Annotated in this window: 196 protein-coding genes, 3 tRNA genes, 1 pseudogene and 1 riboswitch (1 of these 201 only partly in view); of the genes and pseudogenes, 136 read left to right on the top strand and 64 right to left on the bottom strand. The window is 70.1% G+C overall.

What is annotated here, in order from left to right:
• The first annotated feature begins 810 nt into the window (after positions 1-810).
• Positions 811-1,098, top strand: a complete 288-nt coding sequence (locus IH68_RS0108250) for a trypco2 family protein (RefSeq protein WP_030930654.1) — start codon at positions 811-813, stop codon at positions 1,096-1,098.
• 22 nt (positions 1,099-1,120) lie between these two features.
• Positions 1,121-4,189, top strand: a complete 3,069-nt coding sequence (locus IH68_RS0108245) for a tetratricopeptide repeat protein (RefSeq protein WP_051833269.1) — start codon at positions 1,121-1,123, stop codon at positions 4,187-4,189.
• A gap of 336 nt (positions 4,190-4,525) precedes the next feature.
• Here the strand turns inward: IH68_RS0108245 and IH68_RS0108240 are convergent, their stop codons facing one another.
• The 4 genes from IH68_RS0108240 to IH68_RS56305 all read right to left on the bottom strand — a co-directional run bounded on the left by IH68_RS0108240 (position 4,526) and on the right by IH68_RS56305 (position 6,715).
• On the bottom strand, positions 4,526-5,368 hold the full coding sequence (locus tag IH68_RS0108240) for a serine hydrolase domain-containing protein (RefSeq protein WP_107057415.1): 843 nt from the start codon (positions 5,366-5,368) through the stop codon (positions 4,526-4,528).
• A complete protein-coding gene (locus tag IH68_RS0108235; protein WP_030930645.1) occupies positions 5,365-5,787 on the bottom strand; it encodes a thiol-disulfide oxidoreductase DCC family protein in 423 nt (140 codons plus the stop codon). The genes IH68_RS0108240 and IH68_RS0108235 overlap by 4 nt, the downstream gene beginning before the upstream one ends.
• 69 nt (positions 5,788-5,856) lie before the next feature.
• Entirely contained in the window at positions 5,857-6,393 is a 537-nt protein-coding gene (locus IH68_RS0108230) for a hypothetical protein (protein WP_030930643.1), read from the bottom strand.
• 166 nt (positions 6,394-6,559) lie between these two features.
• Positions 6,560-6,715 (bottom strand): hypothetical protein, encoded by a 156-nt coding sequence (locus tag IH68_RS56305; protein ID WP_159403655.1) that lies wholly within the window; start codon positions 6,713-6,715, stop codon positions 6,560-6,562.
• 38 nt (positions 6,716-6,753) lie between these two features.
• On the opposite strand from IH68_RS56305, the gene IH68_RS59105 reads away from it, so the two are divergent.
• Positions 6,754-6,876: a hypothetical protein gene (locus tag IH68_RS59105; protein WP_267883718.1), complete on the top strand. Its 123-nt coding sequence runs from the start codon at positions 6,754-6,756 to the stop codon at positions 6,874-6,876.
• Positions 6,877-6,967: 91 nt separating this feature from the next.
• On the opposite strand, the gene IH68_RS0108215 is transcribed toward IH68_RS59105, so the two are convergent.
• Complete coding sequence (locus IH68_RS0108215; RefSeq protein WP_030930640.1) at positions 6,968-9,355, bottom strand: MFS transporter; 2,388 nt, start codon at positions 9,353-9,355, stop codon at positions 6,968-6,970.
• Between the two features lie 230 nt (positions 9,356-9,585).
• Between IH68_RS0108215 and IH68_RS0108210 the strand changes: the two genes are divergently transcribed.
• Positions 9,586-9,798 (top strand): hypothetical protein, encoded by a 213-nt coding sequence (locus tag IH68_RS0108210; RefSeq protein WP_030930637.1) that lies wholly within the window; start codon positions 9,586-9,588, stop codon positions 9,796-9,798.
• 195 nt (positions 9,799-9,993) lie between these two features.
• Here the strand turns inward: IH68_RS0108210 and IH68_RS0108205 are convergent, their stop codons facing one another.
• From IH68_RS0108205 to IH68_RS0108195, 3 genes are all read right to left on the bottom strand, one after another.
• Positions 9,994-10,395, bottom strand: a complete 402-nt coding sequence (locus IH68_RS0108205) for a nuclear transport factor 2 family protein (RefSeq protein ID WP_037884610.1) — start codon at positions 10,393-10,395, stop codon at positions 9,994-9,996.
• Between the two features lie 2 nt (positions 10,396-10,397).
• Positions 10,398-11,054 carry an NAD(P)H-binding protein gene (locus tag IH68_RS0108200; protein ID WP_030930631.1) on the bottom strand — a complete coding sequence of 219 codons (657 nt, stop codon included), beginning with the start codon at positions 11,052-11,054 and terminating at the stop codon, positions 10,398-10,400.
• 457 nt (positions 11,055-11,511) lie between these two features.
• Positions 11,512-12,819: an amidohydrolase family protein gene (locus IH68_RS0108195; RefSeq protein WP_030930628.1), complete on the bottom strand. Its 1,308-nt coding sequence runs from the start codon at positions 12,817-12,819 to the stop codon at positions 11,512-11,514.
• A gap of 267 nt (positions 12,820-13,086) precedes the next feature.
• Between IH68_RS0108195 and IH68_RS0108190 the strand changes: the two genes are divergently transcribed.
• From IH68_RS0108190 to IH68_RS0108170, 5 genes are all read left to right on the top strand, one after another.
• A tRNA-Thr gene (locus tag IH68_RS0108190) sits at positions 13,087-13,159 on the top strand.
• A 46-nt stretch (positions 13,160-13,205) separates the two neighbouring features.
• Positions 13,206-13,278 (top strand) — tRNA-Met (locus IH68_RS0108185).
• Positions 13,279-13,367: 89 nt separating this feature from the next.
• Positions 13,368-13,532, top strand: coding sequence for a 50S ribosomal protein L33 (rpmG, locus tag IH68_RS0108180; protein ID WP_003948671.1), 165 nt, complete (start codon positions 13,368-13,370; stop codon positions 13,530-13,532).
• 197 nt (positions 13,533-13,729) lie between these two features.
• Positions 13,730-14,182 (top strand): MaoC family dehydratase N-terminal domain-containing protein, encoded by a 453-nt coding sequence (locus IH68_RS0108175; protein WP_030930624.1) that lies wholly within the window; start codon positions 13,730-13,732, stop codon positions 14,180-14,182.
• Between the two features lie 8 nt (positions 14,183-14,190).
• Positions 14,191-14,619 (top strand): MaoC family dehydratase, encoded by a 429-nt coding sequence (locus IH68_RS0108170; RefSeq protein WP_030930622.1) that lies wholly within the window; start codon positions 14,191-14,193, stop codon positions 14,617-14,619.
• Positions 14,620-14,679: 60 nt separating this feature from the next.
• Here IH68_RS0108170 and IH68_RS0108165 read toward each other — a convergent pair whose 3' ends face one another.
• A complete protein-coding gene (locus tag IH68_RS0108165; RefSeq protein ID WP_030930619.1) occupies positions 14,680-15,171 on the bottom strand; it encodes a hypothetical protein in 492 nt (163 codons plus the stop codon).
• Positions 15,172-15,259: 88 nt separating this feature from the next.
• Here IH68_RS0108165 and IH68_RS0108160 point away from each other — a divergent pair, with 88 nt between their 5' ends.
• The 3 genes from IH68_RS0108160 to IH68_RS0108150 all read left to right on the top strand — a co-directional run bounded on the left by IH68_RS0108160 (position 15,260) and on the right by IH68_RS0108150 (position 18,972).
• Entirely contained in the window at positions 15,260-15,829 is a 570-nt protein-coding gene (locus tag IH68_RS0108160; RefSeq protein WP_030930616.1) for a TetR/AcrR family transcriptional regulator, read from the top strand.
• 124 nt (positions 15,830-15,953) lie between these two features.
• Complete coding sequence (locus IH68_RS0108155; protein WP_051833265.1) at positions 15,954-17,396, top strand: DHA2 family efflux MFS transporter permease subunit; 1,443 nt, start codon at positions 15,954-15,956, stop codon at positions 17,394-17,396.
• A 475-nt stretch (positions 17,397-17,871) separates the two neighbouring features.
• Positions 17,872-18,972, top strand: a complete 1,101-nt coding sequence (locus IH68_RS0108150; RefSeq protein WP_267883720.1) for a UDP-N-acetylmuramate dehydrogenase — start codon at positions 17,872-17,874, stop codon at positions 18,970-18,972.
• A gap of 41 nt (positions 18,973-19,013) precedes the next feature.
• Here IH68_RS0108150 and IH68_RS0108145 read toward each other — a convergent pair whose 3' ends face one another.
• Entirely contained in the window at positions 19,014-19,646 is a 633-nt protein-coding gene (locus IH68_RS0108145; protein WP_030930607.1) for an NAD(P)-dependent oxidoreductase, read from the bottom strand.
• Positions 19,647-19,749: 103 nt separating this feature from the next.
• Between IH68_RS0108145 and IH68_RS0108140 the strand changes: the two genes are divergently transcribed.
• Complete coding sequence (locus IH68_RS0108140; RefSeq protein ID WP_030930604.1) at positions 19,750-20,346, top strand: TetR/AcrR family transcriptional regulator; 597 nt, start codon at positions 19,750-19,752, stop codon at positions 20,344-20,346.
• Position 20,347: 1 nt separating this feature from the next.
• Here the strand turns inward: IH68_RS0108140 and IH68_RS0108135 are convergent, their stop codons facing one another.
• Both IH68_RS0108135 and IH68_RS0108130 read right to left on the bottom strand, forming a co-directional pair.
• On the bottom strand, positions 20,348-21,376 hold the full coding sequence (locus tag IH68_RS0108135) for an adenosine deaminase (protein ID WP_030930587.1): 1,029 nt from the start codon (positions 21,374-21,376) through the stop codon (positions 20,348-20,350).
• A gap of 120 nt (positions 21,377-21,496) precedes the next feature.
• On the bottom strand, positions 21,497-22,723 hold the full coding sequence (locus tag IH68_RS0108130; RefSeq protein ID WP_030930584.1) for a pyridoxal phosphate-dependent aminotransferase: 1,227 nt from the start codon (positions 22,721-22,723) through the stop codon (positions 21,497-21,499).
• Positions 22,724-23,006: 283 nt separating this feature from the next.
• Between IH68_RS0108130 and IH68_RS0108125 the strand changes: the two genes are divergently transcribed.
• The 11 genes from IH68_RS0108125 to IH68_RS0108075 all read left to right on the top strand — a co-directional run bounded on the left by IH68_RS0108125 (position 23,007) and on the right by IH68_RS0108075 (position 37,282).
• Positions 23,007-23,079: transfer RNA gene (locus IH68_RS0108125), tRNA-Trp, on the top strand.
• 108 nt (positions 23,080-23,187) lie between these two features.
• Positions 23,188-23,475, top strand: coding sequence for a preprotein translocase subunit SecE (secE, locus tag IH68_RS0108120; RefSeq protein ID WP_030930581.1), 288 nt, complete (start codon positions 23,188-23,190; stop codon positions 23,473-23,475).
• 80 nt (positions 23,476-23,555) lie between these two features.
• Positions 23,556-24,410, top strand: coding sequence for a transcription termination/antitermination protein NusG (gene nusG / locus IH68_RS0108115; protein ID WP_030930578.1), 855 nt, complete (start codon positions 23,556-23,558; stop codon positions 24,408-24,410).
• Positions 24,411-24,578: 168 nt separating this feature from the next.
• Complete coding sequence (rplK, locus tag IH68_RS0108110; protein ID WP_003998857.1) at positions 24,579-25,013, top strand: 50S ribosomal protein L11; 435 nt, start codon at positions 24,579-24,581, stop codon at positions 25,011-25,013.
• A 107-nt stretch (positions 25,014-25,120) separates the two neighbouring features.
• Positions 25,121-25,846: a 50S ribosomal protein L1 gene (rplA, locus tag IH68_RS0108105; RefSeq protein WP_030930575.1), complete on the top strand. Its 726-nt coding sequence runs from the start codon at positions 25,121-25,123 to the stop codon at positions 25,844-25,846.
• 141 nt (positions 25,847-25,987) lie between these two features.
• On the top strand, positions 25,988-26,920 hold the full coding sequence (locus IH68_RS0108100) for a hypothetical protein (protein WP_030930573.1): 933 nt from the start codon (positions 25,988-25,990) through the stop codon (positions 26,918-26,920).
• 110 nt (positions 26,921-27,030) lie between these two features.
• Positions 27,031-27,888: a hypothetical protein gene (locus IH68_RS0108095; protein ID WP_030930569.1), complete on the top strand. Its 858-nt coding sequence runs from the start codon at positions 27,031-27,033 to the stop codon at positions 27,886-27,888.
• 279 nt (positions 27,889-28,167) lie between these two features.
• Positions 28,168-28,698 carry a 50S ribosomal protein L10 gene (gene rplJ, locus IH68_RS0108090; RefSeq protein ID WP_016434607.1) on the top strand — a complete coding sequence of 177 codons (531 nt, stop codon included), beginning with the start codon at positions 28,168-28,170 and terminating at the stop codon, positions 28,696-28,698.
• A gap of 123 nt (positions 28,699-28,821) precedes the next feature.
• Positions 28,822-29,205: a 50S ribosomal protein L7/L12 gene (rplL, locus tag IH68_RS0108085; protein ID WP_093499670.1), complete on the top strand. Its 384-nt coding sequence runs from the start codon at positions 28,822-28,824 to the stop codon at positions 29,203-29,205.
• Positions 29,206-29,796: 591 nt separating this feature from the next.
• Positions 29,797-33,282, top strand: a complete 3,486-nt coding sequence (gene rpoB / locus IH68_RS0108080) for a DNA-directed RNA polymerase subunit beta (protein WP_030930563.1) — start codon at positions 29,797-29,799, stop codon at positions 33,280-33,282.
• Between the two features lie 100 nt (positions 33,283-33,382).
• Positions 33,383-37,282 (top strand): DNA-directed RNA polymerase subunit beta', encoded by a 3,900-nt coding sequence (locus IH68_RS0108075; RefSeq protein WP_030930561.1) that lies wholly within the window; start codon positions 33,383-33,385, stop codon positions 37,280-37,282.
• 73 nt (positions 37,283-37,355) lie between these two features.
• Here IH68_RS0108075 and IH68_RS0108070 read toward each other — a convergent pair whose 3' ends face one another.
• The 6 genes from IH68_RS0108070 to IH68_RS0108045 all read right to left on the bottom strand — a co-directional run bounded on the left by IH68_RS0108070 (position 37,356) and on the right by IH68_RS0108045 (position 44,585).
• A complete protein-coding gene (locus IH68_RS0108070; RefSeq protein ID WP_037884607.1) occupies positions 37,356-38,543 on the bottom strand; it encodes a M48 family metalloprotease in 1,188 nt (395 codons plus the stop codon).
• A gap of 46 nt (positions 38,544-38,589) precedes the next feature.
• Positions 38,590-39,132: a Pycsar system effector family protein gene (locus tag IH68_RS0108065; RefSeq protein ID WP_030930557.1), complete on the bottom strand. Its 543-nt coding sequence runs from the start codon at positions 39,130-39,132 to the stop codon at positions 38,590-38,592.
• Complete coding sequence (locus tag IH68_RS0108060; protein ID WP_030930555.1) at positions 39,129-40,637, bottom strand: hypothetical protein; 1,509 nt, start codon at positions 40,635-40,637, stop codon at positions 39,129-39,131. Before IH68_RS0108060 ends, IH68_RS0108065 begins: the two co-directional genes overlap by 4 nt.
• Before the next feature lie 28 nt (positions 40,638-40,665).
• Entirely contained in the window at positions 40,666-42,873 is a 2,208-nt protein-coding gene (locus IH68_RS0108055) for a hypothetical protein (RefSeq protein WP_030930553.1), read from the bottom strand.
• The gene (locus tag IH68_RS0108050; protein ID WP_030930549.1) at positions 42,870-43,700 is read right to left on the bottom strand and encodes a hypothetical protein; all 831 of its coding nucleotides are present in this window, start codon (positions 43,698-43,700) and stop codon (positions 42,870-42,872) included. The genes IH68_RS0108055 and IH68_RS0108050 overlap by 4 nt, the downstream gene beginning before the upstream one ends.
• Before the next feature lie 129 nt (positions 43,701-43,829).
• Complete coding sequence (locus IH68_RS0108045) at positions 43,830-44,585, bottom strand: Crp/Fnr family transcriptional regulator (protein ID WP_030930546.1); 756 nt, start codon at positions 44,583-44,585, stop codon at positions 43,830-43,832.
• Between the two features lie 435 nt (positions 44,586-45,020).
• On the opposite strand from IH68_RS0108045, the gene IH68_RS0108040 reads away from it, so the two are divergent.
• From IH68_RS0108040 to IH68_RS0108015, 6 genes are all read left to right on the top strand, one after another.
• Positions 45,021-45,482: a DUF1707 and DUF4190 domain-containing protein gene (locus tag IH68_RS0108040; RefSeq protein WP_030930543.1), complete on the top strand. Its 462-nt coding sequence runs from the start codon at positions 45,021-45,023 to the stop codon at positions 45,480-45,482.
• Positions 45,483-45,823: 341 nt separating this feature from the next.
• Positions 45,824-46,195: a 30S ribosomal protein S12 gene (rpsL, locus tag IH68_RS0108035; RefSeq protein ID WP_003948652.1), complete on the top strand. Its 372-nt coding sequence runs from the start codon at positions 45,824-45,826 to the stop codon at positions 46,193-46,195.
• Between the two features lie 2 nt (positions 46,196-46,197).
• Positions 46,198-46,668 (top strand): 30S ribosomal protein S7, encoded by a 471-nt coding sequence (rpsG, locus tag IH68_RS0108030; RefSeq protein WP_003992340.1) that lies wholly within the window; start codon positions 46,198-46,200, stop codon positions 46,666-46,668.
• 39 nt (positions 46,669-46,707) lie between these two features.
• The gene (gene fusA, locus IH68_RS0108025; protein ID WP_030930540.1) at positions 46,708-48,834 is read left to right on the top strand and encodes an elongation factor G; all 2,127 of its coding nucleotides are present in this window, start codon (positions 46,708-46,710) and stop codon (positions 48,832-48,834) included.
• Positions 48,835-49,011: 177 nt separating this feature from the next.
• On the top strand, positions 49,012-50,205 hold the full coding sequence (gene tuf, locus IH68_RS0108020) for an elongation factor Tu (protein WP_030930538.1): 1,194 nt from the start codon (positions 49,012-49,014) through the stop codon (positions 50,203-50,205).
• Between the two features lie 278 nt (positions 50,206-50,483).
• Positions 50,484-51,626, top strand: a complete 1,143-nt coding sequence (locus IH68_RS0108015; protein ID WP_037884606.1) for an acyltransferase family protein — start codon at positions 50,484-50,486, stop codon at positions 51,624-51,626.
• 145 nt (positions 51,627-51,771) lie between these two features.
• On the opposite strand, the gene IH68_RS0108010 is transcribed toward IH68_RS0108015, so the two are convergent.
• Positions 51,772-53,139: a S41 family peptidase gene (locus IH68_RS0108010; RefSeq protein ID WP_030930531.1), complete on the bottom strand. Its 1,368-nt coding sequence runs from the start codon at positions 53,137-53,139 to the stop codon at positions 51,772-51,774.
• 122 nt (positions 53,140-53,261) lie between these two features.
• Positions 53,262-54,434, bottom strand: a complete 1,173-nt coding sequence (locus IH68_RS0108005) for a right-handed parallel beta-helix repeat-containing protein (RefSeq protein ID WP_030930528.1) — start codon at positions 54,432-54,434, stop codon at positions 53,262-53,264.
• Between the two features lie 568 nt (positions 54,435-55,002).
• Between IH68_RS0108005 and rpsJ the strand changes: the two genes are divergently transcribed.
• The 31 genes from rpsJ (at position 55,003) to truA (ending at position 72,468) form a co-directional block, all read left to right on the top strand.
• Positions 55,003-55,311 (top strand): 30S ribosomal protein S10, encoded by a 309-nt coding sequence (gene rpsJ / locus IH68_RS0108000; RefSeq protein WP_003948644.1) that lies wholly within the window; start codon positions 55,003-55,005, stop codon positions 55,309-55,311.
• A gap of 17 nt (positions 55,312-55,328) precedes the next feature.
• Positions 55,329-55,973, top strand: coding sequence for a 50S ribosomal protein L3 (gene rplC / locus IH68_RS0107995; RefSeq protein WP_007384065.1), 645 nt, complete (start codon positions 55,329-55,331; stop codon positions 55,971-55,973).
• A 7-nt stretch (positions 55,974-55,980) separates the two neighbouring features.
• Positions 55,981-56,637 (top strand): 50S ribosomal protein L4, encoded by a 657-nt coding sequence (rplD, locus tag IH68_RS0107990; protein WP_030930525.1) that lies wholly within the window; start codon positions 55,981-55,983, stop codon positions 56,635-56,637.
• The gene (gene rplW / locus IH68_RS0107985) at positions 56,637-57,056 is read left to right on the top strand and encodes a 50S ribosomal protein L23 (protein ID WP_030930522.1); all 420 of its coding nucleotides are present in this window, start codon (positions 56,637-56,639) and stop codon (positions 57,054-57,056) included. The genes rplD and rplW overlap by 1 nt, the downstream gene beginning before the upstream one ends.
• A gap of 38 nt (positions 57,057-57,094) precedes the next feature.
• Positions 57,095-57,931 carry a 50S ribosomal protein L2 gene (gene rplB, locus IH68_RS0107980; protein ID WP_030930519.1) on the top strand — a complete coding sequence of 279 codons (837 nt, stop codon included), beginning with the start codon at positions 57,095-57,097 and terminating at the stop codon, positions 57,929-57,931.
• Positions 57,932-57,943: 12 nt separating this feature from the next.
• Entirely contained in the window at positions 57,944-58,225 is a 282-nt protein-coding gene (gene rpsS / locus IH68_RS0107975; protein ID WP_030930516.1) for a 30S ribosomal protein S19, read from the top strand.
• A 44-nt stretch (positions 58,226-58,269) separates the two neighbouring features.
• On the top strand, positions 58,270-58,617 hold the full coding sequence (gene rplV / locus IH68_RS0107970; RefSeq protein ID WP_003974262.1) for a 50S ribosomal protein L22: 348 nt from the start codon (positions 58,270-58,272) through the stop codon (positions 58,615-58,617).
• The gene (gene rpsC, locus IH68_RS0107965) at positions 58,617-59,441 is read left to right on the top strand and encodes a 30S ribosomal protein S3 (protein ID WP_030930513.1); all 825 of its coding nucleotides are present in this window, start codon (positions 58,617-58,619) and stop codon (positions 59,439-59,441) included. The genes rplV and rpsC overlap by 1 nt, the downstream gene beginning before the upstream one ends.
• Positions 59,442-59,446: 5 nt before the next feature.
• Positions 59,447-59,866, top strand: coding sequence for a 50S ribosomal protein L16 (rplP, locus tag IH68_RS0107960; protein ID WP_009327094.1), 420 nt, complete (start codon positions 59,447-59,449; stop codon positions 59,864-59,866).
• Complete coding sequence (gene rpmC, locus IH68_RS0107955; protein WP_030930505.1) at positions 59,866-60,090, top strand: 50S ribosomal protein L29; 225 nt, start codon at positions 59,866-59,868, stop codon at positions 60,088-60,090. Before rplP ends, rpmC begins: the two co-directional genes overlap by 1 nt.
• Positions 60,090-60,377 carry a 30S ribosomal protein S17 gene (gene rpsQ / locus IH68_RS0107950; protein WP_030930500.1) on the top strand — a complete coding sequence of 96 codons (288 nt, stop codon included), beginning with the start codon at positions 60,090-60,092 and terminating at the stop codon, positions 60,375-60,377. Before rpmC ends, rpsQ begins: the two co-directional genes overlap by 1 nt.
• Before the next feature lie 202 nt (positions 60,378-60,579).
• Positions 60,580-60,948, top strand: coding sequence for a 50S ribosomal protein L14 (gene rplN / locus IH68_RS0107945; RefSeq protein WP_003998823.1), 369 nt, complete (start codon positions 60,580-60,582; stop codon positions 60,946-60,948).
• A gap of 2 nt (positions 60,949-60,950) precedes the next feature.
• Entirely contained in the window at positions 60,951-61,274 is a 324-nt protein-coding gene (gene rplX / locus IH68_RS0107940; RefSeq protein ID WP_030930498.1) for a 50S ribosomal protein L24, read from the top strand.
• Positions 61,274-61,831: a 50S ribosomal protein L5 gene (gene rplE, locus IH68_RS0107935; RefSeq protein WP_030930495.1), complete on the top strand. Its 558-nt coding sequence runs from the start codon at positions 61,274-61,276 to the stop codon at positions 61,829-61,831. Before rplX ends, rplE begins: the two co-directional genes overlap by 1 nt.
• A gap of 5 nt (positions 61,832-61,836) precedes the next feature.
• Complete coding sequence (locus tag IH68_RS0107930; RefSeq protein WP_003948630.1) at positions 61,837-62,022, top strand: type Z 30S ribosomal protein S14; 186 nt, start codon at positions 61,837-61,839, stop codon at positions 62,020-62,022.
• A 210-nt stretch (positions 62,023-62,232) separates the two neighbouring features.
• Complete coding sequence (gene rpsH, locus IH68_RS0107925) at positions 62,233-62,631, top strand: 30S ribosomal protein S8 (RefSeq protein ID WP_030930492.1); 399 nt, start codon at positions 62,233-62,235, stop codon at positions 62,629-62,631.
• A 24-nt stretch (positions 62,632-62,655) separates the two neighbouring features.
• Positions 62,656-63,195, top strand: a complete 540-nt coding sequence (gene rplF / locus IH68_RS0107920; RefSeq protein ID WP_030930490.1) for a 50S ribosomal protein L6 — start codon at positions 62,656-62,658, stop codon at positions 63,193-63,195.
• 3 nt (positions 63,196-63,198) lie between these two features.
• A complete protein-coding gene (gene rplR, locus IH68_RS0107915; protein ID WP_030930487.1) occupies positions 63,199-63,582 on the top strand; it encodes a 50S ribosomal protein L18 in 384 nt (127 codons plus the stop codon).
• 36 nt (positions 63,583-63,618) lie between these two features.
• A complete protein-coding gene (gene rpsE, locus IH68_RS0107910; RefSeq protein WP_009190144.1) occupies positions 63,619-64,224 on the top strand; it encodes a 30S ribosomal protein S5 in 606 nt (201 codons plus the stop codon).
• Between the two features lie 2 nt (positions 64,225-64,226).
• The gene (rpmD, locus tag IH68_RS0107905; RefSeq protein WP_003974250.1) at positions 64,227-64,409 is read left to right on the top strand and encodes a 50S ribosomal protein L30; all 183 of its coding nucleotides are present in this window, start codon (positions 64,227-64,229) and stop codon (positions 64,407-64,409) included.
• A 2-nt stretch (positions 64,410-64,411) separates the two neighbouring features.
• On the top strand, positions 64,412-64,867 hold the full coding sequence (gene rplO / locus IH68_RS0107900) for a 50S ribosomal protein L15 (RefSeq protein ID WP_003974249.1): 456 nt from the start codon (positions 64,412-64,414) through the stop codon (positions 64,865-64,867).
• 187 nt (positions 64,868-65,054) lie between these two features.
• The gene (secY, locus tag IH68_RS0107895) at positions 65,055-66,368 is read left to right on the top strand and encodes a preprotein translocase subunit SecY (RefSeq protein ID WP_030930483.1); all 1,314 of its coding nucleotides are present in this window, start codon (positions 65,055-65,057) and stop codon (positions 66,366-66,368) included.
• Positions 66,368-67,030: an adenylate kinase gene (locus IH68_RS0107890; RefSeq protein WP_030930481.1), complete on the top strand. Its 663-nt coding sequence runs from the start codon at positions 66,368-66,370 to the stop codon at positions 67,028-67,030. Before secY ends, IH68_RS0107890 begins: the two co-directional genes overlap by 1 nt.
• Before the next feature lie 100 nt (positions 67,031-67,130).
• Positions 67,131-67,967 carry a type I methionyl aminopeptidase gene (map, locus tag IH68_RS0107885; protein WP_030930478.1) on the top strand — a complete coding sequence of 279 codons (837 nt, stop codon included), beginning with the start codon at positions 67,131-67,133 and terminating at the stop codon, positions 67,965-67,967.
• Positions 67,968-68,257: 290 nt separating this feature from the next.
• Positions 68,258-68,479: a translation initiation factor IF-1 gene (infA, locus tag IH68_RS0107880; RefSeq protein WP_003948620.1), complete on the top strand. Its 222-nt coding sequence runs from the start codon at positions 68,258-68,260 to the stop codon at positions 68,477-68,479.
• Between the two features lie 59 nt (positions 68,480-68,538).
• A complete protein-coding gene (rpmJ, locus tag IH68_RS0107875) occupies positions 68,539-68,652 on the top strand; it encodes a 50S ribosomal protein L36 (RefSeq protein WP_003998809.1) in 114 nt (37 codons plus the stop codon).
• Between the two features lie 196 nt (positions 68,653-68,848).
• A complete protein-coding gene (gene rpsM, locus IH68_RS0107870; RefSeq protein WP_020135802.1) occupies positions 68,849-69,229 on the top strand; it encodes a 30S ribosomal protein S13 in 381 nt (126 codons plus the stop codon).
• 70 nt (positions 69,230-69,299) lie between these two features.
• Positions 69,300-69,704 carry a 30S ribosomal protein S11 gene (rpsK, locus tag IH68_RS0107865; RefSeq protein ID WP_003956432.1) on the top strand — a complete coding sequence of 135 codons (405 nt, stop codon included), beginning with the start codon at positions 69,300-69,302 and terminating at the stop codon, positions 69,702-69,704.
• A gap of 120 nt (positions 69,705-69,824) precedes the next feature.
• Positions 69,825-70,847 (top strand): DNA-directed RNA polymerase subunit alpha, encoded by a 1,023-nt coding sequence (locus IH68_RS0107860; protein ID WP_003966937.1) that lies wholly within the window; start codon positions 69,825-69,827, stop codon positions 70,845-70,847.
• An 85-nt stretch (positions 70,848-70,932) separates the two neighbouring features.
• Positions 70,933-71,442 carry a 50S ribosomal protein L17 gene (gene rplQ, locus IH68_RS0107855; protein WP_030930467.1) on the top strand — a complete coding sequence of 170 codons (510 nt, stop codon included), beginning with the start codon at positions 70,933-70,935 and terminating at the stop codon, positions 71,440-71,442.
• 168 nt (positions 71,443-71,610) lie between these two features.
• Positions 71,611-72,468, top strand: coding sequence for a tRNA pseudouridine(38-40) synthase TruA (gene truA / locus IH68_RS0107850; RefSeq protein ID WP_030930464.1), 858 nt, complete (start codon positions 71,611-71,613; stop codon positions 72,466-72,468).
• Here the strand turns inward: truA and IH68_RS0107845 are convergent, their stop codons facing one another.
• A complete protein-coding gene (locus IH68_RS0107845; protein WP_030930461.1) occupies positions 72,469-73,353 on the bottom strand; it encodes a hypothetical protein in 885 nt (294 codons plus the stop codon).
• 349 nt (positions 73,354-73,702) lie between these two features.
• Here IH68_RS0107845 and rplM point away from each other — a divergent pair, with 349 nt between their 5' ends.
• From rplM to IH68_RS0107825, 4 genes are all read left to right on the top strand, one after another.
• Positions 73,703-74,146, top strand: coding sequence for a 50S ribosomal protein L13 (gene rplM / locus IH68_RS0107840; protein ID WP_030930458.1), 444 nt, complete (start codon positions 73,703-73,705; stop codon positions 74,144-74,146).
• Positions 74,147-74,188: 42 nt separating this feature from the next.
• Positions 74,189-74,716, top strand: coding sequence for a 30S ribosomal protein S9 (gene rpsI, locus IH68_RS0107835; RefSeq protein WP_030930455.1), 528 nt, complete (start codon positions 74,189-74,191; stop codon positions 74,714-74,716).
• A 162-nt stretch (positions 74,717-74,878) separates the two neighbouring features.
• Positions 74,879-76,237 (top strand): phosphoglucosamine mutase, encoded by a 1,359-nt coding sequence (gene glmM / locus IH68_RS0107830; RefSeq protein WP_030930451.1) that lies wholly within the window; start codon positions 74,879-74,881, stop codon positions 76,235-76,237.
• A 116-nt stretch (positions 76,238-76,353) separates the two neighbouring features.
• On the top strand, positions 76,354-76,887 hold the full coding sequence (locus IH68_RS0107825) for a hypothetical protein (protein WP_030930448.1): 534 nt from the start codon (positions 76,354-76,356) through the stop codon (positions 76,885-76,887).
• On the opposite strand, the gene IH68_RS0107820 is transcribed toward IH68_RS0107825, so the two are convergent.
• The 5 genes from IH68_RS0107820 to IH68_RS0107800 all read right to left on the bottom strand — a co-directional run bounded on the left by IH68_RS0107820 (position 76,884) and on the right by IH68_RS0107800 (position 82,391).
• Positions 76,884-77,831 (bottom strand): DUF389 domain-containing protein, encoded by a 948-nt coding sequence (locus IH68_RS0107820; RefSeq protein WP_030930445.1) that lies wholly within the window; start codon positions 77,829-77,831, stop codon positions 76,884-76,886. The genes IH68_RS0107825 and IH68_RS0107820 overlap by 4 nt on opposite strands.
• Before the next feature lie 21 nt (positions 77,832-77,852).
• Positions 77,853-78,821: a type I pantothenate kinase gene (coaA, locus tag IH68_RS0107815; protein ID WP_051833262.1), complete on the bottom strand. Its 969-nt coding sequence runs from the start codon at positions 78,819-78,821 to the stop codon at positions 77,853-77,855.
• A gap of 220 nt (positions 78,822-79,041) precedes the next feature.
• Positions 79,042-79,767 carry a hypothetical protein gene (locus IH68_RS0107810; RefSeq protein WP_030930439.1) on the bottom strand — a complete coding sequence of 242 codons (726 nt, stop codon included), beginning with the start codon at positions 79,765-79,767 and terminating at the stop codon, positions 79,042-79,044.
• 21 nt (positions 79,768-79,788) lie between these two features.
• The gene (locus IH68_RS0107805) at positions 79,789-80,073 is read right to left on the bottom strand and encodes a hypothetical protein (protein WP_234341258.1); all 285 of its coding nucleotides are present in this window, start codon (positions 80,071-80,073) and stop codon (positions 79,789-79,791) included.
• A 62-nt stretch (positions 80,074-80,135) separates the two neighbouring features.
• Positions 80,136-82,391, bottom strand: coding sequence for a glycoside hydrolase domain-containing protein (locus IH68_RS0107800; RefSeq protein ID WP_030930433.1), 2,256 nt, complete (start codon positions 82,389-82,391; stop codon positions 80,136-80,138).
• A 483-nt stretch (positions 82,392-82,874) separates the two neighbouring features.
• On the opposite strand from IH68_RS0107800, the gene glmS reads away from it, so the two are divergent.
• The 3 genes from glmS to IH68_RS0107785 all read left to right on the top strand — a co-directional run bounded on the left by glmS (position 82,875) and on the right by IH68_RS0107785 (position 86,735).
• Positions 82,875-84,722, top strand: a complete 1,848-nt coding sequence (gene glmS, locus IH68_RS0107795; RefSeq protein WP_078912356.1) for a glutamine--fructose-6-phosphate transaminase (isomerizing) — start codon at positions 82,875-82,877, stop codon at positions 84,720-84,722.
• 152 nt (positions 84,723-84,874) lie between these two features.
• On the top strand, positions 84,875-85,246 hold the full coding sequence (locus IH68_RS0107790; protein WP_030930427.1) for a holo-ACP synthase: 372 nt from the start codon (positions 84,875-84,877) through the stop codon (positions 85,244-85,246).
• 16 nt (positions 85,247-85,262) lie between these two features.
• On the top strand, positions 85,263-86,735 hold the full coding sequence (locus tag IH68_RS0107785; RefSeq protein WP_030930424.1) for a bifunctional ADP-dependent NAD(P)H-hydrate dehydratase/NAD(P)H-hydrate epimerase: 1,473 nt from the start codon (positions 85,263-85,265) through the stop codon (positions 86,733-86,735).
• A gap of 47 nt (positions 86,736-86,782) precedes the next feature.
• On the opposite strand, the gene IH68_RS0107780 is transcribed toward IH68_RS0107785, so the two are convergent.
• Positions 86,783-87,160 (bottom strand): VOC family protein, encoded by a 378-nt coding sequence (locus tag IH68_RS0107780; RefSeq protein ID WP_030930421.1) that lies wholly within the window; start codon positions 87,158-87,160, stop codon positions 86,783-86,785.
• 126 nt (positions 87,161-87,286) lie between these two features.
• On the opposite strand from IH68_RS0107780, the gene IH68_RS0107775 reads away from it, so the two are divergent.
• From IH68_RS0107775 to IH68_RS57030, 5 genes are all read left to right on the top strand, one after another.
• Positions 87,287-88,090 (top strand): L,D-transpeptidase family protein, encoded by an 804-nt coding sequence (locus IH68_RS0107775; protein ID WP_030930419.1) that lies wholly within the window; start codon positions 87,287-87,289, stop codon positions 88,088-88,090.
• Positions 88,091-88,151: 61 nt separating this feature from the next.
• Positions 88,152-89,321 (top strand): alanine racemase, encoded by a 1,170-nt coding sequence (gene alr, locus IH68_RS0107770; RefSeq protein WP_030930416.1) that lies wholly within the window; start codon positions 88,152-88,154, stop codon positions 89,319-89,321.
• 174 nt (positions 89,322-89,495) lie between these two features.
• A complete protein-coding gene (locus tag IH68_RS0107765; protein ID WP_030930413.1) occupies positions 89,496-90,737 on the top strand; it encodes an alpha/beta fold hydrolase in 1,242 nt (413 codons plus the stop codon).
• Positions 90,703-91,281: a tRNA (adenosine(37)-N6)-threonylcarbamoyltransferase complex ATPase subunit type 1 TsaE gene (gene tsaE / locus IH68_RS0107760; RefSeq protein WP_030930411.1), complete on the top strand. Its 579-nt coding sequence runs from the start codon at positions 90,703-90,705 to the stop codon at positions 91,279-91,281. The genes IH68_RS0107765 and tsaE overlap by 35 nt, the downstream gene beginning before the upstream one ends.
• Positions 91,282-91,431: 150 nt before the next feature.
• Positions 91,432-91,596, top strand: a complete 165-nt coding sequence (locus IH68_RS57030; protein WP_199931850.1) for a hypothetical protein — start codon at positions 91,432-91,434, stop codon at positions 91,594-91,596.
• On the opposite strand, the gene IH68_RS0107750 is transcribed toward IH68_RS57030, so the two are convergent.
• Entirely contained in the window at positions 91,593-92,147 is a 555-nt protein-coding gene (locus IH68_RS0107750) for a hypothetical protein (protein ID WP_030930408.1), read from the bottom strand. The two genes, IH68_RS57030 and IH68_RS0107750, sit on opposite strands and share 4 nt — an antisense overlap.
• A gap of 164 nt (positions 92,148-92,311) precedes the next feature.
• On the opposite strand from IH68_RS0107750, the gene tsaB reads away from it, so the two are divergent.
• Genes tsaB through IH68_RS0107730 form a run of 4 tightly spaced genes read left to right on the top strand, consistent with a single transcriptional unit; the run spans position 92,312 to position 94,842 of the window.
• Positions 92,312-92,968: a tRNA (adenosine(37)-N6)-threonylcarbamoyltransferase complex dimerization subunit type 1 TsaB gene (tsaB, locus tag IH68_RS0107745; RefSeq protein WP_030930405.1), complete on the top strand. Its 657-nt coding sequence runs from the start codon at positions 92,312-92,314 to the stop codon at positions 92,966-92,968.
• A complete protein-coding gene (gene rimI / locus IH68_RS0107740) occupies positions 92,965-93,498 on the top strand; it encodes a ribosomal protein S18-alanine N-acetyltransferase (protein ID WP_030930402.1) in 534 nt (177 codons plus the stop codon). The genes tsaB and rimI overlap by 4 nt, the downstream gene beginning before the upstream one ends.
• A complete protein-coding gene (gene tsaD, locus IH68_RS0107735) occupies positions 93,491-94,588 on the top strand; it encodes a tRNA (adenosine(37)-N6)-threonylcarbamoyltransferase complex transferase subunit TsaD (RefSeq protein ID WP_030930399.1) in 1,098 nt (365 codons plus the stop codon). Before rimI ends, tsaD begins: the two co-directional genes overlap by 8 nt.
• Complete coding sequence (locus tag IH68_RS0107730; RefSeq protein WP_030930396.1) at positions 94,585-94,842, top strand: hypothetical protein; 258 nt, start codon at positions 94,585-94,587, stop codon at positions 94,840-94,842. The genes tsaD and IH68_RS0107730 overlap by 4 nt, the downstream gene beginning before the upstream one ends.
• Positions 94,843-94,990: 148 nt before the next feature.
• Here the strand turns inward: IH68_RS0107730 and IH68_RS0107725 are convergent, their stop codons facing one another.
• Entirely contained in the window at positions 94,991-95,197 is a 207-nt protein-coding gene (locus tag IH68_RS0107725; protein ID WP_159403654.1) for a hypothetical protein, read from the bottom strand.
• 38 nt (positions 95,198-95,235) lie between these two features.
• A complete protein-coding gene (locus IH68_RS0107720; protein ID WP_030930389.1) occupies positions 95,236-97,539 on the bottom strand; it encodes a glycoside hydrolase family 3 N-terminal domain-containing protein in 2,304 nt (767 codons plus the stop codon).
• Between the two features lie 152 nt (positions 97,540-97,691).
• Between IH68_RS0107720 and IH68_RS0107715 the strand changes: the two genes are divergently transcribed.
• The 6 genes and pseudogenes from IH68_RS0107715 to IH68_RS0107690 all read left to right on the top strand — a co-directional run bounded on the left by IH68_RS0107715 (position 97,692) and on the right by IH68_RS0107690 (position 104,614).
• On the top strand, positions 97,692-98,753 hold the full coding sequence (locus IH68_RS0107715) for a LacI family DNA-binding transcriptional regulator (protein ID WP_030930386.1): 1,062 nt from the start codon (positions 97,692-97,694) through the stop codon (positions 98,751-98,753).
• A 111-nt stretch (positions 98,754-98,864) separates the two neighbouring features.
• Positions 98,865-100,223 carry an endo-1,4-beta-xylanase gene (locus IH68_RS0107710; RefSeq protein WP_030930383.1) on the top strand — a complete coding sequence of 453 codons (1,359 nt, stop codon included), beginning with the start codon at positions 98,865-98,867 and terminating at the stop codon, positions 100,221-100,223.
• A gap of 155 nt (positions 100,224-100,378) precedes the next feature.
• Positions 100,379-101,341 (top strand): annotated as a pseudogene (locus IH68_RS49675) (LCP family protein).
• Between the two features lie 122 nt (positions 101,342-101,463).
• Positions 101,464-102,816, top strand: coding sequence for an FG-GAP-like repeat-containing protein (locus IH68_RS0107700; RefSeq protein ID WP_234341274.1), 1,353 nt, complete (start codon positions 101,464-101,466; stop codon positions 102,814-102,816).
• A gap of 134 nt (positions 102,817-102,950) precedes the next feature.
• Positions 102,951-103,307 (top strand): YciI family protein, encoded by a 357-nt coding sequence (locus tag IH68_RS0107695; RefSeq protein WP_030930375.1) that lies wholly within the window; start codon positions 102,951-102,953, stop codon positions 103,305-103,307.
• A 47-nt stretch (positions 103,308-103,354) separates the two neighbouring features.
• Positions 103,355-104,614 carry an RNA polymerase sigma factor gene (locus IH68_RS0107690; protein ID WP_030930373.1) on the top strand — a complete coding sequence of 420 codons (1,260 nt, stop codon included), beginning with the start codon at positions 103,355-103,357 and terminating at the stop codon, positions 104,612-104,614.
• On the opposite strand, the gene IH68_RS0107685 is transcribed toward IH68_RS0107690, so the two are convergent.
• Positions 104,615-105,778: a THUMP-like domain-containing protein gene (locus IH68_RS0107685; RefSeq protein WP_030930370.1), complete on the bottom strand. Its 1,164-nt coding sequence runs from the start codon at positions 105,776-105,778 to the stop codon at positions 104,615-104,617.
• Between the two features lie 89 nt (positions 105,779-105,867).
• Here IH68_RS0107685 and IH68_RS0107680 point away from each other — a divergent pair, with 89 nt between their 5' ends.
• The 4 genes from IH68_RS0107680 (at position 105,868) to groL (ending at position 109,974) form a co-directional block, all read left to right on the top strand.
• A complete protein-coding gene (locus tag IH68_RS0107680) occupies positions 105,868-106,800 on the top strand; it encodes a polysaccharide deacetylase family protein (protein WP_030930367.1) in 933 nt (310 codons plus the stop codon).
• Positions 106,797-107,612: a polysaccharide deacetylase family protein gene (locus IH68_RS0107675; RefSeq protein ID WP_030930364.1), complete on the top strand. Its 816-nt coding sequence runs from the start codon at positions 106,797-106,799 to the stop codon at positions 107,610-107,612. The genes IH68_RS0107680 and IH68_RS0107675 overlap by 4 nt, the downstream gene beginning before the upstream one ends.
• Positions 107,613-107,918: 306 nt before the next feature.
• Entirely contained in the window at positions 107,919-108,227 is a 309-nt protein-coding gene (groES, locus tag IH68_RS0107670; protein ID WP_003998759.1) for a co-chaperone GroES, read from the top strand.
• A 121-nt stretch (positions 108,228-108,348) separates the two neighbouring features.
• The gene (groL, locus tag IH68_RS0107665; protein ID WP_030930361.1) at positions 108,349-109,974 is read left to right on the top strand and encodes a chaperonin GroEL; all 1,626 of its coding nucleotides are present in this window, start codon (positions 108,349-108,351) and stop codon (positions 109,972-109,974) included.
• 63 nt (positions 109,975-110,037) lie between these two features.
• Here the strand turns inward: groL and IH68_RS0107660 are convergent, their stop codons facing one another.
• The 3 genes from IH68_RS0107660 to IH68_RS0107650 form a co-directional block, all read right to left on the bottom strand.
• A complete protein-coding gene (locus IH68_RS0107660; protein ID WP_030930358.1) occupies positions 110,038-110,745 on the bottom strand; it encodes an ester cyclase in 708 nt (235 codons plus the stop codon).
• Between the two features lie 84 nt (positions 110,746-110,829).
• Positions 110,830-111,603, bottom strand: coding sequence for an SDR family NAD(P)-dependent oxidoreductase (locus tag IH68_RS0107655; RefSeq protein WP_030930355.1), 774 nt, complete (start codon positions 111,601-111,603; stop codon positions 110,830-110,832).
• Between the two features lie 96 nt (positions 111,604-111,699).
• Positions 111,700-112,368 (bottom strand): MOSC domain-containing protein, encoded by a 669-nt coding sequence (locus IH68_RS0107650; protein ID WP_030930353.1) that lies wholly within the window; start codon positions 112,366-112,368, stop codon positions 111,700-111,702.
• An 80-nt stretch (positions 112,369-112,448) separates the two neighbouring features.
• Here IH68_RS0107650 and IH68_RS0107645 point away from each other — a divergent pair, with 80 nt between their 5' ends.
• The gene (locus IH68_RS0107645) at positions 112,449-113,348 is read left to right on the top strand and encodes a LysR family transcriptional regulator (protein WP_030930351.1); all 900 of its coding nucleotides are present in this window, start codon (positions 112,449-112,451) and stop codon (positions 113,346-113,348) included.
• 54 nt (positions 113,349-113,402) lie between these two features.
• On the opposite strand, the gene IH68_RS0107640 is transcribed toward IH68_RS0107645, so the two are convergent.
• The gene (locus IH68_RS0107640; RefSeq protein WP_030930349.1) at positions 113,403-113,729 is read right to left on the bottom strand and encodes a WhiB family transcriptional regulator; all 327 of its coding nucleotides are present in this window, start codon (positions 113,727-113,729) and stop codon (positions 113,403-113,405) included.
• Between the two features lie 381 nt (positions 113,730-114,110).
• Here IH68_RS0107640 and IH68_RS0107635 point away from each other — a divergent pair, with 381 nt between their 5' ends.
• The 4 genes from IH68_RS0107635 to IH68_RS0107620 all read left to right on the top strand — a co-directional run bounded on the left by IH68_RS0107635 (position 114,111) and on the right by IH68_RS0107620 (position 118,668).
• A complete protein-coding gene (locus IH68_RS0107635; protein ID WP_003948568.1) occupies positions 114,111-114,722 on the top strand; it encodes a response regulator transcription factor in 612 nt (203 codons plus the stop codon).
• A 458-nt stretch (positions 114,723-115,180) separates the two neighbouring features.
• Positions 115,181-115,768, top strand: a complete 588-nt coding sequence (locus IH68_RS0107630; protein ID WP_030930346.1) for a sigma-70 family RNA polymerase sigma factor — start codon at positions 115,181-115,183, stop codon at positions 115,766-115,768.
• A 154-nt stretch (positions 115,769-115,922) separates the two neighbouring features.
• Positions 115,923-117,425: an IMP dehydrogenase gene (gene guaB / locus IH68_RS0107625; RefSeq protein WP_030930343.1), complete on the top strand. Its 1,503-nt coding sequence runs from the start codon at positions 115,923-115,925 to the stop codon at positions 117,423-117,425.
• 118 nt (positions 117,426-117,543) lie between these two features.
• Positions 117,544-118,668, top strand: coding sequence for a GuaB3 family IMP dehydrogenase-related protein (locus IH68_RS0107620; protein WP_030930340.1), 1,125 nt, complete (start codon positions 117,544-117,546; stop codon positions 118,666-118,668).
• A gap of 588 nt (positions 118,669-119,256) precedes the next feature.
• On the opposite strand, the gene IH68_RS0107615 is transcribed toward IH68_RS0107620, so the two are convergent.
• Together IH68_RS0107615 and IH68_RS0107610 are read right to left on the bottom strand one after the other, a co-directional pair.
• Positions 119,257-119,802 (bottom strand): hypothetical protein, encoded by a 546-nt coding sequence (locus tag IH68_RS0107615; protein WP_030930336.1) that lies wholly within the window; start codon positions 119,800-119,802, stop codon positions 119,257-119,259.
• Positions 119,803-119,927: 125 nt separating this feature from the next.
• Positions 119,928-121,136, bottom strand: coding sequence for a nucleotide sugar dehydrogenase (locus tag IH68_RS0107610; protein ID WP_030930333.1), 1,209 nt, complete (start codon positions 121,134-121,136; stop codon positions 119,928-119,930).
• 271 nt (positions 121,137-121,407) lie between these two features.
• On the opposite strand from IH68_RS0107610, the gene IH68_RS0107605 reads away from it, so the two are divergent.
• Complete coding sequence (locus tag IH68_RS0107605; protein WP_030930330.1) at positions 121,408-123,114, top strand: glycerol-3-phosphate dehydrogenase/oxidase; 1,707 nt, start codon at positions 121,408-121,410, stop codon at positions 123,112-123,114.
• A 78-nt stretch (positions 123,115-123,192) separates the two neighbouring features.
• Here IH68_RS0107605 and IH68_RS0107600 read toward each other — a convergent pair whose 3' ends face one another.
• The gene (locus IH68_RS0107600) at positions 123,193-124,236 is read right to left on the bottom strand and encodes a serine hydrolase domain-containing protein (RefSeq protein WP_030930327.1); all 1,044 of its coding nucleotides are present in this window, start codon (positions 124,234-124,236) and stop codon (positions 123,193-123,195) included.
• A 172-nt stretch (positions 124,237-124,408) separates the two neighbouring features.
• Between IH68_RS0107600 and IH68_RS0107595 the strand changes: the two genes are divergently transcribed.
• From IH68_RS0107595 to IH68_RS0107575, 5 genes are all read left to right on the top strand, one after another.
• Positions 124,409-126,655, top strand: a complete 2,247-nt coding sequence (locus IH68_RS0107595; protein ID WP_030930324.1) for a serine/threonine-protein kinase — start codon at positions 124,409-124,411, stop codon at positions 126,653-126,655.
• Between the two features lie 164 nt (positions 126,656-126,819).
• Entirely contained in the window at positions 126,820-129,672 is a 2,853-nt protein-coding gene (locus IH68_RS0107590) for a protein kinase (RefSeq protein WP_030930321.1), read from the top strand.
• Positions 129,673-129,833: 161 nt separating this feature from the next.
• A complete protein-coding gene (locus tag IH68_RS0107585; protein ID WP_030930317.1) occupies positions 129,834-131,516 on the top strand; it encodes a serine/threonine-protein kinase in 1,683 nt (560 codons plus the stop codon).
• Between the two features lie 72 nt (positions 131,517-131,588).
• On the top strand, positions 131,589-133,205 hold the full coding sequence (locus IH68_RS0107580) for a protein kinase domain-containing protein (RefSeq protein ID WP_030930314.1): 1,617 nt from the start codon (positions 131,589-131,591) through the stop codon (positions 133,203-133,205).
• A 96-nt stretch (positions 133,206-133,301) separates the two neighbouring features.
• Complete coding sequence (locus IH68_RS0107575) at positions 133,302-134,876, top strand: serine/threonine-protein kinase (protein WP_030930310.1); 1,575 nt, start codon at positions 133,302-133,304, stop codon at positions 134,874-134,876.
• A gap of 7 nt (positions 134,877-134,883) precedes the next feature.
• Here the strand turns inward: IH68_RS0107575 and IH68_RS0107570 are convergent, their stop codons facing one another.
• Positions 134,884-135,786, bottom strand: coding sequence for an AraC family transcriptional regulator (locus tag IH68_RS0107570; protein WP_030930306.1), 903 nt, complete (start codon positions 135,784-135,786; stop codon positions 134,884-134,886).
• A 72-nt stretch (positions 135,787-135,858) separates the two neighbouring features.
• Here IH68_RS0107570 and IH68_RS0107565 point away from each other — a divergent pair, with 72 nt between their 5' ends.
• From IH68_RS0107565 to IH68_RS0107550, 4 genes are all read left to right on the top strand, one after another.
• Complete coding sequence (locus IH68_RS0107565) at positions 135,859-136,761, top strand: MBL fold metallo-hydrolase (protein ID WP_030930303.1); 903 nt, start codon at positions 135,859-135,861, stop codon at positions 136,759-136,761.
• A gap of 49 nt (positions 136,762-136,810) precedes the next feature.
• The gene (locus IH68_RS0107560; protein ID WP_030930300.1) at positions 136,811-138,553 is read left to right on the top strand and encodes a serine/threonine-protein kinase; all 1,743 of its coding nucleotides are present in this window, start codon (positions 136,811-136,813) and stop codon (positions 138,551-138,553) included.
• Between the two features lie 136 nt (positions 138,554-138,689).
• Entirely contained in the window at positions 138,690-140,303 is a 1,614-nt protein-coding gene (locus IH68_RS0107555) for a succinic semialdehyde dehydrogenase (protein ID WP_030930296.1), read from the top strand.
• Positions 140,304-140,375: 72 nt separating this feature from the next.
• Positions 140,376-142,154 (top strand): GMC family oxidoreductase N-terminal domain-containing protein, encoded by a 1,779-nt coding sequence (locus tag IH68_RS0107550; RefSeq protein WP_030930293.1) that lies wholly within the window; start codon positions 140,376-140,378, stop codon positions 142,152-142,154.
• 72 nt (positions 142,155-142,226) lie between these two features.
• Here the strand turns inward: IH68_RS0107550 and IH68_RS57025 are convergent, their stop codons facing one another.
• Positions 142,227-143,216: an LPXTG cell wall anchor domain-containing protein gene (locus IH68_RS57025; protein WP_030930290.1), complete on the bottom strand. Its 990-nt coding sequence runs from the start codon at positions 143,214-143,216 to the stop codon at positions 142,227-142,229.
• A 292-nt stretch (positions 143,217-143,508) separates the two neighbouring features.
• On the opposite strand from IH68_RS57025, the gene IH68_RS0107540 reads away from it, so the two are divergent.
• Complete coding sequence (locus IH68_RS0107540) at positions 143,509-144,639, top strand: hypothetical protein (RefSeq protein ID WP_030930287.1); 1,131 nt, start codon at positions 143,509-143,511, stop codon at positions 144,637-144,639.
• A gap of 547 nt (positions 144,640-145,186) precedes the next feature.
• Here the strand turns inward: IH68_RS0107540 and IH68_RS0107535 are convergent.
• Positions 145,187-145,489 carry a chorismate mutase gene (locus tag IH68_RS0107535; RefSeq protein ID WP_030930284.1) on the bottom strand — a complete coding sequence of 101 codons (303 nt, stop codon included), beginning with the start codon at positions 145,487-145,489 and terminating at the stop codon, positions 145,187-145,189.
• A 353-nt stretch (positions 145,490-145,842) separates the two neighbouring features.
• Here IH68_RS0107535 and guaA point away from each other — a divergent pair, with 353 nt between their 5' ends.
• Positions 145,843-147,423, top strand: coding sequence for a glutamine-hydrolyzing GMP synthase (gene guaA, locus IH68_RS0107530; protein ID WP_030930281.1), 1,581 nt, complete (start codon positions 145,843-145,845; stop codon positions 147,421-147,423).
• Positions 147,424-147,433: 10 nt separating this feature from the next.
• On the opposite strand, the gene IH68_RS0107525 is transcribed toward guaA, so the two are convergent.
• Complete coding sequence (locus IH68_RS0107525) at positions 147,434-147,907, bottom strand: pyridoxamine 5'-phosphate oxidase family protein (RefSeq protein ID WP_030930279.1); 474 nt, start codon at positions 147,905-147,907, stop codon at positions 147,434-147,436.
• Positions 147,908-148,083: 176 nt separating this feature from the next.
• On the opposite strand from IH68_RS0107525, the gene IH68_RS0107520 reads away from it, so the two are divergent.
• Positions 148,084-148,893 carry a class II aldolase/adducin family protein gene (locus IH68_RS0107520; protein WP_030930277.1) on the top strand — a complete coding sequence of 270 codons (810 nt, stop codon included), beginning with the start codon at positions 148,084-148,086 and terminating at the stop codon, positions 148,891-148,893.
• A 171-nt stretch (positions 148,894-149,064) separates the two neighbouring features.
• Here the strand turns inward: IH68_RS0107520 and IH68_RS0107515 are convergent, their stop codons facing one another.
• Entirely contained in the window at positions 149,065-149,949 is an 885-nt protein-coding gene (locus IH68_RS0107515) for a DUF4429 domain-containing protein (protein WP_030930274.1), read from the bottom strand.
• Positions 149,950-150,088: 139 nt separating this feature from the next.
• Between IH68_RS0107515 and IH68_RS0107510 the strand changes: the two genes are divergently transcribed.
• Together IH68_RS0107510 and IH68_RS0107505 are read left to right on the top strand one after the other, a co-directional pair.
• Positions 150,089-151,372, top strand: coding sequence for a hypothetical protein (locus IH68_RS0107510; RefSeq protein ID WP_030930271.1), 1,284 nt, complete (start codon positions 150,089-150,091; stop codon positions 151,370-151,372).
• Positions 151,373-151,497: 125 nt separating this feature from the next.
• Positions 151,498-152,028 carry a DoxX family protein gene (locus IH68_RS0107505; RefSeq protein ID WP_030930268.1) on the top strand — a complete coding sequence of 177 codons (531 nt, stop codon included), beginning with the start codon at positions 151,498-151,500 and terminating at the stop codon, positions 152,026-152,028.
• A gap of 329 nt (positions 152,029-152,357) precedes the next feature.
• Here IH68_RS0107505 and IH68_RS0107500 read toward each other — a convergent pair whose 3' ends face one another.
• Positions 152,358-152,606, bottom strand: a complete 249-nt coding sequence (locus tag IH68_RS0107500) for a hypothetical protein (protein WP_030930265.1) — start codon at positions 152,604-152,606, stop codon at positions 152,358-152,360.
• Positions 152,593-154,044 (bottom strand): PspC domain-containing protein, encoded by a 1,452-nt coding sequence (locus IH68_RS0107495; protein WP_030930262.1) that lies wholly within the window; start codon positions 154,042-154,044, stop codon positions 152,593-152,595. Before IH68_RS0107495 ends, IH68_RS0107500 begins: the two co-directional genes overlap by 14 nt.
• 179 nt (positions 154,045-154,223) lie before the next feature.
• Here IH68_RS0107495 and IH68_RS0107490 point away from each other — a divergent pair, with 179 nt between their 5' ends.
• Both IH68_RS0107490 and IH68_RS0107485 read left to right on the top strand, forming a co-directional pair.
• A complete protein-coding gene (locus tag IH68_RS0107490; protein ID WP_037884649.1) occupies positions 154,224-155,513 on the top strand; it encodes an ATP-binding protein in 1,290 nt (429 codons plus the stop codon).
• Positions 155,513-156,238, top strand: coding sequence for a LuxR C-terminal-related transcriptional regulator (locus IH68_RS0107485; RefSeq protein ID WP_030930256.1), 726 nt, complete (start codon positions 155,513-155,515; stop codon positions 156,236-156,238). Before IH68_RS0107490 ends, IH68_RS0107485 begins: the two co-directional genes overlap by 1 nt.
• A 16-nt stretch (positions 156,239-156,254) precedes the next feature.
• Here the strand turns inward: IH68_RS0107485 and IH68_RS0107480 are convergent, their stop codons facing one another.
• Positions 156,255-157,316, bottom strand: a complete 1,062-nt coding sequence (locus IH68_RS0107480; protein WP_030930253.1) for a C40 family peptidase — start codon at positions 157,314-157,316, stop codon at positions 156,255-156,257.
• Positions 157,317-157,729: 413 nt separating this feature from the next.
• Between IH68_RS0107480 and IH68_RS0107475 the strand changes: the two genes are divergently transcribed.
• Positions 157,730-158,083 carry a hypothetical protein gene (locus IH68_RS0107475; protein WP_030930250.1) on the top strand — a complete coding sequence of 118 codons (354 nt, stop codon included), beginning with the start codon at positions 157,730-157,732 and terminating at the stop codon, positions 158,081-158,083.
• On the opposite strand, the gene IH68_RS0107470 is transcribed toward IH68_RS0107475, so the two are convergent.
• Positions 158,061-159,035: a tellurite resistance/C4-dicarboxylate transporter family protein gene (locus tag IH68_RS0107470; RefSeq protein ID WP_030930247.1), complete on the bottom strand. Its 975-nt coding sequence runs from the start codon at positions 159,033-159,035 to the stop codon at positions 158,061-158,063. The two genes, IH68_RS0107475 and IH68_RS0107470, sit on opposite strands and share 23 nt — an antisense overlap.
• 100 nt (positions 159,036-159,135) lie before the next feature.
• Complete coding sequence (locus tag IH68_RS0107465; protein ID WP_030930242.1) at positions 159,136-160,290, bottom strand: C40 family peptidase; 1,155 nt, start codon at positions 160,288-160,290, stop codon at positions 159,136-159,138.
• An 8-nt stretch (positions 160,291-160,298) separates the two neighbouring features.
• Positions 160,299-160,470: riboswitch (cyclic di-AMP (ydaO/yuaA leader) on the bottom strand.
• 440 nt (positions 160,471-160,910) lie between these two features.
• Between IH68_RS0107465 and pcrA the strand changes: the two genes are divergently transcribed.
• A complete protein-coding gene (gene pcrA, locus IH68_RS0107460) occupies positions 160,911-163,397 on the top strand; it encodes a DNA helicase PcrA (RefSeq protein ID WP_030930239.1) in 2,487 nt (828 codons plus the stop codon).
• An 85-nt stretch (positions 163,398-163,482) separates the two neighbouring features.
• Here the strand turns inward: pcrA and IH68_RS0107455 are convergent, their stop codons facing one another.
• Both IH68_RS0107455 and IH68_RS0107450 read right to left on the bottom strand, forming a co-directional pair.
• Positions 163,483-164,919 (bottom strand): M23 family metallopeptidase, encoded by a 1,437-nt coding sequence (locus tag IH68_RS0107455; RefSeq protein WP_030930235.1) that lies wholly within the window; start codon positions 164,917-164,919, stop codon positions 163,483-163,485.
• Between the two features lie 311 nt (positions 164,920-165,230).
• Complete coding sequence (locus tag IH68_RS0107450) at positions 165,231-166,097, bottom strand: esterase/lipase family protein (RefSeq protein ID WP_030930232.1); 867 nt, start codon at positions 166,095-166,097, stop codon at positions 165,231-165,233.
• Between the two features lie 353 nt (positions 166,098-166,450).
• On the opposite strand from IH68_RS0107450, the gene IH68_RS0107445 reads away from it, so the two are divergent.
• Positions 166,451-166,867, top strand: coding sequence for a cobalamin B12-binding domain-containing protein (locus IH68_RS0107445; protein ID WP_030930230.1), 417 nt, complete (start codon positions 166,451-166,453; stop codon positions 166,865-166,867).
• A 161-nt stretch (positions 166,868-167,028) separates the two neighbouring features.
• Here the strand turns inward: IH68_RS0107445 and IH68_RS0107440 are convergent, their stop codons facing one another.
• Both IH68_RS0107440 and IH68_RS0107435 read right to left on the bottom strand, forming a co-directional pair.
• Complete coding sequence (locus IH68_RS0107440; RefSeq protein ID WP_030930229.1) at positions 167,029-168,648, bottom strand: DUF5691 domain-containing protein; 1,620 nt, start codon at positions 168,646-168,648, stop codon at positions 167,029-167,031.
• Between the two features lie 65 nt (positions 168,649-168,713).
• Positions 168,714-170,069 (bottom strand): SWIM zinc finger family protein, encoded by a 1,356-nt coding sequence (locus tag IH68_RS0107435; RefSeq protein ID WP_030930227.1) that lies wholly within the window; start codon positions 170,067-170,069, stop codon positions 168,714-168,716.
• A 133-nt stretch (positions 170,070-170,202) separates the two neighbouring features.
• Here IH68_RS0107435 and IH68_RS0107430 point away from each other — a divergent pair, with 133 nt between their 5' ends.
• The 8 genes from IH68_RS0107430 (at position 170,203) to sucD (ending at position 181,662) form a co-directional block, all read left to right on the top strand.
• Positions 170,203-171,402 carry an ATP-binding protein gene (locus tag IH68_RS0107430; RefSeq protein WP_030930225.1) on the top strand — a complete coding sequence of 400 codons (1,200 nt, stop codon included), beginning with the start codon at positions 170,203-170,205 and terminating at the stop codon, positions 171,400-171,402.
• Positions 171,399-171,578, top strand: a complete 180-nt coding sequence (locus IH68_RS56300) for a hypothetical protein (protein ID WP_159403653.1) — start codon at positions 171,399-171,401, stop codon at positions 171,576-171,578. Before IH68_RS0107430 ends, IH68_RS56300 begins: the two co-directional genes overlap by 4 nt.
• Before the next feature lie 32 nt (positions 171,579-171,610).
• Positions 171,611-174,133, top strand: a complete 2,523-nt coding sequence (locus IH68_RS0107425) for a DUF5682 family protein (RefSeq protein ID WP_051833258.1) — start codon at positions 171,611-171,613, stop codon at positions 174,131-174,133.
• A 175-nt stretch (positions 174,134-174,308) separates the two neighbouring features.
• Positions 174,309-175,484 (top strand): VWA domain-containing protein, encoded by a 1,176-nt coding sequence (locus tag IH68_RS0107415; RefSeq protein WP_030930219.1) that lies wholly within the window; start codon positions 174,309-174,311, stop codon positions 175,482-175,484.
• Between the two features lie 289 nt (positions 175,485-175,773).
• Entirely contained in the window at positions 175,774-176,835 is a 1,062-nt protein-coding gene (locus IH68_RS49670; protein WP_037884602.1) for a hypothetical protein, read from the top strand.
• 244 nt (positions 176,836-177,079) lie between these two features.
• Entirely contained in the window at positions 177,080-179,137 is a 2,058-nt protein-coding gene (locus tag IH68_RS0107405; protein ID WP_030930215.1) for a hypothetical protein, read from the top strand.
• A 443-nt stretch (positions 179,138-179,580) separates the two neighbouring features.
• Positions 179,581-180,759 (top strand): ADP-forming succinate--CoA ligase subunit beta, encoded by a 1,179-nt coding sequence (sucC, locus tag IH68_RS0107400; protein ID WP_030930213.1) that lies wholly within the window; start codon positions 179,581-179,583, stop codon positions 180,757-180,759.
• Between the two features lie 18 nt (positions 180,760-180,777).
• Positions 180,778-181,662, top strand: a complete 885-nt coding sequence (sucD, locus tag IH68_RS0107395) for a succinate--CoA ligase subunit alpha (RefSeq protein WP_030930211.1) — start codon at positions 180,778-180,780, stop codon at positions 181,660-181,662.
• Positions 181,663-181,803: 141 nt separating this feature from the next.
• Here sucD and IH68_RS0107390 read toward each other — a convergent pair whose 3' ends face one another.
• Positions 181,804-182,634, bottom strand: coding sequence for an RNA polymerase sigma factor (locus IH68_RS0107390; RefSeq protein ID WP_420718976.1), 831 nt, complete (start codon positions 182,632-182,634; stop codon positions 181,804-181,806).
• A gap of 96 nt (positions 182,635-182,730) precedes the next feature.
• On the opposite strand from IH68_RS0107390, the gene IH68_RS0107385 reads away from it, so the two are divergent.
• A complete protein-coding gene (locus tag IH68_RS0107385) occupies positions 182,731-184,503 on the top strand; it encodes a DUF6350 family protein (protein ID WP_030930209.1) in 1,773 nt (590 codons plus the stop codon).
• Between the two features lie 186 nt (positions 184,504-184,689).
• Here IH68_RS0107385 and IH68_RS0107380 read toward each other — a convergent pair whose 3' ends face one another.
• A complete protein-coding gene (locus tag IH68_RS0107380; RefSeq protein ID WP_030930206.1) occupies positions 184,690-185,454 on the bottom strand; it encodes a hypothetical protein in 765 nt (254 codons plus the stop codon).
• A 336-nt stretch (positions 185,455-185,790) separates the two neighbouring features.
• Between IH68_RS0107380 and purN the strand changes: the two genes are divergently transcribed.
• Together purN and purH are read left to right on the top strand one after the other, a co-directional pair.
• Positions 185,791-186,420, top strand: a complete 630-nt coding sequence (purN, locus tag IH68_RS0107375; protein WP_030930203.1) for a phosphoribosylglycinamide formyltransferase — start codon at positions 185,791-185,793, stop codon at positions 186,418-186,420.
• Complete coding sequence (gene purH / locus IH68_RS0107370) at positions 186,417-187,982, top strand: bifunctional phosphoribosylaminoimidazolecarboxamide formyltransferase/IMP cyclohydrolase (protein WP_030930201.1); 1,566 nt, start codon at positions 186,417-186,419, stop codon at positions 187,980-187,982. Before purN ends, purH begins: the two co-directional genes overlap by 4 nt.
• A gap of 217 nt (positions 187,983-188,199) precedes the next feature.
• Here the strand turns inward: purH and IH68_RS59100 are convergent, their stop codons facing one another.
• Positions 188,200-188,334: a hypothetical protein gene (locus IH68_RS59100; protein ID WP_267883717.1), complete on the bottom strand. Its 135-nt coding sequence runs from the start codon at positions 188,332-188,334 to the stop codon at positions 188,200-188,202.
• 158 nt (positions 188,335-188,492) lie between these two features.
• Between IH68_RS59100 and IH68_RS0107365 the strand changes: the two genes are divergently transcribed.
• Both IH68_RS0107365 and IH68_RS0107360 read left to right on the top strand, forming a co-directional pair.
• Positions 188,493-188,987, top strand: coding sequence for a hypothetical protein (locus IH68_RS0107365; RefSeq protein WP_030930198.1), 495 nt, complete (start codon positions 188,493-188,495; stop codon positions 188,985-188,987).
• A gap of 143 nt (positions 188,988-189,130) precedes the next feature.
• Positions 189,131-189,856 (top strand): glycoside hydrolase family 16 protein, encoded by a 726-nt coding sequence (locus IH68_RS0107360; RefSeq protein WP_030930196.1) that lies wholly within the window; start codon positions 189,131-189,133, stop codon positions 189,854-189,856.
• A gap of 6 nt (positions 189,857-189,862) precedes the next feature.
• Here IH68_RS0107360 and IH68_RS0107355 read toward each other — a convergent pair whose 3' ends face one another.
• The 6 genes from IH68_RS0107355 to IH68_RS0107330 form a co-directional block, all read right to left on the bottom strand.
• On the bottom strand, positions 189,863-191,527 hold the full coding sequence (locus IH68_RS0107355; protein ID WP_037884601.1) for a serine/threonine-protein kinase: 1,665 nt from the start codon (positions 191,525-191,527) through the stop codon (positions 189,863-189,865).
• Between the two features lie 179 nt (positions 191,528-191,706).
• Complete coding sequence (locus tag IH68_RS0107350; protein ID WP_030930194.1) at positions 191,707-192,207, bottom strand: hypothetical protein; 501 nt, start codon at positions 192,205-192,207, stop codon at positions 191,707-191,709.
• A 98-nt stretch (positions 192,208-192,305) separates the two neighbouring features.
• The gene (locus tag IH68_RS0107345) at positions 192,306-193,874 is read right to left on the bottom strand and encodes a serine/threonine-protein kinase (RefSeq protein ID WP_030930193.1); all 1,569 of its coding nucleotides are present in this window, start codon (positions 193,872-193,874) and stop codon (positions 192,306-192,308) included.
• The gene (locus tag IH68_RS0107340) at positions 193,871-194,617 is read right to left on the bottom strand and encodes an FHA domain-containing protein (protein ID WP_030930192.1); all 747 of its coding nucleotides are present in this window, start codon (positions 194,615-194,617) and stop codon (positions 193,871-193,873) included. Before IH68_RS0107340 ends, IH68_RS0107345 begins: the two co-directional genes overlap by 4 nt.
• Positions 194,618-194,749: 132 nt before the next feature.
• Positions 194,750-195,280, bottom strand: coding sequence for a hypothetical protein (locus IH68_RS0107335; RefSeq protein ID WP_030930191.1), 531 nt, complete (start codon positions 195,278-195,280; stop codon positions 194,750-194,752).
• 68 nt (positions 195,281-195,348) lie between these two features.
• Positions 195,349-195,957, bottom strand: coding sequence for an RDD family protein (locus IH68_RS0107330; RefSeq protein WP_030930190.1), 609 nt, complete (start codon positions 195,955-195,957; stop codon positions 195,349-195,351).
• 244 nt (positions 195,958-196,201) lie between these two features.
• Here IH68_RS0107330 and IH68_RS0107325 point away from each other — a divergent pair, with 244 nt between their 5' ends.
• On the top strand, positions 196,202-197,056 hold the full coding sequence (locus tag IH68_RS0107325; RefSeq protein WP_030930189.1) for a bifunctional methylenetetrahydrofolate dehydrogenase/methenyltetrahydrofolate cyclohydrolase: 855 nt from the start codon (positions 196,202-196,204) through the stop codon (positions 197,054-197,056).
• Positions 197,046-197,576, top strand: coding sequence for a DUF3017 domain-containing protein (locus IH68_RS0107320; protein ID WP_030930188.1), 531 nt, complete (start codon positions 197,046-197,048; stop codon positions 197,574-197,576). Before IH68_RS0107325 ends, IH68_RS0107320 begins: the two co-directional genes overlap by 11 nt.
• Positions 197,577-197,704: 128 nt before the next feature.
• Here the strand turns inward: IH68_RS0107320 and IH68_RS0107315 are convergent, their stop codons facing one another.
• On the bottom strand, positions 197,705-198,097 hold the full coding sequence (locus IH68_RS0107315; protein ID WP_159403652.1) for a hypothetical protein: 393 nt from the start codon (positions 198,095-198,097) through the stop codon (positions 197,705-197,707).
• A gap of 266 nt (positions 198,098-198,363) precedes the next feature.
• Between IH68_RS0107315 and IH68_RS0107310 the strand changes: the two genes are divergently transcribed.
• The 4 genes from IH68_RS0107310 (at position 198,364) to IH68_RS0107295 (ending at position 202,792) form a co-directional block, all read left to right on the top strand.
• On the top strand, positions 198,364-198,819 hold the full coding sequence (locus IH68_RS0107310; RefSeq protein ID WP_030930185.1) for a helix-turn-helix domain-containing protein: 456 nt from the start codon (positions 198,364-198,366) through the stop codon (positions 198,817-198,819).
• A 366-nt stretch (positions 198,820-199,185) separates the two neighbouring features.
• The gene (locus tag IH68_RS0107305; protein ID WP_037884599.1) at positions 199,186-200,412 is read left to right on the top strand and encodes a helix-turn-helix domain-containing protein; all 1,227 of its coding nucleotides are present in this window, start codon (positions 199,186-199,188) and stop codon (positions 200,410-200,412) included.
• Between the two features lie 336 nt (positions 200,413-200,748).
• A complete protein-coding gene (locus tag IH68_RS0107300) occupies positions 200,749-201,738 on the top strand; it encodes a malate dehydrogenase (protein WP_030930180.1) in 990 nt (329 codons plus the stop codon).
• 142 nt (positions 201,739-201,880) lie between these two features.
• Positions 201,881-202,792: a hypothetical protein gene (locus tag IH68_RS0107295; protein WP_030930177.1), complete on the top strand. Its 912-nt coding sequence runs from the start codon at positions 201,881-201,883 to the stop codon at positions 202,790-202,792.
• 10 nt (positions 202,793-202,802) lie between these two features.
• On the opposite strand, the gene IH68_RS0107290 is transcribed toward IH68_RS0107295, so the two are convergent.
• Positions 202,803-204,200: an MFS transporter gene (locus tag IH68_RS0107290; protein WP_030930174.1), complete on the bottom strand. Its 1,398-nt coding sequence runs from the start codon at positions 204,198-204,200 to the stop codon at positions 202,803-202,805.
• 96 nt (positions 204,201-204,296) lie between these two features.
• On the opposite strand from IH68_RS0107290, the gene IH68_RS0107285 reads away from it, so the two are divergent.
• Positions 204,297-205,226 (top strand): LysR family transcriptional regulator, encoded by a 930-nt coding sequence (locus IH68_RS0107285; RefSeq protein WP_030930170.1) that lies wholly within the window; start codon positions 204,297-204,299, stop codon positions 205,224-205,226.
• On the opposite strand, the gene IH68_RS0107280 is transcribed toward IH68_RS0107285, so the two are convergent.
• Complete coding sequence (locus IH68_RS0107280; protein ID WP_030930167.1) at positions 205,206-206,126, bottom strand: helix-turn-helix domain-containing GNAT family N-acetyltransferase; 921 nt, start codon at positions 206,124-206,126, stop codon at positions 205,206-205,208. The genes IH68_RS0107285 and IH68_RS0107280 overlap by 21 nt on opposite strands.
• Before the next feature lie 140 nt (positions 206,127-206,266).
• Here IH68_RS0107280 and IH68_RS0107275 point away from each other — a divergent pair, with 140 nt between their 5' ends.
• From IH68_RS0107275 to IH68_RS0107260, 4 genes are all read left to right on the top strand, one after another.
• Complete coding sequence (locus IH68_RS0107275) at positions 206,267-208,051, top strand: hypothetical protein (protein WP_030930164.1); 1,785 nt, start codon at positions 206,267-206,269, stop codon at positions 208,049-208,051.
• Entirely contained in the window at positions 208,041-208,406 is a 366-nt protein-coding gene (locus IH68_RS0107270; protein ID WP_030930161.1) for a hypothetical protein, read from the top strand. The genes IH68_RS0107275 and IH68_RS0107270 overlap by 11 nt, the downstream gene beginning before the upstream one ends.
• Before the next feature lie 10 nt (positions 208,407-208,416).
• Positions 208,417-209,472, top strand: coding sequence for a hypothetical protein (locus tag IH68_RS57020; protein WP_199931849.1), 1,056 nt, complete (start codon positions 208,417-208,419; stop codon positions 209,470-209,472).
• A 181-nt stretch (positions 209,473-209,653) separates the two neighbouring features.
• Positions 209,654-210,225, top strand: partial view of an aldehyde dehydrogenase family protein gene (locus tag IH68_RS0107260; protein WP_030930155.1) — the start only. The gene runs 958 nt beyond the window's last position; only the first 572 of its 1,530 coding nucleotides appear in the window; it begins with the start codon at positions 209,654-209,656; its stop codon lies beyond the right edge, outside the window.

Below are 210,225 nucleotides of genomic sequence, written 5' to 3'. Positions count from 1 at the left end.
CCCACCACCCTGCGCGTATCTCACTCCCCAGGAGCTACCGGAGCCAGCAGGCCGCTGTCAGGCGAACCGTCCCGACATCACTCAATCAAGTTCCGTAGCAAGGGCCTCTGCGGAAAGACCTAGTCAAGCTGTTACCGCGGACCGCTCGACAACGGGCACTACCGCTTTGCGTCTACCCGCCAAGCCCATGGGCCCCAGCTGCTTCGTGGCGGCCAGGATGCAGCCAGTCGGTACGACGACCGTGGCCTACCCGGTGGCGACCCTGGAGGTAGGCCGGTGCCATCCAACACGGCGGGGCGAGGGCCAGAGTTCGCTCCGCGCCCGCGGAGGTCACCCGTAGCGTGCGTTCGGATTTCGTGATCCGTAACGTGCGCGCAGAGCAGCCAGTAGATACGGCATCCCGCATCCCTGCACAGTTCCCCAGGCGTCCCCCGGCAACGGGAAGGATCGAGGAAACCGCAGGCCAAAGGGGATGCGTGGAGCCCGCAGTAAGTCTGCCGACTGGGCTTCCTTGAGAAGCTCCTGGACGCCCGTGTGCCCCGGGTGACCCGTGAGCATCGAGTTGTTGATCTTGCGCGGGGTGGGTGGGCGAGGGACGTCTGCCCGTCTGCCACGAGATCCTCTTGAAAGCCGTCAGGTCACGAACGCCTGCCTGTATACATGGAGTTCGGTTCTCAACAGGTTTGGTTAGAAATGCGGGACCAACCGCCGTGCAACGACTGGCTGTGCCAACCTCGCAGGCAGTCCGCTGGTTGGCACGCGCGGGCGGCCCGGGGGAGCACCGTCGTGGGTGCGGAGGAGGCAACGGGGATGGAGATTGAACTGGCGGATGCCGTCGCGGCGTTGCGTGATGAGCTGCTGGAGGCGGCCGCGCGCGGTGTCGGGCAGGACGTGGAGTTCAAGGTCGGTGCGGTGGAGCTGGAGTTCGCCGTGGAGTTGCGCAAGAGCGCCGAGGCCAAGGCGGGCTTTAAGGCATGGGTGGTGAGCGCGGAGGCACGGGGCGCCGTAGAGCAGGGGCGGACGCACCGGGTCACGATCTCGCTGCAGCCGCGGCAACGTGGCGGGGGCGACTGGACGGTCGGCCGGGCTCGGGGCTGAGCCAGCTGGCGGGGGATGCGGCATGGATGAGCGTCGGGTGGTGTGTGTGGCCGGGCCCGCTGTGGGATCTGGCTATGTGATCGGCCCGCGGTTGGTGCTGGCCTCCGCGCATTGCACCCCCGGCGTGGGCGGCTACGTCGCTGTGCAGTTGCCGAGGCACGAGCCGCCGGGTGAGTACCAGGCGAAGGTCGTCTGGCGCGGGACCCCGGAGAAGGCCGATGACGCGGCGCTGCTCTACATCACGGACGAGGCCTGGGTCCCCGTCAGCGGCGTGCCACTTCGCTGGGGTCGGCTAGTCACCGACCCCCCGGGGGTTGCCTGCGAGAGCTGGGGATATCCGCAGGTGGTGCAGCGCCAGGGCAGCCCAGAGTTGTCCTGGCATCCGTTCGGGAGGGTAACGGCCGCCCCGCGCGCGGGCGGCGAGCGCTACGTGATGCAGGTCGGGGGCCAGTCCCCAGAGCAGCTGGAGGATGACGCCTCGCCCTGGGGCGGGATTTCCGGGGCCGCGCTGTTTTGCGGCGACGTGCTGGCGGGTGTCCTGGCCGTCGCGCCCAGGGGCTGGCGTCATGGCCAGCTGGAAGCGGTGCCGGTGCATGTACTGCTGGCCGATCCTGAGTTCCGTCACGCCCTGCGGGAGGGCGGGTACGGCGCCGTGCCGCGGTTGGAGCCGGTGGAGTGGCAGCACCTGGCCGAGTCGGCCTATTCCGGGCCTGCGAAGTCGCCGGCAGCGCTGCTGCGCGCCGACCGGCAGGTGGTGAGCTTCCACGGCCGTCAGGCGCTGCTGCAGGAGCTGGACGACTGGTGTGCCCAGGTCGGCTTCGACGCCCGATTGATCACGGGGCCGGCCGGGCAGGGCAAGACCCGTCTGGCGCATGAACTGGCGGCACGGCTGGAGGCCGCCGGGTGGACGACGCTGTGGCTGCGAGCCACCGCCACCGACGGCGACATCGCGGCCCTCAAAGATGCCTCGGTTCCGTTGTTGCTGGTGGTGGACTATGCCGAGACCCGTACCGAGCAGCTGACGCACGTATGGGAGGCCGCCGCGCGGCACGACGGGGGTGCGGCGTTCAAGGTGCTGCTGCTGGCGCGCACCGCCGGCGACTGGTGGGAGGATCTGCAGGCCAAGGGGTTGGCGCAGGAGTTGCTGGGCGCGGCGGTCACCACCCCGCTCTCCCCGCTCCAGCCCGATCCCAAGGAGTGGGCGGAGTCCTACCGCCAGGCGGTGGCCGCCTTCGCCGAACACCTGCCGCGGGTCGCCGGCCAAGAGCGGTCCGACTGGCGGGCGATGGCTTCCCGGTTGTCCACCCCCGCCGCCCGTCCGGGGCTGGACCACGCCCTGACCATGCAGATGCTTGCACTCGCCGATCTCCTCGACGCCGCCGATCCCGCCACCGCCAGCCAGTCCGCCGCCACGCTGGCCCCCTCGGTGGAGGATCGCCTGCTGGCGCACGAGGGCAGCTACTGGCAGCGCGGCGCCAACGCCCCGGGCCTGCCACGGCTGGAGACCCTCAAGGACGCGCTAGCCGCGGTCTTCCTGGCCGGAGCCGACGATCGTGAGCAGGCCGATGCGCTGCTGGGCCGCGTCATCGGCGCTGCCGACCCGGACCGGATCAGCGCTACCCGGGCCTGGATCGCTGGCCTCTATCCCGGGAGTGGTGAGCTACCGTTGGGCAGCCTTCAGCCGGATCGCCTGGCCGAACAGCACGTCGGACGGCGCCTGCAAAAGGACCCCGGCCTGGCCACGACGATCCTGCCGGGCGCCACCGATGCCCAGCTCGCCCAACTGGTGGCTGTCTACGCCCGTACCACTAGCCATCGCCCCTTCCATCCACTCGGCGAGGCACTCACCACGTTGTGCGCATCCAACCCGGATGTCCTGGCGACTGCGGCTGTACATGCCGTCCCCCAGACCGAGAATCCGCAGCCGCTGCTGGCCGCCTTGCTCACCATCGCGGAGTCCCCGGAAACTTCCTCCGAACTCGTTGAGTACCTGTGTGACACCCTGCCCGAGACCAGTCACCGCCTCGCTGAGCTGTCAGCCCAGCTCACCAGCCGACTCGTCGAGCATCACCGCGCCCAAGCAGCAACCGATCCCGGACATCTCCCCGACCTCGCTATGAACAACCTGGCCAACAGGCTCGGGGACCTCGGCCGGCACGAGGACGCCTTGGTGGCCATCGAAGAGGCCGTCGGTATCCGCCGCGCTCTGGCCCAGGGCCGCCCGGACGCCTTCCTCCCCGACCTCGCCGGGAGCCTGAACAACCTCTCCGTCCAGCTCGGAGACCTCGGCCGGCACGAGGACGCCTTGGTGGCCATCGAAGAGGCTGTCGGTATCCGCCGCACTCTGGCCCTGAACAACCTGGCCAACAGGCTCGGGGACCTCGGCCGGCACGAGGACGCCTTGGTGGCCATCGAAGAGGCCGTCGGTATCCGCCGCGCTCTGGCCCAGGCCCGCCCGGACGCCTTCCTCCCCGACCTCGCCGGGAGCCTGAACAACCTCTCCGTCCAGCTCGGAGACCACGGCTGGCACGAGGACGCCTTGGTGGCCATGGAAGAGGCCGTCGGTATCCGCCGCACTCTGGCCCAGGCCCGCCCGGACGCCTTCCTCCCCGACCTCGCCGGGAGCCTGAACAACCTCGCCATCCAGCTCGCGAGCCTCGGCCGGCGCGAGGACGCCTTGGTGGCCATGGAAGAGGCCGTCGGTATCCGCCGCACTCTGGCCCAGGCCCGCCCGGACGCCTCCCTCCCCGACCTCGCCGGGAGCCTGAACAACCTCGCCATCCAGCTCGCGAGCCTCGGCCGGCACGAGGACGCCTTGGTGGCCATCGAAGAGGCCGTCGGTATCCGCCGCGCTCTGGCCCAGGGCCGCCCGGACGCCTCCCTCCCCGACCTCGCCAGGAGCCTGAACAACCTCGCCGTCGAGCTCGGAAACCTCGGCCGGCACCATGACGGCTTGGCCGCCATCGAAGAGGCCGTTGCTGCCTACCGCACCCTCGCCATGTCCCGACCCCAAGTGCACGGACCAGGGCTAGAGCAGTCCCTGCAGGTTATGGCGTGGCTGAAGTCCCGCTCTGGGGACAGCGGCGGCTGATTGCGAGATCCGTCCCCCAGGCCTCCCCCGTGAACGGAGGCACCGGGAATCGCTGCAGGTTACGCAGGTCGGAGCAGCCCCACTGTAAATCTGCCGGCTCAGCCTTCCCAGGTTCGAATCCTGGCGCCGCCACGCTGAGAAAGACCCCCTCCACCCTGCGGAAACGCAGAATGGAGGGGGTCTTTGCGTGCCTCGGGGTGATCTTTCGAGTGGAATCGGAATTGGGCGGCTTGTCTCATTTTCCGGCGCGTGGGTCCTGGGGCTGATCAGGGTGAGCGCTCCGGGGCTGAGGGAGGTTCCGGCGCGTTTCGAATTGCGCAACAGCCCCAGAGTCGCTCACGCCGGTTGGGACCGGGCGTCGACGAAGCGTCTGAATGTTTCCACGGCCAGGCGGTCCGTCGTGGCGCTCCGGCCGGACAGGCGGTGGACGAGGATCCAGCCCTGCGGTGCGGCGCCGGCGAAGACCGAGGCGCCGCCTGTTGCACCGTTGTGCCACAGCAGGCGTCCTGCTTTCTGCCAGGCTGGTGCAGGTTCGCCGAGTCTGCGGTCGACGAGCAGGGCGGTGACGAGGGCGGCGGTGGCTTCGGGCGTGGCCCACAGGCCGCCGGCGGGCAGGATCGCGCCGGTCATGGTCCAGGGCCGCTCCGGTTGTCCGAAGAGCCCGCGGCGGCACAGTCGTCTGCCGGGCGGCGGGTCGGCGGCGACTTCGGTGACGCCGAGGGGAGCGAGGACATGCCGGTGCAGGAGTTCCTCGTACGGGGTGTGGGTGGCCGCGACGAGGGCCGCGCCCAGTAGGGCGTATCCGAGGTTCGAGTATTCGTCGGTGGTACCCGCGGGAGCCGTGACCAGGGTGTCCAGTTGCCGTACGACCGTGTCCAGGGCTTGGGCGTCGAAGGCGGTGTAGGGGTCGCGGCCGCCGATTCCGGGGGGCAGCCGTGGCAGGCCCGAGGTGTGCTCGGCGAGGTGGCGCAGGGTGATGCCGGTGCCCTCGGGCGCGGGCAGGAACGACTCCAGCGGGTCGTCGAGGCTCAGCGCACCGCGGTCGGCCAAGGCGGTCAGGACGGTTGCGGTGAGCGTCTTGGTCAGGGACCCGATCTGCACGAACAGGTCCAGGCTGTGGCCATTGCGTACCTGGGGCGGCTCGAAGCTGCTGAGCACGCAGGTGGGAACTCGGATCATGTTGGGCTTCCGTCGTGCGTCAGGGGCAGTGCGCATGCCGCTGTGCCCGTAGGCATGCGGTGCCGGTGGGCGGCCACCAGGCGATAGACGAGTCGAGCGACCTGCCTGATGACGGGCGCGCGCAGGAGCTGTCCTGCGGCCCGGTAGCGGAAACGGGGTGACGACGCGAGGTAGGCCCCGAGTGCCTGCGCTCCGGAATCGGCCACGCCGGCCCCGCGGAAGACGAGGACCTCCCGGTCGAGGCGTCCCCGGTGCGGCCGGGTGATGTGGTCGGGCAGGGCACGCCACGGCATGGCCCGCATCCGTGGCCTGGCATGGCGTTGCAGCCAGGTGATGGTCGCCTGACAGAAACCGCAGTCGCCGTCGAAGGCGAGCGTGGGCGAGTCGGTGCCGTTGGCTGCCGAGAGGTCCGTGTGCATGGGCTTGTCCTCCTCCGCAGGGTTCGTGGGAAGGGCCGGGCAGGCATGGCCCGCCCCTGAAGGCCCCGGTCAGGCGCGTGCGAGCCAGAGTGCCAGCACGGCCTCCCGCTCGCGTGATCGGAGGATCTTGGTCGGCCGGGTCTGTTCCCACCACTCGGTCATGACGGCGGGCGTGGCGGTGCCCTGGGTGAAGTCACTGATCAACCGGCGTGAGAGAGCGACCTCTCGCGGGGAGTAGGCGACGGCGGCGCTGGAGTAGACCGGCGTCCGGTAGGTGCCGTCGGGCGCGATGACGGAGACGGTCATCTCGGTCGGGCTGCTCGGCACCCAGGCGTCCAGAGCGGCTGCGACGAAGCTCGCCGCGTGGGTCGCCCAGCGTTGCGGAGCGGAGCGGGTCGGGACTTCGGTGATCTCCAGGCCGGCGAGGTCGGACCATGCCCACTTCCGTGGCTGCGGACCGGTGACGCGGGGCCCCAATGTCGTGAGCACCATGTTGGGGGCCGGTTCCGGCGCTGGGGCTCCCACGTACAGGCCGTCCGACGAGACCCAGAACAGCCCCACCGTGGCACCGTCCTTGGCGGGGCGAAGGGGCGGTATTTCTTCCATGTGCTGTCGGTCTCCTTGGTCGACCCGGTGAAAACGAGAGCTTGCCTGGCGCCCGGCGCCGATGCGCCAGTTTCGGCCAAGGGCGCCGGGACGGCTGTGGACCCTTGGATCGGGACGGCTGTGGACCTTTGGATGCAGACACCTGAGCCCCTCTGTACGGACTCCGCTATGCGGACTCCTCAGTGAGCGCCCCTTCGCGGGCACGCTCGGTGCACTGCTGCGTCTTCCGGGCCCACCGGCTCAGCCGTACGGCCAGGTCGTGCGCCATGGAGACGGCCTTGCCGAGTTCCTTGTCGAGGAAGAGGAGGTCACAGGCGATCATCGTCAAGGCGAAGCCGGTCAGACCCCATGCACACCGCGATGGCGAGCTGGAAGCTGATCGACATCGCGGCGGCCCAGGAAACGCAGCGGCGGTACCAGCACGCCCAGCAGCTGCGCCGGCAGGCGCCGGGCGAGTGTGTCCGCGAGGCCTCTCTGGGCTGAGGAAACGCAGACCAGAGAGGGTCTCTTCATGTGCCGGCTTCGTCTCGTCACGCCGTGTCTCAGGCCGAAGCAGATGGCAGTTCAGGCGGAACTACTCCCCGCTGTGGGCAAGTTCGATGTCGTGGTCGTCCGTGCCGCCGCCCGGAACCGCCACCGTTGCCGCCTGCGGCGGATAGCCCGTCGCGATGATCGTGTACGCGCCGCTGTCCAGGTCGGAGAAGGCGTACGCGCCGTCGTGCCCGGTCCGTGTCGTGGCGACCACGTTGCCCGCGGCGTCCACCAGGGTCACCCGGGCGTCGCTCAGTGGGGCGCCCGCTCCGCGTACCGTGCCCCGGACGTGGGCGCCGGGCCGGAGCTCGATCTCGATACGTGTGGTGCCCGTGCCGCCGATCTCGACGGGCAGGGCCAGCGGGCGGTGCTTGGCGGAGTTGACGGCGAGCGTCACCGTCCCCGGCACCAGGTCGGTGACCGTGAACTCGCCCAGCACGTCGGTCCGTCCGGTGGCCAGCACCTCCCCGCGGACATCGGTCACGATCACCACGGCGTCGGCGACCGGCGCCCCGCTGTCGGCGGACCGCACCAGCCCGGCGAGGCCGCTCGTGCCGCTCAGCAGGACGTCGTACGAGACCGGCCCGTCGACGACGACGAGTGTTGAGGCCTGCGGCTGGAAGCCGTCGGCGGAGGCGATCAGGACGTACGAACCGGCGGCGGGCGCGTCGACACCGTACAAGCCGTCGCCCCCGGAGACCGACCGGCTCAGCTGCTTTCCGCCGAGCGAGATGAGCGTGACCGCGGCCCCCGCCACCGGGACTCGCTCCGCCCCCAGGACCTGACCGCGTACCGGGATGCCGCCGCCGACGGAGCCGTTCGCACCGTCGGGCCCGGCGTTCGCGACGGAAGCCGATGAGGCCGCAGACGCAGGCGAGGCCCCGCCGGAACGCGCGGCCGACAGACCTGGCGTACCCTCCCCGATCGAGTCCGCGGCCGCAGCTGCGACGGACCGGCCCGGCGCACCCTCCTCAGCCGGCCCGGGTGCCCCCTTCTGGCCCCCAGCCGCAGCCGCCCGATGCCGCGGAATGAAGGCCGCGACGGCGAAGGCGAGCAGCGCCGCGCCGCCGCCGATGGCCAGGACGGTCTTGAAGCCGTTCTCCGACGGAAGGGAGACCCCGTCGAGGTCCGTGGTCAGCTGCGACAGGATGACGCCGGCGACGGCGCTGGCGGTCGACGTACCGATGGACCGCATCAGGGTGTTGAGACTGTTGGCGGCGCCCGACTGGGACGGGGGCACCGCGCCCATGATCAGGGCGGGCATGGCGCCGTACGTGAAGCCGATACCGGAACCGATGACGCAGGACACCAGTACGAACTGCCAGACCTCGGACATCAGGAGGATCTGCAGGCCGTAGCCGGTCGCCACGATCAGTGAGCCCAGCATCAGGCTGGCCTTCGGGCCCTTGGCCTTGGAGAGGGCGGCCGAGACGGGGGCGATCGCCATCATCACCAGGCCGGACGGGGCCATGACCAGACCGGCGGTCAGCAGCGACTTGCCCAGACCGTAGCCGGTAGCCTCAGGCAACTGCAGGAGCTGCGGAAGCACCAGGGACATCGCGAACATGCCGAAGCCGAGGGCGATCGAGGCGAGGTTGGTGACCAGTACCTGCCGGCGGGCGGTGGTGCGCAGGTCGACCAGTGGCTGCTCGGCACGCAGCTCGTACCAGCCCCACAGCGGCAGGACCACCACGGCCGCCGCGAACAGGCCGAGCGTGGTGCCGCTGTCCCAGCCCCAGTCGCCGCCCTTGGAGATGCCGAGCAGCAGGCAGACCAGACCGGCCGCCATGCCGAGGCCGCCGAGGACATCGAAGCGGCCGCCCGTGCGGACCTTGGACTCGGGGACGACGAACAGCACCAGCGCAAGCGCCGCGACACCCATCCCTGCCGAGCTCCAGAACAGCACGTGCCAGTCGAAGTTGTCCGCGATGAGGGCGGCAGCAGGCAGGCCGAGTGCGGCACCGACGCCCAGAGAGGCACTCATCAGTGCGGTGGCCGAACCGAGCCGTTCGGCGGGCAGCTCGTCCCGCATGATGCTGATGCCGAGCGGGATCACCCCACCCGCCATGCCCTGCAGCACCCGCCCGACGATCATCGGCGCCAGGGAGTCGCTGAGCGCGGCGGTGACCGAGCCGGCGACCAGCAGGACCAGGCTGACCAGGAGCATGCGGCGCTTGCCGTACATGTCTCCGAGCCGGCCTGTCATCGGGACGGCCACGGCGGCGGCGAGCAGCGTGGCGGTGACGGCCCAGGCGGTGTCGGACGCCGGGGCGTTCAGGAGCTTCGGCAGTTCCGGGACGATCGGGATCACCAGGGTCTGCATCAGCGAGACCACGATCCCGCCGAAGGCCAGGACCGCGACGACGGCATTGGCCCGCGGCGCTGCGGACACCACCCCGTCGTCGGCGGGTCGGGGAAGGGCGTGGGACATGGGTCGGGCCTCCGTAGGCAAGGGGCATCGGGTGTGCGCGACACCCTCAAGCTAAGTCAGTTGATTGACTTAAGCAAGCGTGGTCGGATTTCGTGGGAACCCGGTGAAGGCCTCGGGATGGCAGGGGCGGCGAGGGCTCCATCGGTGACACGGCGGCGCGAGAGGGCCATGAGCAGACCGGGGCGTGCGCCCCGCGCACAACACGCCCCCGCCCGGGGCACACTGACCCCATGTCCACTCGCCGCAGACGCTGCCCCGAATGCCGTCGCGAGATCGCCGTCGTCGCCGGACGGTTCGCCCGTCACGACCCGCCCGGCGCGCGCGAGAACGGCGTACTCGTCTCCTGCCCCGGCTCCCGCAGCCAGGCACAACTCGGCGCGGCCCAGCCGTCGTTGGACGGATACGTCGTCCCGGAGATCCCCGGCCAACTGCCCCTGTTCTAAGGGGAGTTGCACGAGGGATCCAGACGGGGCTCAACCCGGAGGTCAAGCCAGTACTCAAGCCGGAGCTCAGGTTGGGACTCAAGCCGGAGCTCAAGCCGGAGCTCAAGCCGGAGCTCAAGTTGGGACTCAAGCCGGAGCCCCAGACAGACTTCCAGACGGAATTCCAGACGGAATTCGCGACGGCAGCCACAGCTCCTACGACCCCGGCGGCGCCCCCTGCGAGCCCTCCCATACGTCCATCCGCGTCACCAGCCCGTCCCCGCCGAACTGGTACACGTGCTCGACCGTCCCCTCCGCCCACCGGTCGCCCGACGCGTCCCGCATCCCGGGCCGAACGGTCGCCACCACCCGCTCGCCGTCCCCGTCGAGCCGCAGCCCCTCCAGCCGTACGAGGGGATGCCCGGCCGCGAACTGCCGTGCCCAGTAGGCGCGTACCTCCTCGCGGCCGTGCAGACGGACGCCGTCGAGGACGTTCGGCCAGTCGACGTCCGGGGCCAGGCACAGCGGTACGAAGGCGTCGCGCTCGTCGGTCGAGAAGACCTCGTACATGCGCCGCAGCAGGGCCTCCCGTGCGGCCGGAACCCTCTCGCCGGACACCCTCAGTTCCCGGCCACCGACTTCACCGCGACCGACACCGGCGCCGATCCGCCGACCAGTTCCAGGGTCAGTCCGGCCGTCGCCGGGGTCTCCACCAACTCCGCCAGTACGGCTGCCACGTCGTCGCGGGGGACGGCGCCGCGGCCCGTGTGCGCCTCCAGTCGTACGAGGCCGGTACCGGCGTCGTTCGTCAGCATCCCGGGGCGCAGAATCGTCGCGTCCAGGGCGTCCTGCCGCAGCACGTAGGCGTCGGCCTCGCCCTTTGCGCGCAGATACACGTCGAAGATGTCGTCCCCCTGGTGCGCGGGATCGGCACCCATGGACGAGACGACCACGTGTCGTCGTACGCCCGCCCGAACCGCCGCGTCCGCGAACAGGATCGCCGCTCCCTTGTCCACCGTGTCCTTGCGGGCCGCCCCGCTGCCCGGACCCGCACCGGCCGCGAACACCGCCGCGTCGGCGCCCTGCAGATGCGCCGCGGCCTCCTCGACCGAGGCCGACTCCAGATCGAGCAGAACCGGTTCGGCACCGGCCTCCCGCAGGTCGTTGCCCTGCTCGGCGTGACGGATGATCCCCGCAACCTCGTCTCCGCGCGCAGCGAGCAGCCGCTCCAGCCGCAGCGCGATCTGACCATGACCACCAGCGATGACAATGCGCATGTTTCCGACCGTACGCCCGGACGGCCGCGTCCGCCGCACGACTTGAGCCACGCCTCAGGGTGCGCATGCCAAGCGCACACCTGGAGGGCGCGCGCTGGGCGCGTAAGTCCCGACCATGCGCTCCCAGCGCGCGCCGTCGATGCGCCCGCCGCCCGCTCGCTCCTTGCTCAAGAACTCGGAGCGGGCTCTACTCGCACGCGTTTCCGTCGTCCGAACCGACGGCATGGCTCCGCATCGGTGCGCGAGCGGGGCGGAGTACGACGCGCGAGGTCGCGGGTGCACACGCCCAGCGTGCGCGCCCCGCGCACAACTCCACATCGGCCACCCCTAACGCCTACACGCGCCCCAACACGCCCCGCAATCCGCACCAACACTCACCACGCCCACCGGGACTCCCCAGCGCCCCGCACCCCACAACGCGCACCCCTGCCCCCGCCCGCACTCCCACCGCCACCCCTCACGACAACTCGCCCCGCCCCTGCCGAGGCAACCCCAGCTCCGCCGCCGCGGCCGAGTTGCAGTACTCCCGTACCGCGCTCGTCCGCGCCACCACCCGCCCCCGATGCACCACGATGCGGCTGTACGCCAACGACAACGCCCCCGCCAGCCGATCGCCTCGCAGGGCCAGCAACTCGGCCGGGAAACCCGCCTCCACACGCACCTCGGGCAACCCCATGACCGACCGCGCCGAGGAACTCACCGCGTCGTACGAGTCCTCGGGCCGCAACCCGTACCGGGAGGACAGCAGATAGGCCGCCTCCAAGGGGTCCCCGCGTCCCACCGGGTTCGACATGTCGCGCAGGGCACCGCTGCCCGCGGCCAGCCGTACGCCCGCCGCCCGCAGCAGCCGTACCGGAGCCGTGTCACGCCGGTCGGTGCCGCCGCAGCCGCCCTGAGGCAGGCACACCACCGTCACTCCGGCAGCCGCGAGCTGGTCGGCGGTGCGCCGCGCCGTCTCGGCGGGCAGACGGCCGAGGCCGCCGCACGGTCCGAGCGTCACCCCGGGACGCAGCCCCCCTGCCATCGCGACGATGCGGGCGAGGCGGGCCGGATCGGCGGCGTCGGTGTGCAGGTCGACAGGGCAGCCGTGTTCGGAGGCGACCTCGAGGACCGCCTCCACGTACCCGGTCGGATCCGGATCCAGGTCCGGACAGCCGCCCACCACGGAAGCGCCCATCTTCAGGGCGTCCCGCAGCATCGCCAGCCCGTCCGCCCCGGCCACACCGGTCAGCATGCGAGGCATCGCCACCGCCGTCAGTTCCGTCAGCCCGCGCAGCGAACGCCGCGCCTGGAGTACGGCGCCCAGCGCGCCCAGCCCCTGGACGTCGCCCACGCGCACGTGCGCCCGCAGCGCGGTCGCGCCGTGCCCCAGCTGCAACAGCGCCGCCTCGGTGGCCCGGCGCTGGACGTCCTGGGGCTCGTACGAGGCCGGTCCGTCGTCCTCGGCGGACAGTGCAGTGTCCCCGTGCGTGTGCGGTTCGGCCGGGGCGGGCAGCAGCAGATAGCCGCTGAGATCCACGCGCATGCCGCAGTCCCGCGCTCCGCCGGCAGCCAGGCTTCCGGCCGTGCCGACCGCCTCGATGCGCCCGCCGCTCAGCCGTACGTCCACGGTCCGTCCGTCGGTCAGCCGGGCCCCGCACAGCAGCAGAGCGGCCGGATCGCCCACTCGTCCCGATGAACCCGGAGACCCCGAGGAGCCCGATGAGGAGGACGAGCCCGACGAGGAGGACGACGAGTGGGGTGGCTGCGGCTGGCTGTCGGGCATCGCACTCCAGGGGCTCGGGGGCTGCGCAGGGGAACGCAAGATCACGCAGAGTGAGTCGAGCCTAGGGTGGCGATCCGCTCGTGTCGGGGAGGAGCGCAATAGTCGTACCGGCGTGGTCCGCCGTATCGGAGCGGCCTCAGTTGCTCGTGGGAGAGCCGGGAAACGGGCCCGGGCAGGGGCCCGGACCGCCTGTGGAGCAGGCCGGGACGGGGGCCGCGAAACGGATTTGGGTGAACGGCGGCCGAGCGTGTAATGTCTTCATCGCTCGCCCCAATAGCTCAGTCGGCAGAGCGTCTCCATGGTAAGGAGAAGGTCTACGGTTCGATTCCGTATTGGGGCTCTGGTGTGTGAGGTTCCCGTCGCAAGGCGGGAACGGATCGCATCACAGCGGTGTAGCTCAGTCGGTAGAGCAAGCGGCTCATAATCGCTGTGTCACCGGTTCAAGTCCGGTCACCGCTACTGACAGTAGCCGATTGTGGGGTCGGTCCTTCGATCGGCTACTCTTCTATGCGTTAAACCGTCCTATCCGTTCGTCAAGGAGCACTCACGTGGCTGCCACCGACGTCCGCCCGAAGATCACGCTGGCCTGCGTGGAGTGCAAGGAGCGGAACTACATCACCAAGAAGAACCGGCGTAACAACCCGGACCGTCTTGAGATGAAGAAGCACTGCCCGCGTTGCAACGCGCACACCGCGCACCGCGAAACGCGATAAATCAGGCTCGTACGCGAGGCCGCCCCCACTAACCGGGGGGCGGCCTCGTGTCGTTTCAGCCCCGGTTACCGGCCGGTTCCGGCCGACTACAGGGCGCTCGACGCAGATATCCCGGGCGGGTATCCGCAGACATCAGCAGTCAGCAGTCAGTAGTCAGTAGTCAGCAGTCAGCAGGCAGACACAGGAGGTGCCGGGCCATGGCGCTCGACCAGTCCTTCGTGGGGCGGAGCTACCCGCCCACCGAGCCCTACGAGGTGGGCCGGGAGAAGATCCGTGAGTTCGCCGAGGCGGTGGGGGACCCCAACCCCGCGTACACGGACCCGGAGGCCGCCAAGGCGCTCGGCCACCCCGACATCGTCGCGCCGCCGACCTTCGTCTTCGCGATCACCTTCAAGGCGGCCGGACAGGTCGTCCAGGACCCCCAGCTCGGCCTGGACTACAGCCGGGTCGTCCACGGCGACCAGAAGTTCTCCTACGTCCGCCCCGTCCGCGTCGGCGACCGCCTCACCGTCACCTCCACCATCGAGGCGATCAAGTCGATGGCGGGCAACGACATCCTGGACATTCGCGGCGAGGTCCACGACGAGGCAGGCGAGCACGTCGTGACCGCCTGGACGAAGCTCGTCGCGCGCGCGGCCGAGGAGGCGTGAGCAAGAACATGACGGCGAAGATCGCATACGACGACGTCGAGGTCGGCACCGAACTGCCCGCCCGGACCTTTCCCGTGACCCGCGCCACGCTCGTCCGGTACGCCGGCGCCTCCGGGGACTTCAACCCCATCCACTGGAACGAGAAGTTCGCCAAGGAGGTGGGCCTCCCGGACGTCATCGCACACGGCATGTTCACCATGGCCGAGGCGATCCGGGTGGTCACCGACTGGACCGGCGACCCGGGCGCGGTCGTCGAGTACGGCGTCCGCTTCACCAAGCCCGTCGTCGTCCCGAACGACGACCAGGGCGCCCTCATCGAGGTCAGCGCCAAGGTGGCCGCCAAGCTCGACGACAACACGGTCCGCGTGGACCTCACGGCGACCAGCGCCGGGCAGAAGGTGCTGGGGATGTCGCGAGCGGTCGTACGCCTGGCCTGAGGGGCACGACTGACGTGGTGTAAGGGGCGTTCTCCATTGCGGGGCGCCCCTTACAACGTCTCAGCCGCCGTCGGTGCCCAAGGCGGGTGTCGTGTCGTCGAGTGCGGCGCGGGCGGCAGCGGTGAAGGCGCTGATCCGTTCGGAGACCTTGGTCACCTCGACCGCGTGCCGTTCCACGAACTTCACGTTGTGGTCGAATGAACTCTCCGCCGAGTCGCGCCACGCGAGCAGCGTTGTCCGCGTCGAGTGCAGCCCGGTCTTGACGCCGTGGGCCGGCTGTTCCACCGCCTCGGGGCCTTCGACGGCGAGCGCGGCCCAGGCCGCATGCGCCGCCGTCAGGCTGTCGTGGGCGGCCAGGAGCCGACGGTCCGCCTCGGTGGCATCGACGTCACCGATCAGCGCTCGGGCGGCCTGTTTCAGCGCGTTGCCCGCCTCGTGCGCGGGCGCGAGGAAGGCGCTGCAGGCGTCGCGCCGGGCCTGTCTGCGCCACTGGGCATGGTCGATTCCGGCCTGGGCCCGTATCTGCAACAGGGCCGCGATTCCCTGATCCACGAGGCGATTGTGCCGTGTCCGCCGGCCCCGGGAGGCCTGTCGCCCGCACCCCTTGACGTAGTTAGTGATTGAGTACTAACTTACTCGCATGGCCAGGATGAGCGCAGAAGAGAGGCGCGAGAGCGTCATTCGTGCGGCGACCACGGAGTTCGCCCGCGGCGGCTACTACGGCACCTCCACCGAGGCGATCGCCAAGCGGGTCGGCGTCTCGCAGCCGTATCTCTTCCGGCTCTTCCCGGGCAAGAAGGCACTCTTCCTCGCGGTGGCGCAGCGGTGCATGGAGGACACCATCCGCACCTTCGAGGAGGCCGCCAAGGGGCTGGAGGGTGAAGAGGCCCTGCGCGCCATGGCGAACGCGTACACCAAGGTCATCGCGGAGCAGCCCGAGCGGCTGCTGATGCAGATGCAGATGTACGTCAGTGTGGCCGCCGCCGAGCAGGCGGGCGACCGCGAGCTCGGCGAGGCGGTGCGCAACGGGTGGATGGGGCTGTGGGACACGGTCCATCTGCCGCTGGGTGCCGACATCGACGGGACGACGACGTTCATGGCGTACGGGATGCTCATCAACTGCCTGGTGGCCATGGGTTTTCCTCCCGAGCATCGAGTCTGGGAGGGGCTGTATCCAGAGGCACGGCTGGAAGGCCGTCTGGAGAAGTAGCCCACGTGTTCCAGGCAGTCCACGGGGAAGGCGCCGCAACCGCCTTTTCATGCCCGCCGAAGTTAGTCATCAATAACTAACCAAACAGAGCCACCGAAGCGACTGATCACCCTCTGGGGGAGCGATGTCACAGCAGACTGCACGTCGCGGGGGAGCCGTCTGGGCCCTCGTCATCACCAGCGTCGCCGGATTCATGGCGGCCCTCGACAACCTCGTGGTCACCACCGCCCTGCCCTCCATCCGCAAGGACCTGGGCGGAGCCCTGGGGGACCTGGAATGGACTGTCAGCGCCTACACCCTCACCTTCGCAGTCCTCCTGATGTTCGGCGCGGCACTCGGTGACCGCTTCGGTCGCCGCCGGCTCTTCCTCGTCGGCCTCACGGTCTTCACCGGCGCCTCCGCGGCCGCGGCCATGGCGACCGGCATCAACTCCCTGATCGCCGCCCGTGCGGTCCAGGGCGTAGGCGCCGCGATCATGATGCCTTTGACCCTCACCCTCCTCACGGCCGCCGTACCCGCCGCCAAGCGCGGGATGGCCTACGGCATCTGGGGTGCCGTCAACGGCCTCGCCGTGGCCTCCGGCCCGCTGATCGGCGGCAGCCTCACCGAGCACGTCTCCTGGCACTGGATCTTCTGGCTGAACGTCCCGCTGGGCCTCGCCCTGCTCCCGCTGGCCCGCCTGCGCCTCGCCGAGTCGTACGGCACCGGCGCCCCGCTCGACGTCCCCGGCACCCTGCTCGCCAGCGGCGGCCTCTTCGGGATCGTCTACGGCCTGGTCCGCGGCCCCGCCGACGGCTGGACCGCTTCCCTGGTCCTGACCGGCCTGTTCGCCGGAACCGCACTCCTCATCGGATTCGTCGGCTACAGCCTGCGAGCCAAGAACCCCATGCTGCCGATGCGGCTGTTCCGCTCCCGTGCTTTCTCCGGCATCAACGCCGCGAGCCTGCTGATGTTCCTCGGGATGTTCGGCTCGATCTTCCTGCTCAGCCAGTTCATGCAGGGCGTCCTCGGCTACTCGCCCACCGAGGCGGGCCTGCGCATGCTGCCCTGGACCGGCATGCCGATGATCGCCGCACCGATCGCCGGCATCCTGTCCGACCGCATCGGCGGCCGCCCCGTCGTCGCCACCGGCCTCTTCCTGCAGGCCGTCGGCCTCGGCTGGATGGCCTCCGTGGTGGCGCCCGGCGTCTCCTACGCCGCCCAGCTGCCCGCCCTGATCATCAGCGGCATCGGCATGGGGCTGTACTTCGCCCCGGCCGCCAACCTGGTGATGTCCAGCGTCGGTCTCAAGGAGCAGGGCATCGCCTCCGGCGCCAACAACGCGCTGCGTGAGGTGGGCGGCGCGCTCGGCATCGCGATCATGTCGTCGATCTTCTCGGCGCAGGGCGGCTACGAGTCCGGACAGGCCTTCGTCGACGGCCTCAAGCCCGCGCTGGTGACGGGCTCGGTGGTCGTCGCGGTCGCCGCGGGGGCGGCACTGCTGATCCCGAGGCGGGGCGCCCTGCGGACAGCGCCGTCGACGTCGAAGGACGACGTGACTCCCACGCTGGAGCCGGTCGCAGGCTGACCCCCGCAACGCCCATGGCCCCGTCCGAAAGGGCGGGGCCATTTGGGTGCACCCGGGTGCCGAACCGGGGCGGGGGTAACTTCGCTCACCCCGCGCCGGCGGGTTGCCGCTGCGCCCACCCGTGCCGCCCCAGCGACACGACTGCCCGCAGCTATGCGAGCACCGCGGCCCGCAGGCTGGGTCGGAAAGAGGAGAGGTACGCACCCGCAGTCGCGTACGGCGGAAAGGGGACGTGGCGGGGGTGTCCGCCCGCAGCGGCGGGCGTCAGCCCCGAGTTCTGCAAAACCAGCAGCACCGCCCGACCGAGGACGGACACCCCCGCCACGTCCCCGACCCACCCACCGCACCGCAGGCGCTACCCGCACCCCCACCGAAGCCGCACAGGCGCCACAGGCATCCGCACCCCCACCGAAGCCGCACAGGCGCCGCAGGCATCCGCACCCGAGCCCACTGAAGCCGCACAGGCGCCGCAGGCATCCGCACCCGAGCCCCCACTCACCCGTCTCGTACCCTTGAGCCCGTGCAGGAACGACACGACGCCCCCCTCGCCCCGCTGACCACCTTCCGGCTGGGCGGCCCCGCGACCCGCCTGATCACCGCCACCACCGACGCCGAGGTGATCTCAGCCGTCCGCGAGGCCGACGACACCGGCACCCCGCTCCTGCTGATCGGCGGCGGCTCGAACCTGGTCATCGGCGACAAGGGCTTCGCCGGCACCGCCCTCGTCATCGCCACCAAGGGCTTCGACCTGGACGGCACCCGCCTGGAGCTCGCCGCCGGCGAGGTGTGGACCGACGCCGTCGCCCGCACCGTCGAGGCCGGACTCGCCGGCATCGAGTGCCTGGCCGGCATCCCCGGCTCGGCCGGCGCGACCCCCATCCAGAACGTGGGCGCGTACGGCCAGGAGGTCTCCTCGACCATCACCGAGGTGGTCGCCTACGACCGCCACACCCGCGAAACGGTCACCGTCCCGAACGCCGACTGCGCCTTCTCGTACCGCCACAGCCGCTTCAAGGCCGACCCCGAGCGCTACGTCGTCCTGCGCGTCCGCTTCGAACTGGAGGACGCGAACGGCCTCTCCGGCCCCGTCAAGTACGCGGAGACGGCCCGCGCCCTCGGCGTAGAGCCCGGCGACCGCGTCCCACTCGCAGCCGCCCGCGAGACCGTCCTCAAGCTGCGCTCCGGCAAGGGCATGGTCCTGGACCCCGAGGACCACGACACCTGGTCGGCCGGTTCCTTCTTCACCAACCCGATCCTCACCGACGCCCAGTTCGCCGCGTTCCACGCGCGCGTGCAGGAACGGCTCGGCGACGGCGTGGAGCCCCCCGCCTACCCGGCAGGGGAGGGCCACACCAAGACCTCCGCGGCCTGGCTGATCGACAAGGCGGGCTTCACCAAGGGCTACGGCACCGGCCCCGCCCGCATCTCCACCAAGCACACCCTCGCCCTCACCAACCGGGGCGAGGCCACCACGGAAGACCTACTCGCACTCGCCCGCGAGGTCGTCGCCGGAGTCCACGAGTCCTTCGGGATCACGCTGGTCAACGAACCGGTGACGGTCGGGGTCAGCCTTTAGGGACCCGCGCAGGGAACTGCGGGCGGCCCGTACAGGCCGCCTCAGTACGCCACGCCCACCCCCTGCTTCACCGTCCCCGGATCGCCGACCATGGCCAGCATCGCGTGCGCCACATCCGCGCGCCCGATGAAGCGCCCCTTCGCCGGGAAGCCGCCGACCACCGACCGGTACGCGCCCGTGACCGGCTTGTTCTGCAGCCGCGGCGGCCGTACGACCGTCCAGTCCGTGGTGCTGCCGGCCAACTCGGCCTCCATGGCGCTCAGATCGGCGTAGACGTCCTTGAGCAGCGCCGAGACGATGCCGCGCGTCGTGCGGTCGAACGGCCCGTCCTCCTCGGGCGGCGGGCCGACCGGCGCCGCGCTCACCACAAGCAGCCGCCGCACCCCCTCCGCCTCCATGGCGCCCAACACGGTGCGCGTGAGCCGGGCCGCGACCCCCGCCTCCTTGCGGCTGCGCGCACCGAGCCCCGACAGGACCACGTCCCGGCCGGCCACCGCGGGGCGCACGGCCTCAGGGGCGGACAGGTCGTCCCGGAACACCTCCAGGCGGTCGCCCGTCACGGACAGCCGCGCGGGATCCCGTACGACCGCAGTGACCTCGTGCCCAGCGTCCAGGGCCTGGCGGACGACTTCCCGGCCTATGCCGCCGGTGGCGCCGAAAACGGTGAGTTTCATGGGTGCTCCCATGCTCGTAGATGGTGGGTGAGTACTCACTCACCCCTCCTCCTACTAGAGTGAGTAAGCACTCACCCACTCGTCAAGCCCGATTGGACGACACATGGAAACGAAGCCGGCCCGGGTCCGCATCCTCGATGCCGCTCACGAGCTGATGCTCACCGTCGGGCTGGCCCGCGCCACCACCAAGGAGATCGCCAGGGCGGCCGGCTGCTCCGAGGCCGCGCTCTACAAGTACTTCGCCGGCAAGGAAGAGCTGTTCATCTGCGTCCTCACGGAGCGGCTGCCCCAGTTGACGCCGTTGCTGCACAGCCTGGCCGCCGAGCCCGGACAGAGCACGCTGGAGGAGAACCTCACCGAGATCGCCCGCCAGGCCGCCCTCTTCTACGAGCAGAGCTTCCCGATCGCCGCGTCCCTGTATGCCGAGACCCAGCTCAAGCGGCGGCACGACGACGTGATGCGGCAGATGGGAAGGGGCCCGCACATGCCGATCCAGGGCGTGGACACGTACCTGCGGGCCGAACAGGAACTCGGCCGGGTCAGCCTCGATGCGGACACCTTCGCAGCCGCGTCGCTGCTGCTGGGCGCCTGTGCACAGCGGGCCTTCGCCTATGACGCGACACGAGAGGCGGTACGGCCGCCGGTGGACGATTTCGCCCAGCGGCTGGCGCGAACCCTGCTGACCGGCATCGCCGACTGACCTAGGCCAGCCAGTCGTCCACCCCGGCCAGCAGCTTCGTCTTCACAACCTCCGGCGCCGCCGAAGCCCGCACCGACTGGCGGGCCAGTTCCGCCAACTCCTCGTCCGTGAACGCGTGGTGGCGCCGGGCGATGTCGTACTGGGCGGCAAGACGGGAGCCGAACAGGAGCGGGTCGTCGGCGCCCAGGGCCATCGCGACCCCGGCGTCGTACAGCGTCCGCAGCGGGACGTCCTCGGGCTTCTCGTACACGCCCAGGGCCACGTTCGAAGCGGGGCAGACCTCACACGTCACCCCCCGCTCCGCGAGCCGCTTCAGCAGCCGGGGGTCCTCCGCGGCCCGCACCCCGTGCCCGATCCGGTTCGCGTCCAGGTCGTCGAGACAGTCCCGTACCGACGAAGGCCCCGTCAGCTCGCCGCCGTGCGGCGCCGACAGCAGTCCGCCCTCGCGGGCGATCGCGAACGCCCGGTCGAAGTCCCTCGCCATGCCCCGGCGTTCGTCGTTCGACAGACCGAAGCCGACCACTCCCCGGTCGGCATACCGCACGGCCAGCCGGGCCAGCGTGCGCGCGTCCAGGGGATGCTTCATGCGGTTCGCGGCGACCAGGACCCGCATGCCCAGGCCGGTCTCCCGCCTCGTCGTGTCCACCGCGTCCAGGATGATCTCCAGCGCCGGGATCAGACCGCCCAGACGAGGCGCGTACGAGGTCGGGTCGACCTGGATCTCCAGCCACCCCGAGCCGTCCTTCAGATCCTCCTCGGCGGCCTCCCGCACCAGACGCTGGATGTCCTCGGGCTCCCTGAGGCACGAGCGCGCGGCGTCGTACAGCCGCTGGAAGCGGAACCACCCCCGCTCGTCCGTCGCCCGCAGCCTCGGCGGCTCCCCGCTGGTCAGTGCCTCGGTCAGGGCTTCGGGCAGTCGCACACCGTACTTGTCGGCCAGCTCCAGCACGGTGGTGGGCCGCATCGACCCGGTGAAGTGCAGATGGAGATGGGCCTTCGGCAGCTCAGAGACATCACGTACACGCTCCATTCCAGGATCCTGCCGTACGTCACTGCCGTCCCGGTAGCGGATTCCCCGTTAGTGGTCTTGCTCGCACGAAGAAACGGGCCGCCTCCCCGAAGGGAAACGGCCCGCACGCGTGCGTGGACGTCAGTCCTGCGCCTCCGCCAGCAGCTTCTGGATCCGGCTGACACCCTCGACGAGATCCTCGTCACCCAGTGCGTACGACAGCCGCAGGTAGCCCGGCGTACCGAAGGCCTCGCCGGGGACGACCGCGACCTCGGCCTCCTCCAGGATCAGCGCGGCCAGCTCGACCGAGTCCTGCGGGCGCTTGCCGCGGATCTCCTTGCCGAGCAGGCCCTTGACCGACGGGTACGCGTAGAAGGCGCCCTCGGGCTCGGGGCAGACCACGCCGTCGATCTCGTTGAGCATCCGCACGATGGTCTTGCGGCGGCGGTCGAAGGCCTCCCGCATCTTCGCGACGGCGTCCAGGTCACCGGAGACGGCGGCCAGGGCGGCGACCTGTGCGACGTTCGACACGTTCGACGTGGCGTGCGACTGCAGGTTGGTCGCGGCCTTGACCACGTCCTTCGGGCCGATGACCCAGCCCACGCGCCAGCCCGTCATCGCATAGGTCTTCGCGACACCGTTGACCACGACGCACTTGTCGCGCAGCTCGGGCAGCAGCGCGGGCAGGGACACGGAGACCGCGTCGCCGTACACCAGGTGCTCGTAGATCTCGTCGGTCAGCACCCACAGGCCGTGCTCGACGGCCCAGCGGCCGATCGCCTCGGTCTCGGCCTCGGAGTACACCGCGCCGGTCGGGTTGGACGGCGACACGAACAGAACGACCTTGGTCTTCTCCGTGCGGGCGGCCTCCAGCTGCTCGACCGAGACGCGGTAACCGGTGGTCTCGTCCGCGACGACCTCCACCGGGACACCGCCGGCCAGGCGGATCGACTCCGGGTACGTCGTCCAGTACGGGGCCGGGACGATGACCTCGTCGCCCGGGTCGAGGATCGCGGCGAACGCCTCGTAGATGGCCTGCTTGCCGCCATTGGTGACGAGGACCTGCGAGACGTCGGGCTCCCAGCCGGAGTCGCGCAGCGTCTTCGCGGCGATCGCGGCCTTCAGCTCGGGCAGACCGCCGGCCGGGGTGTACCGGTGGTACTTCGGGTTCTTGCAGGCCTCGATGGCGGCCTCGACGATGTAGTCCGGGGTCGGGAAGTCGGGCTCACCGGCGCCGAAGCCGATCACCGGACGCCCGGCGGCCTTGAGGGCCTTGGCCTTGGCGTCCACGGCGAGGGTGGCGGACTCGGAGATCGCGCCGACTCGGGCGGAGACCCGGCGCTCGGTGGGAGGGGTTGCAGCGCTCATGGGGCCCATCGTTTCAGACCGGAAACGCCCCCGGCACGCGGGTTTCACAGACTGAACATGTGTGGGTCGAGCACTGAACACCTGTCCGGAATCAGCCGGTGGCCTGGGTGATCTTCCATCGGTTTTCCGGCGATCTTCCTCCGCCAAGGCCCCTACGGGCGCTTTCTGTTCGACGATGCGCTCCGGACCACGTACACTCTCACCTCGTTGGCCATCAGCTGCCGCGCCGCAGACGGTGCACACCGAGCACCCGGTCGGATGCGGTACGTTGGGGGACACACAAAGGGTCGTAGCTCAATTGGTAGAGCACCGGTCTCCAAAACCGGCGGTTGGGGGTTCAAGTCCCTCCGGCCCTGCTACACACACCTTCGCCAGGATGTGTGCGCATGTACGTACAGCAATGCAACGCCGTGCGGCTCAGACCGGGCGCGGCACGGCCACGACCCGGGAACAGGTGAGGACGAATGGCGGACGCCGTGGGCTCCATCGACACGCCTGATGCCCAGGATGAGGCGCAGGAGTCGAAGAAGAAGGCCCGCAAGGGCGGCAAGCGGGCCAAGAAGGGTCCGTTCAAGAGGCTTGCCCTCTTCTACCGCCAGGTCGTCGCCGAACTCCGCAAGGTCGTCTGGCCGACGCGTAACCAGCTGACGTCGTACACCACCGTGGTGATCTTCTTCGTCGCCGTCATGATCGCCCTGGTGACCGTGATTGACTATGGGCTCAACCACGCGGCCAAGTACGTCTTCGGCTGAGCCGAGAGCGAAGGGCGCCGAGGTACCCGGCGCCCCTTTCGCATGTTCCACCCCCATGTATCCAGGAAGAAGCAGCCACCGTGTCTGACACGAACCTGAACGACGACGCCATCGAGCCGGACGAGTCCGTGGATGACGAGCTCGACATCGTCGAGGGCGCGGACGAGCAGGACGAGTTCGAGGCTGCCGAGGCCGAGGCGGGGGAGCCGGCCGAGGAGGCCGCCCTGCAGGTCGTGGACGAGGACGAGACCGCCGAGGACGAGTCCGCCGCCGACGAGTCCGCCGAGGAAGAGATCGCGGAGGAGGAGTCCGAGCCGGTCGACCCGGTCGAGGCCCTCCGCGAGGAGCTGCGCTCCCTGCCCGGCGAGTGGTACGTCATCCACACCTACGCCGGTTACGAGAACCGCGTGAAGACCAACCTGGAGCAGCGCGCCGTCTCGCTGAATGTCGAGGACTACATCTTCCAGGCCGAGGTGCCGCAGGAAGAGGTCGTCCAGATCAAGAACGGCGACCGCAAGACGATCAAGCAGAACAAGCTCCCGGGCTACGTCCTGGTCCGCATGGACCTGACGAACGAGTCCTGGGGTGTGGTCCGCAACACTCCCGGCGTCACCGGCTTCGTGGGCAACGCCTACGACCCGTACCCCCTGACCCTGGACGAGATCGTCAAGATGCTCGCCCCGGAGGCCGAGGAGAAGGCCGCCCGCGAGGCCGCCGAGGCCGAGGGCAAGCCTGCCCCGCAGCGCAAGGTCGAGGTCCAGGTGCTGGACTTCGAGGTCGGCGACTCGGTCACCGTCACCGACGGCCCGTTCGCCACACTGCAGGCGACCATCAACGAGATCAACCCCGACTCGAAGAAGGTCAAGGGTCTGGTGGAGATCTTCGGCCGCGAGACGCCGGTCGAGCTTTCGTTCGACCAGATCCAGAAGAACTAGCAGCTTCTGGACGCACCGCTTCCGCGCAGGTCAGGCGGGCTCTCGTAGCCGGTCTGACCTGCTCGGTTTTTAGCCGCGCATCTATACCCGTTATCGTTGTGCGGTATGCCTTCATCCGGGACGCGACCCGGGCGGAGGCACGCCTCAATCGAAAGGACCCGGAGAGCAATGCCTCCCAAGAAGAAGAAGGTCACGGGGCTCATCAAGCTCCAGATCCAGGCCGGCGCCGCAAACCCGGCCCCGCCGGTCGGCCCCGCGCTGGGTCAGCACGGTGTCAACATCATGGAGTTCTGCAAGGCGTACAACGCCGCGACCGAGTCGCAGCGTGGCTGGGTGATCCCGGTGGAGATCACGGTCTACGAGGACCGCTCCTTCACCTTCATCACCAAGACGCCGCCGGCCGCCAAGATGATCCTCAAGGCCGCGGGCATCGAGAAGGGCTCCGGCGAGCCGCACAAGACCAAGGTCGCCAAGATCACCGAGGCGCAGGTCCGCGAGATCGCCCAGACCAAGCTCCCCGACCTCAACGCCAACGACCTGGACGCCGCCGCGAAGATCATCGCCGGTACCGCGCGTTCCATGGGCGTCACGGTCGAGGGCTGAGCCCAACTCCCGCAAGAAGCCACGCGGCGGTAGCCGCACATTGAGATCAGTGTGGCAGGGCCTGCTCGGCCCGGACCACGACTCCTCAGACACACACAGGAGCAGTAGTGAGCAAGCGCAGCAAGTCTCTCCGCGCTGCGGACGCCAAGATCGACCGGGAGAAGCTCTACGCCCCGCTCGAGGCCGTCCGTCTCGCCAAGGAGACCTCCACGACCAAGTTCGACGGCACCGTCGAGGTCGCCTTCCGTCTGGGTGTCGACCCGCGCAAGGCCGACCAGATGGTCCGTGGCACCGTGAACCTTCCGCACGGCACCGGTAAGACCGCCCGGGTCCTGGTCTTCGCGACCGGTGACCGTGCTGCAGCCGCGGAGGCCGCGGGCGCCGACATCGTCGGCTCCGACGAACTGATCGACGAGGTCTCGAAGGGCCGCCTGGACTTCGACGCCGTCGTCGCCACCCCGGACCTCATGGGTAAGGTCGGCCGCCTCGGCCGTGTGCTCGGTCCCCGTGGTCTCATGCCGAACCCCAAGACCGGCACCGTGACCCCGGACGTGGCGAAGGCCGTCAACGACATCAAGGGCGGCAAGATCGAGTTCCGCGTCGACAAGCACTCGAACCTGCACTTCATCATCGGCAAGGTGTCCTTCGACGACACCAAGCTGGTGGAGAACTACGCGGCGGCGCTGGAGGAGATCCTCCGTCTGAAGCCGTCCGCCGCCAAGGGTCGCTACATCAAGAAGGCCGCGATCAGCACCACGATCGGCCCCGGCATTCCGGTCGACTCCAACCGCACCCGCAACCTCCTCGTCGAGGAGGACCCGGCCGCCGTCTGATCCTGACGGCAGTCGCGCGTACGCGTTTTTTCAGACGAGCCCCGCAACCCCAGTGGTGCGGGGCTCGTCCCTTTCCCCGGACGGGTGTCAGTGGCCTGCGTTAGCGTGCGGGTACAGCAATCGCTCAGGGGTGGGGGACCGATGAAGAGCACGACCGTGCGCCGGGTGAGCCTTTCGATCGCAGCGGTGACCGCGCTGTCGGGCGTGGCCGCCTGCAGCTCCTCGGCCCCATCCGGCAAGGGCGACAGGGACTCCGGCAAGGGCGCGACGCACCTCAGCCCCATAGCGGCCCTGCGCACCGCCGAGAAGTCCACCGACGGCGCCGACTCCGCCAGGGTCGAGTCCACGACCACCATGGGCCCGCTGATGTCCATGAAGGGCGACGGCACCCTGGGCTGGGCGGACGGCCTCACCGGCACCCTGACCATCACGTACACCGGCGGCACCATGGCGGACACCATGCGCCTACTCGGCACGACGTCGATGGAGGCCCGCTATCTGCCCGACGCCTACTACGCGAAGATGGGCGACAAGTTCGCCGAGCAGGCGGGCGGCAAGCACTGGATCCGGTACGGCTACGCCGACCTCGCCGACCTCGGCGGCAGCTCCGGGGCGTACCTCAAGGACCAGATGCAGAACACGACCCCCAACCAGTCGGTGAAGCTGCTGCTGGCTTCCGGGGACGTCAAGAAGGCCGGCACCGAGAAGGTGCGGGGCGTGAACACCACGCACTACTCGGGCACGGTGGACGTCGCCGACCTCGCCCGCAAGAACTCCAACCTCACCGCGAGCCAGCTCGCCGGCCTGAAGAAGCAGCTCACCCAGGCCGGCGTCGGCACGGAGTCCGTCGACATCTGGGTCAACGACCAGAACCTCCTGGTCAAGAAGGTCGAGAAGGGCCGCATGGCGGCCGGTGAGTACACCCAGACCGCGTACTACAGCGACTACGGCGTGAAGGTCTCCGCCCCCAAGCCCCCGGCGAGCGACACCGAGGACTTCAGGCAGCTGCTGAAGAAGCAGGGCATGACGCCGGGCAGCAGCGACACCGCGAGCGGGTCCGGCACGAGCTCCTGAGGCGGGCGGGGCTGCCGGTGTCCGGGGGAATACGGAAGACTCCTGCAGCCTCCTGAGGTTAGGCTCGCCTCCTTACTGTGTATCGGCCATGCATTCCTTGGGGGGAATCAATGGGGACTTCTGTACGTGTTTCAGCGCGCCGTAAAGCGACGGGCGCCGGGCTCGCCGCGCTGCTGCTCGCGGGGGGAGCAGTCGGCTGTCAGAAGAGCGACTCCGCCGAGTCGCCCGCGATGACTCCGGCGGCGGCCGTCGCCAAGGCGGCGAAGAACAGCGAGGACATCAAGTCCGCGCACTACCGGATGACGGGCCAGGTCCCGGGGGCGGGCCGGATTTCCGCCGAGGCGGCGGTGAGCATCAAGCCGCTGGCCATGAGCATGAAAATGACGGCCCAGAACCAGGCAACCAAGGGCCCGGTCGAGATCCGCCTCGTCGGCAAGGTCATGTACATAGGCGGGAACGCCTCGATGGCCAAGGAGATGGACGGCAAGAGCTGGATCAAGCTCGACATGTCCGCGCTCGGCGGCGGCAAGGGGCTGAACGCGGACCAGCTGGGCGCCGGCCAGGCCGACCAGAACCCGGCCGCCAACTCCACCTTCCTCACCGGCTCCAAGAACGTGAAGAAGGTCGGCACCGAGACCGTCGACGGCGTGAAGACCACCCACTACGAGGGCAAGGTCACCGTCGCGGACCTCAAGGCCTCGCTCAAGGACAAGAACAAGACCGTACGGCAGCAGCGCGAGAAGGCTCTGGAGCAGTACGAGAAGCTGGGCGTCGACGCGTTCACCATGGACGCGTGGATCGACGGCGACGACCACACCAAGCGGTTCCGGATGCGTGGCGAGGCCGACAAGGGTCCGCTCGACCTGACGATCACCTTCCTCGACATCAACCAGCCGGTGAAGGTCACGGCCCCGCCGGCCAAGGACACCGCCGACCTCGCCGAGATGATGAAGGGCGCCCAGAGCTGAGCCGTAGGACCGGATTTGCTTGACAGCGATCCGGTCGCGTACCCTCCTGGAGAAGCCAAAGACCGCTGGTCGTTGCCGTGCGCTCCTGGAGGGTGCGGTGGCCGAAGGATCCGCTGAACCGCGGACGACCCGCGCAGGTGACTGTGGAAGAGCTCCCGGAGTCCGCTGCTGACGCTGCGAATGCCGGTCGAGCTACGCCCCGTGCGCCTGCGCCGGGGCGTTTCGTTTATCACAGCCCCTTCCGAGCGGTCGTCATCACCCGGAAGGAGGCCGACGCTCATGGCAAGGCCCGACAAGGCTGCCGCGGTAGCCGAGCTGACGGAGCAGTTCCGTAGCTCGAACGCCGCCGTGCTGACCGAGTACCGGGGTCTCACCGTGGCGCAGCTCAAGACGCTGCGTCGTTCGCTCGGTGAGAACGCCCAGTACGCCGTGGTGAAGAACACGCTGACCAAGATTGCGGCCAACGAGGCCGGGATCTCGACGCTCGACGACCTGTTCAACGGTCCGACGGCGGTCGCCTTCGTCACCGGTGACCCGGTGGAGTCGGCGAAGGGTCTTCGTGACTTCGCCAAGGACAACCCGAACCTCGTCATCAAGGGCGGTGTCCTTGACGGCAAGGCGCTGTCCGCCGACGAGATCAAGAAGCTTGCGGACCTCGAGTCCCGCGAGGTTCTGCTCGCCAAGCTGGCGGGCGCTCTGAAGGGCAAGCAGACGCAGGCTGCTCAGGTCTTCCAGGCGCTCCCGTCGAAGCTCGTCCGCACCGTGGACGCGCTTCGTGCCAAGCAGGACGAGCAGGGCGGTGCCGAGTAATTCGGCTCGCATCATGACCGCCGCCTGAGGCAGTCCGCCTGAGGCAGCGGTCGTAGCGGGCCGAACGTACGCCCGCCATACATGTACATCCCGGCACCAGCCGAAATTAGTGGAAGGAAAGCCATCGTGGCTCTCACCCAGGACGAACTGCTCGCCGAGTTCGAGGGCATGACCCTCATCCAGCTCTCCGAGTTCGTGAAGGCGTTCGAGGAGAAGTTCGACGTCACCGCCGCCGCCGCGGTTGCCGTCGCGGGCCCGGCCGGTCCGGCCGCCGCCGCCCCGGTCGAGGAGGAGAAGGACGAGTTCGACGTCATCCTCACCGGCGCCGGCGACAAGAAGATCCAGGTCATCAAGGTCGTGCGTGAGCTGACCTCCCTGGGTCTGAAGGAGGCCAAGGACCTCGTGGACGGCGCCCCGAAGCCCGTTCTCGAGAAGGTCGCCAAGGACGCCGCCGAGAAGGCCGCCGAGTCCCTCAAGGGCGCCGGCGCCTCCGTCGAGGTCAAGTGACCCCACGGAGTCCCGCGGGGCTCCCTTGCTAGCTGATACGGCTCCTCACAGAGGGCTGTAACGCTGACGCACCGAAGAGCGATCATCCATCCGGGTGGTCGCTCTTCGGCGTTCCTGAGCGTCGGGTGGTGGCTGCCTTGCACCGTCGGGTGCGCGGAGTATGGTGATCTTCGTCGTGCCTCCAAGCGCCCCAGGTGGTATGTGGTTTGGGCCATGGGGGCCTTGACGAACTGCACGCAGCGCGCAATTCTCAGGACGCGTCGTCACAAGGATCCGAATCCGAGGCATGGATCGACGACGAAGAGGGCAGTATCAACGTGCATTGAGGGCGTGGGCTTGCCGCAGGTGTTGAGAACAACGAGGGTCTCCGAAAACCGGGGCTGGACATCAGTGTGCCAAGTGGCTACACTGACCCTTTGCGCTGCCTGTTAGCTGTCCCCTGCCCGTCACCAGGGGCATGCCCTCGCTTGAGCACCGACGATCAGAAGTCCCTGACCTGGCCTTTCGGCCAAATCGGGGAGTCCTGTCTCTGTGTGCGGGAGAGGGACCGGTACGCGCGTAGTGAGTCCGAGCCCTCGGAAGGACCCCCTCTTGGCCGCCTCGCGCACTGCCTCGACCGCGAATACGAACAACGGTGCCAGCACCGCCCCGCTGCGCATCTCCTTTGCAAAGATCAAGGAGCCCCTCGAGGTTCCCAACCTGCTCGCGCTGCAGACCGAGAGCTTTGACTGGCTGCTCGGGAACACCGCCTGGCAGAGTCGGGTCGAGGCGGCTCTCGAGTCCGGTCAGGACGTCCCCACCAAGTCCGGTCTGGAGGAGATCTTCGAGGAGATCTCCCCGATCGAGGACTTCTCCGGGTCGATGTCGCTGACGTTCCGCGACCACCGTTTCGAGCCGCCGAAGAACAGCATCGACGAGTGCAAGGAGCGCGACTTCACGTACGCCGCTCCGCTCTTCGTGACGGCTGAGTTCACCAACAACGAGACCGGCGAGATCAAGTCCCAGACGGTCTTCATGGGCGACTTCCCGCTCATGACCCACAAGGGCACCTTCGTCATCAACGGCACCGAGCGTGTCGTGGTGTCGCAGCTGGTCCGCTCGCCCGGCGTCTACTTCGACTCCTCCATCGACAAGACGTCCGACAAGGACATCTTCTCCGCCAAGATCATCCCGTCCCGGGGTGCCTGGCTGGAGATGGAGATCGACAAGCGCGACATGGTCGGTGTCCGCATCGACCGCAAGCGCAAGCAGTCCGTGACCGTTCTGCTCAAGGCTCTCGGTTGGACCACCGAGCAGATCCTGGAGGAGTTCGGCGAGTACGAGTCCATGCGCGCCACCCTGGAGAAGGACCACACCCAGGGCCAGGACGACGCGCTGCTCGACATCTACCGCAAGCTGCGTCCGGGCGAGCCCCCGACCCGCGAGGCCGCGCAGACGCTTCTGGAGAACCTGTACTTCAACCCGAAGCGCTACGACCTCGCCAAGGTCGGCCGCTACAAGGTCAACAAGAAGCTGGGTGCGGAGGCCCCGCTCGACGCGGGCATCCTGACCGTCGAGGACGTCATCTCGACGATCAAGTACCTGGTGAAGCTGCACGCCGGCGAGACCGAGACGGCCGCGGACAACGGCCAGACGATCGTTGTCGAGACCGACGACATCGACCACTTCGGCAACCGTCGTCTGCGCAGCGTCGGCGAGCTCATCCAGAACCAGGTCCGCACGGGTCTGGCTCGTATGGAGCGCGTCGTCCGTGAGCGCATGACGACTCAGGACGTCGAGGCGATCACGCCGCAGACCCTGATCAACATCCGGCCGGTCGTCGCCTCCATCAAGGAGTTCTTCGGCACCAGCCAGCTGTCGCAGTTCATGGACCAGAACAACCCGCTGTCGGGTCTCACCCACAAGCGCCGTCTGTCGGCGCTCGGCCCGGGTGGTCTCTCCCGTGAGCGGGCCGGCTTCGAGGTCCGTGACGTGCACCCGTCCCACTACGGCCGCATGTGCCCGATCGAGACGCCCGAAGGCCCGAACATCGGTCTGATCGGTTCGCTCGCCTCGTACGGCCGCGTCAACGCGTTCGGCTTCGTCGAGACGCCGTACCGCAAGGTCGTCGACGGTCAGGTCACCGACGAGGTCGACTACCTGACGGCCGACGAAGAGGACCGCTTCGTCATCGCGCAGGCCAACGCCACGCTCAACGACGACATGCGGTTCGCCGAGAACCGCGTCCTCGTCCGCCGCCGTGGCGGTGAGGTCGACTACGTCGCCGGTGACGACGTGGACTACATGGACGTCTCGCCGCGCCAGATGGTGTCGGTCGCGACCGCCATGATCCCGTTCCTCGAGCACGACGACGCCAACCGTGCCCTCATGGGCGCGAACATGATGCGTCAGGCCGTGCCGCTCATCAAGAGCGAGTCCCCGCTCGTCGGCACCGGCATGGAGTACCGCTCCGCCGTCGACGCCGGCGACGTGGTCAAGGCCGAGAAGGCGGGTGTGGTCCAGGAGGTCTCCGCGGACTACATCACCACCGCCAACGACGACGGCACGTACATCACGTACCGCCTGGCCAAGTTCGCCCGCTCCAACCAGGGCACCTCGGTCAACCAGAAGGTCATCGTCAACGAGGGCGACCGGATCATCGAGGGCCAGGTCCTGGCCGACGGTCCGGCCACCGAGAACGGCGAGATGGCGCTGGGCAAGAACCTGCTCGTGGCGTTCATGCCGTGGGAGGGTCACAACTACGAGGACGCGATCATCCTGTCGCAGCGCCTCGTGCAGGACGACGTCCTCTCCTCGATCCACATCGAGGAGCACGAGGTCGACGCCCGTGACACCAAGCTCGGCCCCGAGGAGATCACCCGGGACATCCCGAACGTCTCCGAGGAGGTCCTCGCCGACCTCGACGAGCGCGGCATCATCCGTATCGGTGCCGAGGTCGTCGCCGGCGACATCCTCGTCGGCAAGGTCACGCCCAAGGGCGAGACCGAGCTGACCCCGGAGGAGCGCCTGCTGCGCGCGATCTTCGGTGAGAAGGCCCGTGAGGTCCGTGACACCTCGCTGAAGGTGCCGCACGGCGAGATCGGCAAGGTCATCGGCGTCCGCGTCTTCGACCGCGAGGAGGGCGACGAGCTTCCCCCCGGTGTGAACCAGCTGGTGCGCGTGTACGTGGCGCAGAAGCGCAAGATCACCGACGGTGACAAGCTCGCCGGCCGGCACGGCAACAAGGGTGTCATCTCGAAGATCCTGCCCATCGAGGACATGCCGTTCCTCGAGGACGGAACTCCGGTCGACATCATCCTCAACCCGCTGGGTGTGCCGTCCCGAATGAACCCGGGACAGGTGCTCGAGATCCACCTCGGCTGGCTCGCCAGCCGCGGCTGGGACGTCTCCGGTCTCGCCGACGAGTGGGCGCAGCGCCTGCAGGCCATCGGCGCCGACCAGGTCGACCCGGGCACGAACGTCGCGACCCCCGTCTTCGACGGTGCGCGCGAGGACGAGCTCGCGGGTCTGCTGCAGCACACCATCCCGAACCGCGACGGCGAGCGCATGGTGCTCCCGTCCGGCAAGGCGCGGCTGTTCGACGGCCGTAGCGGTGAGCCGTTCCCGGAGCCGATCTCGGTCGGCTACATGTACATCCTGAAGCTGCACCACCTGGTCGACGACAAGCTGCACGCGCGTTCGACCGGCCCGTACTCGATGATCACCCAGCAGCCGCTGGGTGGTAAGGCCCAGTTCGGTGGCCAGCGGTTCGGCGAGATGGAGGTGTGGGCGCTGGAGGCTTACGGCGCCGCTTACGCCCTCCAGGAGCTGCTGACCATCAAGTCCGACGACGTCACCGGCCGCGTGAAGGTCTACGAGGCCATCGTCAAGGGCGAGAACATCCCCGAGCCCGGCATCCCCGAGTCCTTCAAGGTGCTCATCAAGGAGATGCAGTCGCTCTGCCTGAACGTGGAGGTGCTGTCCAGCGACGGTATGTCCATCGAGATGCGTGACACCGACGAGGATGTCTTCCGCGCTGCGGAGGAGCTCGGCATCGACCTGTCCCGGCGCGAGCCGAGCAGCGTCGAAGAGGTCTGACGGGAGTCCGGCCGGAGGACCTGGTGAGGAACCTCCGGCCGGCCCCTGGACCCCCGTATCAGACCCCAAGACTTACAACCCTGAGAGGGATTGACGCATAGTGCTCGACGTCAACTTCTTCGATGAGCTCCGGATCGGTCTGGCCACCGCTGACGACATCCGTCAGTGGAGCCACGGCGAGGTCAAGAAGCCCGAGACCATCAACTACCGCACCCTCAAGCCCGAAAAGGACGGACTCTTCTGCGAGAAGATCTTCGGTCCGACCAGGGACTGGGAGTGCTACTGCGGCAAGTACAAGCGTGTCCGCTTCAAGGGCATCATCTGTGAGCGCTGCGGCGTCGAGGTGACTCGCGCCAAGGTGCGCCGTGAGCGGATGGGCCACATCGAACTGGCCGCTCCCGTCACGCACATCTGGTACTTCAAGGGTGTCCCTTCGCGCCTCGGCTACCTGCTGGACCTGGCGCCCAAGGACCTCGAGAAGGTCATCTACTTCGCGGCGTACATGATCACGTACGTCGACGAGGAGCGCCGTACCCGCGACCTGCCCTCCCTGGAGGCGCACGTCTCCGTGGAGCGTCAGCAGGTCGAGAACCGGCGTGACGCCGACCTCGAGGCCCGCGCCAAGAAGCTCGAGTCCGACCTGGCCGAGCTCGAGGCCGAGGGTGCCAAGGCCGACGTGCGCCGCAAGGTGCGCGAGGGTGCCGAGCGTGAGATGAAGCAGCTGCGCGACCGTGCGCAGCGCGAGATCGACCGTCTCGACGAGGTGTGGACCCGGTTCAAGAACCTCAAGGTCCAGGACCTCGAGGGCGACGAGCTGCTCTACCGCGAGCTGCGCGACCGCTTCGGCACGTACTTCGACGGTTCGATGGGTGCCGCGGCGCTGCAGAAGCGCCTGGAGTCCTTCGACCTCGAGGAGGAGGCCGAGCGTCTCCGCGAGATCATCCGCACCGGCAAGGGCCAGAAGAAGACCCGTGCGCTGAAGCGGCTGAAGGTCGTGTCTGCGTTCCTGCAGACCTCCAACAGCCCCAAGGGCATGGTTCTCGACTGCGTCCCGGTGATCCCGCCGGACCTTCGCCCGATGGTGCAGCTGGACGGTGGCCGCTTCGCGACCTCCGACCTGAACGACCTGTACCGCCGTGTGATCAACCGGAACAACCGTCTGAAGAGGCTCCTCGACCTCGGCGCGCCCGAGATCATCGTCAACAACGAGAAGCGCATGCTCCAGGAGGCTGTTGACGCCCTCTTCGACAACGGTCGTCGCGGCCGTCCGGTGACCGGCCCCGGTAACCGCCCGCTGAAGTCCCTCAGCGACATGCTGAAGGGCAAGCAGGGTCGATTCCGTCAGAACCTGCTCGGCAAGCGTGTGGACTACTCCGCGCGTTCCGTGATCGTCGTCGGTCCGCAGCTGAAGCTGCACCAGTGCGGTCTGCCGAAGGCGATGGCGCTGGAGCTCTTCAAGCCGTTCGTGATGAAGCGCCTGGTCGACCTGAACCACGCGCAGAACATCAAGAGCGCCAAGCGCATGGTGGAGCGCGGCCGCACGGTCGTGTACGACGTCCTCGAAGAGGTCATCGCCGAGCACCCGGTTCTGCTGAACCGTGCGCCCACCCTGCACCGCCTCGGCATCCAGGCCTTCGAGCCGCAGCTGGTCGAGGGCAAGGCCATCCAGATCCACCCGCTCGTCTGCACCGCGTTCAACGCGGACTTCGACGGTGACCAGATGGCCGTGCACCTTCCGCTGTCCGCGGAGGCGCAGGCCGAGGCCCGCATCCTGATGCTGTCCTCGAACAACATCCTCAAGCCCGCCGACGGCCGTCCGGTGACGATGCCGACCCAGGACATGGTCCTCGGTCTGTTCTTCCTGACGACCGACAGCGCGCTGCGCAACGTCAAGGGCGAGGACCGGTCCTTCGGCTCCGCGGCCGAGGCGATCATGGCGTTCGACGCCGGCGAGCTCTCGCTGCAGTCGCGCGTGGACATCCGCTTCCCGGTGGGCACCATCCCGCCGCGCGGCTGGACCCCGCCGGCGCAGGAGGAGGGCGAGCCGGAGTGGCAGCAGGGTGACACCTTCCGCCTGAAGACCACCCTGGGCCGCGCGCTCTTCAACGAGCTGCTGCCCGAGGACTACCCGTTCGTCGACTACGAGGTCGGCAAGAAGCAGCTCTCCGAGATCGTCAACGACCTCGCCGAGCGCTACCCCAAGGTCATCGTGGCGGCGACGCTCGACAACCTGAAGGCGGCCGGCTTCTACTGGGCGACCCGTTCCGGCGTCACCGTGGCCATCTCCGACATCGTCGTTCCCGAGGCGAAGAAGGAGATCGTCAAGGGCTACGAGGCGCAGGACGAGAAGGTCCAGAAGCAGTACGAGCGCGGTCTGATCACCAAGGACGAGCGCACGCAGGAGCTCATCGCGATCTGGACCAAGGCGACCAACGAGGTTGCCGAGGCGATGAACGCGAACTTCCCGAAGACGAACCCCATCTTCATGATGGTTGACTCGGGTGCCCGAGGAAACATGATGCAGATGCGTCAGATCGCCGGTATGCGTGGTCTGGTGTCGAACGCGAAGAACGAGACGATCCCGCGTCCGATCAAGGCGTCCTTCCGTGAGGGTCTGTCCGTGCTGGAGTACTTCATCTCCACGCACGGTGCCCGTAAGGGTCTGGCGGACACCGCCCTGCGTACCGCCGACTCGGGTTACCTGACCCGTCGTCTGGTGGACGTCTCGCAGGACGTCATCATCCGCGAGGAGGACTGCGGCACCGAGCGCGGTCTGAAGCTGAAGATCGCCACGCGCGGCGCCGACGGTGTGCTGCGCAAGACGGACGACGTCGAGACCAGCGTCTACGCCCGCATGCTCGCCGAGGACGTCGTCATCGACGGCAAGGTGATCGCGCCGGCCAACGTGGACCTCGGCGACGTGCTCATCGACCAGCTGGTGCACCACGGTGTCGAGGAGGTCAAGACCCGTTCGATCCTGACCTGCGAGTCCCAGGTCGGCACCTGCGCCATGTGCTACGGCCGCTCGCTGGCCACCGGCAAGCTGGTCGACATCGGTGAGGCGGTCGGCATCATCGCCGCCCAGTCCATCGGTGAGCCCGGTACCCAGCTGACGATGCGTACCTTCCACACCGGTGGTGTGGCCGGTGACGACATCACCCAGGGTCTGCCGCGTGTCGTCGAGCTCTTCGAGGCCCGTACCCCGAAGGGTGTCGCCCCGATCTCCGAGGCCTCCGGCCGCGTGCGGATCGAGGAGACCGAGAAGACCAAGAAGATCGTCGTCACCCCGGACGACGGCAGCGACGAGACGGCGTACCCGATCTCGAAGCGTGCCCGACTCCTGGTCAGCGAGGGCGAGCACGTCGAGGTGGGCCAGAAGCTCACCGTGGGTGCCACCAACCCGCACGACGTGCTGCGCATCCTGGGCCAGCGTGCCGTCCAGGTCCACCTGGTCGGCGAGGTCCAGAAGGTCTACAACTCGCAGGGTGTGTCGATCCACGACAAGCACATCGAGATCATCATCCGGCAGATGCTCCGCCGCGTGACGATCATCGAGTCCGGCGACGCCGAGCTGCTGCCCGGCGAGCTGGTCGAGCGCTCGAAGTTCGAGGTCGAGAACCGTCGTGTGGTCCAGGAAGGCGGCCACCCGGCCTCCGGCCGTCCGCAGCTGATGGGTATCACCAAGGCCTCGCTGGCGACCGAGTCGTGGCTGTCGGCGGCGTCCTTCCAGGAGACGACCAGGGTCCTCACGGACGCGGCGATCAACGCCAAGTCCGACTCCCTGATCGGCCTCAAGGAGAACGTCATCATCGGTAAGCTCATCCCGGCCGGTACGGGCCTGTCCCGCTACCGCAACATCCGGGTCGAGCCGACCGAGGAGGCCAAGGCCGCGATGTACTCGGCCGTCGGCTACGACGACATCGACTACTCGCCGTTCGGCACGGGCTCCGGCCAGGCCGTTCCGCTGGAGGACTACGACTACGGTCCGTACAACCAGTAAGCGAGCAGCTTGAGTTGAAGGGCGGTCACCCCGTTGGGGGTGACCGCCCTTCGGCGTGTGAGGGTGCCGACGGTCAGTACGGCGGTTGCCGGAGATACGGCTGCAGGTGGTGCAGCCGCGTGTAGTGGTCCGGGTGCGAGGAGAGCAGCTTGCTGAGTGCGCTCTCCTCCAGCTTCACCCCGCCGTTCGCCGCGGTGAGCGCGGCCTCGGTCCGCTGCTCCTGCTGGTGCAGCTTGTCGAGTACGGCGGCCAGCATCGGGGCGAAGCCCAGCTCGGCCGCGTGCTCGTCGGCGCGCAGCTCGGAACGCCGGCCGACGGCGGCGAGTGCGTACGGCATCGCCAGGACGAGGAGGGGCAAACCGTACAGCGAGCTGATCGTCGCCAGCGCGATGCTGCCGATGACCATCACGATGACGGCGACGCCGATGCAGCCGAACGCGCGCGACACATGGAACACGAAGCCGGAGAACGCCTTCAGGACCCGCCAGGCGATCCGGCCGGGCTGCGCGTACCAGTGGCCGAGGAGCCCGGCCCAGGCGTGGCCGCCGACGTGGTGGCCCAGCTCGTGCGCCATGACGGCGGCGAGTTCGCCGTTGGGCAGCTCGTTCATGGCGAAGCGGGTGACGCCGATGATGTGGCCGGCCGCGGCGACCGCGTTCAGGCTGTCGCTGTCCTCCACCCACAGCTCGTAGTTGCGGGCTTCTATGCCGGCGCGGGCCGTGACCTCGCGCCAGACCGGTTCGAGTTTGGCTCGTTCTTGAGGCGTGGGGTAGCGCAGACCGAGCAGACGGCGCGCGACGGCGCTTTCCGTGGGCCGGTGGAACACGAGTGCGCCGCTGGCGAGCCAGGCCAGCACCACGACGATGCCGAAGCCGCCGAAGAACAGCGAGACGAGGCCGACGACGAACAGGCTGCACAGGAAGTTCGGCAGGTGGAGCAGGAGGCTGCCGACGGCGGTGGCGTCGGTGCGGCGCTGGTCGCGGCGGATGTGGACGCGGCCGTGGTCGGTGCTGATGTGGTGCGGGTGGGCGGCGGGATCCGGGGGCGTGGGCGGTGCGGAGGGTGCGGGGGGCGGGGCCATGGGGTACTGCGGGGCCTGGGCGGCCTGTGGGTACGGGGGAGGCGCGGGAGGTGTCTGAGCGGGGTACTGCGGTGCCTGCGGGTAGGGGGGAGGCTCGGCCGACTGCGGGTACTGCGGCGGGGCCGACGGCTGGGGCGGCTGCGTCGGGTACTGGGGATACTCCGGTGGTTGCTGGGTCATGGCGGTTCCTAGTGGTTGCTTCAGTTGGGGACGTCGGTGCGCCGGTTCAGCCGAGCAGCAGGGACGCGGGCAGCAGGACCGTGCCGACGCAGAAGGCGATCAGGCCGGTACGGATCCACTGGTGTTTGCGGGCGGCGAGGCGGCTCGCCTCGGTGAGGGCCACGGTCAGACCGGCCAGGGGGTCGTGTTCCGTGTCGGCCAGCGCCGACGCCAAGCAGCCCTGTCGTACGGCCTGTTGGATGTCGCCGAAGTAGGTCAGGGGCTGTCCCGGAACCCACGGCGCGGAGCGGAATCGCGGGAGTACGGCCAGCAGCATCGCGAAGAGGGAGACGGTGACGGACAGCGTCCCGGACCACCACAGCGCCGTGCCCGCGGTGGACAGTGCCGACGGGCTCCAGCCCCGTCCGGCGAGCAGTCCGCTGAACACGCCGGCCGTCATGCCGAGCGCGGCGACCAGCACGGAGGCCTTGCTGTCGGCGCGTGCGATCTCGGTGCGCAGATCGGTGAGGAGGCGCTCGCAGAGCCGTATGAGGCCCGCGGAGGCGGCGGGCGCGGCAGCCGGTGCGGGTGCCGGGTCCGTGGTCGTCATGTGCCGTTTGTTTCTCGGGAGTTGTCCGCGTCGGCCGAGTCGTTCCGGGGAGCGTCGTCGGGCGGCGGCGCCTGCGTGGGCAGGGTCGGGGTGCTGCCGTAGCCGGGCGGGGGCTGCCAGGGGGGAGTCTGCGGCGGGGCGGCCGGCGGGGCGGGGACGCCGGGGTACGGGCCGGACAGCGGGGGCGGTGGCGCGTACGGCGCGGGCGGCTGCCAGGGCGGAAGGCCGGGGACGGCAGCGGTGGGTGCCTGAGGGCCCGGAGGCGCAGGCGGCTGTGGGGGAGGCGTCGGAGCTCCCGGCATCACCTGGGGCGGAGCCTGGGAGCCCGACGGCTGATCGTCCGGCGCGCCCGGGTAGGCCGGCCCGTCCCCCTGGGGTGCGATGAGCGGCGGCGTCTGCGGGACCCCTGGAAGGCGCTGGTTCAGGATGTCGCTGACCGTGCGCAGGGCGAGCTGCTTCGGGCCCTCCAGCTCGTAGTTCTCGGCCGTGTCGCTGCTGAGGAGCTGCTTCACCAGGTCCATCTGGGCCTGGATCATGCGGAGTTGGTCCTCGCGCATGCTCTGCATGACCAGGTGGGAGTCCTCGGGGTGGTCGGCGAGGTGGAGGGCCCAGGCGTGGACGCCGCCCTGCTGCAGATGCCACTGGTAGAACTCGATCTTCTGCGCCTGGATGCGCTGCAGCTCCAGCATCTGCTCTCCCTGCTGCAGAGCCAGTTGGTGCTGCTGGCCGCTCGCGAGCATCGCCTGCTCGTGCTGCCAGCGCTGCTGCTGGATGAGCAACTCCTGCTGCTGACGGCCGTAGTCCGTGGCCCGCCCGATCTGCAACTGGTCCTGCTGCCGGTTGCGGCGGTCCACCTCGACGTCGATCTCCATGCCGCGCTCGGCCGCGCGGATCTGCTCGGCGGCGGAGTGGTCGATGGCCTGGAGCCGGCGCTGGTGGTCGATGTCCTCCTGGTCGCGCCGCAGCCGCAGCGTCCAGGTCACCTGCAGTCCCGCGGGCGCCCCGAGCGGCCCCAGCACGGTGACCGCCTGGAGCAGTTCGCGCTCGGCGACCGCGCTGTCGGGGATGGCGAAGTGCCGGGTCACCGGCCGGGCCGCCTGCTGCAGTTCGCCCAGCACCAGCGCCGGTACGTCCCGGTGACCGCTGGCCACGAACCGGGCCGGGTCCAGGACCTGCCAGGACAGGTCGACGGCGGCCGTGAACTCGAACGCGTCGTTGTCGCTGGGCAGGGCGAGCTCCGCGGAGAACGGGTGCACGCCCATGTCCACCTCGTACACGGCCGTGTACCGCTTCGCCGCGATCTCGCTGCGCGTGGGACGCCGGGGCGGCAGATACGGGTCGTAGCCGCCCTTCGGGGTGGAGAAGACCAGGGCGTGGTCGATGCGGACCAGCGACTTGAGGTTGAAGTCGAAGCGGCCCAGCTGGCGCACGGTGAGCACCGGGTCGACCAGTTGGGTGTGCCGGTCCGCCTGCTGCTGCCACTCAGGGCGGTTGAAAGCGGGCATGGTGCGTGTCTCCTCGGGGATGTGCAGGTCAGCGCGGAGGGAGGACCGCCAGCAGGCGAGTCGCGACTTCGGGCGGGGGTTTGCCGTCCTCGCCCGGCATCGTCCGCAGCAGATGGCTCAGCCGGTCGTGCTCGGCGCTCGTGGTGACGAGCCGGGGCAGCAGCGCGGCCAGCGCCCACTCGACGGCCGTGACCCGGTGGGCGATCAGCACCCACTCGCTCAGGACCCTGAGCGCCTCCCGGGTGGACCGCGGGTCGGCCAGCGCCGCCCGCCACAGCGTGGGGATGCCGCGGGCGGGCTCGCCGTCCTCGTGGGCGGTGCGGGCGTACCAGTCGAGGACCAGCGGGCTGCCGTACCGCTCGCCGTCCTGCGTGCGGTGGCAGGCGTTCACGAAGCCGCCGAGCGCCAGGTCGCGCACGGCGCGGTCGTCGTCGAGGTGCTCGCGCAGTTCGGCCAGGACCCGGTCGCCGGCGGGGGAGAGCAGCAACAGCTCGACGGCTTCGGCGAGTTCGCCCGCCATCTCGCTGTCGAGGTCGTCGGGATCGGCCTCGTACAGCCTGCGGACCGCTTTGCGCAGCGCGGCCAGCGCCTGCTCCGGCCGCTCCGGTCCGATCAGCCCGTACGCCCTTACGGCCACCCAGCGCAGCCGGGGGTCGTCGCCCTCGCACCAGCCGTCGAGGATCCGCGGGACGTAGGGCGTGCCGATGAGGTGGGCGAGGGTGAGCGCGTTGACGGCGACCAGCCGGTGCCGGAACCGTTTGGAGGTACTCCAGACCTCGATGACCAGCGCCATAGCCGAGGGCAGGTCGGTGCGGGCGAGGACCGCGACGGTGGACGCGGCGCGGGTGCGGACCAATGGACGGCCGTCGTCGGCCAGGCGGCGCAGCCAGGCGATCAGCGCGGGACGGGCGGACGGATGGCCGAGCCACACCTCCCGCAGCAGCACCAGGGAGACCCGCTCGTCGAGGAACCTGGCCTTCTGCTGGGGCACCGGCCCCCACTCGGTGTGCTCGTCCTCCTCGAACTTCTCCGCACGGGCCAGCTGGAGGCGCTTGCCGATGTGCGTGCCGAAAACGGGGACTTCGGGCACGAGCGACCGGTTCCAGGTCTCCTGGAGGAGGCGGTACAGCAGGTCGCTGACCTCGGCTGTGAGGGCGTACGGGCCGCCGTCGAAGGCGGCGAGGGCCACCAGGAACGCCTTGTCGCGCAGATGGATCGACGCCTCGTCCTCCTCGAACCACTCCTGGACCTGGCTCTCCAGCGACACGAGCGAGAACTGCGCGACCGAGTCCGCGCCCGCCTCCCCGGCCGCGTACCGGGCGAGCTGCTGAGCGAAGGCGGCGACCTCGCGCAGCTGGTGACGGCGGCCCAGGAACTCGGTGACATCGGGGAGTTCGAGCAGCTTGGCGGCGGTCTGGGCATCGGTGCGGGTGCTCAGGTGGGCGGCGAGGACGTCGGCCGCGGCCGGTGGGTGCCAGGCGACGACGAACGGCACGTCCTCCAGTACGGCGATGGGGTCGACGGTGATGATCAGGTAGCCGTGCTCGCCGAGCCGGTCGCGGGCGGCGAGCAGATGCGGTTCGCGCAGCGGACGGTCGCGGCGGGTGGCCAGGTCGCACAGGACGTATCCGCGGCAGCGGTCCTCGTCGGTCTCCGTGGTGCCGACCTGTTCGGCGAGGGCGCTCGGGCCGGTGTCACGGTCCAGGGTGCGCACCGAGGAGACGCCGAGGCGGTGCAGAAGCATCAGCGCGGCCGTGCGCCGCCCGGTGAAGCGGGCGCCGGACAGGATGAGGACGCGGTCGCGGCGCAGCCGCCCGAGGAGAGCAGCGACGACGTCCTCATCGGCGACGAAGTGCTCGGCCAGCCGCTCCAGCGTGCTTGCCGGGACCTCGCCGGATGCGGACCCCGGCGACGAGAACCCGGGTATGGAGAACTGGTAGACCGTCTTGGTGCCCATGATCACGTCGCCACTGACCTGGTTGCCGGTGACATTGTTCTGGTCGCCGCCCACCGTGCCGCCGCCGAAGCGCGACTGGGCGCCGAAGCTCATGCTCCGTGGGCTGTGGTCGACCAGGTCCCGGCGGGCCGCCCAGGCATCCTGGGGCTGGTCGTGCTCCTCGGACTCGTCGTCCGTGCCCTCTCTTCGTGCCTCGCCCGCCGGGGCCGGGTCGGCCTGGGGCTGGTCCGGGGAGGGGCCGGCGCCGCCCGCCGGGGACTGCTGCTCGGGTGTGCTCACGAGCCCTCACCCCGCCTGCGGCCACCACCGAAGTTGAGGTCCCCGGTGATCTGGTTGCCGGTGACGTTGTTCTGGTCGCCGCTCACTGTGCCGCCGCCGACGGTGACGTTGCCGTGGAAGACAGGGCCCGGCGCCGGGGCTCCCCGGTCCGGCGCCGGGCCGCCCTGCGGGGGGACCCGCGGCGTCGGGCGGTCCCCCGAACCGCCCGACGCCTCCCCCGCCCCCGTGTCACCGTGGTCCTCACTCGGCGAGCCGTCCGGCACCGGCCCGTGCAGCCAGGCCTTCAGCGGGCCGTTCTTGCTGTCCACCGTCACCGCATGGAACTCCGCCTTCGGGATTCCGGTGTGGTCGTGCCGTACGACCCCGGAGTACAGGGGGTCCGAGACGCACAGCGCGAAGTCGTCGGCGCGTTCGCGCAGGGCGGCGCGCAGGATCCGGGCGTCCAGCAGCCGGCAGGCGTGGTTCAGGTCGGAGCCGACCCAGCCGTCGAGAGCGTCCACGGCGACCCAGCCGGTGGCGACGACGCCGCGCAGCCGGATCTGCGCGGAGCTGGACGCCATCCTGTTGACCGCCCGCAGCTGCGCCGGAACCTCCGTGAGCAGACTGCGCAGCAGCGCCGTGACGGAGGCGCTCGCGTCGATGAGCTCCATCACCGAGTCCCCGCGGTCGGCTCGCAGCCGCAGCGTCTCGTCGATGCCGGCGCTCTCCAGCGCGCGGTCGGTGATGTCGTAGAGCATGCGCCGCAGATAGGCCTGCTCCACGTCGTCCCGGTCGCTGAACCTCTCGATGTCCAGCAACAGGATCGTGCGGCTCACGGGGTCGGTCATGGTCGCCTCTCCGAGGGGGGTGTGCGGTGCAGGGCGCCAGAGTGGCGCCCGGGAGAGGCGGGTGGTGAGGGCGGATGACGCACTCGTTGTGTGACCGTGTGCACAGAAGAGCTGCCGAGGAGGGCGAGGTCACTCCTCGTGCGGCCCCTGCGGTGAGGGGATTCCGGAGGCCGGACCGGCCGCAGCAATGCGCCGCAGCACATCCGGCCGCCGTATCAGCAGCGTCCTGCGCCCGGTCACCACCGCCTCCTTGTCGCGCAGCTCCCGAAGCAGGCGCTGCACCATCTCCCGGGACGCGCCCACCGAGCCCGCCAGCTCCTGCTTGCTCAGGGGTACGGCGAGCTCGATGCCCTCCTGCGTGCGGCGGCCGTGGGTGCGGGCCAGGTCCAGCAGCAGGACGGCGAAACGCTCTCGCACACTCATGGACGCGAACTCCAGCCGGCGCCGGTCGGCCGCCCGGGTACGGTCCGCGGTCAGGCCGAGGAGGGCGAAGGACACGGCGGGGGAGCGGCTCAGGAAGTCGGTGAACCGCTCGTGCTCCACGGCCACCGCCCGCACCGGCTCCAGCGCGGTCACCGTCGCCGACCGCGGCCGGCCCGTGAGCGCCGCCGACTCACCGACGATGTCGCCGGGCCCGCGCAGTGCAAGCAGCGCCTCGTAGCCGTTGGCCGCCGAGGCTGTGACCTTGGTCCAGCCCTGCACCAGGAACAGGACGTGCGAGGAAGGCTCGTGCTGGTGGATGAGGATCATGCGGGCCGTGAAGGTCAGTTGCCGGCCGAGCGCCAGCAGCACCGAACGGTCCTCGCTCTCCAGCCGCGCCAGAAAGGGCACCCGGTCGTCCAGGCCTCCGTCGTCCGGTGAGACCACCGTTCTTGTCACGCTCATCCCCCGATTCCCCTTGCAGCGGACGGATCAAGGTACTGAAAGCGCAGGACCGCCGGACCGGAAAGGGCGCGAACCGGCCAACGACGCGAAATGATCTGCGACCGGCGCAGAAGGGCCCGGAACAGTGGGCAGGGCCCGGGTGCGAGCGCGTTCCGCGACGCTCTCTGTGCCGGAAATCCCCATTCGGCGCATCATGGAGGGACTCGGGGGTTCGGGGAGGTACTCGTGTCCAATCCGTCGTGGCAGCCCTGGCAGTCGGGGCAGGGGGACTCGCAGCGGGCGCAGGATGTCCCGCAGTCGGGGCAGGACGTGCCCCTGCGGCCCTGGCAGCGGGCCCCGCAGCAGGGGCAGCACGGCCCGATGCAGGCGTGGCAGGGCGCCCCGCCGCCGGCCCAGGGCTTCGGGCAGACCTGGCAGGGGCACACCGCCCCGTCCATGCTCGCCTCCCACGCCGACCGTGAGCGTGCCGTGGACGTGCTCCGGGCGGGGTACGCGGAGGGGCGGCTGGAGAAGGGGGAGTTCGACCGGCGGGTGGCGCGGGCCTATGCCGCGCGGACCGTGGGGGAGCTGGCCCTTCTGGTCGCCGATCTGCCGCAGGGGCCCGTGCCGGTCAATCAGGCCGCTCCGGTGGTGCCCGCGACCTTTCTGCCCGTCCCGCCGCCGGCGAACGGCAAGGCGGTCGGCTCCATGGTCTGCGGGATCCTCACGTTCTTCACCGGCGGGCTCACCGGGATACCCGCGGTGATCCTCGGTCACTCCGCCCGCAGCGAAATGCAGCGCACCGGCGAGCGCGGCGAGGGCTTCGCCATGACCGGGCTGGTCCTGGGCTGGCTGTCGGTCGCCGGATGGGCGCTGATCATCACCATCCTCATCGCGGCGGCCCTGGCCTCCGCGTGACCTGGGGTGAGCTGCGGTGACATAGCTCCCGGAGGTGCCTGGAACGTGAATTCGAAGATCATGTACGGCGTAGGGTCTTGACATGCTTCGCATGCCGATGCGGGCGCGGCCCATTTGTTTTGACCGCAGCGTATGAGGTAGGTACGCTCAGACCTTGTGCCTGGGGTGTGCCCTGGCTCTCGTGCGTGCCTTCAACCGCATGGCGAGCCGTCATTGGCCACCGTAATCTGCGCCCTTTCCGCCTGGCGGCGGGAGTCTGCCGGATTCGACACACCCGACCGCGTGGGTCGGCGACGTTCCAGGTTAGCTTCACCATTCGGCACACAGAAACCGGAGAAGTAGTGCCTACGATCCAGCAGCTGGTCCGTAAGGGCCGGCAGGACAAGGTCGAGAAGAACAAGACGCCCGCACTCGAGGGTTCCCCTCAGCGTCGTGGCGTCTGCACGCGTGTGTTCACGACCACCCCGAAGAAGCCGAACTCGGCCCTGCGTAAGGTCGCGCGTGTGCGTCTGACCAGCGGGATCGAGGTCACCGCTTACATTCCGGGTGAGGGACACAACCTGCAGGAGCACTCCATCGTGCTCGTGCGCGGCGGCCGTGTGAAGGACCTGCCGGGTGTTCGCTACAAGATCATCCGTGGCTCCCTCGACACCCAGGGTGTCAAGAACCGCAAGCAGGCCCGTTCCCGCTACGGCGCCAAGAAGGAGAAGTAGAAATGCCTCGTAAGGGCCCCGCCCCGAAGCGCCCGGTCATCATCGACCCGGTCTACGGTTCCCCTCTGGTCACGTCGCTCATCAACAAGGTGCTGCTGAACGGCAAGCGCTCCACCGCCGAGCGCATCGTGTACGGCGCCATGGAGGGTCTGCGTGAGAAGACGGGCAACGACCCGATCATCACGCTGAAGCGCGCGCTGGAGAACATCAAGCCGACCCTCGAGGTCAAGTCCCGCCGTGTCGGTGGTGCGACGTACCAGGTTCCGATCGAGGTCAAGCCCGGTCGTGCCAACACGCTCGCGCTGCGCTGGCTGGTCGGTTACTCCCGCGCCCGTCGCGAGAAGACCATGACCGAGCGTCTGCTCAACGAGCTTCTCGACGCCTCCAACGGCCTTGGTGCCGCTGTGAAGAAGCGCGAGGACACCCACAAGATGGCCGAGTCCAACAAGGCCTTCGCGCACTACCGCTGGTAGTCGCTACCCACATCGAGACCGAGAGAAGACTGAGCCGATATGGCTACCACTTCACTTGACCTGGCCAAGGTCCGCAACATCGGGATCATGGCCCACATCGACGCGGGCAAGACGACCACCACCGAGCGGATCCTGTTCTACACCGGTGTGTCTTACAAGATCGGTGAGGTCCACGACGGCGCTGCCACCATGGACTGGATGGAGCAGGAGCAGGAGCGTGGCATCACGATCACCTCTGCTGCCACCACCTGTCACTGGCCGCTGGAAGACGTCGACCACACCATCAACATCATCGACACCCCGGGCCACGTCGACTTCACCGTCGAGGTGGAGCGTTCGCTGCGCGTGCTCGACGGTGCCGTGACGGTGTTCGACGGCGTCGCCGGTGTTGAGCCGCAGTCCGAGACGGTGTGGCGTCAGGCGGACCGCTACGGCGTCCCCCGCATCTGCTTCGTCAACAAGCTCGACCGCACCGGTGCCGAGTTCCACCGCTGCGTCGACATGATCTCTGACCGCCTGGGCGCTCAGCCGATCGTGATGCAGCTGCCGATCGGTGCCGAGGCCGACTTCAAGGGCGTCGTCGACCTCGTGACGATGAAGGCCCTGGTCTGGTCCGCCGAGGCCACCAAGGGCGAGATGTACGACACCGTCGACATCCCGGCCACGCACACCGAGGCTGCCGAGGAGTACCGCGGCAAGCTGATCGAGGCCGTCGCCGAGAACGACGAAGAGATCATGGAGCTGTACCTGGAGGGCGAGGAGCCTTCCGTGGAGCAGCTGTACGCCGCGATCCGTCGTATCACCATCGCGTCCGGCAAGTCCAAGGACACCACGGTCACCCCGGTGTTCTGCGGCACCGCGTTCAAGAACAAGGGCGTCCAGCCCCTGCTCGACGCGGTCGTGCGCTACCTGCCCTCTCCCGTCGACATCGAGGCCATCGAGGGCCACGACGTCAAGGACCCGGAGACGGTCGTCAAGCGCAAGCCGTCCGACGACGAGCCGCTGTCGGCGCTGGCGTTCAAGATCATGAGCGACCCGCACCTCGGCAAGCTCACCTTCGTCCGGGTCTACTCGGGCCGCCTGGAGTCCGGCACCGCCGTGCTGAACTCCGTCAAGGGCAAGAAGGAGCGCATCGGCAAGATCTACCGCATGCACGCGAACAAGCGTGAGGAGATCGAGTCGGTGGGCGCCGGCGACATCATCGCCGTCATGGGTCTGAAGCAGACCACGACCGGTGAGACGCTGTGCGACGACAAGCAGCCGGTGATCCTGGAGTCCATGGACTTCCCGGCGCCGGTCATCCAGGTCGCCATCGAGCCCAAGTCGAAGGGCGACCAGGAGAAGCTGGGCGTCGCGATCCAGCGCCTGGCCGAGGAGGACCCGTCCTTCCAGGTTCACTCGGACGAGGAGACCGGCCAGACCATCATCGGTGGTATGGGCGAGCTGCACCTCGAGGTGCTGGTCGACCGTATGCGCCGTGAGTTCAAGGTCGAGGCCAACGTCGGCAAGCCGCAGGTCGCCTACCGCGAGACGATCCGCAAGGCCGTCGAGCGCGTGGACTACACCCACAAGAAGCAGACCGGTGGTACCGGTCAGTTCGCCAAGGTGCAGATCGCGATCGAGCCCATCGAGGGCGGCGACGCCTCGTACGAGTTCGTGAACAAGGTCACCGGTGGCCGTATCCCGAAGGAGTACATCCCTTCGGTGGACGCCGGTGCGCAGGAGGCCATGCAGTTCGGCATCCTCGCGGGCTACGAGATGACGGGCGTCCGCGTCACGCTCATCGACGGTGGCTACCACGAGGTCGACTCCTCCGAGCTCGCCTTCAAGATCGCCGGTTCGCAGGCCTTCAAGGAGGCCGCGCGCAAGGCCAGCCCCGTGCTGCTCGAGCCGATGATGGCCGTCGAGGTCACCACGCCCGAGGACTACATGGGTGAGGTCATCGGCGACATCAACTCCCGCCGTGGTCAGATCCAGGCCATGGAGGAGCGGGCCGGTGCCCGCGTCGTGAAGGGCCTCGTGCCCCTCTCGGAGATGTTCGGCTACGTCGGAGACCTCCGCAGCAAGACGTCGGGTCGCGCAAGCTACTCGATGCAGTTCGACTCCTACGCCGAGGTTCCGCGGAACGTCGCCGAGGAGATCATCGCGAAGGCCAAGGGCGAGTAAGGCACTGCGTTAACGCACTGCGTTCATACGCCTTAGGCTTGACTCCGGAGCCTGCCGGGGCATTCACCCGCATTCGTCACCGTCTGCGGTGGGTGCCCCGGGGCCCGGGCACTAACAGCAAAGATCACCTGGCGCCGATGAGTAAGGCGTACCAGAACCACTCCCAGGAGGACCCCAGTGGCGAAGGCGAAGTTCGAGCGGACTAAGCCGCACGTCAACATCGGCACCATCGGTCACATCGACCACGGTAAGACGACCCTCACGGCCGCCATTACCAAGGTGCTGCACGACGCGTACCCGGACCTGAACGAGGCTTCGGCGTTCGACCAGATCGACAAGGCTCCCGAGGAGCGCCAGCGCGGTATCACCATCTCGATCGCGCACGTCGAGTACCAGACCGAGACGCGTCACTACGCCCACGTCGACTGCCCCGGTCACGCGGACTACATCAAGAACATGATCACCGGTGCTGCCCAGATGGACGGCGCCATCCTCGTGGTCGCCGCCACCGACGGCCCGATGCCGCAGACCAAGGAGCACGTGCTCCTGGCCCGCCAGGTCGGCGTTCCGTACATCGTCGTCGCCCTGAACAAGGCCGACATGGTGGACGACGAGGAGATCCTGGAGCTCGTCGAGCTCGAGGTTCGTGAGCTGCTCTCCGAGTACGAGTTCCCGGGCGACGACGTTCCGGTCGTCAAGGTCTCCGCGCTCAAGGCGCTCGAGGGCGACAAGGAGTGGGGCCAGTCGGTCCTGGACCTGATGGCCGCCGTCGACACCGCGATCCCGGAGCCGGAGCGCGACGTCGACAAGCCCTTCCTGATGCCGATCGAGGACGTCTTCACGATCACCGGTCGCGGTACGGTCGTCACCGGCCGTATCGAGCGTGGTGTCCTGAAGGTCAACGAGACCGTCGACATCATCGGCATCAAGACCGAGAAGACCACCACCACGGTCACCGGCATCGAGATGTTCCGCAAGCTGCTCGACGAGGGCCAGGCCGGTGAGAACGTCGGTCTGCTCCTCCGTGGCATCAAGCGCGAGGACGTCGAGCGCGGCCAGGTCATCATCAAGCCGGGCTCGGTCACCCCGCACACGGAGTTCGAGGCCCAGGCGTACATCCTGTCCAAGGACGAGGGTGGCCGCCACACGCCGTTCTTCAACAACTACCGTCCGCAGTTCTACTTCCGTACGACGGACGTGACCGGCGTCGTGACCCTCCCCGAGGGCACCGAGATGGTCATGCCGGGTGACAACACCGAGATGAAGGTGGAGCTCATCCAGCCCATCGCCATGGAAGAGGGCCTGAAGTTCGCCATCCGTGAGGGTGGCCGGACGGTCGGCGCCGGCCAGGTCACCAAGATCAACAAGTGAGCTTGCTGATCTGACCTGGTAGCTCCAGCGCGAGCTCCTGAAGGGGCCCGTACGACTTCGGTCGTACGGGCCCTTTCGCTTGCCCCGCGCCTGGCCCGCCGCCGGGAGGGGCGACGGTTGCACGGTGAAGTCTCGGAGAACCTTGCGGGACGTCTCGTGGAGAGTTCGACCAACTCCCCGTTTCCGATGCCCCGAATGTTCTTGTCTGCTCACTGTGGGGCGGTTGTGACCCCCTAGCGTGAGGGGTCGGAACAGGCAAGACACAGGGATGGTCGTTGATGTCCACGATGGTCGACCGGCCGACGCAGCAGCTGCGGACGGTGCAGGTACGCCGTCAGGCGGCCCCACTTGGCCGCGAGCGTCCACGCCTGTACGCCATCGACGGCATCCGCCTCGTCGCCGCCCTGATGGTGGCCGTGCACCACTACGTCGGCAGCTGGCGCGTCGACCAGCCGGGCAACGCAGTCTGGGGCCGGCCGGTCTCCGACACCATGCCGACGGTCTTCCACTTCGCCGCCTACGGCTGGATCGGCGTCGAGATCTTCTTCGTGATCAGCGGCTTCGTGATCTGCATGTCCTGCTGGGGGCGCACCCCGCGGGAGTTCTTCGTCTCCCGGGTGATCCGCCTGTACCCGGCGTACTGGTTCGGGATCGCCTTCACCACGGCCATGCTGGTCGTGCTGCCGGGGGTCTGGGACCGGCTGAAGCTGCGCGACATTCTGCTCAACTTCACCATGCTGCAGTCGGGTTCGGGCGTGGCCAACGTCGACCGCGTCTACTGGACGCTCTGGTCGGAGCTGCGCTTCTATCTGCTCTTCCTGGTCGTCGTCGCCACCGGGCTGACGTACCGCAAGGTCGTGATCTTCTGCTGTGTCTGGGGCGCGGCCGCGATGCTCGCCCCGGTGGCGGAGTTCCGCCTCCTGACGCTGGCCGCCAACCCGGAGGGCGCCTGGTTCTTCATCGCGGGCCTCGCCCTCTACCTCATGCACCGCTTCGGCCAGGACCTGCTGCTGTGGGGGATCCTCGGGATGGCGTGGCTGATGGGGCAGCGGCAGCTGGGCCTGAGGATCGACAACACCGAGCATGTCTCCGGATGGCGGGGGAGCATGGTGATCTACACCGTGTTCCTGCTGGCCATGGTCGCGATCGCTCTCGGTGCGACGGATCGCGTGCGGTGGAAGTGGCTGGTCACGGCCGGGAGCCTGACGTATCCGCTGTATTTGATCCACTACGTGGCGGGTACGGCGTTGATCGGGCAGCTCAGGGACACCATGGATCCCCGCTTGCTGGTTGCCCTTGTGATCGGCGGGTTTCTGGTGCTGAGTTGGTTTGTGCATCGGGTGGTGGAGCGGCCTGCGGTGCGGGTGTTGAAGCGGGGGCTGGATACGTCGTTTGCGCGGTTGAGGCACGCCGGCGCGTAGCGCTCTGCGGGTGGTGCCGCGATGGGGCGTCTTTTGTCCGCGGGTGCGTTGTGGCTGGTCGCGCCCACGCGGCGGAGCCGCAGATCGATCAGCCCCGCGCCCCTTGAGGGGGCTGTCGAACCGCAGCGGAAATTGCGCACCCTGCTCAGCGATCCAGGTCGCTCACCGCTCGGTCGAAAGCCGAGTCAACGTTGTCGGCGAACTCCTCCTTGGTGAAGACCGGCTCGGTGATGTGCGGTGGGATGCCCGTGCCGTCGAAGGTGTGGCCCGTGCGGGTCAGGAACTCCTCGTTGGGGAGCCAGGCGGTCATGCCGTTCGGGAGCTTGCGGGACATGACGTCGGAGAAGACGCCCTGTGTGGGTTGTCCGATGCGGATCGTCCTGCCGGGGCGGTCCATGAGGGCCTGGGTGAAGGTCTCTCCCGCGCTGACCGTGGAGCCGCCGGTCAGGACGGCGACGGGGCCGGTGTAGCCGGGCGCGTGGGCGGGGAGCACCGGTATCGGCTCGGGGCGGGTGTGCCGGGTCGGGTCGGCCGGGTCGTTGCGGGCGCGCTTGGCGTAGGCGACGTAGGGCCGGTCGGTCAGTCGCCCGGCGAGGTGGATGCCGAGGGCGTCGGAGCCGCCGCCGTTGATGCGCAGGTCGATGATCAGGCCCGGCAGGCGCCGGGTGCGCTCCGCGGTGAGGACGGTGTCGAGCGCCCTGTCGAGCTCGGCCAGGTTGGCGGCGTACGAACCGTGGTCGGCGGTTGTGTACCCGCCGAAGCCGGAGACGCGCAGGTATCCGGGGCCACCGTCGGGCAGGTCGGCGTAGGTGATGCGGCCGGCGGCGAAGTCCCGCCGGAAGGGGGCCCGAGCGAGATCGCGCTCGACGATGAACTTCTTGACCCTGGCGTCCAGCTGCTCCGAGGGCACCTCGGTGCCGGGGCGGCCCTGGGCGAAGACGCGGTCGCCGTCCTGTACGGCGACATGGGCGTCGTGGAGCGGGGCGACCATCCGGCTGAAGACGTCGAAGAGCTCCGAGCGGGTCGTGTCCTTGTGGATCAGCGGGCGGTAGCGGTCGCGTACGGCGTGCCAGTCGATGCCCTTGGCGGCGAAGAACGGGTAGTTCTCCTCGAAGGACCGCCAGAAGACGTCGAAGGCGGTACGGGGGTCCGTGGGCGTCGGCCCGGTGCACTTCGCGGGCAGTGCCGCTATCCGCCGCAGCTGCCGATGGCCCACCGAACTGTCCGCGGACAGCCGGGCGTGATCGTGGTCGCGACCGAGGCGCACGGTCAGCACGGTGCCGTCCGCCGTGTACGTTCCCGGGCCGGTCTGCCGCGCGGAGTCGCCCTTGAGGCAGCTCACCGCGGTGGTCTGGTACTCCTGGTAGACCCCGTGGCCGAGGGCGAGGACGGTGCCGTAGCCGTCCATGCGCCACAGGCCGTCCGTAACGGCTCGGCCGGCGTCGGCCACGGCGGCCGGTGCGGCTCCCGCCGCCAGGGTCAGGATGACGGCGGTGGCCGTGACGATGCGCACGAGTGGTCCCTCCGGTGGCTGCAGGCTGTGCCACCACCGTGGCCCGGGCGGCTTCCCCCGGACCATCCGGCAGGCCGGTGTATCGGGGTGGGGGAAGCCCCAGGGGAGTCAGAAGCCCCTGGTCACGGCGTCACCACCTTGCCGCCGAAGGTCACGGAGAGGGAGCCGTTCGAGGCGAAGGACCAGCCGAGCGCGCCCGAGTACGACGAGCAGCGCGAGCCGTTCGTGCCCGTCCAGAACTGGTTGGAGCTGTCGGCGTCACCGACGGTCTTGTCGTTCGAACCGCTCACGCCGAAGCGGCACGAGGTGTTCGTCCGGAACACGGACGTTCCCTTGTCGAACGAGAAGTTGCGCTCGGCGTTGTCGACGCCGACGTTGTTCGAGATCGCCATCGTGCCGGGGTTGCTGTTGTACGTGAACCCGTGGTGACCGTTGCGGTAGGCGATGCTGTGCCGGACGACGTGGTTCACGGCGATGTCGTCGCCGCCCAGCTTGTATCCGTTGCGGTCGCCGTTCGCGTTCTGCGTGCCGTCGGTCAGGGTTCCGTTGCCGTAGGAGAGCGAGTACTCGATGGTCACCGGGCCGATCGCGCCCGTGTCGGTCTTGGTGTACAGGTCCCAGCCGTCGTCGATGTTGTTGTGGGACACGTCGTAGCGGAAGACGTTTCCGGTGCCGGTGGTCAGCTTTGCCGCGAAACCGTCCGCGTTCTCGCCGCCGGAGTCCTCGTTGTCGTGCGACTCCGAGCTCACGATCAGGTTGTTCGACGGCCACTGGCTGCTCGGGGTGCTGGAGGAGATCCGGCCCAGCTGCAGACCGGTGTCGCGGTTGTACGCCGTCACCGTGCGCTCGATGACGTTGTTGCTGCCGCCGACGTAGATCCCGTTGTCACCGGCGTGTTCGACCGTGAGGCCGTAGACGTGCCAGTAGTTGGCGTTCAGCTGGAGCCCACGGTTCGACGAACTCTCGCTCTGCGCCGAGAAGTTGAGCACCGGGGTCTCGCCCGGGTAGGCGGACAGGGTGGTGCGGGCGCTCGAGGTGCCGTTGCTGCCGGCCGGGATCGTGATCGTCGACGAGTAGTTGTACGTCCCGCCGCGCAGATAGATGGTGCCGCCGGATGCGATGCGGCTGATCGCGGTGGCGAGCGTCGTCGGGGCGGACTGCGTGCCGGCCGCGCCGGCGGTGCCGCTCGGGGACACGTACTGCGTGGTGCTCGCGGCCTGCGCCGGGGTGCCGGACAGCGCGACGAGCGCGCCGGACAGCAGGCTGACACACGCGATGACGGGTCTCACTTGCATGGTGGTGCCTCCGGGTTCGTCCGTGACCAGGGGTGCCGTGCAAGGGAAAGCGCTTTCCGTACTGCCGATTGGGAACGTAAGTGCTTGCTATGGACGCGTCAATAGTTAGGTGCTTGATTCTTATTCACGGACATGAACGCGAGCGAGCGGCTGTCCGGGGCTCGTCCGGCGAGCGTCGAGGGTGCGGGTTTGACCTACGTCACCCTGGGGGTATTCTCTCCGGCTCGATTGGCCAGGCCCCTGCCCCGTATGGCAGACTGTCGGAGTTGCTCGGTCGAGTGTTGATGCTGCGCGCCTCCCGCCGGGGGGACCGGAAGCGAGTCCCACAGTACTCGTCGCCCTAACTGCCGTAAGGCAGCACTGGGGCGGACGTACGGGAATCTTCCGGGAAGTGTCAGTGCGGCACTGGCCAGGCACCCGGGTAGACCTCTTTCCCAGGCAAGGGATGTCCGAACAAGGGACATCTGTGTCAGCGGAAGCGCGACACGCCCGACCGCGTGGGTCGGCGAGTGAGCGTACGGAGGACCGGGTTCCAGAGCGTGAAGAGACAAAGGACTACTGAGTAGCCATGGCGGGACAGAAGATCCGCATCCGGCTCAAGGCCTACGACCACGAGGTCATCGACTCCTCGGCGAAGAAGATCGTCGAGACGGTGACTCGCACTGGTGCGTCGGTCGCGGGCCCGGTGCCGCTGCCCACTGAGAAGAACGTGTACTGCGTCATCAAGTCGCCGCACAAGTACAAGGACTCGCGCGAGCACTTCGAGATGCGCACGCACAAGCGCCTGATCGACATCCTCGACCCGACGCCCAAGACCGTTGACTCTCTGATGCGACTCGACCTCCCGGCCGGTGTCGACATCGAGATCAAGCTCTGAGGGTCGGTGATCTGAGAATGGCTAAGCAGATCAAGGGCATCCTGGGCGAGAAGCTCGGCATGACGCAGGTGTGGGACGAGAACAACCGCGTTGTTCCGGTCACCGTCGTCAAGGCCGGCCCCAACGTCGTCACCCAGGTCCGTACGAACGACGCCGACGGCTACGAGTCCGTCCAGATCGCGTTCGGCGAGATCGACCCGCGCAAGGTGAACAAGCCCCTCAAGGGCCACTTCGCCAAGGCCGACGTCACTCCCCGCCGCCACCTCGTCGAGATCCGTACCGCTGACGCCAGCGAGTACACCCTCGGCCAGGAGATCACCGCCGAGGTGTTCGAGGCCGGCATCAAGGTCGACGTGACCGGCAAGAGCAAGGGCAAGGGCTTCGCCGGTGTCATGAAGCGTCACAACTTCAAGGGCCTCGGCGCCGGACACGGCACCCAGCGCAAGCACCGCTCTCCCGGTTCCATCGGTGGCTGCGCCACCCCGGGCCGTGTGTTCAAGGGCCTCCGCATGGCGGGTCGTATGGGCAATGAGCGGGTCACCACCCAGAACCTGACCGTCCACGCCGTTGACGCGGAGAAGGGTCTGCTGCTCATCAAGGGCGCGGTTCCCGGTCCGAACGGCGGCCTCGTCCTGGTCCGCACCGCGGCCAAGGGGGCCTGAGGTACCGATGAGCACTGTTGACATCCTTTCGCCTGCCGGCGAGAAGACCGGTAGCGTCGAGCTCCCCGCGGAGATCTTCGGCGTGGAGAAGGTCAGTATCCCGCTGATCCACCAGGTCGTCGTCGCGCAGAACGCGGCTGCCCGTCAGGGCACGCACAAGACCAAGACCCGCGGCGAGGTTCGTGGTGGCGGTAAGAAGCCTTACCGTCAGAAGGGCACCGGCCGTGCGCGCCAGGGCTCTACCCGCGCGCCCCAGTTCGCCGGCGGTGGCGTCGTCCACGGCCCGCAGCCGCGTGACTACTCGCAGCGGACCCCGAAGAAGATGAAGGCTGCCGCTCTGCGTCACGCCCTCACCGACCGGGCCCGCCACAACCGCATCCACGTCGTCACCGGCGTGATCGAGGGCGAGACCCCGTCCACGAAGGCCGCCAAGACGCTGTTCGGCAAGATCTCGGAGCGCAAGAACCTGCTCCTGGTCGTCGACCGCGCCGACGAGGCCGCGTGGCTGTCCGCCCGCAACCTGCCCCAGGTGCACATCCTGGAGCCGGGCCAGCTGAACACGTACGACGTGATCGTCTCGGACGACGTGGTCTTCACCCAGGCCGCTCTCGAGTCCTTCGTCGCCGGCCCGAAGGCCAACGACACCGAAGGGAGCGAGGCCTGATGGCTACGCGTCACCCGAGCATTGCCTCCAAGGCTGCGAAGGCCGCCAAGGCCGCGCGCGTCGCCAAGGCGCGCCGCCACGAGGCCGAGGGCAAGAACACGGTCGAGACCCCGCTGAGCAAGTCGTACACGGACCCCCGTGACGTCCTGCTGAAGCCGGTCGTCTCCGAGAAGAGCTACGCGCTTCTCGACGAGAACAAGTACACGTTCATCGTCGACCCGAGCGCCAACAAGACCCAGATCAAGCAGGCCGTCCAGGCGGTCTTCTCGGTCAAGGTCACCGGGGTCAACACGATCAACCGCATCGGCAAGCGCAAGCGGACCCGCACCGGCTTCGGCCAGCGTGCGGCCACCAAGCGCGCGATCGTGACCCTCGCCGAGGGCGACCGTATCGACATCTTCGGCGGTCCGACCGCGTAAGCGGGTCGGATCGTCCGATATCGGACGAGGACTGAGAAATGGGAATCCGCAAGTACAAGCCGACTACGCCGGGCCGTCGTGGCTCCAGCGTCGCCGACTTCGTCGAGGTCACGCGGTCCACGCCGGAGAAGTCGCTGGTCCGCCCGCTGCACAGCAAGGGCGGCCGTAACAACGCCGGTCGTGTGACCGTTCGCCACCAGGGTGGCGGACACAAGCGCGCCTACCGAGTGATCGACTTCCGTCGTCACGACAAGGACGGCGTGCCGGCGAAGGTCGCGCACATCGAGTACGACCCCAACCGCACCGCGCGCATCGCGCTGCTCCACTACGCGGACGGCGAGAAGCGCTACATCCTGGCGCCGAAGGGCCTGACCCAGGGCGACCGGATCGAGAACGGCCCCGGCGCCGACATCAAGCCCGGCAACAACCTGGCGCTGCGCAACATCCCGGTCGGTACGACGATCCACTCCGTGGAGCTTCGTCCGGGCGGCGGCGCCAAGTTCGCCCGCTCCGCCGGTGCCTCCGTACAGCTGCTCGCGAAGGAGGGCTCGCTCGCCCACCTCCGCATGCCGTCCGGTGAGATCCGCCTGGTCGACCAGCGCTGCCGCGCCACGGTCGGCGAGGTCGGCAACGCCGAGCAGAGCAACATCAACTGGGGCAAGGCCGGCCGCAAGCGCTGGCTGGGCGTCCGCCCGACCGTTCGCGGTGTGGCGATGAACCCGGTTGACCACCCGCACGGTGGTGGTGAGGGCAAGACCTCCGGTGGTCGCCACCCGGTCAGCCCCTGGGGTCAGAAGGAAGGTCGTACTCGTTCGCCCAAGAAGGCGTCGAACAAGTACATCGTCCGCCGCCGCAAGACGAACAAGAAGCGCTAGGAGCGGGTTTAGATGCCGCGCAGTCTCAAGAAGGGGCCCTTCGTCGACGAGCACCTCGCCAAGAAGGTGGATGCTCAGAACGAAGCTGGTTCCAAGAACGTCATCAAGACCTGGTCCCGTCGCTCGATGATCGTCCCGGCCATGCTCGGCCACACGATCGCGGTGCACAACGGCAAGACCCACATCCCGGTGTTCGTCACCGAGTCGATGGTCGGCCACAAGCTCGGCGAGTTCTCGCCGACGCGCACCTTCCGGGGCCACGTCAAGGACGACCGGAAGTCGAAGCGCCGCTAGTAGCGGATCGCATTCAGACACGTAAGTAACTGAGAGGGACAACCATGGAAGCCAGGGCCCAGGCGCGGTACATCCGCGTTACGCCCATGAAGGCCCGCCGCGTGGTGGACCTTATCCGTGGCATGGATGCCACGGAGGCTCAGGCTGTTCTGCGATTCGCTCCGCAGGCAGCCTCCGTGCCCGTCGGCAAGGTGCTCGACAGCGCCATTGCCAACGCCGCGCACAACTACGACCACACCGACGCCGACAGCCTCTTCATCTCCGAGGCGTACGTCGACGAGGGCCCGACCCTGAAGCGGTTCCGGCCGCGCGCCCAGGGCCGTGCCTACCGGATCCGCAAGCGGACCAGCCACATCACCGTGGTCGTCAGCAGCAAGGAAGGAACCCGGTAATGGGCCAGAAGGTTAACCCGCATGGGTTCCGGCTCGGTGTCACCACGGACTTCAAGTCCCGGTGGTACGCCGACAAGCTGTACAAGGACTACGTCAAGGAAGACGTCGCCATCCGTCGGATGATGACGTCCGGCATGGAGCGCGCCGGTATCTCGAAGGTTGAGATCGAGCGCACCCGTGACCGCGTGCGTGTGGACATCCACACCGCTCGTCCGGGCATCGTCATCGGCCGCCGTGGCGCCGAGGCCGACCGCATCCGCGGTGACCTCGAGAAGCTCACGGGCAAGCAGGTCCAGCTGAACATCCTCGAGGTCAAGAACCCCGAGACCGACGCTCAGCTGGTTGCGCAGGCCGTTGCCGAGCAGCTCTCCTCCCGCGTCTCCTTCCGCCGTGCCATGCGCAAGAGCATGCAGTCGGCGATGAAGGCCGGCGCCAAGGGCATCAAGATCCAGTGCGGTGGCCGCCTCGGCGGCGCCGAGATGTCCCGCTCGGAGTTCTACCGCGAGGGCCGTGTGCCCCTGCACACGCTCCGCGCGAACGTGGACTACGGCTTCTTCGAGGCCAAGACGACCTTCGGCCGCATCGGTGTGAAGGTCTGGATCTACAAGGGCGACGTCAAGAACATCGCCGAGGTCCGCGCCGAGAACGCTGCCGCCCGTGCGGGTAACCGCCCGGCTCGCGGTGGCGGCTCCGACCGCCCGGCCCGTGGTGGCCGCGGTGGCGAGCGGCGCGGTCGCAAGCCGCAGCAGGCTGCCGGCGCCGAGGCCCCCAAGGCCGAGGCCCCCGCCGCCGCTCCGGCTGAGAGCACCGGAACGGAGGCCTGACCGACATGCTGATCCCCCGTAGGGTCAAGCACCGCAAGCAGCACCACCCGAAGCGCTCCGGCGCTGCCAAGGGTGGCACGCAGGTTGCGTTCGGCGAGTACGGCATCCAGGCGCTCACCCCGGCGTACGTGACGAACCGCCAGATCGAGGCCGCTCGTATCGCCATGACGCGTCACATCAAGCGTGGTGGCAAGGTCTGGATCAACATCTACCCGGACCGTCCCCTCACCAAGAAGCCTGCCGAGACCCGCATGGGTTCCGGTAAGGGTTCTCCGGAGTGGTGGATCGCCAACGTCAAGCCCGGACGCGTGATGTTCGAGCTGTCGTACCCCAACGAGAAGATTGCGCGTGAGGCCCTCACTCGTGCCGCTCACAAGCTGCCGATGAAGTGCCGGATCGTCAAGCGCGAGGCAGGTGAAGCGTGATGTCGGCCGGTACCAAGGCGTCCGAGCTGCGCGAGCTGGGCAACGAGGAGCTTCTGGCGAAGCTCCGCGAGTCCAAGGAAGAGCTGTTCAATCTCCGCTTCCAGGCGGCGACTGGTCAGCTCGAGAACCACGGCCGTCTGAAGGCGGTCCGCAAGGACATCGCGCGGATCTACACCCTGATGCGCGAGCGTGAGCTGGGCATCGAAACGGTGGAGAACGCCTGATGAGCGAGAGCAATGTGACTGAAGAGCAGACGACCGCACGTGGCGCCCGCAAGACCCGTGAGGGTCTCGTCGTCAGCGACAAGATGGACAAGACCGTCGTCGTCGCTGTCGAGGACCGCGTGAAGCACGCGCTGTACGGCAAGGTCATCCGCCGTACGAACAAGCTCAAGGCGCACGACGAGCAGAACGCCGCGGGTGTCGGCGACCGTGTCCTCCTCGCGGAGACCCGGCCGCTGTCCGCGACGAAGCGCTGGCGCGTCGTCGAGATCCTCGAGAAGGCGAAGTAGTCAAGCGGGGGTTCGCCCCCGCTGCCCCTCGCTGGGGGCTCTGCCACCCAGGCCTTCGGGCCTGGCCGCGGTGAAGCCCCCGGCGCGGGTCGCCGCCTTCAAGAGGCGTAAGTAATTCCTGCGGGAGCTACTCGCAGGACGGTTCCGCCAGGCTCTCCGGTGCATCCCCCGGAGGGAACCGGCAGACAAACAGGAGATAGACGTGATCCAGCAGGAGTCGCGACTGCGTGTCGCCGACAACACTGGTGCGAAGGAGATCCTTTGCATCCGTGTGCTCGGTGGCTCCGGTCGCCGCTACGCGGGCATCGGTGACGTCATCGTCGCCACCGTCAAGGACGCGATCCCCGGTGGCAACGTGAAGAAGGGTGACGTCGTCAAGGCGGTCATCGTTCGCACCGTCAAGGAGCGCCGCCGTCCGGACGGCTCGTACATCCGCTTCGACGAGAACGCCGCCGTCATTCTGAAGAACGACGGTGACCCTCGCGGCACCCGCATCTTCGGCCCGGTCGGGCGTGAGCTGCGCGAGAAGAAGTTCATGAAGATCATCTCGCTGGCTCCGGAGGTGCTGTAAGCATGAAGATCAAGAAGGGCGACCTGGTTCAGGTCATCACCGGCAAGGACAAGGGCAAGCAGGGCAAGGTCATTGCCGCTTACCCGCGCGAGGAGCGCGTCCTGGTCGAGGGTGTCAACCGGGTCAAGAAGCACACCAAGGCCGGCCCGACCGCCAGCGGTTCGCAGGCCGGCGGCATCGTCACGACCGAGGCGCCGATCCACGTCTCCAACGTCCAGCTGGTCGTTGAGAAGGACGGCAACAAGGTCGTCACGCGTGTCGGTTACCGCTTCGACGACGAGGGCAACAAGATCCGCGTTGCCAAGCGGACGGGTGAGGACATCTGATGGCTACCACCACCACTCCGCGTCTCAAGACGAAGTACCGCGAGGAGATCGCGGGCAAGCTGCGTGACGAGTTCAAGTACGAGAACGTCATGCAGATCCCCGGCCTCGTCAAGATCGTGGTCAACATGGGTGTGGGCGACGCCGCCCGCGACTCCAAGCTGATCGACGGCGCGATTCGCGACCTCACCACGATCACCGGTCAGAAGCCGGCCGTCACCAAGGCCCGCAAGTCCATCGCGCAGTTCAAGCTGCGTGAGGGTCAGCCGATCGGTGCCCACGTCACGCTCCGTGGCGACCGCATGTGGGAGTTCCTGGACCGCACCCTGTCGCTCGCGCTGCCGCGCATCCGCGACTTCCGTGGTCTGTCCCCCAAGCAGTTCGACGGCCGTGGCAACTACACCTTCGGTCTCACGGAGCAGGTCATGTTCCACGAGATCGACCAGGACAAGATCGACCGCGTCCGGGGTATGGACATCACCGTGGTGACCACGGCGACCAACGACGCTGAGGGCCGTGCGCTCCTTCGTCACCTCGGCTTCCCCTTCAAGGAGGCGTGAGCGAGATGGCGAAGAAGGCTCTGATCGCGAAGGCTGCTCGCAAGCCCAAGTTCGGCGTGCGTGGCTACACGCGCTGCCAGCGCTGCGGCCGTCCCCACTCCGTGTACCGCAAGTTCGGCCTGTGCCGCGTGTGCCTTCGTGAGATGGCTCACCGTGGCGAGCTGCCGGGCGTGACCAAGAGCTCCTGGTAATCCCCTACTTGGGGATACCTGAAGCTCTCGGTAAGCAAAGGGTTTGGTCAGGGGCCCACCCCTCCATGGCTTAGGCTAGGAGGGTTGGGCGCCCTGACGCCCGTACGACTTACTACGCCGTAGGTCCACCGCACCGCACCCGCCTCGTCTCGGATCGAGGAGAGGGATGGGCACCTGGAAACCCCGGCGAGAGAGGCCGAAGGCCAATTCATGACCATGACTGATCCGATCGCAGACATGCTTACGCGTCTGCGGAACGCGAACTCGGCATACCACGACTCCGTGTCGATGCCGGCATCGAAGATCAAGTCGCACATCGCGGAGATCCTCCAGCAGGAGGGCTTCATCACGGGCTGGAAGGTCGAGGACGCCGAGGTCGGCAAGAACCTCGTTCTCGAGCTGAAGTTCGGCCCGAACCGTGAGCGCTCCATCGCGGGCATCAAGCGGATCTCCAAGCCCGGTCTCCGGGTGTACGCGAAGTCCACCAACCTGCCGAAGGTGCTCGGCGGCCTCGGCGTGGCGATCATCTCCACGTCGCACGGGCTCCTCACCGACAAGCAGGCCGGCAAGAAGGGCGTGGGTGGGGAAGTCCTCGCCTACGTCTGGTAGCGGAAGGGAACGGAGGAAACAGCTATGTCGCGTATTGGCAAGCTCCCCATCACGGTTCCCGCCGGCGTGGACGTCACCATCGACGGCCAGACGGTCTCGGTCAAGGGCCCCAAGGGCTCGCTGACCCACACCGTCGTGGCGCCGATCGAGATCGCCAAGGGTGAGGACGGCGTTCTGAACGTCACCCGCCCCAACGACGAGCGTCAGAGCAAGGCCCTGCACGGCCTGTCCCGCACGCTGGTGGCGAACATGATCACCGGCGTGACCCAGGGTTACGTGAAGAAGCTCGAGATCAGCGGTGTCGGTTACCGCGTGACCGCCAAGGGTTCGAACCTCGAGTTCGCTCTCGGCTACAGCCACCCGATCACCGTCGAGGCCCCCGAGGGCATCACCTTCAAGGTGGAGGCCCCCACCCGGTTCTCGGTCGAGGGCATCGACAAGCAGAAGGTCGGCGAGGTTGCGGCCAACATCCGCAAGCTGCGCAAGCCCGACCCGTACAAGGCCAAGGGCGTCAAGTACGAGGGCGAAGTCATCCGCCGCAAGGTCGGAAAGGCGGGTAAGTAAGCCATGGCATACGGACAGAAGATCCTCAAGGGCGACGCCTACAAGCGCGCCGCGATCAAGCGCCGCCACATCCGGATCCGTAAGAACATCAACGGAACGGCGGAGCGTCCGCGTCTGGTCGTTACCCGCTCGAACCGCCACATCGTGGCCCAGGTGATCGACGACATCAAGGGTCACACCCTTGCGTCGGCGTCCACCCTGGACACCTCGATCCGCGGTGGCGAGGGCGACAAGTCCGCGCAGGCCAAGCAGGTCGGCGCCCTGGTCGCCGAGCGCGCCAAGGCCGCCGGTGTCGAGGCTGTCGTGTTCGACCGTGGTGGCAACCAGTACGCCGGGCGCATCGCTGCCCTGGCGGACGCCGCCCGCGAAGCCGGGCTCAAGTTCTGAGCCGCTCGTAGCTAGCGGAAAGAGAGAGGTAATCCAATGGCTGGACCCCAGCGCCGCGGTGGCGGTGCCGGTGGCGGCGAGCGGCGGGACCGTAAGGGTCGTGACGGTGGCGCAGCCGCCGCCGAGAAGACTGCTTACGTTGAGCGTGTCGTCGCGATCAACCGTGTCGCCAAGGTTGTGAAGGGTGGTCGTCGCTTCAGCTTCACCGCGCTGGTCGTGGTGGGCGACGGTGACGGCACCGTGGGTGTCGGTTACGGCAAGGCCAAGGAGGTGCCGGCCGCCATCGCCAAGGGTGTTGAGGAGGCCAAGAAGCACTTCTTCAAGGTCCCCCGTATCCAGGGCACCATCCCGCACCCCATCCAGGGTGAGAAGGCTGCCGGCGTCGTGCTCCTGAAGCCCGCGTCGCCCGGTACCGGTGTTATCGCCGGTGGTCCGGTGCGTGCCGTGCTCGAGTGCGCCGGTATCCACGACGTGCTGTCGAAGTCGCTCGGCTCCGACAACGCGATCAACATCGTGCACGCGACCGTGGAGGCCCTGAAGGGTCTGCAGCGTCCCGAGGAGATCGCGGCCCGCCGCGGTCTGCCGCTCGAGGACGTCGCTCCCGCGGCTCTGCTGCGTGCGCGTGCCGGGGCGGGTGCGTAATCATGGCGCAGCTCAAGATTACGCAGGTCAAGTCCTACATCGGCAGCAAGCAGAACCACCGTGACACCCTGCGTTCCCTTGGTCTCAAGGGCATCAACACGCAGGTCGTCAAGGAGGACCGCCCCGAGTTCCGCGGCATGGTGCACACCGTCCGCCACCTCGTGACGGTCGAGGAGGTCGACTGATCATGGCGGAGAACAACCCGCTCAAGATCCACAACCTCCGTCCCGCCCCGGGCGCCAAGACCGCCAAGACCCGTGTGGGTCGTGGTGAGGCGTCGAAGGGTAAGACGGCCGGTCGTGGTACCAAGGGTACGAAGGCTCGTTACCAGGTTCCGGAGCGCTTCGAGGGTGGCCAGATGCCCCTCCACATGCGTCTCCCGAAGCTGAAGGGCTTCAAGAACCCGTTCAAGACCGAGTTCCAGGTCGTGAACCTCGACAAGCTGGCCGCGCTCTACCCCGAGGGTGGCGAGGTCACCGTCGAGGGTCTGGTGGCCAAGGGTGCCGTTCGCAAGAACAGCCTCGTCAAGGTCCTCGGCCAGGGCGAGATCTCCGTGGCGCTGCAGGTGACGGTCGACGCCGTCTCCGGCTCCGCCAAGGAGAAGATCACCGCCGCAGGCGGCACCGTCACCGAGCTCGTCTGAATTTCTCGGACGTCTCGATGACGTAAGCAGTCCCGACCGGGGATACCTCACAATGGGGTATCCCCGGTCGGTCGTTCCAAGGGGAGCCGTGCCGCCGGTAAGGTAGCCTGCACTGTTCTTTTTTGTATCCGTCGAACCTCAAGACCGTCACCCTTGACGCAGTTGCGCGGGGGTCGCAGGAGGCACCGTGCTCACCGCGTTCGCCCGGGCGTTCAGGACGCCCGACCTGCGCAAGAAACTGCTCTTCACGCTCGCCATCATCGTGGTGTACCGGATCGGTACGCACATCCCGATCCCGGGCGTCGACTACAAGAACGTCCAGCAGTGCATGGACGTGGCCAGCTCGAACCGCGGCCTGTTCAGCCTGATCAACATGTTCAGCGGCGGCGCGCTGCTGCAGATCACGATCTTCGCGCTCGGCATCATGCCGTACATCACGGCGAGCATCATCCTGCAGCTGCTGACGGTGGTGATCCCGCGCCTCGAAGCCCTCAAGAAGGAGGGCCAGGCCGGCACGGCGAAGATCACGCAGTACACCCGGTATCTGACGGTGGCGCTTGCCATCCTCCAGGGCACCGGTCTGGTCGCCACCGCCCGCAGTGGTGCGCTGTTCTCCGGCTGCCCGGTGGCCAGCCAGATCGTTCCGGACCAGTCGATCTTCACCACCATCACCATGGTCGTCACCATGACCGCCGGTACCGGCGTCGTCATGTGGCTCGGTGAGCTCATCACCGACCGCGGCATCGGCAACGGCATGTCGATCCTGATGTTCATCTCGATCGCCGCGACCTTCCCGAGCGCGCTGTGGGCGATCAAGCTGCAGGGCAAGCTCGCCGGCGGCTGGATCGAGTTCGGCACCGTGATCGCCGTGGGTCTGGTGATGGTCGGTCTGGTGGTCTTCGTCGAGCAGGCCCAGCGACGGATCCCCGTGCAGTACGCGAAGCGCATGATCGGACGCAGGTCGTACGGTGGTACGTCCACGTACATCCCGCTGAAGGTCAACCAGGCGGGTGTCATCCCCGTGATCTTCGCCTCGTCGCTGCTCTACATCCCGAGCCTGATCGCCCAGTTCTCGGGCGGCAACTCCGGCTGGAAGACGTGGGTCCAGAACAACCTGACCAAGGGTGACCACCCGGTTTATGTCGCCACGTACTTCTTGCTGATCGTTTTCTTCGCGTTCTTCTACGTGGCGATCTCCTTCAACCCCGAGGAAGTCGCCGACAACATGAAGAAGTATGGTGGCTTCATCCCGGGCATCCGGGCTGGCCGACCGACCGCTGAGTACCTCAGCTACGTACTCAACCGGATCACCTGGCCGGGTTCGCTGTATCTGGGTCTGATCGCTCTCGTACCGACGATGGCGTTGGTTGGCTTCGGGGCAAGCCAGAACTTCCCGTTCGGTGGTACCAGCATCCTGATCATCGTGGGTGTTGGCCTCGAAACGGTGAAGCAGATTGAGAGCCAGCTTCAGCAGCGCAATTACGAAGGGTTCCTCCGCTGATGCGAATCGTCCTCGTCGGGCCGCCGGGTGCAGGGAAGGGCACGCAGGCCACTCGCCTCGCCGACAAGCTGCGCGTCCCGCACATCTCCACGGGCGACCTGTTCCGCGCCAACATCAGCCAGCAGACGGAGCTCGGGAAACTCGCGAAGTCCTACATGGACGCCGGCAATCTCGTCCCCGACGAGGTCACCATCGCGATGGCCAAGGACCGCATGGAGCAGGCCGACGCGGAGAACGGCTTCCTGCTCGACGGTTTTCCGCGCAATGTCTCGCAGGCCGAGGCGCTGGACGAGCTCCTCAAGACCGAGGGCATCAAGCTGGACGCGGTACTCGACCTCGAGGTCCCCGAGGAAGAGGTCGTCAAGCGGATCGCCGGCCGGCGCATCTGCCGCAACGACTCGGCGCACGTGTTCCACGTGACGTACAGCCCCGCCAAGAAGGAAGGCGTCTGCGACGTCTGCGGCGGCGAGCTGTACCAGCGTGACGACGACTCCGAGGACACCGTCCGCACGCGGCTCGAGGTCTACCACACGCAGACCGAGCCGATCATCGACTACTACAAGTCGCAGGGCCTGGTCGTCACGATCTCGTCCCTCGGCCCGGTGGGCGAGGTAACGCAGCGGGCGCTGGAAGCCCTCAAGCGCGAGGACGACGGCAAGTAGCCGTCAGCCCAGTTACGGCCGTGGCACCCGACGGGGCGTCACGGCCGTACTGTTGTGTAGGTAACCGGTTGACGTGAGTGACGGAGAGCGCAGGCCATCCATGGTGCAGATCAAGACCCCCGAGCAGATCGCCAAGATGCGTGAGGCGGGGCTGGTCGTCGCCGCCATCCACGCGGCCACTCGTGAGGCCGCGGTGCCAGGGGCCACCACCAAGGACCTGGACCAGGTCGCGCGCAAGGTGCTCGCCGAGCACGACGCCAAGCCGAACTTCCTCGGCTACGGCGGCTTTCCGGCCACCATCTGCACCTCGGTCAACGAGGTCGTCGTCCACGGCATCCCGTCCGACGACGTCGTCCTGAAGGACGGCGACATCATCTCCATCGACTGCGGCGCGATCATCGACGGCTGGCACGGCGACGCGGCGTACACCGCCTTCGTCGGCTCCGGCCACGACCCGGAGCTGATCGAGCTCTCCCGGGTGACGGAAGAGTCCATGTGGGCCGGCATCGCGGCGATGAAGCAGGGCAACCGGCTGGTGGATGTGTCGAGGGCCATCGAGACGTACATCCGCCGTCAGCCGAAGCCGGGCGGCGGCAAGTACGGGATCATCGAGGACTACGGCGGCCACGGCATCGGCACCGAGATGCACATGGACCCGCATCTGCTGAACTACGTCGAGAAGCGCCGCGGGAAGGGACCGAAGCTGGTCCCGGGCTTCTGCCTGGCGATCGAGCCGATGGTGTCCCTCGGTACGCCGAAGACGGAGGTTCTCTCCGACGACTGGACCGTCATCACGATCGACGGCACGTGGTCGTCCCACTGGGAGCACTCGGTGGCCTTGACGGAGGCCGGTCCTCTGGTGCTCACGGCTCCCGACGGCGGTAAGGCGAAGCTGGCCGAGTACGGCATCGTGGCTGCTCCGGACCCGCTGGCGTAACGCCTGCGGTGGGTGGGGCATGCGCGCCGTACGCGGCTGCGGGTCCGGCTGTGGCCACCCGTTCCGCCCTGGGGGCACCTCCCAGGCCCTTGAGGCACTGGGGGAGGAACGACTGCCCACAGCCTGTACGTGGCTTAACGATCTCCAGTGCGGGGCATCCTTCCTCGATTCGTCTTTCGGGATGCGCTGACGTAGACTGACTCGTCGGCTCTCGTGTACCCGCATGTCCGCATGCACCCGTAAGGGAAACGCACGGAGTCGATCAAGGTAGTCGATTCGAAGGGCGAAGCGTGGCCAAGAAGCAAGGTGCCATCGAGATCGAGGGCACTGTCGTCGAGTCTCTTCCGAACGCCATGTTCAAGGTCGAGCTCCAGAACGGCCACCAGGTCCTGGCACACATCAGCGGCAAGATGCGTATGCACTACATCCGCATCCTCCCTGACGACCGGGTCGTGGTGGAGCTGTCTCCGTACGACCTGACGCGTGGCCGGATCGTCTACCGCTACAAGTAGATCTTGCCCGCATCCCGCTTCGGCGGGGTGGTGGCACTGACCCGGAGAACCTCAATCCCATGAAGGTCAAGCCGAGCGTCAAGAAGATCTGCGACAAGTGCAGGGTGATCCGCCGTCACGGTCGGGTCATGGTCATCTGCGAGAACCCGCGCCACAAGCAGCGCCAGGGCTGACGCACGATCGACCGATCCCTCTGCATCGACATCGCAGAGATTCGCGCGACGCGAGCTGAATATGTTCATACGCAGGACCCAAGCCGACACGGCTTGACACCCCCGGTTCGGAGGCCGGGGACTCGGTTCGTACCTCGTACGGCGGCCGGGAACCGGTTCTGCGGAAGACCTCCGAAGATCACCAGGAGCCATTGAAGTGGCACGCGTTTCCGGTGTTGACATCCCGCGCGAAAAGCGCGTGGAGGTCGCCCTCACCTACGTGTTCGGCATCGGCCGGACCCTTTCGCAGCAGACGCTGGCGGAGACGGGCATCGACCCGAACACCCGTGTTCGTGACCTGAGCGAAGAGCAGCTCGTCGCGATCCGCGAGTACGTCGACAACAACATCAAGACCGAGGGTGACCTCCGTCGCGAGATCCAGGCCGACATCCGCCGCAAGGTCGAGATCGGCTGCTACCAGGGTCTCCGTCACCGTCGCGGTCTGCCCGTCCGCGGTCAGCGCACCAGCACCAACGCCCGTACCCGCAAGGGTCCGCGTCGCGCCATCGCCGGCAAGAAGAAGCCGGGCAAGAAGTAGTCCTCAGCGGACAACGCTTCATCAGCGGTCTTCGCTGTAGGACCGACCACCTCCCCGTAGGAGTTTGTAGATGCCCCCCAAGGGTCGTCAGGGCGCTGCCAAGAAGGTGCGCCGCAAGGAAAAGAAGAACGTCGCTCACGGCCACGCGCACATCAAGAGCACGTTCAACAACACGATCGTCTCGATCACGGACCCCTCGGGCAACGTGATCTCCTGGGCCTCCGCCGGCCACGTCGGCTTCAAGGGCTCGCGCAAGTCCACCCCCTTCGCCGCGCAGATGGCCGCCGAGTCGGCCGCCCGCCGCGCGCAGGAGCACGGCATGCGCAAGGTCGACGTCTTCGTGAAGGGCCCGGGCTCCGGTCGCGAGACCGCGATCCGCTCCCTCCAGGCCACGGGCCTCGAGGTCGGCTCCATCCAGGACGTCACCCCCACCCCGCACAACGGCTGCCGTCCGCCGAAGCGTCGTCGCGTCTGACGCGTCGCCTTCGCAGGCAGTGGTTTCGGGCGGTACGGCTCTGTAAGGGTCGTATCGCCCGTACCCTTGTAGTACCTCAGGGCGTCAAATAGCGGGCGCCCCTGACAGAAGGAACGCAACATGCTGATCGCTCAGCGTCCCTCGTTGACCGAAGAGGTCGTCGACGAGTTCCGCTCCCGGTTCGTGATCGAGCCGCTGGAGCCGGGCTTCGGCTACACCCTCGGCAACTCCCTGCGTCGTACGCTCCTCTCCTCGATCCCGGGTGCGGCGGTCACGTCCATCCGCATCGACGGCGTTCTGCACGAGTTCACCACCGTGCCGGGCGTCAAGGAGGACGTCACCGACCTGATCCTCAACATCAAGCAGCTGGTCGTCTCCTCGGAGCACGACGAGCCGGTCGTGATGTACCTGCGCAAGCAGGGTCCGGGTCTCGTCACCGCCGCCGACATCGCGCCCCCGGCCGGTGTCGAGGTGCACAACCCCGACCTCGTCCTCGCCACGCTCAACGGCAAGGGCAAGCTGGAGATGGAGCTGACGGTCGAGCGCGGCCGCGGTTACGTCTCCGCCGTGCAGAACAAGCAGGTGGGCCAGGAGATCGGCCGTATCCCGGTCGACTCCATCTACAGCCCCGTGCTGAAGGTCACGTACAAGGTCGAGGCGACCCGTGTCGAGCAGCGCACCGACTTCGACAAGCTGATCGTCGACGTCGAGACCAAGCAGGCGATGCGTCCGCGTGACGCCATGGCCTCCGCCGGTAAGACCCTGGTCGAGCTGTTCGGTCTCGCCCGCGAGCTGAACATCGACGCCGAGGGCATCGACATGGGCCCGTCCCCGACGGACGCCGCCCTCGCCGCTGATCTGGCGCTGCCGATCGAGGAGCTGGAGCTCACCGTTCGGTCGTACAACTGCCTCAAGCGTGAGGGCATCCACTCCGTGGGTGAGCTCGTGGCGCGCTCCGAGGCCGACCTCCTGGACATCCGCAACTTCGGTGCGAAGTCCATCGACGAGGTCAAGGCGAAGCTGGCCGGCATGGGCCTGGCCCTGAAGGACAGCCCGCCCGGATTCGACCCGACCGCCGCCGCCGACGCCTTCGGCGCCGACGACGACGCGGACGCGGGTTTCGTGGAGACCGAGCAGTACTGATCGGTCTTTGCCGGTGAGCATCCGCTCATCGGGTTCCTGACCCCGGTACCTGATACGGCCGGGGCAGACACACAGGAGAAGAACAATGCCGAAGCCCACCAAGGGTGCCCGTCTGGGCGGCAGCGCCGCGCACGAGAAGCTGCTCCTCGCGAACCTCGCGAAGTCGCTGTTCGAGCACGGCCGTATCACCACCACCGAGGCGAAGGCCCGCCGTCTGCGGCCGTACGCCGAGCGTCTGGTGACCAAGGCGAAGAAGGGCGACCTTCACAACCGCCGCCAGGTGCTGCAGGTCATCACGGACAAGAGCGTCGTCCACACGCTCTTCACCGAGATCGGCCCGCGCTACGAGAACCGTCCGGGTGGCTACACCCGCATCACCAAGATCGGTAACCGCCGTGGCGACAACGCGCCCATGGCTGTCATCGAGCTGGTCGAGGCGCTGACGGTTGCGCAGCAGGCGACGGGTGAGGCCGAGGCCGCCACCAAGCGTGCCGCCAAGGACGCCGAGGCTGCGGCTCCGGTCGAGGACGCCAAGGTCGACACGACCAAGGCCGACGAGGCTGAGGACGCTGCCGAGGAGTCGAAGGACGCGTAAGCGTTCTGCCGGGGGCTGTGCATCGGCGGCTGCGAGTTCGTTGTGGCTGGTCGCGCACACGCGGCGTTAGCCGCAAATCCGACACAGTCCCGCGCCCCTTCAGGGCGTTGGCGGGCCCGTTCCTTTCGAGGAGCGGGCCCGCTTTGGTGTTCTTGAGAGGATCTCTGGGTGAGTGACGAAGTAGAGCCCGGTTACGTACGTGTCCGTCTCGATCTCTCCTATGACGGGAGCGAGTTCTCCGGGTGGGCCAAGCAGGCCGGGGGGCGGCGGACCGTGCAGGGGGAGATCGAGGACGCCCTGCGGACCGTGACGCGGTCGGGGGGAACGACGTACGAGCTGACCGTGGCCGGGCGGACCGATGCCGGGGTGCATGCGCGGGGGCAGGTGGCCCATGTCGATCTGCCGCGGGAGGTCTGGGGTGCGCACCACGACAAGCTGCTCAAGCGGCTTGCGGGGCGGCTGCCGAGGGATGTGCGGGTCTGGGCCCTCAGGGAGGCTCCCAGCGGCTTCAACGCCCGGTTCTCGGCGGTCTGGCGGCGGTACGCGTATCGCGTGACCGACAACCCCGGTGGCGTCGACCCGCTGCTGCGCAACCACGTCCTCCGGCACGACTGGCCGCTCGACGTGGACGCCATGAACGAGGCCGCCGAACGGCTGCTGGGGGAGCACGACTTCGCCGCCTACTGCAAGAAGCGGGAGGGCGCGACCACCATTCGTACGCTGCAGCAGCTGAGCCTGGTGCGCGGGGACGACGGGATCATCACCGCGACCGTGCGGGCCGACGCCTTCTGCCACAACATGGTGCGCTCGCTGATCGGGGCGCTGTTGTTCGTGGGGGACGGGCACCGGGGGCCGGACTGGCCGGGGAAGGTGCTCGCGGCCGGCGTACGCGACTCCGCCGTGCATGTCGTACGGCCGCACGGGCTGACCCTGGAGGAGGTCGGCTACCCGGCCGACGAGCTGCTCGCCGCGCGCAACAAGGAGGCGCGGAACAAGCGGACGCTGCCCGGGGCCGGGTGTTGCTAGTTACCGGTTCGCCGCTGCCGACGCCTGGGCCTCGCCGCGGCTGTGGATCTGGCGGTATGTGAACAGCCGCAGGTCGTTGCCGGCCGAGTACACCGTCGTGGACTGGTTGGTGACGTCCTTGCCGGTGGTGAAGCCGGCGGTGGCGAAGTAGGCGTAGCGGCCGTAGGAGTTGGCTGTCGTGAGGCAGGTGGCGGCGTTGCAGAAGGCCTTCACCCCGTCACCGGCCAACGCCTTGATGAAGCCCTTCTTGTCCGACTGGGTCCTGGCCCTGGTCGCCTGTGCCTCGGTGTCGAAGACGGCGACGCCGATCGTCACCGCGACGTCCTTCGTGGTGTAGGTGACGCGCAGGAGGCGGGTGCAGTCGTTGGCGGTGAGGACCTTCGGGAGGGTGCCCTGCGCGGTCGGGGCGCAGCTCTTCGTGTCGGTCGTCGCGCCCCGCTTGTACACGGTGGAGCCCATGGGCAGCTTGGCGTACGGGAAGAGGCTCTGCGCGCTGAGCGGGGCAGTGTCCTTGGCCTTGCTGGCGATGAACTCCCTCGGGTCCAGCGGGGGCGGGGCGCTGGTCGGGGCGAAGGAGGGCGCCGAGGCGCTGCTGCTCGGGATGGACCCGCTGGCGGGCAGGTTGGACGGGTTGCCCGAGGCCTCGTTGTTGCCGTTCGCCGATACGACGGCCATGGCGACGGCGGTGCCGATCGCGATCGTGGCGACCGCGCCGCCGCCGATGAACAGCATCCGGCGCTTCTTGTTGCGCGTCTCGGAGGCCTCGGCGAGCGCTGCCCAGTCCGGGGTCTGGCCGTCGTCGCCGCCGCTGGTCCACGGCTGCTGGGATTGCGGTTTCCAGGGGTCCCACTGGGACTGGGGTCCCCCCTGCTGCCCATAGCTCATGGGGCGCATCTTAGACGGGAGGCGGAGGGTGCCGGTGTGTCTCCGGTGGAGCGGCCGGGGACCTTTCCGGCAGGGGGGCACAACTCGGTCGCTGCTCGGTCGCTGCTCGGTCTCCGCCGTGTGGCGGAGACCTCGTTTTGACCCGTTCAGGTCTGCGCAGGTATTCTGCTTCTTCGTTGTGTATTGGCTCGCTCGTTCTCACGCGAGAGGCCTTTACCTAGGTTCCCTGGAGCAGTTACCAGTGGGCGGCATACGGGCAGTGTTCCCGGCATATTTGTCGTCCCCAGCTGCACGATCGCTTCAGTGATGCCAAGTGTCAGCACCCATCCCTGAAGAAGAAGGCTGCGAAGTGCGTACGTACAGCCCCAAGCCCGGCGATGTGACTCGCCAGTGGCACGTCATTGACGCTCAGGACGTCGTCCTGGGCCGTCTCGCCACCACCGCTGCGTCCCTCCTGCGGGGCAAGCACAAGCCGATCTACGCCCCTCACGTCGACACCGGTGACTTCGTCATCATCATCAACGCCGACAAGGTGCACCTCTCCGGCAACAAGCGGACCCAGAAGATGGCGTACCGCCACTCCGGCTACCCGGGTGGTCTGCGCTCCGTCCGCTACGACGACCTCCTCGCGAACAACCCCGAGAAGGCCGTCGAGAAGGCCGTCAAGGGCATGCTCCCCAAGAACACCCTGGGCCGTCAGATGCTCTCGAAGCTGAAGGTCTACTCGGGCGACCAGCACCCCCACGCTGCCCAGCAGCCGGTGCCGTTCGAGATCACCCAGGTCGCGCAGTAAGTCCGGCCACCCCCTAAGACTGAAGAGAATCTGAGGAGCATCGTGGCCGAGACCACCGTTGAGCAGCCGGTCGAAGAGACCGAGACCGAGCTTGTCGACATCGACAGCTACACCACCGAGTCCGAGGTCCCCGTCGAGGGCGAGTACACCTCGGAGTCCCTCGCGTCCCGCTTCGGCGAGCCCCAGCCGGCCGCCGGCCTGGGCCGTCGCAAGAACGCCATCGCCCGCGTCCGGATCGTCCCGGGCACCGGCAAGTGGAAGATCAACGGTCGCACCCTCGAGGACTACTTCCCGAACAAGGTGCACCAGCAGGAAGTCAACGAGCCCTTCAAGGTGCTCGAGCTCGAAGGCCGCTACGACGTCATCGCCCGTATCTCGGGTGGCGGTGTCTCCGGTCAGGCCGGTGCGCTCCGTCTCGGTGTCGCACGCGCGCTGAACGAGGCCGACGTCGACAACAACCGCGGCCCGCTCAAGAAGGCCGGCTTCCTCAAGCGCGACGACCGTGCGGTCGAGCGCAAGAAGGCCGGTCTGAAGAAGGCCCGCAAGGCCCCGCAGTACAGCAAGCGCTAAGCTTCGCTGCCTGCTCGTACGAACGCCCCGGCGGCACGCCTCAGTGCTGTCGGGGCGTTCGTTTATCACCGTCGGGGGCGTATAACGGCACAAGACCCTCGAAGTCTTGTGTGATGGGCTGCCGGTACGCCTGCGACAACTGACGCTTCCTCAGGAGGACAAGTGGGACGACTCTTCGGCACGGACGGCGTGCGCGGCGTAGCCAACGCGGACCTGACGGCGGAGATGGCGCTCGGCCTCTCCGTGGCCGCGGCGCACGTACTGGCCGAGGCGGGCACCTTCGAGGGCCACCGGGCGACGGCGGTCGTCGGACGGGACCCGCGTGCGTCCGGGGAGTTCCTGGAGGCCGCCGTGGTCGCCGGCCTCGCCAGCGCGGGTGTGGACGTCCTGCGCGTCGGAGTGCTGCCCACTCCTGCGGTGGCGTATCTCACGGGCGCGCTCGGCGCCGATCTGGGCGTCATGCTCTCCGCCAGCCACAACGCCATGCCCGACAACGGCGTCAAGTTCTTCGCCCGCGGCGGCCACAAGCTCGCCGACGAGCTGGAGGACAGGATCGAGGCCGTGTACGACTCCCACCGGCACGGCGAGCCCTGGGAGCGGCCTACCGGTGCGGGCGTCGGGCGGGTGCGGTCGTACGACGAGGGGTTCGACCAGTACGTCGCGCATCTGATCGGCGTACTCCCGAACCGGCTCGACGGGCTGAAGATCGTCCTCGACGAGGCGCACGGTGCCGCGGCGCGGGTCTCGCCGGAGGCGTTCTCGCGGGCCGGTGCCGAGGTGATCACGATCGGCGCCGAGCCGGACGGGCTCAACATCAACGACGGCTGCGGATCGACCCATCTGGATCTGCTGAAGGCCGCCGTCGTGGAGCACGGGGCCGCGCTCGGCATCGCGCACGACGGTGACGCGGACCGGTGCCTCGCCGTGGACCACACCGGCGCGGAGATCGACGGCGACCAGATCCTGGCCGTGCTGGCGCTGGCGATGCGGGAGCGGGGCGTACTGCGTCAGGACACCGTTGTCGCGACGGTCATGTCCAACCTCGGCTTCAAGCTGGCGCTGGAGCGGGAGGGGCTGCATCTCGTCCAGACGGCGGTCGGGGACCGGTATGTGCTGGAGGAGATGAAGGAGCACGGATACGCGCTCGGTGGCGAGCAGTCCGGGCACGTGATCATCCTCGATCACGCGACCACCGGGGACGGCACGCTGACCGGGTTGTTGCTGGCGGCCCGGGTCGCCGAGACCGGTCGTACGCTCAAGGACCTCACGGGTGTCATGGAGCGGCTGCCGCAGGTGCTGATCAATGTGCCGGACGTGGACCGGGCGCGGGTGAAGACCTCTGCGGAGCTGGCGGCTGCCGTTGCCGAGGCCGAGCGGGAACTCGGGTCCACCGGGCGGGTGTTGCTGCGGCCGTCGGGGACGGAGCCGTTGGTGCGGGTGATGGTCGAGGCTGCGGACATCGACCAGGCTCGGGCGGTGGCCGGGCGGCTTGCCGATGTGGTGAAGTCGGCGCTGGGCTAGGGCCGACCCCGGGTCACCCATAGGTAGTAACAAAATGTGCCGAACGGGTTACTGATTGTTTCACTGGCGTCGAGGCCGCCATGCGTGGCGTGCCCCCGACGGAAGTGAGAAACAGCATGAAGACAGTCAGCAGCACCCTGAAGCGACTGGCCGTTCCGGCCCTGGCCGTGAGTCTCGCCGTTCCCGCGTTCGCCACCCCGGCCGCGGCCGCGACCCCCGGCTCCACCGCGCTCCGTCTGTTCGGCATGGTGGTGCTCAGCGCACGCTCGGGCGTGGCGAACCACGTCACTGCCAGCACCTCCACCGGTCGTGTGGTCCTCACGGACGACACAGGCATCGCGCTGGGGCCGGGTTGCGTTCGGCTGTCCGCCACCAGCGTCGACTGCGGCAGCGTCGCCGGCACCTCCCGGCTCTCGGTCGGACTGGGTGACCTGGCCGACAGCTTCGACGGGACGAGCGTTTCGCTGCCCACCCTCGTCGACGCCGGTGCGGGCTCCGACACCGTGGCGACCGGCAGCGGCAACGACACGATCGGCGTGAGCGGCGACGCGCCCGCCGTCGACACGGTGTCCTGTGACGGTGGCTCGGCCGACGTGGTGTTCGCCGACCCCGGCGACAGCGTCGCCGCGGACTGCGAAACGCGCCGTTAGACGCCGCCCGCCTTCGCCGTGCGTTCACGCTGCCTGGCCCAGAGCCATTTCTGGGCCAGGAGTGTGAGGGTGCCGGCGAGGACGATGCCGAGCAGGTTCAGCAGCAGTTGCGCCGTGGAGCCCCAGGCCTGCTTGTACTCGTTGTAGGCGAAGGCCACTGCCGCGTTCGCAGCGGCCGGGACCGTCGTCACCGAGATGGCCACGCCGACCAGGGCGCCCGACTTCGCCGAGGTCAGGGAGAGGGTGCCTGCCGCTCCGGCCAGTACTGCGACGACGAACGAGAACGCATCGGGACGGTAGATGAAGTTGGTGTTGGGGCGGGTGGCTTCCAACTGGACCTTGGTGAACAGGCCGACGCCGTCCATGAAGTAGGTGAAGCCGACCGTCACCAGCATGGCGACGGCGAAGCCGACGAGCAGTGCGGTCAGCGAGCGCAGGGCGAGGCGCGGATGACGCTGCACCAGCGCCGTGCAGATGCCTGCCAGCGGGCCGAACTCCGGGCCCACCGCCATCGCGCCCACGATCAGGATCGCGTTGTCGAGGACGACACCGCAGGCCGCGATCATCGTGGCGAGTGTGATGAAGGCGACGTAGGTGACGGAGAGCGTGGACTCCTCGTGCGTCGCCTCGGTGAGTTGCTCCCACAGCACGGCGTCCGCGCCTTCGCCGGGTGCCTCCGCCTCGGCCTTGTCGGCGCGCTTGGACAGCGAGAGGTCGATGTTCTCGACGGCGATGGATCCGGTGCGGTCGAGCTCCAACGCCCTGAGCTCGCCGATGAGTTCGTCGCCCGCCTCACGTGCGACGTCGCACATCACGACGTCGCCGGCCGGGTTGCGGGCGACTCCCGGCAGCACGACGAGATGCGTGGTGCCGACGGTCCTCTCGATCAGGCGGACCACGTCGTCGGTCCTGTCCGACGGCGTGATCAGGCGCAGGTGCAGCATGGTTCTTTCTAACAGGCGGAACTACAGCTTGCGCAGCCGCAGGCGCTGGACCTTGTGGTCCGGGCCCTTGCGGACGACCAGGGTGGCCCGGCCGCGGGTCGGGGCGATGTTCTCCACCAGGTTGGGCTTGTTGATGGTGCGCCACTGGGTGCGGGCGTACTCGAGGGCCTCCTCCTCGGACACCTGCGTGTACTTGCGGAAGTACGAGTGCGGGTCCTGGAAGGCCGTCTGACGCAGTTTCTTGAACCGGTTGAGGTACCAGCGTTCGACGTCCTCGGGGCTGGCGTCGATGTACACGCTGAAGTCGAAGAAGTCGGCGAGACCGACGCGGGTACGGCCGTCCTTGCCGGGGAGGGCGGGCTGCAGGACGTTCAGGCCCTCGACGATCAGGATGTCCGGGCGGCGGACCGTGAGTCGCTGGTCGGGGACGATGTCGTAGATGAGGTGGGAGTAGACGGGGGCCGTCACCTCGTCCTTGCCCGCCTTGATGTCGGCGACGAAGCGGGTCAGGGCACGGCGGTCGTAGGACTCGGGGAAACCCTTCCGCGACATGAGGCCACGGGCCTGGAGCTCCTTGGTGGGAAGCAGAAAGCCGTCGGTCGTGACCCGCTCGACGCGCGGGTGCTCGGGCCAGCGGGAGAGCAGGGCCTGGAGGAGGCGGGCGACGGTGGATTTGCCGCCCGCCACGGAGCCGGCGACGCCTATGACGAAGGGCGTGCCGGACTGGGAGCCCTGTTCGCCGAGGAAGGTGTTCAGGGCGCCTCTGAGGCCGTCGGTGGCCCCGACGTAGAGGTTGAGGAGCCGAGACAGCGGGAGGTAGATGTCCCGCACCTCGTCGAGGTCGATGACGTCACCGAGGCCACGCAGCTTCTCGACCTCCTCGGCGGTCAGGGGGAGCGGCGTCTTCTCACGCAGCGCGCTCCACTCCGCGCGGGTGAGGTCGACGTAGGGAGTCGCCTCCGGCCTGGGCCGGTGGGCGCTCCGGGGCATCGAGGAGACCGGAGAGATCACAGTCCATTGTTAACGGAGTTTGAACGGGGTGCAGGGTGGGGTCGGTCACGTTGTTCCGTGATCAAGCTCTCTGGGCGGCGTGATCACGTGAAGTCCGCGTGTGCGAGGTGGGTGCCGCAGGGGCCTGGCCGACACGACTTCTCGGGGTACGTCACCTTCGATGCTGTCGGTGAAACCGGACACGATTGCCGTACCGGGATCACGCTTGGAGACGTGCCAGTCGCTTCGCGGCCCGGCGTCTCGCGGGCTCGAAGGGGTCGGCGGACGCCCCGGCGCCCTCTCCGGGGGTCGCGGCCCATCCGCGGACCTTGTCCGCCACCTTGAGCAGGCGCCCGTCCCCCGGCTTGACGTCGATGTAGAACAGGGCTTCGTCGGACTTCTTGTCGTCGCCGCCCCACCGCACGACGCCTTCCAGGTCGGCGAGGATGTCACGGACGATCACGAGCTGGTTCGGGAAATATCCGCCTCGCTGTCCGGACGGGTAGAAGTCCGGGCGGATGTGGACCGCCGTCCCCGAGGCGAGGTTGGACTCCGCCAGCCCCTTGCGGACCTTCCCGGGGTGGCGCCAGCCGACGACATCACCGCGGCGGAGGGTGTCGATCTCGTAGTGGAAGCGCTGGATGACGTGGACGAGAACGGTTTCGGCATCTCCCATCCGGACCTGCACGCCGTCGAGGGGGGTGCCGAGGACGGGCCGGGTCCAGATGCTGCCGCCGTCGTCCGCGGCCTTCTCCATCTCCCAGCCGTTCAGGGACGGCTGACCGGTCGTCACCGGGCTCGGTGCCGGACCGCCGGCCGCGGGCGGCGTGACCGCCTGGGCGGAAGGAGCCAGCAGTGTGCCTCCTGCGAGCGAGGCCAGGGCCGCTCCCCCCGTGACAGCGGCGGTACGGGAGAGCAGGGTACGGCGCGATATGTCAGCACTCACGGTGCGTCACTCCAGAGTTGGCTACAGGGCCGAGGAGACGGCCTGAAAGACGAGGAAGGGGACGATGACGACTGGCATGGCCTTCAGCCACGGGCTCAGCGGCCGGTCACGGTGCAGCGGCACGAGAACGTCCGTCACGACCAGCAGCAGCACCACCAGCAGCCCGGATGCGGTCGCGGTCCATGTGGCCAGGCCGGTCCTGTCGCAGTCGGCCCCGCACACTTCGACGATCGTGCTGGAGCGGTCGACGGCAGATCCGCCCCATCGGCGGGCGGACAGCCACCACAGGCTGTACAGGGGAACCATGGCCGGGATCCCGACGAGGAAGTTGACCAGCAGCGCCGGCCACGGTGGCCGCAGGCCTTTCATCAGGTGTGGTCGCGCATCGGCGCGTAGTACTTCTCGAAGACGCGGTACAGGCCCATGCGCTTCTTCCCCTCCGTCGTCGCGTCGTCCGTGGTGCCCTGATAGCGGATCAGTACCTTCTCGATGTCCGCTTCCGTGGACTCGACGGTCGGCCCGGCGACGCCGATCAGGGACGCGTGGTACATGTGCACGAAGGGCACGGTCGCGATGGTGAACGAGTTGTTCGTCCGCAGCTTGGTCCAGATCTCGAACAGATCGGCGTCGTTGTTCGGGTCCCGTCGGGACGTCGCGGACAGCAGCCCGCGGTCGACCGCCAGGTTCCTCGCCTTGATCGCGGTGACACCGAAGATCTGCGCCAGACCGGTGGAGGAGTCCCGCATCGACTCCGTGATCTTGTCCGGCCACCAATCGGGCAGCTGGCCGGTGTGGTACTCGTACACGGCGGCGTCGGAATAGCGGTCGTCCACCTTGAGGACGCCGCTGACGTTGTAGTGGCGCATCTCCCACAGCACGGGAATCTGGATCAGCGCCTTGCGCATCCTGTACCGGCGGGCCAGGTCGGTGAACACGTTGTCCCAGCTGAGCACGAAGTCGATGGCTTCGGTGGTGGTCCACTTGGTGTAGAAGTTCGACTCGGGTACGCCGACCGACTCCATGTAGGCCCGGATGTCCGCGCGCAGACCTTCCCAGAAGGTGTTGTTGAACTCGACGTCGAGGCCGGAACCGCTGGACGGTGACGGATTGAAGGAGTTCTGCCCGGTGTCCCTGCCGTGTGCGATGTTGATGTCGACGTTGATGCTGCCGTCCCCGGAACCGACCGTCTTGGTGACGATCTGGTCGAAGGCCCAGTTGTTCGGCATGGGGTAGCCGAAGTTGCCGGAGAACGCGTACGACATGTCGGAGACGAAGCTCGCGTCGGCCAGCTTGAGTTCGGACACCCGCGAGCAGACGTTCCTGGGCCCGTAGACGCCCACCAGGTACTTGCCGCCGGTGGACTCGATGCCGTCGTTGATGCCCTGGAAGTGCGGGATGACGTTGCTGGTGACCTCGTCGTCGACGGCGTCGAAGTCGACGGCGAAGTAGATACGGGTACCGGGCTTGAAGCCGTGCTTCTCGGCGTGCATGACGGCTGAGATGGCGTCCGCCGTGCCCTGGGGCGCGCTGAAGGAGTCCTTGCCGCGCCCGTAGGTCTGGTAGATGGGGAAGCAGCGCAGTCCGTTGTCGGCGATGGTCTGCAGTTCGCCGGGCTGGATCTCCTTCTCCTTCGTGCTGCCGCTGGGCACGGCCGCCGGGTTGTACAGGTAGCGGCCCACGTACTTCACGCCCGCCGCCTTCAGGGCGGCCGCACGAGCCGGCGTGATCTTCGTGACGCAGTCGCAGGCCTCGCCCTTGCGGGACTGGTCGCCGAACGAGACCAGCAGAGAGGCCCAGGTGGAGAAGTCACCCGCGCCGGTGACGGGCAGTTTCACGAAGGACTGGAACTCACGGACCGCGTCGGCCAGACCGCCGGTGAAGGTCCCCTCGAAGGACACCCCGTACCGCCTGTTGAAGATCATGGCGGCGGTGAACAGGAGAACCCAGGTGCCCTTTGCGCCGACCGTGACGGTGTGGTTCTTCAAACCGTCCTGAGTGCCGGGGCCGAAGTTGCCGTTGGCGGTGCCGTCGGCCATACCCAGCTCGTACTGCACGGCGTAGATCATGGCCTTGGCCACGTCGCGCGAGTAGATACCGTCGCAGGGGACGACGAAGAAGTCCTGCCTGTTGACGTAGCGGCCGTTGAGCCACTGCTGGATGTCCCGAACGGTGTCGGTGCCGTTGCCGACGGTGACGTAGGCGTCCATGTTCAGCAGGCCTTTGAACACCTTCGGCACCAGATCGCTGCCCGTGTACACCCGGTCGACGCCCATGTGCTGCTTGAGCTGCGTGATCGAGGAGGCGACCCGGTCGCTGAACTTGCCGTCGATGCCGCCGCCGTCGTAGCCCTTGCAGTACAGAGCGGACTGGACGATCCGGATGAAGTCAGCCGAAGGTGCCGTGGAAGCGTTGATCTTCGGGTGCTTCGTCTGAAGGGCCGACAGCGTTCCCGGTCCGAAGCTGTTGGACACAGGGCTGATGCCCAACTCCCACTGCAGTGCGCGAGTGAGGGCGTACATCGTGTTCCAGCCGGTCTGCCCGTCTTCCTTGACCGTCATGCCTGTCCGGCTGCCGTACGTCGCGTTGACGAATTTCTGTGCCTGCAACACCATCTGGTCGGCCATCAGCGCCCCTCCGTTTTCGGCAGGGAGCGTCCACAAGCTGACGCAAAGCGGCTCCCCCCGTCGCCGTTCCGATACGCGCCCCCTTGTTCGAGCGGTGGTCAGCCGCGTTCGAGGGGCGAGTGGGATCACTGTAAACAGGCGGGTGCGGAGAGGCGCAAGAGAAGATCAACAGGGTGGCGTGAAACCGCAGCGCTTCACTTCAGTCATCCGATGGTCAAGATTCCATGCGGTTGCTGCAACCTTTTGGTGAAGAACCGGCGGTGAGCGGAGTGCGGGTGCAGCCAAGATGGCTGAAAGTGGGCCCGTCGGCAGCTGCGATGGCCCGCGCCCCGCCATGGACCGGTCCCCACTCCCCTTGGTTCACGCGGGCCGGACAGACCAGACCAATCGGAAACCGCGCCTCATGGCGGCGAGCGCCGGAATTTCCGATTTCGGGCACGCTGCGCCGTGTTCGGGCGGCTCCCGGTGCCTAGGCTGCGGTGCATGTGCGGAATCGTGGGATACGTGGGGTCGCAGTCGGCGCTCGATGTCGTGATGGCCGGGCTGAAGCGGCTGGAGTACCGGGGGTACGACTCGGCGGGCGTCGCCGTGCTCGCGGATGGCGGGCTCGCCGCCGCGAAGAAGGCCGGCAAGCTGGTGAACCTGGAGAAGGAGCTGGTGGACCGGCCCCTGCCGACGGGCTCGACGGGGATCGGGCACACGCGGTGGGCCACGCATGGCGGGCCGACTGACGCGAACGCGCATCCGCATCTGGACAATGCGGGGCGGGTCGCCGTCGTCCACAACGGGATCATCGAGAACTTCGCCTTGCTGCGGGCCGAGTTGGAGGAACGCGGGCACGATCTGGCGTCCGACACCGACACGGAGGTCGTGGCTCATCTGCTCGCCGAGGAGTACTCGTCCTGCGCCGATCTCGCGGAGGCCATGCGGCTCGTCTGCCGGCGGCTGGAGGGGGCGTTCACCTTGGTCGCGGTGCATGCCGATGAGCCGGATGTGGTCGTGGGGGCTCGGCGGAACTCGCCTCTCGTGGTGGGTGTTGGGGAGGGCGAGGCGTTCCTGGCTTCCGATGTCGCCGCGTTCATCGCCCATACGCGGTCGGCGATCGAGCTGGGCCAGGACCAGGTCGTCGAGCTGCGGCGCGACGGGGTGACGGTGACGGGGTTCGACGGCCGCCCGGCCGACGTGCGCTCGTACCACGTCGACTGGGACGCCTCCGCCGCGGAAAAGGGGGGCTATGACTACTTCATGCTCAAGGAGATCGCCGAGCAGCCCAAGGCGGTCGCCGATACGTTGCTGGGGCGCATCGACGTCTCCGGTTCGCTGACGCTGGATGAAGTACGGATCAGTACCGCCGAGTTGAGGGAAGTCGACAAGGTCGTCATCGTCGCCTGCGGTACGGCTTTCCACGCGGGGCTGATCGCCAAGTACGCCATCGAGCACTGGACGCGGATTCCGTGCGAGGTGGAGCTCGCGAGCGAGTTCCGGTACCGGGATCCGATCCTCGGTGCGCGGTCGCTCGTCATCGCCATCTCGCAGTCCGGCGAGACCATGGACACGCTGATGGCGCTACGGCACGCGCGGGAGCAGGGCTCCAAGGTGCTCGCCATCTGCAACACCAATGGGTCGACGATTCCGCGGGAATCGGATGCGGTGCTGTACACGCATGCGGGGCCGGAGGTGGCCGTCGCCTCGACCAAGGCGTTTCTGACGCAGTTGGTGGCGTGCTATCTCGTAGCCCTGTATCTGGGGCAGGTGCGGGGCACCAAGTGGGGCGACGAGATCGGGGCCGTGATCCGGGACCTGTCGCAGATCTCCGGTGAGGTCGAGCGGGTGCTGGAGACCATGGAGCCGGTGCGGGAGCTCGCGCGGTCGCTCGCGGGCAAGGACACGGTGCTGTTCCTGGGGCGGCATGTGGGGTATCCGGTGGCCCTGGAGGGGGCTCTGAAGCTGAAGGAGCTCGCTTACATGCACGCCGAGGGGTTTGCGGCGGGTGAGCTGAAGCATGGGCCGATCGCGTTGATCGAGGAGGACATGCCGGTGGTGGTGGTCGTGCCGTCGCCTCGGGGGCGGTCCGTGCTCCACGACAAGATCGTGTCCAACATTCAGGAGATCCGGGCTCGGGGTGCGCGGACGATTGTGATCGCGGAGGAGGGGGACGAGGCGGTGGTGCCGTACGCCGACCATCTCGTACGGATCCCTGCGACGCCGACGTTGCTGCAGCCGCTGGTGGCCACGGTGCCGTTGCAGGTGTTCGCGTGCGAGCTGGCGACGGCTCGCGGCAATGAGGTGGATCAGCCGCGGAACCTGGCGAAGTCGGTGACGGTAGAGTAGTTCTTCACGCCGTCGAGGAAGGCGGAGACCTGTGCCGCGACACGGACAGGCTCCCTCGATTTCTCGACCGGGCCGTCACCGCGACGCACGAGGCCGTTCTGGTCACCGAGGAGCCGGGGCTGCGATCGCCGGACGGATCGTAGAGTGCCCGAATGAGCATCATCGGCGTCGGTATCGACGTAGCCGAGATCGATCGGTTCGAGGCGTCACTCAAGCGGACGCCCGGGATGGCCGAACGGCTGTTTCTGGAGAGCGAGTTGCTGCTGCCCAGCGGCGAGCGCCGGGGTGTTGCCTCGCTTGCCGCCCGGTTCGCCGCGAAGGAGGCCCTAGCCAAGGCGCTCGGTGCGCCGGCCGGGCTGCTCTGGACGGATGCCGAGGTTTTCGTCGAGGACAGTGGACAGCCGCGGTTGCGGGTGCAGGGGACGGTGGCGGCGCGGGCGGCGGTACTCGGCGTGCGGTCCTGGCACGTGTCGCTCAGCCATGACGCGGGCGTGGCCTCGGCGGTGGTGATCGCCGAAGGCTGAGGGCAGACTCGACCCCATGCGTACTGCGTACAGCGTGGAGACGGTAAGGGCAGCAGAGCGGGAGCTCATGGCGCGGCTTCCCGAGGGGGCGTTGATGCAGCGCGCCGCCGCCGGGCTCGCCGCCGCTTGTGCTGATCTGATCGGGCGCGTCTACGCCAGTCGGGTCGTGCTGCTCGTCGGGAGTGGGGACAACGGCGGGGATGCGCTGTATGCCGGTGCGCGGCTCGCCCGGCGGGGGGCGGCGGTCGCCGCCGTGCTGCTCGCGCCCGAGCGGGCCCATGCCGGGGGGCTTGCCGCCCTGCTGCGGGCCGGAGGGCGCGTCGTCGAGGCGGGGGCGGCCGCCGGCCCCGCTGCCGCCGCCGGCATCAACCCTGCAGAAGAGGCGATTCTTCGGGCCGATCTCGTCGTCGACGGGATCGTGGGGATCGGTGGTAAGGGTGGACTTCGGCCCGACGCCGCACAGTTGACCGCCGCTGTCGCCGAGTCCGGTGCCGCCGTCGTCGCCGTGGATCTGCCCAGTGGCGTGGACGCCGATACGGGGGAGGTGCGCGGTGCCGCCGTTCGGGCCGATCTCACCGTCACGTTCGGGACGCACAAGCCCGGGCTGCTGATCGATCCCGCGCGGGAGTACGCCGGGTCGGTGCGGCTCGTCGACATCGGTCTGGGGGACGTACTCCCCGAAGAGCCCGAGCTGGAGGCCCTGCAGCACGCGGACGTGGCGCGGTTGCTGCCCGTGCCGGGTGCCGAGAGTGACAAGTACCGGCGGGGCGTGGTGGGGATCGCCGCCGGGTCCGCGCGGTATCCCGGGGCTGCTGTCCTCGCCGTGTCCGGGGCGCTGAGGGGCGGCGCGGGAGCCGTGCGGTACGTCGGGCCCGCCGGGGACGCCGTCGTCTCGCGGTTCCCCGAGACGCTCGTATCGGATCAGGGGCCCGCGAAGGCCGGGCGCGTGCAGGCCTGGGTGGTCGGGCCGGGGGCCGGGGATGATGCCTCGACCGTGGCCGAAGTGCTGGAAGCGGATGTGCCCGTGCTCATCGACGCGGACGGGCTGCGGCTCGCCGAAAGGGATGCCGTACGGGCTCGTAGCGCCCCGACGCTCATGACCCCGCATGCCGGGGAGGCCGCCGCGCTGCTCGGTGTGGCGCGGGAGGAGGTCGAGGGGGCGCGGCTGGCCTCGGCGCGCGAGCTCGCCTCGCGGTACGGGGCGACCGTGCTGCTCAAGGGGTCGACCACGCTCGTCGCCGACTCGGCGGGAGGGGTCGTGCGGGTCAACGCGACCGGGACGCCCTGGCTCGCCACCGCGGGCAGTGGCGATGTGCTGTCGGGGCTCGCCGGGTCGCTGCTGGCGTCCGGGCTCTCCGCCCTGGACGCGGGGAGCGCGGCGGCGTATCTGCACGGACTGGCCGGGCGGTTCGCGGCCGACGGGGCGCCGGCGGGGGCCCATGACGTGGCCGAGGCGATTCCAGGCGCATGGCGGGACGTGCGGGACTGACCGGGCCGGCCCCGGCGGGGTGGTCGGCCGTATCCCCGCAGTGAGCCCTACCGGAGGTCCTGCACCACGCTGAGGATGTTTCCCTCGCTGTCCTTGAACCAGGCGCCGCGCATGCCTGCGCCCTCCGCCACGCCGTTGACCGTCTTCAGGCCAGGCAGGTCGTACTCCTCGAAGGTCACGCCGCGGCCGCGCAGTTCCGTCATCTCCGCGTCGAGGTCGCCGACGGTCCAGCCGGCCAGGGTGTGGGCGGCCCGGCCGCCGCTCGGTGTCGCGTAGAGGATGAACCGGGCACCGCCGGACTCGAAGAGCGCGGTGTCCTTCCGGTCGTCGATGAGCTTGAGGCCGAGCGTGTCGCCGTAGAAGTGCTTGGCCCTTTCGAGGTCGGTCGCCGGGATGACGGCGTTGAGTGGTGTTTCTGCCAGCATGTCCACCACCTCCGGTTCTCAGCGTAGGCCGGGGTGCGAGCCGTCGCCCGGGCTGCGCTCGTCGGAAAGGGTGAACCCGCCGCGCGCCGCCCCCGGCCTGTCGGCTCTGCACGTTTCTCTGATTGCATGATCAGTAGACATATTGCGCATATCGCCTGCCAGGGTGTCGGGGTCGTGCTCGCCGCCGTCACCGTCCTCCCTGTCGGCGCCGCCTCGGCCTCCCCCGCGCCCCCGCCTCCGGATCCGAGGTCGAGCTCGGTCTACCGGCCCACCGACGACGAGGACGCCGTCGAGGCCGGGGGCCTCGTCGAGGTCGTGCCGCGCGAGGACGTCGCCGGGAAGGTGAAGTGCAGCAGGCGGACCGGGCCCCATCAGCGGGCGGTCGAGAAGTGGCTGAAGCTGAAGGTGGACGGGAAGCAGTCGGCCGCCGACTGCCGGGCCATCCGGGATTTTCAGGAGAAGCACGGGATCAGGCCCGCGATCGGGTTCGCCGGACCCGCCACCTGGGCCACCATGCAGCTCATTTCAGCGAAGGAGGATCCGAACGCCCGGGGGAAGTGCCCCGAGCGGACACACCGGGTCGCGTGTGTCGATCTCAACCGGCAGCTGACCTGGGTGCAGAAGGGGAGCGAGGTGGTCTACGGGCCCGTCCCGATGCGCAGTGGCCGGATCGGGCACGCCACCCGGGTCGGGTGGCACAAGATCTACTGGAAGCACAAGAAACACTGGTCGACGCTGTACGACGCGCCCATGCCCTATGCCCAGTTCTTCAGCGGCGGGCAGGCCTTCCATGGCGTGCACGACAGCATTTACACCACCCTCGGCTCGTGGGGATGCATCAATCTGCGCCTGAAGGACGCCCGGAAGCTGTGGCACGTGCTGAAGAAGGGCGACCGTGTGTATGTGTGGGGACACCGGCCCGGGAAGTAGGCGCGTGCACGGGGGCCGGTGCCGCGGGGGTGTCGGACCCCTCTGAGACACTGGGTGCGCCATGACAGAGACAGCAGCTGCCCCGACCGCGCCCCTGCGCGCCCGCGCCGAGATCGACCTGGCCGCCCTGCGCGCCAACGTACGGACCCTGCGCGCCCTCGCGCCGGGCGCTGCCCTCATGGCCGTGGTCAAGTCCGACGCGTACGGCCACGGGGCCGTGCCGTGCGCCCGGGCCGCCGTCGAGGCGGGGGCCGCCTGGCTGGGGACCGCCACGCCCGAGGAGGCGCTCGCGCTGCGGGCCGCCGGGCTGCCCGGCCGCATCATGTGCTGGCTGTGGACGCCTGGCGGGCCCTGGCAGGAGGCCGTCGAGGCCGACATCGACGTGTCGGTGAGCGCGATGTGGGCCCTGGACGAGGTCACCGCGGCCGCCCGGGCGGCGGGCATTCCCGCGCGCGTGCAGCTCAAGGCCGACACCGGGCTGGGGCGGGGCGGCTGTCAGCCGGGGGAGGACTGGGCCGAGCTCGTCGCAGCCGCCCTGCGTGCCGAGACCGACGGGACCGTCCGCATCACCGGCCTCTGGTCGCACTTCGCGTGCGCCGACGAACCCGGGCACCCCTCCATCGACCTCCAGCTCACCCGCTTCCGCGAGATGCTCGCGTACGCCGAGGGCCGGGGCGTGCGCCCCGAGGTGCGGCACATCGCCAACTCGCCCGCCACGCTCACCCTTCCCGAGGCCCACTTCGACCTGGTACGGACCGGGATCGCCCTCTACGGCATCTCGCCGAGCCCCGAGATGGGCAGCCCCGCCGACTTCGGGCTGCGTCCGGTCATGACACTGTCGGCGTCCATCGCGCTCGTGAAGCACGTTCCGGGGGGTCACGGCGTCAGTTACGGGCATCACTACGTCACCCCCGGCGCCACGACCCTCGGACTCGTGCCCGTCGGGTACGCCGACGGCGTTCCGCGGCACGCCTCCGGGACCGGTCCGGTGCTGGTCGGCGGCAAGTGGCGGACCGTCGCAGGGCGGGTCGCGATGGACCAGTTCGTCGTCGATCTCGGCGGGGACGAGCCAGCGGCCGGTACCGAAGCGGTGCTCTTCGGACCCGGCGACCGAGGCGAGCCCACCGCCGAGGACTGGGCGCAGGCCGCCGGCACCATCGCATACGAGATCGTCACGCGGATCGGAACGCGCGTTCCGCGCGTCTACGTGAATGAGCAACAAAGCGGGTAACCGCACAAGTGCCCGACAGTCCACGGACCGGCAGAAATGCAGCACCTGTAAACCAAGCAACATCGGGCAGTCGATCAACAGCGGTATCAAACAGGCAACACGAGTAACGCAAGCAACACCTGCATCACCAGACCCAGCGAACAGCAGTAGTGATCCGGCGAAGAGGAGCGGTACGTGAGCGAGAGCAGTGCGGAGGCCGTCGCAGCACTCGCCTCCGCCACGGGGGCGGCCGGGAACTGGCGCAGGGCGACCGGCATCGCGGGCGCCGCGATAGGCGTGGTCGCCGCGGGCGCGGCGGCCGGCGTCGCCATAGAGCGGCTCACCGTCGGCCGCGGCATGCGGAAGAAGGCGCGGCTGGCGCTCGACTCGACCGGACCGTACGGGTCGCTGCGCGGCATGCCCGGCAAGGCGACGGCCGACGACGGCACCGAGCTGTACTACGAGGTCGACGACGTCGACCCCGACGCCGTGCCCGCGCTCGGCCCGCGCCGACGGCGGCTGTTCGGGCGGAAGGCGCCCGCTCCCGTCACCGTCGTCTTCAGCCACGGCTACTGCCTCAGCCAGGACTCCTGGCACTTCCAGCGGGCGGCCCTGCGCGGCGTCGTACGGACCGTGCACTGGGACCAGCGCAGCCACGGGCGGTCCGGACGGGGCGTGCAGCAGGTGCAGGACGGCGTGCCGGTCAGCATCGACCAGCTGGGGCGCGATCTGAAGGCCGTCATCGACGCCGCCGCGCCGGACGGGCCCATCGTGCTCGTCGGGCACTCCATGGGCGGCATGACCGTGATGGCGCTGGCCGACCAGTTTCCCGAGCTCGTCCGTGACAGGGTGGTCGCCGTCGCCTTCGTCGGTACGTCGTCCGGGCGGCTCGGCGAGGTCAACTTCGGGCTGCCGGTCGCGGGCGTCAACGCGGTGCGGCGGGTGCTCCCCGGGGTGCTGAAGGCGCTGGGGCAGCAGGCCGCACTGGTGGAGAAGGGGCGGCGGGCGACCGCCGACCTGTTCGCCGGGATCATCAAGCGGTACTCGTTCGCCTCGCGGGACGTGGACCCGGCCGTCGCGCGGTTCGCCGAGCGGATGATCGAGGGCACGCCGATCGACGTGGTCGCCGAGTTCTACCCGGCGTTCACGGAGCACGACAAGACCGAGGCGCTGGTGCACTTCGCGGACCTGCCGGTGCTGGTGCTGGCCGGGATCGGCGATCTCGTCACCCCCAGCGAGCACAGCGAGGCGATCGCCGACCTGCTGCCGGACGCCGAGCTGGTGCTGGTCCCGGACGCCGGGCATCTGGTGATGCTGGAGCACCCGGAAGTCGTCACCGACCGGCTGGCCGACCTGCTCACCCGCGCGGGTGCCGTGCCGGCAGGAGCTACCGTGGGTGGCTATGGAAGCACCAGCAGCACCGCACAACCCGGCTGAGACCGAGGCGTCCGTGTCCCCCTCCGTGCCCTCTGTGGAGATCACCGTCACGGCCCCCGAGCAGATGCGGGACCTGGGCCGCCGCCTCGCCAAGCTGCTGCGCGCCGGCGACCTCGTGATGCTCAACGGGGAGCTCGGCGCGGGCAAGACGACGCTCACCCGCGGGCTCGGCGAAGGGCTCGGCGTCCGGGGCGCGGTCACCTCGCCGACCTTTGTGATCGCCCGCGTGCATCCGTCGCTGGGCGACGGGCCGCCGCTGGTGCACGTCGACGCGTACCGCCTGGGCGGCGGGCTCGACGAGATGGAGGACCTCGACCTCGACGTCTCGCTGCCCGAGTCGGTGATCGTCGTGGAGTGGGGCGAGGGCAAGGTCGAGGAGCTGACCGACGACCGGCTGCACGTCGTCATCCACCGGGCCGTGGGAACTGTGTCTTCCCTGGGGGCGACCCCCGGACCCCCGGAGACGGACGAAGTCCGGCACGTGACCGTGACCGGGCTGGGGGAGCGGTGGTCGACGGTGGACCTGAGCGTGCTGTCCGCCTGATGGCCGCACGGCCGCCGCACAATTCCGTGAACGTTCCGACAAGACGTCGGCAAGATATTGCATTCGGTGTCTTGTGCGTGGTCACATGGTACCCAGTTCGTAGTTAGGTCTACCTAACTACGCCCGCCCCCGGGTCCTCAGGAGGCGTCCATGCCGGCCACCGAACGAGACGAGACGCTGCCGCGTGTGGTGTCCGCGGTACCCATGCGCGAACTGCTGGCGTCGTGTGCCGCGGCGAACGCGATCTCGACCCCGCCGCGGCTGCCGGATCCCGAGGTGTCCCGGCCACCGGCCCGTCACAAGCACGCTGCTTAAGGGATCACGGCGATCTGCGCGCCGATCGTCGCGAACTCCCACAGCGCGGCGCCGTCCTTGCGGGACTCTCGGATCCCGCCCGTGCGCACCGCCGGGTCGGCCGGCGCCGACGAGGTGCGGACCGCCGCGCTGAAGCCGACGGCGATGCCTTCCACGCTGGTGAAACGCACGACGTGCTCGATTGCGGTGCCGTCGGTGCCGATGGCGGAGTTCGAGCGGGAGGTGACCCCGTAGACGCCGGGCGCCGGGTCGACGTTGCCCGGGGCGACCGCGAAGCTGCGCAGGACCCGGTTGCGCACGTCGACCAGCCAGACCCGGTCGGAGCCCACCGAGTAGACGACGCGCTCCCCGGCGCCGGACGCGGCGGGCGGCAGGCCGGGGTTGTGCTGGGCGCCGGGCGCCCCCGGGACGGCCGCCGCGGGTGAGGCGCTCGCCTGCGGCTTGCCGAAGCCGGCCGGTGCGGTCACGGAGGCCCGGTAGCCGAGGAGGCCGACGGCGGCCAGGGCGGCCACGGTGAGCCCGAACACGAATCCGGAGCTGCTCCTCGCCACGGTCGCCACCTGCCCCATTCGCCTCGAACGTCGTGCTTTTCGGCGACCGTAGCAGCCCGCACACGCCTGACCGGGGCGGCGATGCCCGAGGTTGGGGCCCGTGTCGGACGTCGCCGTGCAGGCTGGGCGTCCGACACGGGCCCCGAGAGCCGTACGCTGTTTGCGTGCTCTTGCTCGCTCTGGATACCGCAACCCCAGCCGTGACCGTCGCCCTGCACGACGGCACGGACGTCATCGCCTCCTCGAGCCAGGTGGACGCGCGCCGGCACGGTGAGCTGCTGCTGCCGGCCGTCGACCGGGTGCTCGCCGAGGCCGGGCTCAGGCTCGACGCCGTCACCGGCATCGTCGTCGGCATCGGGCCCGGCCCCTACACCGGGCTGCGCGTCGGCCTGATGACCGCGGACACCTTCGGGCTCGCGCTCGGTGTCCCCGTGCACGGCGTGTGCACGCTCGACGGTCTGGCGTACGCGGCCGACATCGAGAAGGGCCCCTTCGTCGTGGCGACCGACGCCCGGCGCAAGGAGGTCTACTGGGCGCGCTACGCCGACTCCCGGACCCGGCTGACCGACCCCGCCGTCGACCGGCCCGCCGACATCGCCGAACGGGTGGCCGGGCTGCCCGCAGTGGGTGCGGGCGCGCTGCTGTACCCGGACACCTTCCCGAACGTGCACGAGCCGGAGCACGTGTCGGCCGCCGCGCTCGCGAGTCTGGCCGCCGAGCGGCTGGCCAAGGGCGAGGAACTGCCCGAGGCCCGGCCGCTGTACCTGCGCCGCCCGGACGCCCAGGTCCCCAAGAACTACAAGGTGGTCACCCCCAAGTGACCGAACCCGTGACCTCTCGACTGCGCGAGATGCGCTGGTGGGACATCGACCGCGTGCTCGAACTGGAGAAGGACCTCTTCCCCGAGGACGCCTGGTCCCGCGGCATGTTCTGGTCGGAACTCGCCCACTCCCGCGGCCCCGAGGCGACCCGCCGCTATGTCGTCGCCGAGGACAGCGAGGGGCGGGTGGTCGGATACGCGGGCCTCGCCGCCTCCGGAGACCTTGGCGACATCCAGACCATCGCCGTCACCCGCGAGCAGTGGGGCACCGGGCTCGGCGGACGGCTCCTCGCCGAGCTGCTGCGGGCCGCCACCGCCTTCGAGTGCGCCGAAGTGATGCTGGAGTGCAGGATCGACAACATCCGCGCCCAGAAGCTCTACGAGCGCTTCGGCTTCGAGGCCATCGGCTTCAGGCGCGGCTACTACCAGCCGGGCAATGTGGACGCCCTGGTGATGCGTCTGACCACGCAGTCCGACAGCGGCTCCGCCGCCGGACCGACCTCCGAACGAGAAACCGAGATCCATGGCTGACGAACCCCTGGTCCTGGGGATTGAGACCTCCTGCGACGAGACCGGCGTCGGCATCGTCCGCGGCACCACCCTGCTGGCCGACGCCGTCGCGTCCAGTGTCGACGAGCACGCCCGCTTCGGCGGCGTCGTCCCCGAGGTCGCCTCGCGCGCCCACCTGGAGGCGATGGTGCCGACCATCGACCGCGCGCTGAAGGAGGCGGGGGTGAGCGCGAGGGACCTGGACGGCATCGCGGTCACCGCCGGCCCGGGTCTTGCCGGTGCGCTGCTGGTCGGGGTGTCGGCGGCGAAGGCGTATGCGTACGCGCTGGGCAAGCCGCTCTACGGCGTCAACCACCTCGCCTCCCACATCTGCGTGGACCAGCTGGAGCACGGCGCACTGCCCGAGCCGACGATGGCGCTCCTGGTGTCCGGCGGGCACAGTTCGCTGCTGCTGTCGACGGACATCACCTCGGACGTACGTCCTCTGGGCGCGACCATCGACGACGCGGCCGGCGAGGCCTTCGACAAGATCGCGCGGGTGCTGAACCTCGGCTTCCCCGGCGGCCCGGTCATCGACCGGTACGCGCGCGAGGGCGACCCGTCGGCGATCCCGTTCCCGCGCGGGCTGACCGGTCCGCGCGACCCGGCGTACGACTTCTCCTTCTCCGGGCTGAAGACGGCCGTGGCCCGCTGGATCGAGGCCAAGCGGGCGGCGGGCGAGGAGGTGCCGGTGCGGGACGTGGCGGCCTCCTTCCAGGAGGCGGTCGTCGACGTGCTGACCCGCAAGGCCGTACGGGCCTGCAAGGACGAGGGCGTGGAGCATCTGATGATCGGCGGCGGTGTGGCCGCCAACTCCCGGCTGCGCGAGCTGGCCCGGCACCGCTGCGAGGCGGCCGGTATCGAACTGCGGGTGCCGCGGCCGAAGTTGTGCACCGACAACGGGGCGATGGTGGCGGCGCTCGGTGCGGAACTGGTGGCCCGCAACCGGGCGGCGTCGAGCTGGGACCTGTCCGCCGACTCGTCGCTGCCGGTGACGGAGGCGCATGTGCCCGGGCACGAGCACGAGCACGATCACGTGCACGAGGTCAGCAAGGAGAACCTGTACTCGTGACGGTCGCGTTGATGTGGGAGGCGCGGGCGGCCGAGGGGCGGGGCGAGGAACTGCTCGCCTGGGCGCGGGCGCAGGAACTCCCGGCGCGACCGCTGCGCCGGGAGACCTTCCGGGCCGCACAGGACCGCGTCCTCGTCATCACCTGGTGGGACGCGGCCCACGACGCCGAACTGCCCGAACTTCCCGAGCCGGACGCCGAGTTGGTCATGCGGGCGGTGCACCGGTGGCGGTTCGAGTCCCTGGGGTCGGACTGACGGTGGTGCAGCGGAGCGCCGACGGCTCGTCCGGGTCGGTGGCCAGCCACAGGTGCCGGCCGTTCATCCGCTCCCAGCCGGCGCCCGTCGGAGTCCGGCAGCAGTGCCGCCGTCTCGAACTCCCGCACCTGGCCGACCCTCCCCCGGACTACGTCCGGGGGGACCCCCATCTCGCTTCGCTCGGCCGGGACGCCCGCAGTACCGTCGACAGCACGAGGAAGCCGAGCGCGAAGGTCACCAGCACGTCGAGGGCTCCGCTGTGCACCGGCGGGCTCTGGCCCGTGCCGACCGCCGCCGCCCAGCCGACGGCGACGCCGGTGAGGATCATCGCCGACGCCCACAACTCGTGATGCACGTACCGGATCATCGGTCCCCCGAGTCCGAGGCCCGGGGTCAGTCCGCCCCCGACACCTCCGTCTCGCACAACAAGCGCCGATCGGCCCCGAGCACCCTCACGGGTCCCGTGAGCCGGAGCCGCGCCGTGTGCCGCACTTCAGCGCTCGACGCTCCCAACCGTAGTTCCAGCGCGCCCGGTTCGACCACCCTCGCACCCGAGCGGTCCGTGAAGGCCGACAGGTCGGCATGGAAGCGGAAGGTGACCCTGGCCGCCTCGCCCGGGTCCAGCTCCAGCCGCCGGTAGCCGATCAGGCGGACGTCCGGGCGGGTCACCGAGGCCACCGGGTCGTGCAGATAGAGCTGCACGACCTCCGCGCCCGCGCGCCCGCCCGTGTTGCGGACGGTGACCGCCACGTCGTACGAGCCGTCCGTGCCGATCTCCGCCCCGGCGGACTCGGACTCCCACGTGAACGTCGTGTACGAGTGGCCGTGGCCGAAGGCGTACAGCGGGGTCGGGTCGAGATTGCTGACCTCGCCCGCGAGACCCAGCGGGGGCTGGAGGTACGTCCACGGCTGGCCGCCGGGGACCCGCGGGACGCTCACCGGGAGGCGGCCCGAGGGGTTGACGCGGCCCGACAGCACGCCTGCCACCGCCGGGCCGCCCTCCTCCCCGGGGAAGAACGCCTGCACCACCGCGGCCAGCCGTCCGTGCCACCGGCCCAGCGCGTACGGACGACCGGTGAGCAGGACAAGCACCACGGGGACCCCGGTGGCGACCAGGGCGTCCAGCAGGTCGCCCTGTACACCGGGGAGCCGGAGGTCCGTCACATCGCAGCCCTCGCCCGAGGTGCCCCGCCCGAACAGGCCCGCCCGGTCGCCGAGGACCGCCACGCACACGTCCGCCTCCGCGGCCCGCGCCACCGCCTCCTCGATCCCCGACGGGTCCGGGTCCGAGGTGTCGCAGCCCTGAGCGAACGTCACCTTGGCGTCCGGGAGTTCGGTGCGCAGGGCCTCCAGGACGGTCGGGATCTCCACGCCCATGGGAACGTCGGGGTGGTGCGCCAGCACATGGGACGGGAACGAGTAGCAGCCGAGCATCGCCAGCGCGTCGGCCGCCCGCGGGCCGACCACCGCGATGCGGGTGTCGGGCGGGAGGGGGAGGGCCCCGTCCGGGTTGTCCAGGAGCACCACCGACTCCTCGGCCAGCCGGCGGGCCAGGGCCCGGTTCGCGGCCGAGTCCAGGTCGATCACGGTGGCGGGCTCGGGGTCCCAGTCCTCGTCCAGGAGGCCCAGCTCGCACTTCTGCAGCAGCACCCGGCGGGCCGCACGGTCGACCAGTGACTCCGGTACCGCGCCCGCCCGCACCGCCTCCAGCAGGGGCTTTCCGTAGCACTTGAGCGTCGGCAGCTCGACATCGATGCCGGCCGCCAGCGCCGCGTGCGCCGCCTCGGCGGGGGAGCCCGCCACCCGGTGCAGGGTTTCGAGGAAGCCGATGCCGAAGTAGTCCGCGACCACCGTGCCGGTGAACCCCCACTCCTCCCGCAGGAGTTCGGTCAGCAGGGACGGGTCCGCGGAGGCCGGGATGCCGTCCGTGTCGGTGTACGCCGCCATGACCGAGCGGGCGCCGCCCTCACGCAGCGCCAGCTCGAACGGCGGCAGGGTGACGTCCGCGAACTCGCGGACACCGGCCCGGACGGGCGCGAGATTGCGGGCGCCCGCCGAGGACGCGTATCCGGCGAAGTGCTTGAGCGTGGCGACGATCCCGGCGGACTCCAGTCCGCGCACATAGGCCGCCCCGATGGTGCCCACCAGGTACGGGTCCTCACCGATCGTCTCCTCGACCCGGCCCCAGCGCGGGTCCCGTACGACGTCCAGGACCGGGGCGAGGCCCTGGTGCACGCCTGCCGTGCGCAGGTCGCCGCCGATGGCGCGGGCCATCTCCTCGACCAGCGGCGGATCGAAGCTCGCGCCCCAGGCCAGCGGGACGGGGTAGGCGGTGGCGCCCCAGGCGGTGAACCCGGCCAGGCACTCCTCGTGGGCGACGGCCGGGATACCGAACCGGCCCGCCTCGGCGATACGGCGCTGGGCGCGGGCCAGTGCCTGCGCGCCCAGCGCCGGGTCCACGGGGGCGGTGCCGTAGGAGCGGGTGAGCTGGCCCAGGCCGTGGGTGATCAGCTCGTCCCAGTCGTAGTCGGCGGTCATCTCGCTCTGCAGGGGTGCGACTCCGTCGCCGTCCGTGGCGGCACCCACCCACACGCCGTACAGCTGGGCGGTCTTCTCCTCGAGGGTCATCCGGGAGAGGAGGTCGTCGACGCGGACGGCGGCGGGCAGGGCGGGGTCACGCCATGGGGCGGTGGTCATGAAACTCCTGCTCTGGTCGAGTGGGTGAGGCCCTCTCACGAACGCTGGCAAACTCTGGCGACGAATGTTTCGTTATGTATGTCGAATGTTCCGGGAACCTAGGCGGGTCCGGAGGCTTCGTCAAGAGGTCGTGCAGGGATACGATCGCCGCCATGACACCCCCGGAGCCCGTTGAAACGCGGACGACAGCCCCGGCGGCAGGCCGGTCGGCACAGACCGCGACGCTCGCCGAGATCGCCCGCGAGGCCGGCGTGTCCGCGCCGACTGTTTCGAAGGTCCTCAACGGTCGCGCGGACGTGGCCCCGGCCACCCGCAGCCGCGTCGAGGAACTGCTGCGCGCCTACGGCTACCGGCGCCGACGAGCCGAGGCGAGCCGCTCGCCCCTGATCGACCTGGTCTTCCACGAGCTGGAGAGCGCCTGGGCGATGGAGGTCATCCGGGGCGTGGAGAACGTAGCCAGGGACGCAGGCCTCAGCGTGGTGCTGAGCGAGAGCGCGGGGCGGCTGACGCCCGGGCGGACCTGGGCGGACCAGGTCGCCGCCCGCCGCCCGCACGGCGTGATCCTGGTGCTGTCCGGGCTCGACGAGTCCCAGCGGGCGCTGCTGACCAGCCGCTCCATCCCGTTCGTGGTGATGGACCCGGCCGGCGACCCCGGCGTCGACGTCCCGTCGATCGGCGCGACCAACTGGCAGGGCGGTCTCGCCGCCACCCGGCATCTGATCGAACTCGGCCACACGCGCATCGGCGCCATAACGGGACCCTCCCGCATGATGTGCAGCCGCGCCCGCGTCGACGGCTACCGGGCCGCGCTGGAGACCGCGGGCCTCCCGGTCGACCCGGCGCTGATCGCGACCGGCGACTTCCACCACGAGGCCGGCTACCGGCAGGGCCTGGAGCTGCTGCGCCGCCCGGACCGGCCCACCGCCGTGTTCGCCCTCAACGACCTCCAGGCGCTCGGCCTGTACGAGGCCGCGCGCGAACTGGGTCTGCGCATCCCCGAGGACCTGAGCGTGGTCGGCTTCGACGATCTGCCCGTCGCACGCTGGGTGGGGCCGCCGCTGACCTCCGTACGGCAGCCGCTGACGGAGATGGCGGAGGCGGCGGCCAAGCTCGTCCTCGACCTGGGGCGGGAGGACCAGGCGCCGGTGGCGACCCGGGTGGAACTGGCGACCAGCCTGGTGGTGCGCAGCAGCACGGCACCGCCACCGGCGTGACGTACGTGTCCTGGGTGGCCGGAAGTTGACGTATTGACGGGTGGTACGGCCGCCTCCACACTCCTCCGAAGTCAATCGGTTGCACGGCCGAAACTTTCGGAGGCGCCCGCAATGAGACCACGGAGATCCCTGAGAACGGGCTCATCCCTGGCGGCACTCGTCACCGGCGCCGCGCTGCTGTTCACGGCGCCCGTGGCGCACGCCGCCGACACCCCGCTGCGCGACCTCGCCGCCGCCAAGGGCAAGGTCATCGGCACGGCGGTGACCGGCTCCAAGCTCACCGGGACGTACGGCGACCTCGCAGGGGCACAGTTCAACTCGCTGACCCCCGGCAACGCCATGAAGTGGGGCTCGGTCGAGCCGACCCGGGGCGGCTTCGACTGGGCGGAGGCCGACCAGATCGTCGCCTTCGCGCAGGCCCACAACCAGCAGGTGCGCGGCCACACCCTGGTCTGGCACAACCAGAACCCCAGCTGGCTCACCAACGGCAGCTGGACCTCGGCCCAGCTCAGCAGCCTCCTCCAGAACCACATCTCCACCGAGGTCGGCCGCTACAAGGGGAAGATCGCCGCCTGGGACGTGGTCAACGAACCCTTCAACGAGGACGGCACCTACCGCCCCGACCTCTGGTACAACGGCCTCGGCGCCGACTACATCGCGAACGCCCTGACCTGGGCGCACGCCGCCGACCCGGCCGCCAAGCTGTACATCAACGACTACAACGTCGAGGGCGTCAACGCGAAGTCGACCGCCCTGTACAACCTGGTGAAGGACCTCAGGAGCCGCGGCGTCCCGGTCGACGGCGTCGGCCTGCAGGCGCACCTGATCCTCGGTCAGGTGCCCTCGTCCCTGCAGCAGAACATCCAGCGCTTCGCCGACCTCGGCGTCGACGTGTCGATCACCGAGCTGGACGTGCGCATGGCGCTCCCGGCCGACAGCACGAAGCTCGCCCAGCAGGCCGCCGACTACAAGTCGGTGCTGAACGCCTGCGTGGCGGTCACCCGCTGCGCGGGCGTCACCGTCTGGGGCTTCACCGACTCCGACTCCTGGGTGCCGGGCACCTTCCCCGGCTACGGGGCGGCGACGCCGTACGACGAGAACTACGCGCCGAAACCGGCGTACCACGCGATCGCGGAGGCCCTCGGCGGTACGACGACCACGCCGCCCACGGGTGCCTGCACGGCGACGTACAGCGTGACCAGCCAGTGGAACACCGGGTTCACCGGCCAGGTGACGATCGCCTGCTCGGGCGCCTCGCTGTCGTCCTGGAAGGCGAACTGGACGTTCGGCGCGGGCCAGCAGATCACGCAGGCCTGGAACGCCACCTGCAGTCAGTCGGGTACGGCGGTGGCGTGCACGAACGCCTCCTACAACGGCCCGGTGCCGGACGGCAGTTCGGTGAGCTTCGGCTTCAACGCGTCCTGGAGCGGCAGCAATCCGGTGCCGACGGTGACGCTGGGCAGAGCGTGAGAATTTCCGAAGAAAACCGTTTCACGCCGTCGTCACTAACAATCCCCTAATAATTCGGACTTACGTTCCTGTCCGTGACGGGACACGATGGCAGCGGAGACGTGGGCGGGCCCAGGGGCCGGCGGTCGAAAGCACTGAAGATCGCCGGCCTCGCCATGGCGGGCCTGCTGGTGCTGGGCGCGGGTGCGGCGGGCTGGGCGTACTGGCATCTCGACAGCAACATCAAGAGCGTCGACATCAACCAGGCGCTCGGCGACGACCGTCCGGCGAAGGCGCTGATCACGCCCTCCGCGTCCGCCTCCCCGCTACCCACCGGCTCCCTGAACATCCTGGTGCTGGGCTCGGACTCGCGCAGCGGCAAGGAGAACAAGGCGCTCGGCGGGGGCAGCAGTTCCGGCGCCCGCTCCGACACGGCGATGGTCGTGCACATCGACGCGGGCCGGAAGAAGGCGACCGTTGTGAGCATCCCGCGCGACACGCTCGTCACGCGTCCGTCCTGCCCGCTGAAGTCCGGCGGTTCGACGGCGGTGGCGTACCGGGCGATGTTCAACAGCGCGTAATCGGTGGGCGGCGCGGTGTGCGCGGTGAAGACCGTCGAGTCGATCACGAACGTCCGCATGGACCACTACCTGGAGATCGACTTCTCGGGCTTCGCGAAGCTGGTGAACGCGCTGGGCGGTGTCACCGTGACGACCGACCAGGACATCGACGACGACGACAGCCACCTCCACCTGAAGGCGGGCACCCACACCCTGGACGGCAAGCAGGCACTGGCCCTCGCCCGCACCCGGCACGGCATAGGCGACGGCAGCGACCTCGGCCGTATAGGCCTGCAGCAGAAGCTGGTGAAGGCTCTGCTGGAACAGATCTCCTCGACGAACCTGTTCACCGACCCCGCCAAGCTGTACACGGTGGCCGAGGCGGTGACCAGCAGCCTGACCACCGACACCGGCCTGGACTCGCTGAGCGAGCTGGTCGGCCTCGGCGAGAGCCTTAAGGGCCTGTCCACGGACCGGGTGAAGACGGTGATGATGCCGGTGGTGACCGCGCCCTCGGACCCCAACCGGGTGGTGGCGAAGGAACCGGCGGCGAGCGAGCTGTGGGAATCCCTGCGCTGAAAGCGAGCCGGGGGGCTACAACCATCGGGCGCCCCAGGGGGTCTCTTGCGGTGACCGCACTGCCGTAACCAGGGGGATTCCAGATGTCCATCTTGCGTTCGCACAAAGCTTGGTCCGTGCCGATGATCGCCGGTGTGCTGGCACTCGGCGGTGTCCCCGCGCTGGCGGGCAGTGCCGCGGCCGCCGCCCCGAAGACCGTCCGGGACGACTTCAACGGCGACGGCTACAAGGACCTCGCCATCGGCGCCCCGGCCGCCACGGTCGGCGGCCAGAAGGGGGCGGGCCACGTCGTCGTCATGTACGGCGGCCCGCACGGCCTGACCAAGGACCGGCGCACGGTCATCAGCCGTGCCACCAGCGGCATTCCGGGCAGCCCCCAGGCGGGCGACAACTTCGGCATCCAGCTGTCCAAGGGCGACCTGGACGGCGACGGGCGCACCGACCTGATCGTCGGGGAGGCCTCCCCGGTACGCGACGCGGTTGTCGTCTGGGGCGGCAAGAGCGGCCTGTCCGGCGGGGTGTCCGTGCCCGCCGCGGTCACCCAGGCCGGCGACTTCGACGGTGACGGCAAGCAGGACCTGGTCCTGTTCCGCGGGGGCCGCTCCGGGCACGACGACCCCTACGGCACCACGGCCACCGTCTGGACCGGCCCGATCTCCCGCACCGGCAAGCCGACCGCCACCAGGGCCTTCGGCGCGACCGACCTCCAGTACGACGACGTCCTGGACGCCGCCGCCGGCGACGTCAACGGCGACGGACGCGACGACCTCGCGCTGACCGACTACATCGGCGAGGGCGCCTCCACCTCTCGGTTCTACCTGGCCGCCGCCTCCGGAGACGCCTTCACCTCCGCGAAGGCCCCCGAGGGCGACGGCGGGGTGGCCTTCGGCGACATCAATCACGACGGCTACGGCGACGTCGTCCGGGGTGCCGAGAACTACTCCACGGTCACCGTGGCCCTCGGCTCGGCCTCCGGTCTGAAGCCCCGGTCCACCTGGAAGACGTACAGCCAGAACACCGACGGCGTCCCCGGCGGCAAGGAGACCGTGGACCAGTTCGGCGCCGCGGTGGCGGTCGGTGACATCAACGGCGACGGCTACGACGACGTGGCCGTGGGCGCGCCCGGCGAGGAACTCGGCTACGACGACGGGGCCGGCATGGTCGACGTCCTGTACGGCAGCCGGAGCGGTATGACCGGCAAGGGCGCCCAGGGCTTCACCCAGAACACCAAGGGCGTCCCCGGAGCCGTCGAGACGAGCGACAACTTCGGCGGCGCGGTCAGCCTCCTCGACATCAACGGCAACGGCTACGCGGACCTCGCGGCGGCGGCGCCCCACGAGAACGCCGGCGACGGCGCGGTCTGGTCCCTGCGGGGGCGTCCCACGGGCATCGTGACGGACGCCGCGTTCACCTTCGGCGGGCGGACGGTCGGGGCGCCGTACGCGAAGGCGGCGTTCGGCCGGGAACTGTCCTAGCAGGTCCTGGCAGGTCAGCGCTCCGGAAAAAAACTCCGAAGAAATCCGCGGGGTCTGTCGATCCCGGCCTCTCCCGATCGACGCACCGGTGAGAGGCCGGAAAGGACCGGCCCCGTAGCGACCGAGGAGTCACCATGCCGCGCTACCTGTCGATCGTCCGCGTCGACGAGACCACCGCACCCCCGGAGGGCCCCAGCCCCGAGCTGATGGAGCGTATGGGCGAGCTGATCGAGGAGATCACCAAGGCCGGAGTCATGCTCGACACGGCCGGGCTGACCCCGCAGACCCAGGGCAAGCGGGTGCGCTGGGAGGGCGGGGACCTCACCGTCACGGACGGGCCGTTCACGGAGTCCAAGGAGGTCATCGGCGGTTACGCCATCACCCAGTGCAAGGACATGGACGAGGCCGTGGAGTGGACCAAGCGGTTCGTGAAGGTCCACGAGGAGTACTGGACGGTCACCTGCGAGGTGCGGGAGATCGCGGAGGGCTGAGCGCCCTTCCTTGGCCGTACGCCGGTGCGGGTGTCGAATGGGGGGCTGTGAGCCCACAGCCCCCCGCCGACCCCCGCCACGCCATCGAGACCGTCTTCCGTCTCGAGTCCCCGCGCATCATCGCCGCCGTCGCCCGCCTCGTCCGTGACGTCGGCATCGCCGAGGAACTCGCCCAGGACGCCCTGGTAGCCGCCCTGGAGCAGTGGCCGCGCGACGGCGTGCCCGACAACCCGGGCGCCTGGCTCATGGCCACTGCCCGCCGCCGCGCCGTGGACCTGATCCGGCGCCGGGAGAACTACGCCCGCAAGCTCCAGGAGATCGGCCGCAGCCTCGAAACCACCGCCCCGCCCGAGGAGCCCGCCGACTCCGACGACATCGACGACGACCTGCTGCGCCTGGTCTTCACCGCCTGCCACCCGGTCCTGTCCGCCGAGGCCCGCATCGCCCTCACCCTCCGCCTCCTCGGCGGTCTGACGACGGCCGAGATCGCCCGCGCGTTCCTCACCCCGGAACCCACGGTCGCCCAGCGCATCGTCCGCGCCAAGAAGACCCTCGCCACCAGGAACATCGCCTTCGAGGTGCCCTACGGCCCCGAACGTGAGGCCCGGCTCGGCTCCGTCCTGGACGTCATCTACCTGATCTTCAACGAGGGTTACGCCGCCACGGCCGGCGACGACTGGCTGCGCCCCGCCCTCTGCGAGGACGCGCTGCGCCTGGCCCGTGTGCTGTCCGGGCTGATGCCCAAGGAGCCCGAGGTGCACGCCCTCACCTCCCTCCTGGAGTTCCAGGCCTCCCGCGCAGCCGCCCGCACCGGCCCGGACGGCGAACCCGTCCTCCTCAAGGACCAGAACCGCCGCCGCTGGAACCGCATGCTCATCGCCCGCGGCATCACAGCCCTCCACCGCGCCGACGCAGCCTCCACCGGCGCCCCCGGCCCGTACGCCCTCCAGGCGGCCATCGCCGCCTGCCACGCGCACGCGTACACCTACGAGGAGACCGACTGGACGAGCATCGCGACGCTCTACGGCCTGCTCGCCGCCCGCGCCCCGTCCCCGGTCGTCGAACTCAACCGCGCCGTCGCCGTTTCCATGGCCGAGGGGCCGGCGCAGGGGCTGGCGATCGTCGACGCCCTCGCCGCCGAACCCACCCTGCGCGACTACCACCTGCTGCCCAGCGTGCGCGGCGACCTGCTGGCACGGCTCGGGCGTACGGCCGAGGCGCGCGAGGAGTTCGTACGGGCGGCAGGGCTCGCGCGCAACGAACGGGAGCGAGAGCTGCTGCTGCGCCGTGCGGCCGGTCCGTCCTGATCAGGCGGGGTGCCCGAGGAGCATGGTCGGCGCCCCCGCCACACGGGTCAGGAACACGGTGGCCGAGCCCGGCCCCTGCGGTTTCACCTTCTTCCGCAACTCCTCCGGCTCCACCGCCGACCCCCGCTTCTTCACGGTCAGCGTCCCGACCCCGCGCTCCCGCAGCAGAGCCTTCAACTTCTTGACGCTGAAGGGGAGTTGATCGGTGATCTCGTACGCGGCGGCATACGGGGTGACGTGCCGTTCGTCCGCGGTGATGTAGGCGATGGTGGGGTCGACCAGCCCGCCGTCCAGCTGCTCGGCGACCTCGGCGACCAGATGGGCACGGATCACGGCGCCGTCGGGCTCGTACAAGTACCGTCCGACGGGCCGGACCTGGGGGTCCGGCAGCCCCTTCCCGAGCAGCGTGCGCGGCCCCGGCAGCAGCGTCGCCCGGACCGCCCCCGGCTCCGTCCCGAACCACAGCACGGCCTCTTTCACATCCCCGGCGTCGGAGATCCACTCGGCCTCGGCGTCGGCGGGCACGGCCTCGTGCGGAACGCCGGGCGCGACCTTCAGCGCGGCGGCACGGGACGCCTTGCGGGCGGCCCCGACCGCCCACGACAGGGGTGGCGAGTAGGCCTCCGGGTCGAAGATGCGGCCGCGCCCGCCCCGCCGGGCCGGATCGACGAACACGGCGTCGTAGCCGGACGTGTCCACCTCCGTGACGTCCGCCTCCCGCACCTCGATCAGCCCGGTGAGCCCGAGCGCATCGGCGTTCGCCCGCGCCACGGCCGCCGTCGCCGGATCCCGGTCCACGGCCAGCACCCGGATCCCGGCCCGGGCGAGCGCGATGGCATCGCCGCCGATCCCGCAGCACAGGTCGGCAAGTGAGGTGACACCCAGCGCCTTCAGCCGCTCGGCCCGGTACGTGGCGACGCTCGCCCGCGTCGACTGCTCCACCCCGTTCGGTGTGAAGAACATCCGCTCCGCGTCCTCGGCGCCGAACTTGGCCGCCGCCCGCTGCCGCAGCCGCGCCTGCCCGAGCGCCGCCGACACCAGCTCGGCGGGGTGTTCGCGGCGCAGCCGGGTGGCGACGGCGAGCTCGTCGGCCGGGGCCGTGCCGCGCACCTCGTCGAGGAGGGTGCGGCCTTCGGGGGTGAGCAGGTCAGCGAGGTCGTTCACCGGCCCATTGTGGGCCAGTCGGTGGACGGCGCGCCTCCGGCCGCGTGGCGGGCCGGGATCCGGGCGGTGGCCTGCGATGATCCGGCACCATGCGAGCAGTAGTACAAAACGATAAAAATCGCGCTTATGGGGTGACATGGCTCCGCGGTGGAATCGCCGTGCTCGCCGTCGCGGCCATCGCCTCGGGCTGTGCACAGTTCGGCGGCCCGCCGGTGCGCCCGGCCCCCGGCCAGGAGCAGCCCCTGCAGGCGCCCCCGGCCCGCGCCCTGGACTCGTACGCCACGAAGCTGCGCAGCGCGTACATCGCCCGCGCCGCTGCGGCACGCCACTGGGACCTGGCGAAGGTCCCCCTGACGGCTCCGCCGCCGCCCGCGAAGAAACCGAAGATCAGGGCCCGCAGGGGCTTCGAAGTGGACGACCAGGAGGAGCTGAACCTTCCTCCCGTCTTCACGACCGTCCCCACCAAGCAGAAGGTGGTCTTCCTGACCATCGACGACGGTGCCGAGAAGGACCCGGCGTTCCTGCGGATGATGAGCGATCTGAAGATCCCGTACTCCGCCTTCCTCAGCAACTTCCTGGTCAAGGACGACTACGCCTACTTCCGCCGGATGCAGTCCGAGGGCGTGACCCTCAACAACCACACCCTCACGCACCCCTACCTCCCGGGGCTGTCGTACCGGGAGCAGAAGCACGAGATCTGCGGCATGCAGGCGATCATGAGGAAGCAGTTCGGTGAGCGCCCGACCCTGTTCCGCCCGCCCTTCGGCAACTACAACCAGGACACCCTGCGCGCCGCCAAGTCCTGTGGCATCAAGTACGCGCCCATCTGGGACGAAGAGGTCTTCGTCGACCACTGGGAGTACCGCGAGGACGACCGGGACCTGCACCCCGGCGACATCGTGCTCACCCACTTCCGCGGCCGTGACGAGTGGAACGGCACGATGGTCGACGACATGCGCCGCTTCCTGAACAGGGTCACGGCCGAGGGATACGCGGTGGCCCGCCTGGAGGACTACCTGTGAGCCCGAGGGGCCTGGCGGCCGGCGTCCTGGCGTGCGCGCTCCTCACCGGCTGCGCCCAGTCCGTCGACCCCATCGAACGGCTGGGCGAGAAGGCGGCCCAGCGCGTGCGGCCGCACGGCCCCGCCGGAACACCCCAGCGGCCGTACCGCCGCTGGGGCCTCACGGCCCCGCTGCTGCCCGCCCCGAAGCCGCGGCGGGCAACGCGGGCCCGTACGGCGGGTTCGGCCCTCCCCCCGGTCGTGTCCCGCATCCGTACCCACGACAGGGTCGTCTTCCTGACCTACGACGACGGCGCCGAAAAGGACCCACGCTTCGTGGACCTGGTCCGTGAACTGCGGCTGCCGGTCAGCATGTTCCTCACGGACAGCATGGCCGGACCGGGGTACGGCCACTTCGCCCGCCTCCGGTCGGCCGGCGCGAGCATCCAGAACCACACCCTCGACCACCCCGCCCTGCGCGGCCTGCCCTACGCCGGCCAGCGCGCCGAGATCTGCGGCCAGCAGGACAGACTCCGATCCCGCTTCGGCAGCCGCCCCCGCCTCTTCCGCCCGCCCTACGGCACCTACGACAACACCACCCGCCGGGCGGCCGCCGCCTGCGGCATCTCGGCCCTCGTCCTGTGGCGCGCGTCGATGACGGGAGGCGGCGAGCTGACGTACCTGCGCGGCGCCCACCGCCTGCACCCCGGCGACATCGTGGCGCTCGACCCGGACGAGAGCTCGGGCCTGCCCCTCCGGGAGCGCACGGTGCGGTTGCTGAGACGGGTGCAGGCGGACGACCTGACGGTGGGCCGTCTGGAGGACTACGTCTGACGCAGTTACCAGCCCGTCCGGCGTTTGAGGACGAGGCCGTTCAGGCCGAAAGCGGGGGCCTGGGGGCGGCAGCCCCCAGGGACGGCCACCGAACCCCCGGTTCACCCGAAACCCCGCGCCGCGCCGCAGGCAATTGGCACTCCGCTTGACCGAGTGCTAATCCCGGTCATAGTCTCGGCTCTGGCACTCACCACTGGAGAGTGCCAACACAGCGACGGGCAGGTCCGGCACCCGCGACGACGGATCCACCTGGTCGCCACCTCAGACAGTTAACCCCGTGAGATCTCCGAAGGGGGAGGTCGGATCGTGACGACCACCAGCTCCAAGGTTGCCATCAAGCCGCTCGAGGACCGCATCGTGGTCCAGCCGCTCGACGCCGAGCAGACCACCGCCTCTGGCCTGGTCATCCCGGACACCGCCAAGGAGAAGCCCCAGGAGGGCGTCGTCCTGGCCGTGGGCCCGGGCCGCTTCGAGAACGGCGAGCGCCTGCCGCTCGACGTCAAGACCGGCGACATCGTGCTGTACAGCAAGTACGGCGGCACCGAGGTGAAGTACAACGGCGAGGAGTACCTCGTCCTCTCGGCTCGCGACGTGCTCGCGATCATCGAGAAGTAATTCGCTTCGAAGCACAGACTGCTTTGAGCTGCGCCCCTGGCCCCCGCGACCATTAACAAGCCGGGCGCCCGGGGCGCAGTGCCGTTTACACCCACAGACATCCGAGAGGGCTCCCGCTGTCATGGCGAAGATCCTGAAGTTCGACGAGGACGCCCGTCGCGCCCTCGAGCGCGGCGTCAACAAGCTGGCCGACACGGTCAAGGTGACGATCGGCCCCAAGGGCCGCAACGTCGTCATCGACAAGAAGTTCGGCGCGCCCACCATCACCAACGACGGCGTCACCATCGCCCGTGAGGTCGAGGTCGAGGACCCGTACGAGAACCTCGGCGCGCAGCTGGTGAAGGAGGTGGCGACCAAGACCAACGACATCGCGGGTGACGGCACCACCACCGCCACCGTGCTCGCCCAGGCGCTGGTGCGCGAGGGCCTGAAGAACGTCGCCGCCGGTGCCTCCCCGGCCGCCCTGAAGAAGGGCATCGACGCGGCGGTGGCCGCCATCTCCGAGGACCTCCTCGCGACGGCCCGCCCGATCGACGAGAAGTCCGACATCGCCGCCGTGGCCGCGCTCTCCGCGCAGGACCAGCAGGTCGGCGAGCTCATCGCCGAGGCGATGGACAAGGTCGGCAAGGACGGTGTCATCACCGTCGAGGAGTCCAACACCTTCGGTCTGGAGCTGGACTTCACCGAGGGCATGGCCTTCGACAAGGGCTACCTGTCCCCGTACTTCGTGACGGACCAGGAGCGTATGGAGGCCGTCCTCGACGACCCGTACATCCTGATCAACCAGGGCAAGATCGCCTCGATCGCCGACCTGCTGCCGCTGCTGGAGAAGGTCATCCAGACCAACTCCTCCAAGCCGCTGCTGATCATCGCCGAGGACGTCGAGGGCGAGGCCCTGTCCACCCTGGTCGTCAACAAGATCCGCGGCACCTTCAACGCCGTCGCGGTGAAGGCCCCCGGCTTCGGCGACCGCCGCAAGGCGATGCTGCAGGACCTGGCGATCCTCACCGGCGCCACCGTCATCTCCGAGGAGGTCGGCCTCAAGCTCGACCAGGTCGGCCTGGACGTGCTGGGCTCCGCCCGCCGCGTCACCGTCACCAAGGACGACACCACGGTCGTCGACGGCGCCGGCAACTCCGAGGACGTCACGGGCCGCGTCGCCCAGATCAAGGCCGAGATCGAGAACACGGACTCCGACTGGGACCGCGAGAAGCTCCAGGAGCGCCTCGCGAAGCTGGCCGGCGGCGTGTGCGTGATCAAGGTCGGCGCCGCCACCGAGGTGGAGCTGAAGGAGAAGAAGCACCGTCTGGAGGACGCCATCTCCGCGACCCGCGCCGCGGTCGAGGAGGGCATCGTCTCCGGTGGTGGCTCCGCGCTGGTCCACGCCGCCAAGGTGCTCGAGGGCTCCCTCGGCAAGACCGGCGACGAGGCCACCGGTGTCGCCGTCGTGCGCCGCGCGGTCGTCGAGCCGCTGCGCTGGATCGCCGAGAACGCCGGCCTCGAGGGCTACGTCATCACCTCCAAGGTCGCCGAGCTCGAGAAGGGCCAGGGCTTCAACGCCGCCACCGGCGAGTACGGCGACCTGGTCAAGGCCGGCGTCATCGACCCGGTCAAGGTCACCCGCTCCGCCCTGGAGAACGCCGCCTCCATCGCCTCCCTCCTGCTCACGACCGAGACCCTGGTCGTCGAGAAGAAGGAAGAGGAAGAGCCGGCCGCCGCGGGCCACGGCCACGGCCACGCCCACTGACATCGGTCAGTAGTCACTGCGAAGGCCCGGCACCCCTGGGGTGCCGGGCCTTTCGCCGTCCTCCTACTGCTCCATCCCCTCCAGCGCGCCCAGTTGCGCCATCAGCCCCAGCCGGTCGTACTGCCACCAGCCCTCGACGATCTTCCCTTCCTCATTGCACCGGAAGGCAGTCGTGCCGGTCATGACGACGTTCTTCCCGGTGGCCGGGAGCCCCATGAACTCACCGGTCTGGGTACCGCGCCAGGTCCACCGGGTGCTCACACGGTCACCCTGCGAGATCTGGTCCTCGACGTCGAAGGTGAAGTCGAACCCGCTGCGCCACATGCCGATCTCACGCCGCAAGGCGTCCATGCCCATGGTGTCCTGCTCGTTGGCGGGATCGTGGTCGTGGTAGTTCTCGGCGATGAGGTCGTCGAGCGGCGGCAGCTCGCCCTTGGTGGCGATGGTCTCGAAGAACCGCCGCACGTTCGCCGCGTACAGCTGTTCGTCGCGCACGACGTCCAGGTCGGTGAAGGTCGGCATCTCGTCACAGAGAGCCACCATCTCGCGGAAGATCTTGTCGGTCTCGGGCAGGTTGGAGTTCCGCATCGCCTCCTCGTACGACGGGAACTCCACGATCTCGATGAAGTGCGAGGCATCCGAGTGGTCCTTGCCGACCACCGCATGCGTCGCCGTCCGCTTCCCCTTGGTCTGTTCGACCCACGTGTCCATCAGCCGGTTGATGTCGTCGAACCGGCTGGTCCTGCAGTCGATGATCTGAACGAAGGTCATGGTCTTGCCTCCGGTCCCCGGGGTCCGGTTGAACAGCACCATTCTCCCACCGGGGCTCCGCGGCGCCCCCCGAGCGCCGGGAGGCTACTGCGGCCCGTACTTCCGCCCGGTCCGCGAGGTGACCCCGCCCAGCAGCCCCCGGGGCGTCACCTTCACGATCCCCATGAGCGCCTTGTACCGGGCGTCCGGAACGGACAGGGACTTCCCCCGCGCCAGATCGGACAGCGCCGCCGACACCAGCTTGTCGGCATCGAGCCACATCCACCCGGGGATGTTGTCCGTGCCCATCCCGGCCCGCTCATGGAACTCGGTCCGCACGAACCCCGGGCACAGCGCCATCAGCCGCACCCCGCTGCCCGCAAGGTCCTTCGCAGCCCCCTGCGTGAACTGCACGACCCATGCCTTGGAGGCGCCGTAGGTGCCGCGCGGTACGAAGGCGGCCACGGACGCGACGTTGACGACCCCGCCGCGGCCGCGCTCGCGCATCCCCTCGGTCGCCGCCGCCGTGAGACGCAGCACCGCCTCGCAGTGCACCTTGAGCATCGTCAGCTCGTCGGCCATCGCCACGTCGAGGAAGCGGCCCTTGTTGCCGAAGCCGGCGTTGTTGATCAGCAGGTCGACGGGGTTCTTGCGGTCGGCCAGGCGCGCGGCCACGGCTTCGATGCCGTCGTCCGTGGCGAGGTCCGCGGTGAGCACCTCCGCCTCGATGCCGTGCCGGTCGTGCAGTTCGGTCGCCTGTTCCTGCAACCGCTTGGTGTCGCGGGCGACGAGCACCAGGTTGTGCCCGTCGGCCGACAGCCGCCGCGCGAACGCGGCGCCGATGCCCGCGGTCGATCCCGTAATCAGAGCCGTTGTCATGGCCCAAGGGTAGTGACCCGGACTGTGGGAATCCGATCTCTGCACAGGGCCCGACGCTGGTGAAGCATCCGAGAAGAGCGCGTACCTGACGGTTCGTCAGGAACTGTGCTTCTGCAGGTACAGACGTGCCGCCTCCCGGCCGTCCGGATGCAGTGCGTCACCCGCCGCAAGCAGTCGCGGCAGCAGTTTCCGCTCCGTCGTGACCGCCCGGAACTGCAGCGCCACCGTCACGTCGTGGTCCGGCAGGTGCACGATCTCGACCGGGTCGCCGGAGCGGATCTCGCCGGGCTCGATCACCCGCAGGTACGCGCCCGGAGCACCCTTCTGCGTGAACCGCTTCACCCACCCCTTCTCACCCAGGTGGCCCTGGAAGGTGAGGCAGGGGATCCGGCCGGAGGTGACCTCCAGGACGACCTCGGGTCCGATCCGCCAGCGCTCGCCGATCAGTGCGCCGGATATGTCGAGGCCCTCGGTGGTGAGGTTCTCGCCGAACGAGCCGCTCGGCAGCGGGCGCCCCAACTCGCGCTCCCAGTCGTCGAGATCCTCGCGCGCGACCGCGTACACCGCCTGGTCGTCACCCCCGTGGTGGCGCAGTTCGCACACCGCGTCCCCGGCCAGCCCGCTCGCGCCGACCCCCTTGGGGCCGGGCGCCGACACCCGCACCGGCCCGTCCACAGGCTGCTTGTCGATGCCGGTCACCCCGTCCGGCTGGCCCGTGTACGGCACGGGCTTCGGACGGCCGAGGTTCACTGACAGTAGCTTCATGCTCGAACGGTAGGTGACGTCGGCTCAAAGTGTCGACGCATTATCAGGCGCCCGGCCAAAGGATCACTTATTCTCGAACGGTGATCGAAGCCCGCCATCTGCGCGTTCTGCGCGCCGTCGCCTCCACCGGCTCCTTCTCGGCCGCGGGGCGCGAACTGGGCTGTACGCAGCCCGCCGTCAGCCAGCAGATGAAGGCCCTGGAGGCGTCGGTCGGCACGCCGCTGCTCATCCGCGGCGGGCGCGAGATGCGGCTGACCCAGGCCGGTGAGGCGCTGGTGCGGCATGCCTCGGGGATCCTGGCCGGGCTCACGGCGGCGGAGGAGGAGGTCGCCGCCATCGCCGGGCTGCGCGCCGGACGCGTACGGCTCGTCTCGTTCCCGAGCGGCAGCTCGACACTCGTTCCCACCGCCCTCGCGGCCCTGCGCGCCGCGCACCCCGGCACCCGGGTCTCTCTGGAGGAGGCCGAACCGCCCGCCTCCGTCGAGCTGCTGCGCGAGGGGGACTGCGACGTGGCGCTGGCCTTCCGCTACGAAGGTGCGGCGGGCGCGGAGGAGTGGGACGACCTCGTCGTACGACCGCTGCTGAGCGACCGGCTCGTCGGGCTCGTGCCCGAGCGGCACCGGCTCGCGCAGGCCTCGGCCGTGGCCATCGGGGACCTCGCGCACGAGCCGTGGATCGCCGGATGCCCGCGCTGCCGCGGGCAGTTGGTCGAGGTGTGCGAGAGCGCGGGGTTCACGCCGCGCATCGACTTCGCCACCGATGACTATCCGGCCGTCGTCGGCCTGGTCGGCGCGGGCCTCGGCGTCGCCGTGCTGCCGCAGCTCGCCATCGAGTCGGTACGGCCGCGGCACGCGCGCGTGCTGACGCTGGAGCCGGCGGTGCGGCGGGAGATCGTGGCGCTGACACTGCCCGATCTGGCCCAGGTGCCCGCGGTCGCGGCGACCCTGGAGCAACTCGGGCGCGCAGCCGCCCGCCAGTAAAAGTGATGGGCACGCGCACGCGTGCCCATCACATGGAGACGAAGAAACGTTCCTTCAAGTGTTCGAGCCGCCGTCCACGCCGGTCGCCGCGGCCACCAGCCGGTTCCGTGCCCGTCCCATGAGTTCCTCGCGCTCGTCCTCGGTCAGGCCGCCCCACACGCCGTACGGCTCTCTCACCGCCAGCGCGTGCGCCGCGCACTGCGCGCGCACCGGGCACCTCATACAGACCTCCTTGGCCGAGTTCTCGCGAGCGCTCCGGGCCGCACCGCGCTCACCCTCGGGATGAAAGAAGAGCGAGCTGTCCACCCCGCGGCAGGCGGCCAGGAGCTGCCAGTCCCACAGGTCCGCGTTCGGTCCGGGAAGGCGGGAGAAATCTGCCATTGCGTGACCCCTTGTAGCCGTTCTGAGCGGATACGGTGCCCACGACCGTATATCTACGATCTAAGGAAATGAAAATATGACTCATTGCGAATCTAGCCTCAAACGCGAGTAGATGGGAAGAAAAAGGGCTAAATGGGGCATGGGTTGTGATGAAACGTTGAGGGTCCGCCCTGCATCTCTGCACCGTGTCCGTGCCCTCACGTAGAGTGCCGAAGATGGCACACGGCCCCGTAACTCTTTCGAGTGACCATCGTTGAGAGTGCGGAGGCGGTTGAAGCAACAAGTGCTCGGGCAGGCGTCCGAGACGGTCGACCGCACAGGTGACGATTTCGTACCAGCCTGGAGGCTCAAGGTGACGTGCATCAGCTGCGGAGGACGGCCATGACATCCGTCCTCGTCTGCGACGACTCCCCGCTTGCCCGAGAGGCGCTCCGCCGCGCGGTCGCGACCGTGCCCGGCGTCGAGCGCGTGACGACCGCGGCCAACGGCGAGGAAGTCCTCCGCCGCTGGGGCGCCGACCGTTCGGACCTGATTCTGATGGACGTACGCATGCCCGGACTGGGCGGCGTCGAGACCGTGCGCCGGCTGCTGTCCGCAGACCCCGGCGCGCGCATCATCATGCTCACGGTTGCCGAGGACCTGGACGGCGTGGCCCTCGCGGTCGCCGCCGGTGCCCGCGGCTATCTGCACAAGGACGCCTCGCGCGCGGAGTTGCGCGCGACCGTCACCCAGGCGCTCGCCGACCCGACCTGGCGGCTGGCCCCGCGCCGGCTGCGCTCCGCCGAGATGGGCGCCGCGCCCACGCTCACCGCGCGCGAGATCCAGGTCCTGGAGGGCATGAGCCACGGCCGCTCCAACGCGGAGATCGGCCGCGAGCTGTTCCTCTCCGAGGACACCGTCAAGACGCACGCCCGGCGGCTCTTCAAGAAGCTCGGCGCCTCGGACCGGGCACACGCAGTGGCGCTCGGTTTCCGCTGGGGCCTGGTTCGCTAGGCCAGTCGGGTGTGTTCCAGCGGGGGTTCAGGAATCCCCGCCCACCGCAAGGTGGGTGGGGCCGGGCAACCCCGAGGAAGTTCAGGCACGCCCCCGCGCCGTCCGGCAGGCTCCCTCTTCGCCGCACCGGCCAAAGGCCCTGGCAGCTCTGCTGCGAGGGCCCTTCGTCCCGCATGCCGAGAGCGCGCACGGTCTGCCCTGCCGACCGCTGCCGCGGCGGGCGCGAGGACGCACCTGCACCCCTTCGGAGCCGCATGTCAAAAGGGCCCGCCGGGTGCCCGATGCTCGTTTCGGCGCGGATGCCGCATCCTTGAGGTGTGGAGTCTCTCGGGGACGAGTCGGTCGAGCGGAAGGGGAGGGCGCAAGGGATGAGTTCCGGCGCACCTGCTCATAACGCTTCGGTGCACAACATCGGACACGGTGCCACGGCCCGCGCGGCCGCAAGGCACCATGGACCGATGCGCGACGACGAGGCGGCGAGTGCCGCAGGGGCGATCGGTGCACTCGTCCACCGCGCCGTGGACGGGGACGAGCAGGCCACACACGACCTGCTGGCCCATGTCCACCCCCTGGCGCTGCGCTACTGCCGCACCCGTCTGTCCCGGCTGCCGGGTGATGCCCGGCACTTCGTGGAGGACCTCGCGCAGGAGGTGTGCGTCGCCGTCCTCCTCGCACTGCCGCGCTACAAGGACACCGGCCGCCCCTTCGAGGCGTTCGTCTTCGCCATCGCCGCGCACAAGGTCGCGGACCTGCAGCGGGCGGCGATGCGGCACCCCGGGTCGACGGCGGTCCCGTCCGACGAGATGCCGGAGCGGCCGGACGACTCGCTCGGCCCGGAGGAGCGGGCGCTGCTCAGCAGCGACGCCGAATGGGCCAAGAAACTGCTGGCCAACCTGCCGGAGAACCAGCGCGAGCTGCTCCTGCTGCGGATCGCGGTGGGTCTCACGGCCGAGGAGACCGGACAGATGTTGGGAATGTCACCCGGAGCGGTGCGGGTCGCGCAGCACCGGGCACTGAGCCGGCTCAGGGCGCTCGCGGAGCAGTAACCCCAATGCCGTAAGCGCCTTCCTTGAACAGGTCTCTCGACAATTCCGTACGAACATACGAAGCCCAGGGTCACGCGGAACCGTGGAATTCGAGAGCCGTGCTTCCCGTTAGCATGGACATCCGCACCGATCAAGGCCATTTGGGGAAGGTGTCATGACTGCAAACGTCGACGGAGTGCCCGGTAAATTCGCGACACTCGGGCTGACCTACGACGACGTGCTGCTGCTGCCGGGCGCATCCGAGGTGCTCCCCAACGCGGTCGACACCTCGTCCCGCATCTCCCGCAACGTCCGGGTCAACATCCCGCTGCTCTCCGCGGCGATGGACAAGGTGACCGAGTCCCGCATGGCGATCGCGATGGCCCGCCTCGGCGGCGTCGGCGTGCTGCACCGCAACCTGTCCGTGGAGGACCAGGTCAACCAGGTCGACCTGGTCAAGCGGTCCGAGTCCGGCATGGTCACCGACCCCATCACGGTGCACCCGGAGGCGACGCTCGCGGACGCGGACGCCCTGTGCGCCAAGTTCCGCATCAGCGGTGTCCCCGTCACCGACCCGGCCGGCAAGCTGCTCGGCATCGTCACCAACCGTGACATGGCCTTCGAGTCCGACCGCAGCCGCCAGGTGCGCGAGGTCATGACGCCGATGCCGCTGGTCACCGGCAAGGTCGGCATCTCCGGTGTGGACGCCATGGAGCTGCTGCGCCGCCACAAGATCGAGAAGCTTCCGCTGGTCGACGAGGCCGGCATCCTCAAGGGCCTCATCACGGTCAAGGACTTCGTCAAGGCCGAGAAGTACCCGAACGCCGCCAAGGACGCCGAGGGCCGGCTGCTGGTCGGTGCCGCCGTCGGCGCCAGCCCGGAGGCCCTGGAGCGCGCCCAGGCGCTCGCCGCGGCCGGTGTGGACTTCCTGGTCGTCGACACCTCGCACGGCCACAACAGCAACGCCCTCAGCTGGATGTCGAAGATCAAGTCGAGCGTCTCGGTCGACGTGATCGGCGGCAACGTCGCCACGCGCGACGGCGCCCAGGCCCTCATCGACGCCGGTGTCGACGGCATCAAGGTCGGCGTGGGCCCCGGTTCCATCTGTACGACCCGTGTCGTCGCAGGCATCGGCGTCCCGCAGGTCACCGCGATCTACGAGGCCTCCCTGGCCGCCCGCCCGGCCGGCATCCCGCTGATCGGTGACGGCGGCCTGCAGTACTCCGGCGACATCGGCAAGGCTCTGGCCGCCGGTGCCGACACCGTGATGCTCGGCAGCCTCCTGGCCGGCTGCGAGGAGTCGCCCGGCGAGCTGCAGTTCATCAACGGCAAGCAGTTCAAGTCGTACCGCGGCATGGGCTCGCTCGGTGCCATGCAGTCCCGCGGCCAGGGCAAGTCGTACTCGAAGGACCGCTACTTCCAGGCCGAGGTCTCCGCCGACGACAAGCTCGTGCCCGAGGGCATCGAGGGCCAGGTGCCCTACCGCGGCCCGCTGTCCAGCGTTCTGCACCAGCTCGTCGGCGGTCTCCGCCAGACCATGGGCTACGTGGGCGCGGCCACCATCGACGAGATGGAGTCCAAGGGCCGCTTCGTGCGGATCACCTCCGCGGGCCTCAAGGAGAGCCACCCGCACGACATCCAGATGACGGTCGAGGCGCCGAACTACAGCCGCAAGTAGTCGCACAAGTAGTCGGCAGGTTCCTTCAAGGGCGGTCCCGGAAGCACCGGGGCCGCCCTTGTCGTACCCGTCGGCGATACTGGGAGACGCTGAAACGCATCAGGGAAAGGCCACAGACGTGACTGAGATCGAGATCGGGCGCGGCAAGCGCGGCCGCCGGGCGTACGCCTTCGACGACATCGCCGTCGTCCCCAGCCGCCGTACGCGGGACCCGAAGGAGGTCTCGATCGCCTGGCAGATCGACGCCTACCGCTTCGAGCTGCCGTTCCTGGCCGCCCCCATGGACTCCGTGGTCTCCCCGGCCACCGCGATCCGCATCGGCGAGCTCGGCGGTCTCGGGGTGCTGAACCTCGAGGGCCTGTGGACGAGGTACGAGGACCCGCAGCCGCTGCTCGACGAGATCGTCGGCCTCGACGCGGACCGGGCCACGCGCCGCCTCCAGGAGATCTACGCCGCCCCCATCAAGGAGGAGCTGATCGGCGCGCGCCTGAAGGAGGTGCGCGACTCCGGCGTGGTCACCGCCGCCGCGCTCTCCCCGCAGCGCACGGCGCAGTTCTCGAAGGCCGTGGTGGACGCGGGCGTGGACATCTTCGTCATCCGCGGTACGACGGTCTCCGCGGAGCACGTCTCCGGCTCGCACGAGCCGCTGAACCTGAAGCAGTTCATCTACGAGCTCGACGTCCCGGTGATCGTCGGCGGCTGCGCCACGTACACGGCGGCCCTGCACCTGATGCGCACGGGCGCGGCGGGCGTGCTCGTCGGCTTCGGCGGCGGTGCCGCGCACACCACGCGCAACGTGCTGGGCATCCAGGTGCCGATGGCGACCGCGGTCGCGGATGTGGCGGCGGCCCGTCGTGACTACATGGACGAGTCCGGCGGCCGGTACGTGCACGTGATCGCGGACGGTGGCGTGGGCTGGTCCGGCGACCTTCCGAAGGCGATCGCCTGTGGTGCGGACGCGGTGATGATGGGCTCGCCGCTCGCGCGCGCGACGGACGCGCCGGGCAAGGGCCACCACTGGGGCATGGAGGCCGTCAACGAGGAGCTCCCGCGCGGCAAGAAGGTCGACCTGGGCACGGTCGGCACCATCGAGGAGGTGCTGACGGGTCCGTCGCACACTCCCGACGGCTCCATGAACCTCTTCGGCGCGCTGCGGCGGGCGATGGCCACGACCGGGTACAGCGAGCTGAAGGAGTTCCAGCGGGTCGAGGTGACGGTGGCGGACTCGCAGCACAAGCGGTAGGGGTTACGGCGCGAAGGGGGCCGGTCACCTGGTGAGGTGACCGGCCCCCTTCTGTGTGCCCTGGGCTTGCGCGGGGCGCGGGGCGCGTGGGGTGGTGCGGGGGCGTGCGGTTGCGTTCGGGGCGGATACGGGCTGGTCAGCCGGGCCGAGGGCGATAACGTCCGTGTCGGCGCCCCAGGTTGCTGGAGCGCCCCCTTCCAAGGATTTGGTTCCGGACCCCGCTCCTCGGGGCCCGGCCCGATTTCCAACGGACCGTCCACCGGGCACTGGGCGGCCTCGTGGAAGGGGGCGCCCAGGACGTCACCGCAAGCCCACTCGCTGGGACCGGATCCGTCTGTGGATGGTGAAGTGCCGGAGGAGGTGGATCTTGCGGATTTTCGGATGGTGAGCGGCCGCCCCCACGCAAACTAGGGGCGGACACTCCGTGAACCATCCAGGAGCCTGCCGCAGTGCTCGCTGCGGCCGACCCCACCTGTCTCCGTAAGGTACCCGCGCCGCGCCCCCCATGCCACCAGCCCCGGAGCCCGACGCACCCGCGCGCCCCCCTTCACCACCGAAGCGCCGCCCCTCCGCCGCGCGCCGGCAGCGTCAGACCGCCGCCTTCTTGGCCCCCGTGAACGCCACATACGCGGCGATCGCGAAGAACACGAACGTCAGCGGGTCGGCGTCCGCCTTCCAGGCCTCCTGGACCACGCTGAGGTGCTGGAAGAAGACCTCGTTGAAGCCGACCTTCACCTGGTCCGCGATGAGCATGGCCTCGCCCACCAGCTGGCCGAGGTAGACGGCGCCCAGGGACAGGACGGCGCTCGCGACCGGCAGGACCGGGTTGCGCCCGCCGAGACGGCCCGCGGCCAGACCGATCAGGAAGCCGACGCCGACCGCCGCCCAGCCGATCTCGCGCTTGGTCAGGCCGATGACGCCACCGTAGACACCGGCTGCGACCACGGCGGCCGCGAAGGCCGCCGCCAGGCCGAGGCCGATGTTGTTCCTCACCGGAGCAGCAGCGGGAGCAGGCACGTACGGAACCCCCGGCGCCGCTGGCGGCGGTACGGCGCCCGGCTGCTGGGCGTCCGGGCCGGCGTCGGCCGGCTGGGGCTGCGGCTGCTGCGGTGGCGTTGGAGCTGACTGGCTCATGACAGAGATCCCCCCACGGGATGGAACGAGCGGATGGTGAAGCGGAGAAAGTGTGCGCACGAGTGTGCGACTGGTGGAGGGAGGGTAACAGGTGGGGGCGACAGGGTGACCAGCGAAATATGCGGTCAGAGACGGTGGGCGGCCCCCGTCGGAACGGCTCCGCGCGTGTCCAGCAGCAACTGCGCCTTCACCGACAGGCCTTGGAGGTCGTACGTCCGGTGCTGCTGGAGCAGGATCGTCAGATCGGCCTCGGCCGCGGCCTCGTAGAGGGCGTCCGCGCGCGGGACCGGGCGGTCCTGGACGCTCCAGGACGGGACGTGCGGGTCGTGGTAGCTGATCGAGGCGCCCAGTTCCATGAGGCGGACGGCGATCTCCGGGGCGGTGGTGCCCTGTTGGTCGGCGAGATCCGGCTTGTAGGTGACGCCGAGGAGCAGCACGCGGGCACCGCGCGCCGATTTGCCGTGCTCGTTGAGGAGGGCCGCGGCGCGCTGGACGACGTAACGGGGCATCTGGCTGTTGACCTGCTGGGCCAGTTCGACCATGCGCAGGGTGCGGCCCGGGTGGCCGGTCAGGTCCTGGGGGACGGCGTGGCCGCCGACGCCGGGGCCGGGGCGGAAGGCCTCGAAGCCGAACGGCTTGGTCTCCGCGCAGCGGATGACGTCCCAGACGTCGACGCCGAGGTGGTTGCAGAGGACGGCCATCTCGTTGACGAGTGCGATGTTGACGTGCCGGAAGTTGGTCTCCAGCAGCTGCACGGTCTCCGCCTCGCGCAGTCCACGCGCGCGTACCACCTTGTCGGTGAGGCGGCCGTAGAACGCGGCGGCGGACTCGGTGCAGGCGGAGGTGAGGCCGCCGATCACCTTGGGGATGTTGGCCGGGGTGAAGGCGCGGTTGCCGGGGTCGACCCGGCTGGGGGAGTAGGCGAGGTGGAAGTCGCGGCCCGCCTGCAGCCCGGAGCCCTCCTCCAGGAGGGGGCACAGGAACTCCTCGGTGGTGCCCGGGGGGACGGGCGACTCCAGGATGACCGTGGTGTGCGGGCGCAGCCGCTCGGCCAGGGCGCGGGCGGCCGCCTCGACCTGGCCGAGGTCGAGTTTGCCGTCGGCGCCGCGCGGGGTCGGCGTGCAGATGACCGCGGTGCGGACGCGGCCGAGCTCGGCCGGGCTGGTGGCGTGCCGGAAGCCCCCCGAGAGCATCCGGCGCAGTTCGGCGGGGCTGAGGGAGCCCTGCTCGGGCCCGGTTCGATAGCCGAGTGTGGGGATGCCGGCCGCGACGGCTGCCTGGGCCAGGGGCAGGCCGAACGGGCCGAGTCCGATGACGGCGAGATCTGCGGGCATGGCGTGGGCCGTCCTCCCAGTAACCGAAGCGGGGCAGGTGCGCAAGTCCTGTGGACAGGACAGGCGAAGCGCAATGTCACACTAGGAGTAAATATGACCGATTTGCTGGATTGGTTGTCCGTGTTTTCCGCAGGTCTCGGGAATGTTGTCCACAGGCTGGGGGCGACTAGTGGCTGAAGCCGGGCAAGCCGGTCAGAATTTGGGCATGGGGGTTAGGCAACGGGCTTCGCCCGACGGGTGCGGCCGACGCTACCGATAGCGGGAGGCAGCGGTGAGGACAGCGACACTGGGGCCGGCGCAGCGAGCCGAGTCACTGGCGGGAATGGCCGAGCGCGAGCTGGACGTACTGGTCGTGGGCGGCGGCGTGGTCGGTGCGGGCACCGCCCTGGACGCCGTGACGCGCGGTCTGTCCACGGGGCTGGTCGAGGCGCGTGACTGGGCGTCGGGCACATCCAGCAGGTCCAGCAAGCTGATCCACGGCGGACTGCGCTATCTGGAGATGCTCGACTTCGCCCTCGTGCGGGAGGCGCTGAAGGAGCGCGGCCTGCTGCTGGAGCGGCTCGCGCCGCATCTGGTGAAGCCGGTGCCGTTCCTCTACCCGCTGCAGCACAAGGGCTGGGAGCGCCTGTACGCCGGTTCGGGCGTCGCGCTCTACGACGCGATGTCGATGGCCCGAGGGCACGGCCGCGGCCTGCCCACGCACCGCCATCTGACCCGCCGCCACGCCCTGCGCGTGGCACCCGCCTTGAAGAAGGACGCGCTGGTCGGGGCCCTGCAGTACTACGACGCCCAGATGGACGACGCCCGTTATGTCGCCACCCTGGTGCGCACGGCGGCGGCCTACGGCGCGAAGGTGGCCAACCGCGCGCGCGTGTCGGGCTTCCTGCGGGAGGGCGAACGGGTCGTCGGCGCGCGCGTGCAGGACGTCGAGGGGGGCGGCGAGTACGAGATCCGCGCCAAGCAGATCGTCAACGCGACCGGTGTGTGGACCGACGACACCCAGGCCATGGTGGGCGAGCGCGGCCAGTTCCACGTCCGGGCGTCCAAGGGCATCCATCTGGTCGTACCGAAGGACCGCATCAGCTCCTCGTCAGGGCTGATCCTGCGCACCGAGAAGTCCGTGCTGTTCGTCATCCCCTGGGGCCGGCACTGGATCGTCGGCACGACGGACACCGACTGGGACCTCGACAAGGCGCACCCGGCCGCGTCCAGCGCCGACATCGACTACCTGCTGGAGCACGTGAACTCGGTCCTTTCGGTGCCGCTGACACGGGACGACGTGCAGGGCGTGTACGCGGGGCTGCGCCCGCTGCTGGCCGGCGAGTCGGAGGCCACCAGCAAGCTGTCCCGCGAGCACACCGTGGCACATCCCGCGCCCGGCCTTGTCGTGGTGGCGGGCGGCAAGTACACGACGTACCGGGTGATGGCCAAGGACGCGGTGGACGAGGCGGTGCACGGCCTCGACCTGCGGGTCGCCGAGTGCGTGACGGAGGACGTGCCGCTGCTGGGAGCCGAGGGCTACCGGGCACTGTGGAACGCGCGGGCGCGGATCGCGGCGCGGACGGGTCTTCATGTGGTGCGAGTGGAGCATCTGTTGAACCGGTACGGGTCGATGGCGGAGGAGGTCCTCGACCTCGTCGCCACCGACGCCTCGCTCGGGGAGCCACTGCACGCCGCCGACGACTATCTGCGCGCCGAGGTCGTGTACGCCGCCTCGCACGAGGGCGCCCGGCACCTGGACGACGTACTGACCCGGCGCACCCGCATCTCCATCGAGACCTTCGACCGGGGAACGCGCAGCGCACGGGAGGCGGCAGAACTCATGGCGCCGGTGCTCGGCTGGGACAAGGACCAGATCGAGCGCGAGGTCGAGCACTACGAGAAGCGGGTGGAGGCCGAGCGGGAGTCGCAGCGGCAGCCGGACGACCTGACGGCGGATGCGGCGCGGTTGGGGGCGCCCGACATCGTGCCGTTGTAGGGCACCGCGCGTCCAGGCATCCGGACATCACTCGAACGAGTGGCGCGAACCGGGATCTTCGTTCGGAACCCGGCCGTTCTACGGAGTGCGAGGGCAGAACTCGGCGGCGAGCAGGGCCGGTTCGAGGCCGGGATCTGCGATCGCCGTCGTGTTCACGCGGAAGGTGAGGACATGCCGGCCGTCGACGGTGGCTGCGGTGCGCACGTAGCTGCCGGTGATGCGTCCGTTGTGTCCCCACACCGTGATGCCGCACGGCAGCTTCTCGGGAAACAGGCCCATGCCGTACAGGCCGTGTGCGGTGCGGGTGTCGCGCATCTCGCGCAGTCGGCGCGAGGGCAGCAGTTCGCCGCCCAGCAGGGCCGCGTAGAAGCGGTCGAGGTCGGCGAGCGTGGTCACCAGCTCGCCCGCGGCTCCGGCCACCCGCGGGTCGAGCTCGGTGACGTCGGTTCCGTCGGTGGCGTAGGCGCGGCCGTGCGGAGAGGGCAGAGAGGTACGGGAGCCGGGGAAGGAGGTGCCCGTCAGACCCAGCGGAGCGATGATGCGGCGCTCGGCCTCGGTGGCGTACGAGTGGCCGGTGACCTGCTGGATGACCATGCCGAGCACCACGTAGTTGGTGTTCGAGTAGGAGTAGCGGCCGGCCTCGGCCGGGGGATGGGTGAGCGCGATGCGTACGGCTTGACGAGGGGAGAGGGGAACGAGGCCTCTGGTGTCCACGGTGAAGTCGTTCAGTCCGCTGGTGTGGGTGAGCAGGGCGCGCAGGGTCATGGTGCGGCCGTCGTTGCCGGCTCCGCGCACCAGGCCGGGCAGATGCTGCTCGACGGTGTCGGACAGGGACAGCCGGTGCTCCGCCGCGAGCTGCAGGACGACCGTCGCGATGAAGGTCTTCGTGATGCTGCCGGCGCGGAAGTGGTCGGTACGGGCGATGCCCCGGCCGGCGTGGGCGTAGCGGGTGCCGGAGTCCTCGTGGGCCAGGAGGGCTGCCGCGGGGGCTCTGCCCTGCGTGACCAGGAGGGGCAGGAGCGTGTCCGTGGCCGGTGCCGCGGGGGCCGAGGAGGCGGTCGGGGACAGAGTGAGGAGCAGGAGCGACACGGGCACGGCCAGTAGCGTCCGGAGCGGCGGCATCGCGAGGTCCTCCCTTGTCGCGGCCCATCATGCAGGGTGGCGCGACGCGCGGTCCGGCGGGGCCCCGGGTGCACAGGCTCCTCGTACGGTGCCAGGGGCACCCTGGGCGTCGGGCACTTGTCGGGTGAGGGACAATGGAGGCTCTGTCAGGGCGGGTTGCATGAGGGGACGCATGTCGGAGGCGGAGCGGGCGGGGACATCTCGTCAGGACACTCGTCAGGACAACAGCGAGCGTCTTCTCGCCGGGCGGTACCGGCTGGGGAGGGTGCTCGGCCGCGGCGGCATGGGCACGGTGTGGCGGGCCGAGGACGAGACCCTGGGCCGGACGGTCGCCGTCAAGGAACTGCGGTTCCCGTCGAACATCGACGAGGACGAGAAACGCCGGCTGATCACGCGGACGCTGCGCGAGGCCAAGGCGATCGCGCGGATCCGCAACAACAGTGCGGTGACGGTCTTCGACGTGGTCGAAGAGGACGACCGGCCGTGGATCGTGATGGAGCTCGTCGAGGGCAAGTCGCTCGCCGAGGTCATCCGGGAGGACGGCCTGCTCGAGCCCAGGCGTGCGGCCGAGGTCGGGCTGGCGATCCTCGACGTGCTGCGCTCGGCGCACCGCGAGGGCATCCTGCACCGTGACGTGAAGCCGTCCAACGTCCTGCTGGAGTCCGACACCGACCGGGTCGTGCTCACCGACTTCGGTATCGCCCAGGTCGAGGGCGACCCGTCCATCACCTCGACCGGCATGCTCGTCGGCGCGCCCTCCTACATCTCCCCGGAGCGGGCCCGCGGGCACAAGCCGGGCCCCGCGGCCGACCTGTGGTCGCTCGGCGGACTGCTGTACGCGGCGGTCGAGGGAGTGCCGCCGTACGACAAGGGTTCCGCGATCGCCACCCTCACCGCGGTGATGACCGAGCCGGTGGAGGAGCCGAAGAACGCGGGGCCGCTGAAGGACGTCATCTACGGGCTGCTGACCAAGGATCCCGCCAAGCGGCTCGACGACGCGGGTGCGCGGGCGATGCTCAACCGTGTGATCCACGCGCCCGAGCCGAAGGAGGCCGAGCCGGAGCCGCCGATGGACGCGACGCGTGTCGTGCCGTTGCCGGTGCAGCCCGACGGGGGCAAGGCGAGTTCGGGCGGCTCCGGCGGCAAGCGGGGCGAGGAGGCGGCGGAGAAGCTGCGCGGGGCGCTGCGTTCCGTGCGGAAGGCCGCCGTGGCGGCGGGAGCGGCGGCCGGTTCGGCGGCTGCGGCCCGCGCCAAGTCGGGGAACGGTACGGCCGGTTCGGGATCCGAGGGCACCAAGTCCGCCGGGGCGTCGGGTGCAGCCGGTGCTTCGGCTCCGCCGGCACCCCCTGCTCCTCCGGCTCCTCCCGCTCCGACGACTCCGATGCCTGCGGTGCCTCCGGCTCCACGGCCGGCCTCGTCATCGTCGCCGTCGGCTGCGGTGCAGTCCTCGGCTTCGTCGGCAGCTTCGGGAGCCAAGGCGCCTTCCGGTACCTCTGCCGGTTCCGGTTCATCGGCGGCTTCGGGTTCCGCGGGCGCTTCGGCAGGTGCAGCTTCCGGGGGCCCAGAGAACGGGGCGCAAGGGGCGAATGCGCAGGCCGGCGGGCGCAGTTCGGGGTGGCCGGTCGTGCCGCCGCCGGATCTGCCGCCGCGGCCCGTGCCGAGGGCGCCGCTCACCGACGTGGTGCCGAAGCGGACGCTGGTGATCATCGCGGTGGTGATCGTGCTCGCCGTGGTCGGGACCGTGCTGGCCGTCGTGTTCGGCGGGGACCACGGCAAGAGTTCGAACGGCGGCAAGAACAGCGGCGGGAAGGCCGCGGTCAGTGCGTCCGCCAGTGCCCGCGCCAAGGAGGACACGAGCGGCGCCAGCCGTGCGGACGGAGGCGACGCGCAGTCCACGTCGGCGTCGACGGACGGCAGTACCCCCAGCAACAGTCCGACCGCGTCCGGCGGCAGCAGTGCGGGAGACGGCGGGTCGTCCGGCGACAGCACGGTGGAGACGGCGTACAAGGGGAGCCAGGGGTACTCGATCGGTCTGCCCAAGGGGTGGAAGTACCAAGGGGCGAGTGCCGCCGGGGACCGGTTCACCGGGCCCGACGGGCAGAAGCTGCTCGTCGCCTGGACGTCCACGCCCAAGGGCGACCCGGTGGCCGACTGGAAGAACCAGGAGCGCTACATGACGCGCTCGCAGTACCAGAAGATCCGCATAGAGGAGGTGGACTACCGCGACTGGAACACCGCCGACTGGGAGTTCACCTATGTGGAGAGCGGGACGGAGTACCGGACGATCGACCGGGGGTTCGTCGTCAACGACCATCTCGGATATGCGCTGATGTACACGGCGAAAGCCGCGAACTGGGACAGCGGCCTGCGTAAGGACACCTGGAAGACCCTCGCGAAGACGTTCGAACCCAAGTCGTGATGTGACCGAACCCGTGTTTGAGCCGTGAGATCTGGCATCCCCTCATTGCGGGTTGCCTCCGGCACGTATCGTGAGTGTTTGCGGACCGTACGCATCCAGGTATGGGTTCGGAACGGGGCGCAAGGCGAACGGAATTGACCAACCGGGCGGCCGGGGGAGGCAACGTGGACGACTATGCGGGACGGGTTCTCGCCGACCGCTACCGCCTGCCGCTGCCACCCGCCGACGAGTACGAACTCACCGACACCCGCGCCTTCGACACCTACAGCGGTCAGGAAGTCCTGGTCAGGCAGGTGCCGTTGCCCGAGGTCGTCGAGGCGGAGGTGCTCGACGCCGAGGGGCTGCCGGACGGTTTCACGGCGCGTGACCCGCGGCAGCGGGGGAGCGGGCGGTCCGCGGCGCGCACCGGGGTGCGGCGGCCCACCGACCCGGCCGTACGGCGTGCGGTCGAGGCCGCGCAGGCCGCGGCGCAGATCCCCGACCATCCACGGCTCGACCAGGTCTTCGACGTGTTCGCCGAGGGCGGTTCGCTGTGGATCGTCAGCGAGTTGGTGGCGGCGCGGCCGCTGGCGGCGCTGCTCGCCGAGAAGCCGCTCACGCCGTATCGCGCGGCCGAGGTGGCCTCCGACGTCCTCATGGCGCTGCGTGTGCTGCACGCCCATGGCTGGGTGCACCGGAACATCACGGCCCGTACGGTGCTGGTCTGCGACGACGGCCGGGTGATGCTCACCGGCCTCGCGGTCGGGGCGGCGGAGGAGGCGCTGTGCGGGTACGACCCGGTACCGGCCCCGGAGGGTGACGGTGGCGACGGGTTCGGACCTGCGGGCGGTTCCCCGGGTGAGCCGGGTGGGCAGGGTGGACCGGCTCTGCCGGGCGGCCAGGGTGCGCAGAGCGCCCAGGGCTCCCCTGGATTCCAGGGCACTCAAGGCGGGCCCGGGGGCGCCGACCCCGAGGCTGCTCGGCGTGCCGCCATCCGGGCGCGTACGGCCGGGGGGCTGCCGAGCGCCGGGGCGGACCCGGCGAACGGGGCGGGGGCGCCGGGTGCGCTCGCGCCCAAGGCCCTGGAGAGCGGCGGGGACATCCGGGCCGCGCGGGCCGGGGCGATCGCCGCGTACCGGGCGGGCGCCCGGGCCGCGGCCAGGGTTCAGGAGGCGCAGCAGAGCGGGCGGGCGGCGCTGCCCGGCGCCCGTTCCGCGCCCGAGGGCGGCCCCGCCTCGCAGGCCAGCGGCACAGCACAGACACACACTTCCGAGGTCTCCTCGCGCACCACCGCCCCGCCGGGGCAGATAGCCGACCCGTACGGCGCGAGCGCCTGGCACGGGGCCGCGCCCCGCAGCGGAGTCGGCGGGGCACCAGCCGTCGAGGGCGGTGAACCGGCCGGTCTCGCGGGCCAGGGCGGCCGTACGGCACTCCCGCCTGGTGACGATGGCTCCTATGCCGGCGGAAGTGCCTACGGCAGTGGAGCAACTGGTCTTGCCGGCCAGGGCGGCCGTACGGCACTCCCGCCGGGTGACGGCGCCTCCCATGCCGGCGGAAGCCCTTATGGCAACGGCGGCACCTACGGGGCGCAGCGCGGCACAGCGCCCGGCGCCGGTGCTCCCTCGCCCTCCGGGGTTCCGACCCCCCGCCTGGACAAAGCTCCCCCGACGGGCGTTCCGGCACCCGGCTCCCACACTCCCGCCCCGCTCCCGCCCGGCGCCACACCCCCCAGCCGCTGGGACGACCTCGTGGCCGGCACCCCCGCCCCGCGCGGTCCCGCCACCCCGCTCGCCGCCGAGCGGGCCCGGCAGGCGCGGATGGCCGTGGTCGGGCCCGTGACGGAGCGGTGGGCGCCGGAGCAGGCCGGGCCCGTGCACGAGAACTGGCAGCTGGCGGCGCCCATCGGGCCCGCGACCGACCTGTGGGCGCTCGGGGCGCTGCTCTTCAGGGCCGTACAGGGACATGCGCCGTATCCGGAGGAGTCGACGGCCGAGCTGGTGCAGATGGTGTGCGCCGAGCCGCCCGCCTTCGCGGAGGAGTGCGGGCCGCTGCGGCCGGTCGTGGAGTCGCTGCTGCGTCAGGACCCCACCGAGCGGCTGGACTTCGAGGAGCTCAGGGGCTGGCTGCGATCCCTCGTGCGGTCCGCGCCCGAGCCCGACGCCGGCGCGCACGTCATAGCCGCACCGCCCGCCGACGCCAGTCGGCTGCCCGTCGTACGGCGGCGGGGCGAGCTGGTGCGCAGGCGGCGCGCCGGACTGCCCGCGACCAGCGCGCACGGACGGCACAAGCGGGCCAAGGAGCAGGCGCGTTCGCCGCGCAGCCTGGGCCGCACCCTGCTTGTGCTGGTCCTGCTCCTGCTGGCCGCGGCGGTCGCGTACGCCGTGCTGTTCATGCCGAAGGCCGGGGAGAAGGGCGCGGCGGGCAGCGACCGTACCGGCAGTGCGGGGGAGGTCGGCCCCGCCCCCGAGCAGTCGGACAAGGGCGCGAGCAGCCAGCCGCGCCCCGACCAGACCTCGCCCAAGTCCGAGGGCAGCCCCTCGAATTCGGCCGGTGCGAGCGAGAGCCAGACCACCGGGCCCGTCGTCGCCGACGGTTTCACGCTGCGCAAGGATCCCGAGGGCTTCCGGATCGCCGTGGCCAAGGGCTGGTCGCGGGCCGGAAAGAACAGCTGGAACCAGGTGGTGTACTCGCACGGCGCCTTCGAACTCATCGTCGTGAAGGGACGCGACGGCGCGGTCACCTACGGCAGCGACCCGATGGCGTACCAGCGGGACACGGAGCACGAGTTGCAGCCGTACCGCAGCTCCAGCTGGGCCACCGCGACCGGGCTGCGCACCGTCACGGTGGGCACCCGGACCATGGCGGAAGGGCAGTTCACCTGGACCGACGACAGCGGGAACGACCTGTATGTGCGCAACCTCGCGATGCTCATCGACGGGCGGTACCACATCGTGCAGGTACGCGGTCCCGAGTCGCAGCGGGACCAGGTGACGAAGCTGTACGAGCAGGCGTCGGCCACGTATCAGGTGACCGGCTGACCTCACCTGTGAGGGGTCCGTGAAGACGAAAACGGTTGCTGTACGGGCCCCGAAGCGACAACCGTCACAGTGCGGTCTCCTTGGGACCCCCGTTGTTCCCTGTTTACGGGCCGGTCCTTAGTCTGACCCTGTCAAGAGCATTGCGGGGCAACGTGAATCAGATGCAGGGCCAGCTTGTCGCGGGCCGCTACCGGCTCGCCGACTCGATCGGCAGCGGCGGCATGGGCCGCGTGTGGCGAGCACACGACGAGGTGCTGCACCGGGCCGTCGCGATCAAGGAGTTGACCGCCGCGCTCTATGTGTCCGAGAGCGAGCAGGAGCGACTCCTCGCGCGCACCCGGGCCGAGGCGCGTGCCGCCGCGCGCATCAACCACTCCGCCGTGGTCACCGTGCACGACGTGCTCGAACACGACGGCCGCCCGTGGATCGTGATGGAGCTCGTCGAGGGCTACTCGCTGGCCGACGCGGTCAAGGAGCAGGGGCGCGTCGAGCCCGCCGAGGCCGCGCGCATCGGACTGTGGGTGCTGCGCGCGCTGCGCGCCGCGCATGCCGCCGGAGTGCTGCACCGCGACGTGAAGCCCGGCAACGTCCTCATCGGCCACGACGGCCGCGTCCTGCTCACCGACTTCGGCATCGCCCAGATCGAGGGCGATACGACGATCACGCGCACCGGAGAGGTCGTCGGCTCCGTCGACTACCTCGCCCCCGAGCGGGTCCGCGGCCACGACCCGGGCCCCGCCTCCGACCTGTGGGCGCTCGGCGCCACGCTGTACACGGCGGTGGAGGGCAGGTCGCCGTTCCGCCGCACCTCGCCGCTGTCCACCATGCAGGCGGTCGTGGAGGAGAACGCCGCAGATCCGCAGCACGCCGGTCCGCTCGGGCCCGTCATGGCCGCGCTGCTGCACAAGGAGCCCGCCGCACGGCCGTCGGCGGCCGAGGCCGAGCAGATGCTCGCCGAGGCGGCGGAGGGACGGCGGTCGAACGCGGCGCAGGCGTATGTGCCGACACAGCACACGGGCTCCCGCTACGAGACCGGGAGCACCGGCACCGGGCCGCACACCGGCTCCCGCACGGGTCCGCAGTCGGGCTCCGGCACGCCGTACCCGCCGATGACCGGGCCGACGTCGATCGGACCGACCGGGATGGGCCCGGAGCACCGGACGACCACCGGTCCCGCTCCGAAACGCCGACGTCTGCGCACCTTGGTCCTCTCGATCGCCTTCGCGGCGATCGTCGGCGGCGGCGCGGCCGTGGCACTGCAGTTGTGGGACCAGGAAACGACGAGCGACGCAAGGGGTGGCTCCGCGTCGCAGAGCCCGACGCCGTCCAGCTCGCCCAGCCCGAACGCCAACGGAAACGTTCCCGCCACGTGGCAGGCGTACCACGACCCCTGGGGCTTCACCGTCTACCTGCCCAAGGGCTGGAGCCGGAAGGTCGTCGGCGTCCCGAGCGAGCTCAGGCAGGTCGACTACACACCCGACAACGGCAGGCACTTCGTCCGCATCGCCATGGACACCGCGCCGGACTTCAAGGACGCCCGTTCCCACCAGCTGAACCTGGAGCAGACGCTCGAGCAACGCTTCGCCGACTACCACCGCGTGCGGCTGGAACAGAACATCTACCGTGACCGGCCCGGCTCCGTCTGGGAGTACAGCTGGACCGCGTTGAAGGGGCAGCCGGAGGTCCCCTTCCCCGGTCCGCGCCGCGCCGTCGAGGAGACGTACATGTCCGGGGACGGCACCGAGTACGCGATCTACATCTCGTCGCCCGCGGCCGACTGGGCCGAGACGAGCAAGCAGTTCAAGTGGGTCCTTCAGGGCTGGCAGGAGAAGACCTCCCAGTAGCCGTTGGGCCGGACGGGGGTTGGCCGGTCGCCACCCCGGAGCAGGTCCGTCCGGTGCGGCATGATGGGGCGCATGGGGACCGAGGGGGAAGGCGTCCGTGTCATAGCGGGCCGTTACCGGCTTGAGGCGAGACTCGGGCGCGGTGGCATGGGCGTGGTGTGGCGGGCGACCGACGAGCTGCTCGGCAGGCAGGTGGCGGTCAAGGAACTCCCCCTCGACCTCGACGAGACGCTCTCCGCGGAGGAGACCAGGCGGCAGCGCGACCGCACCCTGCGCGAGGCGCGGGCGGTGGCCCAGTTGCGCCACCCGCACATCATCGTCGTCCACGACGTCGTCGAGCACGACGAACGCCCTTACATCGTCATGGAGTTGATCGACGGCGGCTCCCTCGCCGACCGCATCTCCCAACGCGGACCGATCGCCCCCGCCGAGGCCGCCCGGATCGGGGCCGCCCTGCTGAGCGCGCTGCGCACGGCGCACGAGGCCGGGGTGCTGCACCGCGACATCAAGCCGGCCAACGTCCTGCTGGAGTCCGGCACGGACCGGGTCGTCCTCACCGACTTCGGCATCGCCCAGGTCGCGGGCGCCACCACGCTCACCGAGACCGGCTCCTTCGTCGGCTCGCCCGAGTACACCGCGCCGGAGCGGATGTCCGGGGCCAGGACCGGCCCCGAGTCCGACCTGTGGTCGCTGGGCGCGCTGCTGTGCACCGCGCTGAGCGGCGAGTCCCCGTTCCGGCGCGACTCGCTCGGCGGCATCCTGCATGCGGTCGTCTTCGACGAGATACGGCCGCCCGCGCAGGCCGAGCCGCTCCTGCCCGTCGTCCTGGGCCTGCTGGAGCGCGATCCCGACCGCCGGCTGGACGCGGCGCAGGCCGAGCGGATGCTGCGCGCCTACCGCGACACCGGCCACACCCCGGCCCTGCCCCCCGGCTACACACCGACCGAGCGGGACGTCCCCCGCCCGCCCGCGCCGCTGCCCATGCCGTCGCCTTCGCCGTCGCCCACGGTGGAGACCAGGCGCTCCACCCGGGGCGTGCTGGTGGCCGCACTGCTGGTCGCAGCGATGGCCGGGGCGGGGGTCTCGGCGGCGGCGCTGCTCATGAACCGCGGCGGCGAAGGGGGCGGTGGTACGCCGACGAGTTCGGCGCCGCGGACTTCGGTGAGCGCGTCGCCGTCACCCCCCTCCAGGACACCCAGCCCCTCGCACACGCCGCCCAAGCCTCCCGTCACCGCGACCCTCCCCTCCGCCCCCTCCGGCTACCGCGTCGCCGACGACCCGGCCGGCTTCTCCCTCGCCGTACCGGAGGACTTCACCCGCACACCGCAGGGCGAGCGCGTCTTCTACCTGTCGTCGGGAGAAACCTTCCGGCTCGGCATCAAGGCCACCGACCCCGCCCCGGGCGGCCCGCTCGCGGTGATGCGGCGCGCCGCCGCCAAGGGCTCCGACACCAACCCCGGCTACCACGACGGCCGGGTCACCTCGACCACACGGCACGGACACCCCGCCGCCCTCTGGGAGTTCACCTGGAACGGCTTCAGCACGGCCGAGGGGCCCCGGCACACGTACGACCTGTGCTGGGAGGAGGGCGGCCGGATGTACGACGTGTGGGTGTCGGCGCCGGTCGGCAAGGTGCGGGAGGCGAAGGAGTACTTCGACGTCGCGGTGGACACGTTCGTGGCCGGGTGAGGTGCAGGTCGGGATCGCTCGGGGGTACGTCACGGGTGTGTGACCGGAATGCGCCAACGCTGGATGAGTGAGCGTCTGGCGCGATATGGATGGTCCATGAGCAGCAGCGGGGGAGTCGGCCACGAGTCCGACGACACGACGAGTTTTGTTCTGCAACCTCCCAGACCTCGGCAGTCGGAGCCCGGCGCCGGTCGGCTCATCGCGGGCCGCTACCGGCTGCTGGCGAAGCTCGGGCACGGTGGCATGGGCACGGTGTGGCGAGCCAAGGACGAGACCGTCGACCGCGAGGTGGCCGTCAAGGAGCCCCGCGTCCCGGACCATCTTCCCGAACGTGAACGCGCCAACGTCTTCGAGCGGATGCGCCGCGAGGCCCGCGCCGCGGCCCGTCTCGACCACCCGGCGGTGGTCAGTGTCCACGATGTGGCGGTGGTCGACGGCCGGCCGTGGATCGTGATGGAACTCGTGCGGGGCCGTTCGCTCGGCAGCGCCCTGCAGGAGGGCACGCTGGACGCCCGCGAGGCCGCCAGGATCGGCCTGGAGGTGCTCGGCGCGCTGGAGGCCGCGCACGCCGCGGGCATCCTGCATCGCGACGTGAAACCGGACAACGTGCTCCTCGGCCGCCACGACCGTGTCGTCCTGACCGACTTCGGCATCGCCCAGATCGAGGGCGAGACCAGCCTGACGGACACGGGTGGCTTCGTCGGCTCGCCCGAATTCATCGCCCCGGAACGGGTCCTGGGCCAGCGCCCCGGCCCGGCCTCCGATCTCTGGTCCCTCGGCGTGGTCCTCTACGCGGCCACGGAGGGCGTCTCACCCTTTCGCCGCAGCAACACGCCGGCCACCCTCCAGTCGGTCCTCAACGCCACGCCGGCGCCGCCCGCTTCGGCGTCGGGACCGCTGGCCGAGCTGATCACGGGCCTGCTGCAGAAGGACCCGGCGAGACGTCCGAACGCCGCCCAGGTCCGGGCGCTGCTGGAACAGACCGCGAACCCGCCGGTCGCGGCGCCCTTGCAGCCCACGCAGCCCGGACGGATCGTCACCCGGGGGCTCCGGTTCGGCCGCAAGGCGTGGTTCGGGGCCGGCGCGGGCGTCCTCGTGGCGGCCGTGGCGGCGTACCTGGTGATCGCGAATCCCTTCGCGGGGCCGTTGCCCGACGGCTGGAAGACCCACCACGAGAGCGACGTGGCCGCGACGCTGGCGGTACCGGATGGCTACGAGCGGCAGCTGCCCGACCGGAAGACCGACAAGAACCACTGGGTCACGTACAGCGACCTGAGCGGCGCGATCGGGATCACCCTGAGCCTCCAGAAGAAGTCCGAGGACACCGGCGGCACCATCAAGGACTCCGCGGCCGCCCAGATGTACGACGACAACGGCACGTTCAAGCAGAGCGGCGCGTACGAGCTGAACATGCCCGCCGGTCCGCAGACGAAGACGAAGACCAGGCTGACGACATACAGGGACAAACCGTCCGCCGAGAACACGGTGGCGTACAAGACCGACGACAGCCAGCACCCGCTCCCTCGCGAGGTGCGGATCTTCTACTACAAGTCCTCGGCCGGCGACCTGTACAAGCTGATCGTGAGCTATCCGGGCAAGGGCGACTTCACCGCGCGCGGACGCGAGGTGGCGCAGGCGGCGATCGCGAATCTCGACGTCGACAAACTCTGACCCGCCGTCAGCGCCGCACCTCCGCGCGATACCTCCCCGGAGTCACCCCGAACTCCCTGCTGAACGCGTGCGACAGGGCGTACGGGCTGCTGTACCCGGCCGAACGGGCCACCGAGGCCAGCGGGGCGTCGGTGTCGCGCAGGAGCGTGGCCGTGCGGGTCAGCCGCCACCAGGTCAGATACGCCATGGGCGGGCGGCCGACCAGGGCGGTGAACCGGCGGGCCAGCGTCGCACGGGAGACGCCCGCCTCGGCGGCCAGCCGGTCGTTGGTCCAGGGGGCGGCCGGGTCCGAGTGCAGGGCGCGGAGGGCGGCCGTCGTCACCGGGTCGCTGAGTACGGCCGGCCAGGCGCCCGCCGCCGTGTCGGCCTCCGTCGTCCACGCCCGCACCATGTAGATCAGCAGCAGGTCGAGCAGGCTCGGCAGGGCCAGGCAGGAACCCGGGCGGCGCTCGTCGAGCTCGCGGGCCAGCAGGTCCACGGCAGCGCGCAGCTCGGGATGGGAGCCGACCCGGTTCGGCAGATGGACGACCTGTGGCAGCTCCGCCAGCAGCGGGTGCACCCGGCTGCGGTCGAGGCGGTACTTGCCGCACAGCAACTCCACCTCACGCCCGCCCGGCGCCCCCGCCGGCGGTCTCATCTCCTCGAACGGCACGGCCCGCGTCGTATCGCCGGGTGCGTCCGCCAGCACATGCCCCGCCCCGTGCGGCAGCAGTACGACGTCCCCCGCGCCCAGCGTCACCGGCTCGCCGCCCCCGTCGGGCAGCAGCCAGCAGCCGCCCGCGAGGACCACGTGGAACCCCGCGCCCTCGTACGGGGCGAGCCGCGTGCACCAGGTGCCGGCGACCCGCAGCCGGTTCGAGGAGGGCTGCCCGATGCGTACGGCGGAGATCGCGTCACTCACCACGTCCATGAGACGCAAGCGTATCCGAATGAGCCGGACGGGCATTGGAATGCTCACCGCAGCGCTTCTAGGGTTCCTGTCATGGCTGATGAGAACGTGCAGAGTTTCATGATCGGTGACGTCGAGGTGCTCCGGGTCGTCGAGTGGCGGGCGCCCTACGCCCCGGCCCGGGACCTCGTTCCGGGCGTCGGCGCCGAGGTGTGGCAGGACAACCGGGAGGCGCTCGTCCCTGACCACTGGGAGCCCGGCAGTGACCGTGCCGTGGTCGCGCTGCAGACCTGGGTGGTCCGCAGCGGCGGCCGCACCGTCCTCGTCGACACCGGGGTGGGCAACGGCCGCGAGCGGCCCGGCAACGCCCTCTTCCATCAGCGGCGGGGCGACTTCCCGGACCGCCTGGCGCAGGCCGGAGTGCGGCCTCAGGACGTCGACGTCGTCGTCAACACCCACATCCACGGCGACCACGTCGGCTGGAACACCCATGACGTGAACGGCAGTTGGGTGCCCACCTTCCCGAACGCCGACTACCTCCTCCCGGCCGCCGACGACCACCACTTCGGCCCCGACGGCGGATACGGCGGCGGCGTACGCCCGGACGACCGGCTGATCCACGAGGACAGCGTCGCGCCCGTGCACCGGTCCGGGCAGGCCGTGCTGTGGGACGGCGAACACCGCATCGACGAGCACCTCACCCTGGAGACCGCCCCCGGCCACACCCCCGGCTCGTCCGTCCTGCGCGTCGCCTCGCGCGGTGAACGGGCGGTGTTCGCAGGGGACTTGCTGCACAGCCCGGTTCAGATCCTGCACCCCGAGTGCAGCAGCTGCTTCTGCCTGGACCCCGGGCAGGCGGCCATCAGCCGCCGCCGGGTGCTCGAACGCGCCGTGGACGAAGGTGAGTTGCTGATCCCGGCGCACTTCGGCGGATCGGGGGCCGTGGAGGTGCGGCGGCGGGGCGACACGCTCGCCTTCGCCCCCTGGATTCCGTAACTCAGGCCCCGCGTCGACAAGTCCCCGTTCCGCAAGGTACTCATGGGGCATGAGTGCAGGCGGCGAACGGACGCGCGAAGGTCGGCTGCTCGGCGGGCGCTACCGGCTGACCGAGCGCATCGGCTCCGGCGGGATGGGCACCGTCTGGCAGGCGTACGACGAACTCGTGGAGCGGGACGTCGCCGTCAAGCAGCCGCGGCTGCCCGGCGACCCGGAGGACGAGCACCGCCGGCGGGCCGCCCACCGCCTCTACCGCGAGGCCCGCGCCGCCGCCCGCGTCGACCACCCGGCCGCCGTCTCCATCCATGACGTGGTGGTCGAGGAGGACGGACTGCCCTGGATCGTCATGGAGTTGATCCGCGGCGAGTCCCTCCACGAAGTCCTCCGGCGCGGCCCGGTCGAGGCTTCCGAAGCCGCCCGTATCGGCCTCGCCGTCCTCGGCGCCCTGGACGCCGCGCACGCCGTCGGCATCGTGCACCGGGACGTCAAGCCCGCCAACGTCCTCCTCGGCGCCCACGGCCGTGTCGTCCTCACCGACTTCGGCATCGCCCACGTCCAGGGCGAGGAATCCCTCACCGTCAGCGGGGAGTTCGTCGGCTCCCTGGAGTTCGTCGCACCCGAGCGGATGTCGGGCCGGGGCGCGGGTCCCGCCTCCGACCTGTGGTCGCTGGGCGTGCTGCTGTACGCGGCCGTGGAGGGGATCTCCCCGTTCCGGCGCACGACGGTGGAGTCCACGCTCGCCGCGGTCATCGCCTCCGACGCGCCCGAGCCGAAACAGGCCGGACCGCTCGGCCCGCTGATCGCCCGGCTGCTGGTGAAGGACCCGGAACTGCGGCCCGGCGCGAAGGAGACCGGGGCGGTGCTGGAGGCCGTCGCGGAGGGCTGGCCGGTACCGCAGGTCGAGACCGGTGCGGCGGCGGCCCAGGACACGACGGGACTGCGGGAGTTCGCCGACGACGTGGGAACCGTACGGCTGGGGGCGGCGCCCGCGCCGGACACGCCGGCCCCTGTGCCGGAGGCGGGCCCGGTGGCCGTACCGGAATCCGACACCGCACCCTCCTCCGGGCCCCGGCCGTCCGCCGACCCCGAGTCGTCCGACCCCGAGCCGTCCGCCGAACCCCCGACCGCGAGCGTCCCCCATCCGGATCCCGCCCCGAAGCGGGCCCTCCTGCGCCGCCGCACCTCCCTTGCCGCGCTCGCCGCCCTGCTCGTCGGCGGCACCTGGCTCGGAACCTCCTACTTCGACGAGTCCGACGGCGGAGGCGTCACCGAACACACCGCCACCCTCACCGAGGCCCCGGCCCGCGAGGCGGCCCCCAGCCCCAGCGCCACCGCCTGGACCGCGCACCGGGAGCAGGGCATGAACGCCGTGCTGACCCTGCCGAGCCGGTATCGGGAGTCCGCCAGGGAAGGCAGCGCAGCGAGCCCGCCCCGTCTCGTCGAGTACGACGGGCCCGACGGCAGGGTCACCGTCCGCCTCACCCAGTGGGACAAGGCCCCCCGCTCCCCGATGGCCCAGGCGCAGCAGGCGCACAACGTCTGGAACGGCTACAGCGGGGACGCGCGTACCCAGTACACCCGCACCACCTTTCACGGCTACGAGGCCGTCCAGGTCGACACCTCCTACGGCCTGGACGGCAGCCCGGCCCGGGTGATGCAGCTGGTGATCCGCACCGACGACGGACGCATGTACGAACTGCGCGTGGACATGCCCAAGGGGACACCGGCCGAGAAGAAGGGCACCGCCCTCTTCAAGGGTGCACGTGACCGCCTCGTGATCGGAAAAAGCTGAACCGCTCCCCGGTGTCCCCGCACAACGCCTGATCAGCGCAAACCTTGCCAGTGAGCACTGGCGGCGTGTGTGTACTCCGTGAAGCCGCGTTACCGACGGGTACCCAAAGGCCCCGCGCCGTCATACCCTGCGCCTCATGACGGAAGCGCATGCCGAGGCCAAGACCGGCACGAACCCTCTCGCCCCCGCCCCCGAAGGCGCCCGTACCGCCGCCGACGTGGTCACCCCCGAGCTGATCGCCCAGCTCACCAAGGGCGTGGTCGGCTCCGGACGCACCGCCAACCACACGCCGTTCACCGGCGAGAAGCTGGCCGACCTGCCCGAGTCCACGCCCGCGGACGTCGCCAAGGCCTACGAGGCGGCCCGCGCGGCACAGGCGGTCTGGGCGCAGACCCCCGTCCGGCAGCGCGCGGCCGTCCTCCTCCGCTTCCACGACCTGATCCTCGCCCGCCAGGCCGAGGTCCTCGACCTGATCCAGCTGGAGACCGGCAAGGCCCGGCTGCACGCCCACGAGGAGGTCCAGGCCGTCGCGGTCGCGAGCCGTCACTACGGCCGCAGGGCCGCCGCGTATCTGAAGCCGAAGCGGCACGCGGGCGCCATGCCGACGCTGACGAAGGTGACCGAACTCCGTCACCCGCGCGGTGTGGTCGGCCAGATCGCCCCGTGGAACTACCCCCTGGAACTCTCGGTCGGCGACGCGCTCCCGGCTTTCGTGGCGGGCAACGCGGTCGTCATGAAGCCGGACACGGAGACCTGCCTGACCGCCCTGTGGGCCCGCGACCTGCTCATCGAGGCCGGCCTGCCGGCCGACGTCTTCCAGGTCGTCCTCGGCGAGGGCCCGGTCGTCGGCCCCGAGATCGTCAAGCACGCCGACTACGTCTCCTTCACCGGCTCCACCCGCACCGGCCGCGAGGTCGCCCAGGGTGCCGCCGCCCGCCTGGTCGGCGTCTCCCTCGAACTCGGCGGCAAGAACGCCATGCTGGTCCTGGACGACGCCGACATCGAGAAGGCGGCCGCGGGCGCGGTCCGCGCCTGCTTCTCCTCCGCCGGCCAACTCTGCATCTCCATCGAGCGGCTGTACGTCCACGAGTCGATCGCCGACGCCTTCCTGGAGCGCTTCGCCACCCGCACCAAGGCCATGCGCCTCGGCACGTCCCTCGCATACGGCGCCGACATGGGCTCCCTGGTCGGCGAACGCCAGCTGGAGACGGTCACCCGCCATGTCGAGGAGGCCGTGGCGAAGGGAGCGAAGGTCGTCGCCGGCGGTGTCGCCCGCCCGGACATCGGCCCGTACTTCTTCGAGCCGACCATCCTCGACGGCGTCACCGAGCCCATGTCGGTCTGCACCGAGGAGACCTTCGGCCCGGTCGTCTCGATCTACCGCTTCAAGACCGACGACGAGGCGATCGAGCACGCCAACTCCACGCCGTACGGCCTGAACTCCTCGGTCTGGACGAAGAACGGCAGCCGCGGCCGCGAGGTCGCCTCCCGCCTGCGCACGGGCACCGTGAACGTCAACGAGGGCTACGCCCCCGCCTATGGCAGCGTCCAGTCCCCGATGGGCGGCATGAAGGACTCCGGCCTCGGCCGCCGCCACGGCTCCGAGGGCATCCTCAAGTACACGGAGGCCCAGACGGTCGCCCAGCAGCGCCTGCTCCCGATGGCCCCGTCGCTGGGCATGGACGACGAGAAGTACGCGCAGTTCATGAGCCGCAGCCTCCGGCTGATGAAAGCTTTCCGGTTCCGGTAGGGCCTTTAGGGGCGCGGGGAACTGCGCGAGCAACCACCGACAACCCGCACGGACACTCAACGAGGAGCACACGTGCCTCAGGACGCTTACGACTACGACGTCATCGTCGTCGGATCGGGCTTCGGCGGTTCCGTCACCGCCCTGCGCCTGACGGAGAAGGGTTACCACGTCGGTGTCCTGGAGGCCGGCCGCCGCTTCACCCGCGAATCCCTCCCCAAGAACTCCTGGGATCTCAAGAACTACCTGTGGGCCCCGCGGCTCCACATGTACGGCATCCAGCGCATCCACCTGCTGGGCAACGTCATGGTCCTGGCCGGCGCAGGCGTCGGCGGCGGCTCCCTCAACTACGCCAACACCCTCTACGTACCGCCGAAGCCGTTCTTCGAGGACCCCCAGTGGCGTGACATCACGGACTGGCAGGAGGAGCTGAAGCCGTACTACGACCAGGCGCAGCGCATGCTCGGCGTACGGCTGAACCCGACGATGACCCCGTCCGACGTACACCTGAAGGCCGCGGCCGAGCGGATGGGCGTCGGCGACACCTTCCACATGGCCCCGGTCGGCGTGTTCTTCGGCGACGGAAAGGACGCGGAGGGGAAGTCGAAGGCGGCGCCCGGCGGGCAGGTCGACGACCCCTACTTCGGCGGCGCGGGCCCGGCCCGCAAGGCGTGCACCGAGTGCGGCGAGTGCATGACCGGCTGCCGCCACGGCGCGAAGAACACCCTCAACGAGAACTACCTCTACCTCGCCGAGAAGGCGGGCGCCGTCGTGCACCCGATGACGACGGTCGTGTCGATCACGGACGACTCGCAGGGCGGCTACGCCGTCGCCACCCTCCCCACCGACGAGAAGAAGAAGTCCAAGGGCCGCACCTTCAAGGCCCGCCGGGTGGTCCTGGCCGCCGGCACCTACGGCACCCAGACCCTGCTGCACCGCATGAAGTCCGGCGGTCAACTCCCGTACATCTCGGATAAGTTGGGCGAGCTGACCCGGACCAACTCCGAGGCGCTGGTCGGCGCGCAGACGGACGACCGCCGCTACCGCAAGGCGACCGGCGCACCGAAGGTCGACTTCACCAAGGGAGTCGCCATCACCTCGTCCATCCACCCGGACGAGAACACCCACATCGAGCCGGTCCGCTACGGCAAGGGCTCCAACTCGATGGGCAGCCTGTCCATCCTGCAGGTGCCGTACGCGGAAGGCTCGTCGAGGTTCATGGGCTGGCTGGCGAACGCGGCCCGCCACCCCGTCCTCGTGCTGCGCTCCCTCTCCAACCGCCGCTGGTCGGAGAAGACCATCATCGGCCTGGTGATGCAGTCGCTGGACAACTCGCTGACGACGTACCTCAAGCCGGACGGCGTCGGAAAGGGCCTGCTCACCGCCCGTCAGGGCCACGGCGCCCCCAACCCCAAGCAGATCAGGGCCGCTTCGGAGGGCGCAGCCGCCATCGCCGCCGACATCAACGGCTTCGCGGGCTCGAACGTCGGCGAACTCATGGGCACCCCCCTCACCGCCCACTTCCTCGGCGGCTGCCCGATCGGCAGCTCGCGCGAGACCGGTGTGATCGACCCGTACCACCGCCTCTACGGCCACCCCGGCATCTCGGTGGTGGACGGCGCAGCGGTCTCGGCCAACCTGGGCGTGAACCCGTCCCTCACGATCACCGCACAGGCCGAGCGCGCGATGTCGTACTGGCCCAACAAGGGCGAGGAGGACCCGCGTCCGGCGCAGGGAGCGGCGTACGAACGCCTGAAGCCGGTGGAACCGAAGGCCCCGGCGGTCCCGGCGGACGCCTTCGGCGCACTGAAGCTGCCGTTCCTTGGAATGCCGGCGGTGCCGCCGAAGAAGTAGGCGATCGGACACAGCGAAGGACCCGCACCCCCCTCCGAGTGCGGGTCCTTCTCTCCTTGCAGTGAGCTGCTGTTACGCGCCGGCGCCGGCCCGACGGCGACGCACCGCGAACACCGCACCGGCACCGGCGACGACGGCGACACCGCCGACGAGGCCGATCACGGGCAGGGCGGAGCTCGAACCGGTCGCGGCGAGGCTGCCGGTGACCTTCGGTGTGTCGCTGGACGGCTTCGTGTCCGTGACCGGGGCCTCGCCGCCTTCCTGCGGCTTGGTGCCGGACGTGTCCGTGCCGCCGGACACGATCTGGAACTTGTAGGCGACCTCGCCGAAACCGACGCACTCGTCGTCGCTGTCGCCGTAGATCGTGGCGCCGAGCGAGAAGCCGGCGCCCACCGGGGCGGACGAGGTGACGTTGACGCGGAGCGGGATGTCGATCTCGTAGTCGGGCTTCAGCTCGTCGGCGTAGCCGACGTGGCCGACCGCGTAACCGCCCTCGTCCAGGTTCTCCCAGACCTTGTCGTCCGGGTTCCACGCCTGGAGCCGGACCTGCTTGCTCTTGAACAGGTCCTCGCCGTTCTTGTCCGGGGAGGCCCCAGCGAAGAAGTCGAGGTCGTTCAGCGTGGAGTCGGAGTTGTTGAGGACGTTCAGCGAGAACTTGTGCCAGCCGCTGCCCGCCGCGATCTTGCCCGGCAGACCGGTGATGCTGACGTCGACCTTGGAGTCCTTGCACTCGTCGACCGGTCCGTCGGAGGGCGACGGGTCCTCGCTCGGCTCGGCCGACGTGGAGGACGTGGGCTTGCCCGACTCGCTCGCGGGGGCGCTCGTGGTCGGCGTCGAGCTGGACGGCGGGGCGCTCGGCGTGGCCGTGTCGGTGGACAGGCCGGTGTCCGTCGGCGTCGCCGAGGCCGTGTCGCTCCCGGTCTCGGTGGGCGTCTCTGACACGGTCTCGGTGGCGCCTGCGGTCGGCGTCTCGTCCGCGAAGGCGGCGGGCGCGGACAGCAGCGCAAGGGGCGCGATGACCGCGGTGGCGGCCGCGACGCCCATGGCACGACGAAGCTTCATGACAACCTCACGGGAGTCCAGTCCAATGGGAGGGCTCCGCGTGTGGGGCGCGGGTGTGGCCCTTGGTTCGCCTGGTTGGATCCGTGAACCCTGTGAATGGTTGTGCCGGCCTTCACAGATTTCTTATGTGCCCTACGTCACTCACCCGCAGCGAGCAGCAGTTCATGAGGGCCGCATTCTTTACGTGCCCGGGTCACGTACGCTCTGCTGCTCGACAGGCGATGCACATGACAGCCGCCCGGCGAGTACCTCGATGAGCCCCGAAGAGCCCTGACAGAAAGGCGTCCGAGTCGTGGCCGACAGGCCTTCCGAAGAGCGGAGATCCGGTTCCGGCGAGGAGCCTTCCATACCCGACGACGTGTGGGACAAGTTCCTCAAGGAGGCCGAGGCGGGGCTCGGGTCCGCCCCCAAGGAGCCCTCCGCCCGCGCCCGCATGGTCACCGAGCGGCTGCGGCAGCAGGACGCGCGCGGCGAGAGCCCGGAGAGCTGGCGCGCCGGACCGGCCCGCCGCGAACGCCGCCGCATCTGGCCGGTGCTCGGCGTCCTCCTCGCCGTCGCCGTGGCCGTCGTGGCCGTGAAACCGTCGGTCGTCCCCGGCGACCCCTTCGGCGCTGAGGCCGACAAGGGCCCCTCCGCCTCCCCCCTCCCGGCGGAGACCGCGGCCCCCACCGCCCCGCCCTCCCCGGCCGACTCCGAAACCCCCTCCTTCGCCCGGCCGTTCGCCGGCTCCCCGGCCGAGCGCTGGGCCGACGGCGCGGCGGGCATCGTCCTGCCGAAGGCGACCCCCGTCGGCACGCTCTCCAAGGCCCAGGTCGAGCAGGCCCTGCAGCAGACCAGAACCCTCCTGGTCGACGGGAACCTCAACTCGGCCACCCTGCGCGGCGAACGCCCCGCCACCGCGCTCGGCGTGATCGAGCCGCGGCAGACGGACCTCCTCACGCGGCTCAACACGTCCTTGGACAAGCCGGACGAGAAGCACGACCCGCTGTCCATGTTCAGCCGCTTCGACCCGACGGAGATCAGGCTCGTCGGCGACGTGATCAAGACCCGCGGCCGCATCACCTTCAAAGCCGGCGAACAGTCCTCCGTCGCCGTGCACGCCGACTACACCTTCGTCTACCCGGTCGCCCGCACCGGCGGTTCGAAGGAGGTCACCCGCACCATCGTGCGCCGCGTCCTCGACATCGAGATGTCCGACCCGGTCCGCTACAAGGTCACCCCCGGCAAGATCACCGTCCGCCGCTACGACCGCGACGTCGGCAACTCCGCCTGTGACGTCCACGACGGCTACCTGCACCCGGAGTTCACGTCGGACATCGCGACCGGCGCCCCTCCCACGGGCCCGACGACGGACCCGTACGACCGCAGCAAGGGCATCGACGGCGACCCCGCGCGGGGCTGCGGGACGGTGTCCAGGGTCTGAGCGGTACACGGACATGCGAAGGGCCCCGCGGACTTGGCCGCGGGGCCCTTCTCCGTCAGCACCGACGTCAGGGCAGCGCCGGTGCCTGGGAGCGGCGCCGGGGGGTTGCGCCGCTTGTCCTGTGTGCCCTGGGTCGCCGCCCCGGCGCATTCGGGGCGCGCGGATGGTCTCGACCTCTGACGGTACGGAAGTGCAAGCAATGCAGTTGTCTGCGGCGGGACTTGGGGGCTTTCTACGCATCGTGCTGGATGGACGGGGCGTACGCAACCGTTTGACCCAGGGTTGTGCATTTTTGCATTTTCCGCCGGTCGGCCCCGGGCGTCCCCGGGACCGACCGTTCTCTTGGGTGACCGGGCTGCTGTCCCCTGCCGTCCGGCCACAACCCTGGAGTGAGGTCCCACGACGTTCGGCACGACCCGTACGTCTCATCACTCCAGCAAGCCACGCGTGGTTCTTTCGGGCCCGCCCCTGGCTGGCACGGACACCACCACCAACGAAGGGGTTCGCCGGGCGGTCACGCGCCGTACGGGTTAAAGGGACTGCGAACTCAGATGCGACCGCGGCACAGTTCGAGCAGCGTCATGGCGAGGGGCGTACCGGGCTTGCCGAGGGCCTCGCTGTAGTGGCCGAGGACCTCCATCTCGCGGGACAGGTTCACACGCCGCCCGCCGGAGGCGATGCGGGCCTCCTGGATGACGGCGGAGACGGCCATCCGTTCCTGGATCAGACCGATGATCCGGTCGTCGAGCGCGTCGATGCGCTCCCGCGCACCGGTGATCACGTCGGCGGCCTCGGTGGTACGGGCGCCGGTCTTGTCCGAGGCGTTCTTCTCAGCTGCGGTGACGGTCATGTCGGGGCTCCTCGTCGGGTGGGTGGGATGCGGTGCCCCGGAGCGGCAGGACCCGGAAAACGACAGGCGCCCCGGGCCTTGTCGGCCCGGGGCGCCTGGGAAGTCGCTTGTCAGTAGCTCAAGCAGCACGACCATGGCAGCCGGCGGGCCGGTTGCCATAGGTAAAGAGGAAGGTCGCCATCTTGAGCATGCGGTGAGTATAACCAGCCCGTCCGGCGTTTGAGGACGAGGCCGTGTTCGGGCCGAAAGCGGGGGTCTGGGGGCGCAGCCCCCAGATCGGACGGGAGGCGACCATCCCGCACCCCGTTAGAATCGAAACCACAGACCCCCGCCCGACCGCCGGAAGGCACCCCGTGTCATCAGCGACCCCCGCTGCCGCCGCTCCCGACACCGTCCTGGTCGTCGACTTCGGCGCGCAGTACGCCCAGCTCATCGCCCGTCGCGTCCGCGAGGCCCGGGTCTACAGCGAGATCGTGCCGAGCACCATGCCGGTCGCGGAGATGCTCGCCAAGAACCCGGCGGCGATCATCCTCTCCGGCGGCCCCTCGTCGGTCTACGCGGAGGGTGCCCCGCGCCTCGACCGCGAGATCTTCGAGTCCGGCGTCCCCGTCTTCGGTATGTGCTACGGCTTCCAGCTGATGGCCACGACCCTCGGCGGCACCGTCGACAACACCGGCGCCCGCGAGTACGGCCGTACTCCGCTGCACGTCTCCAAGGCCGGCTCCACCCTCTTCGAGGGCACCCCGGACGAGCAGTCGGTGTGGATGTCGCACGGCGACGCCTGCTCCGCCGCCCCCGAGGGCTTCACCGTCACGGCCTCCACGGACGTCGTCCCGGTCGCCGCCTTCGAGAACGACGAGAAGAAGCTGTACGGCGTCCAGTACCACCCGGAGGTCATGCACTCGACGCACGGCCAGCAGGTGCTGGAGCACTTCCTGTACCGGGGCGCGGGCCTGACCCCCTCCTGGACCACCGGGAACGTCATCGAGGAGCAGGTCGCCGCCATCCGCGAGCAGGTCGGCGACAAGCGCGCCATCTGCGGTCTGTCCGGGGGCGTCGACTCCGCCGTAGCGGCTGCGCTCGTCCAGAAGGCCATCGGCTCCCAGCTGACCTGCGTGTACGTCGACCACGGCCTGATGCGCAAGGGCGAGACCGAGCAGGTCGAGAAGGACTTCGTGGCCGCGACCGGCGTGCAGCTGAAGGTCGTGGACGCGGAGGAGCGCTTCCTCACCGCGCTCAAGGGCGTCTCCGACCCCGAGGAGAAGCGGAAGATCATCGGCCGCGAGTTCATCCGGGTCTTCGAGCAGGCGCAGGCGGAGATCATCGCGGACGCGGGCCCGGCGGTGGAGTTCCTCGTGCAGGGCACGCTCTACCCGGACGTGGTCGAGTCCGGCGGCGGCACCGGCACCGCCAACATCAAGTCGCACCACAACGTCGGCGGCCTCCCCGAGGACCTCGAGTTCCAGCTGATCGAGCCGCTGCGCAAGCTCTTCAAGGACGAGGTCCGGATGGTCGGCCAGGAGCTCGGGCTCCCGGACGAGATCGTCCAGCGCCAGCCCTTCCCGGGCCCGGGCCTCGGCATCCGCATCGTCGGCGAGGTCACCAAGGAGCGTCTCGACCTCCTGCGCGAGGCCGACGCCATCGCCCGCGAGGAACTCACCGCGGCCGGCCTCGACCGCGACATCTGGCAGTGCCCGGTGGTCCTGCTCGCGGACGTCCGCTCGGTCGGCGTCCAGGGCGACGGCCGGACCTACGGCCACCCGATCGTCCTGCGCCCGGTCTCCTCCGAGGACGCCATGACGGCGGACTGGTCGCGCCTGCCGTACGACGTCCTCGCGAAGATCTCGACACGGATCACGAACGAGGTCGCGGACGTCAACCGCGTCGTCCTCGACGTGACGTCGAAGCCGCCGGGCACCATCGAGTGGGAGTAGGCCCCAGGCCCTAGGTGCGCTTGATCGTGCGCAGGGGTTCACCGGGCTTCCAGACCTGGACGACGAGGTACTTGTCGTCCTCCACGTAGGTCCTCACGACCTCGGTCAGCTCGGTACGGAAGAGGTGGAACGGCTCCGGCGGTTCCACCTCTTTGCTGTACGCCGCCTTCGCCTCGCCGTCCTCGACGCCGACCGCGCGCCCGCTGATCCGCACGTCCCCGCCGCCCATCCCGGTGCCCGGCCCCGGATTCGCCTGGAGCGCGAAGCGCGGGTCGCGGTTCAGGTCGAGGGCCTTGAGCGAGTCCGGCATCATGCCGAGCCACAGCTCACCGTCGAGGAAGCGGACCTCGAGGCCGGTGGTGCGCGGCGACCCGTCCTTGCGGAGGGTGGCGAGAACGTGGTGGGTGAAGGCCCCGAAGCGTTCCTCGACGGTCCGGGCCAGAGCCGGTTCGGCGGCGAGGAAAGCCGCCCAGTTCACAGTCATACGGCGAGTGTGACGCCGATACCCGACATCTTCTGTCGGGTATTCGTGGGGGCGCCAAGGGCTGTCCGCGCGCCCCCGGAACGGTTGCGCGCGTCATCTTTACAGAACATCTCTGTTCTCCTGGGCTGACCGACGGCAACTTCCGCCCCGTAGAGCAACCCAGTGCTGGAGGACACATGCACGGGACCCCCGGGACCGGGCCCACCCCGCCGCCCGCCCTTCCCAGCGACCGGCTGCGGTTCGCGATGCCGCCGATGCACGACTCGCTCGACGACGAGCGCCGGCATCGCAAGGAACGGCTCGCGGGCGCGCTGCGGATCTTCGGGCGGCTAGGCTTCGAGGACGGCGTCTCGGGGCACATCACCGCGCGTGACCCCGAGTACAGCGACTGCTTCTGGGTCAACCCGTTCGGGATGCCGTTCAAGCACGTGACCGTGAGCGACCTGGTGCTCGCCAACTCGGACGGGCAGGTGATCGAGGGGCGCTACCACGTCAACCAGGCCGCCTTCACCGTCCACGCCCAGGTCCACGCGGCCCGTCCGGACGTCGTGGCCGTCGCCCACTGCCACTCGGTGCACGGCAGGGCCCTGTCCGCGCTCGGCGACCTCCTGGACCCCATCACCCAGGAGAGCTGCGCCTTCTACGAGGACCACGCCCTCTACGACGCCTACACCGGTGTCGCCGTCGACGCCGAGGAGGGCCGCCGTATCGCCTCCGCGCTCGGCTCCCGCAAGGCGCTCGTGCTGCGCAACCACGGGCTGCTGACCGTCGGCGACTCGGTGGACGCGGCGGCCTGGTGGTTCGTGTCCATGGAACGCTCCGCCCAGGTGCAGCTGACCGCCAAGGCCGCCGGACGCCCCCTCCTCATCGACCACCGGGCGGCGGTGGCCACCCGCGAGCAGCTCGGCGGCGACCTGGTGGCATGGATCAACTACCAGCCGCTGTGGCAGGACATCAGCCGCAGCGAGCCGGATCTGCTCAGCTAGGCGCTCCGCTGGCGTGCCGCGATGTGCCGTTTATCGTCTGCGGCGCCATCGTGGCTGGTCGCGCCCACGCGGCGGAGCCGCATATCGACACAGCCCCGCGCCCCTTAAGGGCGTGCCGGCGGACCTCGCCCGTTCTGCTTGGCCGCCCTTCAGCCAAAGCTCACGGTTCGGCTAGAAACCTCGCAGTACCGCCGCCTTGGTCATCGCGAACTCCTCGTCCGTGAGGACCCCCTCCCGGTGCAGCTCGCCCAACTCGCGCAGCCGCCGCAGGAGTACGTCGTGGTGGTCGGCCGCGGGCGGCACGGCGGCCGTCGGCGGCCGTCTCTCCGCGTACTGGCCCCCGTTGCGGGTGGACGGATGCGGCAGGCGCGCGGTGATCGCGGTGGCGACCAGCGCGGTGAGCAGGTCGCGGCGGGCGCTGCCCCACAGGTCCAGTGCGTACGGGTCCTTCTCCGGCGGCAGCTTGGAGAACACCGTCTCGCGGGTCACGAAGCGCAGGAAGCCGTCCTCGTAACCGGAGTTGGGCAGCCACTCGACCTGCACGAGGTCGCCGACGGCGATGATCCGCGGCCCGGTCGCCCGCTTGACCCGGTCGGAGGTGTCGGCCCAGTCGATGCGCACCTGGGTGCCGTCGAAGGAGACGGTTCCGTCGGAGGAACGCACCGAGACCGGGACGGGCGGCCCCGGCAGCAGATACGCCTTGGTCGGCTCCTTGGGGATCTGGTCAAGGAGCAGGGCCCGGCGGATCTCCTCGGCGACGTACTCGGCGACCCCGGCCCGGTCCGCGTCCACCACCAGCCGGTACGGGTCGGCCGGATCCGGCAGCCGCCCGCCGGTCGCCTGGAGCAGCGGGTCGGCGCCCTCGCGCAGCCGTATCCGCAGCCGCCCGCGCTTGCGTTCCGGTTCGAAGACCACGCCCGCTACGGCTTCGAGGGGCACCGCGACCTCCCCGTACGTCTGCCGGAACAGCGGCACGGAGCGGTGGAGACCCGGCGTGATCCTGACCGTGGTGCCGTCGAAGGCCCAGGTCCCGTCCCGCTGGATGATCTCGGCCATAGGGAAATTCTCGCAGCCGGGTCAACACGACGGCCCCACTTCACCCCGGGCTGACCGGACCTGCCGGGCGGGGGTGGGGTGGCGTAGGGCACAATTCGCTGTCATCACACGGGTGTTGCGGGGAAGGCGGGCGGCGGGCGTGGCGGTGCAGGAGGCGAGAGGCGGCGCGGACGCGCCCGGAGGCGTCCATGGGGGCGGCTGTACCTGCGGGGACTGTCTGCGTGGGGCGCGCGAGGGGCACCGGCGTGCGGTCGCCGAATTCCTGCTGATGCGCGACGGCTTCGCGGCCGGACAGGGGCTGCCCGCCGCGGTGGCGCACTCGGCCTCGGCCTCCCGCCAGTGGGTCTCGGAGGAGCTGACCCAGTCCGCGGAACTCGTCGCCGAACGCGGCCGCGCCGAGGGCGAGGCCTGGCTGGACCGGCTGTGGCGGCGGACGGTGTGTGCGGTGTGGGCGCTGGTGGTGCTGTTGCTGCTGGTGCAGTCGCTCACGGCCATCGGGGCGGGCTGGACGACGGCACGCACGGCGGGTCTGCTCGCGGCGGTGGTCGTGGGCGGTGTGCTGACCGCCGCGTCCTGGTTCCACCGTGCGCGCGGCGGCGTGCTGGCTCCCGTCGTCGGCGAGGACAACCGCCTGTCTACGTCCCGCACGGTGGCGGCGGCCTGGGTGCTGTTCGTCGCCTACGCCGTGCTGCTCCTGGCCGGCCGTCTGGCCGCTGCCTCCGACCACGCGGAGCGCGACGCCGTGATCTCCGGTCTCGCACTCGCCCGCGGCGCCGGTGTCGTCACCGTCCTCGCCGTGGTGTGCGGCATCGCGGTGCTCGTGCGGCGCGTGGTGGGGCTGCGGGTCCTCGGCCAGCGGCTGCAGAAGGTACGGGCGGACCGGCCCCGGGCGGCCGACCTGCTGACCGACGACTCGGGGCGGGGCACCTTCGCCGACATCCAGTACGTCGTGATCAGCACCGTCGCCGTGCTGTTCGCCGCGGTACGGCTGGCCCGCCGCCCGGACCAGCTGCCGGACCTTCCGTGGGGTCTCGCGGTGGTCGTGCTCGTGTCGGCGGCGACCTATGTGGCCGGCAAGTACGCGGAGGGCGGCCGCCCGGTGATCCTCTCCGTGGTGCGCGCCCGGGAGGCCGGCGACCTCGACGCCCCCATCCGCACGGGCGACGACATCGAGATCCGCGGCGCGGGCTTCGTCCCGCCGGGCGCCCAGGGCGCCGACCGGCTGACGCGGATGGTGGTCCGCATCGGCACGGTGAACGTCCATGTGCCCCTCGTCCCGGTGACCGGCGGCTTCAGCAACCCGACGGACGCGGCCCTGACCGTGCCCGTGCCGGCGGAGGTGGAACCCGGGAGGGTCGAGGTGCAAGTAGTCACGGCAGCGGGGGTAGAGACGAATAGGTACGCGATTGATGTGACGGACTGAACGGCACACCCCTCGCGGCGCGGGGCGCCGGCGCTGAAATCGGTACGAACGCATTGAGCGCACCGTCCATTGCGTACGTATCGTCTGGTGAGGGGTCCCGGCCCAGCGGGCGAGAGGCGACAGCGATGACTCACGGCATGCGCACGGACACGCACACCCCGTACCTCGACGGCGACCGGAGCTGGCGCGACTCCGCCACCCGATACGCCCTCCTTCCGCTTCGCGTCTTCCTCGGCGTCACCTTCATCTACGCCGGGCTGGACAAGCTCACCAACAGCGCGTTCATGAAGGACTCCGGGGCCGGCTCCATCGGCGAGATGATGCGCAACGTCCGCGACTCCTCCGCCATCCCGGCCATGGTCGACCTGGCCCTGAAGAACCCCGTGGGCTTCGGCTACGCCATCGCCCTGGGGGAGTTGGCTGTCGGCATCGGCACCCTGATCGGCCTGTTCGCGCGCCTGGCAGCGCTCGGCGGCGCACTGATCTCCCTCAGCCTGTGGCTGACCGTGAGCTGGGCCTCCGACCCGTACTACTACGGCAACGACCTCGCCTACCTGATGGCCTGGCTCCCCCTCGTCCTCGCGGGCGCCGCCACGTTCTCCCTGGACGCCGCACTCCGCGCACGGCGCAGGCAACGGGCGGCAGGCTACCGGTAGCTCCTGATCGGCGGGGGCTACCGGTGGCGCAGCCCTCCGGCACGACCTGGGCCCGCGCCGCCTCCGGAGCCCGGTGTCATGTCGCCGGACGCGGAGGCCGCGCGGCCCGCCTGCCTGGACCTGCCTCCCGGCGTGCAGCGCACGCCGTCCCGCCCCTGGTCGTGTCTTAGGGCCTGACGGCTGCGCCGTCCGCGTGCCCGGGTCATGTCTGTTGGCGCGCAGCCGGCCCTCCCGCGTGCCCGGACACGTCGCTGGGTGGGGAGGCCGCGCAGTCCCTGTCCCGGGTCATGTTTCCCGGCGTGGAGCCGCCGCCACCCCTGGGGCCCGAGTCAGGTTCCCGGTGCATTCAGCTGTGCCTCATTCGGCGCCTTTCCGGAGGTCACGGCCCGGCGCCGCCGTATGCCCCGGGTCAGTGCTCCCACCGCACCGGCCAGGCATAGGCCGCCCGTGACGACCGGGATCACCGCGAACCATGGTGTCTCCCACAGGCCGCCCGCGTCACCGGCGTAGATGGCGCCCCCGAGGGCGAGGAAGACACCGGCGACCAGCCGCCCCGGCTGGAACTCATGACGCAGCACGGCTCACCTCCGCCTGTCCGAGACCGACCCGGAGCTCGAGGTCGAGAGTGCCGGTGTTCTTGCCGCCCGACACCGGCGACAGGGTCAACTCCTTGTGCTTGCCCGGCTCCACGTCCACGTCTCCCGGCTTGTCGCCCGGCAGTTGGATGTCGCCCACCCCCACGTCGATGCCCAGCTTCACGGTCACGTCCTTCGGAACGATCACCTTCAGCCGGCCCATGCCGACGTCGGCCCTCGTGCTCACCGTCTGCCCCCGGGCCGGGTGCAGCCGGCTCAGGTCCAGGGTGCCGACGCCACTGCCGACGTCGTACTTCTCCTGCACGTCCGCCACCGCGGCCGGCTGCCAGGTCGTGCGTATCCAGTGCGTGCCGACGTCCTTGGGCAGGGCCGCCGAGCCGGCCAGCAGGGCCGCCGTGATGATGGCGAGAAAGACCGACCCCGCCCCCGTACGCCCCAGGAACGCGCTGACCGCGATGCCCAGACCGAGGACCAGGAGCGCACAGGACAGACCTGTCTGCAGGCTGGTGCCGAGCGCGTGGTCGTCCCAGGTCAGCCCCGTCCCGAGGCCACCCGCGAGCAGGGCGAGCAGGAAGACCCAGCCGCCTATCCAGCGGGGGCCGCGCGGTCTGGGCGCCGGGGAGCGTGGTGTGCGGATGTCCGCGCGGTTGGTCCAGGACGTGCCGAGGCTGATGTTGACCGCCGCCGCGATGTCCCGGTCGCGGGAGTCCCGGGGACCCCAGAGATAGCCGGTGCCGCCGACGTGCGTGCCGTCCTTGACGATGGGGTCGCGCCACCAGGAGGGGTAGGCGGCGGGGACCGGCGGTGCCTGGGCCTCCGGCGGGGCGTCGGCGACGGCCTGCGCGGCCAGCGGGTCGGGGTCGGGCGCGCCGCGCTGCCGCGACCAGTACCCGGCGCCCGCGAGGAGGAGGGAGAGGACGACGGCGAAGGCCAGCACCCCGCCGTTCTTCAGCAGCGACAGGAACACCCCGCAGCCGACCAGCGCGAACATCACCGCGGTCAGCGCCTGGCCGTCGACGCGGCCGGTGAGCAGTTTGCGGACCTCGTTCTCCTCCTCGTCCTCGTACGGGATGAGGAGCCAGGCGAAGCCGTAGAAGAGCAGGCCGATGCCGCCGGTCGCGGAGAGCACCGCGAGCGTGATCCGGAAGATCACCGGATCCATGTCGCACTGCCGCCCGAGCCCGGCACAGACCCCCGCAAGCACCTTGTACCGGCGGTCGCGGCGGAACCTGCGGGGAGCCTCGGTGGCCTCCGCGCCCGCACCCCCCTCTTCCTGCGCGCCCGCTCCCGCACCGGGCCCCGCCCCGGCGGCGGGTGCGGCATCCGCGGCGGTCGCGGCATCCTGCGGCCCGGCGCCCGGAGCGGGGCGCGGGCCGGAGCCGGGTCCCGGACCCGTCGCGGCGCGCTCGTGATCTGTCATGTGTCCATGGTGACGGCCGAGCCGCTCCGACGGGAGTCGGTACGACCCTGGCCGGACCCTGATATCGCCCCTGAGCCGGCGCCCGGGAACCGTTCGACCGGGCCCGAGTTCGAAGATCAGGGGTGTCTCGGGGGTCGACCCTGATGCCCCTGTCCTCCGACCGTGTGAGTATCGATGGCATGCCGGAAGCCGCTGCAGCGCCACTCGTCGAACCGCGGCCGCCGCGCAAGCTCTACCGCAGCAGCGACGGACGCTGGCTCGGTGGCGTGGCGCGGGGGCTCGCCGGGCATCTCGGGCTGCCGGTCATCTGGGTGCGGCTCGTGTTCGTCGGCCTGTTCATGGCGGACGGCCTCGGCGCGCTGCTGTATGCCGCGTTCTGGTTCTTCGTTCCGCTCGGCGTCGGTGGCGTCGGCGGCCAGAGACCCCCCTCGCTGGTCAGTACCGAGACCTCTCCGGACGGCCGTCGCAGGCTGGTCGCCCGCAAGCCGGACAAGGGCCAGATCGTCGCCCTGCTCCTCATGGTCGTGGTGGCCATGGTCTTCGTGGGCAATGTGAAGGTGGGCGGCGGAGCCAAGGCCTATCTCTGGCCCACCGTCCTCGTCGGCGCGGGCGTCGCCCTGGTCTGGCGCCAGGCGGACAACGCCCGCCGGGCCCGCTGGGTCGAGGTCGGCAGCCGCCGGCGCACGCTCACCCTGCTGCGCGCGGCAGGCGGTGTCCTCCTCGTCACCGCAGGCGTCTCCGGCATCTTCGTGCTCCAGGGCTCCGCCGCCCACCTCGGCTCCGTCCTGCAGGCGGCCCTCGCGGTCCTCGTCGGGATAACGCTCCTTGCGGGTCCCTACCTCGTCCGTATGACCCAGGACCTCTCCGAGGAGCGCCTGATGCGCATCCGCGCGCAGGAGCGCGCCGAGGTCGCCGCCCATGTCCACGACTCCGTGCTGCACACCCTGACCCTGATCCAGCGCAACGCGGAGAACGCGAACGAGGTCCGCCGCCTCGCCCGCGCCCAGGAGCGCGACCTGCGCACCTGGCTCTACAAGCCCGAGGGCACCGGCAAGGACGAGGCCGACGAACCCACCGACCTGGCCGACGCGGTACGGCGCAACGCCGCGGAGGTGGAGGACAAGCACGGCGTCCCCATAGAGGTCGTCATCGTCGGCGACTGCCCGCTCGACGAGAGGATCGGCGCGCAGATGCAGGCCGCGCGCGAGGCGATGGTGAACGCCGCCAAGTACGGTGGCGAGGGCGGCGCCGTACAGGTCTACGCCGAAGTCGAGGGGAAGACCGTCTTCGTGTCGGTCCGGGACCGCGGCCCCGGCTTCGACCTGGACTCGATACCCGCCGACCGCATGGGCGTCAGAGAATCGATCATCGGCCGCATGGAGCGCCACGGCGGTACGGCGCGGCTGCGCGCGGTGCCGGACGGCGGCACGGAGGTCGAGCTGGAGATGGAGAGGGCGGAGAAGACGTGATGAGCGATCCGACCGAGGCGAACGCGGAGTCTGTGGAGCCGAAGGCCGCCGGAGGCGCGGGCGAGCGGCACGTGCGTGTGGTCCTCGTCGACGACCACCGTATGTTCCGTACGGGCGTCCAGGCCGAGATCGGCCGGACCGACGAGACCGGAGTCGAGGTCGTCGGCGAGGCCGCGGACGTCGACCAGGCGGTCACGGTCATCACCGCGACCCGACCGGAGGTCGTCCTCCTCGACGTCCACCTGCCGGGCGGTGGCGGTGTCGAAGTCCTGCGCCGCTGCGCCGCGTTGATGGCCGACGCAGAGCAGCCGGTCCGCTTCCTCGCCCTGTCCGTGTCGGACGCTGCGGAGGACGTGATCGGTGTGATCCGGGGCGGCGCACGCGGCTACGTCACCAAGACGATCACCGGCACGGACCTCGTCAACTCCATCTTCCGCGTGCAGGAGGGCGACGCCGTCTTCTCTCCGCGTCTGGCCGGGTTTGTCCTGGATGCTTTCGCCTCCACCGACGCCCCGCCGGTCGACGAGGACCTGGACCGCCTCACCCAACGCGAGCGCGAGGTGCTGCGTCTGATCGCCCGGGGATATGCGTACAAGGAGATCGCCAAGCAGCTGTTCATCTCCGTGAAGACGGTCGAGTCCCATGTCTCGGCGGTCCTGCGGAAGTTGCAGCTGTCGAACCGGCACGAGCTGACACGGTGGGCGACGGCGCGACGGCTGGTCTGAGGTCCTCCGCCCGAGCTCACACCACGCGTGTGGCGCCCGCGAACGGCATCTCGTCGATCGGCGCGATCCGCACCGGAGCCGATGGGTTCGGGGCGTGGATCATCATGCCGTTGCCGACGTAGATGCCGACGTGGCTGATGCCGGAGTAGAAGAACACCAGGTCGCCCGGGGCCAGTTCGGAGCGGGAGACGCGCCGGCCGGCGTCGATCTGGGCGTAGGTCGTGCGGGGCAGGGAGATGCCCGCGGAGCGGTAGGCGGCCTGGACGAGGCCCGAGCAGTCGAAGGCGTCCGGGCCGGTCGCGCCCCACACATAGGGGCTGCCGAGCTTGGAGTACGCATACGAGAGTGCGGCCGCGGCGCGGGAGTCGGGCGCCTCGTCGGTCAGGGCCCCGGGGGAGACGAGGCCGTCCCGGCCGCCCGTGGCGGACCGTGAGGCGCGCTCGGTGCCGGCCCCGAGCCGAGCGCGCTCGGCGGCCGACAGCCGGGACACCAGCCGCCGCGCCGCATCCAGCTTCCCGGTGATCGTCCTCTCGTCCCGCTTCAGCTCCGCCTGTCGCGACCTGAGCCCGGCCAGCTCGATGCGGGCGGCCCCGCGCAACTGCTCGATCTCCCGCAGCTGTTCCCGTACGCCCGCCACGGCTGCCGCCTGCCGGGTGCCCGCCCGGTCGACGAACTCGGCCCCCTCGAGATAGTGGTCGGGGTCGTCCGACAGCGCGAGTTGCAGTGCCGGGTCGAGACCGCCGTCCCGGTACTGCGCCGCGGCCATCGAACTGAGCTCGTCCCGCGCGGAGTTGAGTCTGTCCGTCTTGCGCGCCGCCTCGTCCCGCAGGGTCGACAGCCGCCGCTCGGCGGTGTCCGCCTGCTCCTTCGCCCCGTCGTACTTCTCGGTGGCGACCTCCGCCTCCTGGTACAGCTTGTCCACCTCCGCCTTGACCTGCGTCGGCGTCAGGTCCGGCTCGGCGTGCCCGGTCCCGTCGAAGCCCGTCGCGGTGGCCGCGCCCGCCACGGCGATCGTGAACGCCGTCCGGGCCGAACTGCCGTTGAGCGAGCGCCGACTGGGCCTGCGGTGCGCTGCCACGTGGACTGCCCGTCCTTTCGTACGACCGCCCGCTGCGGGGCGGCTTACGCGTCCGGCGGCGGCCCGCACAGGGGGAGCGGGCCACCGCCGGACCTTCTCGGCGGTGGTGGCCGGCTGCCGCCCCTGGCCCGGGCGGTGGTGGGGAGCCGGTCACCTGGTGGAGGACGCTAAACCTGTGCGTGCCGGCTCGGTGACGGGATGTGCGGAAGTGCCCCCGGCGGATCGCCGGGTGACCGTATGCGGCCGTGATCCAGGACTTGCGCCGTCGACTTCACGCAGTGCGCTGACCGATGTGGCGGTTCCGGGACACGGCCGACTGGCGGAGTGCTATGGGCCGCATATATGCAGGGTCCACCTGTGAAGGACGGGGCGGTGTCCGGCGCCCCATGCGCCTCTGTTTAAGCTCCGGCCTCATGGACGTACTCATCCATCTCTTCGTCGGCCTGCACATCATCGGCATCGCCGCACTCCTCGGCGGCTTCTTCACACAGATGAAGGCGATGGGCCGCGGCGAGGCCCGCTTCGTCCCGGCGATGCTGCACGGTGCGCTGACGATGCTGGTCACCGGCGCGATCCTGGTCGGCCTCAACCAGGCCGACGACCATCACGTCAACAACATCAAGATCGGCTTGAAGCTGGCCCTGCTGATCGTGATCCTCGGCCTCGTCTATGTGAAGCGGGACGACGAGAAGATCGACAAGCGCCTGTTCGGGCTGGTGGGCCTGCTCACCACGGCGAACATCTTCATCGCGGTGCTGTGGACCTGACGCCGGCGCGGGCCGCGGCGACGGCTCCCGCGGCGACGGCCAGCCACGCCGCCACCGCGATCCACAGCAGCACCTCGCCGGGTCCCTTGAGCCGCGGGGCGTCGAGGGCGGCGGCGACGGACAGTACGGCCGCCGCCGTCATCCCCAGCGCGAAAACGGTCGACCAGCGCCGCACGTCGTAGCCGTGCCGCGGCCGGACCGCCTCGGCGACGAGCAGCACGGCGTACCAGGCCAGGTCGAGCACGAGCAGCGCCAGGGTGACGGCACGCAGGACGCCGCGGGCGTCGTCGTTCCACAGGTACAGGCGCGCGCTGTCCGCCGCGACGAGCTTCGAGCCTGCGAGCGCGGAGATGGCGAGCGCGCCGCCCGCCACCCACTGGTCGCCCGGCCCTTCCGCCACCTGTCGCAGGTCGAAGAGGGCCAGGGCACAGCCGTAGAGGACGAGCCCGAGCCAGAACAGCACGAGCGCCGCGTGCGCGAGCCATGCCGTCGCCTCGGCCCCGGCCAGCGTGGCACCGAGCACCGCCAGCCCCTGCGTGGCCACGCAGCACAGGAACACCGTGCCCGGCATGGGACGCCGCCAGTGCCGTGCGACCTGCACCAGCAGCAGCGGCCACAACGCAGCTGCCATCGCGAGCAGCGCCTCGGCGAGGGTCTGCCGTCCGAGGGCGGAGAAACGGGTCCCGAGCACGGCGGTCGCCGCCACGGCGGCCAGTGCCCCCGGCGTCCCCGCCTCCGCCCGCCACCGCCCCGGATCCCGCACCAGACGGACGCCGAAGCCCGCCGCGAGCACCACCCAGGCGACACAGGCCAGGCCCAGGACGACCCGCGACAGCACCTCGTACGCCGTCATGTGCAGCCCGACCGACACAATGCCGGTCGCCATCACGGCGGCCCCGGCCGCCGGCGAACGCTGCGCCCACCAGGGGTGGAGAGAGGTAGGGCCGGACATGAGGCCGATGCTAAGGAGTGGGGCGCGGGTTCAGGACGGGCCACGCGCGCGTGCATCACAAACTGCTCCGCACGCGCGCGTGCACTGCTCCCCGGGTGCCTCAGGTAGGCCGCACCACACTGTGGATGATCGATTCGCCGCCGTAGTAGACCGACTCCTCGCGGACGTATGCGCCGGGCTTCGGGGCGTGGATCATCATGCCGTTGCCGATGTAGAGGCCGACGTGGCTGATGTCGTCGTAGAAGAAGATCAGGTCGCCGGGCTGGGCGTCCGTCAGCGAAACCGTGGTGCCGGCGTTGACCTGGTCGTAAGTGGTGCGCGGGAGGGTGACGCCCGCGGCCTTCCAGGCCGCCTGGGTGAGGCCGGAGCAGTCGTAGGAGTCGGGGCCGGTGGCGCCCCAGACATACGGCTTGCCGATCTGCGCGCGAGCGAAGGCGAGCGCCTTCTCGGCCTTGGTGGCGTACGAGGAGTCGCTGGTGGAGGTGGATCCCGAGCCCGAGGAGGAGCCGCTGTCCTGGGCCGCGGCCTCTTCCTTGGCCTTCTCCTCCGCCGCCTGCTGCTTCGCCAGCTCCGCGGCCTTGCGCGCGGCCTCCGCCTCCTTCTGCTTCTGGATCGCCGCGAGGCGCGCCTTCTCCTCGGCGGTCAGCTTCGACAGCAGCTCGCGCGCGTCGGAGAGCTTCTTCTGCACCGTTGACTTGGCGGTCTGCAGGTCGCTCTGTGTCGTGGTGAGCGTCTCGAGGCTCTTGGAGGCCTCCTGGCGCTTCTTCATCGTCGCGGACTGCTCGGTGAAGTAGTCGTCGACCGCGCTCTTCTGGCGGGAGGTCAGCCGTCCCATCAGCTGCGTCTGGTCGAAGTAGTCCTGCGGGGAGTCGGCGAGCAGGAAGGTCGCCGTGTCGGGTGCGGAGGCTCCGGTCCGGTACTGGGCCGCGGCGAAGGAACCGAGCTGTTCCCGCTCTTCGTTGAGCTTCTGCGTGCGCTTGGCGACGTCGTCGAGGAGGGTGTCGACGTTCTTGCGCTGCTTCGTGGTCTTCTCTTTGGCCGCGTTGTACTTCTCGGTGGCCGACTCCGCCTGGCGGTAGAGGTCGTCGACCTTCTTCTCGACCTCTTCGAGGCTGGGCTTGCCGTCGGCGGCGGGGGCGGCGTTCGCCGACTGGGACAGCAGGGCCACCGAGGTGAGGGCGGCCGTGGCGAGGGCGGGGGTGCGTATGCCTGCTACGCGCGTACCCGCGGGGCGCGACTTGCGGTGCGACGCCAAGGGAGGCGACTCCTTCCATGCTCCGCCTACCGAGTTAGCTGTCGGGTTCGGGCGGGTGGTTCGGAAGGGTTGCCCTACGGTCCGTGTCCCTGGAGGGAGTGGGACCGATTCACCCCAAGGTCGGTGTGGGTCCCCGGCTCCGGATGCGCGGCGGCGCCCCGGACTCGGCGGAGGCCGCGCGGCCCGGCGACGTTCGCCGGTGGGGGTCGTGCGGCCTGCCGGAACGGTAGCCAACTCGTGTGGCCCCTGTGAAGGTTGATGTTCGATATGCCCGATACATTTTCGTGACCTTCGGTCAGGAGGTCGCGCACAGCCGTCAATCCGGAATGATCTGCGGTGACTCGTGCATATTTTGAACGGAGTGGCGTCATCCGTCCGCTTCCGGCGGATAACCTCCAGCCGGCCGCGGCGGCAAGAAGTGCCTAGGTCCACGCCTCGGACTGGCTCTCAGTTGCGGACCGTGACCGCACGGTCGTGGAGGGTAAGGGGAGGTCTGGCCGCCAGATCTGGAAGATTCAGGGGTTCTGAGGGTCGGGGAGGCCCGTGGGAGCCTGAGGATTCCGGCGATGTTCTCAGGGCGGCGGCGGGCTGTCAGTGGGGCACCCTAGACTCGGAGAGCGATGAGCAGCCTCTTTGACGACAGCTTCCTGGCGAACCTCCAGGCCCCCCGCGGGCACGAGGAGGAACCTCCGCCGCCGCCCGAGGACGATCACGGACCGGAGCCGGTTCCGGACGATCTGTTCGGCGGGAAGTTCGACGTGCCACCGGACAGGGAGGCCTACTACCGCAACGGCGCCCCCCGCCCGGCGATCGACCCGGCCGCGCTCCTGGACGGGCTGAACGAGAACCAGCGCGCGGCCGTCGTCCACTCCGGCACGCCCCTGCTCATCGTGGCCGGCGCCGGCTCAGGCAAGACCCGCGTGCTCACCCACCGCATCGCCTACCTCCTGGGCGAGCGGAACGTGCATCCTGGCCAGGTCCTCGCGATCACCTTCACCAACAAGGCCGCGGGCGAGATGAAGGAGCGCGTCGAGCAGCTCGTCGGCCCGCGCGCGAACGCGATGTGGGTGATGACCTTCCACAGCGCGTGCGTCCGCATCCTGCGGAGGGAGTCGAAGAAGCTCGGCTTCACCTCCTCCTTCTCGATCTACGACGCAGCCGACAGCAAGCGCCTGATGGCCCTGGTCTGCCGCGATCTGGACCTCGACCCCAAGCGCTACCCGCCGAAGTCCTTCAGCGCCAAGATCTCGAACCTGAAGAACGAGCTGATCGACGAGGAGGACTTCGCCGCCCAGGCCGCCGACGGCTTCGAGAAGACCCTCGCCCAGGCGTACGCCATGTACCAGTCGCGGCTGCGCGAGGCCAACGCCCTCGACTTCGACGACCTGATCATGACGACGGTCAACCTGCTGCGCGCCTTCCCGGACGTCGCCGAGCACTACCGCCGCCGCTTCCGGCACGTCCTGGTCGACGAGTACCAGGACACCAACCACGCCCAGTACGCGCTCGTACGGGAACTCGTCGGCACCGGCGCTCACGACGAGGACGTACCGCCGAACGAGTACGACCTCCAGCCCGCCGAACTGTGCGTCGTGGGCGACGCCGACCAGTCGATCTACGCCTTCCGCGGCGCGACGATCCGCAACATCCTCCAGTTCGAGGAGGACTACCCCGACGCGACGACGATCCTGCTGGAGCAGAACTACCGCTCCACGCAGACCATCCTGAGCGCGGCGAACGCGGTCATCGAGCGCAACGAGTCCCGCCGCCCCAAGAACCTGTGGACGAACGCGGGCGCGGGCGCGCGCATCACCGGCTACGTCGCCGACACCGAGCACGACGAGGCGCAGTTCGTCGCCGACGAGATAGACCGTCTCACGGACGCCGGCGAGACGAAGGCCTCGGACGTCGCCGTCTTCTACCGCACCAACGCCCAGTCCCGTGTCTTCGAAGAAGTCTTCATCCGCGTCGGCCTGCCCTACAAGGTCGTCGGCGGTGTCCGCTTCTACGAGCGCAAGGAGGTCCGGGACGTCCTGGCCTACCTGCGGGTGCTGGCCAACCCCGAGGACTCGGTGCCGCTGCGCCGGATCCTGAACGTCCCCAAGCGCGGCATCGGCGACCGCGCGGAGGCGATGATCGACGCGCTCGCCCAGCGGGAGAAGATCAGCTTCCCGCAGGCGCTGCGCCGCGTCGACGAGGCATACGGCATGGCCGCGCGCTCGGCCAACGCCGTCAAGCGGTTCAACACGCTGATGGAGGACCTCCGGACGATCGTCGAGTCCGGCGCGGGCCCGGCGACCGTCCTGGAGGCGATCCTCGAACGCACCGGCTACCTGGCCGAGTTGCAGGCCTCCACCGACCCACAGGACGAGACCCGCATCGAGAACCTGCAGGAACTCGCCGCCGTGGCCCTGGAGTTCGAGCAGGAGTCCGGCGAGGGCGAGGAGCCCGGCTCTCTCGCCGCCTTCCTGGAGCGGGTCGCGCTGGTCGCCGACTCCGACCAGATCCCGGACGAGGAGGACGACGGTTCCGGAGTCATCACCCTGATGACCCTGCACACCGCCAAGGGCCTCGAGTTCCCCGTGGTCTTCCTCACCGGCATGGAGGACGGCGTCTTCCCGCACATGCGCGCCCTCGGCCAGACCAAGGAGCTGGAGGAGGAGCGGCGGCTCGCGTACGTCGGCATCACACGCGCGCGTGAGCGGCTGTATCTGACACGGTCGTCGCTGCGCAGCGCGTGGGGGCAGCCCTCGTACAACCCGCCCTCCCGGTTCCTGGAGGAGATCCCGGCACAGCACGTCGACTGGAAGCGGACGGGCGCCACTGCCCCGGTCTCCTCCGGACCGGCGTCGGGCGTGGCGGCCTCCCTGTCGTCCTCCCGGTCACGATCGTCGGCCTCGGGCGCGTCCGGTTTCGCCACGAGCCGCGCCTCCGAGAAGCCGGTGGTCTCGCTGGCCGTCGGCGACCGGGTCACACACGACCAGTTCGGACTCGGCACGGTCGTGGCCGTGAAGGGCACGGGCGGCAACGCCGAGGCGACGATCGACTTCGGCGAGGCCAAGCCGAAGCGGCTGCTTCTGCGGTATGCACCGGTGGAGAAGTTGTAACTGGCCGCGACCTACAGCCCGTCCGGCGTTTGAGGACGAGGCCGTTCAGGCCGAAGGGGGGTCTGGGGCGCAGCCCCCAGCTCTCCTACGTCGGGTCCAGCCCATGACTCCGCAGCCACGGCAGCGGGTCGATCGCCGAGCCCCCGCCCGGCCGGACCTCGAAGTGCAGGTGCGGGCCGGTCGAGTTGCCGGAATTCCCGGAGTACGCGATCGGCGTGCCGGCCTTCACCGTCGTACCGGAGGCGACGCGATAGCTGGAGAGGTGGCAGTACCACGTCTCCGTGCCGTCCTTCGCGGTCACTATCATCATGTTTCCGTACGCGCTGTTCCACTGCGTGCGGACGGTGCCGTCGGTCGCGGCCATCACCGTCGTGCCGTACGAGACCGGGAAGTCGATGCCGGTGTGCACGGACATCCAGTTGATGCCGGCCTGGCCGAAGTAGGCGCTGAGGCCCTTCTGGGTGACCGGAAGGACGTACTTCGGGCGCAGCCGCTCCTTGCGGGCCGCCTCCGCCGCCGCCTTCTTCTTCTCGGCCTCCTGCTGGGCCTTGAGATCGATGCGCTCCTGCGTACGGCTGGCCCGGTCGGCGAAGTCGTCGGCGCCGGCGGAGAGGCTCCGGAGCTGGGTGTCCAGCTTGTTGTTGGCGGCGGATGGTTTCAGCGCATGTGCGTCCGACGCAGTCGTCGAGGTGTTCTTGTCGCCGGTGAACGTGCCCACGGAGGCGGCGGCGATACCGGCCACGCCCATCACACACGCCGAGGGCACGGCGATGGTCAGCAGCGCGGACCGCTTGGCGGGCGCGCGACGGCGGGAACGGGCCCCGCTGCGGGAGCCCGCGCGCGACGCCGGAGCCGGCGTGACGTCTTCCTGGTCGTCGAGGAGCGGGGCCGCCGAGGGCAGCTCGCCGGTGGTGTTCAACCCGCCGCCGTCCGGGGCGGATTCGTCGTACGAACCGTGATCGGCCTGCTGCTCGTAGTCGTCGGCGGGTCCGGCGGTCGCGGCGGTGTCGCCGGCCTCGGGGCCCTCGGAGTTCCACTGCGTGGCGTCGTACGCCCCGGTGTCGAAGGCCTGGGTGCCCCATTCCCACTGCTGGGTCTGGTCGGCGGGGGTGCCCGAATGGTCGGGCTGCAGCCAGGCGTTCGCATCCCACTGGCCTGAGACATCGTGCCCGGTGGCCTGCGGCGGGATGGCGGAGAGCGGCTGGTAGTCGGCGGTCCAGGCGGTCGTGTCGTACGCGCCGGTGTCATAGGCGGCATGGTGCTGGGCCGCGTACGCGTCGTAGTTCAGGGTGTGGTGGCCGCCCGTGGCCCATTGGCCGGAGTCGTACGAACCCGTGCTCTCGCCCGGGAGGCTGCCGAACAGGGGGTCTGCGGCGAAGGTCGCGTTGGCGTGGCTGCCGGTCGCAAAACCGTTGGAGTCGTAGGCGCCGTACGTGGTGAAGTCGCCGTACTGGGCTTCCTGCGTGCCGTACGACGCGTAGTGCGCCGAGGCGGCGTCGGAAGCCGGAGCCGGGGTGGTCATGGTCCCCGACGGGTGACGGTCGTTCACCAACTTCTCTTTCGCCTCGACAACAGGGGCTGCCAGAGCAGTGCGGTGACTGTACCCGGCGGTATGCGGGCTCGACAATCTTCAACAGGTTTCGTGCGCGCAGGAAACGGGCATTCGGCCGTGTTTCGGGGGAGGGCGGGCACGGCTTTGGCCCTGTGTTCGAAGAATGTTCGAGGCCAAATGGCTGTCGCATAGCCGTGCGGGTGCTGTCCGGGCGCCGTCCCAGGGTTGTAAGCAGGCTGTACGGAATGCAGCTGTGGGGGATGCGGCGGTAAGGGATGGGGTCAGGCCACTGTCAGGCCGCCGGCGTGGGCGGCGGCTTCGGCTCCTGTTCGTTCGGCGTCGAGGGCCTGGCGTATCCCGGTCGCGACGGCGGGGTGCACGGGCAGGGCGAGATGCCCGATCCCGCTGACCCGTACGTTCTGCACCATCAGGTCAGGGTGGTCGATACAGGCGGTCTCCAGCGGGTCCATCAGGTGATCGAGGTCGCTCCAGAAACTCACGAAGTGCGTACGGCAGCCCGGCGCGGGCCGGGTCAGCTCCTCGAGCAGCTCCGAGCCGGGGCGCATCTGGCGGACGATCGGGTGCGCGTTCGCCAGCGGCACCACCCGGGTGCCGGAGTGCGGGGTGCCGAGCGTCACCAGCGTGCGGACGCGGAGGTCACCGCCCAGCCGCTGCACGTAGTACCGCGCTATCAGTCCGCCGAGGCTGTGTCCGACGATGTCGACCTGCCTGCTGCCCGTGCGCTCGCAGATTTCCTCTATGTGCCGGCTCAGCAGCTCGGCCGCGGTGCGGATGTCGCAGGTCAGCGGCGAGTAGTTGAGCGACTCCACCTGCTGCCTGCCGTGCTGGGCGAGGCTGCGGCGCAGCAGCACGAAGACGGAGCGGTTGTCTATGAAGCCGTGCAGGAGGACGACCGGGGTTTTGGTCCCGGTCGGCAGCTGTGCGGCGCCGTCCGGCGACGGCAGCGGGGCCGATGGTCCTCGGCGTTCCTGCGTGACGCCGGAGGGATAGAGCAGGAGGTGTCCCGCGAGGATCGCGAGTTCCAGGGCGGTCGCCTTCAGCAGGGCCAGTGAGAGTCCCGCCAGTCTGCTCGGAAGCAGCCGCTGGCAGAGGGGAAGAAAGGGCAGCGCCGCCCTCGTGACCTTCATGGCCGACCTCCTGTCGGCACGCAGGAGGACGCCTCTGTCCCCCGTGTGCCCTCGTGGGAGGCCGCGAGGAAGGCGGTCGACGGCCCTTCAAGGCATCGTCGACACGCCGCATCGCCACGGCGCGCGGCCTGCGGCGCGGTGGTGCGGCAACCTCTTTGCGGCTCCCGTTGCGCGTGTTCCCGCCGGAACGGTGCGCGGTGAACGTGTCCCATCGTGTGATTTCCCCCTCGGTCTTCACCGCGAAACTGCCGGTTGCGGGATGCTGGCGATAACGTTCGTTCACTTCCCCGGCCGGTTCGGGTACTGCAGTACTTGTCGGTAGGGATGAATGCAGTCGCTTCATGGAGGCAGTGATGGGTGTGGCAGCCGGTCCGATCCGCGTGGTGGTGGCCAAGCCGGGGCTCGACGGCCACGATCGCGGGGCCAAGGTGATCGCGCGTGCGTTGCGCGACGCCGGTATGGAGGTCATCTACACCGGCCTTCACCAGACCCCCGAGCAGATCGTCGACACCGCGATTCAGGAGGACGCCGACGCGATCGGGCTGTCGATCCTCTCCGGTGCCCACAACACGCTCTTCGCCGCGGTGATCAAGCTGCTCAAGGAGCGGGACGCGGAGGACATCCTGGTCTTCGGCGGCGGGATCATCCCCGAGGCGGACATCGCTCCGCTGAAGGAGCAGGGCGTCGCGGAGATCTTCACCCCGGGGGCCACGACGCAGTCGATCGTGGACTGGGTGCGGGCCAATGTGCGGCAGCCGGCTGGGGCTTAGGCTGTCGCCTCGTGCGGGTCGGGTGGGGTGACCGGCCCTGGGGGCGCTGCCCCCAGACCCCCGGTCGGCCTGAACGGCCTCGTCCTCAAACGCCGGACGGGCTGAGTGCAGCCGACCGGCCTTGAACGAGTGCGGCCGACCGGTCCTGAAAACGTGCCGCTCTACGCCCCCAGCTCTTCCGCCATCGCCGCCCGCAACCGCAAGGTCCTCACCAGGCGCTGGAACGCCTCCGCCCAGTAGCCGCCCGCCCCCGGTGACGCGTCCTCCGTTTCGTCGGGTATCGCCAGGAGGCCGTCGAGGCGGCTCGCTTCGGAGGGGTCGAGGCAGCGTTCGGCCAGGCCCATCACTCCGCTGAAGCTCCATGGGTAACTCCCCGCGTCCCGTGCGATGTTGAGCGCGTCCACCACCGCCCGGCCGAGCGGCGCAGACCAGGGCACCGCGCACACCCCGAGCAGCTGAAACGCCTCGGACAGGCCGTGTGCCGCGATGAACCCGGCCACCCAGTCGGCCCGTTCGCCGGCGCTCAGCGTGCCGAGCAGCTTGGCGCGCTCGGCCAGCGACACCGCGCCCGGCCCGCCGGCCTCCGGAGCGGACGAGGTTCCGAGGAGCGCCCGGGCCCACTCGGGGTCCCGCTGCCGCACGGCGGCCCGGCACCAGGCCGCGTGCAGTTCGCTCTGCCAGTCGTCCGTCACCGGCAGTGCCACGATCTGCCGTGGCGTACGCCCACCGAGCCGCCCGGACCATGTCCCGAGCGGTGTGGCCTCCACCAACTGGTTGAACCACCATGACCGTTCACCCCGTCCCGCCGGAGCCTTGGTCACTACACCGTCGCGCTCCATGCTCGCATCGCACTCGTGCGGAGCCTCGACGGTGATCATTGGTGAGTCGCCCGTGTGGTCGACGGCCACGCACGCCGCGGCTCTGACGGCCATCCGTGCGGCGAGCGCCGAACCCGGCAGCGCGGAGAGCAACTCTGCTGCCGTCGCTCGCACGTTGCGACTGCGGTCGGCCAGCGCCTGTTCCAGGAAGGGCTCGTCCTCGGGGCCGAGTCCCGTGCGCAGCGAGTCGAGGAACATCAGACGGTCCTCGGCCCGCTCCGTCGACCAGGTCGTGGTGAGCAGTTCGCGGGCGGCGGCGGGTTCGCGGGCGCGTATGGCGGACAGGAGCGCGACCCGCTCGGCGAACAGGCCTTCCTCCCACAGGCGCCGGGTCTGCTCCGTGTCCTCGGGGTGCGGCAGGGCGGCGCCCCCGCCCGGCGTTGCACGCAGGGCGAACCGCCAGTCGGGGTTCAGCCGGGCGAGCCACACGGCGCGCGGCCCTGCGAACGCCAGCGCCGCCGGCCGCAGATCCGTACGCCCCCGGGCCGCGTCCAGCAGCGCGGGCAGCGCCTGAGGGGGTGCCGCGAAACCACGGGCGTTCGCCGCCGCGAGCCACTGCGGCAGCAGCTCCATGAGGTCCGGCGCCGTGCCCCGGCGACCGCCGCCGCCCGTGCCCGGGCGGTCGGCCAGCAGCAGCGCGAGCCTGCGGGCCGCTGCCGGGGGCAGCACGGGCCGTGGGTCCTCGGCAGCCGGTTCGGGCCGTCCGGCCGCCTGTGCCGCCCGCAGCCCGGCCCGCCGCCGAACGGTCTCCGCGGCCGCCGCGTCCAGCAGCGCCACCGGCGCCTCCCGCCCCGGCGCTCCGCCCGGCGGGGGGCGCCGCTCCGTCCCGAGCAGTGCCGCCGTGACGAGTTCCTCCCAGGCGCCCGAGGCGGGCGCATCCACCGGCGTGGACGTCCTGTTCATGCGGTTCCTTTCCGTGAGGCTCCCGTCCCCTGTGGGCGTCGCGAGACGGTCCCCGGACTGTCGGGTCAGCACAGCTGCACCGCCTCTCCCGCCCCCTCCGGCCACGCCGTCAGCGGAGTGAAGCCGCGGTGGCCGCACTCGCCGAAGACCTTGACGGGGGCGCCGCCCGAGAGGGCGACCAGACGCCAGAGGCCGGGGCGGGTACGGGCAGCGGGAGTCAGTGGCAGCGCCGCGTCCGTGTCGGCGTCCGCCAGCTGCCAGGAGTCGGCGTCCGGGATCGGTATGACCCGGTCCAGCGTGACCGGGACGGAGTCCAGCCATGGGTCGTCCCGCAGTGCCTCGCCGTAACGGGCGGCCGCCCGGGCCGCCGTCACTCCCGGCGGCCGTGTCACCGAGGGGGCCGGCGGTGCGAACTGCTCGCCCAGGGACGCCCGCAGTTGCCCGGCACCCGGATAGGCGGACACCTCGGCGTCCAGGGTCAGCCCCACGGGCAGCGCCAGCTCCGGGGCGCGGCCCGCGGCGCCGTAGGAGAGGAGCAGTGCGATGCGGTCCGAGTCGGTGCCGTGCAACCAGATTCGGCGGGTCGTCAGGCGTGCGTCCGCCGTGTCGTACTGGGCGAGGACCAGCCAGCGGTCGCGCAGCGGCGGGCCGTCCGCCGTGCCGGGCAGGCCGATCCGCGACCGGACCGTCGCCGCCAGGCCGTCCGGCAGCCCGTCACGGTGCAGCCAGCCCTGGTCGAGGAGATGGAGCAGCGCGCACTCCTCCAGCAGCCGTACCGGCCAGCCCGGTCCGGACGACGGGATCGCCCCCAACTCCCGCACCCGCGCGGCCAGTCCGGGGGCCTGGGCGTCGACCATGCGGGCCGCCGTCTCCTCCCACAGGCCGTACCCCGACTGCTCCGCGCTCGCCAGGCCGCCGCGCAGCAGATCCGCCAGGCGCTGCTCCAACTCGGTCGCACCCGCGGTGATCCGCTCGGCTCTGCGCTCGGCTCTGCGCCGCGCGGCCTCCGGATCACCGGACCCGGACGATGATCCGGACACGCCCGCCGTCCGCTTCTGCTCGGCGCGCTGCCTTCTCCCCTCTATCCACTGCTCCGCCCAGTCCGGCGCCTGCCCCGACGGCACCGCACCGTCCCCGCCCGCCCAGAGCAGCAGCAGCCCGAGCGCGTGCTTGCACGGGAACTTGCGGCTCGGACAACTGCACCTGTACGCGGGGCCCGCGGCATCGGCGATGTCCACGACCGTCTGATACGGCTTGCTGCCGCTGCCCTTGCACTGCCCCCACACCGTCCCCTCGTCGGAACTCCCCGCCTCGGACCACGGCCCCGCCGCGCCGAGTTTGCTGCCCGCTTTGCGTGACGCGGCGTCAGGCGCCAGTGCCAGCACCTGCTCCGCGCTCCAGCGCACCCCCTGCTGAGTCATGTCATCGAAGGTAGATCCCGCCACTGACAATCGGGCCGGCGAACGCGTTTGCGCAGGTCGGAACGCATTGTCAGTGGCGTGGTGCACGGTTGGTGCCAGATCCGAACCGGCCGAGCTGGAGGGGGCCTCAGCCATGTCTGTGTCCGTAGAGCCGAAGTCCGTCGAACCGAGTGAGAACGGGTCCGCGCCCGTGAATTCGACTGCCGCCGCCCCTGCATCCGCGGGTGCGAGCGCGCAGGCGCCCGCACCTGGCACGGAGGCGCTGCGGCCACACGCCGAGGACGCCTTCGCCGGTGAACTCGCCGTGCTGGCCGCGCAGGACGATCGCCCTCGCCCGGCCCGTTGGAAGCTGTCGCCGTGGGCGGTGGCGACGTATCTGCTCGGCGGTACCCTGCCGGACGGCACGGTGATCACACCGAAGTACGTGGGCCCGCGCCGGATCGTCGAGGTCGCCGTCACCACGCTCGCCACCGACCGCGCCCTGCTCCTGCTGGGCGTGCCCGGCACTGCGAAGACCTGGGTGTCCGAGCACCTGGCCGCGGCGGTCAGCGGCGACTCGACCCTGCTCGTGCAGGGCACGGCGGGCACGCCGGAGGAGGCGATCCGCTACGGCTGGAACTACGCGCAGCTGCTGGCGAACGGCCCGAGCCGGGCCGCCCTGGTGCCCAGCCCCGTCATGCGGGCCATGGCGGAGGGGATGACGGCGCGGGTGGAGGAGCTGACCCGTATCCCCGCCGACGTCCAGGACACGCTCATCACGATCCTCTCCGAGAAGACACTGCCGATACCGGAGTTGGGGCAGGAGGTGCAGGCCGTCCGGGGGTTCAACCTGATCGCCACGGCCAACGCCCGGGACCGCGGGGTCAACGACCTCTCCAGCGCCCTGCGCCGCCGCTTCAACACGGTGGTGCTGCCACTGCCGGAGAGCGTCGAGGCCGAGGTGGACATCGTCTCGCGCCGCGTCGACCAGATCGGCCGCTCGCTCGACCTGCCGGCCGTGCCCGACGGCGTCGACGAGATCCGCCGGGTCGTGACCGTCTTCCGCGAGCTGCGCGACGGGGTCACGTCCGACGGCCGTACGAAGCTCAAGTCGCCGAGCGGCACGCTGTCGACGGCGGAGGCGATCTCCGTCGTCACCAGTGGACTCGCCCTGGCCTCCCACTTCGGCGACGGCGTGCTGCGGGCCGGCGACGTCGCCGCGGGCATCCTCGGTGCCGTCGTCCGCGACCCGGCGGCCGACCGCGTCATCTGGCAGGAGTACCTGGAGGCGGTCGTCCGCGAGCGCGACGGCTGGAAGGACTTCTACCGGGCCTGCCGGGAGGTGAGCGCGTGACCGACCTGGGGTGGGGCCGCCCGGGCGGGAAGAGCGGGAACAACGGATCGGGCGGGGGCCAGGGATCGGGTGGCTCGGTGCGCACGGTGCACGAGTACGGGGTGTCCGTCGGGAACGGCAGCGGCCTGGAGGGCGCCCGGAAGGCGTCCGGCGGCTGCGTTCGAGGGGCGCGATGACGAGGACGACGAGGGGGGACGGTGTGACAGGGATGGCGAGGGGCGGGAGCGGCGCGGCCGGTGGCGGGCCGCTGCTGCTCGGCGTGCGACATCACGGACCCGGCTCGGCACGAGCGGTACGGGCGGCGCTGGACGCGGCCCGGCCCCGGGCCGTGCTGATCGAAGGACCGCCCGAGGCCGACGCACTGATCCCGCTGGCCGCAGAGCAGGACATGCGACCGCCGGTCGCTCTCCTCGCCCACGCCGTGGACGAGCCCGGCCGCTCGGCCTTCTGGCCGCTCGCCGAGTTCTCCCCGGAGTGGGTCGCGATCCGGTGGGCCCTGGAGCACGAAGTACCGGCGCGCTTCATCGACTTGCCGGCCACCCACACCCTGGCGTGGAGCAAGGACACGGAGGGCGAATTCGGAGGGGGCGCGGGCGCCGGACGTGGGGACGACGCCGATTCGGCCGGGGGCGATGCAGCCGGTGCCGACGCCGGGCGCCGGGACGGGGGCGGCGACGGTGCCGGGCGCGGGGTCAACTTTGATGCTGGGGCAGAGTCCGGGGCCGGTTCCCAGCCCGCTGCCGGCAGGTCGGCCATGGATACCGACGTCCGTATCGACCCGCTGGCCGTGCTCGCCGAAGCCGCCGGGTACGACGACCCGGAGCGGTGGTGGGAGGACGTCGTCGAGCACCGGGGGGTGGGGGAGGGGGACGCGTTCGCGCCGTTCCTCGTGCTCGAAGAGGCCATGGGGGCGCTGCGCGAGGCGTACGGCAGCGGGGGGCATGACCGGGATCTCGTGCGGGAGGCGTACATGCGGCTCCAGGTGCGGGCTGCGCAGCGGGAGTTCGGGGACGCGGTGGCCGTCGTGTGCGGGGCCTGGCATGTGCCCGCGCTGCGGCAGAAGACGGCCGTCGCCGCCGACCGGGCGCTGGTGAAGGGGCTGCCCAAGGTCAAGGCGGACATGACGTGGGTGCCGTGGACGTACCGGAGGCTGTCGCGGTTCAGCGGGTATGGGGCGGGCATCGACTCGCCGGGCTGGTACGGGCATCTGTTTGCCGCCCCGGACAGGCCGGTCGAGCGGTGGATGACCAAGGTGGCCGGGCTGCTGCGGGACGAGGACCGGATCGTCTCCTCGGCGCATGTCATCGAGGCGGTGCGGCTGGCGGAGACGCTTGCCGCGATGCGGGGCCGCCCGTTGCCGGGGCTCGGCGAGACGACCGATGCCGTGCGCGCGGTGATGTGCGAGGGCTCGGACGTGCCGCTGGCGCTGGTGCACGACCGGCTGGTCGTCGGGGACGTGCTGGGGGAGGTGCCGCAGGCGGCGCCGGCGGTGCCGTTGCAGCGGGACCTGGACCGGATCCAGCGTCGGCTGCGGCTCAAACCGGAGGCGCTGGAGCGGGAGTTGGAGCTCGACCTGCGCAAGGAGACCGATGCAGGGCGCAGCAGGCTGCTGCACCGACTGCGGTTGCTGGGTGTGGCCTGGGGCGAACCGGTGGCTTCGCGGGGCAGCACGGGCACGTTCCGGGAGACATGGCGGCTGCGCTGGGAACCCGAGCTGGCCGTGCGGGTGGCGGAGGCCGGGGTGTGGGGCACGACGCTGCTCGCCGCCGCGACGGCCAAGGCGGAGGCGGACGCCGTCGCCGCGCAGGCCCTGGCCGACGTCACCGGACTCGCCGAGCGCTGCCTGCTGGCCGAACTCCCCCGAGCGCTACCGGTGGTGATGCAGGTCCTCGCCGACCGGGCGGCGCTCGACACGGACGTCGGCCACCTCGCGCAGGCCCTGCCGGCCCTGGTCCGCTCCCTCCGGTACGGCGACGTACGCGGTACGGACACAGGAGCGCTGGCCGGAGTCGCCGCGGGCCTCGCCGAGCGGATATTCGTCGGCCTGCCTCCGGCCTGCGCGGCCCTGGACGCGGACGCCGCCGAGGAGATGCGACGCCATGTGGACGCGGTGCACGGGGCGGTGGGGCTGCTCGGCGACGCGGCCGCGCCGGATCACCGCGACCTGCGGGGCCGCTGGCACTCGGTTCTGCGCGTGCTGTCCGTCCGGGACACCGTGCCCGGTGTGGTCCGGGGGCGGGCCGTACGGCTGTTGCTGGACGACGGCCAGTTGGGGCAGGACGAGGCGGCGCGGCTCATGGGCCTCGTGCTTTCGCCGGGAACCCCGCCTGGGGATGCCGCCGCTTGGATCGAGGGTTTCGTCGGCGGAGGGTCCGGCGGCGGAATGCTCCTCGTGCACGACGAGCGACTGCTCGGGCTGGTCGACTCCTGGCTGACCGGGGTGCCGGCGGAGGCGTTCACGGACGTACTGCCCCTGCTGCGGCGGACGTTCTCCGCGTACGAGCCGGGGGTGCGCCGGACACTGGGCGAGCTGGTCCGGCGCGGCCCGGGGGAGCGGGGGAACGTGACGGCCGCCGGCTCCGGCATACCGGGCTTCGCGGCCGACCTCGACCCCGCACGCGCGGACGCCGTGCTGCCGGTGGTCCGGCTGCTGCTGGGGCTGGAGGGACCGGGCGGCCCGGGCGGAGTGGAAGAAGACATCGACAACGACCTTGCGGGGGTGGCGGGATGACGAAGGACGCACTGACGGAGGCCCGGGAGGACGTCGGCGCAATGGCCGTCGGCAGGAACAGGACCAGGAACGGCCACAGGAATCGCAACAGGCACGCGGGCGGGGCGAAGGACCGTCCGGCGGCAGCCGTCGCCGTGATGCCGCTCTGGGACCGGCCCCGCACGGGGGTGTGCCGATGACGGCCGAGGCGATGGACCCGGCAGCCCCGGCACAGGAGCGGCTGCGGCGCTGGCGGCTGGTGCTCGGGGGCGACGCCGCCGACGGCACGGGATGCACTCTGTCGGGCCAGGACAGCGCGATGGACGGGGCGTTGGCCGCGCTCTACGGGAAAGGCGACAAACAAGGGCAGGCGGGGCGGGACCGGTCGGCGGGGCTCGGGGCGTCGGCGCCGTCGGTGACGCGCTGGCTCGGGGACATCCGGACGTACTTCCCCTCCTCCGTCGTACAGGTCATGCAGCGCGACGCCATCGACCGGCTCGGGCTGTCCGCGCTGCTGCTGGAGCCGGAGATGCTGGAGGCGGTGGAGGCCGACGTCCACCTCGTCGGCACGCTGCTCTCGCTCAACAAGGCGATGCCGGAGACGACCAAGGAGACGGCACGGGCCGTCGTGCGCAAGGTCGTCGAGGACCTCGAGAAGCGGCTCGCCACCCGTACCCGGGCCACTCTCACCGGCGCCCTCGACCGCAGCGCCCGGATCAACCGGCCGCGCCATCACGACATCGACTGGAACCGCACCATCGCGGCCAACCTCAAGCACTACCTGCCCGAGTACCGGACGATCGTGCCGGAGCGGCTCATCGGCTACGGGCGGGCGTCCCAGTCCGTGAAGAAGGACATCGTCCTCTGCATCGACCAGTCGGGGTCGATGGCGGCCTCCGTGGTCTACGCGTCCGTGTTCGGGGCGGTGCTCGCCTCCATGCGGTCGATCAACACGCGACTCGTCGTCTTCGACACGGCGGTGGTGGACCTCACCGACCAGCTCGACGACCCGGTGGACGTGCTGTTCGGCACGCAGCTGGGTGGCGGTACGGACATCAACCGGGCACTCGCCTACTGCCAGTCGCAGATCACCCGGCCCGCGGAGACGGTGGTCGTGCTCATCAGCGATCTGTACGAGGGAGGGATACGGAACGAGATGCTGAAGCGGGTCGCCGCGATGAAGGCGTCCGGAGTGCAGTTCGTGACACTGCTTGCGCTCTCGGACGAAGGGGCGCCGGCCTACGACCGGGAGCACGCGGCCGCGCTCGCCGCGCTGGGGGCACCGGCGTTCGCGTGCACGCCCGATCTGTTCCCCGAGGTGATGGCGGCGGCCATCGAGAAGCGACCGCTGCCCATACCTGACACGGCATGACCGGACACGACACGGCGTGACCGGAATCAGTGCGACCGGGCAGACAGGAAACGGTCACTGACGATTTGTCGATGCATCGTCGTCCGACTTCGCCCAGCAAAACGGACATGCCTACCCATCGGTAACGGGGGGCTTGCACAACCTCGGGAGGGCCGTGCGAGGATCGACGCCTCATCAGCGGCGCGCCGTTGCGCCGCCTCGTCCGTACCGCACCGCGTCGCGCCGACTCGTAGCTCGTTACGGCTCGTTACGTGAAATTCGTTCCGCCGCACGGGAGGACCACCCCCTCTTGACCTGGCCAGCAGCCTTGCCCGGTGCCGCTCTGCGCGTGATGCGCACGGCGGCCGGACGGCGTGCGCTGCAAGTGGTCCTGCTGGTGGGCGGGTTGTTCGCGCTGGGGTTCCTCTGCGGGGAGCAGGCGCACGCGGCGGAGGGGGCGCCGGCCACCTCCTCGTCCGAGGTCGTGCCGACCGCTCCGGCGGACGGCGTCCGGTCGTTGACGAGCGACACGGTTGCTACGGTCACTCGGCTCACGAACACGTCGGGCGCCACGGTCGGCCGGCTGACGAGCATTCCGTCCGCGCCTCAACCCCAGCCGGCCGCTCCGGACAAGCCCAAGCCGACGCCTCCCGTCGCAACGGCACCGGCGCCAGATCGGGCACCGACCGATCCCAAGCCCATCCCGAATCCCGACCCCAGTCCCGCGACCCCGGGCGCGGCCGGTCAGGTCCTCACGCCGTTGACCGGTGAGCTCGTTCGCTCCGTGGGCGATCGCGTCGTGGAGCCGGTCGGTGGTCTGGTGGACACGGTGACCGCCGGGCTGGGCAGGGTGACCGCGCAGATACCGCCGTTGTCGTCGATGCCCTCGCTGCCGGGGCTGCCCGCGGCCCCGTCGATGCCGGGCCTGCCCTCGCTGCCAGGCATCCCCTCGTCGCCGGGCCAGATACTTCCCGCGCCGGTCGCGCAGGTGCCGCAGCCGGTTGTCGCAGGGCACTCGGGGACGGAAGGCGCCGTCGACGACAGGCGCTCCGGAGCGGGCGCGAGCGGTACGGCGTACAGGCCGAGGTTCGTCGTGGACGTGGCCGCGGCCGGCGCCACCGCCGTGCACGGCGGCGGGCAGCGGGCCGCCGGTGCCGGGTACGCCCCGGCGCAGCAGACCCCCGACGGCGACCCGGCCGGTGTGCCGGCGAACCGGGCCGCGGTCGACAACGGCACCTCGAGACACGGCGACGCGCACGCCGTCGCCGTGAACCACCGGCCGTTCGTGCGGCTCGTGCCCGGCGCCGCCGTTCGTACGGCCGCGGCCGGTACCCGGGACAGGCACCGGGACATTCCCGTATTCCCCGGCTAGGGCAGGCCCTTCCCCCGCCACGGACCTGCCGCGCGGGGGCGGAGCAGGTCTGCCCGCCCGTCCGGACACCTCTTCGTTCTCCGGACGCAAGCCGCCGACTCCGCTGGTCCCGACTCCCCGGACCAGGACCGGAAGCGGCGCCGGAATTGTCCCCAAGCCTTTCGAAGAAGCCCCGGAACTCCCCGGATCTCCTCTGAGATCAAGGAGCGCGGAGCTTCCAGGGATCTAAGGATCTGACGCACGCATGAACAAGAACATCCGCCGCTCCATCGTCATAGCCGCCGGTGTCACCGGCGCGTGGGCGCTCGGTTCCGCCGTCGCCAGCGCTGACGAGTTGCCCTCCTCCTCCCTGTCCGTGTCCGACCCGACATCCGATCCGGCCACCGACGCGACCGTTGACTCCGGGAGCACCCTCGGCGCGCTGACCGACACCGTCACCGGCACGGTCGACGGCGTCGTCACCGGCGTCCAGCACACCGTCTCCGGCGTCACCGGGACGGTCGGCTCCACTGCGGCCAAGGCGACCTCCACGGTCACCGGCGCCGAGAGGACGACGCCCGGCGGCACCGCCGAGCAGGCCCGTAAGTACGTCGACACCAAGGTGGCCGCCCCGCAGGCGGTCAAGAAGGCGTCCAAGGTCAAGGGCGCGGCCGCCATCCAGGGCGCCAAGGCCGCCCGCGCCGCGCAGGCCGAGGCGAAGGCCGCAGCCGGCCAGAGCGCCACCACCGTCACTGACACGACCTCCTCCCCACAGGGCGAGGTCGACTACCTCTTCGGCCCCCTCGCCGCCTTTGCGCCGGAACTGGAGCAGGCGCTGGCCGCCGCCCAGACGAAGCTCCAGGGCGTGCAGTCGGCGGCCCGCACCCAGGCGCAGGGCGTCGACGGTGTCGTACGGACGAAGACGCAGCAGACCTTCGCGGGCGCGGGCCGCACCGCGGCGGGCGTCACCGGCGCCACGCAGACCGCGGCGACCGGCGCCCAGGGCCGGGCCGCCGGGGCGGTCACGCTCGCGCAGGGCGCGGCCGGCACTGTCGCCTCCGCCGCCCAGGCCTCCATTGCGGCCGTCCCGAGCCATGTCACGGGCACGGTCGGCGGGGTCGCACAGCAGGTCGTCGGCACGGTCCAGAGCGTCCCCGGCACGGTCACCCCGATCGTCGTGGAGACGGCCGCGGCGGCGGTCCCGCCGGTCGCGACCTCGGCCGTGCACGGCGTGACACCGGTCGCGGGCCAGGTGGTGGCGGGTGTCCTCCCGGTCGTCGGGCAGACCGTCGCCGGGGTCGCGCCCACCGTCACCCACGCCGTGGACGGGGTGACGCCGGTGGCCACGGGCGCCGTGAGCGGCGTGCTGCCGGTCGCCGTCGACACGGTGGACGGCGTGGCACCGGTCGCCACCGGCGCGGTGCACGGCGTGCTGCCGGTCGCGGGCGGTGTCGTGACCGGGGTCGGGCAGACCGCCGGTCACGCGGTCGGCGCCGCGACGGCGCTGGCGTACGGCGTGGTGGCCGACGTCCAGCCGATCGCGGGCGGGGTCGTCGAGGGCGTGCAGCCGGGGGTCTCCCACACGGTGCGGGGCGTCCAGCCGGTCGCGGGAGGCGTGGTCCAGGGCGTGACTCCGGTCGCCGGTGGCGCGGTGGCCGACGTGCAGTCCGTGGGCGGCGGCGCCGTGTACGGCGTGGCGCCGGTCGCCGGTGGTGTCCTCGCGGACGTGCCGTCGTACGCCACCGGCTTGGTGGGGCAGGTCACCGACGACGCGACGGGCGCCGTGCTGCCGCCGGTCGCGCACACCGCCGTCGAGGGCGTGCTGCCGGTCGCCGGGCAGGCCGTGGCGGACGCGGGCGGGCTGGCGTACGGCGTCACGGGCGACGTCCGGCCGTTCTCCGGCGGGATCGCCGACGACGTTGCGCCGCTCGCGTACGGCGTGGCCGGTCACGCGACCGGCCTGGCGTACGGCGTCGCCGGGCAGGTGCCGCAGTTCGCGCAGGGGGTTATTGAGGCCGCCCGGCCCGTCGTCGACCTCGTCGAGCCGGTGGTCCACGGCGTCGGCGGCAGCGCGGCGACGCTTGCGTACGGCGTCGCGGGCGATGTCACCCCGTTCGCGTACGGCGTCGTCGGGGACGTCGACCCCTTCGCCCACGGTGTCGTGGGTCAGGTCGCGCCCTTCGCCGGCGACCTGACCGACACCGTCCGGTCCACCGGCGGCCCGCTCGCCGGACACGCCGTCACCGGCGTCCAGGGCGTCACCGAGTCGATCACGCCGGGCTACGCGCAGAACGTCCAGTACGGCAGCCCGTACGGCGTCTGACGCTCGACCGACTCCGCGGATCCAGGGACCCGGACGGCCGAAAGCCGTCGGACCGGCCGGCCCGAGCCCCGCGGGTGGAGCCAGGTGATCCCCATTGGGGTGGGGATCAACTGCTCCGAGCCCCCTTCGGGGCTGTACAGGGGGCCTCACCGGGTCAACCCCAGCCCGGTGAGGCCCTTTCCTGTACGGGCCTGCGAACGGCCCCCGGCCCTCACATCCGGCACGCCGTGCCAGTGAGCGCGGCATCATGTGACAGGTATCACCGCTCAGGTGTGACCCTCGATTTAGGGGCCCTCCGCAACCAGCGATAACCTGCGAGACGGACATGCCGCGCGCTCGGACACCGTGTGCGCCTCCCCTGTGACTAGCGGACGTCACGTTGCCCTTCGCGGCACGCCCACGCATCCAACGAACCGCGAGATCACTGATAGGGACGGAAGCGCGTGGACCTGTTCGAGTACCAGGCGAGGGACCTCTTCGCCAAGCACGATGTACCGGTGCTGGCCGGTGAAGTCATCGACACGCCTGAGGCGGCCCGCGCAGCCACCGAGCGTCTCGGTGGCAAGTCTGTCGTCAAGGCCCAGGTGAAGGTCGGCGGCCGTGGCAAGGCCGGTGGCGTGAAGCTCGCCGCCACCGCCGACGAGGCCGTGGAGCACGCGACCAACATCCTCGGCATGGACATCAAGGGCCACACGGTCCACAAGGTGATGATCGCCGAGACGGCCCCGGAGATCCTGGAGGAGTACTACGTCTCCTTCCTCCTCGACCGTGCCAACCGCACCTTCCTCTCCATCGCGTCCGTCGAGGGCGGCATGGAGATCGAGGAGGTGGCGGAGACCCGCCCCGAGGCCGTGGCCAAGACGCCGATCGACGCCAACGTGGGTGTGACCGAGGAGAAGGCCCGCGAGATCGTCGCGGCCGCCAAGTTCCCGGCCGAGGTCGCCGACAAGGTCGTGAACGTCCTCGTCAAGCTGTGGGACACCTTCATCAAGGAGGACGCCCTCCTGGTCGAGGTCAACCCCCTCGCAAAGGTCGCCTCCGGTGACGTCATCGCCCTGGACGGCAAGGTCTCGCTGGACGAGAACGCCGAGTTCCGCCAGCCGGAGCACGAGGCCCTCCAGGACAAGGACGCGGCCAACCCGCTCGAGGCCGCCGCCAAGGAGAAGAACCTCAACTACGTCAAGCTCGACGGCGAGGTCGGCATCATCGGCAACGGCGCGGGTCTCGTCATGAGCACCCTGGACGTCGTCGCGTACGCCGGTGAGAACCACGGCGGCGTCAAGCCCGCCAACTTCCTCGACATCGGCGGCGGCGCCTCCGCCGCCGTGATGGCGAACGGCCTGGAGATCATCCTCGGCGACCCGGACGTCAAGTCCGTCTTCGTCAACGTCTTCGGCGGTATCACCGCGTGCGACGAGGTCGCCAACGGCATCGTCCAGGCACTGAAGCTCCTGGAGGACCGCGGCGAGGACGTCACCAAGCCGCTGGTCGTGCGTCTGGACGGCAACAACGCCGAGCTGGGTCGTCAGATCCTCTCCGACGCCAACCACCCGCTGGTCCAGCGCGTGGACACCATGGACGGCGCGGCCGACAAGGCCGCCGAGCTCGCGGCTGCGAAGTAAGGGACGAGGACAACAGCCATGGCTATCTTCCTCAACAAGGACAGCAAGGTCATCGTCCAGGGCATGACCGGCTCCACGGGCATGAAGCACACCAAGCTCATGCTCGCCGACGGCACGAACATCGTCGGTGGCGTGAACCCGCGCAAGGCGGGCACGACCGTTGATGTCGACGGCACGGAGATCCCGGTCTTCGGCACCGTCGCCGAGGCGATCGAGAAGACGGGCGCGAACGTATCCGTCCTCTTCGTACCGCCGGCCTTCGCCAAGGCCGCCGTCGTCGAGGCCATCGACGCCGAGATCCCGCTCGCGGTCGTCATCACCGAGGGCATCGCGGTCCACGACTCGGCCGCGTTCTACGCGTACGCCGTCTCGCAGGGCAACAAGACCCGGATCATCGGCCCGAACTGCCCCGGTCTCATCACCCCGGGCCAGTCGAACGCCGGCATCATCCCGGGCGACATCACCAAGCCGGGCCGCATCGGCCTGGTCTCGAAGTCCGGCACGCTCACGTACCAGATGATGTACGAGCTGCGTGACATCGGCTTCTCCTCCGCCGTCGGCATCGGTGGCGACCCGGTCATCGGCACCACCCACATCGACGCGCTCGCCGCGTTCGAGGCCGACCCCGACACCGACCTGATCGTGATGATCGGTGAGATCGGTGGCGACGCCGAGGAGCGCGCGGCTGCGTTCATCAAGGAGAACGTGACCAAGCCGGTCGTCGGCTACGTCGCGGGCTTCACCGCGCCCGAGGGCAAGACCATGGGTCACGCCGGTGCCATCGTCTCCGGCTCCTCCGGTACGGCTGCTGCCAAGAAGGAGGCCCTTGAGGCCGCCGGCGTCAAGGTGGGCAAGACGCCGACCGAGACGGCGAAGCTGGCGCGGGAGATCCTCGCCGGCTGAACAGCCGCTTCTTGGCTGAGCGTTGGTGGGCCCGTTCCCCGGGGTGGGGGGCGGGCCCACGGCGTTTTCGCTTGCCCGAGCTGACGGGGTGCCGCCTCTCTTTGGGTCGGGAGCCACCCTGAGCGGCACGACTGCCCGCAGCTAGGACAGTTGGGGTACCAGCCGTTCCGGGCCGTGGGCCGTCTCCGCCCGGAGCTTTGCGCGGAGTTGGGCCTCCGGTGCCGACAGTGCGCCGCGGGCCACCCGCGGCGGGACCCCTTGCACGACTGCGCCCGGCGGGACCGGGGGCTCGTAGTGGGTCGGGGCCGTTCGCAGGGCCAGGGCCGTTGTGCCGATCAGGGCCGCGGTGAAGGCGATGGCGGCGCGCGTCCAGAAGCGTGCGCTGCGTTCGCCGCGTCTGCGCACCGTTGGTGGCCGGGGGGCGGGCTGCCGGTCCGTGGAGGCCAGTTCGACCAGGCGGCGGTTCAACGCGGTCGGGTCGGCAAGCTCCGGCAGGCGCGCGGCGATCGCCTCGCGCGCGTGCAGCAGCCGGTGGGCCGCCGCCGGAGTGCTCGCCTCCGCCTCGGCCGCCGTCTCCGGCAGATCGAGGCCGACACCGTCGTAGAGCAGCAGCGCGCGGCGGTACGAGGGCGGGAGTTCCAGAAGTACGTTCATCAGCTCGCGGTCGCGCCGGTCGGCGAGCGGCGGCTCGCGGCGCCTCACGCTCGGGCGGAACCGGTGCCAGGGTGAGAGCGCGTACTCGTACGCCGTCGCCCGTACCCACCCCGCCGGGTCCCGGTCGACGGCCACCTCGGGCCAGCGCTGCCAGGCGAGTTGGAAGGCCCGCTCGACCGACTCGCGCGCCAGCTCACGCCGCCCGGTGAGCAGGAACGTCTGCCGTACGAGGGCGGGGGCGCAGAACGCGTAGAGCGCGTCGAAGGCCTGAGCGGGCGTCAGCTCGAGCGGCTGCGGGCTCGCAGGGATCGGCGTCACGATGCGCCCTTTCGTACGAAAAAGTACATAAACGTATATTGAGCGACACTTCGGCGGTTTGCCTATTACGACGAGAAAGCGCGTGTCGTTGGGAGCATGGCGGTCGTGATCCAGACGACTGCTCGCCGAGCTCCGTTGCCGTACCTGCGTGCCCGGATCCGGGCCAGGATGCGCGACCGATCGCCCGGGCTGGGCGCCGGCGTGGCGGGCGGTGCGGTGGCTGCCGGGCTGGGGCTCGGCACGATCACCGTGCTGGTGATGGTGTTCTGGATCAGTTCGCCGTACCCCGACAGCGGGCCCGGCGGGGCGCTGCATGTCGCCGCCGCACTGTGGCTGCTGGCGCACGGCACCGAGCTGCTCCGTACCGACACGCTCTCCGGTGTCCCCGCCCCCGTGGGTGTCACGCCGCTGCTGCTGTTCGTGCTGCCGGTGCTGCTGGTGCACCGGGCGGCGCGGGACGTGGTGTACGGCGGCGAGGAGGACGGGCCGCTGCTGTCCGGCCGTACGGCCTGGGCGGGCGTCGTTCTCGGCTACCTCGGCGTCGGCGCGGCAGCCGCGCTGTACGCCTCGGGCGGAGAGCTGCGGCCCTCGTGGGGGCGGGCCATGCTGTGTCTGCCGTTGCTCGTCATGGTGATGGCGGGGGCAGGAGTGTGGACGGCCTACGGGCATCCGCGCCGGGCGTTCGACAGTGTGCTGAAGCTGCTGCCGTCCGGTCTGCGGAGCTTCGTCCGCGGGCCGGGCTCCCATGCCCGCCTGGGCATTGCGGCACGGGCCGCAGGGGCGGGTGCGGCGGTGCTCGTCGGGGGCGGGGCGTCGCTGGTGGCCGTGTCCCTGGTGTGGCACGGCGGGGTGGCGCGGCACTCCTTCCTGCAGTTGACGGAGGGCTGGTCGGGCCGTTTCGCGGTGCTGTTCCTGTGCCTGGTGCTGGTGCCGAACGCGGCGGTGTGGGGGGCGGCGTACGCCCTCGGGCCCGGGTTCGTGCTGGGTACGGAGCATGTGGTGGACCCGCTGTCCTCGGCGCCGGCCCCGCTGCTGCCGCCGTTTCCGCTGCTGGCCGCGGTGCCGGACGCGGGGACCGGGGCGTGGCCGAACTGGATCGCGGGAGCGGTGCCGGTGGCGGCCGGACTCGCGGTGGGGTGGTTCGTGGGCGGGGCGGAGGCGCGCGGTGCATCCCCCTCGGCCGACGCCGGAACATCCGGTGCCCGGCAGACCGCCGGTACTGCCGTGCTGGCGGCGGTGCTGTGCGGGGCCGCGATGGCCGTACTCGCGACGATGGCGGGCGGGCGGCTCGGGGTCGCGGAGCTCGCCAGGTTCGGGCCGGTGTGGTGGGAGACGGGGGGTGCGGCGCTCGTATGGACGGCGGTCGCGGCGATTCCGACGGCGGTCGGCGTGCGGGCCTGGCGGTGCCGGGCGCGCCGAGGGCGTGGGGCGGCCGGGCAACCCGGGTCGACCACCCTCGATCTGAGGCCGAAGACCGTGGAGCCGACAGCAATGATCGTCGAGCCCAGGCCGGAGGCCGTGGACTCGAAGCAGGAGAAGTCGAAGAAGGCGGAGAACCCGAAGAAGGCGGAGAAGGCGGAGAAGGTGAAGGGCAGGGGTCGGTTCCGGAGGAAGAAGTCGGCTGCGGGCGGGGCGCAGAATCCGGCGGACGCCACAACGCCCTCCGCCCCCTACGACCAGGACGACGCGTACGGCGCCCTCCGCGAGCAGGAGGAGACGGGGTTCGGCCCGTACGACTTCCTGCCCGCCGAACCCTCACCCCAGCCACCGGCCTCCTGGCCCGGCGACGCCACCCGCGAGTCCCGCTGGGCGGCGCTGAAGGACGCATCCGACCCGCCCCGGAGGCCGGACGCACCGGAAGAGCCATGACCGCCGCCCGCACCGGAGGGCCTTGAGCGCCGCAAGGCCATGAATGCCGCAAGCACCGACCGAGGCCCGCGCGCCGGGGCGCCGCCTGCTGGAGGGGCGACGCACGCCACCCGTGCCGGAGCGTCGCCCGCCAGACGTGCCATGAGCGTCGCCCGCGCTGCCTGCAGGGCGGCCGGCAGTCCTCTGTCAGCCTTGCTGTCCGAGCAGCCCCCGCAGTTCCTTCGGCAGAAGCTGGGTGCAGGACTGCTTCGCCTGGTTCGTGAGGGCGTCGTTGGTGCAGGTGTAGTAGTCGCTGTACACCATCTGCGCGGTGAAGGTCGCGGCCACCAGCGCGATCGCCAGGGAGGCCGTCACCAGGCCGGTCACCGCCGCCGTCGTCTGCGGCCGGCCTGCCTGGTCGCCCGCGGGCTCGGCGGCGCCGGTCCTGGCGCGCAGGGCGCTGATGCCCCAGTACAGGGCGAGGGCGCCCAGCAGCAGGGCCACGTACGGCCAGCTGAACAGGGCGAAGAAGAAGGCCCACATACCGCACAGGAGGGCGTAGCGGGCGCGGCGCTGGGAGGGGTCCGTCGGGTCCCAGCGCATGCCCGGGCCCGGAGTGTTGCCGCCCTGGCCCTCGGGACCGGGGGGCGGACTGCCGGGGCGCTCGCCGAAACCGCCGGGGGAGCGGCCCGGCTGACGGTCGCTCCACTGGCTGCCCCACGGGGAACCGGCCTCGCCGGACCCCTCGCCGTTCTCGCCCTCGGCCGGGCGGCGCGGCCGCCACGGGCGGTCCGGTGTGCCTTCCGGAGGCGGGGCGAAGGGGTTGTCGTCCTCGGGGGAGTCGCCGGTCTTCCGGTCCGAGGGCGCGTCGGGCGGAGAGGCGGGGCGCTCCCGCAGCAGCACGCCGCGGTGCTCCCCTCCCTGCACCGACTGCGGGGGGAGCGTGAGCAGTCGCAGGCTGCGGTCCGGCATCAAGTGAGCGTCTTCCCCTAGGCGATACGGCAGTGATCAGGCGTTGACCAAGCGTTGATCGGTTGATCAAGCGTTGATCAGGCGTTCGTACGGCTGTCTTTGCACGAGCTTCCACTTCGGAAACGCACAGCACGACGACCACGTTCCCGACCCGGGCTCTCCCAGACGCTACCTTCCGGCCGCGCCCCCGTCCCGTGGGGGCTGCCCGGAGTGCCGGTATCGTTGCTGACGGTCGGCCGCTTCGTAGACTTCCCCGTATCCCGGGGCGCGAAGCATTCGTACGAACGTACATACGGTCGGCCGTACGGAAACGCTCCCCCGAGAAAGGGCCCCACCGTGGCCGCCAAGCCCGTGGCCAAGCGCCTCGTCGTGCTGGTCTCCGGATCCGGCACCAACCTCCAGGCGCTGCTGGACGCCATCGCGACGAGCGGTGTCGAGGCCTACGGCGCCGAGATCGTGGCCGTCGGGGCCGACCGCGCCGGCATCGAGGGGCTCGCCCGGGCCGAGCGCGCCGGGCTGCCGACCTTCGTGACGAGGGTCAAGGACTACGAGACCCGCGAGGAGTGGGACGCGGCGCTCGCCGAGGCCGTCGCCTCCCACGAGCCCGACCTGGTCGTCTCCGCCGGGTTCATGAAGATCGTGGGCAAGGAGTTCCTGGCCCGCTTCGGCGGCCGGTTCGTGAACACGCACCCGGCCCTCCTCCCCAGTTTTCCCGGAGCCCACGGTGTGCGCGACGCGCTCGCGTACGGCGCCAGGGTCACCGGCTGCACCGTCCACTTCGTCGACGACGGCGTCGACACCGGACCGATCATCGCTCAGGGCGTGGTGGAGGTCCGGGACGAGGACGACGAGAGCGCGCTGCACGAGCGCATCAAGGAAGTCGAGCGAAGGCTGCTCGTCGATGTCGTGGGGCGGCTCGCCCGCAACGGCTATCGCATTGAGGGACGAAAGGTAGTTATCCAGTGACCGCCGACATCAACAAGCGGCCCCTTCGCCGGGCGCTCGTCAGCGTCTACGACAAGACGGGCCTCGAGGAGCTCGCGCGCGGCCTGCACGAGGCGGGCGTGGAGCTCGTCTCCACCGGGTCCACCGCCGGCCGCATCGCCGCCGCGGGCGTCCCCGTCACCAAGGTCGAGGAGCTCACCGGGTTCCCGGAGTGCCTGGACGGCCGGGTCAAGACCCTGCACCCCAGGGTGCACGCGGGCATCCTCGCCGACCTGCGCCTGGAGAGCCACCGCGAGCAGCTGGCCGAGCTGGGCGTCGAGCCGTTCGACCTCGTCGTGGTCAACCTCTACCCGTTCCGCGAGACGGTCGCCTCGGGGGCGTCCCCCGACGAGTGCGTCGAGCAGATCGACATCGGCGGCCCGTCGATGGTCCGCGCGGCCGCCAAGAACCACCCGTCGGTCGCCGTGGTCACCAGCCCGGCCCGCTACGCCGACGTCCTGGCCGCGGCCAAGGACGGCGGCTTCGACCTCACCACCCGCAAGCGGCTCGCCGCGGAGGCCTTCCGGCACACGGCGGAGTACGACATCGCGGTGTCGAGCTGGTTCGCGAGCGCGTACGCCCCCGCGGACGACTCGCAGTTCCCCGAGTTCATCGCGGCCGCCCTGGAGCGCAAGAGCACCCTGCGCTACGGCGAGAACCCGCACCAGCCCGCCGCGCTCTACGTCGACGGCACGGGTGTCGGCCTCGCGGAGGCGGAGCAGCTGCACGGCAAGGAGATGTCGTACAACAACTACACGGACACGGACGCCGCGCGCCGTGCCGCGTACGACCACGACGAGCCGGCCGTCGCCATCATCAAGCACGCCAACCCCTGCGGTATCGCGGTCGGTTCGGACGTCGCGGAGGCGCACCGCAAGGCGCACGCCTGTGACCCGCTGTCGGCGTTCGGCGGTGTGATCGCGGTCAACCGTCCGGTGTCGAAGGAGATGGCGGAGCAGGTCGCCGAGATCTTCACCGAGGTCATCGTCGCGCCGGACTACGAGGACGGCGCTCTTGAGGCCCTCGCCAAGAAGAAGAACATCCGCGTCCTGAAGGCCCCGGCCGCGCCCTCGCACCCCGCCGAGGTCAAGCCCATCGACGGCGGCGCGCTCCTCCAGGTGACGGACCGCCTCCAGGCGGACGGCGACGACCCGGCCAACTGGACCCTCGCGACCGGCGAGGCGCTGTCGGCGCAGGAACTGGCCGAGCTGTCCTTCGCCTGGAAGGCCTGCCGCGCGGTCAAGTCCAACGCGATCCTGCTCGCCAAGGACGGTGCCTCCGTCGGCGTCGGCATGGGCCAGGTCAACCGCGTCGACTCCGCGAAGCTCGCCGTCGAGCGGGCGGGCGCCGAGCGCGCCCAGGGCTCGTACGCCGCCTCGGACGCGTTCTTCCCCTTCCCTGACGGCCTGGAGATCCTCATCGAGGCCGGCGTGAAGGCGGTCGTCCAGCCGGGCGGCTCGGTCCGCGACGAGCTGGTGGTCGAGGCCGCGAAGAAGGCGGGCGTGACGATGTACTTCACGGGGACGCGGCACTTCTTCCACTGACGGGCGGTTCGGCGCGGAACGACGGCGCCCCGCACAGCCCGGAGCTGTGCGGGGCGCCGAGGCGTTCTCCGCTCGCGGCAAGGGTTGTGCGTCCGGCCGAGCGAGGCGAGGTCCGCAACGCCGGGACAATGCGGTGGAAAAGCTGGTTGCCTTCGCGCTGCGCCGCGTAAGCCGCCGCCTGCGAGGCGCAGTTGACCCGCGGGTTCCCGGCGGGCACTCAGGCCTCTGGTTTCTGCAGGACGCCGAACTCGTCCTCGTCGGCGCCGCCCTTCTTCTTGGGGGCTTTCCGTGTGGTGTCGACGACGGTCGCCAGATGTGAGGGGCGAGGTCGAGGTGCCCTGCGAGTTGGCACGGCCGGATCCGCAGGCCGTGGCCGCCATCAGCAACGGAGCTGCGATCACCGTCCCGGGCGCGGCATCGGGACCGTACTCCAGACAGAACAGGGCCGTGGCCTCCGGCTCTTCCGCCCAGGGTGCCGGAGGCAGCGTGTGGAGTGGGAGGGCAGTGCGCATGGCGGAGCGGAGACCGGCGTGGTCCGGGCGTGAGCTGCCGGTGTTCTTCAGGCGGTGGCGCACCGAATGGAAGGACGAGGAGCTCTCCCCGGCCAACTACCTCGACTACGAGGGCGGTCTGCGTTTCGTTCTGGCCGCGGCCTGGCTCTTCTGCCCCGAGACGGTCGAGTACCGCGGTGGTGTGTTCCTCAAGGAGCGCTTCGGCCGGGGGACTGTCGACGGCTGGTTCACAAACCTGGGCGACGACCGGCAACGCATCGAAGCCGTCGTCAACCATGTCGAGTTGTGGGCGACTTTCGGCAACACCCCCCTGACGGACGACGATCGGCTCGGCGAGGAGCTCCCCCAACTCGCCTCGGCGCTGGGCGAGTGCTGGCAGGGCGTCCTGTCCGCGCGCTACCCCGACCGGGAGATCACCGTCGAGGTGAGCGACGAGCAGGACGGCTCCTACGGACCTACTGTGACCTTCTGGACATCTTCGGTCGTCTCGTAGTGATCCGGGTGTCTTCAATTCCAGAAGCCAGGAGGCGATCCTGTCCGCGCATCTTGTCAAACGTTGAACGGACTCCTACAGTCCGGTTGACGTGGGAGTGGGACCGCTCCCACGCCCCATGTCATCCGAGCAATGGAGCCGCGATGTCAGCTGTACTTCTCCGTCCGGGACGCCTGATACCTGCCGCCCTGGCGGCGCTGTCACTGCTTCTCCTGGGGCAGCCGCAAGCCCACGCGGCGTCCTGGGGAGCCCCCCAGACCGTCAACTCGTGGAACACCATCAGCGGACGGTGGACCGCCAACAACGAGCTGGAGACCTACACCCCCGGCTGCGTCTGGTACGAGGGCAACACCCTGGTCATCAAGACCTACAAGTCGGGCAGCACCTACTACTCGGGCCGCGTGGAGTCCAAGGCGCTCTACGGCTACGGCACTTACAGCTTCACCGCGAACATGCCCAACGGCCAGGGCCTCCTGCCTGCCGTATGGGCGGCCTACCTGAATCCGTGGCTGCCCGAGTTCGACGCCGCCGAAATCGTCGGCCAGAACCCGAACACCGTCTACCAGACATCCCATGACACCAGCAACGCCCAGACCCAGTTCTCGAAGACGAATTCCGCGGGCTGGACCAACGCGTACCACAGGTACTCGTTCACCTGGTGGCCCGATCACATCGACTTCGCCGTGGACGGCACCATCACCGGCACCAAGTGGTACACCACTCCTCCGGGTGTCGGGATGCACTTCATCGTCAACACCGCCGTCGGCGGCGACTGGCCGGGCAACCCCAACGACTCGACATGGGCCACAGGAGACGGTGCGAGGTACCTGAAGGTCTCCTCGATCACATACACCCCGTACAACCCGTAGGGATCCTCAGGTCGAACTGCGCAGTGCCGACCACGTGTTGGGGCCGACCTGGCCGTCGACCTCCAGCCCCTTGTCGCTCTGGAAGCTCCGTACCGCCGCGTCGGTGGCCTTGCCGAAGTCTCCGTCGACGCCCGAACTGCCCACGCTGTAGCCCCGCTTGGCCAGCATGCACTGCACCTGTACGACGCGTTGGCCGCGGTCGCCGAGCTGGGTGAGTTCGGTGCCGGAATAGGTGGTGCACTCGGTGAGCCATGGCGGCTTCGCCGGAGCAGGAGTCGACTTCGAGGGGGTGGGGGTCGGGGTGCCGGGGGCCTTGGAGGCGGGGTGGGGAGAGGGGCTGGTGCGGGGGGTGCCTTGCGTGCCGTTGGCGGAAGGGGCGGCGGAGGTGATCCGGTTCTCCTCCGTCGTCCCCTTCTCCTTGTCCTTCCCCTTCTCCTTCGGCTTCTTGGACGCAGAGGAGGGCCCGTCGCCGGACGCGCTGGTCGTGGCAGTCGGGGAGGCTGCGCCGACGGTGCTTGTGATGGTGTCGGAGGACGACGTGCGGGTGAGCAGGAAGGCGGTGAGGGCTACGGCGCACACCGCGAGTACGGCGGTCAGAGCTGCGTACCGCTTCCTGCGAGGCCGGGCGGGTGCGGTCGGCGTTGCCGACGGAGTCACCGGCGGGCCGAAGCCCGGCCCCGCCGCCGGGTACACCACCCGCTGGGTCGGCGTCTGCTGAGCCTGCTCGCCGGGGCTGTTCCGCAGCACGTCGTACGCCTGTTGCCGGGCGAGGAGGCGGCTGCCCAGCGGCTCCTGCCAGGAGGGGGCCCGTCGGTGCGAGGCAGCGGCGTCGATGAGGTGCTGTGGGCCGGGCCGTAGTGCGGGATCCTTGTCGAGGCAGGCTGTCAGCAGGGCGGCCAGGGCTGGGTCGGCGGCCGTCACCTCGGCCATGATCTCGGCGTTCGGCGCCTCGGAGGCGACGCGGTGCAGGACGTCCATGCCGGTGCCGTCGCCGAACGGGGCGTGTCCGGTGAGCGCGTGGACCACGGTGCTCGCGCAGCAGAACACGTCCGAGGCCGTGTCGCAGCGGCCGTCCCTGAGGTACTCCGGGGACATGAAGGCCGGGGTGCCGACCCGGCTGCCGGTGGTCGTGATCGCGCTGGCGTCCACGGCCTGTGCGATGCCGAAGTCGATGACGTGTGCGCCGTGTCGGGTCAGCAGGACGTTCGACGGTTTGAAGTCCCGGTGCACGATCCCTACGGCTGCCAGTGCGCCCAGTGCCCGGCCGAGATCCGCCACCAGCCGCCATGCCCCGGACGGCTCCAGGACGCCGCACTCCCGTACGGCGTCCGCGAGATTGAGGCCGGGCAGATACGCGGTCGCCATCCACAGCAACTCGTTGTCGGCCTCGAAGCCGGTGCCGAAGAGCTCCGGCGTGTACGGCGCGCCCACGCGCGCGTGCACGGTGGCCTCCCGCTCGAACCGCCGCCGGAAGCGCGGATCTTCGGCCAGCTCGGGCCGTACGACCTTCACCGCAGCCAGCCCGGGCGTCCCGTCGCCGTGCCGTGCGAGGTAGACCCGGCCCATCCCGCCGCTGCCGAGCAGCCCCAACGGCACGTACGGGCCGACGCGTACCGGGTCGGTCGGCCGCAGGAGCCTCGCACACGTCTCTGCGAGGGCGGCGTCTGACATGGATCCCCCGACGTGTTCTCTCGCGACCTCGTTCATCCCAACGGGCTCTGTGGCACCGCTGGTTGACGAGAGACTACCGGGTTACGGGGGCGGCAACCGGATCAAGGGCGGCGTAAAAAGAGCCGCGGCCTCCGGCCCTCCCCCGAGGGAGCCGGAGACCGCGGCCGAATGGGGCCCTGTCAGCAGGGGCGCAGGGACCAGATCGGGTCCCAGGTGGCCGTGCCGGCCTGGTACGCCGTGGACGTCCAGCGGACGCTGCCGTTCTGGTTGTAGAACTTGGCGACCGTGCCGGGCGTCTGGTTGTTGGTGAACGGGCCGTCGCCGGTCCAGTTGCTGACGGTCCAGGTCTGGCACTTGTAGAAGTCGAACTTGGTGCCCCTGACGACCATGCACAGATGGCCGTAGCCGCAGTCAAGGTCCTGGGCGCCGAGCTTGCCCTTCGGGGCGCGGGTGAGGGTCAGGCCGTCGTACTTGACCTCGTCGGCGGTGGACTTGAGGGCCTTCGGGTGGCCGGCGAGCACCTGGTCGGCCGTCTGCTGGAGGCTGTTGACGCGGATGCCGTCCGGCGTCGAGGTCACCCGGGTGCCGTCCGGGGTGTCGGCCGCGGTGGCCGCGACCGTGGAGCCGGCGAGCAGGGCGGTGGCCGCGAGGAGCAGCGCGGCGGGCTTGGCGATGTTCATGTTGCTTCCCCCATGAACTCTGGTGGTCGTTCCGCCGTGGCGGAGTGGTACCACCGTGCCGCCGGCGCCCGCCGGCCGGTACCTCGGAAGTCTCAGGGTCACCGACTCCCGGGTGGCGTGTACTCCTTGAGGTACTGGGTGAGCCGCTTGCAGTAGTCGCGGTATTCGGGGGGAATGCCGCGTGCGGCGTTGACCCGCTTGTAGGAGGTCCGGTACGCGGCGGCGATCAGCACCCGCTTGTCGCCGGGCAGGCCGGGGGTCAGGTTCGGCTCGATGTAGCAGAGGTAGTGGCCGAGGGCCGCGATCGAGTCGGGGACGGAGAGGGGCGGCTTGGGCATCGATTTCACCGGCCGGCCGTCGGCCCGGATCCACCAGCGCAGCAGCCTCGGGGTCCAGCGTGCGATGCCGTACTCGTCCTTGCCGGGGTCGGAGAGCTTCGGGTCGAAGTTGCTCTCCGCCTTGAGCATGGCCGCGATGAGCGCGGGCGTGACGTCCGCCTGGTCGCAGCCGTGAGCCGCGTCGACGATCATCGGGCGGTAGTCCGCCGGGATGCCCTGGTCCGTGCGGAGTTCGGCGGAGCCGTAGGTCGCGGGGGTGACCTTCGCGGTGGGGGAGGAGCTCTTGACCTCCGGGGTGCGGCCGCCCGTGTCCGCCCAGGTGCTGATGCCGTAGCCGAGTGCCGCGATCGCGACGGTGGCTGCGGTCGCGCTCGCGATCACCGTCGAACGGCGTCTGAGGCGCGGGAGCCGGCGCGGGCGGTCCGTCCCTGCCGCCTCCGCGACCCGGCGCAGCAGGGCGTCCGTGGCGACGCGGTCGGCGTGGGTGCGGGAGAGGCAGTCCCGGACGATCTGCCGCCAGGCGTCCGGGAGTTCGGGCGAGAGGCGGAGCTCGTCGGTGCCGCGGGCGTAGGCGGCGGCCGCGTCGCGGCGGGCGGTCGGGGTGCCGCCGGGGAGGGGGAAGGAGTCGGTCAGCACCAGATGTGCCAGGACACCGAAGGCCCAGACGTCGGCGGAGGGGCGGATCTGGCGGCCGCGGGTGCCGATCTCCGACCACAGGAGTTCGGGCGGGGTGTAGTCGGGCGTGGAGAAGGCGGGGGTGTACGCGTGCGTGCCTTCCAGCTCCGCCGCCATGTTGAAGTCGGCGAGGCGGGCGGAACCGTCCTTCATCAGCAGGACGTTGGCCGGTTTCAGGTCGCCGTGCACCCAGCCCGCGCGGTGCAGCTGGGCCAGGCCCTCGCAGATCTGCGCGAGCAGCGCCGGACCGGCCGCCGGTCTCGGCGAGTGCGCAAGCAGCGCAGCCAGGGAGCGTTCCGCCTTCTCCAGTACGAGGACGGTGGCGCCGTCCAACGCCGGACGACCGGGGTCGTCGACCGTGAGGGTGTCGTACATCCGGATCAGGCGCGGCTGCTTCAGCCGGCGGTGCAACTCGACCTCGCGGTCGATGAGTTCGCGCAGGTGGGCGAGTTGGCGGGGGGTTCCGGTGCCGGTCGGCAGGAACTTCAGGGCGGCCGTGCGGGGCAGCTCCTCGCCGATGCCGGGGCCGGCCGGGTCGCCTGTGCGGCGGCCCTCGTACACGCTCCCGAAGGCGCCCGTCGCGATCGGCTCCCGTACCTCCCAGACGCCCACCCGGTACCCCTTGGGCACCGGCACGGCGTACGGCTCGGTCACCGGACCGCCCGGCCGGACGAGGAGGCGGCCAGGACCACCAGGTCGTCCTCGCGGACGAGGTCGAAGCGGAGTGCGAGCGAGACCAGCGATTCCTTCTTGCCGTTGAGGCGCGGGCCGGTGTCCGCCTCCTCCGGGCCCGGCTTCAGGCGCAGCTTCACCGCCAGATAGTCGATGTTCCACTGCACCGAAGTGCGGGACGCCGCCGGCCAGTTCGGGCGGAGGCGGTCCACGACCTGGTCCACCGTGGGCAGAGGGGCGTGCGGTTCGCCGCGCAGGCGCGGTTCGCACAGGGCCGCGAGGACCGCGAAGTAGCGCTTGGTGCGGTCGACGGAGAAGGCGGGGGCGGTGGTGGCGCCGTCGAGGCCGCCCTCGGAGTGGAGGTAGTCGTGGCGGGGCGCCCACACCTCGACGGCCAGCAGGTCCCCGGCCGCCGGCAGCACGATCCGCGAGAACTCGAAGGGGACCGGTGCGTCGAGGCGGCCCGGCCCGACCTTCACGTGCTCGCCGGCGCCCTCCGGGTTCTCCACGACGTACGTCTGCTCCCCGCTGAGGTTGCTCAGTATCCAGAAGGCGCCCTGCGCGGTGATCTCACCGGCCCTGCGGGAGACGCCCTTGTGGGGGATCTCCACGTCGCAGTCGGCGCTGCGCCCGAACGTCAGCCGCTCGCCGGGCGCGAGCTTGAGCTGGGTGCGAGTGGACTGGTCCTCCGTGGTCGGCGGAGGTACCACGATGATGCTGTACAAGGTGCGTCTCCCGTGCCTGCCGGCTACCCCACGTCAGAGTAGGGCGACACACCAGGGCCGTGTCCCCCTCGGACGGGGAGACACGGCCCTTGGCGATTTATTGGCGCGAACTGTTCAGTGCCCGCGGGCGGTTCACTGGCGCACGCGGTTGAACCAGGCGTTTCCGTTCGGGTTGCCGGCGAACACGGCGATCAGAATGCCGAGCACCGCGTGGAGGAGGCCCACGACGATGAACGGGTAGAAGCCGAGGATGGCGGTGATGATGCCGAAGATCATGGCCGAGACCCGGACCTTGTTGCCGCCGTCGCTGAACTTCATCGCCAGCACGGCCGCGAACACCGCCCAGAGCAGCGCGAACACCACGATCGCCCACAGCGCGCCGGTCGAGTACTCCTTGAACTTCTCGAAGGAGGCCTCGTCGTCGAGGCTGCCGGCCTGCGTGCTCTGCACCTTCCCGGCGAGGAAGGCGAACAGGCCCACGCCGAGGAGGTTCAGGGGGACGATGATCCACAGCAGCACCCGGCCCGCGCTCACGGTGCCCGGCATCGTCGTCATCACGGGGGCGCCGCCGTAGGGCCCCACCGGGGGAGCCGCGGGGTAGCCGTAGCCCGGCTGCCCGCTCTCTGCCGGGCCGTAGGGGTTGTTCGGGCCGCCGTAACTCATCGGGGGTGTTCCTCCGTCGTGGCGGGAAAGCGTCGTGGCGATCCGCCGTCAAATGGGTGGGGCAGTGGTCAGTTCGTACGGATCACGATCGACGAGCAGATCTTGTCGGCGAACGTCTGGCGCTTGGCGTCCCAGGCCGGCCACAGCCAGCCGAGGTAGCAGGCGAGGCTGTCCAGGAAGTGCGCGAGCCGGCGCACGAAGGCCATGCCGACGCCCAGGGGCTGCCCGTCGACCTCCCGCACCAGGCGGATGCCGACCGCCTGCTTGCCGACCGTCTGACCGGTGCGGCCCTCCCTGATCAGCTGCCAGATCGCCAGGCCGATGAGGGCGAGGTAACCGATGATCGCCACGGCCCAGGTCCTGCTGGCCCCGCCGACGATGACCACGATGTAGGGGACCAGGAAAACGAGCCCGTCGACCAGCGTGCCGAGGAAACGCTGACCCCAGTTCGCGTACGGCGGCTGCATGCCGTAACCCGCCTGCTGCGGGTAGCCGTAGCCGGCCGGGGCCTGCGGCGCCTGCGGGTAGCCGTAGCCCGGCTGCTGCGGCGGCACGCCCTGCGGGGGCTGCTGCGGGTAGCCGTAGGGCTGCTGGGCGCCCTGCTGGGGGTAGCCGTAACCGGGCTGCTGCGGCTGCTGCGGCTGGCCGTAGGGGTTGTTCGGGTCGCCGTAACTCATGGCGGGATTCCTCCGTTGCACACATGGGGACGTTGCGGATTGCCGGAGGAATCACACGATGTGAGCGGTTTGCCCCCCGAACACGAACCGCGATACTGCGCCGTTCATCGTTCTTTACGGCTGCTCGCCTTGTCCAGTGGCATTTCGCATGTGTTGTGCAAGTGCAATCTTGCTGATCATGGCCGTGCCACCGGTACGGCACCCGGATTGGAACCGGGGGGCGGTCATCCGCGAGGATGGGGGCATGACCGCCCAGATTCTCGATGGCAAGGCCACCGCAGCCGAGATCAAGTCCGATCTGACCGCCCGCGTGGCGGCGCTGAAGGAGAAGGGCGTCACGCCCGGCCTCGGCACGATCCTCGTCGGGAACGATCCCGGCAGCCAGAAGTACGTCGCCGGGAAGCACCGCGACTGCGCCGAGGTCGGTATCGCCTCCATCCAGCGCGAGCTGCCGGACACGGCGACGCAGGAGGAGATCGAGGCGGTCGTCCGGGAGCTGAACGAGGACCCGGCGTGCACCGGCTACATCGTGCAGCTGCCGCTGCCCAAGGGCATCGACGAGAACCGGATCCTGGAACTCATGGACCCGGACAAGGACGCCGACGGCCTCCACCCGATGAACCTCGGGCGTCTCGTCCTGAACGAGCCGGCCCCGCTGCCCTGCACTCCGAACGGTGTCCTCACCCTGCTCCGCCGGTACGGCGTCGAGATCAAGGGCGCCGAGGTCGTGGTCGTCGGCCGCGGTGTCACCATCGGCCGCCCGATGCCGCTGCTGCTCACCCGCCGCAGTGAGAACGCGACCGTGACCCAGTGCCACACCGGCACCCGCGACCTGTCGTCGCACCTCAGGCGTGCGGACATCATCGTCGCCGCCGCCGGTTCCGCACACCTGATCCGGCCCGAGGACGTCAAGCCGGGCGCTGCCGTCCTCGACGTCGGTGTCTCGCGCAGCGCCGAGGGCAAGATCGTGGGCGACGTCCACCCGGGCGTCGCGGAGGTCGCCGGCTGGATCTCGCCGAACCCCGGCGGTGTCGGCCCTATGACCCGTGCCCAGCTGCTCGTCAACGTGGTCGAGGCGGCGGAGCGCAGTGCCGGCTGAGGCGAAGCACCCCGAGGGTGCGGCGAAGCGGCCCGAGCGCGCGGTCGACGACCCCGAGCAGCAGGCGGAGGAGACCGTGCGCGACGCGATCAGCGCGCCCGACGCCGAGGGCAGGCCGCGCCGTACGACGCGCCGCTTCCCGCTGTTCACGAAGGACACCGCACGTCCCGAGGGCGGCGGCCGGGCCGCCTCAGGCGACGCCCCGCCGCCGGCCCGGCAGTGGCCGATGCTGCTGGTCCTCGGGGTCGCAGCGGTCGGATTGGCTGTGGTGGCAACGGACGCGTTCCGATACGCGCTCCGAGTCGGTTGCCTGGTTTTCGCCGGAGCGCTGCTGCTCGGTGCGGTGTTGCGATGGGCGCTGCCCCGGGTTGGCATGCTCGCAGTCCGTTCGCGCTTCACCGACATCGTGACGTACGGGGGGATGGGCGTCGGAATCGCTGTGCTGGCGCTGGCGGTTCATCCCGATCCGGTCATCAGACTGCAGTTTGTGCAGAACGTACTGCACTTCACACTCACCTGAGTGCTGCACGGCCAGGTCACTGTGGGGCACCCATGCTGAACCCCGCCGAGCGCGGAGAGGCCCGGCGGGGTTCGGCATGGCACCGTTGGGGAGACGCGCCGCCTTCTTGGAGCGCGAACAGCAGGCTGCTACTCGTTGAAGGTCCTGCTGCGGGCGATCTCTTTGTCGTACCCGGCGCCGTTCCAGTACAGCCTCATCTGGTAGTTGCCGACGATCTCCACGTCGACATTCGTGATCTTGGCGCACCCGCCACCGAATTTGTCGGCTTTCGAGTCCGTTGCGCTCCAGCTGCCGCCGATGGCGGGCTTGTACCAGATCTTGCCGATGATGTACCCGCCGCGGCCCTTGAGGTTGCACACGGTGAAGACATCACCATCATCGTGGAACGTCATGCTCCCCAACCCGTCACGGTCACGGATGGTGATATCCGTGAGGGCCGATGCCGGTGCCATGGAGAGTGTCGTCGCAGCGATGGCGGTGAACGCCAGGATCCCGACTCGCCTACAAAGTGACTTGTTCATGGCAAATGATCTTAGTCGGTCCAGCGGCGGTTGCCTCGTGCAGGGAACCTTTCGCGACGACGGCCCGTCCTCTCCCCCGAGCAAGGACGGGCCGTCGCCGATACCAACCCTCCTGCACGGTGAACGGCCCCTTCAACGCCTGTCAGCGCGCTGTGGCACGGAAGTGACCGTTCCGCGACGCGGGAACCAATGGGCGGCCGGCTTCGTCACCTGCTCAGACCGGGCTGCGCGACCGGGACTCACCAGGGACGCCGAGGAGGTGCGCGATGGGCGGCTGGCAGCCGCTGTCTGACGATCTGCCGCCGGAGGTGCGGCACTTCGTGGAGCAGCTGCGGCTCCTCAAGGACCGGACAGGGCTCAGCCTCGTCTCGCTCGGCGCCCGCACCGCGTACAGCAAGTCCTCCTGGCACCGCTACCTCAACGCCACCCAGCCCCCGCCCCGGCAGGCGGTCGCCGCCCTGTGCCGGATCGCGGGCCTCGCCGACACGGAGGCCGAGCGATTCGTGGTGCGCTGGGAACTGGCGGTGCAGGCCTGGCCGCGTCCGGCGAAACCCGCCGGTGAGGACAGTGCGACCGAGTACGAGGACGATCCCACCCTGCCCTGGTGGGACACGCCCGAGGAGCCCCGACGGCGGCCGGGCGGACGGCTGCTGCTGTATGCCGTACTGCTTCTGCTCCTCATGCTGGTGATCGCGGTCGTGGGTGCCCTCGCGCTCGGGTGAGTTGCCCTTGGGCGGGGTGAATACGCCCGTGACGGGCGAGGTTGTCCGTGTGTGTCTGCGGTGTCGATGTATTGACAAGTTTGCGGATTTGACACGGGGTTGTTCGACAAGGGCCCTAGTGTGGGCGGGTCCGGCCGGGCGGCGGAGGGGGCCGCCGGTGGGACACTGGTCCACGGCCGGGCGGGCGTGCAACGGTGCATGCCGAACGGCCCCGAACGCTCCCGTGCGCCCCCATCCCGGGAACTGAGATCCTTACTGGGCGCATCCCTGTGGGTAGCCAGAACGGGCACCACGCGCGGGGGAACGCGAGGAATACCAGCACCAACCGGGGGGAAGAGGGGGGAAGCAATGCCTCGTTGGAGGGCCTTGCCGGACGAACTCGATCCGCAGGTCAGGGAGTTCGCGAGCCAGCTGCGCCGGCTCGTGGACCGCAGTGGCCTGAGCATCGCGTCGGTGGCCGACCGCACGGGCTACAGCAAGACGTCCTGGGAGCGGTATCTGAACGGCCGGCTGCTCGCGCCCAAGGGCGCGATCGTGGCGCTGGCCGAGGTCACCGGTACCAACCCGATCCATCTGACGACCATGTGGGAGCTCGCCGAGCGTGCCTGGAGCCGTTCGGAGATGCGCCACGACATGACCATGGAGGCCATCCGTATCTCCCAGGCGCGCGCCGCGCTCGGTGAGTTCGGGGCGTCTCCCGCCAATGCCAAGGCAGGCGGCAAGGCGAGCAGCAAGGGCGGCACGACGGCCCGCAGGTCCGGCAGCGCGACGGCGACGCCGGGCATCGCGGGACCGGCGGGAGTGGCACCGACGGTGCCGCCGCAGCCGGTGGGCCCGGATGTGCGGGACGCGGCGGCCGCGGTGCGGGAGAGCGGCGCATCGCCCTCCGCGGATGCGCCGGAGAGCTCCTCCGGCGCCAACTCCTGGGGGCTGGCCGGGTACAAGGGCCCGTCGCCGTCCGGTGCGCGCACTCCCGGGGCCGCGGCTCCGGCGCCGCAGTCGGCGGCCGGCGGTCACGGCTGGACGCCTGAGACGCCGAGTCCGTCCGGTGAGCCGCCACAGGGGCCGCGGCCCGGTGGGGGCTCCTCCTCGGGCGGTGGCAGGCGGAAGCTGACGATGTTCCTCACCGGTCTCGTCGGTGTACTGGTCGTGATAGCGGCCGTGTTCTACCTGACCGACAACGGCTCGGGCAAGAAGAACGAGGGCGGCGCCTCGCCGTCCCCGTCCGTCAGCGCCCGGTCCGATCTGCCGGCCGGTGTGAAGTGCAGCGGCGCCTCCTGCACCGGCAAGGACGCGGAGGCGATGGGCTGCACCACGGACGCCGCCTCGGTCACGACCGCCAAGACCGCCGTCGTCGGCACGTCCACGGTCGAGGTGCGGTACAGCAAGACGTGCGGTGCGGCGTGGGGTCGTATCACCCAGGCCACCCAGGGGGATTCCGTCCAGGTGACCGCCGGAAAGGCCAAGGAGAGCGACAGCATCACGGCCACCGGGGACAACATCGCCTACACGCCGATGGTCGCCGTGAAGGACGCGGGGGAGGCGAAGGCGTGCGCGACGCTGGCGTCCGGGCAGAAGGGATGCACGCCGTAGCGGCGTCGTAGAAGAAGGAGGCGGCCGCCCGTCGTCCGGGAGAGGGGGGACTGGGCGGCCGCCGTGGGGGGACCGACCGTGCCGGACTCCCGTGGGGGTACGGTTCGCGTGCCCGGGATGGGGGCGACTATTCCTCCCGTCCCACATTTCTTCTGAGCCGGTCGGGTCGCCGGTTCACTCTGTGGGACGGGCCACACGGACCCGCGCGTCCGGCATCCCGGATGCGCGATAGCCTGACCGGTGGATCTCTCTTGATACCAAGAGATCGATCATTTGTACGTCCGTCCGCACCCCAGGGCAAGGACGCCCACCGCCAGCTGTCATACGGAGAACGCCATGACCCGCACTCCCGTGAACGTCACCGTCACCGGCGCGGCCGGCCAGATCGGTTACGCCCTCCTCTTCCGCATCGCCTCCGGCCAGCTGCTCGGCGCGGACGTGCCGGTCAAGCTGCGCCTGCTGGAGATCACGCCCGCGCTGAAGGCCGCCGAGGGCACCGCCATGGAGCTCGACGACTGCGCGTTCCCGCTCCTGCAGGGCATCGACATCACGGACGACCCGAACGTCGCCTTCGACGGCACCAACGTCGCCCTCCTCGTGGGCGCCCGCCCGCGCACCAAGGGCATGGAGCGCGGTGACCTGCTCTCCGCCAACGGCGGCATCTTCAAGCCGCAGGGCAAGGCCATCAACGACAACGCCGCGGACGACATCAAGGTCCTCGTCGTCGGCAACCCGGCCAACACCAACGCGCTCATCGCGCAGGCCGCCGCCCCGGACGTACCGGCCGAGCGCTTCACCGCGATGACCCGCCTCGACCACAACCGCGCGCTGACCCAGCTCGCGAAGAAGACGGGTTCGACGGTCGCCGACATCAAGCGCCTGACGATCTGGGGCAACCACTCCGCCACCCAGTACCCGGACATCTTCCACGCCACGGTCGCCGGCAAGAACGCCGCCGAGACCGTGAACGACGAGAAGTGGCTGGCCGAGGAGTTCATCCCGACCGTCGCCAAGCGCGGCGCGGCCATCATCGAGGCCCGTGGCGCGTCCTCGGCCGCCTCGGCCGCCAACGCCGCCATCGACCACGTGTACACGTGGGTCAACGGCACGGCGGACGGCGACTGGACCTCCATGGGCATCCCGTCGGACGGCTCCTACGGCGTCCCGGAGGGCCTGATCTCCTCCTTCCCGGTCACCACCAAGGACGGCCAGTACGAGATCGTCCAGGGCCTGGACATCAACGAGTTCTCCCGCGCCCGCATCGACGCCTCCGTGAAGGAGCTCGAGGAGGAGCGCGAGGCGGTCCGCGGTCTCGGCCTCATCTGAACCCACTGAGCCCGCACGGCTTTACGGTTCTGTCACGACCCTGCACGGGCCCCGTTCCGTTTCTTTCCGGAACGGGGCCCGTGGCCGTTTTCACCGCTACCGTCAGAACCGGTACCCAATGGGGTGATTCGGGGGGCGTGTCATGAGCGGTTGGGACGGCTACGACGACGGCCGCTCCGGTTCCGGACCGGAGCGCGAACCGAGCGAGGAGAGAGGCCAGGCGGCCTGGGCCGCCCAGCAGCCGGCAATTCGACCGCCGTGGTCGTCGGCCGAGACCCAGACGGGCCAGGCGCCCCCGCCCTGGGCCTCGGCGCCGACCCACACGGGCGGTGTCCTGCCGCCGACCTGGCCGCCACCACCGCCTCCCGCGGGCGCGGGCCGGGGAGCCCGCCGTGTTCTGGCCGTCCTCACGGCCACGCTCGTCCTCGGCGCGGGCGCCGGAGCAGGCGCCTGGTACCTCACCCGCGACCACGCGCGCGGCACCGGGGCCGCGCCCGCGACGAGCGTGAGTGTCACGGTCACGGCGACCCCGCCGCAGAGTCCGACGCCCACCCCCACCGCGTCGGCCTCGCTGCTGACGTCCTCGTCCTCGTCCCCGTCCGCCGGCTACCGCCGCACCCAGGACCCCATCGGCTACTCGGTCGACGTCCCGACGGGCTGGACCCGGCGCGAGGAGCAGGGCAAGCTCGCGCGGATCGTCTACTACGACGCTCCCTCCGACGGCCGTCAGCTGCAGATCTTCGAGGTCACCGAGTCCACCCCGTACGCCTCCCTGACCCTCGCCGAGACCGATCCCGGCTACGGCTTCGCCAAGCAGCCCGGCTACCGGGTCGTCGAGCGCGACCGCGGCGACACCTGGGCGGAACTGGTGTATCGCTACGACGACGAGGAAAAGGGTGCTCGGCAGGTGATCGACCATCGGTTCCGGGCCGTGGACGGGACGCTGTACGCGATCCGGTCCAGTGGGCCCGCGGATCTCGATCCCGGGCTGGTGCGGGGGCCGTTGGCGATGGCGGTGCGGTACTTCTGCCCCGCGGGGGCCGACTGTTCGTAGACTCTCCCGGTCACGGGACGGGCTGCTTGGCGGGGGCGGGCGAGGCAGCCCTACGAGAGGGGCCGGCGCTTCCGCGGTGGCCGGCCACGACCACCGCCGTTGCCGCCAGGACCAGCACGCCCACCGTCCGCAGGGCCGGGCCCATGCCGTCGGTGAAGCCGGGGTGGGAGGCCAGGACCGTGCCGGTGACGGCGACGCCGAGGGCCGCGCCGATCTCGCGGGCCGAGGTGCCGAGGCCGGAGCCGAGGCCCGCCTGGTGGGCGGGGAGGGACGTGACGACGCCGAGGGTGAGGGCCGGCATGGACAGGCCCGCGCCGGCCGAGATGACGAGAAGCCAGCAGGCGTACAGGGCGTAGGGCGTGGTCGCGTCCGCGGTGGACGCGCCGAGCAGGCCGAGCCCGATCAGTGCGAGACCGGCGCCGATGACCGGGCGCGGGCGTGACGCCCAGCGCGCCGCCAGTTTCGGGACGAGCGCCATGCCGACGATCAGCGGCACGATCGCGACCCCGGTGACGGCGGGGCCGTAGCCCTTCACGCCTTGCAGGTACTGGGAGTTGACGTAGAAGAGGGCGAAGAGGCCGAAGAAGCCGGTCGTCATGCCGAGGGTCGTGGCGCGCAGTCGGGGTGAGCGGAGGACCCGGGGGTCGAAGAGGGGGCTGCGGGAGCGCAGGGCGTGGAGCGTGAAGGCGGCCGTGAGGAGGGCTCCGGCCGCGAAGACGGCCAGGATGCGCGCGGAACCCCAGCCGTACGCCGGGCCCTCGATGATGCCGAAGAGGAGTGCGACCAGGGCCGCGGTGAGCAGCAGGGTGCCCAGGGGGTCGAGATGGTTGCCGGCGGCTCGTTCCGTGCGCGGGGTGGTGAGGGCGACGGCGACGGCGAGCAGCGCGGCCAGGGGTACCATCGCCCCGAACAGGGCGCGCCAGGTGAGGAATTGGCCCACCAGACCACCGCCGAGGTTGCCGAACATGCCGCCGAGGCCGATGGCCAGTGTCCAGGAGGCCATCGCCTGTGCACGGCGTTCCGGGCCGGCGAGGCGCATCAGGATCGACATCGTGGCCGGGGTGATCAGCGCGGCCCCCGCGCCGGAGACACCGCGGCCGGTGATGAGGAGGGCGGGGCTCGGTGCGAGCGCGCCGGTGGCCGCGCCCGCCGCGAACAGGCCGAGGCCGGCGAGCAGGGCGCCCTTGCGGCCGTACCGGTCGCCGAGCGCTCCGGCCGGGATCAGAAGGGACGCGAAGACGATGACGTACGCGTCGACCGTCCACAGGATCGCGGCGTGCGAGGGATGCAGGGACGACGAACTCAGCTGCGGGATCAGGAGGTTGATGGCGGCGACCATGCTCTGGGCGACCAGGACGCAGGCGCACAGCGCCAGCAGGGTGGACCGTTTCAGGGCGTGCGGGGGCATGGCTCCTCCCAGGGAGCTCGACGGGTGGTGTGGGACGCCCTGTCACCGTAGGCTCGGTCGCGTCCTGCACTCCAGTGCAAGCTTTGCAAGGGATCGATGCGTGTGACGCAATCAAGCAGTCTGGATCTCAATCTGCTGGTCGCCCTGGATGTGCTGCTGGAGGAGCAGAGCGTGGGCGGGGCCGCCCGTCGGCTGCATCTCTCCGAACCGGCGATGTCCCGCACCCTCGGCCGGATCCGCAAGGCGCTCGGCGACCCGGTGCTGGTGCGGGCCGGACGGCAGATGGTGCCGACGCCGCACGCGCTGGCCGTGCGGGCCGAGGTGAGTGCGGTGGTGGAGCGGGCCCGGGCGTTGTTCGCGCCGGGCAGGGACGCGGACCTCAGGACCGTGCACCGCACGCTCACGATCATCGGCCACGACGCCGTCGCCGCCGCCTGCGGCGCCACCCTGTTCGCCCGCGCCGCCGAGGAGGCGCCCGGCATCCGTATCCGGTTCCTGGCGGAGAGCCATGTGGACGCTCCGGTCCTGCGCGAGGGAACCGCCGATCTTGAGATCGGGGTCGTGGACACGACGGCACCCGAGGTGCATGTGGAAGCCCTGCACGAGGACCGGATGGTGGGCGTCGTACGGGCCGGACACCCGCTGCTGGAGGGCGAGTTGACGGCGGAGCGGTTCGCCTCGGAGGCCGATCATCTGACCGTCTCGCGGCGGGGGAGGCTGCACGGGCCCGTGGACACGGCCCTCGCCGAACTCGGCCTGAAACGGCGGGTGGTGGGGGCGGTCGCCACCTTCCCGGCCTCGCTGTTCATCGTCCGGGACACCGACCTCGTCGGGCTGATCAACTCGTGGGCCCTGCCGTCGGCGGCAACCCTGGACCTGGTCACCTTCGACCTGCCGCTCCGGCTCCCGCCGCTGCAGCTCGGGCTGGCCTGGCATCCGCGGCACGATGCCGATCCGGCGCATGCCTGGCTGCGGCGGACGGTGCGGGAGTTGCTGGCCCAGTGGTCAGCCGGCCGGGCCGGGTAGACGCTTCTCGAACCAGTGGTCGCCGTAGACGTGGTCGACGTAGGCGGGGATCTCCGTGTAGCCGGACGCCCGGTACATCGCCTGCGCCTCGGTGAGGCTCGCGTGGGTGTCCAGGCGTACGACAGTGCAGTCGCGCGCGGCCGCCGCCTGCTCCAGTGCGCCGAGGATCCGGCGGGCGAGGCCGAGGCGCCGGGCCTCCGGGTGCACCCACACGTGCCGGATCTCGCCGACGCCGGGTTCCAGGCGCCGCAGCGCGCCGCAGCCCACCGGGCGGCCCTCCTCGTACGCGACGAAGAACGCGCCCGCCTCACCGGACACCTCCTCCGGCCCCACCAGGTCGGACTTGTCGAAACCCTCGGGGAAGCGGGCGTCGATGTCGGCGGCGTACGCGTCCAGGCAGGCGCGGGCGTCCGGGGCGGCGCCGTCGACGAGTTCGACGGTGATGGCGGCCAGGCGCAGCAGGCGCTGCGAGGTGGTCATCGCCTCGATCAGCTGCACGCGCTGCCCGGGGGTGAGGGTGTCCAGCAGGCCTGCCGCGAGCGCGTTGGCCCGGCGGTTCTGCTCCTTGACCTCGACGCGTCCGGCGGGCGTCGGCTCGACCATGCGCAGCCGGTTGTCGTCCGGGTGGACGCTGAGCCGGACCAATCCCTGTGCCTCGAGCGCCCTGGCCATGCGGCTCAGATATCCGGCGTCCAGCCCGAGGCGGCTCCTGAGTTCCCGGAGTGAGACCCCGCCCGGTTTCCCGGCGATCTCGAACAGCAGACGGGCCTCGCCGAGTGGGCGGTCCTGGCCGAGGTAGTGGTCGTCCAGCGCACCGATACGGCGCGTGAAGTAGCGGTTGAACCGGCGGAGCGCCGCCACCTGCTCCGTCGACACCGGCTCCGTACGTCCTGGCTCCATATTCTTTGACTTTAGTCAAAGAATATGGGTGAGTCCATCCCTTCGCATTCCGCTTCCGCCCGTCCCACCAGCCCCTCTATGCTGATGGTTTGTCAACTGAACGTCTGACAACGGTCTTTCCACGCATCGGGGGAGTTCGCGTGAGCACCGCATATGTGCCACAGCAACCGCAGCCGACGACGCCCGCAGGGGCGCCACCCACCCCACCACCCACCCCTCCGCACGCCAGCGAGGCGACCCGGCTGCTGTGCGCGGGCACCTATCTGGACTCCGGTTACCGCGACCGCGTGATCGAGGAACTGCACCTCAACGAGCAGCGGATCGTGGCGCCCTCGCTCGGCTTCGACGCCGCCCGCGTGCTCGCGCACGCCCTGCGCGCCCGCCGGCAGGAGCTGCTGTGGGCCGGGGCGATCATCGGGCTGTGGGTGGTCGGCTCGGCCGTCAGTGCAGGCCTGCTGTTCTTCTTCCTCTGGCCGAGTGTGCTGCTCGCCCTCGCGCCGTGGATCAGGGGCCGTGGCGAACAGCCGTCACTGCCCCGCCGGATCGCCGCGTTCCTCGTCCGCTGGTGGGGTCGTTCGTTCTTCGCGGTGGTGCTGGTCCTGGTCGTCGTCGCCGGGTTCGGCGGCGGTTCGGACGACAGCTCCTCCTACGGTTCGTCCAGCTCCGACTACGGCTACGGCTACTCGGACTCGCCGAGCGTCGGCGATGTGTTCTCGCCGAGCAACATCACCGACGCGATCAAGCCGTGGCAGGCCTGGTTCACGCTCGCCGTGTTCGCGCTCATCGCCTGGTGCGTGCACGTCCAGCGCCACCAGTTCAGCCGCGCGCTGGCCGCCGAACTCTCCCCGCAGCGCTTCCCGGACGCCGCCTCCGACCCCGCAGAGCAGGCCGAGAACCCGCGCTTCCAGCGGCTGAAGCAGCGCATCCGGGTCGAGCAGCACGCGCCGCTGGTCATGTACCACGAGGCGCGTCCGTTCTGCGGGGCCGGAGCGGCCTACGCCACCTGGGTGCTGGCCGTCGAGCTGAAGCCGGACAAGCTGGAGAAGCAGCAGCCGCTCAGCAACGCCGCGGTCCTGAAGCGGATCCGCCCGCTGCTCGAACAGCTCCGCGTCCCCGCCCAGTACGCAGGTCCCGGCGTCCGTGACCGGCTGCGCTGGCTGGAGATCGACGAGTGCGTGTTCCTGCCCGCGGAGGGGCTGCTCACCCGGGACCAGGCGCCGTACACCCCGCAGGCCTTCGAGGAGCACCGCGCGCGGGCGGTCGAGGAGGGTGCCGAGAAGCGACGGCACTTCCTGCGCATCCGCGTCGGCGGCTGGGAGGAGGAGCTGGTCGTCACGGTCTTCGTGCGCATCCACACCCAGGGCGGGATGCTGATGCTGGAGATAGCGCCGCATGTGCTGACGCCGGTGCGGGCGGACTTCAAGGACGCCGACCGTACGGCGCACCGGTTCCGGAACAACAATGTGCTCGGCAAGGCGGCCGGCGCCGTCGTCCTGGTGCCCGCGTCGGCGGGGCGCTCGTTCGCCCAGCTCGGCCGCGGCCTGGTGTACGTGTGGCGGCTGCTGACCGGCGGCCATGCGGGCGCACTGCCCGACGGTCCGGCGCTGTCGGTGCGCGAACTGGGTTCGGTGCACGCCGGTTCGCTCTTCCAGGAGATGGACGTGGCCCGCTATCTGAAGAGCGTGCAGGACCGTGTCGCCAACGGGGTGCGGGCCGCGCTCGCCGAAGCCGGTTACGAGACCGGGGAGTTCATGCAGAAGATCGTGAACATCAGCAACGGCGACGTCCACATCGGCAACATCTCGGGCAGCAACAACTCGGTCGCGGCCGGCATGCAGAGCGCCGCCTCGTCGTCCTACTCCTCAGGTTCCAGTGTCTCGGGCGGCGCGGCGCCGCAGAAGGGGGCCGACAGCAATGGCCAGTGAACAGCCGAGCATCAACATCGGTGACATCTCGGGCAACGGCAACGCGGTCGCCGCCGGCAACAACGCAAGCGCCGAGAGCCATGTGCACCAGGGCACGGGAGCACAGCCGGACGAGGCGACCCGGCAACTCCTCGCAGCCGTACGGAAGTTGCGGGAAGACCTGGCGCTGGTGAACAGCACCGAGCAGACGGTCGCGCTGGGCGAGGCGCTCGCCGACACGGAGACCGAGATCAACAGCACCGGTCAGGCGGGGCCCACGCGCCGCCAGCGTCTGCGGGAACTGCTCACCGACTCCCAGGCCCTGGTCACCTTCCTCTCCTCCGCCGGCGCCCTGGCCGGCCTTCTGGGGCGGTGAGAGGTACACGATGAGCGGGGGACAGCGGTACTGGAACGAGGACACCCAGCGCTGGGAGGACGGCACGGGCGGCAGCCCGGCGGCCGAGCCCACGCTGCCGACGCCGCCGGAGGAGGGGACGCCGCCCACCGGACCGGCCTACCCGGCGCCCCCGACCTCGACTCCCACCGTGGGGACGCAGACTCCCCCCGTGGGGCCCGAGACTCCCACCGTGGGGGCGCAGAGCTGGCCCGGCGGCGGTGCGGACAGCGCCTGGCACGGTCCGGGCGCCGAGGGCACCGTGCCGGAGTGGTCCAGTGGTGCCTCCTGGCCGCCCCCCGAGCCGCTCCCCGCACCCGCCCCCGCCGCAGGGCTTGACCGGCGGCTCGTCTGGTCCGTGGTCGTCGGCGCCGCCGTGGTCGGGGTCGCCGTCAGTCTCGTACTGACCCTGGTGGTCGGGAAGGACGACGGGCCGGGGAAGAAGCCCGTGGCGGCGAGTTCCGCGCCGTCCGCGACGGCTTCCGCGTCGCCGGAGGTGTCGCAGTCGCCGTTCGCCGACGGCACGGCATCGCCGTCCCCGTCGGCCTCCGCGCCGCCCGCGGGATACGAGCTGCGTGACGACACGGAGGGGTTCCGGATCGCGATACCCGACGGGTGGTCGCGCAGCAGCGTTGCCTCCATCTACGGGATGGCCGTGGTCAACTACCGCAGCGCCGACCGGGAACACCGGCTGCAGGTGTACCAGGTGCAGGAGTCGTCCCCCGACGCCTCCTTCAAGCTGTATCTGTCCGACCAGACCCGCAAGCCCGCCGGTTTCAAGAAGCTCGATCTGCAGAAGCTCGACGACGGCGAGTTCACCGGCTCACGGCTGGAGTACCAGGCCGACACGATCAAGGGCGAGCCCGACATCGGCACCTGGCACGTCTACGACGAGCGCTTCGTCGCGGCGGACGGCAACATCTACGCCATCGCCTCCTACGGCCCCGACTCCGACAGCCACGAGGACCAACTCGCCGACCTCACCACGGCGTTGGACTGGTTCTGCCCGCCCTATACGACCTGCGACGCGGAACCGGGGGTCGACTGACCCCTCTCCGTTCCAATCCGCTCCTGTTTCGCCCTATTTGCCCGCATTTTCAGTGACGCAGCGCACTTTTCGCCATGGATTGCGCATGCAACCGGAGGCGGGGGGCAGGTGCTCACGGTCCTCGTGAGGGACACATGTGTCACTCAGGGGTACCGAACAGGAACGGAAGGCAATACGGATCATGGCGGAGAGAGCGGAAACCCAGGGGCTGGACGCGCAGGCGACCATCCACGTGGCAGGGGAATGGCGAGAGGCCTTCTCCGGTGCCACGCGCGAGATCATCGACCCCGCGGACGGCCAGGGCTTCGCTCTGGTTGCGGAGGGTGACGAGAAGGACACGGACCTGGCGGTCGCGGCCGCCCGGCGCGCGTTCGACCACGGCGACTGGCCCCGCACCCCCGTGGCCGAGCGCGCCGCGCTGCTGCGCCGCGTCGCCGACCTCCTCGTGCGCGACCGCGAGCGGCTCGGACTGCTGGAGAGCCGCGACGCCGGCAAGACAGCCGAAGAGGGCCGGGTCGACATCGACTGCGTCGCCGACGCCTTCCGCTACTTCGCGGACCTGGTGGCCGGCGAGGCTCCCGGCCGGGTCGTCGACGCGGGCTCGCCCGACATCCACAGCGTCGTCGTGCACGAGCCCGTCGGCGTCTGCGCGCTGATCACACCCTGGAACTACCCCCTCCTCCAGGCCAGCTGGAAGATCGCCCCGGCTCTCGCGGCGGGCAACACCTTCGTGATCAAGCCGAGCGAGATCAC

The organism is Streptomyces sp. NRRL S-646 (genome assembly GCF_000720765.1).
Classification (GTDB): domain Bacteria; phylum Actinomycetota; class Actinomycetes; order Streptomycetales; family Streptomycetaceae; genus Streptomyces.
Note: the sequence above shows the minus strand (reverse complement) of the source record. Positions and strands in the feature narration are given on the sequence as shown.

What these genes read in the sequence shown, in the direction of transcription:
- pcrA (WP_030930239.1), top strand. Translation starts at nt 160,911, where the DNA reads ATGAGCAGCCTCTTTGACGACAGCTTCCTGGCGAACCTCCAGGCCCCC.
- IH68_RS0108135 (WP_030930587.1), bottom strand. Translation starts at nt 21,376, where the DNA reads ATGGAGCGTGTACGTGATGTCTCTGAGCTGCCGAAGGCCCATCTCCAT.
- map (WP_030930478.1), top strand. Translation starts at nt 67,131, where the DNA reads ATGGTGCAGATCAAGACCCCCGAGCAGATCGCCAAGATGCGTGAGGCG.
- IH68_RS0107785 (WP_030930424.1), top strand. Translation starts at nt 85,263, where the DNA reads ATGCGTACTGCGTACAGCGTGGAGACGGTAAGGGCAGCAGAGCGGGAG.
- IH68_RS0107710 (WP_030930383.1), top strand. Translation starts at nt 98,865, where the DNA reads ATGAGACCACGGAGATCCCTGAGAACGGGCTCATCCCTGGCGGCACTC.
- IH68_RS0107315 (WP_159403652.1), bottom strand. Translation starts at nt 198,097, where the DNA reads ATGAACAAGTCACTTTGTAGGCGAGTCGGGATCCTGGCGTTCACCGCC.
- IH68_RS0108210 (WP_030930637.1), top strand. Translation starts at nt 9,586, where the DNA reads ATGTCCACTCGCCGCAGACGCTGCCCCGAATGCCGTCGCGAGATCGCC.
- rplK (WP_003998857.1), top strand. Translation starts at nt 24,579, where the DNA reads ATGCCTCCCAAGAAGAAGAAGGTCACGGGGCTCATCAAGCTCCAGATC.
- IH68_RS0107650 (WP_030930353.1), bottom strand. Translation starts at nt 112,368, where the DNA reads ATGAAGCTACTGTCAGTGAACCTCGGCCGTCCGAAGCCCGTGCCGTAC.
- IH68_RS0107715 (WP_030930386.1), top strand. Translation starts at nt 97,692, where the DNA reads ATGACACCCCCGGAGCCCGTTGAAACGCGGACGACAGCCCCGGCGGCA.
- IH68_RS0107300 (WP_030930180.1), top strand. Translation starts at nt 200,749, where the DNA reads ATGACCCGCACTCCCGTGAACGTCACCGTCACCGGCGCGGCCGGCCAG.
- fusA (WP_030930540.1), top strand. Translation starts at nt 46,708, where the DNA reads ATGGCTACCACTTCACTTGACCTGGCCAAGGTCCGCAACATCGGGATC.
- IH68_RS0108070 (WP_037884607.1), bottom strand. Translation starts at nt 38,543, where the DNA reads ATGACCCAGCAACCACCGGAGTATCCCCAGTACCCGACGCAGCCGCCC.
- rplV (WP_003974262.1), top strand. Translation starts at nt 58,270, where the DNA reads ATGGAAGCCAGGGCCCAGGCGCGGTACATCCGCGTTACGCCCATGAAG.
- IH68_RS0107615 (WP_030930336.1), bottom strand. Translation starts at nt 119,802, where the DNA reads ATGAGCCAGTCAGCTCCAACGCCACCGCAGCAGCCGCAGCCCCAGCCG.
- IH68_RS0107350 (WP_030930194.1), bottom strand. Translation starts at nt 192,207, where the DNA reads ATGAACATCGCCAAGCCCGCCGCGCTGCTCCTCGCGGCCACCGCCCTG.
- IH68_RS0107535 (WP_030930284.1), bottom strand. Translation starts at nt 145,489, where the DNA reads ATGACCGTCACCGCAGCTGAGAAGAACGCCTCGGACAAGACCGGCGCC.
- IH68_RS0107520 (WP_030930277.1), top strand. Translation starts at nt 148,084, where the DNA reads ATGCACGGGACCCCCGGGACCGGGCCCACCCCGCCGCCCGCCCTTCCC.
- rpsJ (WP_003948644.1), top strand. Translation starts at nt 55,003, where the DNA reads ATGGCGGGACAGAAGATCCGCATCCGGCTCAAGGCCTACGACCACGAG.
- IH68_RS0107385 (WP_030930209.1), top strand. Translation starts at nt 182,731, where the DNA reads ATGGCGGTCGTGATCCAGACGACTGCTCGCCGAGCTCCGTTGCCGTAC.
- IH68_RS0107505 (WP_030930268.1), top strand. Translation starts at nt 151,498, where the DNA reads ATGACTCACGGCATGCGCACGGACACGCACACCCCGTACCTCGACGGC.
- IH68_RS0108175 (WP_030930624.1), top strand. Translation starts at nt 13,730, where the DNA reads ATGGCGCTCGACCAGTCCTTCGTGGGGCGGAGCTACCCGCCCACCGAG.
- IH68_RS0108235 (WP_030930645.1), bottom strand. Translation starts at nt 5,787, where the DNA reads ATGCACACGGACCTCTCGGCAGCCAACGGCACCGACTCGCCCACGCTC.
- IH68_RS0107325 (WP_030930189.1), top strand. Translation starts at nt 196,202, where the DNA reads ATGACCGCCCAGATTCTCGATGGCAAGGCCACCGCAGCCGAGATCAAG.
- IH68_RS0107415 (WP_030930219.1), top strand. Translation starts at nt 174,309, where the DNA reads ATGACGGCCGAGGCGATGGACCCGGCAGCCCCGGCACAGGAGCGGCTG.
- guaB (WP_030930343.1), top strand. Translation starts at nt 115,923, where the DNA reads ATGACTGCAAACGTCGACGGAGTGCCCGGTAAATTCGCGACACTCGGG.
- IH68_RS0108005 (WP_030930528.1), bottom strand. Translation starts at nt 54,434, where the DNA reads ATGCAAGTGAGACCCGTCATCGCGTGTGTCAGCCTGCTGTCCGGCGCG.
- IH68_RS0107860 (WP_003966937.1), top strand. Translation starts at nt 69,825, where the DNA reads ATGCTGATCGCTCAGCGTCCCTCGTTGACCGAAGAGGTCGTCGACGAG.
- IH68_RS0107485 (WP_030930256.1), top strand. Translation starts at nt 155,513, where the DNA reads ATGAGCGATCCGACCGAGGCGAACGCGGAGTCTGTGGAGCCGAAGGCC.
- IH68_RS0108065 (WP_030930557.1), bottom strand. Translation starts at nt 39,132, where the DNA reads ATGACGACCACGGACCCGGCACCCGCACCGGCTGCCGCGCCCGCCGCC.
- rplP (WP_009327094.1), top strand. Translation starts at nt 59,447, where the DNA reads ATGCTGATCCCCCGTAGGGTCAAGCACCGCAAGCAGCACCACCCGAAG.
- IH68_RS0108060 (WP_030930555.1), bottom strand. Translation starts at nt 40,637, where the DNA reads ATGCCCGCTTTCAACCGCCCTGAGTGGCAGCAGCAGGCGGACCGGCAC.
- IH68_RS0107930 (WP_003948630.1), top strand. Translation starts at nt 61,837, where the DNA reads ATGGCGAAGAAGGCTCTGATCGCGAAGGCTGCTCGCAAGCCCAAGTTC.
- glmS (WP_078912356.1), top strand. Translation starts at nt 82,875, where the DNA reads ATGTGCGGAATCGTGGGATACGTGGGGTCGCAGTCGGCGCTCGATGTC.
- rplR (WP_030930487.1), top strand. Translation starts at nt 63,199, where the DNA reads ATGGCATACGGACAGAAGATCCTCAAGGGCGACGCCTACAAGCGCGCC.
- IH68_RS0108160 (WP_030930616.1), top strand. Translation starts at nt 15,260, where the DNA reads ATGGCCAGGATGAGCGCAGAAGAGAGGCGCGAGAGCGTCATTCGTGCG.
- IH68_RS0107380 (WP_030930206.1), bottom strand. Translation starts at nt 185,454, where the DNA reads ATGCCGGACCGCAGCCTGCGACTGCTCACGCTCCCCCCGCAGTCGGTG.
- rpsQ (WP_030930500.1), top strand. Translation starts at nt 60,090, where the DNA reads ATGAGCGAGAGCAATGTGACTGAAGAGCAGACGACCGCACGTGGCGCC.
- rpsH (WP_030930492.1), top strand. Translation starts at nt 62,233, where the DNA reads ATGACCATGACTGATCCGATCGCAGACATGCTTACGCGTCTGCGGAAC.
- IH68_RS0107430 (WP_030930225.1), top strand. Translation starts at nt 170,203, where the DNA reads ATGTCTGTGTCCGTAGAGCCGAAGTCCGTCGAACCGAGTGAGAACGGG.
- secE (WP_030930581.1), top strand. Translation starts at nt 23,188, where the DNA reads ATGGCGGACGCCGTGGGCTCCATCGACACGCCTGATGCCCAGGATGAG.
- IH68_RS0108040 (WP_030930543.1), top strand. Translation starts at nt 45,021, where the DNA reads ATGCTCGCCTCCCACGCCGACCGTGAGCGTGCCGTGGACGTGCTCCGG.
- IH68_RS0108095 (WP_030930569.1), top strand. Translation starts at nt 27,031, where the DNA reads ATGGGGACTTCTGTACGTGTTTCAGCGCGCCGTAAAGCGACGGGCGCC.
- rpsC (WP_030930513.1), top strand. Translation starts at nt 58,617, where the DNA reads ATGGGCCAGAAGGTTAACCCGCATGGGTTCCGGCTCGGTGTCACCACG.
- IH68_RS0108050 (WP_030930549.1), bottom strand. Translation starts at nt 43,700, where the DNA reads ATGACCGACCCCGTGAGCCGCACGATCCTGTTGCTGGACATCGAGAGG.
- sucD (WP_030930211.1), top strand. Translation starts at nt 180,778, where the DNA reads ATGGCTATCTTCCTCAACAAGGACAGCAAGGTCATCGTCCAGGGCATG.
- IH68_RS0107285 (WP_030930170.1), top strand. Translation starts at nt 204,297, where the DNA reads ATGCGTGTGACGCAATCAAGCAGTCTGGATCTCAATCTGCTGGTCGCC.
- IH68_RS0107290 (WP_030930174.1), bottom strand. Translation starts at nt 204,200, where the DNA reads ATGCCCCCGCACGCCCTGAAACGGTCCACCCTGCTGGCGCTGTGCGCC.
- IH68_RS0107525 (WP_030930279.1), bottom strand. Translation starts at nt 147,907, where the DNA reads ATGACTGTGAACTGGGCGGCTTTCCTCGCCGCCGAACCGGCTCTGGCC.
- rplW (WP_030930522.1), top strand. Translation starts at nt 56,637, where the DNA reads ATGGCTACGCGTCACCCGAGCATTGCCTCCAAGGCTGCGAAGGCCGCC.
- IH68_RS0107595 (WP_030930324.1), top strand. Translation starts at nt 124,409, where the DNA reads ATGTCGGAGGCGGAGCGGGCGGGGACATCTCGTCAGGACACTCGTCAG.
- IH68_RS0108195 (WP_030930628.1), bottom strand. Translation starts at nt 12,819, where the DNA reads ATGCCCGACAGCCAGCCGCAGCCACCCCACTCGTCGTCCTCCTCGTCG.
- rplO (WP_003974249.1), top strand. Translation starts at nt 64,412, where the DNA reads ATGGCGGAGAACAACCCGCTCAAGATCCACAACCTCCGTCCCGCCCCG.
- rpsE (WP_009190144.1), top strand. Translation starts at nt 63,619, where the DNA reads ATGGCTGGACCCCAGCGCCGCGGTGGCGGTGCCGGTGGCGGCGAGCGG.
- tsaE (WP_030930411.1), top strand. Translation starts at nt 90,703, where the DNA reads ATGGAAGCACCAGCAGCACCGCACAACCCGGCTGAGACCGAGGCGTCC.
- rplE (WP_030930495.1), top strand. Translation starts at nt 61,274, where the DNA reads ATGGCTACCACCACCACTCCGCGTCTCAAGACGAAGTACCGCGAGGAG.
- rplD (WP_030930525.1), top strand. Translation starts at nt 55,981, where the DNA reads ATGAGCACTGTTGACATCCTTTCGCCTGCCGGCGAGAAGACCGGTAGC.
- IH68_RS0107360 (WP_030930196.1), top strand. Translation starts at nt 189,131, where the DNA reads ATGTCAGCTGTACTTCTCCGTCCGGGACGCCTGATACCTGCCGCCCTG.
- IH68_RS57020 (WP_199931849.1), top strand. Translation starts at nt 208,417, where the DNA reads ATGAGCGGGGGACAGCGGTACTGGAACGAGGACACCCAGCGCTGGGAG.
- IH68_RS0107330 (WP_030930190.1), bottom strand. Translation starts at nt 195,957, where the DNA reads ATGAGTTACGGCGACCCGAACAACCCCTACGGCCAGCCGCAGCAGCCG.
- IH68_RS0108240 (WP_107057415.1), bottom strand. Translation starts at nt 5,368, where the DNA reads ATGATCCGAGTTCCCACCTGCGTGCTCAGCAGCTTCGAGCCGCCCCAG.
- rplC (WP_007384065.1), top strand. Translation starts at nt 55,329, where the DNA reads ATGGCTAAGCAGATCAAGGGCATCCTGGGCGAGAAGCTCGGCATGACG.
- IH68_RS0107845 (WP_030930461.1), bottom strand. Translation starts at nt 73,353, where the DNA reads ATGAGCTATGGGCAGCAGGGGGGACCCCAGTCCCAGTGGGACCCCTGG.
- IH68_RS0108155 (WP_051833265.1), top strand. Translation starts at nt 15,954, where the DNA reads ATGTCACAGCAGACTGCACGTCGCGGGGGAGCCGTCTGGGCCCTCGTC.
- rpsG (WP_003992340.1), top strand. Translation starts at nt 46,198, where the DNA reads ATGCCTCGTAAGGGCCCCGCCCCGAAGCGCCCGGTCATCATCGACCCG.
- IH68_RS0108140 (WP_030930604.1), top strand. Translation starts at nt 19,750, where the DNA reads ATGGAAACGAAGCCGGCCCGGGTCCGCATCCTCGATGCCGCTCACGAG.
- IH68_RS0107565 (WP_030930303.1), top strand. Translation starts at nt 135,859, where the DNA reads ATGGCTGATGAGAACGTGCAGAGTTTCATGATCGGTGACGTCGAGGTG.
- IH68_RS0107635 (WP_003948568.1), top strand. Translation starts at nt 114,111, where the DNA reads ATGACATCCGTCCTCGTCTGCGACGACTCCCCGCTTGCCCGAGAGGCG.
- IH68_RS0108100 (WP_030930573.1), top strand. Translation starts at nt 25,988, where the DNA reads ATGAAGAGCACGACCGTGCGCCGGGTGAGCCTTTCGATCGCAGCGGTG.
- IH68_RS0107425 (WP_051833258.1), top strand. Translation starts at nt 171,611, where the DNA reads ATGGCGAGGGGCGGGAGCGGCGCGGCCGGTGGCGGGCCGCTGCTGCTC.
- IH68_RS0107440 (WP_030930229.1), bottom strand. Translation starts at nt 168,648, where the DNA reads ATGAACAGGACGTCCACGCCGGTGGATGCGCCCGCCTCGGGCGCCTGG.
- IH68_RS0107700 (WP_234341274.1), top strand. Translation starts at nt 101,464, where the DNA reads ATGATCGCCGGTGTGCTGGCACTCGGCGGTGTCCCCGCGCTGGCGGGC.
- IH68_RS0108015 (WP_037884606.1), top strand. Translation starts at nt 50,484, where the DNA reads ATGTCCACGATGGTCGACCGGCCGACGCAGCAGCTGCGGACGGTGCAG.
- IH68_RS0107560 (WP_030930300.1), top strand. Translation starts at nt 136,811, where the DNA reads ATGAGTGCAGGCGGCGAACGGACGCGCGAAGGTCGGCTGCTCGGCGGG.
- IH68_RS57025 (WP_030930290.1), bottom strand. Translation starts at nt 143,216, where the DNA reads ATGAAGCTTCGTCGTGCCATGGGCGTCGCGGCCGCCACCGCGGTCATC.
- IH68_RS0107655 (WP_030930355.1), bottom strand. Translation starts at nt 111,603, where the DNA reads ATGACAACGGCTCTGATTACGGGATCGACCGCGGGCATCGGCGCCGCG.
- IH68_RS0108200 (WP_030930631.1), bottom strand. Translation starts at nt 11,054, where the DNA reads ATGCGCATTGTCATCGCTGGTGGTCATGGTCAGATCGCGCTGCGGCTG.
- IH68_RS0107310 (WP_030930185.1), top strand. Translation starts at nt 198,364, where the DNA reads ATGGGCGGCTGGCAGCCGCTGTCTGACGATCTGCCGCCGGAGGTGCGG.
- IH68_RS0107780 (WP_030930421.1), bottom strand. Translation starts at nt 87,160, where the DNA reads ATGCTGGCAGAAACACCACTCAACGCCGTCATCCCGGCGACCGACCTC.
- IH68_RS0108250 (WP_030930654.1), top strand. Translation starts at nt 811, where the DNA reads ATGGAGATTGAACTGGCGGATGCCGTCGCGGCGTTGCGTGATGAGCTG.
- rplQ (WP_030930467.1), top strand. Translation starts at nt 70,933, where the DNA reads ATGCCGAAGCCCACCAAGGGTGCCCGTCTGGGCGGCAGCGCCGCGCAC.
- rpsS (WP_030930516.1), top strand. Translation starts at nt 57,944, where the DNA reads ATGCCGCGCAGTCTCAAGAAGGGGCCCTTCGTCGACGAGCACCTCGCC.
- IH68_RS0108145 (WP_030930607.1), bottom strand. Translation starts at nt 19,646, where the DNA reads ATGAAACTCACCGTTTTCGGCGCCACCGGCGGCATAGGCCGGGAAGTC.
- IH68_RS0107775 (WP_030930419.1), top strand. Translation starts at nt 87,287, where the DNA reads ATGATCAGTAGACATATTGCGCATATCGCCTGCCAGGGTGTCGGGGTC.
- groL (WP_030930361.1), top strand. Translation starts at nt 108,349, where the DNA reads ATGGCGAAGATCCTGAAGTTCGACGAGGACGCCCGTCGCGCCCTCGAG.
- IH68_RS0107575 (WP_030930310.1), top strand. Translation starts at nt 133,302, where the DNA reads ATGAGCAGCAGCGGGGGAGTCGGCCACGAGTCCGACGACACGACGAGT.
- rpmC (WP_030930505.1), top strand. Translation starts at nt 59,866, where the DNA reads ATGTCGGCCGGTACCAAGGCGTCCGAGCTGCGCGAGCTGGGCAACGAG.
- IH68_RS57030 (WP_199931850.1), top strand. Translation starts at nt 91,432, where the DNA reads ATGCCGGCCACCGAACGAGACGAGACGCTGCCGCGTGTGGTGTCCGCG.
- rplJ (WP_016434607.1), top strand. Translation starts at nt 28,168, where the DNA reads ATGGCAAGGCCCGACAAGGCTGCCGCGGTAGCCGAGCTGACGGAGCAG.
- IH68_RS0108045 (WP_030930546.1), bottom strand. Translation starts at nt 44,585, where the DNA reads ATGAGCGTGACAAGAACGGTGGTCTCACCGGACGACGGAGGCCTGGAC.
- rplF (WP_030930490.1), top strand. Translation starts at nt 62,656, where the DNA reads ATGTCGCGTATTGGCAAGCTCCCCATCACGGTTCCCGCCGGCGTGGAC.
- IH68_RS0107495 (WP_030930262.1), bottom strand. Translation starts at nt 154,044, where the DNA reads ATGACAGATCACGAGCGCGCCGCGACGGGTCCGGGACCCGGCTCCGGC.
- IH68_RS0107600 (WP_030930327.1), bottom strand. Translation starts at nt 124,236, where the DNA reads ATGCCGCCGCTCCGGACGCTACTGGCCGTGCCCGTGTCGCTCCTGCTC.
- IH68_RS0107580 (WP_030930314.1), top strand. Translation starts at nt 131,589, where the DNA reads ATGGGGACCGAGGGGGAAGGCGTCCGTGTCATAGCGGGCCGTTACCGG.
- IH68_RS0107890 (WP_030930481.1), top strand. Translation starts at nt 66,368, where the DNA reads ATGCGAATCGTCCTCGTCGGGCCGCCGGGTGCAGGGAAGGGCACGCAG.
- IH68_RS0107335 (WP_030930191.1), bottom strand. Translation starts at nt 195,280, where the DNA reads ATGAGTTACGGCGGCCCGAACAACCCCTACGGCCCGGCAGAGAGCGGG.
- IH68_RS0107270 (WP_030930161.1), top strand. Translation starts at nt 208,041, where the DNA reads ATGGCCAGTGAACAGCCGAGCATCAACATCGGTGACATCTCGGGCAAC.
- IH68_RS0108130 (WP_030930584.1), bottom strand. Translation starts at nt 22,723, where the DNA reads ATGAGCGCTGCAACCCCTCCCACCGAGCGCCGGGTCTCCGCCCGAGTC.
- IH68_RS0107435 (WP_030930227.1), bottom strand. Translation starts at nt 170,069, where the DNA reads ATGACTCAGCAGGGGGTGCGCTGGAGCGCGGAGCAGGTGCTGGCACTG.
- IH68_RS0107610 (WP_030930333.1), bottom strand. Translation starts at nt 121,136, where the DNA reads ATGCCCGCAGATCTCGCCGTCATCGGACTCGGCCCGTTCGGCCTGCCC.
- IH68_RS0107570 (WP_030930306.1), bottom strand. Translation starts at nt 135,786, where the DNA reads ATGGACGTGGTGAGTGACGCGATCTCCGCCGTACGCATCGGGCAGCCC.
- IH68_RS0107450 (WP_030930232.1), bottom strand. Translation starts at nt 166,097, where the DNA reads ATGAAGGTCACGAGGGCGGCGCTGCCCTTTCTTCCCCTCTGCCAGCGG.
- IH68_RS0107295 (WP_030930177.1), top strand. Translation starts at nt 201,881, where the DNA reads ATGAGCGGTTGGGACGGCTACGACGACGGCCGCTCCGGTTCCGGACCG.
- rpmD (WP_003974250.1), top strand. Translation starts at nt 64,227, where the DNA reads ATGGCGCAGCTCAAGATTACGCAGGTCAAGTCCTACATCGGCAGCAAG.
- IH68_RS0107280 (WP_030930167.1), bottom strand. Translation starts at nt 206,126, where the DNA reads ATGGAGCCAGGACGTACGGAGCCGGTGTCGACGGAGCAGGTGGCGGCG.
- coaA (WP_051833262.1), bottom strand. Translation starts at nt 78,821, where the DNA reads ATGCCCCGGAGCGCCCACCGGCCCAGGCCGGAGGCGACTCCCTACGTC.
- IH68_RS0107680 (WP_030930367.1), top strand. Translation starts at nt 105,868, where the DNA reads ATGCGAGCAGTAGTACAAAACGATAAAAATCGCGCTTATGGGGTGACA.
- IH68_RS0107455 (WP_030930235.1), bottom strand. Translation starts at nt 164,919, where the DNA reads ATGACCACCCCGGCTCCGGCTTCCGACGCCGCCTCGGCGCACTACGCG.
- alr (WP_030930416.1), top strand. Translation starts at nt 88,152, where the DNA reads ATGACAGAGACAGCAGCTGCCCCGACCGCGCCCCTGCGCGCCCGCGCC.
- IH68_RS0107640 (WP_030930349.1), bottom strand. Translation starts at nt 113,729, where the DNA reads ATGGCAGATTTCTCCCGCCTTCCCGGACCGAACGCGGACCTGTGGGAC.
- IH68_RS0108230 (WP_030930643.1), bottom strand. Translation starts at nt 6,393, where the DNA reads ATGGAAGAAATACCGCCCCTTCGCCCCGCCAAGGACGGTGCCACGGTG.
- IH68_RS0107585 (WP_030930317.1), top strand. Translation starts at nt 129,834, where the DNA reads ATGCAGGGCCAGCTTGTCGCGGGCCGCTACCGGCTCGCCGACTCGATC.
- rplB (WP_030930519.1), top strand. Translation starts at nt 57,095, where the DNA reads ATGGGAATCCGCAAGTACAAGCCGACTACGCCGGGCCGTCGTGGCTCC.
- IH68_RS0107515 (WP_030930274.1), bottom strand. Translation starts at nt 149,949, where the DNA reads ATGGCCGAGATCATCCAGCGGGACGGGACCTGGGCCTTCGACGGCACC.
- rplX (WP_030930498.1), top strand. Translation starts at nt 60,951, where the DNA reads ATGAAGATCAAGAAGGGCGACCTGGTTCAGGTCATCACCGGCAAGGAC.
- IH68_RS0107630 (WP_030930346.1), top strand. Translation starts at nt 115,181, where the DNA reads ATGCGCGACGACGAGGCGGCGAGTGCCGCAGGGGCGATCGGTGCACTC.
- IH68_RS0107720 (WP_030930389.1), bottom strand. Translation starts at nt 97,539, where the DNA reads ATGACCACCGCCCCATGGCGTGACCCCGCCCTGCCCGCCGCCGTCCGC.
- IH68_RS0107805 (WP_234341258.1), bottom strand. Translation starts at nt 80,073, where the DNA reads ATGGTTCCCCTGTACAGCCTGTGGTGGCTGTCCGCCCGCCGATGGGGC.
- IH68_RS0107470 (WP_030930247.1), bottom strand. Translation starts at nt 159,035, where the DNA reads ATGTCCGGCCCTACCTCTCTCCACCCCTGGTGGGCGCAGCGTTCGCCG.
- IH68_RS0107490 (WP_037884649.1), top strand. Translation starts at nt 154,224, where the DNA reads ATGCCGGAAGCCGCTGCAGCGCCACTCGTCGAACCGCGGCCGCCGCGC.
- rpmJ (WP_003998809.1), top strand. Translation starts at nt 68,539, where the DNA reads ATGAAGGTCAAGCCGAGCGTCAAGAAGATCTGCGACAAGTGCAGGGTG.
- IH68_RS56305 (WP_159403655.1), bottom strand. Translation starts at nt 6,715, where the DNA reads ATGATCGCCTGTGACCTCCTCTTCCTCGACAAGGAACTCGGCAAGGCC.
- IH68_RS0107355 (WP_037884601.1), bottom strand. Translation starts at nt 191,527, where the DNA reads ATGTCAGACGCCGCCCTCGCAGAGACGTGTGCGAGGCTCCTGCGGCCG.
- tsaD (WP_030930399.1), top strand. Translation starts at nt 93,491, where the DNA reads ATGGCTGACGAACCCCTGGTCCTGGGGATTGAGACCTCCTGCGACGAG.
- IH68_RS0107555 (WP_030930296.1), top strand. Translation starts at nt 138,690, where the DNA reads ATGACGGAAGCGCATGCCGAGGCCAAGACCGGCACGAACCCTCTCGCC.
- IH68_RS0108215 (WP_030930640.1), bottom strand. Translation starts at nt 9,355, where the DNA reads ATGTCCCACGCCCTTCCCCGACCCGCCGACGACGGGGTGGTGTCCGCA.
- IH68_RS0107800 (WP_030930433.1), bottom strand. Translation starts at nt 82,391, where the DNA reads ATGGCCGACCAGATGGTGTTGCAGGCACAGAAATTCGTCAACGCGACG.
- IH68_RS0107365 (WP_030930198.1), top strand. Translation starts at nt 188,493, where the DNA reads ATGGCGGAGCGGAGACCGGCGTGGTCCGGGCGTGAGCTGCCGGTGTTC.
- IH68_RS0107405 (WP_030930215.1), top strand. Translation starts at nt 177,080, where the DNA reads ATGAACAAGAACATCCGCCGCTCCATCGTCATAGCCGCCGGTGTCACC.
- IH68_RS0107475 (WP_030930250.1), top strand. Translation starts at nt 157,730, where the DNA reads ATGGACGTACTCATCCATCTCTTCGTCGGCCTGCACATCATCGGCATC.
- IH68_RS0107790 (WP_030930427.1), top strand. Translation starts at nt 84,875, where the DNA reads ATGAGCATCATCGGCGTCGGTATCGACGTAGCCGAGATCGATCGGTTC.
- IH68_RS59105 (WP_267883718.1), top strand. Translation starts at nt 6,754, where the DNA reads ATGGCGAGCTGGAAGCTGATCGACATCGCGGCGGCCCAGGAAACGCAG.
- IH68_RS0107820 (WP_030930445.1), bottom strand. Translation starts at nt 77,831, where the DNA reads ATGCTGCACCTGCGCCTGATCACGCCGTCGGACAGGACCGACGACGTG.
- IH68_RS0108245 (WP_051833269.1), top strand. Translation starts at nt 1,121, where the DNA reads ATGGATGAGCGTCGGGTGGTGTGTGTGGCCGGGCCCGCTGTGGGATCT.
- IH68_RS0107660 (WP_030930358.1), bottom strand. Translation starts at nt 110,745, where the DNA reads ATGACCTTCGTTCAGATCATCGACTGCAGGACCAGCCGGTTCGACGAC.
- IH68_RS0108170 (WP_030930622.1), top strand. Translation starts at nt 14,191, where the DNA reads ATGACGGCGAAGATCGCATACGACGACGTCGAGGTCGGCACCGAACTG.
- rpsK (WP_003956432.1), top strand. Translation starts at nt 69,300, where the DNA reads ATGCCCCCCAAGGGTCGTCAGGGCGCTGCCAAGAAGGTGCGCCGCAAG.
- IH68_RS0107445 (WP_030930230.1), top strand. Translation starts at nt 166,451, where the DNA reads ATGGGTGTGGCAGCCGGTCCGATCCGCGTGGTGGTGGCCAAGCCGGGG.
- IH68_RS0107825 (WP_030930448.1), top strand. Translation starts at nt 76,354, where the DNA reads ATGAAGACAGTCAGCAGCACCCTGAAGCGACTGGCCGTTCCGGCCCTG.
- IH68_RS0107695 (WP_030930375.1), top strand. Translation starts at nt 102,951, where the DNA reads ATGCCGCGCTACCTGTCGATCGTCCGCGTCGACGAGACCACCGCACCC.